The organism is Rhizobium sp. WSM1328, assembly GCF_057653715.1.
In genome coordinates this window covers 4,152,868-4,383,553 of the sequence record NZ_CM172788.1, presented here as the reverse complement: position 1 = coordinate 4,383,553, position 230,686 = coordinate 4,152,868, and the positions used below count along the sequence as shown (strand labels likewise).

Below are 230,686 nucleotides of genomic sequence, written 5' to 3'. Positions count from 1 at the left end.
CAAATATCATCTGGAGACCGCATGCGAAGGGCGTCGAACGGATCGGCCTCATCGATTTCCAGGACGCGATGATCGGCCCGACGGCTTATGACCTCGCCTCGATCGTCCAGGATGCGCGCGTAACGATCGAGCCGGACCTCTTCCGGCAGCTGATGGATGATTATCTGGGGCTTCGCCGCGCGCAGGGCTGTTTCGACGAAGCCGGATTTATGAAGGCCTGGGCGATCATGTCGGCGCAGCGCAACTGCAAGCTTGCGGGTCTTTGGGTGCGCTTGTTGCAGCGCGACGGCAAGCCGGGCTATCTGAAACATATGCCGCGGACGCTTTCCTATCTGAACGTCGCGCTCGAGCATGAAACGCTTGCCCCCTTGCGCGATTGGTGCGCAAGGGCTGGAATAGGCCAGAGCGAATCATAAGTTCCGGATCAGAATGACCATCAGACAAGCCATGGTACTGGCCGCGGGTCTCGGAACCCGCATGCGCCCGATCACCGATACGATCCCGAAGCCGCTGGTGAAGATCGACGGCAAGCCGATGATCGACTACACGCTGGATTGCCTGGTCGCGGCCGGCATCGAACGCGCCGTCGTCAACGTTCACCACCACGCCGACCAGATGCTCGACCATCTCGGGAATTATCACGGCCTCGACATCGTCATATCGGACGAGCGGGACGCACTGATGAATTCCGGCGGCGGCCTGGCGAAGGGGCTGAGGCTGCTTAGCCGCGACAATATCTTCGTCATGAACGCCGATCTTTTCTGGATCGGCGAACAGCAGGGGCGGCCGACGAACCTAGAACGCTTAGCCGGATTCTTTGATGCCGAACGCATGGATATGGCGCTGCTTTGCGTTGGGATCGAGGATACGACGGGTCACAACGGCAAGAACGACTTCAGTCTCGCGGTCGATGGCCGGCTGACGCGTTATCGCGATGATCCCTCCAATCCCGTCGTCTATGCCGGGGCGATCGTCATGAACCCGTCGCTGCTCGACGATGCACCGAAGGATGCCTTCAACCTCAATATCTATTTCGACAAGGCGATCGCGCGCGGACGGCTTTTCGGCATGGTGCTCGAAGGCCATTGGCTAACGGTCGGCACGCCCGACGCGATCGGCGAGGCGGAGGAAACGATCCGGCGACTGCGGACGTTTGCGTAAGCCATGGCGGAGCGGCACCAGCCACGCATCGTGACGATCCCCGCAGGCCTCTCCTTCCTGAAAACGCTGGCGACGACACTTTGCGACGGCCGATTGACGCCGATTTTCCGGCACGACGCCGATGATCCGCTATCGCTTGCCAAAGTCACGATCTACCTGCCGACCCGGCGCGCCGTGCGTGTGCTGCGTTCCGAATTCGTCGACCTGCTCGGCGGCCGCTCGGCGATCCTCCCCATGATCCGCCCGCTCGGCGAAACCGATGACGATAGCGGCTATTTCGACGAGGCGCTGCCGGCAACGATCGATCTCGCCCAGCCACTGTCGAATACCGCCCGTCTGCTGGAGCTTGCGCGCCTGATCCTCGCCTGGCGAAACAAGCTGCCGGAGATCGTCCGCCACATCCACTCGGACTCGCCGCTCGTCGCGCCGGCAAGCCCGGCGGATGCGATCTGGCTCGCCCGCAATCTTGCGGAATTGATCGATTCCATCGAGACCGAGGATCTTGACTGGTCGGAGCTGTCGAAACTCGATACCGGCGATTATGCCGCCTGGTGGCAGTTGACGGCGGAGTTCCTGCAGATCGCCAGCGCCTTCTGGCCCGAGCGGCTGGCCGAACTCGGCAAATCCTCGCCGGCGCGGCACAGAAACGCCATTCTCCGGGCCGAAGCAAGCCGGCTTTCGGCGACGAAACCCGCCGGGCCGATCATCATCGCCGGTTCGACGGGTTCCGTTCCCGCCACCGCCGATCTCATTGCCGCCGTCGCCCATCTGCCGGAAGGCGTGATCGTGCTTCCAGGTCTCGATCTCTCCATGCCCGAAAGGCACTGGCAGATGGTCGCGCCGGAACCGGCGCCCGGCCAACATGCCAATCCGGCAAGCCGGAGCCATCCGCAGTATGGTCTGTCTTCGCTGCTCAAGCGGCTGAAGCTGACGCGGGCCGACCTCACGCTCCTCGACAGACCGGAGGCCGATCTTGAGCGGCGTGCCGAAATCCTGTCGCAGGCCCTTGCTCCGGCGGAGGCGACCAGTGACTGGGGAGCTTGGAAAACCGACCTGCCGGCAGGCGCGCTGTCTTCGTCCTTCTCTGATGTCTCGCTGATTGAAGCCGCCAATGAGCGCGAGGAAGCAACCGCGATTGCCATCGCGCTCCGGCTGGCGCTGGAAAGACCGGGACAGGACAGCGAGAGCCGGGCAGCACTCATAACCCCGGATCGCAATCTTGCGCGGCGGGTGATGGCCGAGCTTTCCCGCTTCGGCATCCTCGCCGACGATTCGGCCGGTACGCCGCTTTCGGCCATGCCGCAGGGCACCTTGCTGCAATTGCTGCTGGAGGCAGCGCTGCGGCCGGGCGATCCGGTGGCGATCATCTCGCTGCTCAAACATCCGCTTGCCCGCTTCGGCCTGGAACGCGGCGCGTTGATTTCCGCTACCGAGGCGCTCGAGCTGCTGGCACTGCGCGGTGGCGTGGCAGAGGTGGATATCAGCACGCTGGAACCGCTGCTCGCTCACCAACTTGCCGAACAGGCCCTGGACAGGCACGCGCCGCAATGGCGAAAAGCGCTTTCGCCCGAGGCCGCCGACGCCGCATACGACCTTGCCCGGCGGGTGACACAAGCGACCGAGCCTCTGGCTTCGGCGCTGATGCGGGAGCGGCCGGAAGATCGTGGAAGAACAGCGCGCTTCACATTGTCGGAATGGGCGAAGCGCACCGGCCGTTCGCTTGAAGCGGTCGCGGTTGATCCGCACGGCAATCTCGCCGATCTCTGGTCGAACGAAGCGGGAGACGCCCTCGCCGCCCTGCTTGGTGAAGTGATCGACACGGACGGCCAGATGGAGGCCGACGGACCGCAATGGATCGACATCATGGCAGCCCTTGCCGCCGGTCATGCGGTGAAGCCACGGGCGCTCAGCCATCCGAGGCTCTTCATCTTCGGCACGCTGGAAGCCCGCCTGCAGAGCGTCGATACGTTGATCCTCGGCGGCCTGAACGAAGGCACGTGGCCGGGACAGACCGCCAATAATCCCTTCATTCCGCGCATGATGAAGACGGAGATCGGCCTCGAGCCTCCGGAGCGGCGCATCGGCCAGCTGGCGCATGATTTCGAGATGGCAAACGGTACGCGCCATCTGATCTATTCGCGCGCGCTGCGCCAGGGCTCAACGCCAACCGTCGCCTCGCGTTGGCTGCAGCGGCTGCTGGCGCTCGGCGGAGAGGCGTTCGAAGCGGAATTGAAGGGACGCGGTAATCGGTTCCTCCAATGGGCCGCTCTCATCGATCGAGGAGATGCTCAGGCGCCGGCGCAGCGCCCCTCGCCGAAACCGCCGCTGGCGCTGCAGCCGAAATCCTATTCCTTCAGTGAAGTCGGCCGGCTGCGCCGAGATCCCTATGCCATCTATGCCCGCCGTGTGTTGCGGCTCGACCCGGTCGAGCCGTTCAATCGCGATCCAGGGGCCGCCGAACGCGGAACGCTCTACCACAAGATCATCGACCGTTTCATCCGCGAAGCCCATATCGCCGGCACGCCGGATGCGGCAGCAGCGATGGAGGCCATCCTTTCAGAGCTTTTCGACATGGAAAAATTGCCGCCGCATATCGATGCCGTGTGGCGGCCGCGCTTTCGCGCGGTGGCCCGCGCCTTCCTTGAATGGGAGGCTGGACGCCGGCATGGCATCCTGAAAACGCTGACGGAAGTACGGGGCGGCATGGAGCTGGAGCCGATCAATATCCGGCTCACCGGCGTCGCAGACCGGATCGACGTCACGGGGCCACACTCGGCCGATATCATCGACTACAAGACCGGCTTCAATCCCTCGCCGGCGCAGGCACGCGTGCTTCTCGATCCACAGCTTGCGCTTGAAGCGGCCGCCTTGAGCGCCGGTGCCTTCCGCGATGCCGGCAGCCTCATGCCGCAGGACCTTCTCTATGTGCGTCTGCGTCCGGGAAGCCGCTTCCAGGTCGATACCGTCAACAATGAGAGTTCTGCCCGCAGCGACAAGGCGAAATCGGCGATGGATCTCGCCGCCGAATCGATCGACCAGCTGGTCAAATTCGTGGGGTTGCTGCAATCCAACGAAAGAGGCTTTACCTCGCGGCTGATCCCGGCCCAGCAATTCGATTTCGGCGGCGACTACGATCATCTCGCCCGCGTTTCCGAATGGTCGACGGCCGAAACCGAAGAGGGCGGCGGCGATGAGTGATGTGACCGCCATTCCCAACGACGACGATCCGGGCGCCTGGATCGGCTGGACGACGATCCAGCAGGCGATTGCCTCCGATCCGCTGCGTTCGGCATGGGTCTCGGCCAATGCCGGTTCCGGCAAGACGCATGTGCTGACACAGCGCGTCATCCGGCTGCTGCTATCAGGGGCGCGGCCTTCCGCCATTTTATGCCTGACCTACACCAAGGCCGCAGCGTCGGAAATGTCGAACCGCGTCTTCGAACGGCTGGCGGAATGGGTGGTGCTTGACGATGAAGACCTCGGACGGCGGATCACACAGATCGAAGGCATGGCTCCTGACGGACTGAAGCTTGCCGAGGCCCGCCGGCTGTTTGCCAAGGCGCTGGAGACACCCGGCGGACTGAAGATCCAGACGATCCATGCCTTTTGCGAGGCACTGCTGCATCAGTTCCCGTTGGAGGCCAACGTTGCCGGGCATTTCTCGGTTCTCGACGATCGCGCGGCGGTGGCGCTGCTTTCCGATGCGCGCCGAGCGCTGCTGACGGCAACGGCGCCTGACGAAGACAGCGCCCTTTCCGAGGCATTCGCCTACGTGCTCAATCTCGGCGATGAATCCGGACTGGAGAACCTGCTCGGCGACATCGTCGCCAACCGCAATGCCATTCGTCGTTTCACCGCGACGGCGGAACAGCAGGGCGGCGTCGAAGTGGTTCTGCGCAAAAGGCTCGGCCTTGCCGCCGGCGACACCGAAGACCGGATCGCGGCGCAATATTGGCCATTGCCCGCGCTTTCGGGCGGCACGCTGGAGCTTTATCTCTCGCTCGCCGACCAGAAAGGCGGTGCGAAGGCGCAAGAGGTTGCCTATGGCCTCAGGCTCACCGGGCGGGAGCGCGACGACGCAAGGCGCGCTGAGATCCTCGAAAAAATCTTTCTGACCGTGAAGGGCGAGCCCAAGGCGGACTCGCAATTCTTCGTCAAGGCCATGCTTGCCGAGGCACCGCAACTGGCGGAGGCTATCGCCATCGCCCGCGCGCATGTCGCAGCAAGCCGCGACCGGCTGAAGCTGATGCGGATGTACGGCGCCACGCATGCGGCGCTCGTGCTCGCCGATCGGCTGAATCACGACTATGAGGAGTTGAAGAAGCAGCGCAGCCAGCTCGATTTCGAGGACCTGATCACCCGCACCGCCGACCTCCTGACGAAAAGTGGCGTCGGCCCCTGGATCCACTACAAGCTCGATCGCGGCATCGATCATATCCTCGTCGACGAGGCCCAGGATACCAGCCCGATCCAGTGGAGCGTCATCCAGTCGCTCGCCGAAGATTTCTTCTCCGGCGAAAGCGCCCGGCCGATCGTGCGCACGCTATTTGCCGTCGGCGACGAAAAGCAGTCGATCTATTCCTTCCAGGGGGCGAGACCCGAGCGTTTTTCCGAGGAGAGCGACCGGACGCGGCGGCGCGTTTCCGACAGCGGGCAGAGTTTTTCCACCGTGCGGCTGCCGCTGTCGTTCCGCTCGACCGCCGACGTGCTTGAGGCCGTCGACCACATTTTCAAGGCACCCGAGAACGCGCGCGGCCTCAGCGCGCTCGGCGAACCGGTCGTGCATCGCTCCAGCCGCATCGGCCATCCCGGCGCCGTCGACCTCTGGGAGATGGTCGCGCCGGAAGCGGTGATGAAGGAGGAGGACTGGACGGCGCCCTTCGACGCGACGCCGGAAAGCGCGCCGGCCGCGATCCTCGCACGGCGGATCGCCCATTCGATCGGCAGTCTCGTCGGCCGCGAAACGATCGTCGACAAAGGCAAGGAGCGCCCGATCGAGGCTGGCGACATCCTGGTGCTGGTGCGTAAGCGCGACGCCTTCGTCAATGCATTGACGCGCGCGTTGAAGCGGCGCGGCGATATTCCCGTCGCCGGTGCGGACAGGCTCGTGCTGACCAGCCATATCGCCGTGCAAGATCTGCTGGCGCTCGGCCGTTTCCTGCTTCTGCCGGAAGACGATCTTTCGCTCGCCGCCGTGCTCAAGAGCCCGCTTTTCGACCTTTCGGAGGACGACATCTTTGCGGTCGCCGCGTTGCGTGGCGACAATCAGAGCGTCTGGAGCCATCTCAAAAGCTTCGCCGCCGACGGCACCGAGCGTTTCCGCGCCGCCGTCGAGAGGCTGGAGCTGTTTCTCCGGCAGTCCAGGAGCCTTTCGGTTCACGATTTCTATGCGCGCGTGCTGGGCAGCTACGGCGGGCGGCGGCAATTCCTTGCCCGTCTCGGCACCGAGGTCAGCGATATCCTCGACGAATTCCTGACCTTCACGCTCGACCACGAGACCTCCGGCCTTCCCGGGCTGCAATCCTTCATCTCGACGCTGGAACTCGAAGCACCGGTGATGAAGCGCGAGCAGGACAAGGGGCGCAACGAGGTGCGGATCATGACGGTGCATGCCTCCAAGGGTCTTGAAGCACCGATCGTTTTCCTCGTCGACGGCGGTTCGAAGGCCTTCACCCATACCCATCTGCCGAAGCTTCGTCTGATCGAGACCGGCCCCGACGAACCGCCGATGCCCGTCTGGGTTCCTGTCTCCGATCTCGCCAATTCGCTGACCCAGGATGATGCCGCGCGTATCCAGATGCTGGCCGAAGAAGAATATCGTCGGTTGCTCTATGTCGCCATGACGCGTGCCGCCGACCGGCTGGTCGTCTGCGGCTATCGTGGCGTGCGTGTGAACAACGACACCTGGCACATGATGATTTCGACGGCACTGCGCGACGACCATCCGCATGTGGAGGCGACCACATTCTCCGGTCCCGATGGGGAATGGCCGGGCATCAAATGGCGCGTGCCGCGGGTGGAACGAAGCTTCGAGCGTATCGGCCGCAGCGAAGAGCGCGGCAGCGAGGAGACCTTGCCGGACGGCCTGTTGCGGCCATTGCCGCCGCAGGCTGAGCTGCCCCGGCCGCTCAGTCCTTCCGGCGCCGGGACGATTATCGATGAAGACGCGGGTGGCCTGCTGGTCGTCTCGCCGCTGTTCGGCGAGACGGAGCGCAGCGATCGTTCACTGGAGAAAGGCAGGCTGATCCATCGCATGCTGCAGGCGCTTCCCGAAATTCCACTTGCGGAGCGACCTGATGCGGCCAGCCGTTATGCTGAACGGGCAGCTCGATTCTGGCCGGAAGCCGAACGGCGCAAGCTTGTCGATTCGGTTCTGAAACTATTGGACGAGGAAGGTCTGCAGGCCGTCCTCGGTGCGCAGGCCCAGCCAGAAGTTTCGATCATGGGAACATTGACGCTCGAAGATCGGCGCTATGCCGTCTCCGGCCGCATCGACCGTCTTGCCGTCCTTGCCGATCGCGTCGTCATTCTCGACTACAAGACCAATCGGGTGCCGCCGGCAACAGAGGAGGCTATCCCCTTCGCGCACCGGGCGCAGCTGGCGATCTATCGCGAGATCCTGACGCCACTCTATGCTGATAGGCGTATCGATTGCATGCTTGTCTATACCGAGAACGCCTCACTCTTCACGCTGAGCGAAAAAGCGCTCGGTTTGGCGCTTGCAGCGGTCAAGACAAAGTGAAATACCGGACATTGAAAATTCGGCACCGCACCATCACATGTGGTTCAACACCCAATTCCGTTAAAGGAGCAGCGCATGGCTACCGTGAAAGTCGATATCAATAACTTCCAGTCGGAAGTTCTGGAATCCGCAGAACCCGTCGTCGTCGATTTCTGGGCCGAATGGTGTGGCCCGTGCAAGATGATTGCTCCGAGTCTCGAAGAAATCGCCGTCGAGATGGAAGGCAAGGTCAAGGTCGCCAAGCTGAACATCGATGAGAACCCGGAACTCGCTGCACAGTTCGGTGTGCGCTCCATTCCGACCCTTGCAATCTTCAAGGGCGGCGAAGTTGCCGATATCTCTGTCGGCGCAAAGCCGAAGACGGCTCTGTCGAACTGGATTTCGAGCGCCGCCTGATTGATATCGGCCAACTTATATTACTTGACGAAAAAGCCCGGTTCGACCGGGCTTTTTCATTTCGCGGCCTTCATTTCGGGGGCGTGCCGTTGTCGGCAAGCACATCGCCGACAAGATAGAGAGAGCCGCCGACCAGGATGCGCGGCGGCAATGCCTCCGGATCGACGACGGCTTTTATCGCTTCCAGCGCATCCCCGACCGTCGACATCGGTTCGGCAACCAAGCCGGCATCATAGGCGGCATTCGACAAGATCACCGGGTCGATCATCGCTTCACTGCCGCGGATCGGCACGCAGAATATCTTCTCGACCAAGCCGGCAAAGGCCTTGAAATAGCCGACCGGATCCTTGGTGTTGATCATGCCGATAATCAGAAAAAGTGGCCGAGACTGGCGCTCCTCGAAATTGGCCATGGCTTCGGCGATCACTTCGCCGGCACCCGGATTATGCCCGCCATCGATCCAGATCTCGGCGCCGGCGGGCGCATGCGACAGCAGCCGGCCCTCGCTCAGACGCTGCAGCCGGCCCGGCCATTCGACCGAACCCATCGCCTTTTCCATCATCGTCTCGGTGACGGTAAAACCCGCCGCCTTGACGGCCCGAATGGCGGCAGCGGCATTGGCATATTGATGCCGGCCGGGAAGGCGCGGCAGCGGCAGGTCGGCAAGACCGAACTCGTCCTGGTAGACGAGCCGGCCATATTCCTCATGCGCCATGAAATCCTGCCCGAAGACGGCGCTCGGGCAATGCAGCCGTTCGGCCGTCGACATCAGCACGTCGAGAGCTGCGTCATATTCCTGATGACCGATGACAACGGGAAATCCCGGCTTCATGATGCCGGCCTTTTCGGCCGCGATCAGCTCGACCCTGTCGCCGAGATAGGGCTGGTGATCCAGCGAAATCGGCATGATCACTGAGACGGCCGGATCGGAAATGACATTGGTGGCGTCGAACCGGCCGCCGAGACCGACTTCGAGGATCGCGGCATCGGCCGGATGTTCGGAAAACAGGATGAAGGTGACCGCCGTCAGGATTTCGAAGACGGTGATGTGCTGTCCTGCATTGGCAGCGGCCACGCGACGCACGGCCTCGGCAAAGACGGCGTCATCGACAAGCTGCCCGCGTCCACCCTTGACACCAATGCGATAACGCTCGTGCCAATTGACCAGATGCGGTGAAGTGTGGACATGAGCGCTGTAGCCGCCGGCTTCGAGCAAAGCGCGGCAGAAGGCGGTGACTGACCCCTTGCCATTGGTGCCGGCGACATGGATCACCGGCGGCAGTTTCCTGTGCGGATTGCCGAGCACATCGAGAAGACGGGTGATGCGATCGAGAGACAGATCAAAACCCTTGGGATGCAATCCCATGAGCTTGTCGATCTCCTGTGCTGCCTCACTCACCGCGGTTTGGCCTCTGGGTATCAATTCGGCACCCCGCCTGCTTGTCGGTTATCAGGCGCTTGCCGCCAGAGCAATCGCGCCGCTATTCATATCGTTCGCCGCAGAAACCGGCTTCTTGGTCAGGATCTTCAAGAGGCGCGCCAGCGTTTCCGGAATATCGTGACGTTTGACGACCATATCGACCATACCATGCTCCAGCAGGTATTCGGAGGTCTGGAAGCCTTCGGGCAGTTTTTCACGCAGGGTCTGCTCGATCACGCGCTTGCCGGCAAAGCCGATTTCGGCGCCGGGTTCTGCCAGATGAATATCGCCAAGCATGGCATAGGAGGCCGTGACGCCACCCGTTGTCGGATTGGTCAGCACGACGATATAGGGCTGGCCGGATTCCTTCAGCATGTCGACGGCAACCGTCGTGCGCGGCAACTGCATCAACGACAGGATGCCTTCCTGCATGCGCGCGCCGCCGGAAGCGGGGAACATCACCAGCGGGCACTTTTCAGCCGTCGCACGCTCGAAAGCCTTGACGATCGCCTCGCCGGCGGCCATGCCGAGCGAACCGCCGATAAAGTTGAATTCGTGCACGACGGCCACGAGTTTCAGTCCCTGCACCTTTCCGACACCAGCAAGGATCGTATCTTCCTGTTCGGTCTTCAGGCGGCTGTCGCGCAGGCGATCGCTATATTTCTTCGAATCGCGGAACTTCAGCGGATCCTGCGCGACCTTCGGCTGCGGCAGCGATTCGAACTCGCCATTGTCGAAAAGATCGGCCAGGCGGGCCTTGGCCGGCATCTTCATGTGATAACCGGACGCCGGAATGACCCATTTGTTGCCTTCCAGGTCCTTGTGGAAGACCATCTCGCCCGTTTCCGGGCACTTGATCCAGAGGTTCTCCGGCACTTCGCGACGGCCCAGCATGGAATTGATCCGCGGGCGAACGTAGTTGGTGATCCAGTTCAACTCGAATACTCCTGATAGTCTAAAGCGCGTCGCGATCTGCCACGCTTTAGGTCCTAGTTTTCCGCATGTCGTTGCCGCAAAAACGCTGCACACTTTTGCGCGACATGCTTTATTGCCAATGTGGGCAAACTATTCGGCAGCAACAAGGCGCGCCGAACGTGTTCCCGTGGAAAGGCCACGCACCAGCGTGGCAACGGCCTGAACGGTGTCCGCCGTTGCCTTTCCGTCATGCGTCAAGCTGGTCGCGACCTGATTGACGATCGCGGTGCCGACGACGACGCCGTCGGCCGAACCGCCGATGACCTTTGCATGTTCCGCCGTCTTGACGCCGAAGCCGACGCAGACGGGCAGGCTGGTATGCTGCTTGATGCGCTCGACCGCGCCCGAAACCAGCGACGGATCGGGCAGCGCCGAACCGGTGATGCCGTTCATCGAGACGTAGTAGACGAAGCCGGAGGTGTTCTTCAATACCTTCGGCAGGCGCTTCTCATCGGTCGTCGGCGTCGCCAGGCGAATGAAATTAATGCCCTTGCGGATCGCCGGAATGCAGAGTTCGTCATCCATCTCGGGCGGCAGGTCGACGACGATCAGGCCGTCGATGCCGGCGGCGAGTGCGTCGTCGAGGAATTTCTCGACGCCGTAAATATAGATCGGGTTGTAGTAACCCATCATCACGATCGGCGTCGCATCGTTGGTCTTGCGGAAATCGGCCGCCAGCTGCAGCGTCTTCTTCAGCGTCTGGCCGCCTTTCAGCGCGCGCTGGCCGGCCAGCTGGATCGCCGGGCCGTCGGCCATCGGATCGGAAAAGGGCATGCCGAGCTCGATAATGTCTGAGCCCGCCTCCGGCAGCGCCTTCATGATGCCAAGCGAGGTGTCGTAGTCAGGATCGCCGCCCATGAAATAGGTCACAAGCGCCGGACGGCCCTCGGCCTTCAGCTCGGCAAAGCGTTTGTCCATGCGTGCGGTCATGTCTTACAGTCCCATTCCCAGAAGCTTGCCGACGGTGAAGATATCCTTGTCGCCGCGGCCGGAGAGGTTCATTAGGATGATCTCGTCCTTGCCCATCGTCGGTGCCCGCTTGATGACCTCGGCAATCGCATGCGAGGGCTCGAGCGCCGGGATGATGCCTTCGAGGCGGGTCAGGGTCTGGAAAGCCTCGAGCGCTTCGTGGTCCATGATCGGCACATAGTCGACGCGGCCGGTATCGTTCAGCCAGGAATGTTCGGGGCCGATGCCGGGATAATCGAGGCCGGCCGAAATCGAATGGCCTTCCTTGATCTGACCGTCACCATCCTGCAGCAGGTAGGTGCGGTTGCCGTGCAGCACGCCCGGCGAACCGGCGGTGATCGAGGCGCAATGTTCGTCGCCCTGCAGACCCTTGCCGCCGGCTTCGACGCCGACGATCTTGACAGAGGGATCATCCAGAAAAGGATGGAAAATGCCGATGGCGTTCGAGCCGCCGCCGACGGCAGCGATGACCAGATCCGGAAGACGGCCTTCGGCCGCCAGCATCTGCTCCTTCGCTTCGATACCGATCACCGACTGGAAATCGCGGACCATCTCCGGATAGGGATGCGGACCGGCGGCCGTTCCGATCAGGTAATAGGTATCTTCGACATTGGTGACCCAGTCGCGAAGCGCCTCGTTCATGGCGTCCTTGAGCGTGCCACTGCCTGCGGTGACCGGTTTGACTTCCGCGCCGAGCAGTTTCATGCGGAAAACGTTCGGCGCCTGACGCTCGACGTCGGTGGCGCCCATATAGACGACGCAGGGAAGGCCAAAGCGGGCGGCCACGGTCGCGGAGGCGACGCCGTGCTGGCCGGCCCCGGTTTCGGCGATGATGCGGTTCTTGCCCATGCGCTTGGCGAGCAGGATCTGGCCGATGCAGTTGTTGATCTTGTGCGAGCCGGTATGGTTCAGCTCCTCGCGCTTGAAATAGATCTTCGCGCCGCCGAGTTCGGCCGTCAGCCGCTCGGCGAAATAGAGCGGGCTCGGGCGGCCGATATAATGCGCGCCGAGATGCTTCAATTCGGCCTGGAATGCCGGATCGTTCTTCGCCCTGTTCCACTCGTCCTGCAGATCCAGGATCAGCGGCATGAGTGTTTCGGCGACGAAACGACCGCCATATATGCCGAAACGGCCATCTTCATCGGGGCCGGAACGGAAGGAATTCGGTTTAGGCGTCTCGTTCACTCTCAACTCCCTGAGGCCATCATCGGCGCATTCGCCTTTTCGACCGCGTCAAAAAATTCATCGATCTTCGCGACGCTCTTCACGCCAGGCGCAGTTTCGACACCCGAGGAGACGTCGATACCCGGTGCCTTGGTGACGAAAAGCGCCTCGGCGACATTGTCCTTGTTCAGCCCGCCGGAAAGCATGTAGTCGACGCTGCCGTCAAGCCAGCTGAGAAGGCTCCAATCGAAGGAAATACCGTTGCCGCCAGGCAGTTCCGAACCCTTCGGCGCTTTGGCGTCGAAGAGGAAACGGTCGGCGATGCCGATATAGGCCTCGACGCGCTTCAGGTCGTCTGCCGTGCGGACCGAAAAGACCTTCATCACAGGCAGACCATAGACCGCCTTTATGGTCAGCACATGTTCGGGGCTCTCGTTGCCGTGAAGCTGGAGCATATCCGGCTTCAATATCGACACGATCTCGTCGAGTTCGTCATTGGTCGGATCGACGACGACGGCGACGATTTTCGCCTTGCCACGCGCAGGTTCGGCCAGTTTTGCCGCCAGGTCCGGCTCGATATAGCGCGGGCTCTTTTCGAAGAAGATAAAACCGATATGGGTCGCGCCGCGTTTCAGCGCGCGATCGACAGCGTCGGGCGTCTTCAAGCCACAGATCTTGATATCCGGTCTCATGGCAGCGAAGTGACACGAAATGCAGAAAGAGTCGAGCCAATTTGCGACGGACGCTGAATTTAGCGCGGCTCTCGGCCAGAGCGCCGCGCGTCCAAAGGACGCCCTAGAGAAGCTCTATCACTTTAAATCTGCGCGTAATCCTTTCCGAAAAATCGATTCCGATATTCGAGTTTATGCGCTAGTCGAAATCGATCGCGTGCAACTGGCTGCCATGCCGCTTGAGCCAGGATTTCGCCTCGTCCATGCCGGGGCAAAGTTTGCCACAGAGGGCCCAGAAGTGCGGGCCGTGGTTCATTTCCTTGAGATGGGCGACCTCGTGGGCGGCGAGATAATCGATCACCGACGGCGGCGCCATGACGATGCGCCATGAAAAGCTCAGATTTCCCTCCGACGAACACGAGCCCCAGCGGCTGCGAGTATCCTTCATCGAGATCGAGCGGATCGGCGCCCGGATCGCTGCGGCGTGCATCGTCGCCAGTCTTGCGAGATCGGCACGCGCCTCTTTCTTGAGAAAGGCCGCAATGCGCCGTCCGACATGTTCCGGCATGCCGCTGACGCGCAGCACCGGCCTGCCGTCTATTGAAACCGCCTCCGTCAGCCCGCGCAAGCTGCCGCTATGCTGGATGCGATGGGAAACGCCGCGAAGGAGGATTTCGCCGCCGTCACGCAGGCCGGTATCGGTCGAAAACTTGGCAAGCTTGGTGAGCAGCCACCCCTGATGACGGTCGAGGAAGGCATTGACCTCGCGCGCGGCAAGGCCTTTCGGCACCGTCATCTTCAAGGCGCGGCCACCCGGCTCGATGCGCAGCGTGATTCGTGTCGCCCGGTCGTGCTGCTTGATCGTCAGCGGCATGAGCCGGCCGGCGACATCGAGCGTCCGCATTTCGGGCGGAGCCGGCTTTCGCGCCTTCGACATTGTTTTCAGAAGCGAGAACATGCGTGTTTTCTATACGATTCGCCGGCAAATCTAAATGATCGGCGGAAGGGCAGACATGGAAAAACCGGCATCGACAGATGCCGGTCATCATTTCATCGTTCAGGCGTTTACGGCGTCTGATATTCGGCGACCGGGCCGTTGTCATCGCGCTTGGCGTTCCTGCGGTCGCGCATGAAGCGGTCGAACTCTTCCTGATCCTTGGCCCGGCGGAGCTCGCGCAGATACGAGTCGAATTCCTCGCGCATTTCGTCAAGCTTGCGGCGCTCTTCCTCCATCCGGTCGAGTTCGGCCTTACGCCAGTCGTCGAAGGCGCCGTTGCCGGTCGAGAAGTGTGGGCGGTGACGGCCATGCGGGCGGCGGCAGGAGGCGAAGAAGCCATCGGTCGCCTGGTTGACGTCACGCTTGAAGCCGCGCAGACGGTCGCCGAAGATGATGTAGGCAAGCATGGCAAGACCCAGAGGCCAGAAAACCATGAAGCCGAGAATCATCAGGGCAATGGTAGCCGGAGTCCAATCCGGTCGAAGCAATGCTGACTGGTTCATCGTGCGGGTATCCCTCGCTTTCCGCGCCCGGCAGAATACCGAACGCTGAAATCGATGTGGTAACCGCAATAAGCGCCTTCAAGACGATTGCCCGCGAAATCGGACAAAGCCTTGAATTCGTTTTGCTAATTCAGCTGCCCCTGATTCAGCCCGTCCGGCCGCCCTTGATGACACGCGGGATCGGAGGCTTGACGGCGGAACGGGAATGCTTTCGGACGAAATCGATGATGCGCGGCGCGATCTCGCGGCGGAAACGCGAGCCGTTGAAAACACCATAATGGCCGACATCCGGCTGGAGATAGTGCATGCGCATATCTTCGGGAATGTTCACGCAGATAGTCTGCGCCGCCTTTGTCTGGCCGACACCTGAGATATCGTCATTCTCACCTTCGACGGTCAGCAGCGCCACGTTACGAATTGCCGCCGGATCGACGCGTTTGCCGCGATGCATCAGTTCGCCCTTCGGCAGCGAATGCTTGATGAAGACTTCCTCCACCGTCTGCAGATAGAATTCGGCGGTCAGATCCATGACAGCGAGATATTCATCGTAGAAATCGCGATGTCTTTCCGGCTCGCCGTCGTTCTTCACGAGATGCATGAAGAATTCCTTGTGCGCCACGAGGTGGCGATCAAGATTCATCGACATGAAGCCCGAAAGCTGCAGGAATCCCGGATAGACCGGGCGCATGAAGCCCGGCTGCGGCCAGGGCACGTTCATGATGACGTTGTCGGAGAACCACTGCAGCGACCGCTCCTGGGCGAGCTTATTGACCGCCGTCGGGTTGATGCGCGTGTCGATCGGGCCGCCCATCAGCGTCATCGACGCCGGCGAAAGCGGATCCCTGGCTTCCTCCATCACGGCAGCGGCTGCCAGCACCGGAACGGAAGGCTGACAGACGGCGATGACATGCGTGTCCTGACCGAGGAAATGCAGCATCTCGATGACGTAGTCGACGTAATCGTCGAAATCGAACGTGCCTTCCGTCATCGGCACCATGCGAGCGTCGATCCAGTCGGTGATGTAGATATCGGCACTCGGCAGCAGCGCCTCGACCGTGCCGCGCAGCAGCGTGGCATAGTGGCCGGACATCGGCGCGACGATCAGGATGCGTGGGTCATTGCCGCGGGCGGCTGGAATACCGCGGGCGAAATGCAGAAGATTGCAGAAGGGTCGCGACCAGACAACCTCTTCGCGGACGGAAACCGTCTTTTCACCGATCGTCGTCTGCTTCAATCCGAATTCCGGCTTGCCATAGCGGCGCGTCGTGCGTTCGAACATTTCGAGACTTGCCGCCATCGTCCGGCCGAACGGCGTATGGGAGAACGGATTCAGCGGATTGGCATAGGCAAATCGCATGATATCTGCCGCGGCGCGAAACGGCGCCATGGCGGCATGGTTCAATTCATAAAGCTGATAAAACATGGAAGGCGCCACCTTTCTCTATCGAAAAGATAACACCGATTGAAAGGCATCGACTCTTTTCGTAACGCGGGCACGTAGCGCAGACTAACAGTTTTTTGTTGCACAGCAACATTGACGAACCAGACCCACACAAAAAATGCCGGAGAATTGATCTCCGGCATCATAATCGACCTGAAAACTTAAGTTTCTCAGCAGGAAGCGTTATTAACGATCCGCTACGAAAGTCTGCTTCTGCGTGCCGAGACCTTCGATGCCGAGTTCGACCACGTCGCCGGCCTTGAGATAACGCGGCGGCTTGAGGCCCATGCCGACGCCCGGAGGCGTGCCGGTGGAGATCACGTCACCGGGATGCAGCGACATGAACTGGCTGAGGTAGGAGACGAGAAACGCAACCCCGTAAACCATCGTTTTCGACGAGCCGTTCTGCATCTTCTGGCCGTTGACCGTCAGCCACATGCCGAGGTTCTGCGGTTCGGCAATTTCGTCCTTGGTCACGAGCCAGGGGCCGATCGGGCCAAAGGTGTCGCAGGATTTGCCCTTGGTCCACTGACCAGACCGCTCGGTCTGGAAAGCGCGCTCGGAAACGTCATTGGAGACGCAATAACCGGCGACATAATCCAGCGCTTCGGCTTCCGTCACATATTTGGCGGTTTTGCCGATGACGACGCCGAGCTCAACTTCCCAATCGGTCTTTTCCGAACCGCGGGGAATGACGACATTGTCGTTCGGTCCAACGATTGCGGATGTCGCTTTCATGAAGATGATCGGCTCGGGCGGCACGGTCGCACCGGTTTCGGCAGCATGATCCGAATAATTCAAGCCGATGCAGATGAACTTGCCAGTGCCCGCGACGCAGGCGCCGATGCGGCCGGGTGCGATTTCCGGAAGGCTCTTCGGATCGATCGCCGCTATCTTTGCAAGGCCTGCCGGTCCGATCGCTTCACCGCCGATATCGGCGACATGACCGGAGAGATCGCGGATCTTGCCATCGGCATCGAGAAGTGCTGGTTTTTCACTGCCTGCTTCGCCAACACGCATCAGCTTCATGGAATTTCCTCCTCATCGAAAACGGATTTGCAGCCACCTATGAACGAATTATTCATCGGTGTCATTACGGCTTTGCCGGGAAGCGGTACGGCTTTGCCGCGATTCGGATGATTTTCTGCCGAAAACCGCCCGTATCTTTCGGCATCATGCTCTAAAAATTTCCGTCAGATCCGGGCCGGAGGGAATGATCTTCGTCGGATTGAGGCTTTCGATCGAATAGTAGCCGCGCTTGATATGATCGAGGTTCACCGTTTCACCGATGCCCGGCCAATCCAGCATGCGGCGGCAGAAAGCGCGCAGCTTGGCATAGTCGGAAAGCCGGCGCAGATTGCATTTGAAGATGCCGTGATAGGCGACGTCGAAGCGCACCAGCGTTACGAAAAGCCGGATATCGCTCTCGGTGGGATGATCGGCGAACAGAAAAGACCGGCCCTCGAATTGCCGCTCGACCCAGTCGAGGCAGGAAAAAACATCGGCAAAAGCCTCTTCATAGGCGATCTGCGTGGTGGCGAAACCGGCGCGGTAGACGCCGTTGTTGAGATCGGGATAGATGCGATCGTTGAAAGCATCGATCTCGGTGCGTCTCTCCGCCGGGTAAAGATCGATCGGATTTTTTGCCAGACCACCGAAGCCGCTGTTCAGCATACGCAGGATATCGGCGGATTCATTGTTGACGATGGCCTTTCTCTCTCTGTCCCAGAGAACCGGCACGGTCGCCCGGCCGGTGAAATCGGGTGCTGCCCCGGTATAGATTTCATGCATATAGGTTACGCCGTTGACGTGATCCTTCGTCGCGCCGGGATAATCGCCGAAGCGCCAGCCCTGCTTGCCCAGCAGCGGTTCAACGACCGAGACGGAGATGACGTCGTCCAGGCCCTTGAGCTTGCGGCCGATCAGGGTACGTGAGGCCCAGGGGCAGATATATGCGACATAAAGATGGTAGCGGCCGGCCCTGGCTGCAAAGCCGCCTTCGCCAGTCGGCCCGGCGCTGCCATCCCGGGTCACCCAATTGCGGAAACTTGAGGTCTGGCGGACGAAGCCGCCCTTTTCGTCCTTTGCCTGAACGGGCTGCCAGTCTTCCGTCCATTTTCCGTTCACCAGCATGCGCAACTCCCCGAGCGATTGACTAAACGGTTTATTATCCTGCTTCGACGCCGGCGTGAGGCCGCTTTTGTGGAGACAGTCTGTACACCCAAGCTGCGACGATGCTGCGCTTGCCAAGCCGGTGAAGCAGGAAATATGTCTCTGCTATACAAAATGACGTGGAGTTCGAAATGCATCTCTCGAAGGCCGTCGTGCGGACCGAACATGCAAGCCGCTACCTGCAGCAACTCTGCAAACACTGGAGCCACAAGTTCAGCGTCGATTTTGATCCTCTGAAGGGCCGGGTGCCGTTCAGCGATACGACCGAGGTGACGTTTGCGGCCGACGATGCGGCGCTGACCTTGACACTTTCCGTCGCCGATTCCTCGCAACAGGAAAGGATGCAGCACGTCATCGGCGATCATCTAAAGCGCTTCGCCTTCCGCGAAGAACTCGACATCGTCTGGACGGACTAAGCCCAGCCCCCGATCCAAATTTTCTGCAAACCCTGGAACAAGCATGACGAAGAGCAATAACCGCGAATCCGAATATCCGGTCGATCCGATGTTTCTTGACCGCTGGTCGCCGCGCGCCTTCACCGGCGAAATCATCGAGGAGGCGCAGCTACTCGGTCTGCTCGACGCCGCCCATTGGGCGCCGTCCTCGGCCAACCACCAGCCCTGGCGCTTCATCTATGGCCTCAAGGGTTCGGAGCATTGGGAGAAATTCGTCGCTTTGCTCAACGATTCCAACCAGGAATGGGCCAGGAATGCATCAGCGCTGATCTTCGTCGTGTCGCGCACCTTCACCGGGGCTGCCGGCTCGGCTGAGGAAAAGCCGAGCTACACTCATTCCTTCGATGCCGGTGCGGCATGGGGGCATCTGGCGATCCAGGCGCGCCTCTCCGGCCTTTATGCCCATGGCATGGGCGGCATCAAACATGAGGAGATCAGCCAGGCTTTCGCCATTCCCGAGGGATACCGGGTCGAAGCAGGCGTCGCCGTCGGCCGCCTGGCCGACAAGAGCGTTCTTTCCGAACGCAATCAGGCGCGCGAATTCCCCAGCCAGCGCAAGCCGCTCTCCGAGGTCGCCTTCAACGGGCGCTTCGTCGCGAATTGAGCGAAGCCAAAGGCCAAGCAGATATCGGGCAAACGAAAGCCCCGCCATCCTAAAGATAGCGGGGCCATTTATTTTGAAATATCAATTAGATATCGAGGTTTGCAACGCTCAGCGCATTCTCCTGGATGAATTCGCGCCGCGGCTCGACTTCATCGCCCATCAGTCGAGCAAACAGGCCGTCGGCATCGGTGGCATCATTGACCCTGACCTGCAGCAGTGAACGCACATTCGGATCGAGCGTCGTTTCCCAGAGCTGTTCGGCATTCATCTCGCCAAGACCCTTGTAGCGCTGCATGGTCAGGCCCTTGCGGCCGCTTGCGAAGATCGCGTCGAGCAGGGCGCGCGGGCCGGAGATTTCGATGTCGCCTTCGCGGCGATGCAGCGACGGCGGCGTCTGATAGATTTCCTTGAGGCGCGCCGTCAGCTGGTCGATGTGACGGGCATCCGAGGAACCGATCAGCGCCATATCCAGCACGACGAGTTCCCTGACGCCGCGGACCATGCGCTCGAGGCGCAGACCGCCATCGGTTGTCACATCGCCCCGCCAGCCGCGCTCGGTTTCCTCGGCGATGATGTCGAGGCGCCCGGCCACTTCGTTTGCCAGCGCCAGCGCTCTGGCCGGGTCGCTGGCGAGCTCGGCGTTGAGGGCGCCGGCAATCGCGGCTTGTTCGACGGCGGAACGATTGTAGCGCGAATGGAGATTGTCGAGCAGCGCGCGCATACGCAGAGCATCGAGGATGACCTCGCGCAGATCCTGGCCGGCGCGAACCTCGCCGCTGCCGAGCCTCAGCGAAGCATCTTCCAGGCCCTGGCTGATGAGATATTCTTCGAGCGCCTTCTCATCCTTCAGATACTGCACCGACTTGCCGCGCGAGACCTTATAGAGCGGCGGCTGAGCGATATAGAGATGACCGCGCTCGATCAGTTGCGGCATCTGGCGGAAGAAGAAGGTGAGCAGCAGGGTGCGGATATGGGCGCCGTCGACATCGGCGTCGGTCATGATGATGATCTTGTGGTAGCGCAGCTTTTCGACATTGAACTCGTCCTTGCCGATGCCGGTACCGAGCGCGGTGATCAATGTGCCGATTTCCTGGCTCGACAGCATCTTGTCGAAACGGGCGCGTTCGACGTTCAGGATCTTGCCGCGCAGCGGCAGGATCGCCTGGTTCTCGCGCGAGCGGCCCTGCTTGGCCGAGCCGCCGGCAGAATCGCCCTCGACGAGGAAGACTTCGGATTTTGTCGGATCACGCTCGGAGCAGTCAGCAAGCTTGCCCGGCAGCGAAGCGATATCGAGTGCGCCCTTGCGGCGGGTCAACTCGCGGGCCTTGCGCGCCGCTTCGCGTGCGGCGGCGGCCTCGACGACCTTGCCGACGAGGATTTTGGCTTCGCTCGGATGTTCTTCGAACCAGGTGCTCAGCGCCTCGTTGACGAGACTTTCGACAACAGGACGGACTTCCGAGGAAACGAGCTTATCCTTGGTCTGCGAGGAGAATTTCGGATCCGGCACCTTGACCGACAGAACCGCAGTCAGGCCTTCGCGGCAATCTTCGCCCTGCAGCGTTACCTTTTCCCTTTTGGTGATGCCGGAACTGTCGGCATAGGAAACGACCTGGCGCGTCAGCGCCGCGCGGAAGCCGGCCATATGCGTGCCGCCGTCGCGTTGAGGGATGTTGTTGGTGAAGCAGAGCACGTTCTCATGATAGCTGTCGTTCCACCACATCGCGACTTCAACGGTGATGCCGTCCTTTTCGCCGTGGATGGCAACCGGCTTGTCGACGAGCGACTTCTTGGCGCGGTCCAAATAGGCGACGAAAGCCTCGAGGCCACCGTCATAACGCAGCTCTTCCTGCTTGATGTCGGAATGGCGCTTGTCGGTCAGCAGGATGCGGACGCCTGAATTCAGGAAGGCGAGCTCGCGAAGGCGATGCTCCAGCGTGCCGTAGTCGAACTCCGTCATGGTGAAGGTGCCGGTGCTCGGCATGAAGCTCACTTCCGTGCCGGTCTCATTCGGCGCGTCGCCCGTAACCTTCAGTGGAGCATCGGCCACGCCATGGGTGAAGCTCATTTCATGGATCTTGTCGTGACGGCGGATCTTCAGCTTCAACCAGACGGACAGCGCGTTGACGACGGAGACGCCGACGCCGTGCAGGCCGCCGGAAACCTTGTAGGAATTCTGGTCGAACTTACCGCCGGCATGAAGCTGCGTCATGATGACTTCGGCAGCCGACACGCCTTCGCCGGTGTGGATGTCCGTCGGGATGCCGCGACCATTGTCGGTGACGGTTACCGAGCCATCCGGATTGAGGGTCACCGTGACGATGTCGGCATGGCCGGCAAGCGCTTCGTCGATCGCGTTGTCGACGACTTCATAGACCATGTGATGCAGGCCGGAGCCGTCGTCGGTATCGCCGATATACATGCCGGGGCGTTTGCGCACGGCATCGAGGCCCTTCAGAACCTTGATGGAATCTGCGCCATATTCGGTGCTTACGCCGTTTTCCGTCGCGGATGTATCGCTCATTCTGTCGAGATTTTCCCTGTTGTCGTAAAGCTGCGGCGCGCCTTGCGAATCACCGGCTTTCTTCACTCTCGTATATAGGTTTTTTGAACCCACTTCCCAATGGCAAGCCCCTAAAACAAGGCATAAAACAGGGGATTATGACGCTTTTCCGTCGCCTTTGCCGCCATTTTCGAGAAGAGCCGATAGCCGGCCTATCTCTGCACTGTCAAGGTTGCGAATCCGCCGGGCCAGCCGGTTGGCAAATTCGGTATATTCGGGGGGCAGTCCGGAGGTGTCGATCACGACGCGCGGGTCGGACGAGCGGGCGAGCAGGAACAGTTCCTCAGCCTCATCCCAGATGATGTTGAAATAGCCGGCGATGCGCTGCAGCAGATCGAATGTCGGCAAACCACGCTTTCCATGTTCGAGCGCCGAGAGATAGGCGGGGGAGACATTCAGTGCCTCCGCCATCTCCTTCTGCGAGACGCCCTTGCGCGCTCTCAGCCTGCGAACCGCCTCTCCGAAGGGTGTCATGGCCTTTCCCCATGCCGCCGCGACAGGCGAATGTAGAGCGCGCCCTCACCGCCATGATGCTGTGCGGCCGACTCATAGGAGGAGATCAGGTAACGGAATTCCGGCTTCGAGAACCAGAGAGGCACCGCCCGCTTCAGCGCACCCTCGCTGCCCATGGAGCTGCCCTTGCCCGTAATGACCAGCACATGGCGCATGCCGCGCTCATGGGCGCGGATCAGGAAATCGAGAAGGATGGCATGAGCCTGGCTCTGCACCAACCCGTGCAGGTCGATCCGCGCTTCGAGCGCCAGCCGGCCCTTGGCGATCTTCCGCTTGACCGGCTTTTCCAGCGGATGATGCACCCCGGCCGATGGCTTCGCCGTTGACGGTGCTGTCGCCTGCAGCGGCGTGGGTGTGGCTGGCGTCTGCTTTTCCTGTTCCCGTTCGGCCGCCGCCTCGGCCTCGGCAAGAAAGGCGTCGAGTTCGGTCAACGCCCCCGCCTTGCCGGGCATCGGCCGGGTGCTGCGGGCAACCTTGCCCCAGAGGATCCTCTCATCCGCGCTCAGCTTGCGATCCCTGGCCATCAGTCGAATCTTCCGGCGGCGGCATTGGGAATGAGGATGGTGAAATCGGCCTCGTTGCGGACGGTGCCGGCACTTTCCCCGGCCATGTCCCCCGAGCCGGTGAAGATATCACCCCGCGCCGGCCCGATAATCGCCGAGCCGGTATCGAGCGCCAGCATCAGCCGGTGGAACGGGCGGCCTTGGTCGAGATGGGTGAGACTTTCGGCGCGAATGAAAAAAGGAAAGCCGAAGGTATGGATCATCCGGTCGACCGCAAGCGCGCGCCCGGCGAGAAGCGGCACCTTGGCGGCCGCGATCGGGCCTGCCTGTGGATCGGCAACCGGCGCTTCGCGGAAAAAAATATAAGAGCGGTTATGCCATAATACCTCGTCGACGCTCTCGGGATTGCGCGCCAGCCAGGCACGGATCGCCTGCATCGAAATCTCCGTCCGATTGATCTCCCCGCGCCCGATGAGCAGCTTGCCGATCGCCGAGAAAGCATGGCCGGCCTTCGCCGCATAGGTGATGCGGCCGATACGACCATCCGTATAACGCAGACGGGCAGCACCCTGCACATGCACGAAGAAGACATCGACCTTCGACTTCGCCCAGGCAATTTCGAGGCCGCGGCCTTCGAGAAAACCCTGATCGATGGCGCGGCGGTCCGGATAGGCAGCGACGCGGCCCTCATGCAGACGGCCGAAAACATAGGCCTTGTCGAGCTCGGCGGGGCGATTGGCGTCGTCGAGATCGATCAGATCGCCCGGACGCCGGTAGAAAGGAAAACGGAAAATTTCGTCCGGCCGCTCGGCCACGTCGATATCGGGTTCGTAGAAGGCGGTGACGAAGCCGGAATTGCCATCCTTGCGGCGAATCAGAAAGGGCCGACAGTGCGTCTCGAAAAAAGCGCGCGCCAACGCCGGAGATGGCGGAGTGAAATCTTCGGCAGCGGCGAGAAGCGGAAGCAGGTCTTCCGAGCTCAGGCCCAGCGATCCGGTACGGTACGATTTGACATCGGTGATTTGCCGGCGGCAGCTTCGCATCACTTCAAAAAGGCCGGAGGGATCATCATCCTTCCAGCCTTCCAGAGAGTCGAAGCTTATGGCCTGCAGGACGAAGTCCGATGCGTGGTCACTCATGTTCCGATTCGGTCGCCACGAGTTTCCAGTTCGGATCGCGCGAGCGGGTGTCGCGGGCGAAGGTCCAGACGTCGTTGACCTCGGCGACGTTTTCGGCGTCGCCTTCAATCAGCACATCCGCCTTGTCGTAGGTGGCCGATATCAGCTGGCTGGCGATGCGCACGGTGATCTGCGCTTCGCTGCCCTTTGTTTCCGCATGGGTGATTTCGGCCTTGTCGATGCCGACGAAGGTGGACTTCACCTTCTCGCCCCGGGCTTCGCGCTCGCCGATCGCCGCATCGAACCCGTCATAGACTTCGCGGGACAGCAAGTTCTTCAGCGTTTTCCGGTCGCCATCGGCGTAGGCCATGACGATCATCTCGTAAGCCATGCGGGCGCCGTTCAGAAACTCCTTCGGGGTGAAGGCGGGATCGGCCTTGTTCAGCGCGCGCAGCGATTCGTTGAGCGGCGTTCCGGGTGCCGCGAAAGCATCGATGGCGGCGAAGCGATCCTCGTCCTCCGTCGTCGCATCACGCCGCGGCAGCGTCACTACCTTGCCGGCATCGGCGGCTTCGGCCGGAGCCGCATCCCGCGGCGTATAGAGATCGCGCGGCGGCTTCTCATTTCCTGTACGGCGCCCGAGCACGGAGCGGAGCTGAAAGAAAATCAGCACAGCCGCCACCAGGAAAAATAATGTGATGAAGTCGTTCGAACTCATATCGTATCGCAGCCGCCCGTTAACATCTCTGATTTGTACTCCCATATAGTCTGCCTATACAGATGATTCAAATGATGGCTGGCATCTTCGCCGGCGCCAAGAGGAGACCGGCGAGCCCGGGACATGACCGACATGCGTTTTTCGATCCTGCCAGCCTTCATTCTGCTGCTGCCGCTCGCCGAAATTGCCGGTTTCGTCGTCGTCGGCCGGGCTATCGGATTGTGGCTGACGCTGGCGCTCGTCATGCTCGGTTTCGTCCTCGGCGTGATTCTGCTGCGCCGGCAGGGCATCGGTATTTTGCGCCGCATGTCGAGCGAAGGACGAAACGGGGTGATGCCGGGCCGCGACCTGCTGCGGCCGGCGATGAACGTCATCGCCTCGCTGCTGCTGATCATTCCCGGCTTCCTGTCCGATATCATCGCGATCCTCATTCTTATTCCGCCGGTGCGCGATCTCGTCTGGCGGGCGATCGCCAAACGCTTCGTCGTCGTCAATGCTAAGGGCGCCTCTTCCTCGGGCCCGCAAGCCGATTTCCGCGACCGCAAGCCGAACTCGAAGGTGGTCGATCTCGACGAAGAGGACTATCATAGAGAGCCGGATCGCAACTCACCGTGGTCCGGCAAACATCTCGGCGATTGAGGCACTGCGGCTGATCAACCGCGCCAAGCGCCCAGGGTTGTAAGCCCTTCCCTGAAATGTTAGATGGCGGCACCATTCCCATGCCCCTCGAGGAAAAGCCAATGGCAGACGATAACAACAGCAACGGTGCGGCCAACCCCACCCTTTCGATCCTTGCGCAATATACCAAGGATCTGTCCTTCGAAAATCCGGGTGCGCCGCGTTCGCTGCAGGCCCGCGACAAGGCGCCGACGATCAACATCAATGTGAACGTCAACGCCAACCCGCTTTCCGATACGGATTTCGATGTCGTGCTGTCGCTGAATGCCGAGGCCAAGGACGGCGACAAGACGGTTTTCCATACCGAACTCACCTATGGCGGCGTCTTCCGCGTTGCCGGTTTCCCGCAGGAACACATGCTGCCGGTTCTCTTCATCGAGTGCCCGCGCATGCTCTTCCCCTTCGCCCGTCAGATCATCGCCGACGTCACCCGCAACGGTGGTTTCCCGCCGCTGATGATCGACCCGATCGACTTCACGCAGATGTTCGCTCAGCGTGTTGCCGAGGAACAGGCCCGCGCCAAGGTTCAGGCCGTTCCGAACTGACCGGCTCTTTCTTGTCTGAAATGCGGATGCCCGGGCTGGTCCCGGGCATTTTCAATTGAGGACCGGTTCAATCGAGGTTTGCGTATTTCGCCCAGACGCTTTTTTCACCGAGCTTGGCGACGAGCGCCTCATGTGCCTGCTCCTCGATATCGCTGACGCGCGGGGCTAGCGGCCGGGGCCGCTCGAGCACTGCGGCAATCACCACGTCGTCTTCCATCCCCATGTCACCGCGGGCTGCCTGGTTGGACCTGCCGACCATGCCGAGCCCGAGCGCTGCCTGTCTGCCACCGATCATCTCGATATAGACTTCGGCGAGCAATTCGGAGTCGAGCAGCGCGCCGTGTTTGGTGCGGTGCGAATTGTCGATGCCGTAGCGCCGGCAGAGCGCATCGAGCGAATTCGGTCCCATCGGGTGTTTGCGACGCGCCATCGACAGGGTATCGAGCACCCTTTCCGGCAGGATTGGCGGCAAACCGATCCGTGCTAATTCCGCGTTGATGAAGCCCATATCGAAGGTGGCGTTATGGGCAATCCACTTCGCATCGCCGAAGAAGGTAAGGATTTGTTCGGCAACCTCCCCAAAAGGCTGCTTGTCCTTCAGGAATTCATCGGTGATGCCGTGCACGGCGAGCGCATCCGGATGAACCTTCTGATCTCCAGGATTGATGAAGATATGGATCGTATTGCCCGTGGGGAAATGATTGAAGAGCTCGATGCCGCCGATTTCGATGATGCGGTCGGCGCGGTTGTCGAGGCCGGTTGTTTCCGTATCGAAGATGATCTCACGCATTCCGGAAATCTCCCTTGGCAATCCGCGTTTTCAGGTCGGCGACGATCTCGAGTACACGTTCTCTCGTCGTCGCGATACTGTGACTGGTGTCGATTACATAATCGGCCCGCCGCCGTTTTTCCGTGTCCGGCGTCTGGCGTGAGAGAATCATGTCGAATTTTTCCTCGGTCATGCCTTCGCGCGCAAGCACCCTTTGGCGCTGAAGCTGTGGATCAGTGCTGACCACGACGATGACGTCCACTCTTGCCTCGGCGCTGGTTTCGAAAAGTAGTGGGATATCGAGCAATACCATGTCGGCGCCGGCGGCGCGCTGTCGCTCCAGAAATTCCGTCTCGCGTTTGCGAACCAGCGGATGGACTATCGCTTCCAGGCGTTTGAAGCCACCGGGATGAAAAGCGAGCTGGCGGCCGAGTTCATGCCGGTCGACGGCCCCATCCTTCATCGTACCGGGGAAGGCGGCATTCACCAGTGATGCAGCCTCGCCGGCATAGAGATCGTGGACCACGGCATCCGAATCGTTCACCGGGATTCCGGCATCGGCGAAGAGCTTTGCCGCCGTCGATTTTCCCATTCCGATGGAGCCGGTGAGACCGATCTTCAGCATCAGTGTGCTTCCATATCCGCGATGACGAGCGCGCGCAGCGCAGCGTCGACGATGGGACGCCGGCCGAACCATTGCTCAAATCCAGGCACGGCCTGGTGCAAGAGCATGCCGAGACCATCGACGATGGGAAATCCTTGCTCTTCCGCCTGTGCCAGGATCGGCGTCTTCAAGGGCACATAAACGATATCGGTGACGACCGCATCGGCTGCAAGTGGCGAGAAATCGAGTTGCGGCGCCGCCTCGCCGTCCATGCCGAGCGAGGTGGTGTTGATGAAGAGGCCAGCACCCTTCATCACTTCGGCAAGCGCTCCGGCCGGATGGGCCTGGACACGCGGGCCAAAACGATCCGCGAGTTCACGCGCGCGTTCGACGGTACGGTTGACGACATGGATCTCCTTGAAACCGCGATCACGGACCGCCTGGATGATCGCCCGGCTGGCGCCGCCGGCGCCAAAGACGACGGCCGTGCCATGCCGGTCCCAGCCCGGATGACGTTCGTCGAGATTGGCAATGAAGCCTCGACCGTCGGTATTCGTCGCATGCAGAGCGCCATCCTCCAGCCAGAGCGTGTTCGCGGCGCCGAGCTCGCGCGACAGCGCGTCCGGTTCGTCGGCGAGCCGGAACGCCAATTCCTTATGGGGAATGGTGACATTGCCTCCGGTAAAGCCGGAACTGCCGTCCTTCAACGAGTGAATGAAATCGGCAAAGGCCTCGGGTGCCACTTCATGAGCGCGGTAGCTGCCTGGCAGGCCAAGCGTCTTGAGCCAATATCCGTGGATCAACGGCGAGCGCGAATGCTTGATGGGAAAGCCCGTGACAAACGCTTTCGGCCCCAATGTTTCACGTGAATCACCCATCGACTGCTCCGAGTTCTCGCAATTTTTTTAGAAGCGGCAGCATCGGCAGGCCGAGAATGGTGAAATAATCACCCACGATCTTTTCGAAGAGCTGGATGCCCTCCCCCTCCAATTGATAGGCGCCGACGCTGAAAAGCGCCCGTTCGCCAACCCGCGCCAGATGTCTGGCGATGAACTCCACCGTTAGCGGCCGCATCGTCAGTTCGGCATGCGCGAGATGTTCCCATAAGACCACGCCATTGCTGACGATCGCAACGGCGCTGTTCAATCGATGGGTGACCCCCGAAAGGGCTTGAAGATGGCTAGCCGCGTCGGTCATGTCCTTCGGCTTGTGGAAGACGCTGTCGCCGAGCGACATCGTTTGATCCGAACCGATGACCAGGCTATCCGGAAAACGGCTGCTGACTTCTTCGGCCTTGGCCCTGGCCAGGACGAGGGCCACGGCATCAGGCTTGGTGCCGGCTTTTTCCAGCGGCGCTTCGACGGCCCGTTCATCGATCCTTGCGGCATGCGCCTCGAAGGACAGACCGGCATTTTCCATCAGCATCCGGCGATAGGGGCTCGACGATGCAAGGATGAGTTTCGGCGTCATGGGTTCCTCGGCGTGCCAGCTTTTCGCCAGCGCTTAGCGCAGCTTCGGCCGCAGGGCAACGATCGCCGCTGCTGTTTCCTCGATTGAGCGGCGGGTGACGTCGATCAGCGGCCAGTTATGACGGGCGCAAAGCGAGCGGGCATATTTCAGTTCCTCCGAAATCGCGGCGCGATCGGTGTAGTGTTCGCGATCGAATCCCTGCGTCACCCCGAGCACACGATTTTCCCGCACCTGGGAAATGCGGTCGGTGGTGGCGATCAAGCAGACGATCAGCGGTTTACTCGCGACGAAGAGGCTCTCCGGCAATGGCACGCCATAGACGATCGGAATGTTCGCCGTCTTGATACCTCGGTTGGCGAGGTAGATGCTGGTGGGTGTTTTCGATGTACGACTGATACCGATGATGACGACATCGGCGTCGTTGTAATCGTCGGGCATCTGGCCGTCATCGTGATCCATGGTGAAATTCAGCGCTTCGATGCGGGCGAAGTAGCCGGCATTCATCACATGCTGAGCTCCGACCCGACGGCGCGATGGAGCGCCGAGATAGATCTGGAAGGCATTCATCACTGGCTCCAGCACATTCACCGAGGCGACACCCATCTCGATGCAGCGCTCATCGATCAGGCTCGCAAGCTCCCGGTCGACAATGGTGTAGAGTACGATGCCGGGGGCGTCATCGATCGCCTGCAGAACCGGCAGCAGCTGCTTGCGATTGCGGATCAGCGGATAGACATGTTCAATCGGCTGCGCTGATCTGAACTGCGCCGACGCGGCGCGCCCGGCGGAGATCAGAGTCTCTCCCGTTGAGTCAGAAATCAGATGCAGATGAAAGAAGTTCGTTCTGTTCTCCACGCTATTTTCCGCTGCCTGTTGAAAACACTGGATGAAACAGAGCTACGGCGGCGAGGCAGTCTCCGGCAAGGGAAAACATGCCTGCTTATCCACATTTCGGATTTTGCCGAACGGTTTCGGTTGGCCCTGTGGACGATGGGGAAGGGGTGGGCTTCTTGAAAGCTCGTCCACAGCCTGTCCACAGCTATGAGAAAAATTGCCGATCCGGAAGGATTTGGAATCATTTCCGGATTCGGCTTCTCCCCGAAATTTGGACGAGATCGACAAATCTTTCCGATGTTGTTTTGCGGGCGCGCGACAAATGGCATCGGCGGTGGATGGATTTTAATCCTTGATAGTCACCGACTCTAAGAAATAGAAACCTTTTAAAATATCTTTGTTTTATTATAGGGAAGAAGCGCTTGAGCGATACGCGCCGAAAGATCATGAGGGTTTTGAGTGGCGAAAGTCTCTCCCCTCCTCCTCTCTGGCTGATGAGACAGGCAGGACGTTATCTCCCGGAATATCGGGAGACGCGGGCAAAGGCAGGGAGTTTTCTCGATCTCTGCTACACGCCTGACCATGCCGTCGAAGTGACATTGCAGCCGATCCGCCGCTATGGCTTCGATGCGGCCATTCTGTTTTCCGATATTCTGGTCATTCCCGATGCAATGAAGCGGAACGTCCGGTTCACCGAGGGTCATGGTCCGGAGATGGATCCGATCGATGAAGCTGGTATCGGCAGATTGAATGGCGAAGAGGTTGTCGATTATCTCAGGCCGGTTCTGGAAACGGTGCGGCGGCTGCGCGAGGAGTTGCCAGTCGAGACGACGCTGCTCGGCTTCTGCGGCGCGCCATGGACGGTTGCGACCTACATGATCGCCGGTCACGGCACGCCGGATCAGGCCCCTGCCCGTCTCTTCGCCTACAGGCATCCCCGCGCTTTCGAGCATCTGCTGATGCTGCTTGCCGACGTATCGGCCGATTATCTCGTCGCCCAGATCGATGCCGGCGCCGATGCCGTGCAGATCTTCGATTCCTGGGCTGGTGTTCTTGGCGAGAAGGAGTTTGAAGCGTTTGCGGTCAGGCCGGTTGCGCGGATGATCGCTTCCGTCAAGTCGCAACGGCCACATGCTCGCATCATCGCTTTTGCCAAGGGCGCCGGCTACCAGCTGAAAACCTATCGCCAGAAGACGGGCGCAGATGCAATCGGCCTCGACTGGTCGGTCCCGCTGGCTTTTGCCGCCGAACTTCAAAAGGATGGACCGGTTCAGGGCAACCTCGATCCGATGCGCGTCGTTGCCGGCGGTCGGGCGCTGGAAGACGGCATCGACGATATTCTGCAGCATCTCGGCAATGGACCGCTGATCTTCAATCTCGGTCACGGCATTACACCGCAGGCCGACCCCGAGCATGTGCGTCTGCTGGTGGATCGTGTACGAGGCGGTGCGTGACGATGGAAAAACAGACCGATCGGAGATCTGGCGCTTACGCCCGGCGCCGGGCTCATTTTGCGCTGGCCTCCTTTTCGCTGATGGCGATCGGGCTTTTTGCTTGGAACCCCGATAATCTCTACCTCTGGATCAAGGCGCTGCACATCATCGCGGTCATTTCGTGGATGGCCGGGCTGTTCTATATGCCGCGGCTGTTCATCTATCACACCGATGCGGAGCCGGGTTCGGTGCAGTCGGAAACCTTCAAAGCGATGGAGCGCCGGCTGCTTCGAATCATCATGACGCCGGCGATGATGTTGACGTGGATTTTCGGCCTCTATCTCGCCTGGTCGGTTTATGGATTCCAGGGCGGCTGGCTGCATGCCAAGATCGGTCTCGTCATATTGCTGACCGCTGTTCATATGTTCTTCAGCCGCGCCGTCGGAGCGTTCGAGCGGGATGAAAATCGCCGCTCGGCGCGTTACTGGCGGTTCATGAACGAGGCCCCGACAGTGCTGATGATCCTGATCGTCATCCTCGTCGTGGTGAAGCCGTTCTGAGGAAAATCGTCCTCAGGTTAAATTTGCTTCATTTTAAGCAGCCCTCTTGCGGCAGCGATTGCGAGTCGCTATTTTCCGCGCATCTCATCTACGTGGCATGTGTGTAGAGTTCAGTCGTCTGCGAGCCCTTTCGCGGTACCGAATACGACCCAACATCGCCTTTCCCCTTTGAAATTAAAAAGAGTATTGGTCACTTCATGGCTGAAATGAAGCTTCAGGAACTTAAGAGTAAATCCCCGACGGATCTGCTGGCATTTGCCGAATCGCTCGAGGTCGAGAACGCAAGCACGATGCGCAAGCAGGAGCTGATGTTTGCGATCCTCAAGATGCTTGCCAGCCAGGATGTCGAAATCATCGGCGAAGGCGTCGTCGAAGTGCTGCAGGACGGTTTCGGCTTCCTGCGGTCGCCCAATGCGAACTACCTGCCGGGCCCGGATGATATTTATATCTCCCCGTCGCAGATCCGCCGTTTCTCGCTGAAAACCGGCGATACGGTCGAAGGCCCGATCCGTGGACCGAAGGAGGGTGAGCGCTATTTCGCGCTGCTCAAGGTCAACACCATCAATTTCGACGATCCGGAACAGATCCGGCACAAGGTCCATTTCGACAATCTGACGCCGCTCTATCCGAACGAGCGCTTCAAGATGGAACTCGATATTCCGACCACCAAGGATCTGTCGCCACGTGTAATCGACCTGGTGGCGCCGCTTGGCAAGGGCCAGCGTGGATTGATCGTCGCGCCGCCGCGTACCGGCAAAACCGTGTTGTTGCAGAACATCGCGCATTCGATCACCGCCAACCATCCGGAGTGCTATCTGATCGTCCTGCTGATCGATGAACGCCCCGAAGAAGTGACCGACATGCAGCGCTCGGTTCGCGGCGAGGTTATCTCCTCGACCTTCGACGAACCAGCCGTCCGTCACGTGCAGGTGGCCGAGATGGTCATCGAGAAAGCCAAGCGCCTTGTCGAACACGGACGCGACGTTGTCATCCTGCTCGATTCGATCACGCGCTTGGGCCGTGCCTATAACACGGTCGTTCCCTCTTCAGGCAAGGTCCTTACCGGCGGTGTGGACGCCAACGCTCTGCAGCGGCCGAAGCGCTTCTTCGGCGCGGCCCGTAACATCGAGGAAGGCGGCTCTTTGACGATCATCGCGACCGCGCTGATCGATACCGGCAGCCGCATGGACGAAGTGATCTTCGAAGAATTCAAGGGCACGGGCAACTCGGAAATCGTCCTCGATCGCAAGGTCGCCGATAAGCGTATCTTCCCGGCAATGGACATCCTGAAGTCCGGAACGCGCAAGGAGGACCTTCTGGTTCCGCGCCAGGATCTGCAGAAGATCTTCGTGCTCCGCCGCATCCTTGCTCCGATGGGCACGACCGATGCGGTCGAGTTCCTGATCGACAAGCTCAAGCAGACAAAGAACAATTCCGACTTCTTCGAATCGATGAACACATAATCCTTAGCCGGATTCAACCCCTGAAGCTGGAGGCATTGTCACGATGCCTCCAGCTTTTCTATTTGATAGGAATCGATTTCGATTCCAACCGATGAACCAGGCGATATGGCCATGTTGAATGATACCATATATGCGCTATCGAGCGGTGCCCTGCCGTCGGGTGTTTCGGTCGTTCGAATCAGCGGGCCGCTGACCAGAGACATATTGGTAAGCCTCGCCGGATCCGTCTCGGCAGCCCGGCATGCATCTCACCGAACGATTCGGAGTCGTAACAATCAGCCGATCGATAGCGGCTTGGTGCTGTTTTTCCCTGCTCCGAATTCGTTTACCGGCGAGGATGTTGCCGAGCTGCAGATCCACGGCAGCAAAGCCGTACTTGCGGCGCTGTTTCACGCACTTGGCGATATTCCGGGTGTTCGGATGGCGGTCGAGGGCGAATTCTCCCGCCGAGCTTTCGAGAACGGCAAACTTGATCTTGTAGAGGTTGAGGGCCTGGCCGACCTTATCGGCGCCGAGACCGAGATGCAGAGACGCCTTGCGGTCGAACATAGCGCAGGCGGACTCTCCAGAATTTACGATTCGTGGGCGGAACGATTAACGCGCGCCCGGGCGCTGATCGAGGCGGAGCTTGATTTCCCCGATGAGGATGATGTTCCAGGCTCGGTATCGGATATGGTCTGGGCCGATATGGCGAAGCTTCGCAGTGATATCGAGAATCACCTGGCGACAGCTTCTGCCGGGGAGATTATCAGAGACGGCTTCAAGGTGGTCATCGCCGGCGCTCCGAATGCTGGAAAATCGAGCCTGTTGAACACTTTGGCGCGTCGAGACGTGGCAATCGTGACAGAGATCGCCGGAACCACCCGTGATGTCCTGCAGGTTGATCTCGATATTGATGGTTACCTGATCAAGCTCTATGACACCGCGGGCCTTCGCGAGGCGGACGACAGGGTCGAGATGGAAGGAGTGCGGCGCGCGCGCGCGGCGCTTCGTGATGCCGATCTTGTCCTGCTGCTGGTTGACATGACTAATCCTCTGGTTCCCGACGAGTTGGAGCAAGCCTCGCCACATGTTATTGTCGGGACGAAGAAGGATCTCATCGGCATTGCCGAGGATCGGTACGACTTGCAGATTTCGACAACGACCGGTGACGGCCTGCCGGAATTGCGCCGATTGATCGGCGACATCATCGACAAACGTTTTGCTGGTCTGTCTATGGCAATTCCCAGCCGACAACGGCATAAGGATTCTCTGGCGAAATGTTTAGCGGCACTCGATGCGGCGATATCGCAGACAGATGTGAATCTCGAACTGCGGACTGAGCAGCTGCGAATTGCCGCTGAGTATTTGGGCAGAATTACTGGACGAGTCGATGTTGAGCAGCTGCTCGGCGTGATCTTCTCAGAATTTTGTATCGGCAAATGATTCACGTGAAACCTTGGCGCCAAAACGCCCTAAATGGTTTCACGTGAAACGTCCGCCGCATGTGGAGTGCCTGAATGACGGATAATGTTTTCGATGTAATTGTGATCGGTGGCGGCCATGCGGGCTCGGAGGCTGCCAGCGCAGCTGCGCGCCTCGGGGCAAAAACCGCCCTCATTACGCATAGGCGGGACACGATCGGGGTCATGTCCTGTAATCCGGCGATTGGCGGCCTAGGCAAGGGCCATCTTGTTCGGGAGATCGATGCGATGGATGGCCTGATGGGTCGCGTCGCCGATGTTGCAGGCATTCAATTCAGGATACTCAACAAGAAGAAAGGTGCGGCTGTCCGAGGACCGCGGACGCAAGCCGATCGAAAGCTTTATCGCCTAGCAATGTTGGCGGCGATCGAAGCGACGCCGGACCTGGATATCATCGAGGGCGACGCGTTTGATCTGGAGGTCGTCGATGGCTGTGTCGCCGGCGTGATTATGAAGGATGGTCGAACCCTGAAAGCGCCGGCCGTGGTTTTGACCACTGGGACCTTTCTGCGCGGTCTTATTCATATAGGGTCGGAAAAGACGCCGGCCGGGCGCGTCGGCGAAGCGCCGTCAATCGGATTGTCCGCCACCCTTGCCCGGCTGGGACTGCGGCTGGGACGTCTGAAGACCGGCACTCCCGCCCGGCTGGACGGAAAAACAATCGACTGGCAATCCGTCGGTCGACAGGGGGCTGACGAGGAGCTTGTCCCCTTCTCCTTCATGACAGACACGATTACCACGCCACAGATTGAATGCGGGGTCACCAGGACGACCGAAGCGACCCACCGTATCATTGTTGACAACATTATGCGCTCGGCCATGTATTCCGGGCAGATCGAAGGGGTCGGGCCTCGTTATTGCCCGTCGATCGAAGACAAGCTGGTGAAATTCGGAGAGCGGGATGGACATCAGGTCTTTCTCGAGCCTGAGGGACTGGACGACGACACGGTTTATCCGAACGGGATTTCCACCTCCCTGCCGGCGGAGGTGCAGGCAGCCTTCATCAAAACGATTCCCGGCCTGGAAACGGCAAGAATACTGCAACCGGGCTATGCGATCGAATATGATCATGTCGATCCGAGAGAGCTGACTCTATCACTGGAGGTCAAACGGCTAAGAGGGCTATTTCTCGCAGGCCAAATCAATGGCACCACCGGCTACGAAGAGGCGGCCGCGCAGGGGCTGGCAGCCGGGTTGAATGCTGCATTGCGAAGCAGCGATTCGCATCCGTTCCATTTTAGCCGGACGAATTCTTATATTGGCGTCATGATCGACGATCTCACGTCACGCGGCGTTACGGAACCGTATCGAATGTTTACATCGCGTGCGGAGTATCGGCTGACGTTGCGGGCTGATAACGCCGATATGCGCTTGACGCCGCTGGCCATGCGGCTCGGGTGCGTCAGTAACGCGCGAGTGCAGCGATTCACATCCTATCGGGCGGAGATCGACACCAGTCGGGCGCTGTTGCAGTCGCTGGCGCTTACACCGAATGAGGCGCGCCGCGCTGGCTTGAATATCAATCTCGATGGCCAGCGCCGAACCGCGTATGATTTGCTGTCCTATCCGAATTATGATTTCGTCGCGCTCCGGCATGTTTGGCCGGAGAAGCTCGGCGTGATTGGACCGAAGATCGCCGAAGCGTTGGAAATTGAGGCCGGTTATTCGGTTTATCTGGATCGACAAGCCGCGGCGATTGTCGACCAGCAACGCGACGAGCAGCGGCAGATTCCGCCTGATTTCAACTATGACGCACTGTCCGGTCTCTCAAACGAGCTAAAGCTAAAACTTAGCGCTGCTCGCCCTTTCAGCATTGCTCAGGCCGCTATCGTTGAAGGAATGACGCCGGCAGCGGTGGCATTGCTGCTTGTGCATTTGCGTCGCCTATCCTCTGCCGAGCGTCATAGCGCTTGATTGCAAGATTTGAGAGTCTTTCAGAATGGAATTAAACGGTTTGCGTGTTTCACGTGAAACACAGGAACGGCTGCAACACTTTGCAGTGCTGTTTCAGAAGTGGGCAAAAGCAATTAATCTGGTGGCGCCGTCGACACTCGATGATCTATGGCATCGACACATCGCCGATAGCAGCCAAGTTTTCCAGATTAATCCTCAAGCGATAAGCTGGGTCGACCTCGGCAGTGGCGGCGGTTTTCCCGGTGTTATCACGGCGATTTTTCTGGCCGAGCTGAAGGACGGATGGGTCCATCTGGTTGAAAGCAACCATAAAAAGGCGGCGTTTCTGCGGACAGCGTTGCGGGAGACAAATGCGCGCGGCAGCGTTCATATCCTGCGAATCGAAGACGCTTATGCGGGGGTTGGCGAATGTGATGCGATTTCAGCGCGCGCCCTTGCCGATCTTGATGGGCTTATCGAGTATTCAGCCCCCTGGATGCTTGGCAAGGAAAATTGTCGAGGCTTTTTTCACAAAGGCCGGGATTACCTGAGAGAAGTCAACAAAGCACGTGGTCGGTGGGAATTCGATCTGTTAGAACATAAGAGCGCCGTCGAGCAGGAATCTGTTATTTTGGAAGTATCAAATCTCCGGCGCTTGGTTTAACAGATCGGATATTGCGGCAATGGCTGGCGAACGACATCGGATTATCACCATCGCAAATCAGAAGGGTGGCGTTGGCAAGACGACCACAGCAATCAACCTGGCAACGGCGCTTGCTGCAATCGGCGAGCGCGTCTTGATTGTCGATCTCGACCCGCAAGGCAATGCCAGCACCGGCCTGGGTATTGATCGTCGTGATCGCAAGCTGTCCTCCTACGATCTGATGATTGGTGATCGTGGAATCCCCGAGGTGACTCTCGAAACAGCGGTTCCTAATCTGTTTATTGTCCCGTCGACAATGGATCTTCTTGGCATCGAGATGGAAATCTCGCAGCAGAGCGATCGGGTGTTCAAGTTGCGGAAAGCGCTGTCTTCGCCCGAAGCGATGGCGTTTTCTTATATTCTTCTGGATTGCCCGCCATCGTTCAATCTGCTGACGATGAATGCCATGGCAGCGGCCCATTCGGTCCTCGTTCCGCTGCAATGCGAATTCTTTGCGCTTGAGGGATTGAGTCAGTTGCTTGAGACCGTCAGCCAGGTTCGGCGGACTGTTAACCCGCGTCTGGATATTCAGGGTATCGTCTTGACGATGTTCGATGCGCGCAACAATCTTGCCCAACAGGTTGTCAATGACGTGCGCACGCATCTCGGCGACAAGGTTTATCACACGTTAATTCCGCGCAACGTCCGGGTTTCCGAGGCTCCGTCCTACGGTAAGCCGGCTATTCTCTATGACTTGAAGTGCGCGGGCAGCCAGGCCTATCTGCAGCTGGCCTCTGAGGTCATCCAGCGAGAGCGCCAAAGATTGGCCGCGTGATATCATTTTAGGGGTGTAGGTGAGTGTAGATCATGAATGACGATGTATCAAAGAGGCGATTGGGCCGCGGCCTTGCGGCGCTGATTGGTGAAATGGATCAGCCCGTCCCGGTCGAAGCCGAGCGGGTTATCAGCGCCGACAGAATGATCCCGATCGAGTTCGTCAGCCGCAATCCCCGCAATCCTCGTCGGTTCTTCGATGACTCGGAACTGCACGATCTCGCAAGTTCCATTCGTCAACACGGCATCGTTCAGCCCATCGTTGTGCGGACGATGTCGCGGGATCGATATGAGATCATCGCCGGCGAACGACGTTGGCGCGCGGCTCAGCTTGCCGGGTTGATCGAGATTGCTGTCATTGTCCGTGATGTGGATGACAAGACGGCGCTGGAAATCGCCATTGTCGAGAACGTGCAACGCGCGGATCTCAATGCCCTCGAAGAGGCGTTGGGCTACGAGCAGCTTATCGCTGAATATGGTTACACCCAGAACGACCTCGGCGAAATCATCGGCAAAAGCCGCAGCCACGTTGCCAACTCGTTGCGCCTGTTGAAGCTGCCTGATCCGGTTCGCGATCTGCTTGCCTCCGGCAGCCTATCAGCTGGGCACGCACGCGCCCTGGTTTCGACATCCGACCCGGCAAGTCTTGCCCGCACGATCGTTGCCAAGGGCATGTCGGTGCGTGATGCCGAGAAGCTGGCGCAAAACAATATCAAGGCCCAATCGGAGCCACTGCAGGCGACGTTGCAGCGAGATCAGAAAGATTCCGACACGCTGGCGCTGGAACGGACACTTTCCGATGCACTCGGCCTTGATGTTGCGATCAATCACAAGGCAAGCGGCGGCCAGATCAAAATTTCCTATAAGTCGTTAGAGCAGCTCGAGGAAATCTGCCGTTTGCTTGAGAGGCGCTAGAGCGTTTTCGTTTTTCTCCGAATCACGGAAATATTCTATCTCTTTGTTTTCACGCAATTCCGGATGAAAAACCGCTCCGCACTTTTGCCGGAATTGCTCTAGAACGCCGTAGGACGTCTAATCCCTTGCATCTTTGCTTTCCGAAGATCGGTTCTGATTTTGGACCGATGCGCTGATCAGCCGGATTTCCGGCCGGATTGAAGGGTGGTGGAGAGAAGCGTTTGCATCGCAACGCTGTCCTCCAGCACCTGTCGCCGTCGGCTTTGCAGAATAGCGGCCTGCAGCCGATTGCATTCACGGGCGATGCTTTCCGCGGTCCATTGGCGTAGCGCCTGTTCGATGATCGGCTTGCGCCGGAAATGCAGATGCCGCCCCATCGTCTGCATAATCTGAGGTGTCTGCAGCCGCTTTTCATCCATTTCGGCGCGCATCGAATCGAGAAGCTGGAATTGTTTCAGGCATGCCTGCAGAACGAGAAAGATCGCGGTTTTCGAGCTGCTGATTTTTTGCATGGCGTGCAGAAAGGCGTTTAGATCGCCCCCGAGGATAGCGTCGACCGCGTCTTCAACCGAGATGGCGCTGGCGTCACCGATTATTTCGGTAACGTGATGTTCTTCGACGGTATCGAAACCCCGGCAGTAAAGAGCGAGCTTGCGCACCTCGTTGCGGGAAGCGATCCTGTCACCGCCGATCAAGGCGATCAGTGCTTGGCGCGCGGCCGGCGTAATGCCGAGCTTCTCTGCACCGAGCTCCGTATCGATCAAGCCATTCAGGGCGCGGCTGTCATCGGCGTAGGACGGGATCGTCATGACAGAACGGGCGGATTCCGCAGTCTTGCGCAGCAGGGAACCCTTCTTCAGGTCGCCGGCCTCGACGATCAGATAGGCTGCTTCGAGTGGTTTTTCGGCCAGCAGCGCCAGGGAATCAACGAGGTATTTCTCGTTGGCGGCGCCGCGGATCCAAATCAGTTTCTCACCGCCGAACAGCCCGATGGATTGGACCTCGTCGACCAATCGACCCGGGTCTTTCTGGAGGTCGCCAATATCGAGTTTCGTCAGCGAGAAGGGATCATCGAGAGCAACACCGCTCTTACCGGCAAGCTGGCTTGCCCGTTCGGAAACAAGGCCGCGATCCGGCCCGTAGATGACGAAAATCCGATAGTTCCGCGTCGATTTCTGCAGAAAACTCTCGAATTCGTGGGATTTTATCTCTGCCACATCTCCGCCCTCAGCGGCTGAGGGCGGCGGCGATATCGGCTCCCACGAATTCCGCCGTCTGATCGGCCGCGCGGTTCTGAGCATCGCGGATCGCCCGCTGCTTGGCAAATTCCTGCTCGGAGAAATCCACCAGCGCCGTGGCCTGGCGGCTGCCGGCCTTGATGACATGATTGTCGGCCGTGGCACGCAGCGTGTAACTGACGTTGACGGTCACACGGCCGGCTTTCGACGTGTCAGAGGATTCGGCCAGCAGCGTATCGGCTACAGCCGACGTGGCGTGTATTTCGACCAGATATTGCGGGTTTACCGCTTCGCCTGCACCGCGTGACGCAAGGAAGATCAGGCGATTGCGAACCTGCTGCTCGACCCGGCTGCCTGCCTCGGAAAAGCCGACCGAAGAAAGTTTTTCAACCACACCTGAACTCTCTGAATAGAGCGGACGGACCTGGCAGGCCGAGAGAAAAGCCGCGGAGGCAAGGATCATGGCGATGCCGGCATTGCGGGCCAGCTTGCAAGCGATATCAGACGACAATGTTTACAATCCTTTGGGGAACCACGATGATCTTCTTCGGTGCCTGTCCGTTCAACGCGTTCTTCACCGCATCCAGATTCAGCACGGCGTCGGTGACGGCATTCTGATCTGCATCGCGAGAAATTGTCAATTCAGCGCGTTTCTTGCCGTTGATCTGTACCGGCAGGACCACATCGTTTTCGATGACGAGTGTTTCGTCGTACCGCGGCCAGTTTGTCCGGGCAAGCAGGCCTTCATTGCCGAGCGCAGCCCAGCATTCCTCAGCCAGATGCGGTGTCATCGGAGAGACGAGTTGGATCAGGATCTCGGCGGCATCGCGCACCGCCGCGCGATAGGTGGCATTACCCTCGCCTGCGGCAACCCTCGTCATCGGTGCGGCCAGCGCGTTCACGAGTTCATAAATTCGGGCAACGGCCTTGTTGAACCAGAGTTTGTCATAGTCGTTCTCGACAGCCTTCAGCGTCTTGTGGGCGGCCTGCGAGATTGGCAACGCTTCCCCATCGGCAGCCGGCGCAGGTGCGACGGCGGAGAGCGCGTCCGCGGCTTCGGAAATCAGGCGCCACAGCCGCTGGGTAAAGCGATGGGCGCCCTCGACGCCTGCCTCGGACCAGATGACGTCACGCTCGGGCGGAGAGTCGGACAGAACGAAGAAACGGGCGGTATCTGCGCCGTAGGAGGCGATGATATCGTCGGGATCGACGACATTCTTTTTCGATTTCGACATCTTCTCGATCGAGCCGATCGCGACTTCCTCGCCCGACGTCAGCAGGAAAGCCCGTCGTTTGCCGTCGAGTTCGTCGATGCGGATATCGGCGGGTGCCACCCATTCGCGGCTGGCGCCGGCGCTGCGGCTATAGGTTTCGTGGACCACCATGCCCTGGGTGAAGAGACCCTTGAAAGGTTCGGTGGCCGCGACGTGACCGGTCTCGCGCATGGCGCGGGTAAAGAAGCGCGAATAGAGCAGGTGTAGGATCGCGTGCTCGATGCCGCCGATATACTGGTCGACCGGCAGCCAGCGGTTCGCCGCCTCCGGATCGGTCGGCCTTTCTTCCCAGGGCGCGGTAAAGCGGGTGAAATACCAGCTCGAATCGACGAAGGTGTCCATCGTATCCGTCTCGCGGCGAGCATCCTTGCCGCAATTCGGGCAGGAGACATGACGCCATGTCGGATGGCGGTCGAGCGGATTGCCGGGCTGGTCGAAGGTGACGTCGTCGGGCAGCTTGACCGGCAGGTCCGCCTTCGGCACCGGCACGACACCGCAATCATCGCAATGGATGACCGGGATCGGGCAGCCCCAATAACGCTGGCGGGAAATGCCCCAGTCGCGCAGGCGGAAATTGACCTTGCGCTCGCCCTGCGGCGCATTGCCGAGCGAAGCGGCAGATAGCCGATCGGCAACGATGTTGAAGGCTTCGTCGGTGGTCTTGCCGTCGAGGAAGCGTGAGTTGATCATCACGCCATCACCGTCATAGGCGGTGTCGCCGACGGAGAAGCTTGCGGCATCGCCATCCCTGGGCATGACGACGGCCACGACCGGAAGGCCATATTTGCGAGCAAAATCAAGGTCACGCTGGTCACCCGAGGGGCAGCCGAAGATCGCGCCCGTGCCATAATCCATCAGGACGAAATTGGCGATATAAACCGGCAGCTCCCAGGAAGGATCGAGCGGGTGCCTGACGCGGATACCGGTATCCATGCCCTTCTTTTCAGCGGTCTCGAGTGCTGCGAGCGAGGTCCCGGCGCGGCGGCATTCGTCGCAGAAGGCCTCGATATCAGGGTTCTTTGCAGCGGCATCCTTCGCCAGCGGATGATCGGCGGCGATTGCCAGGAAGGAAGCGCCGAACAGCGTGTCCGGCCGGGTAGTATAGACCGTCACTTCGCTCTCACCGGCAGGCGCCGATTCCGGTACGATCTCCCAGCGGATCGTCAGGCCTTCCGAACGGCCGATCCAGTTCTTCTGCATCAGCCGCACTTTTTCCGGCCACTGGTCGAGCGTATCCAGCGCGTCCAGCAGATCCTGGCTGAAGTCGGTGATCTTGAAGAACCATTGCGTCAGTTCGCGCTGTTCGACGAGCGCACCGGAACGCCAGCCGCGGCCATCGATCACCTGCTCGTTGGCCAGCACAGTGTTATCGACAGGATCCCAGTTGACCTTCGACTGCTTGCGATAGACCAGGCCCTTCTCCAGGAAATCCACGAAGAGATGCTGCTGGTGCTGGTAATATTCGACGTCGCAGGTGGCGAATTCGCGGCTCCAGTCCAACGAAAGCCCCATGGCCTTCAGCTGCGCCTTCATCGAGCCGATATTCTGATAGGTCCAGGAGGCGGGATGCACGCCGCGCTCCATCGCGGCATTCTCCGCCGGCATGCCGAAAGCATCCCAACCCATCGGATGCAGGACGTTGTAGCCGCGGGCGCGTTTGTAGCGAGCCACGACATCGCCCATGGCGTAATTGCGGACATGACCCATATGGATGCGCCCCGACGGATAGGGGAACATTTCGAGGACGTAATATTTTTCGCGCGGATCGGCATTGTCGGTCTCGAAGACCTTGTCTTCATTCCATTTCTGCTGCCAGCGGGGCTCGGCATCGCGCGGATTATAACGTTCGGTGGCCATGGTATTCGTATTTCCGGAACATCAGGGGAGGTTGGTCGAGACCTTCACCATGAAACCACCGTAGCGTCAAGTTTTGCAGGCGCTGCAAGCGTCCGATCTTGATCGTGACAAGGCGATTTCGCCAAGGCGGGACTTGGCAAGCACAGATTGGCTCGTTAGGCATTGCCGATCCTTTCATGCGGATATGCCGAGGCAGATAGATGGAACTTCAAGAGCGCTTAGACGACGTGCGGTCGCGGATCGCCGCTGCGGAACGCGAAGCAGGTCGTCCGGCGGGTTCCGTTCAGCTCGTCGCGGTGTCGAAGACCTTCGAGGCGGACGCGATCCGCCCGGCCATCGAAGCCGGACAGCGTGTCTTCGGTGAGAACCGGGTGCAGGAAAGCCAGGGCAAGTGGCCGGCGCTGAAGGCCGAGCATCAGGATATCGCGCTGCATCTGATCGGACCGCTGCAATCAAACAAGGCGGCGGATGCGGTGGTGCTTTTCGACGTCATCGAGACGGTGGATCGGGAAAAGATCGCCCGCGCACTTGCCGAGGAGATGAGGCGGCAAGGCAAGGCGCTGCGGCTCTATGTCCAGGTCAATACCGGGCTCGAACCGCAGAAGGCCGGCATCGCTCCTGACGACACGCCAGCCTTCGTCGCTCTCTGCCGCGACGAACTCGGCCTTTCCATCGAAGGGTTGATGTGCATTCCGCCGGCCGAGGAAAATCCTGGGCCGCATTTCGCCCTGCTGGCAAAGCTTGCGCTCAAATGCGGCGTCGAAAAACTTTCCATGGGCATGTCGGGCGACTACGGGACGGCGATCGCCTTTGGCGCCACCAGCGTGCGTGTAGGGTCAGCGATTTTCGGCACGCGCTGAAACGCTGCTTTGGTCGGGCTTCCTGTTCCCCTTAATGCCGCCTAGATTGATATCGAGGTTTGCATGTCCTGGGGAGGAGCAGATGCGGAACGGCTATCATCAGGTCTATGCGGCCTGGAAACGCGATCCCGAAGCCTTCTGGCGCGAAGCGGCCAGTGACATCGACTGGTTCAAGCCGCCAGAGCGGATTTTTTCACCCAATGAGGGCGTCTATGGCCGTTGGTTCTCAGACGCGGAAACCAATACATGCCACAATTGCCTGGACCGGCATGTGGCTGCCGGCCGCGGCGGCGAGACGGCGGTCATCTTCGACAGCGCAATGAACGGCGAGAAGCGCCGTTTCACCTATGATGAGGTACTTCGGGAGGTGATGGCCATTGCAGCAGCGCTGGTCGAGCGCGGCATCGGCAAAGGCGATCGCGTGATCCTTTATATGCCGATGGTGCCGCAGGCGGTCTTTTCGATGCTCGCCTGCGCTCGCATCGGTGCGGTTCACTCCGTCGTTTTCGGCGGATTTGCCGCCAGCGAACTTGCAGCGCGCATCGACGATTGCGGTGCGAAGCTGGTGATCGCCGCGAGCTGCGGGCTCGAGCCTAGTCGCATCGTCGTCTACAAGCCCCTGGTCGACCAAGCGATTGCGATCGCGCGTTCGAAGCCGGAGCGCTGTCTGGTGTTGCAGCGGCCCGAGCTTCAGGCAGATCTCGTCAGCGGCCGCGATCAGGATTTCGAGATCGCGGTGGCGCAGCATCGTGGCGCTGAGATCGCCTGTGTCTCCGTCAAGGCGACCGATCCGCTCTATATCCTCTACACCTCGGGCACGACGGGCCAACCAAAGGGCGTCGTGCGCGACAATGGCGGCCATATGGTCGCGCTCAACTGGTCGATGCGGAATATCTACGGCTTGAGGCCCGGCGAGGTCTTCTGGACGGCTTCGGATATCGGCTGGGTCGTCGGACACTCCTATATCGTCTATGCCCCGCTGCTATCAGGCGTAACCACGCTGATCTTCGAGGGAAAACCGATCGGCACTCCGGATGCCGGCACATTCTGGCGCATCGTTTCAGAGTATCAGGTGCGGGCACTGTTCACGGCGCCGACAGCATTCCGCGCCATCCGGCGGGAGGACGGTGACGGTGAACTGATGCGCCAATATCCCATGCCGGATCTGCGGGCGCTGTTTCTGGCCGGCGAAAGAGCGGATCCGGAGACGTTGAAATGGGCCGAGCGCATGCTTGGCATACCCGTCATCGATCACTGGTGGCAGACGGAGACCGGCTGGCCGATCGCCGCAAATCCGCTCGGTCTCGGCGCCCTGCCCATCAAGCACGGTTCGCCGACACTGCCGATGCCCGGCTATGATATTGCGGTGCTTGACGATGCCGGTCATCCGATCGAGGCGGGAACGCTCGGCAATATCGTCGTCAAGCTGCCCTTGCCGCCCGGCTGCCTGCCGACCCTCTGGAATGCGGACGACCGTTTTCGCTCGGCCTATCTCGATGAGTTTCCCGGTTACTATAAGACGGCCGATGCCGGCTATGTCGACGAAGACGGCTATCTCTTCATCATGTCGCGCACCGACGACATCATCAATTGCGCCGGGCATCGGCTCTCGACCGGGGCGATGGAGGAGGTCTGTGCGCGTCATCCCGATGTCGCCGAATGTGCTGTTATCGGCGTGATCGATGTGCTGAAGGGTCAGGCTCCCTGCGGTTTCCTGGTGCTGAAACGACATGTTTCCCGTGACGCGACGGTGATCGAATCAGAGGTCGTGGCGATGATTCGTGATTCGATTGGACCTGTCGCCGCCTTCAAGACCGCCATCACCGTTAACCGGTTGCCGAAGACACGCTCCGGCAAAATCCTGCGCGGTACGATGCAGAAAATCGCCGACGGCATACCCTGGAAAATGCCTGCAACCATTGATGATCCAACGATTTTAGAGGAAATTGCCGAGGTGCTGCGTGGGCGCGGTTTAGGCTCCTTGCCGATGTGAATTAAACTTTCGGTAAGCCTAATTGAGGAATTGTTAACCATGTTGATGCAAGCATTTGTTAACGGCAATGGCTTGCATAGCAGGCTTTGCATGACGCGGTCGCCGTTACCGGCCTACTGCATAATTCCTTAAATCGGAATCGATTTAAGGGGCAAAATTATGCAGCAGTAGAAGTGCTACAGCGTCCTTTGCGCGTCTGAAAGACGCGCGGCGCTGTAGTCCGGATTGCCCCTTTCTCAACGATTGTGGAACGGATCATGACAAGCATCCTTACCAACAACGCTGCGATGGCAGCGCTGCAGACTTTGCGCGGCGTAAACGATAGCCTCAAGGACACCCAGGGTCGCGTTTCATCGGGTTATCGTGTCGAAAAGGCGGCTGACAATGCCGCTTACTGGTCGATTGCTACGACCATGCGTTCTGACAACAAGGCGCTTTCGGCCGTCTCCGACGCGCTCGGTCTCGGCGCGGCCAAGGTCGACACGGCCTATTCGGCTATGGACAGCGCGCTCGATGTCGTCAGCGACATCAAGGCCAAGATTGTCGCCGCCACCGAAAAGGGCGTCGACAAGACGAAGATCCAGCAAGAACTCGACCAGCTGCAGGAGCAGCTGCTCAGCATCGCTCAATCGGCGTCCTTCTCCGGCGAAAACTGGGTTGCCGGCGCCTCCGGCACGAAGAGCGTCGTCTCGTCTTTCGTCCGCGACGGCAGCAATGCCGTCTCCGTCAAGATGACGGATTATGTGCTCGATTCGGGCTCGCTTGGAAACGTGCTTTTCGGCATGACGAGCACCGGTGCGATCGAGACATCAAGCGGTATCATCGGCACGGCCTTCAACGGAACCTATGGCAGCACCGTCATCGTCATGGCGTCAATATATGATCTCGACATCACCGGTTTCACCCAGGGTCAGCTTGACGCAGCCCTGACAGGCGTCGAACTGGTTCTCGGCGCTATGACCGCCGCCGGCTCGGCATTGGGCTCGATCTCGACCCGTATCCAGTTGCAGGAAACTTTCGTCAGCGGTCTTCACGATTCGATCGACTCCGGCGTCGGACGCCTGGTCGATGCCGATATGGAAGAGGAATCGAGCAGGCTCTCTGCGTTGCAGACGCAGCAGCAGCTCGCCATCCAGTCGCTCTCGATCGCCAATAGCTCGGCGCAGAACATCCTCACCCTGTTCCGCAGCTAATCGGAAACAGGCCATCTGCAACAAAAAACCCCGCCGGTCAGCTCATACCGGCGGGGTTTTTCATGAGATCGCTGATATCTCAGTACTGATCGTCGTCCTCGTCCTTCGGGGCCGAGCGCAGCGAGCTCAACTTGCGGAAGACGGCATCGGCGTCGATTTCCTTTTCCTTTTCCTCCTCGCGCTCGTAGCTCGGGGTCAGGCGTTCGGTTTCCTGTGCCGATTGCAGCGTCGCGCCAAGCTCGGCAGCGGTCGGCAGCGGACGGCCCTTGGAGGCCTTTTCCACTTCCATGTCGAGATCGATCTGGCTGCAGAGGCCGAGCGTGACCGGATCCATCGGCGCCAGGTTGGCGGAGTTCCAGTGGGTGCGCTCGCGGATTTGCTCGATGGTCGACTTCGTTGTGCCGACGAGGCGGGAAATCTGCGCGTCCTTCAGTTCCGGATGGTTGCGAACGAGCCAGAGAATGGCGTTCGGGCGGTCCTGACGCTTGGAAACCGGCGTATAACGCGGACCGCGGCGCTTGGATTCCGGCACCCGCACCTTCGGTTCGGAAAGCTTCAGCTTGTGGTTCGGATTGGCCTCGGCGCGGGCAATCTCGTCGCGGGAAAGCTGTCCTGTCGAGATCGGGTCGAGGCCCTTGATGCCCTGCGCCGCTTCGCCGTCGGCGATCGCCTTGACTTCGAGCGGATGTAGTTTGCAGAACTGGGCGATCTGATCGAAAGACAGTGCCGTATTGTCGACGAGCCAGATGGCTGTCGCCTTCGGCATGAGCAGTGTTTGAGCCATGGATATAGTCCTTCTATCGTCCGCGCCGGTCGCGGTCCGTGGATTGTCACCACAATGTCCGGGAAATATGGCGCTATATAACCGCACTGTCGCAGAATTGCAATTCTTCCGAAATGAAATGACCTTTGTCTAATTGCCGTGGCGATGCGAACTGCTATGAATTGCCGTGATTTCAAGTCCGGGCCTTCCTAGCTCACGCGGCCCGTCGCATGTCCCATGAGGAGGAGTTGCATGTCGGAGAAGATCTATCCGGTCACGAAGCCGGTGAAGGCGCGCACCCTGATCGATAAGGAAAAGTACCTGAAATGGTACGAGGAAAGCGTCGAGAACCCGGACAAGTTCTGGGGCAAGCACGGCAAGCGGATCGACTGGTTCAAGCCCTATACCAAGGTCAAGAACACATCCTTTACCGGCAAGGTTTCGATCAAGTGGTTCGAGGACGGTCAGACAAACGTCTCCTACAACTGCATCGACCGTCATCTGAAAACGAATGGCGACCAAGTGGCGATCATTTGGGAAGGCGACAACCCCTATATCGACAAGAAGGTCACCTATAACGAACTCTACGAGCACGTCTGCCGGATGGCGAATGTGTTGAAGAAGCACGGCGTCAAGAAGGGCGATCGCGTCACCATCTATATGCCGATGATCCCGGAAGCGGCTTATGCGATGCTCGCCTGCGCCCGCATCGGCGCGGTGCATTCGGTCGTCTTCGGCGGTTTCTCGCCCGAGGCGCTGGCCGGGCGCATCGTCGACTGCGAATCCACCTTCGTCATCACCTGCGACGAAGGCCTGCGCGGTGGCAAGCCGGTGCCGTTGAAGAACAATACCGATACCGCAATTGACATTGCGGCACGCCAGCACGTGATCGTGGAGAAGGTTCTGGTCGTTCGCCGCACCGGTGGCAAGACCGGCTGGGCGCCGGGTCGCGATCTCTGGCATCACCAGGAGATCGCCACCGTGAAGGCGGAATGCCCGCCGGTGAAGATGAAGGCGGAAGATCCGCTCTTCATTCTTTATACGTCCGGCTCGACCGGCAAGCCAAAGGGCGTGCTGCACACGACGGGGGGTTATCTCGTCTATGCAGCGATGACGCATGAGTATGTCTTCGATTATCACCACGGCGACGTTTACTGGTGTACAGCCGATGTCGGCTGGGTGACCGGCCATTCCTATATCCTCTATGGGCCGCTTGCGAACTGCGCAACGACGCTGATGTTCGAGGGCGTGCCGAACTTCCCGGATCAGGGTCGTTTCTGGGAAGTCATCGACAAGCACAAGGTCAACATCTTCTATACGGCGCCGACGGCGATCCGCTCGTTGATGGGTGCCGGCGACGACTTCGTCACGCGCTCCTCGCGTTCTTCGCTGCGCCTGCTCGGCACGGTCGGCGAGCCGATCAATCCCGAGGCCTGGGAGTGGTATTACAATGTCGTCGGCGACAAGCGATGCCCTGTCATCGATACGTGGTGGCAGACGGAAACCGGCGGTCACATGATCACGCCGCTGCCCGGCGCCACCGACCTGAAGCCCGGCTCGGCGACGACGCCGTTCTTCGGCGTCAAGCCGCAGCTGGTCGACAATGAGGGCAAGGTGCTGGAAGGTCCGGCCGACGGTAATCTTTGCATCACCGACAGCTGGCCGGGCCAGATGCGCACGGTCTATGGCGATCACGAGCGCTTCATCCAGACCTATTTTTCTACCTACAAGGGCAAGTATTTCACCGGCGATGGCTGCCGGCGCGATGCGGACGGTTATTACTGGATCACCGGCCGGGTCGACGACGTGCTGAACGTCTCCGGCCACCGGCTCGGTACAGCGGAGGTGGAATCCGCTCTCGTCTCGCATAATCTGGTTTCGGAAGCCGCGGTCGTCGGTTATCCGCATCCGATCAAGGGCCAGGGCATCTATTGCTACGTGACGCTGATGGCCGGTCATGAGGGATCGGATACGCTTCGCCAGGAACTGGTAAAACATGTGCGGGGTGAAATCGGCCCGATTGCTGCGCCTGACAAGATCCAGTTTGCGCCCGGCCTGCCGAAGACACGCTCCGGCAAGATCATGCGCCGCATCCTGCGCAAGATTGCCGAAGACGATTTCGGCGCTCTCGGCGACACTTCGACGCTTGCCGATCCGGCCGTGGTCGACGATCTGATCGCCAACCGGCAAAACAAGGCAACCACCTGACATATCGAGCCGCTCCCGTCCGTTCGGTTCCGGAGCGGCTCTTTCGTTAGCCGGATTCTTGGCTATTCCGACCGTAAGACGCCAATGGCAATATTGACTTAGAAATCAATCGCTCGGCCATTGATTTCGTAATCGCCGAAGCGCGCCGGCTCGGCTCCGCCGCGGCCGCCGATCTCCGGCGGCAGCTCCAGCGGCTTCTGCTTCTGTCGCCGCTCCTCGGCTTCGGCAAGGGCGCGTCTGGCAGCCGGGGACAGCATCTTGCGCGGCGGCTCCGTTCCCTCGGCCATCGGCGTTTCGCTATTGTCGTTATCGGCGTCCTGCATGGCCGTCTCCTGCCGGAAATATTGAAAATGGCTGGTTAATAACCAAATCATAATGCGCCGGTGTCGGGATTGAAAGCTTGTGACGCCGAAATCGGAGATGGAGATCCGCCATGAACCTCGTTCGCACTGCCATGTTGCTTGCCTTCATGACGGCGCTTTTCATGTTTGTCGGCTTCCTGATCGGCGGTCGGGCCGGCATGATGATCGCGTTCGTCATTGCCGCCGGCATGAATTTCTTCTCCTACTGGAATTCCGACCGCATGGTGCTTTCGGCCTATCGCGCGCAGGAGGTCGACGAGCGCAACGCGCCGGAATTCTTCCGGATCGTGCGCGATCTCGCCCGCAATGCCGGCCTGCCGATGCCGAAGGTCTATCTCTACGACAGCCCTCAGCCGAATGCCTTCGCCACCGGCCGCAATCCCGACAATGCCGCCGTCGCTGCCTCGACCGGCCTGCTCAGCGCCTTGTCTGCCGAGGAGGTCGCAGGCGTGATGGCGCATGAACTGGCCCACATTCAGAACCGCGACACGCTGACGATGACGATTACGGCAACGCTTGCCGGTGCGATCTCCATGCTCGGCAACTTCGCCTTCTTCTTCGGCGGCAACCGTGAGAACAACAGCAATCCCCTTGGCTTCGTCGGCGTCATCGTCGCGATGATCGTGGCGCCGCTTGCCGCCATGCTGGTGCAGATGGCGATCAGCCGCACGCGCGAATATTCGGCCGACCGCCGCGGCGCCGAGATCTGCGGCAATCCGCTCTGGCTCGCTTCGGCGCTCGGCAAGATCGCGCGCGGCGCTGCCCACGTGCCGAACGAAGACGCCGAGCGCAATCCGGCAACGGCGCATATGTTCATCATCAATCCGCTCTCCGGCGAGCGCATGGACAATCTGTTTTCCACACATCCGAACACGGAAAACCGCATCGCTGCGCTGCACGACATGGCGCAAAGCGGCATGAATGTCTCGACGTCGCCGGCTCGTGCTGCTAATCCGTCGCGCAAATCGCGCTCTGTTCCGGATACGGGTCTTGGTCGCGGTGGTTCGCAACCGCCAAAAGGTCCGTGGTCTTGAATTCAAACGGCACGAAGAAGCCATTCCGCAAGCATAAGCCCTCTACTGAGCGACCTGCGCCTGATAAGCCTGGCCTGCAGGCCCGGGCCGCGGCGGCAAAAATTCTTGCTGCCGTCGTCGACCGCAAGCTGCCGCTCGATGGCGCTCTCGATCATGAACACGGCAATCCGGCCTATAGGGCGCTCGGCGAAAGCGACAGGGCGCTCGTTCGCGCCATCCTGAACACGACGCTGCGCCACCTGCCGCGCATCGATGCCGCGATTGCAGGGCTGCTGGATTCGCCGCTGCCGGAGGGCGCAAGGGCGCTGCATCACGTGCTCGCAATCGGGGCGGCGCAGATCCTCTATCTCGACGTGCCGGATCATTCGGCTGTCGATCTTGCCGTCGAGCAGGCCAATCTGGATCCACGCAACCGCCGTTTCGCCAAGCTGGTCAATGCCATACTCCGCCGGCTCGGCCGCGAGAAGGAGCAGGTGCTTGATCAAATCGGCAAGGTCGCGCCGATGCCGGCCTGGTTCATCGCCAGGCTGGAAAAGGCCTATGGCCGGGACGCGGCGCTGGCGATTTCGGAATCCCAGCTCGAACCGGCGGCAATCGATCTGACCGTCAAGTCCGACCCTGAAGATTGGGCGAAGCGGCTGAATGGTGTCGTCCTGCCCACGGGCAGTGTGCGGCTCGCCGCCTTCGACGGCAGCATTCCTTCGGTCGAAGGCTTCGATGAGGGCGCGTGGTGGGTGCAGGATGCAGCGGCAAGCATCCCGGCGAAGCTTTTTGGCGATCTCTTGGGCAAACGTACCGCCGATCTCTGTGCTGCGCCCGGCGGCAAGACGGCGCAGCTCATCCTTGCCGGCGGCGCAGTCACCGCACTCGACCAGTCGGAAAGCCGGCTGAGACGGCTGCGCTCGAATCTCGACCGGCTCGGCCTCAAGGCGGAGACGATTGCGGCAGATCTGACGACATTCGAGCCGGCGGAACGTTTCGATGCGATCCTGCTCGATGCTCCCTGCTCTTCCACCGGCACGACACGCCGGCACCCTGACGTGTTGTGGACCAAGGGACCTGAGGATATCGCCAGGCTGGCGGCGCTGCAGGAACGGCTGCTGCGTCATGCGCTGACATTGCTGAAGCCGGGTGGTACACTGGTTTTTTCGAATTGTTCGCTCGATCCTGTCGAGGGTGAGGACGTCGTCGCCCGCGTTCTTTCCGATACGGATGCGGTCGAGCGCGTTCCGATCGGCGCCAGTGACTGGCCCGGCCTTGAGGCGGCGATCACGCCGCTCGGCGAATTCCGCACGCTTCCCACTATGCTGAAAATGCCCGAAGGCATTGCCTCCGGCCTCGACGGCTTCTATGCGGCTGTGCTGCGGCGCGTGGCCTGATTGCAAGGTTTTAGCGCTCGCGGCGATCTGGCCTATACGAGGTGCTGCATAGCCTCGTATCACGCATGCCGTTCTCTCCAAAACCGCTTGCATGACTTCAGGTAAAACACGCTAATTTGCGTATATTCGAACCTTGTCACGAATTAATTCATTGCGGGCGATGAAATCGGCCGCTTTTCACCTATTCTTAACCACGAGGGTCAATAGACAATAGAATATGCAGTCCGGTCGGCGTTTTGCGAGCATGTATGTTCGGGAGGCTTGGCGGCGCGCCTTGCGCCGCGTCGCGTTGCTGCGCCTGAAGCTCTTTCGCCATTCGATCAAGGTGCCCGAGCGTCTGATCGTGGCGCCGACCGATCTCCGTAGCATCGATCCGCATGTGGCCGACGAAATCCTCAACGGACGGTTTCTCCTGGCCGGGCGCATGCTGGAAACGAACGGAAAGTCGCCCTTCACCTTCACCCTGCCCTCACGACCCTTTGCGACCCGTCTTCACAGCTTCGGCTGGCTGCGTCACATGCGGGCGAACAAGACGGAGCGCAACTCGGCTGCCGCCCGCGCGATCGTCGACAGCTGGCTTTCCATCCATGCCGGTCGCATGGAGGGGATTGCCTGGGAGACCGACGTCACCGCGCAACGCGTTATCGCCTGGCTGTCGCATTCGCCGGTGGTGCTGCAGAATGCCGACCGCGGCTTCTATCGTCGCTTCATGAAGTCGCTGGCGTTCCAGGTGAGGTTCCTGCGCCGCATGGCGCCGTTTACCCTCGGCGGCTTGGAGCTGTTTCGGTTGCGTATCGCGCTCGCCATGGCTTCCGTCGCCATGCCGACCCGCGCCTCTACGCTCAGAAGGGCGGCGCAGGCGCTCGACCGCGAATTCGATAGCCAGATTCTGCCGGATGGCGGCCATGTGTCGCGCAATCCGCGCGTCGGGCTGGAATTGCTGCTCGATCTGCTGCCGCTCCGGCAGACCTATGTCAATCTCGGCCATGACCTGCCGCAGAAGCTGATCTCCGGCATAGACCGCATCTATCCGGCATTGCGGTTCTTTCGCCATCAGGACGGGGACCTGGCGCTCTTCAACGGGGCGACCTCGACGCTCGCAAACGAGCTGATGTCGGTGCTGCGGTATGACGAGACCGCCGGCCAGCCGTTCAAGGCTTTGCCGCATTCGCGCTATCAGCGGCTTTCCGGGGGAAAGACGGTGATCATTGCCGATACCGGCACGCCGCCTTCTGGAGGCGCGCTTCGGACCGTCCATGCCGGCAGCCTCTCCTTCGAGATGTCGTCCGGACGCCATCGATTCATCGTCAATTCCGGTTCGCCGAAATTTGCCGGGCACCGTTATGTCCAGATGGCGCGCACGACGGCGGCGCATTCGACCGTCATCCTCAACGACACCTCGTCCAGCCGTTTTTCGCCCTCGCCCTTCCTTAACCACGCAATCACCGAACCGGTGAGGACAATCACCGTCGAGCGTGCCGAAACCGAGGACGGACGCGACGGCATCAAGCTCAGCCATGACGGTTATCTCAGGGTGTTCGGGGTGCTGCACGAGCGTGAGCTGACACTCAATGCTGCAGGCTCGATCGTGACCGGCCGCGACCGGCTCGTCGTCCGCGAAGGATATGAGCATGACGAACCGTTGAAGGCGGTCGCCCGCTTTCATATCCATCCTTCGATCGTCCTGCATCAGAGTGATGGCGAGTCCGTGCTGCTGACGGCGCCGGACGGCGAAAGCTGGCTGTTTTCCGCACCTGGCAATGAAGTGCTGATCACCGAGGACATCTTCTTTGCCGACAGCTCCGGCATTTGCGGCTCGGACCAGATCGAGATCGATTTCGATCTTGCCGAGAAGATGGAAATCCGCTGGTTTTTGTCCCGCAAAAGCTAGGGGTGGATGATCTTGGGCCGAATGGCCAAAGATTGGGATCGCATCCACATCAAGGAAGTAAAGTACGATGCCGTCCAAAAATGGCTCGTGCTTTCGACATCTGCTCTGAGGCCTGTTTGCGCGGCGGCAAACCTGTGCTAACGCGACGCCAGCATGCGAACATCCCTTGCGGATGTCCTCCCGAAGCCCGAACGGAGAAGGTTTCATGGCCGTCATTTCCAAGAAGATCCCCGCCCCCGACAAGGTCGAAATCAAGACCGCGCTCATCTCCGTCTTCGACAAGACCGGGATCGTCGACCTCGCCCACGCCTTGTCTGCCAGAGGTGTGCGCCTGCTTTCGACCGGCGGCACCTATAAAGCGATCACTGCTGCCGGTCTTGCCGTCACCGATGTTTCCGAAGTCACCGGTTTTCCGGAGATCATGGATGGGCGTGTGAAGACGCTGCATCCGACGGTGCATGGCGGCCTGCTGGCGATCCGTGACGACAGCGAACACCAGGAAGCGATGAAAACGCATGGCATCGAGGGCATCGACCTCGCAGTCATCAACCTCTATCCCTTCGAGCAGGTGCGCGCAGCCGGCGGCGATTATCCGACGACGGTCGAGAATATCGACATTGGCGGCCCGGCGATGATCCGCGCATCGGCCAAGAACCATGCCTATGTGACAACCTTGACCGATCCGGCCGATTATGCCGAGCTGCTGGAGCAGCTTTCCGCAGATGACGGCAAGACCGCCTATGCCTTCCGCCAGCGTATGGCTGCCAAAGCCTATGCCCGCACCGCCGCCTATGATGCAATGATCTCCAATTGGTTTGCTGAGGCGCTGTCGATCGACACGCCGCGCCACCGGGTCATCGGCGGCGCGCTGAAGGAAGAGATGCGCTACGGCGAAAACCCGCACCAGAAGGCCGCCTTCTACGTAACCGGCGAGAAGCGTCCGGGTGTTTCGACGGCCGCTCTTCTCCAGGGCAAGCAGCTCTCCTACAACAATATCAACGATACGGATGCGGCCTACGAGCTGGTCGCCGAGTTCCTGCCTGAGAGGGCGCCGGCCTGCGCGATCATCAAGCATGCCAATCCCTGCGGCGTCGCCACCGGATCGAGCCTGGTCGAGGCCTATCGGCGGGCGCTCGCCTGCGATTCCGTTTCCGCCTTCGGCGGCATCATCGCGCTGAACCAAACGCTGGATGCCGAAACGGCCGAAGAGATCGTCAAGCTGTTCACCGAAGTGATCATCGCGCCGGATGTCACGGAGGAGGCGAAGGCGATCGTCGCCCGCAAACCGAACCTGCGACTATTGTCTGCCGGTGGCCTGCCCGATCCGCGTGCCGCGGGCCTGACGGCAAAGACCGTTTCCGGGGGCCTGCTCGTCCAGAGCCGCGACAACGGCATGGTCGAGGATCTGGAACTCAAGGTCGTCACCAGGCGTGCGCCGACGGCGCAGGAACTTGATGACATGAAGTTCGCCTTCAAGGTCGGCAAACATGTGAAGTCGAACGCCGTGGTCTATGCCAAGGACGGCCAGACCGCTGGCATCGGCGCCGGCCAGATGAGCCGGGTCGATTCCGCCCGCATTGCCGCGCTGAAGGCCGAAGAGGCTGCCAAGGCGCTCGGCCTCGCAGTGCCGATGACGCATGGCTCGGCGGTCGCCTCCGAAGCCTTCCTGCCTTTTGCCGACGGTCTTCTGTCGATGATCGCCGCGGGGGCGACGGCGGTTATCCAGCCGGGCGGTTCGATGCGCGACCAGGAGGTCATCGATGCCGCTAACGAACACGGCGTCGCAATGGTCTTTACCGGCATGCGCCATTTCCGGCACTGAATGAGGATTGGGCGCGGTCACACGCTCATCTCCGGTTTGATCGGGCTCGTTCCTATGCCCGGGCGGCCGGATAGGGTGTACGGAACAAGAGCACCAGTCCGCCGGCAAGAAAGAGGATCAGCGTTGCCATCCCGAGCCGCGGTGATCCGCTCATATAAGTCACCAGAGAGAAGAGCAGCGTCGCCATGAAACTGGTGGCGCGGCCCGAAAGCGCGTAGATGCCGAAGTAGCGGCCGGCTTCCTCCGGGCTGACGCTGCGGGCGAGATAGGAGCGCGACGAGGCCTGCACCGGCCCGAAGGCGAGCCCGATCAGCAAACCATAGAGGATATAGGCCTTTTCCGCGGCAGTACCGAAAAGGCCGCCGGAATCGGCCGTCGGCAGTGGCATCAGTCCGAATAGGGTGTAACCCGGTCCTGTCGAGATGATGCCGATGGTGGCGAGAAGCAGCATGGTGAGGCTGATGACGACGGTCACCTTCGAACCGACGCTCTTGTCGACGCGGCCGGCGATCAGGCAGCCGAAGATCGCGACAACATTCAGGATGATGCCGTAGATACCGATCTCGATCGTCGCCCAGCCGAACATGCCGGCCGCGAAGATACCGCCAAGGATCAGCAGGCCGTTGACGCCGTCCTGATAAATCATGCGGGCGATGAGGAATGTCAGGATGCCGCGGCGTTCTCTGAGTTCGCCAAGCGTGTTTCTGAGTTCCCGCAAGCCGGAGCGGACGGCGGTGCCGAAGGGAAGACCCCTGCCGACATCCGGCGTAAAGAAGAACATCGGCAGGATGAAGATCAGATACCAGACGGCCGAGATCGGCCCGGTGATGCGTGCATCCTGACCGGTCTGAGGATCGAGGCCGAATAGCGGATCGAGACCGAGGATGGTCTTGCCGGTCTCGGGGCTCGCCGCCAAAAGCGTCACGACGGCAATGAGCACAATGATGCCGCCGAGGTAACCGAGCCCCCAGGCGGTGTTGGAAAGCTTGCCGACTTCGTGCTTGCTGACCAGGCGCGGCATCATCGAATCATTGAAGACGATCGAAAACTCGGCCGAGATCGAGGCGAGGATCATGAAAATGACGGGATAGACAATAGGCGAACCGGGTGCGGCAAACCACAGGCAGGAGAGGCTGGCGATCTTGATGATCGCGAAGAAGCCGATCCAAGGTTTGCGTGCGCCGGACTGGTCGGCGATCGAACCGAGAACGGGTGAGAGCAGGGCGATGATCACAGAGGAGATCGTCGCCATGTTGCTCCACGTCGTCTGCGCGGAAACCGGGTCATCGGTCAGGCGGGAAACGAAATAGGGGCCGAAGATAAAGGTTGTGACCACGGTAAAGAAGGGCTGTGCTGCCCAGTCGAAGAACATCCACCCCCAGATGCCCTTCTCCGTGGCCTTCGGCGGTTGCGTTCCTGTCCAGTCAATGCGATTCAACATCCGCTCCTTGTTTTGACGCGGACTGTCTCACCTCGCCCGGTCGCGCGCAAGATCGGTCAGGATACCTGCAGCAACGGTAATACGCGCGAGATTGGGATCGCCGCCGTCGCTGAGGCTTGAAAGCTCCTCGAGGATGCGGTTGATGCGGATGCGATCCTGCGCATGCCAGGCTTGAACGGGAAGCTTCTCCTTGCCGTGATCGGAAAGGGCCGAGATGACGATGTCGCGCCTTGCGCTGGCGATTTGGTCGATGCTGCGGGCAAGCGCCAGATTCTCGTAATGGTCTGAGGTGAGGATCCGCCCGCCCGCCGCCAGCAGCCTGCCGATACGGAAGGTCTGCGACACGGCGATGTAGTTCTCGGCGGCGCGCACCAGCGGTTCACCAGTGCGTTCTGCGATCTGCATGATCTCCGGCACCAGTGCGAAGATCGGGAGGCTGGCGATCTCGGCCGCAAGTTTTTCGGGCAGGCCCGCCTGGCTGTACTCCGCCTGGCGCACGGCGACCTCGCCGGCCACCTGTCCGGCGAAGGCGGTTTTCAGCTTCTTCAGGGCCGCCTGCAGCCGGCTAATCACTTCCGCCATATCGGCCTTGGTCATGCCCGTCTTCAGCAGCAGGCGCGTCAGCACGACAAAGCTGTGGCCGATCTCCTCGTAGATGCGGTTCTGCATCTCGCCTGCTATCTTGCCGTCCAGGGCGTCCGTCTCGGCCCAGAGGCGGGTCAGGTCGAAACCGTCGCGGGCAACGATTGCGGCGCGCACCACTTCCGGTGCCGAAGCTGCCGTCGCGTCCATCATGGCGACGGTGAAGCTTGGTCCGCCACGGTTGATCGCTTCGTTGGCAAGCACGGTCGCGACGATTTCGCGCTTCAGGCGGTGGCTGGTGATATCGCCGGCATTCGACTTCTGCATCTTCACAGGGAAATAATTCAAAAGCGTGGCGATGAAGTAGGGATCGTCCGGCAGATCGCTTGCGGCCAGCGCGTCGAAGAGTACGATCTTGGCATAGGATACCAGCACGCCGATTTCCGGCCGCGTCAGCGGCTTGCCGGCTGTATAGCGTTCGGCCAGGGTCTGGTCGTCCGGCAGCGTCTCGACTTTGCGGTTCAGCTGGCCGGCGCCCTCAAGCACAGTCATGAAGCGGCCAAGCTGCAGACCGTTTGCTGTGCCCTTGCGTTCTGTCAGTGAGATCGCCAGCGACTGCAGGTAGTTGTTGCGCAGCACCAAGGTCGCCACTTCGCCGGTCATCGAAGAAAGAAGCTGGTCGCGCTTCGCACGCGTCAGGCGTCCGTCATGCATGGCGGCTGCCAACGCGATCTTGATATTGACCTCGACGTCCGAGGTGTTGACGCCGGCCGAGTTGTCGATGGCGTCGGAATTGCAGCGCCCGCCCTTGAGACCATAGGCGATGCGGCCCTTCTGGGTGACGCCGAGGTTTGCGCCCTCGCCGATCACCTTGGCGCGCACCTCTGTCGCCGCGACGCGAATCGGGTCGTTGGCGCGGTCGCCGACTTCGGCATCGGTTTCGGACGGCGCTTTCACATAGGTGCCGATGCCGCCGAACCAGAGCAGATCGACCGGGCTCTTCAGGATCGCCGTCATGATCTCGAAGGGCGTGGCCACGGCCTTGTCGATGCCGATCGCGGCAACCGCTTCCGGCGTCAGCGTCACCGATTTCGCTGCGCGCGAAATGATCATTGCACCCTTCGACAGTACGCTCTTGTCGAAATCCTGCCAGCTTGAACGCGGCAGGTCGAAGAGCCGCTGGCGCTCAGTCAGTGTCTTTTCCATATCGGGGTCGGGATCGATGATAATGTCGCGGTGATCGAAGGCGGCAATGAGCCGGATCTTCGGAGAGAGCAGCATGCCGTTGCCGAAGACGTCGCCGGACATGTCGCCGACGCCGGCGACAGTGAAGGGCGTCGTCTGGATATCGATGTCCATCTCGCGGAAATGGCGTTTTGCGGTTTCCCAGGCGCCGCGGGCAGTGATGCCCATCTTCTTGTGGTCGTAACCGGCCGAGCCGCCGGAGGCAAAGGCGTCGTCCAGCCAGAAGCCGGCTTCCTGCGCCAGTGCATTGGCGGTGTCGGAGAAGGTCGCAGTGCCCTTGTCGGCCGCGACGACGAAATAAGGGTCATCACCGTCGAGCCTGACCGTATCCTTCGGCGGCACGATATCGGCGCCTGATATATTGTCGGTGATCGAAAGCAGCGTGCGGATGTAGGTCTTGTAGGCCTCGCGGCCGGCGTTGAAGATCTCGTCACGGCTGCCGCCGACAGGGAGCTTCTTCGGATAGAAACCGCCCTTGGCGCCGACCGGCACGATGACAGCGTTCTTGACCTGCTGCGCCTTGACGAGGCCGAGCACCTCGGTGCGGTAATCCTCGGCGCGATCCGACCAGCGCAGGCCGCCGCGCGCCACTTTGCCGAAGCGCAGGTGCACGCCTTCCACCTCGACGCCGTAGACGAACATCTCGCGGAAGGGTTTCGGCTGCGGCAGCCCGTCGACCAGATGCGGATCAAGCTTGAAGGCCAGCATCGGTTTCGGCGAACCATCCGGGTGCTTCTGGAAATAATTGGTGCGCAGCGTCGCATCGACGATGTTGACGTAGCGGCGCAGGATACGGTCGTCGTCGAGGCTCGGCACGTTGGCAAGCTCGGCCTCGATCGCCTGGTGCAGTTCGGCAAGCTTCTTGACGCGGATCTTCTCCGAAAGCCTGGTGTCGAGCGTGTCATGGAAGAGACGAAAGATAGCGGCGGCGACACCGGGATATTTGTCGAGCGTCGTCGCGATATAATCCTGCGAATAGGCGATGCCGGCCTGGCGGAGATAACGCGCGTAGGCGCGCAGTACGTTCGTCTCGCGCGCCGAGAGCCCGGCCGAAAGGATCAGCCGGTTGAAGCTGTCATTGTCGATCGTGCCGGCGAAGGCGGCGACGAAGCCTTCCTCGAGGGCGGCGCCGTAACGCTGCAGATCGATCTCGCCGCCATTGCGGGCCTCGAGCTCCATATCGTGCAGCACGACGAGTTTCTTTTCTCCATCGGCGGCCGGCACCCCGATGTCGAAAGTGCGTTCACTGACGACATTGAAGCCGAGATTCTCGAGAAGCGGCACGCGGCGCGACAGCGCCAGCTGGCCGCCGGCGTGGAAGATCTTCAAGGAAAGGGTGCGGCCCTGTTCTTGCTGACGATGGTAGAACTGAATGCGAAGCGGCTCGCCGGCGGCGCAGGCCCCGATATCGGCGAGGTCAGCCACGGTTTCTTCCGGCGTGAAGGAATCCTGGAAGGCTTGGTCGACGGATATCTTCGGCGCCTTGGCGCCCGCCAGCGCCTCGAAACGGTCGTCCCAGCGGGCGGTGATTTCGCGGATCACCTGCTCGAGCTTTGCCTGCGGAATGCGTGGCGTCTTGCCGCCCGAGCGGCCGATGATGAAATGCACGCGCGCCACGCCGCCTTCCGGGAAAGCCGGATAATAGGCCGAGACACGGCCGTCGTAGACAGTCTTCAGATAGGTGCCGATCCGTTCGCGGACGATCGAGTCATACTCCTCGCGCGGCACGTAGATGATCACCGAGACGAAGCGGTCGAAATGGTCGATGCGCGGCAGGACGCGGACGCGCGGCCGATCGGCCAAGTCGTTGATCTGTTCGGCAAAACTTGCAAGCAGCGTAGTGTCGATCTGGAAAAGATCGTCGCGCGGATAGGATTCCAGCGTGTTGTCGAGCATGCGGCCGGAATGGCTCATCGGGTCGAAGCCGAAATGTTCCTTCACCTTCTCGATCTTGGAACGCAGCAGCGGGATTTCCGAGGCGAGCGAGGTATAGGCGGTCGAGGTGAAAAGGCCGACGATGCGCAGTTCGCCGGTGACGTTGCCCTCCGCGTCGAAGCGCTTGACGCCGACATAATCCATATAGGCCCGGCGATGGACGATCGATTTCACGTTCGCCTTGGTGACGATCAGGAAGTCCGGGCCGTCGAGGAAGGCAAGGATTTCAGGTGTCGTCGTCACGGCGTCCTTGCCGGTGCGCAGCACCAGTACATCGGGATTGGAAAGGATGCCGAGGCCAGCACCCTTGTCGCGTTCGACCCTGGCATCGGTCCCCTTGCCGGAATAGACGTATTCTCGCATGCCGAGGAACGTGAAATTCTCATCGCGCAGCCAGGTCAGGAAAGCGACGGCCTCGTCGCGATCGGCCTTCTTCCGGCTGGCGCCATTGGCCGCAAGCTCGGCGATCACGCCGTCGATCTTGGAAAGCATCGGCTTCCAGTCGGAAACCGACAGGCGGACCTGTTCGAGGACTTTTTCGATACGTTTCACGAGATCGGCGGCCTGGGCGGAATTGAGCGGCGCGACATGAAGCTGGATATGGCTGACGCGGTTGACCGGATCGCTTGGGTGATCGGCGGAATAGTGCGCCGGCGCCTTGCCCTTTTCCATGATCAGGATGGGATGCACGGCCATGAACAGGTCGCGATAGGTGCTCGTGACTTCGCCCATGACCGATTCAAACAGAAAAGGCATGTTCTGGTCGGTGACTGAAAGCACCGAAACCGCGATGCCACCGGGCGTTACATCGGCAATGGTGTCGATGCTGACGCGAGGCGCCTTGCCGTTCCAGGCGTCGAGTTCCTTTGCCGAATGCACGGCGGAGAGTGCCAGCATTTCCGGCGTGTAGAGCTCGAGATCGTCATTGCTTGCCCGGCCGAAGAGAATTTCCGGATCGAGATGCGCCTCACCCGTCGCTTTGGCGATCTTGCGCGCGCTTTCGACCTGCTTTTCCCGTTTCGGATTGTTTCTGGCAGCCATGGATCGCCTCCCTCAATGTCTGATTTTTCGCAAGCTAGCAGAAGATTCCTCGAAAAAATCTCTAAAAGAGCGGTCCGAAGAGATGTTTTGGTGATTTTTGATGCTTGAAACGAGAGATTTTTAGAGATTTTCCGCTCTCGTCGCCATTCGAAAGGGAAGCCCGTCTGTGGTTCTTTTCGTTCTGCCGCACATTTCCATGCTCGCATGAAGAATGGTTGACAGCGTGGCGTCAAAAAGATCATCAACGGCGATCGTCATTCGGATATCGAGTATCATGTCGGAAAATGCAGCGGGCGCAGTCATCGTCATTTCCAGCCATGTTGTGCGTGGCTCGGTCGGAAACCGGGCAGCCGTCTTTGCTTTGGAGACGCTCGGTCATCCGGTCTGGGCCATGCCGACCATCGTGCTTCCCTGGCATCCCGGCCACGGCCGCTCGACGCGACTGACTTTTGCGGAAGCGGATTTCGACGCGGCGATCGACGACCTGATCCGCGCACCCTGGATCGGCGAAGTCAAGGCGGTGCTTTCGGGCTATTTCGGCAATGCTGCCCAGGCGCGCTCCGTCGCCCGGCTGATCGGTGCGCTCCGGCAAAACAATCCCGAGCTGCTGTATGTCTGCGATCCCGTCATGGGCGATCTCGGCGGCCTTTATGTGCCGGAAGCGACTGCAGAGGCCATTCGCGATCATCTTATTCCGCTTGCCTCGCTCGCGACGCCGAACCGGTACGAGCTCGCATGGCTTTCGGGGGCGGCGCTGGAAGACAACAGCACGATCATGGAGGCGGCGCTCGCGCTCGGACCATCGCGCATGCTCGTCACTTCAGCCGTTCCGATGATGGCAGGCGGTACCGGCAATCTTTATCTTTCCGGTCGCCACGCGCTTCTTGCCGAGCACCGTGTCGTCGAAAACCCGCCGAATGGTCTAGGCGACCTACTTGCCGCCGTCTTCCTGTCGCGCCTGCTTTCCGGGCTCGAGGACGAAAAGGCGCTGCAACTTGCCACGGCCAGCGTCTTCGAGGTGCTTGCGCGGGCCGTCAAGCGCGGCAGCAACGAGTTGATGCTGGCGAGCGATGCTTCCAGCCTTTCGACGCCGATGGCCATGGTGCAGATGCGCCGGCTCGTGCACCCGGCGCAGCGACGGAAAAAGTGACCCATCTGCCAATATGTTCATTTTGCGGTGCAGCAGTTGATCTTGTCGTCCGCGCGCGCTAATCCAGAAGCATGCAGCGTTTTCCAAACCCTCTTCTGGACGGCTATCGCAACTTCATGAACGGGCGCTATTCCGACGCCCGCGACAGGTATCGGCAGCTTGCCGAAAATGGTCAAAGTCCCCATACGCTTGTCATTGCCTGTTCGGATTCTCGCGCGGCACCGGAGCTGATCTTCGATGCCGGCCCGGGCGAGCTCTTCGTCATTCGCAACGTTGCCAACATGGTCCCGCCCTACGAGCCGGATGGCCATTTTCATTCGACGTCGGCCGCACTCGAATTTGCCGTGCAGGTGCTGAAGGTCTCGGATATCGTCGTGATGGGTCACGGCCGCTGCGGCGGCATCCGTTCAGCGCTCGATCCGAATGCCGAGCCATTGTCGCCCGGCGATTTCATCGGCCGCTGGATGTCGCTGGTCAAACCTGCCGCCGAGCAGATCCAGAGCAACGACGTGATGACGGCCGCCGAGCGGCAGACGGCGCTGGAGCGTGTCTCCATCCGCAATTCGATCAACAATCTCAGAAGCTTTCCCGACATCAAGGCGCTCGAGGAAGCGGGAAACCTGCATCTCCACGGCGCCTGGTTCGACATTTCGACTGGTGAACTCTGGGTCATGGACGCCGAGACACGCGACTTCATTCGTCCCGAAATCTAGGGACATGCCGGTTTATCAGTTTTTTAAGGATTGTTGTTAAGCTCGCCGTCAATTGGTCGCGCACGACCGACGTTTTGATCACCGTGGCGATTGGCGATGAAGTTCGAAACCATTAAAAAGGTTATCCTGGCCGCCATCATGCTGCCCTTCGTCTTCATGCTCATTGAAGGCGTCGTCGTCATACGTTCTTCGGTCAATCATTACTGGAACCTCGAAAAGGACCGGCAGTTCGCCGATGTGCTTGCCCGTGGCGGGTCGATCGCCGCCACGGAGATTCTGACTGAAATTGGCGCCACCCGCCGCTACCTCGCAGATCCCAGCGACATGACTGCTATCGACATGCAGCAAAGCCGGGTGACGCTCGATCGCGAACGCCGCGCTTTTTATGCCAGCCTGCCCTCCCGCGAGGCGCTCGACGAGGGGCTCGTCGGCGAATTATCGATTCTCAGCCTTGCCTACAGCCGTATCGTCGCGGCGCGCAGCGCCGTCGACCAGGGCCGTTATGCCGGCAGCGATCCCGGTTCCATTTACTGGTATGCGGCTCTCAAGCAGCTTGCCGTCGTCGATGCGCTTTCACCGCTGATCAGCGATCCGGTGCTGCTTGAGAAATCCAACCAGCTGATGGGCATCCTGCTGACCTATTACGGCGAAAGGCTGATCACCGGGATCGGCACCCGTTATCTCAACCAGGGGGTTTCCGCCAGATTGCCGGTCGAGCTCTTCGTGCAGGGCAAGGTCATGCTCGGCGAGGGCATGGATCACATGGTTTTCCATTCCTCCGCGCCGGTCGTGCGCAACATCGTCGCTTATCTTGGCAGCGCCAGCCAGGTAAAGGCGAATGCGATCACCGATGCCATTCTCGCCGGAGCGCGGCCGACACGCGCGGTGCATGACGTCTGGGCCGCCGCGCAGAGCGAGCGCATGAGCTTCCTGCAGCAGAGGATGATCGAGGCCGCACAGGATATTCACGAGACCGGCGAAAACCTGTCGACGCGCTCGCACATACACCTGACGCGGATCCTGGCGCTGTGTGCCGGCCTGCTGATTCTCGCCACATTGGTGCTGCTGCTGGCGGCAAAGGGCCTTCGCCTGATCGACCGACTGACCCAGGATCGGGAGACGCTGGTCGGCGAGCTGCGCAGCGCCGCCCAGACCGATCTTCTGACCGGGCTTTACAACAGGCGCGGCTTCGAGGTCGCCGCATCCGCACTTCTCACACAGGCCGAGCACGGATCACGCTGGATTTCCGTCGTGCTCTTCGACCTCGATCATTTCAAGAAGATCAACGACGTTCACGGGCATGACGCCGGCGATGCTGTGCTCCGGCATGTCGCGGGCGTCGCGCGTAAGAATTTTCGTTCCTTCGATCTGCTGGTGCGCCATGGCGGCGAGGAGTTCCTGGCGCTTCTGCCGGATTCGACGCCTGACGATGCTGCAATCGTTGCCGAGCGTGTGCGGCTGGCGATCGAGGCGGCGGAAATCCCCCTGCCGAGCGGCGATGTTCTCAAGGTGACGGCAAGTTTCGGATGCGCCGGACGGGCAAATGAAGCCACCAACCGGAACTTCGAGGATCTGGTCAAACGCGCCGACCTGGCGCTTTACGCCGCCAAGGCCTCCGGCCGCAACTGCGTCGTCTCGGGACCGACCCTGCCGGCCCCGGCCCAGGAGGAGCGACGCAAGGCGGTGTCGGGCGGTGGCTTTGATTCCCGCATATGAAAAACGCCGCATATCGCAGCGGCGTTTTGGCGTATTCAGTCGAGCTTATTTGCCGTCGATCTGCTGACCGATATAGGCGATCGCCTGCTGGTAGACGCTGGCGGCGTTCCAGCCCTGGATGGCGACGAAATTCGGCTCTCCCGGCTGATAGCCGGCGCCGGCGCGCCAGCCGTGGCCCTTGAGGAAATTCGCCGTTGAGGCCAGTGCATCGGCGCGGGAACCGACCATGTCGACGCGGCCGTCGCCGTCGCCGTCGGCGCCGAAGCGCACGACATTACGCGGCAGAAACTGCGTCTGGCCGATTTCACCATGGGCAGCGCCCTTGGCCTGTGGGCTCAGATAACCCTCGGAGACGAGCTGGAGTGCTGCATAGAGCTGGTCGGTGAAATAGTCCGAGCGACGGCAGTCATAGGCAAGGGTCGAAACAGCCGATAGCGTATGCTGGTTGCCCATATAGCTGCCGAAACCGGTCTCCATGCCCCAGATGGCAACCAGCGGGCCGGCCGGAACGCCGAAACGGCGCTCGATCGAGGCAAAAAGCGCCTTATTGGCTGCCTTCATGCTGCGGCCGCGGGAGATGACCGTGGCACCGCCGCGCTTCTGCATAAAAGCGTCGAAGGAGAGCTTGAAGCTCTTCTGGCCGCGGTCGGCGGCGATCGTCGGTCTGTTGTAATTGACGTTGGCGAAGGCGCGGTCGAGGACCGAGCGGCTGACGCCGTTTGCCGCCGCTTCCTGCTTGAAGTCGGCGACCCATGCACCGAAACCGCTGCTATTATTGCCGCATTGAGCGCCCTGGGCCGCTGCCGGCAACGCGTGGAGGACGCCCGCCGCCGTAAACGCCGCCAGAAAAAATGTTGTCATGCGCATGAGAAACCCCGCTCCGGTCTGCTGAAGCGCGCCGCGGCCGATCGAGGCCATGCGACGCGCTCAAAGTCTTCATTCTGTTCATGTCGCTGTCCCGAACCGCTGCACGGTTTTGGACGGCATGCTTTGGCTTGATGCCGGGCAGAATGCCAGCCGAAGGCGATCTTGTCACGATCACCTTTTTCAGCCAGCGCTTATGGACAGAAGCGTCCACAATTCGGCAAAAAGCCCTGCCTTCATCATCAGCAGGGCTTTAGCATATTATGGTTTACAAATGGTATCAGGCAGCCTGCTTGCGCGGCTTGACGAGACCACGATTGACGAGCAGCTCGGCGATCTGGATGGCGTTCAACGCAGCGCCCTTGCGCAGATTGTCGGAAACTACCCAGATGTTGAGGCCGTTTTCGACCGTCGCATCCTCGCGGATGCGCGAGATGTAGGTCGCATCCTCGCCGGCGGATTCATATGGCGTGATGTAGCCGCCATCCTCGCGCTTGTCGATGACGAGGCAGCCCGGTGCATCGCGCAGGATGTCGCGGGCCTGGTCGGCGGTGATCTCGTTTTCGAATTCGATGTTGACCGATTCCGAATGACCGATGAAAACCGGCACGCGCACCGCGGTGCAGGTCACCTTGATCTTCGGGTCGAGCATCTTCTTCGTCTCGGCCAGCACCTTCCACTCTTCCTTGGTGTAGCCGTCCTCCATGAAGACGTCGATGTGCGGGATGACATTAAAGGCAATACGCTTGGTGAACTTCTTGTTCTCGATCGGATCGGCGACGAAGACGGCGCGCGTCTGGTTGAACAGCTCGTCCATGCCGTCTTTGCCGGCGCCGGAAACCGACTGGTAGGTCGAGATGACGACGCGCTTGATCTTGGCGAAGTCGTGCAACGGCTTCAGCGCCACCACCAGCTGGGCGGTCGAGCAATTCGGATTGGCGATGATGTTGCGCTTGGTGAACTGGCTGATCGCATCCGGGTTCACTTCCGGCACGATCAGCGGCACGTCGGCGTCGTAGCGCCAAGCCGAGGAATTGTCGATGACGATGCAGCCCTGCTGGCCGATCTTCGGCGAGAACTTCTTGGAGACCTCGCCGCCGGCCGACATCAGGCAGATGTCGGTATCGGAGAAATCGTAATTCTCCAGATTGGAGACCTTCAGCGTCCGGTCACCGTAGGAAACCTCGGTGCCCTGCGAACGCGAGGAGGCGAGTGCCACGACCTCATCGGCGGGGAAGCCTCGCTCGGAGAGGATATTGAGCATCTCCCGGCCAACATTTCCGGTCGCTCCTGCAACTGCTACTTTGAAACCCATTTCTCAAGCTCTCTTTCTCTTCGCTCCTCTTGTCCGGTGAGGGGAAAGGCGCGATTAATCGCGTCTTCCTGTCCCCAGCCGAGCCGGGGAGAGAGCGGCAGGCCAGAGACGTCAGACGGTTTTCGTCGTCGTTTTGGCCTTGGTTTTGGCAGAAACCGGAACGGCAATGTCCACCCCGGCAACTCGTGCCCGGTCATTGCATTCGGCAATGGCGTGTTCGTCGCGAACCATGGAGATTCCTTTTCCGAAGTTGCTCTTAGAAGGTTTTCCACAGGAGTCAAGGTTTTTGCGCTTTGAGCCGGCAGGCGAAAGCAGCGCCGCAATGCTGCGACGTTTTGTCATGCCGCTGTCATCCTCGGGAGGTATCCCGACCCGGTTGTTAATGTCTGCAACGAAAACGGGGGTTTTCCATGCGTACGCTTCTTGCCGCCTTTGCGGCTACCACCATCCTTGCGGGCGCTGCTCAGGCGACGACGGTCTATCCGCTTGATCGCGCGACGATCCTTGCCGGTTCACCGTTCGATTTCAAGGTCGAGCTCAACAAGCAGGTCAAGCCCGAAGACGTGAAGATCACGGTCAACGGCCAGGACTACAAGACCGTGCTTGGGGGCGAGGCGCAGTTCGTCGAACTGGAAAAGGGCAAGGACGACAAGGCTCTCGGCTCCGCTATCCTGCTGCGCGGCCTGAAGATTTCGGCTCCGGGCGACTACAAGATCGAAGTCGCTGCCGGCGACGAAACGAAGTCCGTCACCTGGAAAGTTTACGAAACAGCCGCCCAGCCGAAGGCCAAGAACATCATCTTCCTGCTGGGTGACGGGCTTTCCGTTGCGCATCGCACCGCTGCCCGCATCATGTCCAAGGGCATGACCGAAGGTAAGGCGAATGGCCGCCTGAATATGGACGATCTCGAGCGTATGGCTTTTATCGGCACGTCGGCGACGAATGCCGTCGATACGGACTCAGCCAACACCATGTCGGCCTACATGACGGGTCACAAGACGGCCGTCAACGCGATCGGCGTTTACGCGGACCGTACGCCGGCCTCCCTCGATGATCCGCGTGTTGAAACCTTCGCAGAAGCCGTTCGCCGCCTGACCAAGAAGTCGATCGGTATCGTTGCAACGGCCGAGGTCGAAGACGCCACGCCGGCTGCGGTCGTTGCTCACACCCGCAACCGCAACGACAAGGCCGACGTCGTCGGCATGCTGCTTGACGTCAAGCCGGAAGTCCTCCTTGGCGGCGGCTCGGCCTATTTCCTCGGCAAGGAAGTCGCCGGTTCCAAGCGCAAGGACAATCAGGACTACATCAAGCAGTTTCAGGATGCCGGCTATAAGCTTGCCACCGACAAGAACGAGCTCGCAGCCAATGCATCGGCTGAAGGCAATCTCCTCGGTCTCTTCCACACCGGCAATATGGACGTCACGCTTGATCGCGAGTTCCTGAAGAAGGGCACCGTCGACAAGTTCCCGAACCAGCCGGGCCTCGTCGCCATGACCAAGGTTGCGCTCGACCGCCTCTCGAAGAATCCTGATGGCTTCTTCTTGATGGTCGAAGGCTCCTCGATCGACAAAATGTCCCATCCGCTCGATTGGGATCGTGCCGTCTACGAAACCATCGAATTCGACCAGGCCATCGGCGTTGCCCGCGAATTCCAGAAGGCCCATCCGGAGACGCTGATCGTCGTCACCGGCGACCATACGCACGGCGTATCCATCATCGGTACTGTCGATGATGAAAAGCCGGGCACGGACATGCGCGAAAAGGTCGGGACCTATGCCGAAGCCGGCTTCCCGAACTACAAGGACGAAAACGGCGACGGTTATCCCGATAAGGTCGACGTCAGCCGCCGCCTGTTCCTGAGTGCCAACAATGGCCCCGATCACTACGAGACCTTCCGTCCGAAGCTCGGTGGTCCGTTCGTTCCGGCTGTCCAGAACGAAAAGAAGGAATATGTCGCCAACGAGCAGTATAAGGATGTTCCCGGCGCGGTCTTCGTTCAGGGCAATATTCCGAAGAGCGGCGATAGTGGCGTCCACGCCGTCGATGACGTCGTTCTGCAATCGGCTGGGCCGGGCGCCGAAGGCTTCCATGGTTACATGGAACAGAGCGACGTCTATCGCGTGCTCGCCGACACCTTCGCTCTCGGCGCCGAGCAGACGAACTGATCTGCGGATCCGGCCAGGCCTGTTGCCGGCCTGGCCTCTTTTATCGATCAAGTCCCGGCCGTTCAGCGGCCGGGATTTCATTCTTGGAGATCGCCATGGAAAAGCTCCCTTCGCTGTATCTCAGCCGCCGCGGCCTGATCGGCACCATCGGCACGCTGGCCTTGGCCGCTGTTGCGCGCCCGAGTTCTGCTGCGGATTCCTTGATCAGCTTCGATGAACTTTACGGCAAGTTCGGCGTGCTCGGCCTCGAATTCTCCGACAAGGTGAAGCGCCTTGCCGGCGAAGGGATCAGCATGGAAGGTTTCATGGCGCCGCCATTGAAAGCCGAGGCCCAGTTCTTCGTGCTCACCGAGGTGCCGATGTCGCTCTGCCCCTTCTGTTCCTCGGATGCGGACTGGCCGGACAATATCGTCGTCGTCTATCTCGGCGAGAAGCAGACCTTCGTGCAGTCGCGCCAGACGATCGAAGTGCGTGGGACGCTTGAATACGGTTCGTGGACGGATCCGGAGACAGGCTTCGTCAGCCTGCTGCGGATCCGCCAGGCCGAATATTCCGTCGTCTGAACCGATATGCTCGCTCTCGATATCGAAAACCTGACCGTTGCCTTCCCGGGCCTGTCCTCGCCGGCACTGGCGATCGGCCGCCTGTCGATCGATGCCGGCAGCAGGGTCGCCATTACAGGCGCTTCCGGCTCCGGAAAGAGCACCTTCGTCAATATTGTTGCCGGGCTGGAGCGGACACGGCAAGGCCGCATCCGCTGGAACGGCGAGGATATCGCGGGTTTTTCAGAAAGCCGGCGCGACCGGTTCCGTGCCGCCAATATCGGCCTGGTCATGCAGGAGTTTCATCTCTTTGCCGGCCTGTCGGCGCTGGAGAACGTACTCCTGCCGGCGCGGCTTGCCGGCGCTGCCACGGCTGATGTCATCGAGCGGGCGCATGCGCTTTTGAGCACGGTCGGTCTTTCCCGCCCCGGCCAGAAAATCGAAACCATGTCGCGCGGCGAGATGCAGCGCGTGGCGATCGGCCGAGCACTGCTGCGCAAGCCCGGCGTCATCATCGCCGACGAGCCGACCGCAAGCCTCGATGCCCAAAGCGGCGAGGCGGTCGGCGATCTCATCCTCGATCTGGCCATTTCCGAAGGCAGCACGCTGATCGTCATTTCACACGACCACCGCTTGGCCAGCCGCCTCGACCGGCGCATCACCTTCGGTTCCGGCCGGATCCGCGAAGATTCCGCGGCAACGGCGGGAGAAGCTGCATGATCTGCTTCATCCTTTCCGATCTTCGTCGCCTCTGGGTGGGATCGCTGGTGGTCGTGCTGCTGGTGGCGCTTGCGACCGCGCTTGGCGTTTCTGTCGTCCTGCAGGAGCGGGCGCTTCGTCTCGGCAGCGCACGCGCTGCCGACAAGTTCGATCTTGTCATCGGCGCCGGCGGCAGCGAGACGCAGCTCGTGCTGTCCTCCGTCTTCCTGCAGCCCTCGCCTTTGCCGCTGATGCCAGGCGAAGTGCTGGGCAAGCTTGCCGCGGATCCACGGGTCGATTGGGCAGCTCCGATCGGCTTTGGCGATTCCTTCTCCGGCTATCCGATCGTCGGCACGACGACCATGCTGGCGCAGAACCTGTCCGGCGGCTTGGCCGAAGGCGAGATTTTCTCACACGAGGGCGAAGCCGTGATCGGCGCGGCCGTCAAGCTGTCGCTCGGCGGCGAGATCAAGCCGATGCACGGGTCGCTGGAAGAGGGCGGAGAGACCCATACAGAGCTTGTCTATCATATCGCCGGCCGCTTGCGGCCGACCGGCACCGCCTGGGACCGGGCGATTCTCGTTCCCATCCAGGCCGTCTGGCACATCCATGGCATGGAGGCGGAGGAACATGCGGAAGACGGTGAGCACGAGCATGAAGCGGCGTCCGGAACGGATAACGCTGAACCTGCTCATGCGCCTGAGAAAGCCGGCGCTGACCACGATGGGCATGAGCATCACGGCGAGGCCGATCCGGATGCCGCGCTTGATGAGAGCTGGACTGCGGGCGCTCCAGGCCTTCCCGCCATTCTGGTCAAGCCGAAGACGATTGCCGATGCCTACAAGCTGCGGCAGGACTATCGTAGCGGCAATACCGTCGCCGTTTTTCCCGGCGAGGTGCTGACCAATCTCTACGCCACGCTCGGCGACGCCAAACAGATCCTCGTCGCGGTCGCCTCCGGCGCGCAGGCTCTCGTCGCAGCCTCGCTGGTGCTGGTCACGGTCATCCATATCGGCCAGCGCCGTCGGCAGATCGGCGCGCTGAGGGCCTTCGGCGCCCCGCGCGGGGCGATTTTCGGCATCGTCTGGCTGGAATTCTTCTTCCTGATGGCGGTCGGCATCGCCCTCGGATTCGTACTCGGTTATGCCGCGGCTCTCATCTTGTCCGGCATGTTTTCGCAAACGAGCGGGGTCGCGATGCCGGTCGGCTTCGCCCGTGAAGACGCCTGGCTTGCGGCAGTGCTGCTTGCCTTTGCCACAATTCTCGCTGCGCTGCCGGCAGTGCTCGCCTATCGGCAATCGCCGGCGCAGGCGCTGAGAGCGTAACGGGTCCACATCACAAACCGCGTGAAACCTGCTTCGAAAGCTCCGGCAGCGCAATCCTCGCGGGCGGCGGCGGGCCTGATACGCATGAGAACCGCGCGTCATTCTTAGACTAAAGTCATAATCCGAAAGCCTCTCTCTTTTTGATCTGTCGTTTCTGGCACACTCCCGTCAGGCGTGTCGCGGCCAGGGGTATGCTTTGAGGAGAGTAGGTCGCGCGCGTGATCATCACTCTGTGGAGGACAGACAATGGCAAATGTCGCAAGCATCGACGGCGCAAAGGCCGGTCCGATGACCGGTGAGGAGAAGAAGGTCATCTTCGCCTCTTCGCTCGGCACCGTTTTCGAATGGTACGATTTCTATCTCTATGGTTCGCTCGCCACCTATATCGGCGCGACCTATTTCACCCAATATCCCGAGGCAACGCGTAACATCTTCACGTTGCTCGCCTTTGCCGCCGGCTTCCTGGTGCGCCCCTTCGGCGCGCTGGTGTTCGGCCGTCTCGGCGATCTCGTCGGCCGTAAATACACCTTCCTGATGACGATCATGATCATGGGTCTGTCGACCTTCCTCGTCGGCATCCTGCCGGGTGCCGCCACGATCGGTATCGCAGCCCCGATCATCCTGATCGCGCTCCGTCTGCTCCAGGGTCTGGCGCTGGGCGGTGAATATGGCGGCGCGGCCACCTATGTCGCCGAACATGCGCCGAACGGGCGCCGCGGCTACTTCACCTCGTGGATCCAGACGACGGCAACGCTCGGCCTGTTCCTGTCGCTGATCGTCATCGTCCTGGTTCAATATCTGATGGGTGCGGCTCAGTTTGCCGCCTGGGGCTGGCGCATTCCGTTCCTGGTCTCGGTCGTCCTGCTCGGCATTTCCGTCTGGATCCGCCTGAGGATGAACGAATCGCCGGCGTTCCAGCGGATGAAGGCAGAAGGCAAAGGCTCCAAGGCGCCGCTGACCGAGGCCTTCGGGACGTGGAAAAATGCCAAGATCGCGATCATCGCGCTGCTCGGCGCCACCATGGGCCAGGCGGTCGTCTGGTACGGCGGCCAGTTCTATGCGCTGTTCTTCCTGCAGAACGTGCTGAAGGTGGACCTGTTTTCGGCCAATGTCATGGTGGCCATCGCACTTCTCCTCGGCACGCCCTTCTTCGTCATCTTCGGCGGTCTCTCCGACAAGATTGGCCGCAAGCCGATCATCATGGCAGGCCTTTTCATTGCGGCGGTGACCTATAATCCGCTGTTCAAGGCGATGACCTGGACGGCGAACCCGGCGCTTGCCGAAGCGCAGGCTTCGATTCGGGCAACGGTGACGGCCGATCCGGCTGATTGCAGGTTCCAGTTCAACCCGACCGGGACGACGAAGTTCACCAGTTCCTGCGACGTGGCAACGGCGTTCCTGACCAGGAACTCGGTGCCTTACGACGTTGTGCCCGGTACCGCCGGACAGCCGGCAACGGTGAAGGTCGGCAACGCGACGATCCCAAGCTTCGACGTCGTCGCTGCCGGCGACAAGGCGAAGGGGATGACCGCCGCCTTCGAAAAGAGCGTCAACATCGCGCTCCACGATGCCGGCTATCCGCTGAACCGCGGCGCCGTCAAGGTGCCGGATGCCAAGCTCGACGCCTTCATCGCAGCCAATCCCGAGCTGTCGCTCAACGCCGATGCCGTGCGCGCCGGCGAGAAGGAAACCGTGCCTGCGGCCAAGCTGGTCGAGACCAAGCTGCTGACCGCGGATGAGGCCAATGGCGTCACCGACATGACGGTCTACAATATCGCCAATGGCGGCACCTTCGCCATGGTCGCCGATCCGGCTCGCGTTAACTGGATCGGCACGATCGCCGTGCTGTTCGTCCTTGTCTTCTATGTGACGATGGTCTACGGCCCGATCGCCGCTCTGCTGGTCGAGCTTTTCCCGACCCGCATCCGCTATACCGGCATGTCGCTGCCCTATCACATTGGCAACGGCTGGTTCGGTGGCCTGCTTCCGGCGACGGCCTTCGCGATGAGCGCTGCCGCGGGCGATATCTACTACGGTCTCTGGTACCCGATCGTCTTTGCGACGATCACGCTGGTGATCGGCTTGATCTTCCTGCCGGAAACGAAGAACAGGGATATCCACGCCATGGATTGAGCGGCGGATTGAGCCAATCCTTGCTTAGAAAAGGCCCGGCGCACAAGGCGCCGGGCTTTTGCATATTACAGCGCCGCGCGTCTTTTCGGACGCAAAGGACGCTGTAACATTTTGAATCATGCAGTGCGAAACAGCCGCTTCGAGAGCGGCCAGCCATCCGGCGCCAGCTTGAAGAGCAAGCCGCAGCGGGCAAAGACGATCGCCGTCAGCAGCGAGAACCAGGCGCCGAAGGCAAGGCCGGCGATGACGTCGCTCGGATAATGGGCGCCGACCATGACACGCGTCATGGCGAGCCAGATGGCGCAGGCTATGAAGGCAACACGGTAGCGTGGAAACAGCAGGGCGAAGGCGGCGAAGAAGGCGCCGACCGTGGTGGAATGGCCGGACGGGAAACTTTCGAAAGCGGAATGGCCCGAAAAGGGCGTGAAGGAAAACATACCGTAGTCATGGAAATGATCGGGACGTGCCCTGCCGATCGCCCGCTTCAGCAGATTGGCGAGAAGCCCGGAGAAGACGACCGTGATGAAGAGATAAGCGCCGATCCAGCTGACATAGAGCGCCTGCGCCTTGGAGCGCGCTGTCTTCACAAGCTTGTAGCCTGCCCGGCCCTGAAAGAACAGCAGGATGCTGGTGTAGATCAGCCAGGCGGAATTGCCGAAACCGGTCAGCATTTCGCCGAGGTGCTTCACCGGTGCAGGAGCCTTGCTGGCGCCGATCGGTGCATCGAAGAGCAGCATGGAAAGGATCACGGCATTCAGCGTGATGAAAAGGCAGGTCTGCCAGCGCAAAGGCGGCATGCCGGCATTGCTCCGGTGCCAGCGCCTGTTTAGGGAAGCCCAAAATGCCCGCATTCCGTCGTCCGTTCGAATTTTGCTCTAGAGCGCCGCGCGTCCAACAGGATGCACTAAGGACGCTCTATCACTTTGAATTGGCGCACAATGCTTTCCGAACATCGATTCCGATTTCGAGGTTATGCACTGGTTAAAATCCGGCGCAAAAATACACGAGATTGTGGCCGAGGATAGTCTGCTTGGGATAATTCGACCGAGCCGATAGGGCTCGCGGTCTTGAGAAAAAAGCCCTCCGCAAGAATCCTGCGAAGGGCCGGAACTGTTTCACGTGAAATATCAGGCGGAAAGCGTCTTGAACTCGGCGAGGATCGCGTCGCCCATCTCGATGGTGCCGACCTGCCTTGCACCATCGGCCATGATGTCACCGGTGCGGATGCCCTTGTCGAGCACGTTGGCGATCGCCTTTTCCAGATCGTCGGCTTCCTTCACCAGATTGAAGGAGTAGCGCAGGCACATGGCGAAGGAGGCGATCATGGCGATCGGATTGGCGATACCCTTGCCGGCGATGTCAGGGGCCGAGCCGTGCACCGGCTCGTAAAGCGCCTTGCGCTTGCCGGTCTTGCCGTCAGGCGCGCCGAGCGAGGCCGATGGCAACATGCCGAGCGAACCGGTCAGCATGGCGGCGACGTCGGAGAGCATGTCGCCGAAGAGATTGTCGGTGACGATCACGTCGAACTGTTTGGGCTGGCGCACCAGTTGCATGCCGCCGGCATCGGCCAGCATGTGTTCGAGCTGGACGTCGGAATATTTCGCCTTATGCGTTTCGGTCACCACCTGGTTCCAGAGCACGCCCGACTTCATGACGTTGCGCTTTTCCATGGAGCAGACGCGATTCTGCCGCGTGCGGGCCATTTCGAAGGCGACGCCGGCGATGCGCTCGATCTCGTAGGTATCGTAGACTTGCGTGTCGATGCCGCGCTTCTGGCCGTTGCCGAGGTCGATGATTTCCTTCGGCTCGCCGAAATAGACGCCGCCCGTCAGCTCGCGGATGATGAGGATATCGAGGCCTTCGACCAGCTCCGGCTTCAGCGACGATGCCGCAGCAAGGGCCGGATAGCAAATGGCGGGGCGCAGGTTTGCGAAGAGCTGCAGATCCTTGCGCAGGCGCAGCAGGCCGGCTTCCGGGCGCACTTCATAAGGCACGCTATCCCATTTCGGGCCGCCGACGGCGCCGAACAGAACGGCATCGGCGGCAATCGCCTTCTGCATGTCGGCTTCCGAGATCGCAGCGCCATGCGCATCATAGGCGCAACCGCCGACAAGGCCTTCGTCGGTGACAAAACCGGCATTCATCGCCTCGTTCATATAGGCGATGATCTTGCGGACCTCGCCCATGGCCTCGGGACCGATGCCGTCACCCGGCAGCAGGAAAAGATTGCGCGCTGTCATGAAACCCTCCTGGGAAAAACAAGTTGCGGTTTCTTAGACCCCGGAATTGGGCATTTCAAGCGACAGAAGCGGTGAATCGGTACGCTTCGCTCTGAGCAGTGACGGTTGCTCCTGCGTCCGCAAACGGATTAAACGGTTACCCTATCTTTATCCTGGATGGTTCCCATGCCTTTCGTACCTCTCCATCTCGACACGCCCTTGGTTCAGACGGCACCTGGCTATAGCGCCAGCGGCAAACCTCTCTGGCTGAAGCTCGATGCTCTGCAGCCTTCCGGCAGCTTCAAGCTGCGCGGCGTCGGCCGGCTTTGCCAGCACGAGGTGGAAAATGGGGCGCGCGAGATCTTCTGCGCTTCCGGCGGCAATGCCGGCATTGCCGCGGCTTATGCCGGCCGGGCGCTCGGTGTGCCGGTCACGATCGTCGTGCCGGAGACGACGGCGGCCGATGTCCGGCAGACGATTGCCGCAACGGGTGCGAATGTCCTCGTTCATGGTTCGGTTTTCGATGAGGCCAATGCTCATGCAGTCGAACTCGCCCGGAGCCGCAAGGCAACCTATGTTCACCCCTTCGACCATCCGCTTCTGTGGGATGGCCATGCCACGCTGATCGACGAGGTGGTGGCGAAGGGGGCAAAATTCGATTGCGTCATCACCAGCGTCGGTGGCGGCGGGCTGCTTGCCGGCATTGTCGAGGGATTGAAGCGCAACGGGCTTTCCGATGTGCCTGTTATCGCCGTCGAAACGGAGGGGGCGGCCTCGCTGAACGCCAGCCTCAAGGCGAATGAGCGTATCACCCTTCCCGCCATTACTTCGATTGCCAATTCGCTCGGGGCGCGGCAGGTGGCGCAGCATGTCTTCGACTTGCCGAAGCAGCATCCGATCGAAAGTGTTGTCGTCAGCGACGCCGATGCCGTTGCCGCCTGCCTGAAATTTGCTGATGCGCAGCGCATTCTGGTCGAGCCGGCTTGCGGTGCGGCCCTTGCGGTTGCCGATGTACATGCCGGGCTGCTTCAGCGCTTCGATAATCCGCTTATCGAAGTCTGCGGCGGCATCGGCGTGTCGCTCGAAAAACTCAGGGGCTGGAAAGAAAAATTTCTTTGACCCAACCAAAGAAAAAGCCGGGCGAAAGGCCCGGCTTGATCGGTAACCGATTGGATAGGTTCAGGCTGCCCAGGGGTGCGAAGCAGCGTTCTTCTTTTCGAAGCTGTCGATCGCCTTGCCCTTTTCCAGCGTCAGGCCGATGTCATCGAGGCCGTTCAGCAGGCAGTGACGCTTGAACTCGTCGAGATCGAACTTGATCAAACCACCATCGGGGCCGGTGATCTCAAGATTCTCAAGATCGACGGTCAGGACGGCGTTGGAGCCGCGCGAGGCGTCGTCCATCAGCTTGTCGAGATCTTCCTGGCTGACCTTGATCGGCAGGATGCCGTTCTTGAAACAGTTGTTGTAGAAAATATCGGCAAAGCTGGTCGAGATGACGCAGCGGATGCCGAAATCGAGAAGCGCCCAGGGCGCGTGCTCGCGCGAGGAGCCGCAGCCGAAATTGTCGCCGGCAACGAGGATCTTGGCATCACGATAGGCCGGCTTGTTCAGCACGAAATCCGGGTTTTCTGAGCCGTCTTCGTTATAACGAGCCTCCGCGAAGAGGCCGGTGCCGAGGCCGGTGCGCTTGATCGTCTTCAGATAATCCTTCGGAATGATCATGTCGGTGTCGACGTTGACAACCGGCAGCGGCGCTGCAACGCCCGTGAGCTTCACGAATTTATCCATGACCTATGCTCCATTTCAGCAAATCTACTTTCTGAATTTGCATCTAGTCCAGTTTTTCGCCGAAATGAAGGAGAATCTTTCACAGATGGCGGCCACGCGACGTTTCGCGCGGTCCGCCGATTGCGGCCTGTCCCTTATTTGGACGGTGCGTTCAACCCCCAGAGGACGCCGAACGGATCACGAAGCTGGCCATAGCGATCGCCCCAGAACATCAGTTCGACCGGCATGACGACTTCGGCGCCGGCGGCAACCGCGCGATCCCACCAGAAATCGATATCATCGATCACCAGTTGGATGGCAAAGCCTTCATGGCCTTTGAAGGCATGGCCGTATTCGGGATAGGCGTCCGACAACATCAGGGAACTGCCGTTGATGTAGAGATGCACATGCATCGTTCTGCCGCTCTCGTCGACCGGCACGAGATATGCCTCTTCGGCGCCGAAAGCCTTCTTGTAGAATTCCGCAGCTTTCACCGCGCCATCGACCGTCAGATAAGGCAGCAGGCCATTCTTGACCGGCGGCATCTTGGTCGAGTTGCTCTCTGTCGTCGTATCCATGCTCGTCCTCCATACGTTTTTCACGAGCCGGCGGAATGCCTGGCTGTTTCAAGGACGCATGATGGAATCTGGAGCCGACAGTGTCGGTCAAAATTTTTGGAAAATCCGGTGATCAGAGATCGATGATCGTGCCGCGGCCGTCGTTCCACACGCGCATCTCACGCTTACCGTTGTTTGCCTTGGCGCGGACCGGAACGGGCTTCATCTTCATCGAAAGCGCACGTCCGACCATGAGCACGGTCAGGATGCCGCCGACGGCGAGCGTCACCGAAAAGGTGAAAAGCAGCATGGCCACGAAAACGGTGGCGCCGGCAAGCATGAGGAAGATGGAGCGAATGTTCTGCATGGTTAGACCTTTCTTCGGAAAGGAATGTGGTCCTTCTCCTTCCTCTCTGCAAGGCAAGCATGGCTTTTTGTTGTTCTGCTAGATGTTCTGGGGTGGGCTGCTTGCTTCGGCTTTCAAAGCTTGGCACTAATTCGCCATGAGCCGAAACCCCACGACCCGCTCCATGCGCCTGCGCCGTTCGGTGCTGAGCGTGCCTGCCATCAATCCCCGCGCCCTCGAAAAAACCCATGCGGTCGATTGCGATGCGGTGATCTTCGATCTCGAGGATTCCGTGGCGCCGGAAAAGAAGGCGGAAGCGCGGGAAAACCTGAGGAATTTCTTTTCGGCTCGACCGCTCGAAGGCAAGGAGCGGATCATCCGTATCAACAGCCTGTCCACCGATTTCGGCCTGGCGGACATGGAGCTGGTGACGGCGCTTGCTCCTGATGCCGTGCTGCTGCCGAAGGTCGACGAACCGCAGGATGTCATGGCGCTCAGTGACTTTCTCTCCGAGGCGGATGCGCCGGAAGATCTGCGCATCTGGGCGATGATCGAGACGCCGCGCGGCATCCTCAATGCGGCTGTTATCACCGAAGCCGGGCGCACGCCGGGCTCGCGGCTCGATTGCCTGGTCGTCGGGCTCAACGACCTGCGCAAGGAAACCGGCGTGCTTCCACAGCCAGGGAGGAACTATCTCGTGCCGTGGCTGATGCAGGTCGTCCTTGCTGTCAGCGCCTACGGGCTCGATGCGATCGACAGCGTCTTCAACGATTTCAGGGACGAACAGGGTTTTGATGCCGAATGTCTGCAGGGCCGGGCCATGGGCTTTGCCGGCAAGATGCTGATCCATCCGGCGCAGATCGAGCCCGCCAACCGCCATTTCGGTCCGGATCCGGCAGCGATTGCGGAAGCGGAGGCGATCATGTCAGCCTTTGCCGACCCCGCTTCCGATGGGCTGAACGTCATCAATGCAGGCGGGCGGATGGTCGAGCGGCTGCATCTTGTCCAGGCGGAAAGTCTGGTCCATAAAGCCCGCCTGATCGCAGCCCGCCAGGCTGCAGCACGAAAGACGATGTGATGAAACTCTACCGCTTCCTGACCGGTCCTGACGATGCTTCCTTCTGCCATAAGGTCACCGCCGCCCTCAACAAGGGCTGGTCGCTGGAGGGCTCCCCGACCTATGCCTTCAATGCCGCAATCGGCGCGATGCAGTGCGGCCAGGCCGTCGTCAAACATGTCGAAGGCAAGGATTACGATCCTGAGATGAAACTCTCCGAGCAGTGAGGTTTTAGCGCATAACCCCGAAAATCGTAATCGATTTTCGGAAAGGATTATGCGTGATTGAAAGTGATAGAGCGTCCTTAGCGCGTCCTTGGACGCGCGGCGCTCTATCGCTCGGCTGCTTCCTCGGCGCTTGCCTCGATCCGCTCCATGTCATCGTCGCTCAGCCCGAAATGGTGGCCGATTTCGTGGATCAGGACGTGGGTGATGATATCGCCGAGCGTCTCGTCGTTCTCAGCCCAGTAATCGAGGATGGGGCGGCGGTAGAGGCGGATGCGGTTCGGCATCTCGCCGGTTTCCACCGTGAAACGTTCGGAAATGCCCCTGCCCTCGAAAAGGCCAAGCAGATCGAAAGGGGTTTCCAGCGCCATGTCCTCGAAAACGTCGTCATCGGGGAAATCTTCGATCTCGATCGTGAGGTTGGTCGTCAGCTGGCGGAATTCATCCGGCAGATGGCTATAGGCCTCCATCGCCAGCGACTCGAAGGCGCTGATCGTCGGCGCATGGCGGTCCCGCCAATCATCGCTCTGGTCTATGCGGGCCATGAATATTCCTTCCTTTGCGGGCCCATATAGAACCTTTATCGCCGATTTTCGAGTGCGGAATCAAAGGCAGGAATATTTTCATAGAAAATGGCCGTTGACTCTTCATTAGCTCTCTGGAATCTATAAGAACATAACAGGAACAAGACGGATCGGAGAACGCCATGGCGCAGCACGCCCTGGCGCGCGAGCGGCTTTTTGCGCTCCGCGAAACCATCGCCAGACTGGAGGGAAGACTCGCGCCGGCACTTGCCGCAGCGGAGCGGGAAGCCCTGGCAGAAGGACGTAAGACCCGCCAGGAGCGCATTCTGCCGCCCCTGGCGTTTGGGGTGGAGTTGCTCGACGGCGCCCTGGAAGGCGGCTTGCCGCTCGATGCGATCACCGAATTCCGTTCCGCTCTGTCTCGCGATGCCGGTGCTGCAAGCGGGCTGGCGATGGCTGTTGCCGCGCGGCTGCAAAAACAGGAGGCGGATGCCGGCCGCCTTCTGCCGTTGCTCTGGATCGGCGATGCCGTCGGCACGCTGGAGGCCGGCCGTCCCTATGCTCCCGGGCTTCGGGATTTCGGGCTGAGCCCGGAGCGGTTTCTCCATGCCGCGCCGCGCAAGCTGGACGAGGCGCTCTGGCTGGCGGAGGTGGCGGTGGAAAGTGCTGCCTTCTCGGCCGTCATCTTTGAAGTCCGGGGCAATCCCGCCCATTTCGGCCTGACCGAAAGCCGCAGGCTCAGTCTCAGGGCGCATGCTGCCCGCCGTCCGCTCTTTCTTGTCCGTCAGGCCGGGGCGGAGGAGGCAAGCAGTGCGGCCTTCCGTCTGCATGTCGAACCGGCCCCGTCCGCTCTGCGGTCGTTGCCGGATGGATCGACACTTTCCGGCAGCATCGGCAATCCGATTTTCCGTCTGACGCTGGAGAAGAGCCGAAATCCGGCCCCGCTCTCCTTTCTTCTGGAGTGGAATCCCCATGAACGCGAATTTCTCCCTGTCGCCGAACCAAACCTCGTTCGTCCTCCAGGCGAACAGTCAGCGCATTCTGGCGCTCAGCTTCCCGCATCTGCCAACGGACCGCATCGCCCGCAAGCGATGGGGGCTCTCCTGGCGTTCGAAAGGGCGTCCTGAGACGCCGCCTATCGTCTGTTCCGGCAAGCTCAACAATGCCATGCGGCTAACGGCACTGGACGAGTTGGCCGAGAGGCTGGGGTTGAGGAAGGAGCTCGGCGTTGCCGAAGCGCGCGCCATGTACCCCATGCTCGAGGTCGCGGAAGAGGATCCGGCGGTCGACCGCCGGTTGCTGGAGGCAATTGCCGACTGGTGCGACCGTTATACGCCGCTGGTGGCGTTCGACGGCAAGGACGGCCTGTTTCTCGACATTAGCGGCTGCGCCCATCTTTTCGGCGGTGAAAAGGCGCTTCTTCGGGATGTGCTGTCGCGGCTTTTTCATATGGGGTTCGATGCCCGCGGCGCGATCTCATCGTCACCCGGCCTTTCCTGGGCCGCGTCCCGCTTCGGGCAAGGCGGCGTGATCGAGGACGAAGAGACGGAACATGTGCTGGTGTCCTTGCCGGTTGCAGCCTTGCGGCTGGAAGGACGGACCGTCGATGCTCTGAAGAAGCTCGGTCTGAAATATATCGGCGACGTCATCGATGCGCCGCGAGCGCCATTGACCCGCCGGTTCGGCCCGGAGCTGCTTCTGCGTCTCGACCAGGCGCTGGGACGTGAAGAGGAGCCGGTCTCGCCCCGGCGTCCTGTTGCCAGCCTCTCGGCCGAAAGCCGGCTGATCGAGCCCATCGGGACGGAAGAACAGATCCTTGCCGTCACCAGGCAGGTCGCCTTATCGCTGCAGCCGTCGCTGGAGGCGCGGGGTGCTGGCGGGCGGGTGTTCGAACTGGTCTTGTTCCGCGTCGACGGCAGGGTCTTTCGTATCTCCGTCGGCGCTTCGCAGCCGCTTCGCGAACCAAAGTTCATCGCCGGACTTTTTTCCGAGCGATTGCAGGCGGTCTATGACGATCTCGATGCCGGCTATGGTTTCGAGATCCTGCGGTTGAATGTGTTGCGGCACGATCCCTTCAACGAGGCGCAGGGTGATTTCGAGGGCGACCGTCAGGGAGAGGTCTCGCTTTCGGCCTTCGTCGACCGGGTCTCGGCCCGACTTGGTGCGGATTGCCTGCAAAGCTTCCAGCTCCGCGAGAGCCATGTTCCGGAACGCGCCGTCATCACGGTTCCTGTGATGGAGAGCCTTCCCAGGCGGAAGGCAGCGCAGGACATCCAGCTTCCTTTCCGCGAAGAGCGCCCGCTGCGGCTCTTTGCAACGCCAGAGCCCGTCGAGACCATCCTTGCCGAAGTGCCCGATGGTCCGCCGCAGATCTTCCGCTGGCGGCGCATTCAGCATCAGGTGGCAAGAAGCGAAGGGCCGGAACGGATCGCCATGGAATGGTGGATCGATGGGAATGACGCCGAGTCGCGCGACTATTTCCGCATCGAGGATGAGACCGGACATCGCTTCTGGATCTATCGGCGGGGCTTTTATGGTCAGGCGCTTGATCCTCGCTGGTTCATGCATGGCGTGTTCGCATGACAATCGCGCGCGCACTCTTCGAGATCGGCACAAGGACGAATTTCTCGTTTCTTGAAGGCGCCTCCGGCCCGGAGGAGATGGTCGTGCAGGCTGCTCGTCTACGGCTCGGCGGTCTCGGGATTGCGGACCGGAATTCGGTTGCCGGCGTGGTGCGGGCGCATGCGCAGGCGGAGCAGCTTGAGGAGAGATACAAGAACAAGGATGCGATTCTGGCCCAAGCGAAGAAGGAAGGAAAAAAGGAGGAGATCCTCGATCCTATCCGGATTCAGCCGGGCGCCCGTCTCGTCTTTTCCGATGGAACGCCTGATATCCTCGCCTATCCCCGGAGCCGGCGAGGCTGGGCGAACCTTTGCCGTCTTCTGAGCGCCGGCAATCTGAAGGAGGAAGCGGTCAAGGGAAGCTGCATTCTGACGGAAGCGGAACTCATGGAATGGGGGGACGAGATGATGCTTGCTCTCGTTCCCGATCGCACCCTTGTCGGTCATCAGGCGGGTCAGCCGACGCTGGAAGATTACCTGGAACGGTTTCGCAGGCGCTTCCGCAAGGCTTTTTATATGGCGCTGGCGCCAGCCTATGATGGCCGCGACAGGCAGGTCTTTGCGGTGCTTGCCATGCTTGCCGCTCGAAACCGTGTGCCGCTGATTGCAACCAACCAGCCGCTTTACCATCATCCTGAACGCCGGCCGCTTTCGGATGTCGTGATCGCGATCCGGGAGCATGTGCAGATATCGCAAGCCGGGTTCCTGCTGGCGCCGAATGCTGAACGTTACCTCAAGGATTCACGTGAAATGGCCCGGATCTTCCGGGAGTATCCTAATGCGATCGAGAATACGCAGACATTCTTCGACAGGCTGACCTTTTCGCTGAAGGAACTGGAGCACAATTATCCGCCGGAAAACGATCCTGGTGAAACGCCGCAGGAGACTCTCGAAAGGCTGACGAGAGCGGGAGCCGCAAGACGCTATCCCAAGGGTATCCCGCCCAAGGTGGCGCCACAGATCGAGTATGAACTCGATCTCATTAAAAAAAAGAAATATGCCTCTTATTTCCTGACGGTTCACAGGATTATCCAGCACGCCCGCTATGAACTTAAGGTCTTGTGTCAGGGGCGCGGATCGGCGGCAAATTCGGTCATCTGCTATTGCCTCGAGATAACGGAAGTCAATCCTGAAAAGAGTACGCTTCTCTTCGATCGCTTCATTTCGATGGACCGGGACGAGCCGCCGGATATCGATGTCGATTTCGAGCATGACCGGCGTGAAGAGGTCATCCAGTTCATCTATAAAAGATACGGCATAGAACATGCTGGGCTGACGGCGGGGGTGACCACCTACCGTACGCGCTCGGCGGGCCGCGAGGTCTCCAAGGCCTTTGGGCTGTCGGAGGATGTCCAGTCGGCGATCAGCAGCCTCGTCTGGGGCTGGTCGGAGGATAATCTCTTGGAGCGGGACGCGAAGGCGGCGGGTCTCGACATCAAGGATCCGGTGACCCGAAACGTTCTTCAGTATGCGACCGAACTTCTCGGCTTCCCGCGCCACCTCACCCAGCATGTCGGCGGCTTCGTCATCACGCGCGATAGGCTCGACGAGGTGGTACCGATCATGAAGACGGCGATGCCGGATCGCTACATGATTGAGTGGGACAAGGACGACCTCGATAACGTCAAGATCCTCAAGGTGGATGTGCTGGCGCTCGGCATGCTGACCTGCCTGCGGAAGGCCTTCTCGCTGCTTGAATTGCATTACGACGTGAAGAAGACGCTCGCAGACCTCGGCAACAAGGAGCATGGGGATGAAGGCGAGCCGGTTTACGAGATGATGGGCCGGGCCGATACGCTCGGCGTCTTCCAGATCGAAAGCCGGGCGCAGATGAGCATGCTGCCGCGTCTTAAGCCGAAGGTGTTCTACGATCTCGTCATCGAGGTGGCGATCGTGCGGCCAGGACCGATCCAGGGCGACATGGTGCATCCCTATCTGAAGCGCCGGGAGCAGCGGGCCAAGAACATTCCGATCAAATATCCGAGCAAGGAGCTGGAAACGGTTCTGGAAAGAACCCTCGGCGTGCCCTTGTTCCAGGAACAGGCCATGCAGATCGCCATTACCGCCGCAGGCTTCAAACCGGCGGAAGCCGACAAGCTTCGCAGAGCGATGGCGACATTCAAGAGAACGGGTACGATCGGCAACTTCGAAAAGCGGTTTATCGAGGGAATGGTTTCAAAGGACTATGATCCGGAGTTCGCGAAGCAATGTTTCAACCAGATCAAAGGCTTCGGCGAATACGGTTTCCCGGAAAGCCATGCCGCCTCCTTCGCACTGCTCGTCTATGCCTCCTCATGGCTCAAGGCCTATTATCCCGACGTCTTCTGCACGGCGATGCTGAATTCCCAGCCGATGGGCTTTTATGCGCCGGCGCAGCTGGTGCGGGATGCACGCGAGCACGGGGTAGCGATCCTGCCGGTCGATATCAATGACTCGAACTGGGATTGCGGTCTGGAAGAGGCCGCTTTCGATCGGAATGCTATCGATTTTCGGCATCATGAGATGCGCGAGATCATCAAGACCCGGCATGCGGTGCGGCTCGGCTTCCGGCAGATCAAGGGCCTTTCGACAGACGATATGGAACGGCTCGTCAGCCATCGCGGCGAAGGCTACAGCTCGGTGCGTGATCTCTGGCTGCGGTCCGGTCTGCAGAAATCGGTCATCGAGCGACTGGCGGATGCCGATGCGTTCCGATCCCTCAAACTGTCACGACGCGACGCGCTCTGGGCAGTGCGGGCGCTGGATGTGAGGAGTGCGACCGAGGAGCTGCCGCTTTTCGAGCAGGTTCGTCATGTCGACCTCCAGGCCGAGCCTGCGGCAAAGTTGCCGGAAATGCTGCCCGGAGAGCAGGTTATCGAGGACTATCGTTATCTCTCACTGTCGCTGAAGGCGCACCCCGTCTCCTTCCTGCGTGAGGAATTGCGCAAGGCCGGCATCACACGCAATGTCGATCTGTTGAAGGTCGCGAACGGAAAGAGGGTGACGATCGCGGGCCTCGTGCTGGTGCGCCAACGGCCTGGTTCGGCCAAAGGCGTGATCTTCATGACGCTGGAAGACGAGACCGGCGTGGCCAATGCGATCGTCTGGTCGAAAATGTTCGACAAATACCGCTCGGTCGTGATGGGCGCTCGGCTGGTGAAAATCCGCGGCAGGCTGCAATGCCAGAGCGGGGTGATCCATACCGTCGTCGAGCATATCGAGGACATGACGCCGGCACTCGGTATCCTGCAACGCGAGGTCCGGCGTTTCGGAGTCTGCGAGCGAGCAGACGAGGTGCTGAGGCCGGGTGCCGATCAGCGGCAGAAAAAGCTTGTAAATGCGCAGGAAACGGCGGACCCGGAAAAACGCATGGTTGCCACAGGCCGCCATGCGGGCGCGGCGGAAACCGCTGAGGTGATGCCGCGCGGACGCAACTTTCATTAAAAATGCATCGCACCGATCGAGACCATGCGGCGCACCTTCATTTGGCTTATGGCGTCATCATCCTGAAACCGCTGCATAATCCCGAACAACATGCATGGAGGCCTCACCGTACATCGCTGTTTGACGCTGTGGGACTCGAATTTTTTCTTGACAGCCACCATCTTCTTTAGCAGAAAACACGATAGTCAGTGTCATGTTTGGAATGAAGACGTGCTTGTCTGCAGCTGCAATTATATAACCGATAAGGAAATCCGGGAGGTTATCACCAACCTTCTCGATGAAGACTGTTGGCAGCTCATCGTGCCTGCGAAAGTCTACCACGCCATGGAAAAACGCGGCCGCTGCTGCGGCTGTTTCCCCAACGTCGTCGACATCATTATCCAGACAACCGAGGAATATCACGCCCGTCGCCACTCGACGGAGACCGAAATATTTGATTTCATGTCCCGCTTGAAACAATTCCATGAGGAAAACAGGAGAGCGGACATTGAAAGGCGACAAAAAGGTCATCGAGCGGCTTAACGAGGCATTGTTCCTCGAACTCGGTGCGGTCAACCAATACTGGGTTCATTATCGTCTTCTTGAGGACTGGGGCTATACCAAGCTCGCCAAGAAGGAGCGCGCCGAATCCATCGAAGAGATGCACCATGCCGACCGGCTTGTTGCACGCATCATCTTCCTCGAAGGCCATCCCAATCTGCAGACCCTTGCACCTCTGCGCATCGGCCAGAACGTCAAGGAAGTTCTGGAAGCCGATCTTGCCGGCGAGTACGACGCTCGCGCGGCCTACAAAAAGTCGCGCGATATCTGTCATGACGCCGGCGACTACGTTTCCATGAAACTTTTCGAGGAGCTGCTGGCGGACGAGGAAGGTCATATCGACTTCCTCGAAACACAGATCGACCTGCTCGGGAAAATCGGCGAGAGCAAATACGGCCAGCTCAACGCCGATTCCGCCAACGAAGCCGAATAATACTCGAAAGAGATGCCGGCCGCCGATGGCGGCCGGTGTTACCTCTCGAATTATCAGCTGCCGTCCTCCGCGATCGGCTGCATCAAACCGGATCGAAACCGGTGGCCCTCATTTCCATCTGCTGAAATCAAAAACGGACCTGATCAATCGCGATCGTGCTGTATCGATCAGTCTTCCGATTGTAGTGCTGCCAGATGCTGGAACTCGGCCACCACCTGGTCATAGACGGCGCGCTTGAAGGGCACGATCAGCCCCGGCAGCTGCCGCATCGGCTTCCATTCCCAGGCATCGAATTCCGGCTCATGGCCGCCAGGCGGCGGATTGATGGCGATCTCGCTGTCGTCGCCATCGAAGCGGAAGGCGAACCAGCGCTGTGTCTGGCCGCGGAACTTCCCCCTGAGCCCGATGCCGATCAGTGCCGGCGGCAAATCATAGTTGATCCAGTCTCTCGCTCCGGCAAGCAGGGTCACCGTCTTCATACCGGTCTCCTCGTAAAGCTCGCGGTAGGCAGCGTCCAATGGATCCTCGCCCTTGTCGATGCCCCCCTGCGGCATCTGCCAGAGCTGCGGCGAGCCGTCATATTCGGAATTGCCGTCGGCGATGCGCCGTCCTGCCCAGACGAGGCCATCGCGGTTCAGGATCATCACGCCAACGCAGGGGCGGTAGGGCAGATCCTCGGCTTTCACGGTCGCCTGGCTCATCATCTTCTCCGTTCAGGAATTCTTCTCAAGGATACTCTCAAGGATTCCGGGGGTCGTTGGAAAGGGCGGCAACGCCGACAATCTCGATGCCGCGCATCGCGGCCTCCTCGCTCCATTTGGCGATGGCGTCAACGCTCTCATCGAAAGCCGAGGCGACGCCGATCGCCTGACCGTTCTTGCGGGCGATGCGCTCGAGTTCGTCGAGCTTCTTCAGGACGGCATTGATATCAAGCTGGCCGTCGAGCTGCAGGTCGGCGAAGGCATAGGGCAGTTCGGTTCCCTTGGCGATTGCCGCCGTCTTCGACTGCGCCGAAGTGCCGTCGTCGAGAAACAGCAACCCGCGCTTGCCGATGTCGCGCATGACAGGTTCCATGGCGGCGGGATCGGACAGGAAACGGCCGCCGAGATAATTCATGACGCCGGTATAGTTGGTGATCTCGCCCATCGCCTTGTGCAGGTTTTCGATGTTGCGGGCGGCAGGTTTCGTGGTCAGCAGCGTTTCGGGGCCCGGATCGTTCGCCGGGTAATCAAAGGGTTCGAGCGGCACCTGGAGGAGGATTTCGTGACCGCCGCGGCGGGCTTCCTGCATCCAGCGCTGCAGGCTGTTGCCGCTTGCAGCAAAAGCGAAGGTGATCTCCTCCGGAAGCTCCGCGATGGCGCGCTGCGTTCCGGTCTGGCTGAGCCCGAGGCCGCTGACGACGATGGCGATGCGGACGCCGCGCGCGCCGGACGAAGGACGCGCATATTGATCCATCGGCCGCCGGCCATCCGGGCCGACGATAGGCAGCCTGCCAAAAGGCGTCTCTTCGAGCAGCGCATCATTGGGTTGGGCTGCCATGCGCGGATCCTGGCCGATCTGCATGGCGTCGACCAGCACCGGCCCGCCGCCGTCACGCGGGCGGGGACTGTATTTGGTGACGACCGAGCCGTCGCCGGTGACCATCTGCTCGACATTGGCGCCCGAGCGCGGGTCGGCGCGGGGCATGCCGTCAGCAGTTTGGCCCGTGGTGGCCGTCGGCGGCTGAGGCGTATTGGCAGGGGGGGGTGCGGCTTGTTCGGCCGCCGGCGGTTTGGTGCGTTCGAGCCCATCACCGCGAAACGCCGTATAGAGGGAAAAGCCGCCTATGGCGAAAAGGCAAAGACTGGCGGCGATGCGGCCAAGGCGCAGAAAACCCGGACGCTTGCGGCCGGTTTTGCGGTTGCGGCCCAGAGGCGTATGCAGGTCCGTTCCCAATTTTTCGCCCGCTCCAAAACCGGGAAACAGCAGAAAGGGTCAAGGCCGGGCGAGGTGCCCGGCCTTGACGTGATCGATTACTTGGCGACGACGGCCTTGTCAGGATTCGGCGGGAAGGCCGGATCGGTCTTCTTGCCGCGCAGGAGGTCGAGCGCGTAATTCAGCTGAACGTCGTCCTTCGGGTCCGGCGGGACGTAGGCAACGGAGCCCGAACCTTCGTCCGTCTCGCTTTGGCCCTTGATGTGGCCGCGCAGGCTGGATTCGCCTTCGGTCACCATCTTGCCCTGCAGTTCCTGCGGCAGCGGCTCCTCGACCTTGATGTCGGGGGTGATGCCGGTGCCCTGGATCGAGCGGCCCGACGGCGTGTAGTAGAGCGCTGTGGTCAGGCGCAGCGCGCCGTTTTCGCCGAGCGGGATGATCGTCTGGACGGAGCCCTTGCCGAAGGAGCGCGTACCGAGAACGGTGGCACGGCGCAGATCCTGAAGAGCGCCGGCGACGATTTCCGATGCGGAAGCCGAACCGCCGTTGATCAGCACGATCACCGGCTTGCCATCCGTCAGGTCGCCCGGGCCGGCATTGAAGCGGCGGGTTTCATCCGGATTGCGGCCGCGGGTCGAAACGACTTCGCCGCGCTGCAGCAGGGCATCGGAGACGTTGATCGCCTGGTCGAGCAGACCGCCCGGATTGAGGCGCAGGTCGAGAACATAACCCTTCAGCTTGTCGGCCGGAACGGTGTCCTTGATCTTCTTGATCGCCTTTTCCATGTCAGGATAGGTCTTCTCGGTGAAGGAGATGATGCGGAGATAACCGACATCGTCCTCGACACGCGACTTGACTGCCTGGACGGCGACGACGTCACGGACGATCGTCAGCTCGATCGGCTTGTCGGCACCCTTGCGGATCAGCGTCAGCTTGATCGGCGTGTTGACGGCGCCGCGCATCTTCTCGACTGCGTCTTCCAGCTTCAGGCCGCGCACGGATTGGCCGTCGATCTCGGAGATGTAGTCGCCGGCGAGAACACCGGCCTTGGCGGCGGGCGTATCGTCAATCGGGGTAATGACCTTGACGAGTTCGTCTTCCATCGTGACTTCGATGCCGAGGCCGCCGAACTCACCCTTGGTCTGGGTGCGCATGTCCTCGGCGTCCTTCGCATTCATGTAGCTCGAATGCGGATCGAGCGAGGAGAGCATACCGTTGATGGCGTTCTCGATCAGCTTGTCTTCCGCAGGCGGTGTCACATATTGCGCACGCACACGCTCGAAGACATCTCCGAAAACCGAAAGTTCCTTGTAGGTCGAGGATCCGGCCGCTTCTGCCGGCACACCCGCCGAGTAAATGACGCTCATTGCGGTCGCACCCATCAATGCGCCGACCAGAACAAGAGAAGCCCTACGAATCATTGCGTGCCTTTCCAGTGTCTTTGGCGGTCCACCACGGCCGGGAATCGACCGGTTTACCGTCCTTTCGAAATTCAATGTAAAGCGTTGGCCGGTTCGTTTCCAGCGCCAATGCAGTTGCGCTTGCCACTCTTTTCGCGCCCATCACGGCAAGCGGCTCGCCGGAGAAAACGAATTTTCCCTGACGGGTATTGATCGTATCCATTCCCGAGAGAACCAGGTGGTATCCATCACCCGTGTCGAGGATGATCATCTGGCCGTAACTGCGGAATGCGCCGGCGAAAACCACCAGACCATCCGCAGGCGCCGTCACCACTGTCTCTGGATTGGTGGCGACCGTCATTCCCATGGCCTCGTGCCCGGTGCCGTCGGCGTCGCCGAACTGGCGCAGGATATCACCCGTAACGGGCACCTCCAATTTCGCCTTCAATTCTCCGAAGGGATATGCGGGCGCAATGCGGTTTTTATCGGGCACGCCGCTGTCGGCAAGCGCCTTGGCCTGGGCGCGCTGCTCGTCCGTCATAAGCTTGCGGTTCTCCTCGGCCAGGCGGGCGGCAGCGGCGGCATCCCGCACCGAAGCGATCTCGGATTCCATCGAGGCGACGAGGCCTTCGAGGCTGGTCGCCTTGCCTGCCAGTTCCTCGGAACGTTTCCTTTCGGCCCCGAGTTCGGCGGCGTTGCTGCGGCTGAGCTTGTCGTTTTCGGCAAGCAGCAGGTCCATGCGCCGCTCTTCCTCGATGCCATCAGTCATCGTCCCGGTCAGCGAGGCCTTCTCGGCAGCACTTGCGGTCTGCAATGCGGCAAGGCTTGCGAGGTCTGCGGCAAGCTTATCGGTCTCCTTGCGGATGCCGGGCACGACGGCGCCGAGCAGAATGGCGCTGCGCACGGAGGCCAGCGCGTCATCAGGGGTGACGAGCAAAGCGGGCGGCGGGTTGCGGCCCATGCGCTGGAGTGCTGCCAGCACCTCGGCCAACAAGCCGCGGCGCTCGTGCAGGGAACGGCGGATGCCATCCTCCTTGACGCCGAGATCGGCAAGCTTCTTCTCGCTTTCGAGGATCTGCTTTTCGAGCGCCTTGCGGCGGGCAGCGGAATCGATCAGTGCCTGGCGGACGCTTTCCGTGCTCTTTTCCAGATCGGCGATGCTCTGCTGAAGCGCGCTCACCTTGTCGGTGGAGAGGCTGATCGTCTTCGACAGGGTTTCGAGTTCGGCACGGGTCTGATCACGCTTGGCGGCAAGTTCGGCCGCCGGATCGGGCGGCGGCGGCGGCTCGGCTGCCGGCTGCGGTGCGGATTGTGCCGCCTCGGGCGCGGCATCCTGCGCCCGGACGATGAACGGATTTGCCGACACGACAATCACCGCCACACCGACGCCGGCCGCGATAGCCGGCAGGATCATGCGGTGTCGCCTGGTGGATGCTCTCGACATGCGTGTTGGGGCACTTTCTCAAATCGCGCGGAGACTAAGCTGATTTGGTGCACTTTGCCATAAGGTTTGCAGGAGAACGGGTGGCCAAGCAAACACGGCTGCGTGACATTGCGACGCATTGCCGGGGTATCGGGCCGACGCATCAGGCCGATGCGGCATCAGACGCGGTGATAGGGGTGACCGGACAGGATGGTGACGGCACGATAGAGCTGCTCGGCGATCAGCGTGCGCACGAGTTGGTGCGGCCAAGTCATCTTACCCAGGCACAGCGTCGCGTCGGCACGGTCGTAAAGCGAGGGATCGAGGCCGTCGGCGCCGCCGATCGCGATGGTCAGCTCGCGTTTGCCCTGGTCGCGATAGGAGCCGAGCAGGTTTGCAAAGGATTCGCTGTCGAGCGCTTTGCCGCGTTCATCGAGAAGAATGAGGATGCTGCCATCGGCAAGCGATTTCAGAAGCATCGCCGCCTCTTCGCGCTTGCGGGTCTCCGCATTGGAGGCCCGGCTTTCGGCAACTTCGGCAACGCGGGTCAATTCGAGGCCGACGGCAGGGCCGGCCTTGGCGAAACGGTCGAAATAACGGGCGGCAAGATCCTTTTCTGGGCCGGACTTCAGCCGTCCCACCGCAAAAAGACCTATTCGCATTCATCCGCTCCCGCTCATGCAGCACATCGGGCGCACGTTACGCCACCGGCCGGCTTGTGATGTTTGCCGGCCAGCCAATGCCACGTCTCAGGCGCCGGACAAAATGCCGGCCCGCCTGTCAGTGCCGTGTTTCTTCATCCATATCCGGAGCCGCCCACATCTTTTCGATGTTGTAGAACTCGCGGATTTCGGGACGGAACACATGCACGATAATGTCACCGGTGTCGATCAGGACCCAATCGCCGCCTTCCTGACCTTCGACGCGGGCCGTACCGAGGCCGTCGTCCTTGAGGTCGGTGAGCAGGTGATCCGAGATCGCCATGACATGCCTGTTCGAGCGGCCGGAGACGACGATCATGTAGTCTCCCAGCGCCGATTTTCCGGCAATGTCGATGGTGACGATATCTTCAGCTTTGGAGTCCTCGAGGCTGGCGAGGACGGTTTCTAGGGCACGGGCGGCGGCATCGGCGCCACGTTCCGCACTCTTCGGGATAACGGCGAACGTTTTTCCCTTGGCGTGTACTGTTGTCAGTGCTTTCCCTTTCCTGGAATGACAAACTATGCACAACACAGATCCGATCGCGACCGGATCATGGTTAAGATAGGCATCAAACCATTAATGTTTCAAGACATGCTAAGGTACAGAACGGCCGAAAATCCGATCTGCCGTTCGAATTGAAGTATTTGACTGCTCGGGGCGGCCTCGTGCGGGCGGTGTACAGTTTCCATGCCGCAGCGTAAAGTGCGGCAAATTCCACGATCTCCAGATTCAATGACCGACTCAGCCGCAAAAACACTCGTGCCCGTTCTGCGAATCAGCTTCCCGGATGAGGATCGTCTCGGCCATGGCAAGATGGAACTGCTGGAGCATATCCGCCAGACCGGATCGATCTCGGCGGCCGGGCGGGCGATGGACATGTCCTATCGGCGGGCATGGCTGCTGGTCAGCGAGATGAACCGGATGTTTAACGAACAGGTGGTGGAATCGCAGCGCGGCGGGCAGAAGGGCGGCGGTGCGGTGCTGACGCCGTTCGGCGAGGAACTGCTCGAGCGTTTCCGTCGGATGGAAAAGACGGTGCGGACCAGCCTTGCTGAGGACCTCGCCTGGCTCGAGGCCAAGCGCAACATGCAGCAGGGCGAGCGCAACTGATCAGGCCTCCAGGGCAACTGTCTTGATGACGGCGAAGACCGCCCTTCCCGGTCGAAGATCCAGACGCTCGCAGGACAGCGTCGTGATCCGGGAAAGAATGATATCGCCGCCGCAATCGAGCCGGATTTCCACCGTTCCGTCCTCGGTCGACGAGATCCCCTCTATCCTTGCTTCCAGGATATTCAGCGCGCTGAGCCCCTCGGGTCTTGCGGTCGCCAGCATGACATCGCGGGAGGGAATGCGGATGCGGACCGATTTGCCGGGCGCAAGGGCAGCGCCCGGAATATGGAGCTGACAGGATTTCAGCGCCACCGTCGATAGACGATGACTCACATCGAAGCTTTCCACTGTGCCTTCCAGCAGTGCGCCGGCCTCGCGCCGGTCGGAGATGGTGGAGGGGCGGCTCAATATGTCGACGGCGGGGCCTGTCGCTTCCACCTTGCCGTCACGCATGACGACGACCTGGTTTGCCAGCCGCGCCACCTCGGCGATCGAGTGGCTGACATAGACGATCGGGATGTCGGTCTCGTCGCGCAACCGCTCGAGATGAGGCAGGATCTCGGCCTTACGCAGCTCATCGAGGGCGGCGAGCGGCTCGTCCATCAACAGCAGGCGCGGCGAGGAGAGAAGCGCGCGGCCGATGGCGACGCGCTGCTTCTCGCCGCCTGAGAGTTTCGAGGGGCTGCGCTCCAGCAGCGCCTCGATGCCGAGCAGGTCGACGATGTGGTCGAAGCTCTCGCCGCGCGCCGTTCTCGCCGCGAACCATCGCCCGTAGAACAGATTGGCGCGAACGCTGAGATGTGGGAAAAGCCGCGCTTCCTGGAAGACATACCCGAAGCGGCGGCGATGTTTCGGGACGAAGATGCCGGTTGCGGTTTCGGTCAGGGGCTCGCCGTCGAGGACGACGCGGCCTTGGTCCGGGCGGGCAAGGCCGGCGATGATGCGGATCATCGAGGTCTTGCCGGAGCCGGAGCGGCCGAACAGCGCGGTGACGCCACGTTCGGAGGTGAAGGCGGCATCGAGCGAAAAGGCGCCGAGCCGCTGTTTTGCCTCGACGATCAGCGTCATTCCGGATCGATCCTCCGGCCTGCGAGATGGGCGAGGAATTCGGAGGCGAGCAGGGCGGCCATGGAAATGACGACGGCGACGAACGTCAGGCGGAGCGCGCCGGCATCGCCGCCAGGTACCTGGGTGAAGGTATAGATCGCCGCCGACAGCGTCTGGGTTTCGCCTGGAATGTTGGAGACGAAGGTGATCGTTGCGCCGAATTCGCCCATCGCCTTGGCAAAAGAAAGGATCATGCCGGCGATGATGCCGGGCAGGGTCAGCGGCAGGGTGATCGTCAGGAAGATCCAGGCAGGGCCGGCGCCGAGCGTTCCGGCCGCCTCTTCCAGCTTGCGGTCGACCGCCTCGATCGACAGGCGGATGCTGCGCACCATCAGCGGAAAGGCCATGATGGCGCAGGCCAGTGCAGCACCCGTCCAGCGGAAAGACAAGACGATGCCGAAATACTGGTCGAGCAGGCTGCCGATCGGACCGCGGCGGCCGAACAGGATGAGGAGAAGAAAACCGGTGACGACCGGGGGCAGGATCAACGGCAGATGAACGACGCCATTCAGCACCGACTTGCCCCAGAAGCGGCCGCGGGCAAGCAGCAGGGCGACGAGGATGCCGAAGGGCAGGCTCGCCAACATGGCGACAATCGAGACGCGCAGGCTGAGCAGGATCGCCGTCCATTCCTCATTGCTCAAGCCCAATATGTTCAAATGCGATGGTCTCCCTGGAAATCCGGCATCACCCGATGCCTGCCCCTCATCCGCCTGCCGGCACCTTCTCCCCGCTCGCGGGGCGAAGGGGAATAGCCGCAACCTCTCCGTCCGTCGCTAACGTCTCGCTGGGCACGTCCCCTCGCCCCGTTTACGGGGAGAGGGTTAGGGTGAGGGGCAACATCGGCACGAACCAGACTGCTATCTGCGGCTCGCCTTATTGAGTCTTCACGCTAAGCGGTCACTGTCGATTCCGCAATCATCTCAACTTCTCAATCATTTCAGGATGGTGAAACCCTGCGCCGTGAAGAAGGCGGCCGCCTTGTCCGATTTCAGAAAATCGAGATAGGCTGATGCATCCGAGTTCTTGCTCTCGGCGAGGATTGCAATCGGATAGATGATCGGGGGATGGGACTCGGCGGGGAAGGTGCCGACGATGGCGACACCCTTATCGGCTGCGGCATCCGTCTGGTAGACGATGCCGTAGGGCGCTTCGCCGCGGGAGACGAGGGCCAGGGCGGCGCGCACGCTTTCAGCGCCGGCAACCTTGGTTTCGACCGATTTCCAGACGCCGAGCTTTTCGAGCGCGGCCATGCCGTATTTGCCGGCCGGAACCGATTTCGGCTCACCCATGGCAAGCTTGCCGTCACCGAGGAGTCCGGCAAGATCGAAGCCCTGTTTGATCTCAACCGGCTTTGCCTTGTCCTTTTCGGCAACGAGCACAATCTTGTTGCCGAGCAGGTTGGAGCGGGTATCGGCCTTGATCAGGTTCTTCTTGGCGACATAGTCCATCCAGTCGAGGTCGGCCGAGATGAAGATATCGGCGGGTGCGGCACTTTCGATCTGCTTGGCCAGCGCGCCGCTCGCCGCATAGGAGGCGACGGCTTCCTTGCCGCTTTCCTTTGCCCAGGCGGCATTGGCGGCGTCGAGCGCATTCTTGAGGCTCGCCGCCGCAAAGACGGTGAGCTTTTCGGCTGCGGCGGCAGGCGCCGGCAGCGCTGTCGCGCCAAGCCAGAGGCCGGCGATCGCAGCGGTTGCCAGTTTCATCCATTGGCGGCGGTTTTGCATGACTTATTCCCCAGGGTTCGAAATATTGCGACGAATATAACGGGCGAGGCATCTTGGCTAGGGATATATCCAGGAAAATATAACCGTATCGGGTGCTCGCGTTCGCAGCGGCGCAATGTTCACGCATTCGTGAGGTGCATGGCTTCCGGCGAAAGTCAGATCAGCATGGCGAAAATACCCAGAGTCAGTTTGCCAACCGCAAGGACTCCGGGCAGCGGGGGATGTTTCCTTAATTTTTGCTAATAAAAGCGGCAATGATGAAGCCAAATCCGCCTCGAGATTTGCGCACAATGCATTGCTGCAATGCACCAATCGATGTTCATCTTCCTGCGAAATATGGTACAACATACTCATCGAACGGCTTCTCCTCCTCCCATAGCCGTTCGATAGGGTCGACAACACTCCTCCTCCCAGTTGTCGATCGAGTTTATAAGCCCGACGGATCCTCCCCCGTCGGGCTTTCTCGTTTTCGGGATCTTCTGAAATCAGGCCGGCGCATGCGTCTTGCTGGGCGGCGGCGCTCTATTCGACGTCGCCGTGCGACGAGCCGTTGCGGATTGCCGTCGAGCTCAGGCCGGAGCGTGGTCCGTGGATGAAGGTCCAGGCCGGTGCACGTTTCTTCCAGAGAACACGGGCATCATCCTCGTCGACACGGGCGAAATCGAAGGTCCTGGCCATTTTCGAGGACAGGAAGGACAGCGTCGCGCCCGGCCGATCGATCACCGCGATCGGGAAGGTGCGGGCAATTTCCTGCCATTTCTGCCATTTGTGAAAGGTCTGCAGGCTGTCTGCGCCCATGATCCAGATGAAATGCACATGTGGATTACGCGCCTTGACGCGGGCAAGCGTGTTGGCGGTGTAGCTGGTGCCGAACGCCTGTTCGAAGGCGGTGACCTTGATGCGGGGATCGGCGGCAACACGTTCGCTTTCGGCGAGGCGCTCGGCGAGTGGTGCGAGCTGGTTGCGGCTCTTTAGCGGATTGCCCGGGGTGACCATCCACCAGAGCTGGTCGAGGCCGAGCCGCTTGAGAGCGATTTCGGCGACGAGCGCGTGGCCCTGATGCGGCGGATTGAACGAGCCGCCGAACAGACCGACGACCATGCCGCGCTCGCTGTGCGGCATGCGGAGATAGTGCCGGTCCACATTCTCGATCGCTACGTCAGGCTCGGTCGTCACGTCAGGGCCGCGTCTGTCCGGCACCGTGCACCCGATATTTGAAAGAGGTGAGCTGTTCGACGCCGACGGGGCCACGGGCATGCATCTTGCCGGTGGCGATGCCGATTTCCGCACCCATGCCGAACTCGCCGCCATCGGCAAACTGTGTCGAGGCATTGTGGAGCAGGATCGCCGAATCGACTTCGGTGAAGAAACGCGCCACGACGTCGGGGTCCTCGGCGATGACGGCCTCGGTGTGGTTCGAGGAATATGTCTGGATATGGGCGATAGCGCCCGATATGCCGTCGACGACGGCAACTGAAATGATCGCGTCGAGATATTCGGTCGACCAGTCCTCCTCGGTCGCGGGCTTCAAACCCGGTGCGACCTTCAGCACTGTTGGCGAAGCGCGGATCTCGCAGCCGGCCTCCGTCAGAACCTCGAGCAGCGGCGTCAAATGCGTACCGATCGCGGCGCCATCGACAAGCAGGGTTTCGGCTGCGCCGCAGATGCCGGTGCGGCGCATCTTGGCATTGACGATGATCCTCTTCGCCATCTCGATATCGGCCGAGGCATCGACATAGATATGGCAAAGGCCTTCGAGATGGGCGAATACAGGCACGCGGGCCTCGCTCTGCACGCGGGCAACCAGGCTTTTGCCGCCGCGGGGCACGATGACGTCGATCGCCCCGTCGAGGCCGCGCAGCATAGCGCCGACGGCAGCGCGGTCGGTGACCGGCACAAGCTGGATAGCATGCTCTGGAAGTTCCGCCGCCTTCAATCCTTCGACAAGGCAGGCATGGATAGCCTGCGATGAACGGCGCGAGTCCGAGCCGCAGCGTAGGATGACGGCATTGCCCGCCTTGAGGCAGAGGGCGCCGGCATCCGCGGTGACGTTCGGGCGGCTTTCGAAGATCACGCCGATGACGCCGAGCGGGGTGCGGACGCGCTCGATTTTCAGCCCGTTCGGCCGGTCCCAGGCAGCGATGACTTCGCCGACCGGATCTGCAAGGGCGGCGATGGCGCGGATTCCCTCGGCCATCTCGGCGACGCGCTTGTCGTTCAGCGTCAGCCGGTCGACGAAGGAAGCGAGCGTCTCGGTGCCTTCGATATCCTTCAGGTCCCTGGCGTTCTCGGCAAGAATATGCGCCTTGTTCGCTAGGATCGCATCGGCCATGGAATTCAGCGCGCTGTTCTTCGCCTCAGTGGACGCAAAGCTCAGCGGTCGCGCGGCAGCCTTTGCCTTGCGGCCGATGTCGTTCATCAGCACATCAATGTCAGGGCTTGGCGCAACGGTATCAAGCATAGCTCGCGTCCTTCTTCTGCCTTTCCGATTTCGAACCGATCTGCGCGGTCATCACCATGTCGTCGCGATGGACCATGGCGGCGCGCCCGGCATAACCGAGGATGGCCTCGATCTCCGCCGACTTGCGGCCGGCAATCCGACGGGCGTCGTCGGCATCGTAGCTAACAAGGCCGCGGGCGATCTCGCGGCCGGCCGGGCCGATGACCGCCACCGTATCGCCGCGGCTGAAGAGGCCGGAAACGCTGCGCACGCCGGCGGGAAGCAGGCTCTTGCCGGCGCCGAGGGCTGTGACGGCGCCGTCATCGACATGCAGTTCGCCGGCCGGCTGCAACTGGCCGGCAATCCAGGTCTTGCGGGCGGTAACGGGTGTGCCCGACGGCGCGAACCACGAGGAACGCGCGCCGTTTTCGATTGCCGACAGAGGATTGTCGGTCTTGCCGGAGGCGATGATCATGGCGCAGCCTGATGCCGTCGCAATCTTGCCGGCATCGATCTTGGTGCGCATGCCGCCGCGCGAAAGCTCGGAGGCCGCACCGCCGGCCATCGCCTCGATCTCGGGGGTGATTTCGGCAATCGTTTCCAGGAACGTCGCGTTCGGATCGAGATGCGGCGGCGCGGTGTAGAGGCCGTCGATGTCGGAGAGAAGGATGAGCAGATCGGCGCCGGTCATCGTCGCGACGCGGGCGGCGAGGCGATCATTGTCACCATAGCGGATCTCGCTGGTGGCGACGGTGTCGTTTTCATTGATGATCGGCACGGCGCCGATCTTCAAAAGCTGATTGATGGTGGCGCGCGCATTGAGATAGCGGCGGCGCTCCTCGGTATCGCCGAGCGTCAGCAGGATCTGACCGGCGACGATCTCGTCGCGTGACAGGCTCTCCGACCAGGCACGAGCCAGCGCGATCTGGCCGACGGCGGCGGCCGCCTGGCTTTCCTCCAGCTTCAGCGCGCCCGAGGGCAGGTCGAGCACCGAGCGGCCGAGCGCGATTGCCCCCGAGGAGACGACGAGCACATCGATGCCTTTAGCCTTCAGGCCTGAGATATCGGCGCACATGGCGTCGAGCCAGGCCTTCTTCAGCCCGGCCTTGCGGTCGACCAGAAGCGCAGATCCGATCTTGATGACGATGCGGCGGTAGCGGCCAAGCGGCTTACGGCTGGTCATCGTCCTCGTCCCCACCCTTGTCCTCGCCCTCATCGGTGACGACCATGTCGCGATGGCGCAGCTTCGGCACCTTGGCCGGCTTCTCCTCGGTATTGGCTTCGACGATGATGTCGCGCAGCGCACGCAATACCTCGGTCATGCCCTTGCCGGTGACGGCCGAAATCTGGAACGGCGTCTTGCCGCAGGCCTTGGCCAATTCCTTGGTCTTCTTCTTCAATTCAGCATCGTCGAGCACGTCGATCTGCGACAGCGCCACGATCTCCGCCTTGTCGGTCAGATCGTTTCCGTAGGCTTCGAGTTCGTGCTTGACCGTCTTATAGGCCTTGCCCACCTTTTCTTCCTGGGCGGAGATGAGGTGGAGCAGCACGCGGGTGCGCTCGACATGGCCGAGGAAACGGTCGCCGATGCCGACCCCTTCATGGGCGCCTTCGATCAGGCCCGGAATGTCGGCCAGGATGAATTCGCGCTCGTCGATCGTGGCTACACCGAGATTAGGATGCAGTGTGGTGAAGGGATAGTTGGCGATTTTCGGCCGGGCCCGGGTGACCGATGCCAGGAAGGTCGACTTGCCGGCATTCGGCATGCCGACGAGGCCGGCATCGGCAATCAGCTTCAGGCGTAGCCAGATGGTCTTTTCCTCGCCGGGCAGACCGGGATTGGCCCAATCCGGCGCCTGATTGGTCGAGGTTTTGAAATGGGCGTTGCCGAAGCCGCCATTGCCGCCATGGGCGAGACAGTAGCGCTGGCCTTCGACGGTCAGGTCGCAGATCAGCGTTTCCTGATCTTCCTCGAAGATCTGGGTGCCGACCGGGACCTTCAGCGTCACGTCGCTGCCGTTGGCGCCGGTGCGGTTCCTGCCCATGCCATGGGTGCCGATCGTCGCCTTGAAATGCTGCTGAAAGCGGAAATCGATCAGCGTGTTGAGGCCGTTAACGGTCTCGACCCAGACGTCGCCGCCGCGTCCGCCGTCGCCTCCGTCAGGGCCGCCGAACTCGATGAATTTCTCGCGTCGGAAGGAAACGCTGCCGCCGCCGCCGTCCCCGGACTTGATATAGACCTTTGCTTCGTCGAGAAATTTCATTTTACTTCCAATATTCAGTGGCAGTTGGACGGCCCGTCTTGGCCCATTCGATATAGGCGGTTCCGACGGAGGTCAAAGATTATCGTGAATTTTGCGAGCTATAACATACAGTACGGCTTCGGTCTCGACGGCAGATACGATCTGGCGCGCATTGCCCGGAGCCTCGAGGGTGCCGATGTCATCGCGCTGCAGGAGGTGACCCGCGGCTTCTCCCGCAACGGTTTTGCCGACATGGCAGCCGATGTTGCAGCCTTCTTTCCTGGGTGTATGGGCCAGCCTGCGACATGCATGTCGAAGCTGATGAAGGCGGGTTCCAGCCGGTGCGCGGGACCCGTTTCCAGTTCGGCAACATGGTGCTGTCGCGCTGGCCTGTTGTCTCGACCCGGACGCTGCTTCTGCCGCGCAGCCGGACGATCGGCAAGATCAACCTGCAGCGTGGCGCGACCGAGGCGGTGATCGACGCACCCGGCGCTGCGATCCGCGTCTACTCCGTCCATCTCGACCATGTCTCTGCCGACGAGCGCATCCGCCAATTGGAATTCTTGAACGCGCATATCAATGCCTTCGTCCAGGAGGGTGGGTCGCTGACGGGGGGTGGTGAATTCGACCTGCCGGAGCCGCCGCTGCCGGAGGATTATGTCATCATGGGGGATTTCAACATGGAGCCGGAATCGCCGGAATATTGCGCGCTTGCCGGTGCTGGCGGCGGATATTACGGCCGTGTGGCGAGGATCGGCACGCCGGTCGACGCTTTTGCGGCGCTGGAGGCTTACTCTCCGGAGAGCTACAGCTGGATGGATCCCGAAGATCACGGCAAACGCATGCATCTCGATTATTGCTTCGTCAGTTGCGGCCTGCAGAGCCGGTTGAAATCCGCCCGGATCGATACGCAATCCGTCGCTTCCGATCACTTTCCTCTATGGGTCGAGATCGGCGTTTGATGGAGACGCCGCCAGTACGGCGACGTCTCCTTTCTAGTTCTGGAGCATGATGTTGTCCGAAAACCGCGTACACTTTTCGGCACCATGCTCTATCAGGCGACCTTTCGCGGCTGCAGCATGCCAGGCTGCAGCACGGTCTCGATGTGCGACACCATGGTATTGCGGGCGAAACAATAGATTTCGCCGCAGCCCGTCATGCGGAAACCGAGCTTCTCCTGCAGTCGCAGCGAAGCCGGGTTGTCGGCGAAAACGCCGGAATGAACCGGCGTCTCCGGCATGCGGCGCGAGAAGCGCTCGATGATCGCCGCCACCGCCTCACTCATATAGCCGCGCCGCCAGTAATAGCGGTTCAGCCAGTAGCCGAGGTGCCAGCGACCGTGGCGCAGCTCGATCGAGACGTTGCCGATATGGACGTCGTCCTTATCGGTGATCGCCAGCGGCCAGTCGGGCAGGGTGCCCGAGGTGACCGGGATCAGCCAGTCCAGCGCATCCTGCCGGTCGAACGGCGCGGGTACGCGGGACAACATGCGCGTGACCGCGAAATCCGAGAGCGATTCCGCGATCGCAGGCGCATCGCTCAGCCTGTGGGGGCGGAGCGTCAGCCGGGCGGTCGAGATAACCGGCGCGGGGCCGGGCATCATCGGCTTGACCTCCGGCCTTTGCAGCGCAGTCGTGCTCATGCGATGTTCCCCCAGCTTCGGAGGGACATCCAGGTCTTGCGGTCGAGCCTGTACCATTCGACCGGCACGTTGCTGCCGAGCGCCAGCGAGGCGGCGAGCCCCGATCCCTGGAACTGGAAGCCGCACTTCTGGATGACGCGGCGCGAGGCGACGTTCATGACCCGGCAACGGGCGTCGATCTGATCGACGTCCTGACGGGTCCTGAACACCATATCGACCAGGGCATGGCAGGCCTCGGTGGTATAACCCTTGTTCCAATAGGGCTCGCCCAGCCAGTAACCGATCTCGACGGTTTTGCCGTCTGTTTGCGGCTCCACGCCGCAGCAGCCGATAAAGGCGCCGTTTTCGGCTTTGGTGATCGCATAGACGCACTTGCCAATCTCGCCATTTTTCGTGCGACGCACGAAGTCGGCAGCATCATCGGCGGTATAAGGGTGCGGCATACGCGATACCATGGTGGCGACTTTGGCGTTATTGGCGAGATGGGCAAGGGCGTCGATGTCTTCTTCGTGGGGCGCGCGCATGACGAGCCTTTCCGATAACAAGACAGGGCAATCGGTCCTTAACCGTTCCGGCCTCAGCCGCTCCGTGGAAGACCGCTGGTCTTCCTGGGGAGACCGTGATTGGTCTACCCTTAACAATTCGCCTTGCATGGTTCAGTCCTCCTTGAGGGGTAAAGAAAAAGGGGAGATGGCGCCCCATCTCCCCTGTTTTCTAGACTGAACCTGATACGGCCAGCCGGGTCGATGAGACGCCGGCTGTTTTTGAGCGCTACCGGCTTATTCCGCTGCTTCCGCTTTCGGCATGACAGACACGTAGACGCGACCGTTGGCCTTGGTTCGGTAGTTCACATTGCCGGCGGTAAGCGCAAAAATCGTGTGATCCTTGCCGAGGCCGACGTTGGAACCCGGATGCCACTCAGTTCCGCGCTGACGCACGATGATGTTGCCTGCGATGACGGCTTCGCCGCCGAACTTCTTCACGCCAAGGCGCTTGGACTGAGAATCGCGACCGTTGCGCGATGAACCGCCAGCTTTTTTGTGTGCCATTGGAGTTCTCCTTTAAACCTTGTCCCGTTGATCTTACTTGGCAGCCACGATGTCCGTGATACGGACGACCGTGTGATGCTGACGATGGCCGCGCGAACGCTTCGAATTCTGACGGCGGCGCTTCTTGAAGGCGATGACCTTCCTGCCGCGGTTCTGTTCGACGACTTCTGCCTTGACAGAGGCGCCGGTTACGAAGGGCGCACCGATCGCAGCGTCGGCGCCTTCGCCGATCACGAGCACTTCGGTGAATTCAATGGAGTCGCCAGCGGTGGCTTCCAGCTTTTCGATGGTCAGCACGTCGTTGGCTGCCACACGGTACTGTTTACCGCCGGTCTTGATGACTGCGAACATTTTTTATCCTTTCATGTTCGTTCCAGCGCTCCCCGCTAATTGAGCAGGTGGCTGTCTTTTTATCAGTCGAAGTTAAGCAGGGATTTCAGAGGTCTAATCCTCGAACTCGTCCTGCCGGTGAAGCCCCGCGCGAGCGCGGGATTGCCAAGGCGCGGATTTCTCCAAACCTATTGCGCAGCCGGGATACGCGAGTGACAAAAAGGTGTCAAGGCAAAAGGATGGAATGCTTCGACTTTTCGGCTTGCCAGCCTGTCATTTGCCCGTTATGAGAACGCCCGCGCCGAACAAGCGCCGACCAGACCGCGGAGAGGTGGCAGAGTGGTCGAATGCACCGCACTCGAAATGCGGCATACCTGCAAGGGTATCGTGGGTTCAAATCCCACCCTCTCCGCCATAAGCTTCCCGGGATTATCAGCGCTTTGTGATTGCCGGGATACTTCCGTGACTGGCCGGTAGGATCGCATCCATCCCAGGGCCACACCCGCGGTGTTTCCTGAAGTCCAAAGTTGGAAAATCCCTGCTGCTTGCACTGATTCCTGCATGGTATTCATGGCAGGAGACAAATAGGCGGGCGGGACCGTCTCTGGCACTCGGCCAGCGTCAGTTGCCCAGTGCCTTCTTCACCCAGACGACAACCTCATCGCCGCTGCTCATATCTGCCTGCACCAGCCCGTCGATCATGAAGGTTGGCGAGACGTGGATGCCGTTCTGCCGGGCATATTTGCAGTGCCACTTGATCTCCCGGTCGAGATCCGGGGTGGCGAAGGCCTCTTTCAACTTGACGCCGCTGTAGCCTTCCAGGCGCTCGATGATCTGGTTCGGCGTCGCATCCATATTTGGGCCGCCGGCATGGCGTTCAAACTCGAACTCCTCGCGATGGGCCGCAATGGCTGATATCACTTTCTTTGCTGTCTGCTTGCCGCCTTCCAACGTTGAGGCTGCGATGATGCAGCGGACGAGGACACCCGAATACATATGCCAGGGTTGCGACTGCAGGCGGATCTTCACGGTGATCTTGTCTTCGCCGGCTTGGCTCAGCAGGTCATCGAGCTTGTTGAACGTTTTGACCGAATAGGGGCAAGTCGGCTCCAGAAAGGCTTCGAAGATGCGGGGTCCAGTGCCCCAAGTCAGTGGATCGGCGTGCCAGGCGGTGGTCGTCATGGAATTCCTCCGAAGGTGATATATCTGAAGCGACTTAGGTCACCAGGCTCCAGAAGCCATGCCTCTTGCCGTGTCGACGCTTAAGTTCTGCGACATAGATGTCATGGGGTCTTGTGTCGCCGAAGTCATTGATATGAGGCGCAAGCGATGCGCAGTCCGCAAGATGCCTCGCCGCATGCTTATAGCGGCTGGACCGGCCGCTATCGAGCGCGAAATCGATCATGGAGCGCAAGAGGATGGTTGCCGCAAGCGGATGTTTCTCCGCCAGAGCTTCGGCCGCCGCCGGCATCAGCTCATAGAGATTGCCATCCAGTTCCGCCTTCCGCCTCATCACGAGTTTCGCTGCCTCGGCGGGTGCCGGCCAATTCAGGAAAAATGTAAGCGCCTGGTGGACCTCCGGGAAAGCCTGGGCATAAGCGAATGCCTTCTCCTCTGCCTCCAGATCATCGAAGTCCGGCAGTCGCTTGAGGAAGGCGCGGAGATGCTGATCGTGCAGCGACTGCTCGAAGCACGTCCATCTATAGGTTTGAGCTTCCTCTCGCCGCCCCAGGGCCTCGAGCGTCTCGACGCGCGCGCGCTGCCATTCGAATGGCATGCCGGCCTGGCCTGTCGCATCGACCTCATTCAGCACCTCAATTGCCTCCTTGGACCGGCCGGCCGAGACCAGGCGATTGGCGATGTCGGCCGCAATCATCGGCATCTTGCGCGTTTTCTCGGGTTGCAGAGCGATGTAGTCATCAACATCGCCCTGGGCATCGGCAATTTCCTGCAAGGCTATGCGCACCGTCAGATCTCGCTGAGTGCCGTAGATCTCATCTTCGTAAAGGGGGCCTGCGCTGCCCCAGCCGATGATCTCGCGCTTGTCATTAGCCGGCTTGTCTTTCGGCTCCTTTGACCATTGGACGAAGAGGGTTTTCAAGCAATCGAGACCATCCTTGCCGAGAGCTGGCGCCATCGCCGCAATCAGGTTGTCGTACTGGCCGTAACCATCGTCTTGGACGGCTTTAAACACCTTGTCGGCCAGGACATTGGAGCCGATCTTGGCGGAGGCGGCGATTGCGGCAGCATCCTCGCAAGCCTGATGAAAACTTTGGATGAGAGAACTGCTGCTGTCACTGGATCTCTCAAAGATCGGATTCGCCAATGCGAGGAACTGCCAAATTAGGTCGAACGCCTCCTGGGGATCATCGGCGGCAACCGTCTCTGCGATCGTCTTGCGCTGCGTTTCCAGGTCGTTCTTCAGCGCTTTCACTTTGCGCCAGTTGATGACGGTGCGGGCGCGGGCAATGCTGACAAGTCGCTTTCGCACCTCACGCGCCACCTCGGCGCTGCCGTGATTGCCGGCAAGCTCCATTCGAAGCCGTCGCTTGTGGGCAGCACTGCCCATGCTGATCTCGATCAGCAGCTCGGCAAGGCGCTGCGCACCAAGGGATTCGAGATTCTTCGCATTAAGTGTTGTCTTGGCTGCCATCGGTCATCGCTGTCGTTTCTGCGGTTGACCCTACCCTGCAGGCGATACGAGGCCAAGGTCCCGGAATGTGTGCACGGGATAATCCCTCGGGCACCTCGGATTAGCTAAAAACTAACGCTGCCTCGTAACGACTCCTAAAGCCGGTTTTGGCACCTTGTTGCTTGTCGAATATTGCTTCCAAATTTCTCGCTGGGGTTGATTATGAGTCATAATAAAGACGCCTGGGTCAGCCAGCGCGCTTATTCACTATGGGAATCGGAAGGCAGGCCGGATGGGCGTGGGGAAAGCCATTGGGCGCAGGCGCTGCGGGAGTTCGAACAGCTGGAGCTGACGAAGGCCTCGCCTGATGGAAACGACCTCATCGAGAAGCTGAAGGCAGCCGGACGGCTGCTGCGGATTTATGACGAGGCGGCTCCCGCCGTCGAGAACGACCGGCAGATCAAGGCGGCCCGCTAAGCCATATTATCAATCCCTGGGTTGCCGAAATATTCAGCGGCATTCCAGACGGACCACAGGTCTGGCCGGCAGGCGTCTTGCCACTTCGGTGAAACCGGCATCCAGAAACATCGATAGCGTTCCCGGATAAAGCTCGGCTCGGTTCGAAGCACGGGCTGCCTGGTCGACGGGATAGGCCTCGAGACATTCGGCGCCGTTTGCCGTCGCAAATTCGACCGCATTTTTCAGCAATAGTTGCGATAATCCCTGTCGCCGGAACGGCTTGCGGACGATGAAGCAATTGATCGACCAGACCGGCCTGTCATCGACCGGCGCAAAGGGCTTTGAACGGCGCAGCCGGTCGAACACGACGCGCGGTGCGACCCCGCACCATCCGGCCGGCTCATTGTCGTGATAGCCGAGAATGCCGGGCGGACGCCATTCGGCGAGCAGGCTTCGGAACCAGTTGCGATTTCCCTCGCCCCATCCTGCCTTGTAGTCGGCATTCGGAAGATACCAGTAGGCACAGCGACAATTCCGGCCGTCGGCGCAATCGTCGAAGACCGCTTCTATGTCGGCCAGGCGGTCGGGGGTGGCGGGGAAGAAAGAGAAGCGATCCTGCATCCGGGGAAATTATGGCGCGGGCGGACGATCGGCAAGCGGCCGCCCATGCCGGCCGATCAGCCGAGGCTGCCCTCCAGCCTGAAATGCGCGTTCTTTAGCCGCCGAAGTCGCCCGGATATCGTTGCCGATCCTCATCCGCGGGCGATCGTTCTGACGCTACTGACGTGCGGCCCAGCTCAGGCCACGGCGCAGGATGAGGGGCATGTAGGGATGGTCGAATTCGGCCGCGACATGGCCGAGGGCGGAATAGAAGATGCGGCCGGCGCCGAAATGGCGCTTGAAGACGACGGGCATCACCACATTGCGGGCCGCCGGATCGTAGGCGCCGGTGAAGGTGGTGGTCGCGAGGATTTCGACGGTCGGATCGTAATGGAGATAATATTGCTCCGAACGATAGTCGAAATCGGGAATGCCCTCCATGACGGGATCGTCCTGGCGGGTGACGGCAACGCGAAAGTCGATGATATTGCCGGGATGGGCGACCCAGGTGACGCCGGAGATATAGCGGAAAGGCGCGCTTTCCTTGAAGGATGTGGCGAGCGCGCCGTGATGGCCGGCAAGTCCGAGCCCGCCGCGCACCGCTTCGACGAGGCCGATGGCATGCTCCTTCTCAAGCTTTTCGCCGGTAATGATCGGCACCAGCAGATCGGCTTTCGCCAGCGTCGGAGATCCGAATACGCCGAGATCGCCGGTCACCTCGACGGTAAAATCGTCCTCGCGCAAGAGATCGGCGACGATATCGGCACATTGCTCCGGCTCATGGCCTTGCCAGCCGCCCCAAACGACCAATGCCTTCCTCATTCGCGCTCTCCTGTCTGATGGCTGCGGACCGTTGATCATCACATGGTGGTGCAAGCGCCTTAGATCGGGCCGCTATGCAAATCACGCGAATAATTTATGCTTCCTTCTGATCCGGCATATATTGCGCAGGCGGATCGCACCCGGTCGAACGTGGCTTCGGCATTTGACGTATTGTCCGTTGACGCCGATCGCAGTTCCTTCTTTTTATTGACGTGTATCTCGTCTAGGTTTCTCCCATCTCTCAACGAAAAATAAGGGTGGTGCATGGCAGGTGAAACGGTTCTTGTCGTCGGCGGCGCCGGCTATATCGGCTCGCATACGTGCCTCGACCTGGCGAACAAGGGCTATACGCCTGTCGTCTTCGACAATTTTTCGAACGGCCATCGCGAGTTCGTCAGATGGGGGCCGGCCGAGGAAGGCGATATTCGCGATCGCACCCGGCTGGACGAGGTGCTGGCCAAACACAAGCCGGCGGCGATCCTGCATTTCGCGGCGCTGATCGAGGTCGGCGAATCGGTCAAGGATCCGGTTTCCTTCTACGAGAACAATGTGATCGGCACTTTGACACTGCTTTCGGCGGCACAGGCGGCCGGCATCAACGCCTTCGTATTCTCCTCCACCTGCGCCACCTACGGCCTGCCGCAGAGCGTGCCGCTCGACGAGACGCACCGGCAGGTGCCGATCAATCCCTATGGGCGGACGAAATATATCGTCGAACAGGCGCTTGCCGATTACGACCAGTACAGGAGCCTGCGCTCGGTGGTACTGCGCTATTTCAATGCGGCCGGCGCCGATTTCGAGGGCCGGATCGGCGAATGGCATCAACCGGAAACGCATGCAATACCGTTGGCGATCGACGCGGCACTCGGCCGCCGTCAGGGTTTCAAGGTGTTCGGCAGCGATTACGAAACACGCGACGGCACCTGTGTGCGCGACTATATCCACGTGCTGGATCTTGCCGATGCGCATGTGCGCGCCGTCGAATATCTACTGAAGGGCGGCGATTCCGTCGCGCTCAACCTCGGCACCGGCACCGGCACGACAGTCAAGGAATTGCTCGGCGCGATCGAGGACGTATCGAACCGGCCTTTCCCGGTCGAATATATCGGCCGTCGCGAAGGCGATTCGCATACGCTGGTCGCCAATAACGACAAGGCGCGCGACGTGCTCGGCTGGGTGCCGCAATATGATCTGTCCGAGATCATCCGCTCCGCCTGGGACTGGCATGCAAAATCCAACCAGCATTGAGCCAACCAGCATCGAGAAAGCGCGCCGGCCGAACGTCCTGCTGATCACGGCGGATCAGTGGCGCGGCGATTGCCTGTCGGCTGTCGGTCATGCCTGTGTAAAGACACCTGGCGTCGATGCTCTGGCGCGGGAAGGCACCCTGTTCCGGCGGCACTATGCCGGCGCGGCGCCCTGCTCACCGGCGCGGGCCACGCTCTATACCGGTCTCTATCAGATGAACCACCGGGTCTGCCGCAACGGTTCGCCGCTCGATGCCCGCTTCGACAATCTGGCCCTGGCCGCCCGGCGGGCGGGATACGACCCGACGCTGTTCGGCTACACCGATACGGCGCCCGATCCGCGCGGGATGGATGGCGGCGATCCGCATCTAACGAGCTACGAAGGCGTGCTGCCGGGCTTTACGGCCCGCCAGCTTCTGCCCGAGCACGAAAGACAGTGGCTCTCCTGGCTCAGGTCTCGCGGCCATGCCGATGCCGTCAGCCGCGATATCCATATTCCTGTTGGTGCTGGAGCCGGAGAAATTTCAAATGCGGCGCCGGCCTATTCGCGCGACGAGACCCAAACGGCTTTCCTGGCCGGCGAGTTCATCCGCTGGATGGGCGAACAGGACAGGCCGTGGTTTGCGCATGTCTCTTTCTTACGTCCGCATCCGCCGTTCTCCGTGCCGGAGCCGTTCAACCGGATGGTCAAGCCAGGCGAGGGACCGGCTTTTGCCCGCGCGACAAACCGCGAAGCGGAACCGGTCAGCCATCCCTACCTCGCCTATGCCATGCCGCGCGCTGACAAGGGCAGCTTTATCCACGGCGCAACGGGGCCGCTCAGCGGCTGGAACGCCGAGGATTTCGCCGCGATCCGGGCGATCTATTACGGCATGATATCAGAGGTCGATGCGCAGCTCGGCCGCATCTGGCAGGCCCTCAAGGATGCGGGCGCCTGGGACGATACGCTTGTTGTCTTCACCTCTGATCACGCCGAGATGGCGGGCGATCACTGGATGCTCGGCAAGGGCGGTTTCTTCGACGGCAGCTATCATATTCCTCTGGTGATCCGCGATCCCGCAAGCAGTGCTGCGGGTGGGGTCGTCGACAAATTCACCAGCGCTGCGGATATTTTTCCGACACTTTGCCAAAGGTTTGGCATCGACGCGAAGAACGGGCTCGATGGCCGGTCGCTCATGCCGTTCGTCAGGGGTGGCAGCGGAAAGGGCTGGCGGGACGCGGCATTTTGGGAATTCGATTTCCGCGACATTGCGCATGGTGAGGCCGAGCAGCATTTCCGGCTGCGGTCCAACGAATGCAATCTCGCGGTGATCCGCGACGCGCGGTTCAAATATGTGCATTTCACCGCCTTGCCGCCGCTGCTCTTCAATCTTGCCGACGACCCGATGGAACTCGACAATGTCGCGGCGGATCCGGCCTATGCGGCGATACGGCTCGACTATGCCGAGAAGCTGCTGTCGCTCCGCGCACGCCATCTCGATCAGACTCTCGCCTATACTGAGCTGACGGAAAGAGGGCCGGTGACGCACCGGCCCTGATATTATAGCGCCGCGTGTCTTTTTAAGATCCACAAAGGACGCTGTAACACTTTGAATCGCTCCATAATTTTATCCTTAAATCGATTCCGATTTAAGGAATTATGCAGTGGTCTAGCCGGGCCGAACCGGGGGTTCAGCCGGGCCGAACCGGGGGTTCAGCCGAGATAATCGCGTTTGCCGATCGGTGCGCCTTGGTTGCGCAGGATGGCGTGGGCCGTCGCGACATGGAAATAGAAATTCGGCAGGGCGAAGGTGGCGATATATTCGTCACCCGGCAGTACGATACCACTCTTTCCCGGCAGGGTGATCTGGCGGGTTTGCGTGCCTTCCAATGCTTCCGCCGAGAAGCCGGCGAGATAGGCTTCGGTCTTTGCCAGGCGCTCGCGCAGGTCGTCGAACGTCGTTTCGTTATCCTCGAACTTCGGGGCGTCGGTCGCCGTCAGGCGGGCGAGCGCAAATTTGGCGCTGTCGCTGGCGCGCTGATACTGGCCGGAGAGCGGCAGCATGTCGGGCGCCAGGCGAGCGGCGGCTAATATGGCGGGATCGATATTCTTTTCCTTCGCATAGGCTTCGGCCTTGTCGAGGTAGGTTTTCAGACTGGCGAGGCCGCGCTGGAACATTGGAACGGTGAGGCGATACATCGAAATGGACATTTGTCCTGTCTCCAAAATCTTCAAATGATTGGGTCGCGGCGAGAGGTCGAAGGCGCCTGCGGCCGTGAGCCTGCCTTCGATCCTCCCATAGATGGATGCTCGCTTGGTCTTTCACAACACGAGGAATGTGGGCGTCGGTCGTGAGGCCCCGCGGCATTTCGTTCTCATCCATATCTCGTCGCCGCTAAAGATACTTGACGCCGTTCCCAGAAAATGGAATGAATATTCCGCAGAACAGATTTAACGGTTTGTTTGTTCCGTTTTGCGGAGCGCCGCGGGAGAGGTGGCGCAGGGGAATTGCGGCTTCAGAGCAAATGCCTGGAGCTCCGGCGTGAGGAGGGTGCAGCCGGGCACCGCTTTGTGGAGGAAGTGAAAATGAAAAAGTTTATCCTGGGCACTGCGATGGCGCTCGTCATGTCGACGGCCGCTCACGCGGAAACTGTCGGCGTCTCGATGGCGAAATTCGACGACAATTTCCTGACGGTTCTGCGCAACGGCATGACCGATTATGCAAAGACACTGAGCGGTGTGACGCTGCAGGTCGAAGACGCACAGAACGACGTTTCCAAGCAGCAGAGCCAGATCCAGAATTTCATCGCCTCCAAGGTCGATGCGATCATCGTCAACCCTGTCGATACCGATGCGACTACGGCAATGTCGAAGCTCGCTGCCGATGCCGGCATCCCGCTGGTTTACGTCAACCGTCAGCCGGTCAACGTCGACACGCTGCCGGACAAGCAGGCCTTCGTCGCATCCAACGAACAGGAATCCGGCACGCTGGAAACCAAGGAAATCTGCCGCATTCTCGGCGGCAAGGGCAAGGCCGTCGTCATCATGGGCGAGCTTTCCAACCAGGCTGCGCGCATGCGCACCCAAGACATCCACGACGTCATCAAGACGGATGAATGCAAGGGCCTGGAGATCGTCGAAGAGCAGACGGCCAACTGGGACCGCACCCAGGGCGCCGACCTGATGACCAACTGGCTCTCGAGCGGCATCGAATTCGACGCCGTGATCGCCAACAACGACGAAATGGCGATCGGCGCCATTCAGGCGCTGAAGGCGGCCGGCAAGGATATGACCAAGGTCGTCGTCGGCGGCGTCGACGCCACGCAGGATGCACTTGCCGCCATGCAGGCGGGCGATCTCGACGTCACGGTGTTCCAGGATGCCGCCGGCCAGGGCAAAGGCTCGCTGGATGCAGCGCTCAAGCTCGCCAAGGGCGAAAAGATCGAGAAGAAGGTCTACATTCCCTTCCAGCTCGTCACGCCTGCCAACGTCAAGGACTTCGTCACCAAGAACTGAGGCGAACGCTAAGAGGATGCGGGCTTTGTCCGCATCCTTTTCGCCTGCCCGTATCCGGAGGAGATGATATGGCCGTCAGCCCGACAACCATGGCCGCCGTGCGCGCGAGCGGCGCGGTCCCGAATGCGGAATATCTCTTGAGCGCCGAGGGTGTCCGCAAGGAATTTCCTGGTGTCGTCGCACTCGATGACGTGCAGTTCCGGCTGAAGCGCGCCTCCGTGCATGCGCTGATGGGCGAAAACGGCGCCGGCAAATCGACATTGATGAAGATCCTCGCCGGCATCTACACGCCCGATAAGGGCGATATTCGGCTGAAAGGGATCGAGATCCAGCTGAAGTCCCCACTCGACGCGTTGGAGAACGGCATTGCCATGATCCATCAGGAACTGAACCTGATGCCGTTCATGACGGTTGCCGAAAATATCTGGATTCGCCGCGAACCGAAGAACCGCCTCGGCTTCATCGATCACGGCGTGATGCATCGCATGACCGAGGAACTGTTTACTCGGCTCAATATCGCCATCGACCCCGATATCGAGGTCCGCCACCTCTCGGTCGCCAACCGGCAGATGGTCGAGATCGCCAAGGCGGTTTCCTATAATTCCGACGTGTTGATCATGGACGAGCCGACTTCGGCGCTGACGGAGCGCGAAGTCGAGCATCTTTTCCGTATTATCCGCGACCTCAGGGCCCAAGGCATCGGCATCGTCTACATCACCCACAAGATGAACGAGCTTTTCGAGATCGCCGACGAGTTCTCCGTCTTCCGCGACGGACGATATATTGGCACGCATGCCTCGACCGACGTCACCCGCGACGACATCATCCGCATGATGGTCGGGCGCGAGATCACCCAGATGTTTCCCAAGGAAGAGGTGCCGATCGGCGAGGTCGTGCTCTCCGTCAAGGATCTTTGTCTCAAGGGCGTCTTCAACAACGTCTCCTTCGAGGTCAGGGCCGGCGAAATCCTCGGTGTGGCCGGCCTCGTTGGCTCCGGCCGGTCGAATGTCGCCGAAACGCTGTTTGGGGTGACGCCGGCAAGCTCCGGCTCGATCGAGCTCTACGGCAAGCCGGTGACCATTTCTTCGCCGACCGAGGCCATCCGCAATCGGATGGCGTTCCTGACTGAGGACCGCAAAGATACCGGCTGCCTGCTGATCCTCGATATTCTCGAGAATATGCAGATCGCCGTTCTACAGGACAGATACGTCAAGGGCGGCTTCGTGCAGCAGGGCGCAGTCGAGGCAACCTGCGAAGACATGGCAAAAAAGCTGCGCGTGAAAACGCCCAATCTTTACGAGCGGGTGGAAAATCTTTCGGGCGGCAATCAGCAGAAGGTGCTGATCGGGCGCTGGCTGCTCACCAATCCGCGCATCCTCATCCTCGACGAGCCGACGCGTGGCATCGATGTCGGCGCCAAGGCGGAAATCCACCGGCTGGTCACGGAGATGGCGCGAGATGGCGTGGCGGTGGTGATGATCTCATCCGAGATGCCCGAAGTTCTCGGGATGAGCGATCGCATCATGGTCATGCACGAAGGACGCGTGACCGGTTTCCTCAATCGCGACGAAGCAACGCAGATCAAGGTGATGGAGCTGGCTGCGCAGTGATGCGTTGACGGCGATTGCCCAAGGGAGGTTTGACATGACTACCAAGGCAGCAGAGGGCGCGGCTCCGCTCGCAACCCGGCAAAGGCGGCGGCGCATACCGACGGAGCTCAGCATTTTCCTCGTGCTCGTCGGCATCGCGCTCATCTACGAAGTGCTCGGCTGGATGTTCATCGGCCAAAGCTTCCTGATGAATTCGCAGCGTCTGACGATCATGATCCTGCAGGTCTCCGTCATCGGCATCATCGCCGTCGGCGTCACGCAGGTCATCATCACCGGCGGCATCGACCTTTCATCAGGGTCGGTCGTCGGCATGACGGCGATGATCGCAACAAGCTTTGCTCAGTCCTCCACCTGGGGACGAGCCGTTTTTCCCTCGCTGACCGACCTGCCGGCTTTCGTGCCGATCGTCGTTGGTCTGCTGATCGGGGCGGCGGCCGGTCTCGCGAACGGCGCGCTCATCGCCTACACGAAGATCCCGCCGTTCATTGCCACGCTTGGCATGTTCGTTTCGGCCAGGGGCGTGGCGAAGTGGTATACGAAGGGGCAGCCGGTTTCCGGGATCACCGAGCAGTTTCATTTCATCGGAACGAAAGCCTGGCCGGTTGTCGTCTTCCTGGTGGTTGCGCTGATCTTTCATATTGCGCTGCGCTACACCCGTTATGGAAAGTTCACCTATGCCATCGGCGCGAACCCGCAGGCCGCACGCGTTTCCGGCATCAACATCGAGGCGCATCTCGTCAAGGTCTATGTGATTGCTGGATTGCTCGCCGGCCTTGCCGGTATCGTCACGGCGGCACGTGCTGAAACCGCACAGGCCAGCATGGGCGTCGGATATGAACTCGACGCGATCGCCGCGACCGTCATCGGCGGCACCTCGCTCACCGGCGGTGTCGGGCGCATCACCGGCACCGTCATCGGCACGATCATTCTCGGCGTCATGACCTCGGGCTTCACGTTCCTCAGGATCGACGCCTATTACCAGGAGATCGTCAAGGGCCTCATTATCATCGCGGCTGTCGTCATCGACGTCTACAGACAGAAGAAACGCCGCAAGCACTGATTTCTGGCATGCAATGATTTTTTACGGGAGCTTCGGCTCCCGTTTCATTTCAGCATCGACGGATTTCTGAAAAAAGAGGTGGCGAATTCCGTCAGCTTTTCTATTCTGCCGCTTCATTCGCCCGCCCGGGCAGCGCAGGAAGACAGATGCAATTCGTATTTGACGGTCACAACGACGTTCTCCTTCGACTCTGGACACATTCAAAAGACGGCAGCGACCCGATCGCGGAATTCGCAGACGGCACGACGGTCGGCCATATCGATGCGCATCGGGCTAGAGAGGGCGGTCTTTCAGGCGGCCTCTGTGCCATCTATATTCCCTCGGGCGATCTCGTCTTCGCCGATCCGGATGCCCACGGCCGCTATATGACGCCGATGGCGGCCCCTCTCGATCCGCTGCCTTCGCTTGCCATCGCCAATGAAATGGCGGCGATTGCGCTGCGGCTCGACCAGGCCGGCGCCTGGCGGCTCTGCCGGACGGTGAAGGATATCCGCGGCGCCATGGCGGACGACATTTTCGCCGCCGTCATGCATATGGAAGGCTGCGAGGCGATCGGCGCCGATCTCTCGGCGCTCGAGGTGTTCTACGCGGCAGGGCTGCGGTCGCTCGGGCCGGTCTGGAGCCGGCACAATGTCTTCGGTCACGGCGTGCCCTTCGCCTTCCCGATGTCGCCGGACACGGCGCCGGGCCTTACCGATGCCGGCTTCGCGCTGGTCAGGGAATGCAATCGCCTCGGCATCCTGATCGACCTTGCCCATATCACCGAGAAGGGTTTCTGGGACGTGGCGAAGAAGACGGACCAGCCGCTGGTCGCCAGCCATTCCAATGCCCACGCCCTGACGCCGGTCGCGCGCAACCTGACGGACAGGCAGCTCGATGCGATCCGCGAAAGCCGCGGGCTCGTCGGCATCAACTATGCCACCGCCATGTTGCGTGCCGACGGCCGCTCAGACAGCGACACGCCGCTTGCCGACATGATCCGCCATATCGACTATCTTGTGAATCGCATCGGCATCGACTGCGTGGCGCTCGGATCGGACTTCGACGGGGCCACCATTCCGGAGGAAATCGGTGATGCAGCCGGTAATCAGAAGCTGATTGCCGCTCTCAGAGAGGTTGGCTATGCTGACGCCGACCTGGCAAAACTTGCCCGTGAAAACTGGCTTCGCATTCTGGCCCAGGCTTGGCGGGAGGACCACGCCTAAGCCTTTCGTATTCAATCAAAAAACAGGGGAACAGACCATGATGATGACCAAACTCAGCCGCAATTTTCGCCTGCTTTCCGCGGGAGCCGCTCTTTCGCTCCTGATGATGGCGGCACCCTCGGCCTTTGCCGAGACACCGAAGGATACGCTGGTCGAAGGTTTCGCCATCGACGATATCATCACGATGGATCCGGGTGAGGCTTTCGAGCTTTCGACCGCCGAAATCACCACCAACAGCTACAGCCTGCTCGTCCGTCTCGACATGGACGACACGTCCAAGGTGAAGGGCGATCTGGCCGAGAGCTGGAGCGTTTCCGATGACGGCCTTACCTATACGTTCAAGCTGAAGTCAGGCCTGAAATTCGCCTCCGGCAACCCGATCACCGCCGAAGACGTCGCCTGGTCGTTCGAGCGTGCCGTCAAGCTCGACAAGAGCCCAGCCTTCATCCTCACCCAGTTCGGTCTGACCGGCGATAACGTCGCGGAAAAAGCCAAGGCGGCCGATGCCGGCACTTTCGTCTTCACGGTCGACAAGGCCTATGCGCCGAGCTTCGTGCTCAACTGCCTGACGGCAACCGTCGCTTCCGTCGTCGACAAGAAGCTGGTGCTGGAGCATGTGAAGGCGGTGGCGCCCGATGCCGACCACAAATACGACAACGACTTCGGCAATGAATGGCTGAAGACCGGCTATGCCGGCTCCGGCGCCTATAAGATGCGCGAATGGCGCGCCAACGAAGTCGTCGTGCTGGAGCGCAATGACAATTATTATGGTGACAAGGCAAAGCTCAACCGCGTCATCTACCGCTATATGAAGGAAAGCGCTGCCCAGCGGCTGGCGCTCGAAGCCGGCGACATCGATATCGCCCGCAACCTCGAGCCGGGCGACATCGACGCGGTTTCGAAGAATGCGGATCTGGCGACAACCAGTGCGCCGAAGGGCACGATCTATTATGTCAGCCTGAACAACAAGAACGAGAACCTGAAGAAGCCGGAAGTCCAGGAAGCCTTCAAATATCTGGTCGATTACGATGCGATCAGCGCAACGCTGATCAAGGGTATCGGCGAGATCCATCAGACCTTCCTGCCAAAGGGTCAGCTCGGCGCACTCGATGAGAATCCCTACAAGCTCGATGTCGCCAAGGCCAAGGAACTGCTGGCCAAGGCCGGCGTACCCGACGGTTTCTCGATCACCATGGACGTACGCAACAGCCAGCCGGTGACCGGTATCGCCGAATCGATGCAGCAGACGCTGGCGCAGGCCGGGGTGAAGATGGAAATCATCCCCGGCGACGGCAAGCAGACGCTGACCAAGTACCGCGCGCGTACGCACGACATGTATATCGGCCAGTGGGGTTCGGACTATTTCGACCCGAATTCCAATGCCGACACCTTTACCGGCAATCCTGACAATTCCGATGCCGGCACGGTGAAGACGCTCGCATGGCGCAACACCTGGGAAGCGCCGGAACTCGACAAGCAAGCCAAGGCAGCCCTTCTGGAACGCGACGCTGCCAAGCGCGCCGCCATATATCAGGACATCCAGAAGAAGTATCTGGCAAACAGCCCCTTCGTCTTCATCTTCCAGCAGACCGAGGTGGCCGGCTACCGCAAGAGTGTGAAGGACTTCAAGCTGGGTCCGAGCTTCGACACCAATTTCGTCGGTCCGATCGCCAAGGAATAGTCCGGCAGGATTGGTCGCTTGAGCACCGTCGAAACAACGCAGGAGGCGCGGCCCCGAAAGGGCCGTGCTAGGGCCTTTGCAAAGGCGTTAGGGCGGTTTCTGTTTGCCGCCGTCACCACCTATCTCGGCCTGCTGGCCGTCACCTTCTTCATCGGCCGCGTCGTGCCGATCGATCCCGTGCTCGCCATTCTCGGCGACCGCGCGCCCAACCACGTCGTCGAGCGGGTACGACAGGAGATGGGCTTCAACCTGCCGCTCTATCAGCAATTTTTCCTTTATATCAAAGGCATCCTGTCCGGCGATTTCGGCAATTCGGTGCTGACGACCAATCCTGTCATGGTCGATATCCGCCGTGTCCTGCCGGCGACAATCGAGCTCGCAACGCTCGGAACGCTCATCGGCGCCCTCGTCGGCGTACCGCTCGGCGTTCTCGCCGCAGTGCGCCGCGGCAGCATTGCCGACCAGGTGGTGCGCGTCGTCGGCCTCGTCGGCTACTCGGTGCCGATCTTCTGGCTGGCGCTGATCTCGCTCGTCATCTTCTATGCGCGGCTGCGCTGGGTGGCCTTTCCCGGCCGCATCGACATCGTCTTCGAATATACGTTCACGCCGATCACCGGCCTCTACCTGCTCGACAGCGCCTGGCAAGGGCAATGGGACGTCTTCTATGATGTCTTCCGCCACATCATCCTGCCTGCCTCGCTGCTCGGCTATTTCTCGCTCGCCTATATCAGCCGCATGACGCGCAGTTTCATGCTGAACGAGCTTTCCCAGGAATATATCGTTGCCGCGCGCGCCAAGGGGCTTTCGGAAACGCGGGTGATCTGGGGGCATGCGCTGCGTAATGCCGCCGTGCCGCTCGTCACCGTGATTGCGCTTTCCTATGCCGGCCTGCTTGAAGGATCGGTGCTGACCGAGACCGTCTTTTCCTGGCCGGGCATCGGGCTCTACATCACCAATTCGCTGCAGAACGCCGATATGAACGCCGTGCTCGGCGGCACGATCGTCATCGGTACGGTCTTCATCGGCATCAACCTTCTGTCCGATCTTCTCTACCGGACGCTCGATCCGAGGACGCGAAACCGATGACGGCCAATGCCAGCCCATCTCCTGCGATGAGCCGCCGCGAATGGCTGCTCTCCGACCGGCCGCAATCGCGCCTGCAGGCCCGCCTCGGCCGCACCTATGTCACCTGGCGGCAGTTTACGGCAAATAGGCTCGCCGTCGTCGGCCTGCTGATCATCGTGGCGCTGCTTTTCATCGCCGCCTTTGCCGATGTGCTCGCCACGCACAATCCCGTTGTCGGCGATCTGCGCAATGCTCGGCTGCTGCCGCCCGGCACGGGGGAATTCTGGCTCGGTTCGGATGACCAGGGCCGTGATATCTATTCGCGGCTGATCTACGGATCGCGATTGACGCTGCTCGTCGTCGTGCTCGTCGCCGTCATCTCGGCGCCGGTCGGGCTGATCGTCGGCACGGTCTCCGGTTATGCCGGAGGCTGGGTGGATGCGACGCTGATGCGCATCACCGATATTTTCCTCGCCTTTCCGAAGCTGGTGCTGGCGCTCGCCTTCGTCGCAGCCCTCGGTCCCGGCATCCAGAACGCGATCATCGCCATCGCCATCACCTCCTGGCCGCCCTATGCCCGCATCGCGCGCGCCGAGACGCTGACGGTTCGGCGTTCCGACTATATTTCGGCGGTGAGGCTGATGGGAGCCTCGCCGCTTCGCATTATTGTGCGTCATGTCATGCCGCTCTGCATTTCCTCGCTGATCGTGCGGGTGACGCTTGACATGGCGGGCATCATCCTGACGGCAGCCGGTCTCGGTTTCCTCGGTCTGGGGGCGCAGCCGCCGCTGCCGGAATGGGGTGCGATGATCGCCTCGGGACGGCGCTTCATCCTCGATCAATGGTGGGTCGCAGCGATGCCCGGCATCGCCATCCTCATCGTCAGCCTCGGTTTCAATCTCCTCGGCGACGGCTTGCGCGACGCGCTCGATCCAAAGGAGAGCGGCCAATGACGACGCTTCTGACGGTCGATAACCTCAAAGTCAGCTACCCCACGCGCACCGGCGTGATCGAGGCCGTGCGCGGCGTCTCCTTCACGCTCGGCAAGGAAAGGCTCGGAATCGTCGGCGAATCCGGTTCCGGCAAGTCTCAAACCGGACGGGCAATCATGGGCCTGACGCCGAAACACGGTATCGTTACGGCCGACAGGCTTAATTTCAACGGCATCGATCTCATCAATGCGTCTGCCGGCGAAAGGCGCAGGCTGCGCGGCAAGCGTATCGCCATGATCCTGCAGGATCCGAAATATTCGCTCGATCCCGTCATGTCGATCGGACGGCAGATCTGCGAAACGCTGCGCACGCATGAGAAGGTCGGCAAGGCGGAGGCGCGCGAGCGCGCGCTCGCCATGCTGGAAGCGGTGCAGATCCGCGATCCGAAACGTGTCTTCGACCTGCATCCGCACGAGGTCTCGGGCGGCATGGGGCAGCGGGCGATGATCGCCATGATGCTGATTGCCGGGCCTGAACTGCTGATTGCCGACGAGCCGACCTCGGCGCTTGACGTGACGGTGCAACTCGACGTGCTGCGGATCATGGACAGGCTGGTGTCCGAGCGCGGCATGGGGCTGATTTTCGTCTCCCATGATCTGAGGCTGGTCTCGTCCTTCTGCGACCGCGTCATCGTCATGTATGCCGGCAAGGTCGTCGAGGAGCTGGCGGCGGCCGATCTCAAACATGCGCAGCATCCCTATACGCAGGGGCTCCTGAACTGCATGCCCGAGATCGGTGCAAACCGCCATCCGCTGCCGGTGCTCGACCGCAAGCCGGAGTGGGCGGCATGAGCGCAGCTCTCGATATCGACGATCTCAGCGTCGTCTACGACCATTTTCATGCGCTGAAGGATGTCAGTATCGCCATCGAAAGCGGCGAATCCTTTGGTCTTGTCGGCGAGTCCGGCTCGGGAAAATCGACCTTGCTGCGAGCCGTTGCCGGACTTGCACCGATCAGCGGCGGGGCGATCAACATCGATGGTGAGCCGCTGAAAGGTTCGAAGCGCAGCAAGGCCTTCTACCGGCGCGTGCAAATGGTCTTTCAGGATCCTTACGGGTCGCTACATCCGCGCCAGACGATCGATCGGCTTCTGCTCGAACCGCTTGCAATCCACGGCATCGCCGACAGCGAGAAGCGCATCGCCCGAGCGCTCGACGAGGTCGGCCTCGGCAATGGTTTCCGTTTCCGCTACCCGCACCAGCTCTCCGGCGGCCAGCGCCAACGCGTGGCGATCGCCCGGGCGCTGATCGTGGAACCGTCGATCCTGCTGCTCGACGAGCCGACATCGGCGCTCGACGCCTCGGTGCAGGCCGAGGTGCTGAACCTGCTGGAAGAGATCCGACGCGACCGCAAGCTTACCTTTGTTATGGTGAGCCATGATCTCGGTGTCGTCACCCATATGTGTGAAAGGCTCGCCGTGATGCGCAACGGCGCCGTCGTCGAGCGGCTGAGCTCACAGGCACTGGCAGAAGGCGCGGTTCACGAGGACTATACGAGAAATTTGATGATCGCGAGCAAGGGTTTCGTCAAAGCGTGAAAGCCAATCTTTTCAAACCTTTGAAAAGAAAAGACCGGCGGCGGTGTTAAGGATAATGGTTTCCTAAAAGACGACCATTCAACTAGACTATTGACAGCTGCCTTGCTTCTGTCATGATCCTGTTAACGTTTGTTAGCTTTCGTGATCGATGGAGGTTGATTGCATGTTCTTTCTCGGTGGGATGACCATGGGTTACCTCGATCCTCCTGTTAAAGCCGATTGCCGGGAACAGATTTCGGCATCCATTCCTGCGGAAAAGGACCGTCGGCTGATCGAGACTTCCTCCAACCCGCCCCAGACCGAGAACGCTGTCGAGCGCTCGTTGATCTGGGCATGGCGCACGCTCTGCTAAAAGGTCTGGTTGAATTTTCTCTTTCGTTCGCCCTGGACGGAAATTTATCTCTACCTACTTGATAGACAAAATACGAATATAAGCGCGAGCCGCACAACCGGCCGAACGAGAACAACGGAGGCGACATATGGCAGATTTGGGTATTTCGCATGCTCACGTGAACCAATATGGTTCCGTACCGACCAAGAAGCCGCTCACCACGCGCCACAGGCTTCAGACGATGCTCCATGGCGCGATCTTCACCGCAGCATTCCTGTTCGTCGTAGCCATGGTTTGCGGCGTCGTCGGGTAATCCGGCGGATGACTAGCGTCGGCAGGTGCCGGCGCTGCGGCGGTTTCCGCCTTTATTGAATTCCGGAACATTAATTTGTCTCGGTTTTCCGAGACTCTTCATCATCATTCTTCTGTACTTTTTCACGCCATCCAAAGCGCGCCACGGCGAACTTGCTCATGCGTGGCGCGCAAGCCGGCCCAATTCGCCGGCAGGCGCATGATCCGGCGATTCTTCTTTCCTTTTTCTGAAATCGAAGCCGTTGATCGCCGGGACCAGGTGCCGGCACTTTCGTCATTCCGACCGCCCACGCTAGCCCGCCGGGCGAGTGGCGAACGCCTCTTGACTTGAATTATCCCGATAGTGTCCAAATTTCCGACATAGCTTTCGCGGAGAGGGTATCGATGGTCTCGATCCCCTCGGGCCACGTCCTGAACCAGGGCTTGGCCCGTTTGCATCGCTTGGCCCGAGTGTCGTTCACCCCGGCTTCATCGATCTTTGAAGAATAGGGCTCCGTTCATGTAGCAGTCATGATAAGCAGTGCAAAAGGCTGAGCAAAACAGCCATAACTTCGTTTGGATCCAGAACCGAACCCATGTCTATTTCTCATCTTTCTCCGAGCCTTCCGCGCGAACCCGATATGAAGCAGATCGATCACAATGGTTCGATCCGTTCGACCTATCTGTCGATCGAAGACATCAAGGCGATGGGCGATGCGGTCGCCCGCAACGGCGTCGACCAGCTGCCGGCTTTCGCCCCCTTCGATTTCTTCGCGCGCCATAAGGAAAACGAGAAGGAAATCCTGCGCGTCTACCGGACAACGGCGACCGACGTCGAGGCCGGCGAGACGATCACGCCGGCGGCAGAATGGCTGCTGGACAATCACTATATCGTCGAAGAGGCGATCCAGGAGGTGCGGCGCGACTTCCCCCGCCGCTTCTACCGCGAATTGCCGACCATGGTCGTCGGCGGCGTCGAGGTACCGCGCACCCTCGTGCTTGCCTGGCTCTATGTCGCTCATACCCACAGCACGATCTCGCAGGAAAGTCTGACGGCGCTGGTCGACGGCTTCCAGGCTAGCGAGACGCTCAGGATCGGCGAACTCTGGGCGTTGCCCTCTCTGGTGCGCTACGTGCTCGTGGAAAACCTTCGCCGCATTTCGAGCCGTGTCGAAGCCAGCCGCCGGCTGCGCCGCCGCGCCAACGAGGCGGCCGACGAATTGGTGCGCCTGACCGACCCGGCCGGGGCGGCCGCCTATCTGAAGACGCTGGAACCGCTTGCCGAGGACAATACCTTCTCGACGCAGTTCCTCTATCGCCTGCGCGACGGCTCGCAGACGTCGAGCCTGGCGATCACCTGGCTCGACGAGCGGCTGGAAGAGCTCGGCCGCAACACCGAAGAGGCGACGACGGCCGAACACAGCCGGCTCTCGTCCGGCAATGTGACGATGGGCAACATCATCCGCAGCCTTCGCGAGATCGATGATGCCGAATGGTCGGTCTGGGTCGAGCAGGTCAGCCATGTCGACAAGCTGCTCTGGGAGCATTCGGATTACGGCATCCTCGATTCCGGCTCGCGCAACAAATATCGCAAGCAGATCGAGAAGCTGGCCAAGCGCTCGCCGCTGTCGGAAATGGAAATCGCCCAGCTGGCGCTCGACATGACCGATGCCGCCAAAGCCTCCGACGAGCCGCAGCCGCATGAACCGAATGTCGGCGGCTTCCTGTCAGGCGCGCAGCGGCCGAAGCTCGAGGCGCGGGCGAACTATCGTCCGACGGTCACCCAGCATTTCGTGCGCGCCGTTCGCCGGTTCAACTGGCTGGCGATTGCCGTGCCCGTCATGCTGCTGACGGTCATCGCCATGGCAATCGTCGGCAAGTTCATGGCGAATGCCGGCATGGGGGCGGTCGAAATCGCCCTGCTGCTGATCATGTTCTCAGTGCCGGCGTCGGAGGGGGCGACGGGTCTCTTCAACACCTTGCTTTCCTTCTTCGTGACACCGGCGCGCCTCGTCGGCTACGAGTTCAAGGACGGCATTCCAGAAGATGCGCGCACGCTGCTCGTCGTGCCCTGCCTGATCTCGAACCGCGACAGCGTCGACGACCACGTGCGCAATCTCGAGGTCCATTATCTCGCCAATCCGCGCGGCGAGATTTATTTCGCGATGCTCAGCGACTGGCCGGACAGCGAGGTCGAAGAAACGCCTGCCGATCTCGAGGTTCTCGATTATGCCAGGCGCGAGATCGCCAATCTCTCCGCCCGTTATGCCTATGACGGCAAGACGCGTTTCTATCTGCTGCATCGCCGCCGCCTCTATAATCCCTCGGAAGGCGTCTGGATGGGCTGGGAGCGCAAGCGCGGCAAGCTGCACGAGCTGAACATGCTTCTGCGCGGCGACCGCGACACGACCTACCTGCCGGGCGCCAATACCGTGCCAGCCAATGTACAATATGTCATGACGCTCGATGCCGATACGCGCCTGATGCGCGATGCCGTCACCAAGCTCGTCGGCAAGCTCTATCATCCGATCAACCGTCCGGTGATTAATCCGAAAACCGGCCGTGTCGAAAGCGGCTACGGCGTGCTGCAGCCGCGCGTCACCCCGTCGCTGACGACGGGCAAGGACGCGTCGGTCTTCCAGCGCGTCTTTTCGATCAACCGCGGCCTCGATCCTTACGTTTTCACCGTATCCGACGTCTATCAGGATCTCGCCGGCGAAGGCACCTTCACCGGCAAGGGCCTTTACCATGTCGATGCCTTCGAAGCGTCGCTGAAGGGCCGGATTGACGAGAACTCCGTGCTCAGCCACGATCTTCTCGAAGGCTCGATGGCGCGTTGCGCGCTCGTTACCGATCTCGAACTGGTGGAGGATTTCCCGATCCGCTACGAGGTGGAAACCTCGCGCCAGCATCGCTGGGCGCGCGGCGACTGGCAGCTTCTCCCCTACATGTTCAATCCAAAATATGGCGTCACGGCACTCGGCCGCTGGAAGATGTTCGACAATCTGCGCCGCTCGCTGACGCCGATCGCCTGGTTCTTCGCCTCCGTGCTCGGCTGGTATTTCATGGGTCCGCTCGGCGCGCTCATCTGGCAGATTCTGCTGATCTTCTGCCTCTTCGTCGCGCCGACGCTATCGCTCATCAACGGCATCATCCCGCGCACCAGCGATATCATCGCCCGCGCCCATCTCTATACGGTCTGGGCCGATATCACGGCTGCCAATGCGCAGGTTGCGCTGCGCATCGTCTTCATCGCCGATTCGGCTTGCATGATGGCGGATGCGATCGGCCGGTCGCTCTACCGCCTGTTCGTCAGCCGCAAGCTGATGCTGCAGTGGCGGACCGCCGCCAGCGTTCAGGCCGGCGGCCAGGGCACGCTGATTTCCTATTACAAGGCGATGTGGCATGCACCGGCGCTGGCGCTGCTGGCGCTCGGTTTTGCCGCTCTTCCCGGCGACAACGCCTTCCTCGTCGGCATTCCCTTCGCGCTGCTGTGGATCCTGTCGCCTGTTGTCGCCTGGTATGTCAGCCAGTCGGCGGAGACCGAGGACCGGCTCGAGGTCGCCGATTCCGTGTCGAGCGAACTGCGCAAGATCGCCCGGCGCACTTGGCGTTATTTCGAAACTTTCACGACCGCCGAGCAGAACTATCTGCCGCCTGACAATATCCAGGAAACGCCGCATGTGATCGTCGCGGCGCGCACCTCGCCGACCAATATCGGCGTCTATCTGCTTTCCGTCGTTTCCGGCCGGCATTTCGGCTGGTTCTCCTTCGAGGAGACGCTCGAGCGGCTGGAGCAGACGATCGCGACGATCGACAAAATGGAGAAATTCCGCGGTCACCTGTTCAACTGGTACCACACCGATACGCTGCAGACGCTTGGGCCCCGCTACGTCTCTGCCGTCGACAGCGGCAATCTCGCCGGCCATCTGATCGCCATTTCGTCGGCCTGCCGCAACTGGGCCGAGGCGCCGTCCGCTCATATGCAGGGCAATCTCGACGGCGTCGGCGACACGGCCGGCATTCTCCGCGAAGTGCTGGCGGACCTGCCCGATGACCGCAAGACCGTGCGCCCGCTGCGCCGGCGCCTGGAGGAGCGCATCGTCGGCTTCCAGAACGCGCTTGCCGCCGTCAAGCGCGAGCACGAATTTGCCTCGATCCGCATCATCAACCTCGCGGTTCTCGCGCGCGATATCGAGAAGCTCGCCGCCAATCTCGACCATGAGGTCAAGTCGAAGCAGAGCGAAGAGGTCACCCAATGGGCGGCATCGCTGGTGAAGGTCTGCGAGGCGCATATTTCCGACAGCACCTTCGACCTTTCCAAAGTCGATGCACTGAGGCCGCGTCTGGTGGCGCTGCGCGACAAGGCGCGCGACCTCGCCTTCTCGATGGATTTCGGCTTCCTGTTCCGGCCGGAGCGGCGTCTGCTGTCGATCGGCTATCGCGTCGAAAGCGGTGAACTCGATCAGGCCTGCTATGACCTTCTCGCCTCGGAATGCCGCCTGACCAGCCTCTTCGGCATCGCCAAGGGCGACCTGCCGACGGAACACTGGTACCGCCTCGGCCGCCAGGTCGTGCCCGTCGGCTCGCGCGGTGCGCTGGTGTCCTGGTCCGGCTCGATGTTCGAATATCTGATGCCGCCGCTCGTCATGCAGGAGCGCGGCGGGGGTATTCTCAACCAGACCAACAATCTGGTCGTCGTCGAGCAGATGAATTACGCCCGCAAGCTCGGTATTCCCTGGGGCATTTCGGAAGCTGCCTTCAATGCCCGCGACCATAACCTCAATTATCAGTACACGAATTTCGGCGTGCCGACGCTCGGCCTGAAGCGCGGTCTCGGCCACAATGCCGTTATCGCGCCCTATGCCTCGCTGCTTGCCAGCCAATACGATCCGCCGGCTGCGCTGGAAAACCTGCAGAGGCTGCGCAAGCTCGGCGCACTCGGCAAGTTCGGCTTCCACGACGCCGTCGACTTCACGCCGACGCGCGTGCCGGAAGGCAAGAAATGCGCGGTGGTCTACAATTATTATGCCCACCATCACGGCATGTCGATCGCGGCGGTTGCCAATGTCGCCTTCAACGGTCATCTGCGCGAACTCTTCCACGCCGATCCTGTCATCGAGGCGGCGGAACTGCTGCTGCAGGAAAAGGCGCCGCGCGACATTCCCGTCATGAGCGGCAAGCACGAATCCGATACGCCCGCCAGCATCCAGGACGATCTCCTGCGGCCGGAACTCAGGAAGATCAGCGATCCGGCTTCGCGCGACCGCGAACTCGTCTTCCTGTCGAACGGCCATTATTCGGTGATGCTGACGGCGACGGGCGCCGGTTATTCCCGCTGGAACAATCTTTCCGTTTCCCGTTGGAAGCCTGATCCGACTGAAGACCGCTGGGGCAGTTTCATCTTCCTGCGTGATACCGCCACCAACGAATGGTGGTCGGCGACATCAGAGCCGAAGGGCGTCGAAGGCGAAAAGACCATGGTCGAATTCGCCGACGAGAAGGCGCAGTTCACCAAGATTGTCGGCGACCTCACAAGCGAGGTGGAGTGCATCGTCGCCACCGAGCATGATGCCGAGGCCCGTCGTGTTACGCTGCTCAACATGGGCACGGAAGACCGTTTCATCGAGGTCACCTCCTATCTCGAGCCGGTGATCACCTCCGACGATACCGACAATGCGCATCCGGCATTTGCCCGCATGTTCGTCAAGACAGAGATCGGCAAGCGCGGCGACGTCATCCGTGCCGAACGCAACAAGCGCGATCCGAACGAGCCGAACATCAGCATCGCACATCTGATCGTCGACAATGCCGGCGACACCCGCCATACCGAATTCGAGACCGACCGGCGCAAGTTCATCGGCCGTGGCCGCAGTCTTGCCGATGCGGCCGCCTTCGACCCGGGCGCTACGCTTTCCGGCAGCGACGGCTTCATGCTCGATGCCGTGATGTCGCTGCGTCGCACCGTCCGCGTACCGGCCGGCAAGAAAGTCAGCGTGATCTTCTGGACGATTGCGGCGCCAAGCCGCGAGGAAGTCGACAAGGCGGTCAATCGCTACCGTCATCCCGACGCCTTCACCCACGAGCTCGTCCAGGCCTGGACACGCACGCAGGTGCAGATGCGCCATGTCGGCGTCACCTCCCAGCAGGCGGCGGCCTTCCAGCATCTTGGACGCTATCTCGTCTATCCTGATATGCAACTGCGCAAGGACGAGGCGACCGTCGAGGCCGGCCTGCAGTCGCAATCGGCGCTCTGGCCGCTGGCAATCTCCGGCGACTTCCCGATCTTCACGCTGCGCATTAACGACGACATGGATCTCGACATCGCCCGCGAGGCGCTGCTGGCGCAGGAATATCTGCGCTCGCGCGGCGTCACCGCCGATCTCGTCATCATGAACGAACGCGCTTCGTCCTATGCGCAGGACATGCAGCATGCGCTTGACGCCATGTGCGAAAACGTACGTCGCATGGGCCAGGCCGACGGGTTGCGCCAGCATATCTTTGCGGTTCGCAAGGACCTGATGGAGGAAGCCACTTATCATGCGCTGATCGCGGCTTCCCGCGTCACGCTGCACACCAAGAACGGCAAGGTGGTCGACCAGATCAACCGCGCCGTCGCGCTGTTTGCACCCTCGAAGGAGGAACTGCAGGAGATGGAACGGGCCGAGCGCAACAAGGCCCCCGTCAAGCGTATTGCGCCGGTGCCGCCACCTGTCGTGCCCGCCGTCGTCATCGAGGAGGAAGGCGATCTCGACTCCTGGAACGGCATCGGCGGCTTTGCCCGCGACGGACGCGAATATGTCGTTCGGCTGCCTGGAGGTCATGCGACGCCGCAGCCCTGGATCAATGTCATTTCCAACGACAGCTTCGGCTTCCACGTGTCGGCCGAGGGCTCGGGCTTCACCTGGAGCGTCAATTCGCGCGACTATCAGCTGACCTCCTGGTCGAACGATGCAGTGGTCAACCGTTCGGGCGAGGCGTTCTATCTCACCGATCTGGACAGCGGTGCTGTCATGACGCCGTTCGCAGCGCTTTCCCGCCGTCCGGACATCCGTTTCGAAGCCCGCCACGGGCTCGGCTATTCCGTCTTCTCCAGCGTTCAGCACGATATCGCGCTCGAGCTGACGCAGACGATCGACCGCGAAAAGCCGGTGAAACTGCAACGCCTGCGCCTGCGCAACACCGGTTCGACCAGTCGCAAGCTGCGTCTCTACGGCTATGTCGAATGGATCCTCGGCAGCAATCCGGGACGCACGGTGCCTTTCATCCTGTCGAGCCATGATGAGGAGACGGGGGCGCTATTTGCCACCAATCCCTACAGCATCGATTTTTCCAACCGTACTGCCTTCTTCGCGGCGAGCGAGACGCTTTCGAGTTTCTCGGCAAGCCGGCGCGAATTCATCGGCAAGGCGGGGACGATCCAGGCACCGCAGGCCGTCATTTCCGCCGCCGCCCTTTCCGGCGCGACCGAACTCGACGGTGATCCGGCCGCGGCGCTTGCTATCGACATCGAGCTCGGCGCCGGCGAGGAGCGCGACTTCACCTTCTTCCTCGGCGATACCCCGACGGAAGAAGAAGCGCGGACTGTTATCGCCGATATCCGCAAGGCTTCGTTCGACGAGACCGTCGAGGCAAACCGCGCCTTCTGGCGGGATTTCACCGGCAGGCTGCAGATATCGACTCCGGATCGCGGGATGAACAATCTCGTCAACACCTGGCTGCCGTATCAGAGCCTCGGCTGCCGCATCATGGCCCGCACCGCCTTCTACCAGGCAAGCGGCGCCTTCGGCTTCCGCGACCAGCTGCAGGACACGCTGGCCTTCGTGCTGCACGAACCCTCGCTTGCCCGCCGGCAGATCCTGAATGCCGCTTCGCGGCAATTCCGTGAAGGCGACGTACAGCATTGGTGGTTGCCGGGAACGGGTGCGGGCGTGCGCACGCTGATCTCCGACGACGTCGTCTGGCTCGCTTACGCGATCCATCACTATTGCAGCGTCACCGGCGACAAAAACGTCCTCGATGAGGAGATCGCCTTCCTGGAAGGGCCAGCACTGCTCGAAGGCCAGCACGACTCGTTCTACAAGCCGGAAATTTCCGAGGACAAGGCGAGCGTCTACGAACACGCGGCGCTGGCGCTTGATCTTGCCATCGCTCGCAAGGGGGCAAACGGCCTGCCGCTGTTCCTCGGCGGCGACTGGAACGACGGGATGAACCGCGTCGGCATCGGCGGGCGCGGCACCAGCGTCTGGCTCGGCTGGTTTCTGGCGGGCGCATTGCGCTCCTTCATTCCCTATGCCGAAGAGCGTGGCGACACGGCCCGCATGGAGCGCTGGGCGGCGCATCTTACTGAGCTCAAGAAGGCGCTCGAAACTGCGGCCTGGGACGGCGGCTATTATCGCCGCGGCACGTTCGACGACGGTGCACTGCTTGGCTCCAGGGAAAGCCCGGAATGCCGGATCGATTCGATCGCGCAGTCCTGGAGCGTGCTGTCGGGCGAGGGCGATCCGGACCGCGCCGTCACGGCGATGGAGGCTGTGCTCGACCAACTGGTCGACGAGGATGCCCGCATCATCCGGCTGTTCACGCCGCCTTTCGTCAATTCTGCCAGGGATCCTGGCTATATCAAGGCCTATCCGCCGGGTGTGCGTGAAAATGGCGGGCAATATACCCATGCGGCGACCTGGGTGGTGATGGCGCTGGCGGAGCTGAAGCGGGGCGACGATGCCTTCCGCTGCTTCCAGATCCTCAATCCGATCACCCATGCGCTCGACAAGGCTTCAGCGGAGCAATACCGCGTCGAACCCTATGTCGTGGCGGCCGACGTCTACGGAAACGAGCCTTATACGTCACGCGGCGGCTGGACCTGGTATACCGGGTCAGCCGGCTGGCTCTACCGCGCCGCCGTCGAGGGCATCCTCGGTATCCGGCTGAAGGATGGTCGGCTCTATGTGCGCCCGTCGCTCCCGTCGGAATGGGACGGTTTTGCGGCAGAGGTGGAGCAAGGCGGCGGGAAATACCGCATTTCGGTCTCAAAAGCGTCCAATGACAGCGGCTACACTCTGGCAATCAACGGCTGCGAAGTCACCGATCCCGAAGAGGGATATCCGCTCGGATAACAGCGTTCTCCACGCTGAAAAACACGGCGATTCGCGACGGCCAAAAGGGAACCCTTTTGGCCGTCGTCGCGTTTGCAAATCGGATAATAAGGAGAAACCCATGGCAAGCACGCCGACCCAAGCCATCGTCACGGGGCGCAGTTCCCTATCCGCAGCTGCGCCGGTGCGTGACACGAGGCTCGACGTCTTGCGCGGCGTGGCGCTGATCATGATCTTCATCAATCATGTTCCCGGACAGATCTTCGAATATGTGACGACGAAGAATTTTGGTTTTTCCGATGCCGCCGAAGCCTTCGTGCTGATCTCGGGCATTGCCGTCGGCCTTGCCTATGGGTCCCGCTTCCAGCCGGGCAACCGGCTGACGGTGGCGATCAAGGCGGTAAAGCGCGCCTTCACGCTCTATCTCGCCCATATGATCACCACCTTCATGACGCTGGCGCTCTTCATCTGCGGTGCCTGGCTGTTCCATCGGCCGGGCTTGCTGGTCGAGATTAATATCCTGGCGGTTCTGATGAACCTGAAGGAAGGCATTCCGGCGCTGCTCCTGCTCGGCCACCAGATCGGCTACAACAATATCCTGCCGATGTACGGGGCGCTGATGCTGATGGTGCCGATTATCCTGCTGTTGAATGCGCGCAGCCCTTGGCTGGCGCTCGGCGTCTCGGCTACGGTCTGGCTGCTTGCGGGAATCTATGAAGTGGCGCCGCACAACATGCTGATCGAGAGCTACTGGTTCCTCAATCCGCTCTCCTGGCAGTTCCTGTTTTCGATCGGCATCGTCTCGATGCTGCATATCAAGCGCGGCGGCACGATCCCGCAGCACCCGCTGCTGCTGACGGTCGCTGCCGGTTACGTCGTGCTGTCCTTCATCTGGGTGACCGGCCATCTCTGGATTTTCGGCAACTCGCTGGCAGCACTCGGCCTGCCGACTGTCATCACCGGTTTCGACAAGACCTTCCTGTCGCTGCCGCGGCTGCTGCACGTTCTGGCGCTGACCTACCTCGTTATCAGCATTCCCGCGCTCTCGCGTATCCTGCGCCGTCCTGTGGGCCATCCGCTGACGATCCTCGGCCGCCATTCGCTGAACATCTTCGTCGCCGGCACGATCCTCGCCATGATCGGCCAGGTGGTGCTCTACATCACCAACAAGGACCAACTGGTCGGTCCGCTCTTCGTGATTGTAGGGATCGCGATACAATTCGCCTATGCCTATTATCTCGAGCGCAAACGTCAGCAGGGCAAGGTTAAGGGGAAACTCGTCACCGATACCGCCACCATCCCCGTTCCCGTCCGCATTGGCGGAACGGCAAATGCCTATCGCCAGAATGATCGGAAATAGGGCTGGGATTTTGCTCGACATGAAGGAGCCGGTGGCCGATGGCCGCCGGCTCAATTTTTATGCATGAGGATGTTCACCAACTTGCCGAAGGGATCTCGGACATAAAAGCGTCTGACGCCCCAAGGCTCATCGGCCGGGCCGTACTCGATCGGGAAGCCTGAAGCCGACATCGCCTCGAAAGCGTCATCGAGGTCATCAACCTCGATCGAGAGGTCCGGCACCTCCGTTCCGGAACCGCCTTCACTGGCGATGCTGAGCTGAATATTCATTGAGCGTGCGGCGCCGAACGTCGTGATCCAGCCGTGGTCCATGATGACGTCAAGACCGAGGATATCCTGATAGAAGCGCCGGGCCGGGGTGATATCCGCTGCCTGGATATTGGCGACGATGCGCAGGACCTTCATGGGTTTTCTCCCTATGCTCCGTTGACTGGCGAAGGATAGGGAAGATCGGCGGGGTGATCAATCATGTGGGTTGGAGCGGAGATGTTGTGCCGTGCACTACCCCCTCTGCCCTGCCGGGCATTTCCCCCGACAGGTGTACGGTCTTGATGCATACGTGACAGATGTTCGGAGACATGCCTGACACTTCCGCGATGATTTGTCGGGAGGTTCGGCATGGTTTGGCGGAGAGATGCGCGGCAGGGCGCGACGCCCGTCTCTCGGTTTTTCGAGAACGGTCTGAGGCTATGACTGCCTCGGCTTCCATCTTTGCGATCGTTGCGCGCAAGGCATTGCTGTCATAGGCTTTATCGCCCAGATGGCTTGAGCTGTCTGGTTATTGAGCTTGCGTGATGTCGCGACCTGGCCGGCCATCGTGATGAAGAGCAGGGGCGCTCGAGCGTATCGACCGGCATATGGGCCTTGGGCCGTCAGTCCACCTCTGGAACGCCCCAGCGCCTGATCCTTGGCCCCCCTTTTCCGCTCACCGCCTGTTGATGGGCACGCACGATGGTACTGTCGATCATTAAGTACTGATTGTCCCGGTCAGCAGTGAGGGCATCAAAGACCCGCTCCCATACGCCGGCATGGCACCAACGACTGAACCGGCGATGGACCGTCTTCCGCTTGCCGTAGCGCCCCGGCAGGTCCTGCCAGTGTGCGCCCGAGCGCAGAATCCACAAACATCCGTTCACAAACGTCCGGTTGTCTACTCCCGTTCGACCCGGATCGCTGGATTTGTCTGGCAACAAAGGCGCAATTCTCGACCATTGCGCCTCGTTCAACTCGTATCGCTTCACGCCCATCAAAGGCCTCCGTGCTGCACACGGTACCTTATGAATCAGTGATCAACCGATTTGGGAATCCGGAATGTCGATCGGTCCTCAGCCCCAGAGCAAACGAAAAGGCCAGAAGGAGTTACCCTTCCGGCCTATCTCGAACCCAAACCGATCAGGCGGCTTCGGTGGTATGGGCCTTGCGGACCTCTTCGTCCGTCAGGATGCCGCTGGCGCGCAGCAGGGCGGCGAAGCGGCCGTTGCTGTGGCTGAGTTCGTCGAAGCTGCCCTGTTCGACGACACGGCCGTCATCCAGGAAGAGCACCATATCGGCTTCGCGGACCGTCGACAGGCGGTGGGCGATGATGAAGGTGGTGCGGTTCTGGCGCAGATTGTCGATTGCGGCCTTGACGCGGTTTTCGGTTTCGACGTCGAGCGCCGAGGTCGCCTCGTCGAGCACCAGGATCGGCGCGTCCTTGAGGATGGCGCGGGCAATCGCGATGCGCTGGCGCTCGCCGCCGGAGAGCTTGTTACCGCGTTCACCGACATGCGTATCGTAGCGATCTTCACGGGTCTCGATGAAGTCGGCGGCGGCGGCGGCTTCGGCCGCACGGCGCATTTCCTCTTCGCTGGCGCCTTCGCGACCAAGGCGGATATTGTCGCTGATCGAACGGTTCAGCAGGCCCGCATCCTGGAAGACGGTGGCGATGTGGCGACGCAGCGACTTGCGGGTCACCTTGGTGATATCGGTGCCGTCGACGAGGATCTTGCCGCCTTGGGCATCATAGACACGCTGCAGCAGGTTGACGAGGGTCGTCTTGCCGGCGCCGGTCGGGCCGACGATCGCGACCGTCTGGCCTGCCTTCACCGAGAAGGAGACGTTGTGCAGGCCCTGTGAGCTGTTGCCGAAGCCGAAGGAGACGTCGCGGAATTCGATCGCACCCTTGACGTCCTTGATCTCGCCGTTGCCGGCCGGCTCTTCACGTTCACGTACCGAGTCTTCCAGCGCATAGAATTCCTCAAGCTTGGAACGGGCCTCGAAAATCTGCGTAGCGAACTGGCGCATCAGGTCGAGACGGCCGATCAACAGGTTGGCAAAGCCGATGAAGGCGATGACTTCGCCGACGCGCAGCTGGCCGGCCTGGACGAGCATGGTGCCGATGATCAGAACCACCATCATCGCGATGGTCGACGCCATGCGGTTCAGTGCGCCGGCGATCGCCCACCAGTCGAGCACCGGATACTGGGCTTCGAGCAGACGGTCGGCGAAGGATTTCAGCGCCCTGGTTTCGGCCTCGATGCGGTTGTAGCTGTGCAGGACAGAAACGTTGCTAATCGAGTCGCTGACATGCGAGAAGACGGTGTGATAATGGTTCTCGACCGAAGCCTGGCCGTCCTTGGTGCGGCTCATGACGACGCGGCCGATCAGCCAATAGGCGATGGCGAGCACCATGAGTACTGCGGAAAGGCGCAGATCCATCGACATTGCGGTCGGTATCAGAAGGGCAAGCGCGATGACCGTCGACAAGTGGTTGCGCATGAATTCCAGCCAGAGGCCGAACAGTGTCTCGCAGGCGCGCAGCAACGTATGCAGCGCGTTAGAGGTGCCGCGCTGATGATGCCAGCCGAGCGGCATGGAAATGATGCGGCCGAAGGCTTCCGTCAACAGCGTCGCTCGCCGGCCATGGGCCAGCCTGTCGGCCTCGCGGGCCACCAGAACGAAGGCAATGGTGTTGAAGACGGCGAAAGTCGCCCACATGAAGAGGATGGGCTTGACCTCACCCTTGCCCGAAATCGCATCGATGATGCGACCGAACAGGATCGGCTCCGCGATGGTGATCGTCGCAAGAACAATGTTTGCGACAACGACTAGGGATACGCGCAGCTTGTAGGCGCCAAGATAGCGCAGAGCCCTTGCATAGACCTTGAATAGCGTCACGTCGAACCTCTTGTGCATCTGCGAAAACGGGATGATGCGATGCTACAAAAGGCTACCTGAACGGGCGATTAACGGAGTATTCAGGGTTCGATCGATGTGATGATTGCCGCGATCATATTATGGCAGGATCCGACGAGTGGCCATGACGCCGAAATTGCCGCCTGACTATATCTCGCAACAATTTGCGCTTGCATTTTATTAAATGTTTAGCGCAGCATTAAATTACAGACTGCATTTATTGAATAAGACCGTTTCGCGACCAGTTTGACCAGCCGCCAGCGGCATCAGGTCCGGGCAAGGGGCATTTTTGTGAATATTAATTCGTTAATTCAATTGCTTGTAATTCTGGAAGAATGCTCAAATCCTGAAGCTGTCATCACCGAACTGGAGCAGATCCTCCGCGGTTGCGGCTTCGAATATTACGGCTTGCCGCACCATTTGCCGCAGAGCCCGCTGCAGCAGAATCCAGAGCCTTGGGCTGCGGCGCTTGCCGGCCGCTGGCCGGAACAATGGCCGCAAATATATGCCGCGAAAAAATATGCGCTGATCGATCCGATGGTGCGCTATCTCGCCCATGCGCAGCGGCCTTTCCGCTGGCGAGAGGCGATGGCGGCCTTCCGCAAGGACGCCTATCATCGGCGCATGGAGCAGATGATGGTCGATGCCTTCGGGCACGGGTTGGAGGACGGCTACATCTTTCCCATCCACGGACGCAGCGGCATTCTCGGCAGCCTTAGTCTCGCCGGCAAGCCGATCGAGCTGTCGCCGGTGGAAATCGCATTGCTGGAGGCGGTGGCGCGCAAGGCCTTCTGGCGGTTGCTCGATCTGAAAGGTGAGGCGCAGGCACTGGAAACCGTGCTGCCGGCCGATACGCCGCTGACACGGCGCGAGATGGAAATCCTGCATTATCTCGCCGAAGGCATGACTTCGATGGAGATCAGCAAGATGCTGAAGATCTCAAACCACACCGTCGACTGGTATATGAACGGCCTACAGGACAAGCTGAAGGCGAAAAACAGGCAGCATGCGGTGGCGCTTGCCTTCCGTCATGGCCTGATAAGGTAGAGAAACTCCGCTTCTCATCGAAGCGGAATTGCTCTGGTTTTTTATTTTTGCGCAACTCCGAACGGAAAACCGCTTCGCACTTTTCGCGGAGTTGCTCCAGCATGTCGAAAAATTGCATTTCGCAGTCGCAAGATAAATTGAACTTTCTGTGACAAGAAGTTAAGAATTTCCTTCGCGGGTGCAGCAATCCCGCGTCTGAACGTCTGAGGAGACCGTTTTGCCCATTTCCAAGATTCTCGTTGCCAATCGCTCTGAAATTGCCATCCGCGTGTTCCGCGCGGCCAACGAGCTTGGAATAAAAACCGTGGCGATCTGGGCGGAAGAGGACAAGCTGGCGCTGCACCGCTTCAAGGCGGACGAGAGCTACCAGGTCGGCCGCGGCCCGCATCTGTCCAAGGACATGGGCCCGATCGAGAGCTATCTGTCGATCGAGGAGGTGATCCGCGTTGCGAAACTCTCCGGCGCCGATGCCATCCATCCCGGCTACGGCCTGCTGTCGGAAAGCCCCGAATTCGTCGATGCCTGCAACAAGTCCGGCATCATCTTCATCGGCCCGAGGGCCGATACGATGCGCCAGCTTGGCAATAAGGTTGCGGCGCGCAACCTGGCGATCTCGGTCGGCGTTCCCGTGGTGCCGGCCACCGGGCCGCTGCCGGAGGACATGGCCGAAGTGGCGAAGATGGCGGAGGGGATTGGCTACCCCGTCATGCTGAAGGCCTCCTGGGGCGGCGGCGGGCGCGGCATGCGCGCGATCCGCGATCCAAAGGATCTCGCCCGCGAGGTGACGGAAGCCAAACGCGAGGCGATGGCGGCCTTCGGCAAGGACGAGGTCTATCTGGAAAAGCTCGTCGAGCGCGCCCGCCATGTCGAAAGCCAGGTTCTCGGCGATACGCACGGCAATGTCGTGCATCTCTTCGAGCGTGACTGCTCGATCCAGCGTCGCAACCAGAAGGTCGTCGAGCGCGCGCCAGCGCCCTATCTCTCGGAGGCGCAACGCCAGGAACTCGCCGCCTATTCGCTGAAGATCGCGGCCGCGACCAATTATGTCGGCGCCGGTACCGTCGAGTATCTGATGGATGCCGATACCGGCAAATTTTACTTCATCGAAGTCAATCCGCGTATCCAGGTCGAGCATACGGTGACCGAAGTCGTCACCGGCATCGACATCGTCAAGGCGCAGATCCACATCCTCGACGGTTTTGCGATCGGCACGCCGGAATCGGGCGTGCCGCGCCAGGAGGATATCCGTCTCAACGGCCATGCGCTGCAGTGCCGCATCACCACGGAAGATCCGGAGCATAATTTCATTCCGGATTACGGCCGCATCACCGCCTATCGCTCGGCGTCCGGTTTCGGCATCCGCCTCGATGGCGGCACCTCCTATTCGGGTGCAATCATCACCCGCTTTTACGATCCGCTTCTCGTCAAGGTCACGGCATGGGCGCCCAATCCATCCGAAGCGATCGCCCGCATGGACCGGGCGCTGCGCGAATTCCGTATTCGCGGCGTGGCAACCAACCTGACCTTCCTCGAAGCGATCATCGGCCATCCGAAATTCCGGGATAACAGCTACACGACACGCTTCATCGACACGACGCCGGAACTCTTCCAGCAGGTCAAGCGCCAGGATCGCGCCACGAAGCTCCTGACCTATCTCGCCGATGTCACCGTCAATGGCCATCCCGAGGCCAAGGATAGGCCGAGGCCGCTGGAAAACGCTGCCGAGCCGGTGGTTCCCTACGCCAACGGCAATGCGGTCAAGGATGGTACAAAGCAGCTCCTCGACACGCTCGGCCCGAAGAAATTCGGCGAATGGATGCGCAACGAGAAGCGCGTGCTTTTGACCGACACGACGATGCGCGACGGCCACCAGTCGCTGCTCGCCACCCGCATGCGCACCTATGACATCGCCCGTATTGCCGACACCTATGCGCATGCGCTGCCGAACCTTCTGTCGCTCGAATGCTGGGGCGGCGCGACCTTTGACGTCTCCATGCGCTTTCTGACCGAGGATCCGTGGGAACGCCTGGCGCTGATCCGTGAGGGCGCCCCGAACCTTCTGCTGCAGATGCTGCTGCGCGGCGCCAACGGCGTCGGCTACACCAATTATCCCGATAATGTCGTCAAATATTTCGTCCGCCAGGCAGCCAGAGGCGGCATCGATCTGTTCCGCGTGTTCGATTGCCTGAACTGGGTGGAGAACATGCGCGTCTCGATGGATGCCATTGCCGAGGAGAACAAGCTCTGCGAGGCGGCAATCTGCTATACCGGCGATATCCTGAACTCGGCGCGTCCGAAATACGATCTGAAATACTACACCGATCTTGCAGTCGAGCTCGAGAAGGCAGGCGCGCATATCATCGCGCTCAAGGATATGGCGGGCCTTCTCAAACCTGCGGCTGCGAAGGTTCTGTTCAAGGCGCTGCGTGAGGCGACCAGCCTGCCGATCCATTTCCACACGCATGATACATCGGGTATTGCGGCCGCGACCGTTCTTGCCGCCGTCGATGCCGGCGTCGATGCCGTCGATGCGGCCATGGACGCACTTTCCGGCAATACCTCGCAGCCCTGTCTCGGTTCGATCGTCGAGGCGTTGCGCGGTACGGAGCGTGATCCGGGCCTCGATCCGGAATGGATCCGCCGTATCTCCTTCTATTGGGAAGCGGCGCGTAACCAATATGCCGCCTTCGAAAGCGATCTGAAGGGGCCGGCATCCGAAGTCTATCTGCACGAAATGCCGGGCGGCCAGTTCACCAACCTCAAGGAACAGGCCCGCTCGCTCGGCCTCGAGACCCGCTGGCATCGGGTGGCGCAGGCCTATGCCGACGCCAACCAGATGTTCGGCGATATCGTCAAGGTGACGCCGTCTTCCAAGGTCGTCGGCGACATGGCGCTGATGATGGTGTCCCAGGACCTGACGGTCGCCGATGTCGTCAGCCCCGACAAGGAAGTCTCCTTCCCGGAATCGGTGGTCTCGATGCTGAAGGGCGATCTCGGCCAGCCGCCGTCGGGATGGCCCGAAGCGCTGCAGAAGAAGGCGCTGAAGGGCGACAAGCCCTATACCGTGCGCCCCGGCTCGCTGCTCAAGGAGGCTAATCTCGATGCGGAGCGCAAAGTTATCGAGACGAAACTCGAGCGCGAGGTCAGCGACTTCGAATTTGCCTCCTACCTGATGTATCCGAAGGTCTTCACCGACTTCGCGCTCGCCTCCGATACCTACGGCCCGGTCTCGGTGCTGCCGACGCCCGCCTATTTCTACGGTCTCAAGGACGGCGAGGAACTGTTTGCCGATATCGAGCGCGGCAAGACGCTCGTCATCGTCAACCAGGCGATGAGCGCCACCGACAGCCAGGGCATGGTGACCATCTTCTTCGAGCTCAATGGCCAGCCGCGCCGCATCAAGGTGCCGGACCGGGCCCATGGGGCGACGGGTGCGGCCGTCCGCCGCAAGGCCGAACCGGGCAATGCCGTTCATGTCGGCGCGCCGATGCCGGGTGTCATCAGCCGTGTCTTCGTCTCGCCCGGCCAGGCCGTCAATGCCGGCGACGTGCTCGTCTCGATCGAGGCGATGAAGATGGAAACGGCGCTGCATGCGGAAAAGGATGGCACGATTTCCGAAGTGCTGGTACGGACCGGCGATCAGATCGATGCCAAGGACCTGCTCGTCGTCTACGCAGGCTGAAGCGCTGCCATCCTTGGCAAAGGCGCCCATCGGCCGGCTTTTCGAGCGGGCTCCATTCACTCGATTGTGTACGATCGGCCTGTCAAAAAGCTGATTTTTCGAAGCCTTCGCGCCTTGCCCGGCGCGGAGGCTTTCTCATAAGCTTGCGCTCCCACCATCCGCCCCCAAGACCAATCAGGAAATGATATCAATGAGCAAGTTGAAGATTGCCGTTATCGTCGGCAGCACGCGTATTGGCCGTTTTTCCGAGCATCCGGCCAAGTGGATTGCCGCTATCGCCGCCGAACGGCAGGACATTGAGGTCGAGGTTCTCGACCTGCTCGACTACCCCATGCATTTTTTCGGTGAGCAGCGTGCCACGACCGCTGAAAGCGAAACGGCAGAGCGCTGGAAAAAGAAGCTGCGTGAATTCGATGGCTTCATTTTCACAGTTGCCGAGTACAATCACGCGCCGACTGCGGTTTTGAAGAACGCCATCGACCTCGGCGAGTTCATCCACAAGCCGGTCGGTTTCGTCGGTTACGGCGGCGTTGGCGGCGCACGTGCGGTGGAGCATCTTCGCCTGATCTTCGTGGAAATGGGGGCGGCTTCGGTGAAAACGGGCGTGCATATCGCGCTTGGCGAATATCTCGGCGTCCTCAAGGAAGGCAAGAGCCTCAGCGATTACGCCCATCTCAACGAAGCGGCGAAGAACCAGCTCGATCAGCTCATCTGGTGGGGTAATGCGCTGAAGGCGGCGCGTGCCGTCGTCACGGCCTCCTGATTGGAGTTCCAGCCATGCCGGGATCTTCGCATCCCGGCATTAGTCTAGATCCGGATGATTTTAGGCCAGGTCGGCCTAGAATCTGAATCCGGATCTAAATCAAAGAAATGGAGCATGATGTCGTCCGAAAACCGCTCACACTTTTCGGCATCATGCTCTAGCTCAGATATCGTAAGTATGGGCGGCGTTAATCGTCGAGATGAAACGTTTGGTGCGTTCCCGCTCCGGCGCGCTGAAGATCGCTCTGGCGCTGCCCGTTTCCACCACGATGCCGGCTTCCAGGAAAACAACGTCATTGGCGATCTTCGAGGCGAGCCGAAGATCGTGGGTCGCCATCACCATCGTCGTGCCTTCGCTGGCAAGTTGGCCCAGTACATCGACCACTTCGGCCGAAAGCTCGGGATCGAGGGCGGATGTCGGCTCGTCACAGAGAAGCACGCGCGGCGAGGGCGCCAGTGCGCGGGCGATCGCAACGCGCTGCTGCTGGCCGCCCGACAGCGTCGAAGGCCAGGCATCGGCCTTGTCGGTCATGCCGACCTTGGTCAGCAATTCCATCGCACGCTCGTGGGCCTTTTCCCTCGGCCATCTCAGTACCGTCACCAGGCCTTCCATGACATTCTCGATCGCGGTCTGATGCGGGAAGAGCTGGAAATTCTGGAAGACCATGCCGGTCTGGCGGCGGATCTTCTGGATCGCCGGCCAGCTCGTTCGTTTGCCCGGTACAAAGGCCAGCTTCTCCTCTCCGAGGCGGATAGAGCCGGCGGTCGGAATTTCGAGCAGGTTGATGCAGCGCAGCAGTGTGCTCTTGCCGCCGCCGGAAGGCCCGACCAGCGCGGTGACGCTGCCTTCGGGGATACGGATGCTGATATCCTTGAGGATGACGGCGTCGCCGAAGCGCTTTTCGATGTTGGAAAGCTCGATCATGCATTTGCCTCCAGCATGCCGCCATAACGCGCGAAGCGGCGTTCCAGCCGCACCTGCAACTGCGAGAGGACGGAGCTCAGGACGAGATAGATCAGCGCCGCCTCGATATAGAGGATCAACGGCTCATAGGTGGTGGCGACGATGCGCTGTGCTGCCTGGAAGAGCTCGGGCACGGTGATGGCCGCAGCAAGCGAGGTGTCTTTGACCAGCGAGATGAAGGTGTTCGACAAAGGCGGCACGGCGACGCGGGCGGCCTGCGGCAGGATGGTGCGGCTCATCGCCTGGCGCCAGCTCATGCCGATCGAATAGGCTGCTTCCCATTGGCCCTTCGGCACCGAAGAAATGACGGCGCGGATGATCTCGGAGCTGTAGGCGCCGATATTCAGCGTGAAGCCGATGAGGGCGGCCGGAAAGGCATCGAGCAGGATGCCGAGGCTCGGCAGGCCGTAGAAGATCACGAAGAGCTGCACCAGCAGCGGCGTGCCGCGGATGACCCAGACATAGAAGCGCGCGACGGCCGAAAGCGGCATCGGCCCGAAGAGCCGGGCGATTGCGGTGGCGAGCCCGAGGGCCAGGCCAAAGACGAAGGATAGCAGGGTCAGCGGAATGGTGAAGATCAGCCCCGCCCACAGGAGCGAGGGTAGCGATTCCGCCATCAGTTGGAGCCAGTGCGCCAAGGGAGTTGCCTCTCGTCAGTTGGGTCGTGATATCCGAAATACCCCTCCCCAACCCCTCCCCACAAGGGGGAGGGACTTATCCAGGTGCCGGCTCACACGAAATAGCGACCGAGCGGCAGGCCGAAACGTTTATTTGGAGATGAGACGGCCCGCCGGCTAAGCCCCTCCCCCTTGTGGGGAGGAGTTGGGGAAGGGACTTTTCTTCAGTTGAACTTACTTGGAAACATCCTGGCCGAAATACTTGTCGGCGATCTTCTTGTAAGTGCCGTCGGTCTTGATGTCGGCAAGCGCCTTGTTGATTTCGGCGAGAAGCTCCGGCTCGTTCTTGCGGATGATGACGCCGGAGTAATCGGCGTTTTCCTGCTCGGCCACGATCTTCACCGGCGCGTCCGGCTTGTGCTTCTTGAAATCGAGGAAGGAGAGGCTGTCGTTGATCGTGGCGTCGGCGCGCTTGGTCAGCACCAGCTGGATCGATTGATCGAAACCGTCGGTGCCGACGAGCTCGGCACCGGCTTCGGTTGCGAGCTTGCCGAAGTTGCTGGTCAGCGACTGGGCGGACTTCTTGCCCTTCAGGTCGGCGAAAGACTTGATGCTGTCGTCGCTATCGCGGGCGATCAGCACGGCCTTGGAGGCGATATAGGGCTCGGAGAAATCATACTTCTGCTTGCGGGTTTCGGTGATGCCGACCTGGTTGATGACGGTATCGTAGCGCTTGGCATCGAGGCCAGCGATCAGGCCATCCCACTTGCCTTCGACGAACTCGGCTTTGACGCCGAGCTTGGCGGCGATCGCTTCGCCGATCTCGACATCGAAGCCGACGAGCTTGCCGCTTTCGTCATGATAGGTGAAGGGCGCATAAGTGCCTTCGGTGCCGATCTTGAAGACGCCGGCCGATTTGATGGCGGCGAGGTTTTCACCTGCATGGGCAGGCAGGAGGGCCGCGGCCTGAATGAGGGCGGCGGCGGCGACGGTTTTCAACCAGTTCATTGTTTCATCCATCCTTGGGAGTTGTTATCGGATGGGGATAGTTGTCAGAAAATTATGGCGCCGGAAGCGTAGAAAACTGCGAATAAAAGCAGCAACTGCAAATATTTTTCTCAAACGGCCGCTCGAACCATGAATCCCGCAGAAACAGGCATCAGGCGGTGATGCGGCGGCGCAGTTTTTCGCTGATGATGATGATCAATCCGGCGCCGAGGATTATCGCCGCGCCGACGACCACATTCTGCGTGGGGATGTCGGCCCAGATCAGATAGCCCAAGAGGAAGGCCCAGATGAGAGAGCTATACTCGAATGGCGCAAGCACGGAGACGGGCGCCTGACGCATGCCTTCGAAAAGGGCGAACTGCGCGCAGCCGGCAACGATGCCGGTGGCGATGAGGAGCGCGAGCTGTGTCATATCGGGGGTCTGCCATGTCCAGATCACGGCAACGCCGGTCATGGCAAGGAAAAAGACGTTGGAAACGGTGAGCTGGATAATCGTCTTCTCATGCAGCGAGGTCTTGCGCAGCAGCACCATGGCAGAGGCCCAGAGCACGGCCGCCTGCAGCGCCAGATAGACCGGCCAGGAGATGGTGAGGCCGACCGGATTGCAGGCGATGAGGACGCCGACGAAGCCGACGCCGACCGCCAGCCAACGCGCCGGCGTGACCTTCTCCTTCAGGATGAACCAGGCAAGCAAGGTGCCGACAACAGGTGCGGCGTAATAGAGCGTGGTCACTTCGGCAAGCTGCAGGCGGCTTGCGGCGGAATAGTAGGAAAGCCAGGCGCAGAGAAGAAGGATGCTGCGGGCAATCATCGGCTTGATGATCGGCGATGTCATCGTCTGGTGGACGAGCTTGCCGCGACCATAGGCGAGACAACCGACGAGGATGGTGAGACTGCGGAAAAACAGGATCTGCCAGACGGGAATGCTTGAAGCCAGGATCTTGATGATCGCGTCATGGAAGGTGAACGCCATATAGGCGAGGCTCGTGAGCAGGATGCCCAGGCTGACGGAGTTTTTCACGGGGAGAACGGACCAGGTGGCGGATATGCCGGCGGGAATCGGGAATGACCAATCGATATTCCCGCCTCCCGGGCCGGTCAATAGGGCATATTCGCTCTGGTGGTGGAGCTTTGTTTCGAAACGTCAGAAAACGTGTGACCGTGCATGTTGCCTGCATGATCATAAGCGTTTATGCACGTTTTCGGTTTGTGAGGTCTCGATCCGGTAGGAACATGCAGGATTTTCTGTTGCGAGAGCGCCAAGGCGTGATTTCCGAGAGGCTGCGGCTGAATGGCCGCGTGCTGGCGACGGAGCTTGCGCTCGAATTCGGCGTCTCCGAGGATACGGTGCGGCGGGATCTGCGGGAGATGGCGGCGGCAGGGCTCTGTGAGCGGGTCTATGGCGGCGCATTGCCGGTCTCGCCGGCGCACGGAAGTCTGACGCAGCGCATCGGCTTTGCCGCTGACCGGAAACAGGCGCTGGCGCGCGCTGCGGCAAAGCAGATTGCCGCCGGTTCGACCGTGTTCTTCGACGCCGGCAGCACCAATCTGGCGATTGCCCACGCATTGCCGGCCGAACTTGCGCTGACGGCTGCGACCAATGCGCCGGCGATTGCCGCAGCTCTGATCGACAAGCCTGCCGTCAACGTCATTCTGATCGGCGGGATGGTGGATCGGCAGACGGGCGGTTCGCTCGGCGCCAAGGCCTTGCGGGATATGGAGCAGATTTCGCCCGATCTCTGCATTCTCGGCGCCTGCGGCGTCGATCTCGAGGCCGGCATCACGGTGTTCGGCTTCGAGGATGCGGAGTTCAAGCGGTTTGCGACATCCAGGAGCAAAAGGGTGTTGGTGGCTGCAACCTCGGAGAAATTCGACACGGCTGCCCCGCATAGCATCCTGCCGGTTGCGCATTGCGAATGCCTGGTCGTCGAGCACGATGCCGATCCGGCCATTCTCGCCCGTTACCGCGAGCGCGGATGCAGAACTGTTCTCGCCGAGAAAACGAACTGAGGCGCCATCATAGAGTTTAGGGAAACCGGGCGGGTGAAAGCCCGGCAATGAGGAAGACCGGAAATGGATAGTCATGTGAGTGCGCCGGGAGCCCGGAGCGGCTTCATTACCAGAAGCAGGGCGGCGGTTTCCCTGCTCTTTCTTATGAATGGTTTTGTCGTCGGCTGCTGGGCGCCGAAGATCCCGGATTTTGCCGAGCGTCTGGCGCTGACCAAGTTCGAGCTTGGGCTGATGATCCTCGTCTTCGGCGTCGGCTCGCTGGTCATGATGCCGATCGCCGGTGCGCAGATCGCCAAACACGGCTCGCGTGTCGTCGTTCAGGTCCTGGCCGTCTCTGTGCTGCCGTTGCTGCTGGCATTGACGCTGGCGCCAAATGTGCTGACCGGGGCAATCTCGCTCTTCCTGTTCGGCGGCTTCATCGGCGCAATGGATGTGGCGATGAATGCCAATGCAGTGTCGGTCGAGAAATCCATGCGCCGCGCCATCATGTCGTCCTGCCACGCTTTCTGGAGCCTTGGCGGACTGATCGGCTCAGGTCTCGGCGGCATCGTGATCTCCAAGCTCGGTATTCTCGGCCATGCGCAACTGGCGACGGTGCTGGCGGCGATCTTCCTTGCCGTCGCCTGGCCGATGATCCTTGCGGATCCGCCGCATCCCGACGCCAAGAAGGAAAAGACGAAGCTGCCGATGGTACCGCTGCCGTGGCTGCTCGGATTGATGGCGCTGTTCAGCATGGTGCCTGAAGGCGCTGTTCTCGACTGGGGCGCGCTCTATCTCCGGCAGGAAATGGGTGCATCCGTGGCGCTTTCCGGCCTTGGTTTCGCAGCCTTTTCGGCGACCATGGCAATCATGCGCTTTGCCGGCGACCTGGTGCGCGACCGCCTGGGCGGCGTCAAGACGCTACGCATCTGCACTTTGTTTGCCATTGTCGGCATGCTGCTTGCCGGCCTGGCGCCCAATGCCGAGCTTGCCATCCTGGGCTTTGCGTTTTGCGGTATCGGCATTTCCAACATGGTGCCGATCGCTTTCTCGGCGGCGGGCAATATTCCCGGACTCAAGCCCGGCATCGGCATCTCGGTGGTCACGACCATGGGCTATTCCGGCATGCTGGTTGCGCCATCGTTGATCGGCTTCGTCGCCGAGCATATCGGTTTTGCCGTCGTTTTCATGGCGCTGCCGGTGCTGCTCATCGTCGTTCTGCTGCTCTCCAACCTGGCCCATTATGCCGATGAGACCTCCGGAGGCGGTCACTGAGCCGCCTCCCAACAAAAGTGATATCAGGGGCGGTTGACAAGCAGCCGGCCTTGATCCACCTGAAAAGCACCGTTTCTAAAGCGCGTCGCAATCTTTCAGATTTGCTCCTCACGCTTTAGGTTTTTATTTTTCGCATGTCGTTATCGCAAAACCGCTGCACACTTTTGCGCGACATGCTTTAGGGGTGCAAGAACTCTCCATGTTGTCAGCCGCCGATTTTGATCCGAAACCGCGCCGCGCTTCCGTTGCCGTCGATGTCGGCGGCGTCATCGTCGGCGGCGGGGCGCCGGTCGTCGTGCAGTCCATGACGAACACCGATACGGCCGATATCGATTCCACCGTCGCGCAGGTCGCCGCTCTCCACCGGGCGGGCTCGGAACTGGTGCGCATTACCGTCGACCGCGACGAGAGTGCAGCCGCCGTGCCGAAGATCCGCGAGCGGCTTCTGCGCCTCGGCATGGACGTGCCCTTGATCGGCGACTTCCACTATATCGGCCACAAGCTGCTCGCCGATCATCCGGATTGCGCCGAAGCGCTGGCGAAATACCGCATCAACCCCGGCAATGTCGGCTTCAAGGACAAGAAGGACAAGCAGTTCGCCGAGATCATCGAGATGGCGATCCGCTATGACAAGCCGGTGCGCATCGGCGTCAACTGGGGCTCGCTCGATCAGGATCTGCTGACGGCGCTGATGGACCGGAACGCCGAAGCCGGATCGCCGCTTTCGGCCCGGCAGGTGACGCGCGAGGCGATCGTGCAGTCGGCGCTGCTTTCGGCAGCCCTTGCCGAAGAGATCGGCCTGCCGCGCAACCGCATCATCCTGTCGGCCAAGGTCAGCCAGGTGCAGGACCTGATCGCCGTCAATTCCATGCTTGCCGAACGCTCCAATCATGCGCTGCATCTCGGCCTGACCGAAGCCGGCATGGGCACCAAGGGCATCGTCGCCTCGTCTGCGGCGATGGGCTTCGTGCTGCAGCACGGCATCGGCGATACGATCCGCGTGTCGCTGACGCCGGAGCCGAACGGCGACCGCACGCGCGAAGTCCAGGTGGCGCAGGAAATCCTGCAGGTCATGGGCTTTCGCCAGTTCATACCCGTCGTTGCGGCCTGTCCGGGCTGTGGACGCACGACGTCGACGGTGTTCCAGGAACTTGCCCAGAATATCCAGAACGACATCCGCAAGAACATGCCTGTCTGGCGCGAGAAATATCCTGGGGTCGAGGCGCTGAACGTCGCCGTCATGGGCTGCATCGTCAACGGGCCGGGCGAAAGCAAACATGCCGATATCGGCATTTCGCTTCCGGGCACTGGCGAAACGCCGGCCGCCCCCGTCTTCATCGACGGCCGGAAGGCGCTGACTCTGCGCGGTGCCAATATCGCCGCCGATTTCGAGGCGCTGGTTGTCGACTATATCGAGAAGCGTTTCGGCCAACGGACGGCGGCGGAATGAGCGCCCGCAAGTTCGGATGAGCCGGTACTGGTCGCCTATCGTCAGTAAGCTTCGGCCCTATGTCGCGGGCGAGCAGCCCCGTATCGCGAACATGGTCAAGCTCAATACCAACGAGAGCCCTTACGGTCCGTCCCCGAAGGCGCTTGAGGCGATCCGGGATGCGGCGGACGATCGTCTGCGGCTCTATCCCGATCCGACTGCTGCGGAATTGCGCGAGACGATCGCGGCCCATTTCGGCCTGACCGCAGAAGAAATATTCGTCGGCAACGGCTCCGACGAGGTTCTCGCGCATACGTTCCAGGCGCTGCTGAAACACGAGCGGCCGCTTCTCTACCCCGATGTGACCTACGCCTTCTATTCGACCTATAGCCTGCTATACGGCGTCGAAGCGATCGAGGTGCCTGTTGACGATGGGTTTCGGATCGGGCTGGAAGATTACGACAGGCCCTGCGGCGCGATCATCATCCCCAATCCGAATGCGCCGACCGGCATCGGCTTGCCACTTGCCAGTATCGAAGCACTTCTTGCCGCCCATCCGGATGCGGTCGTTGTCATAGACGAGGCCTATATCGATTTCGGCGGCGAGAGCGCTGCCGGGCTCGTTTCAACCTATCCCAACCTACTGGTGATCCAGACCCTGTCGAAGTCCCGTTCGCTTGCCGGTCTGCGCATCGGCTTCGCGCTGGGGCAGCGGCCGCTGATTGAGGCGCTGGAGCGGGTCAAGGACAGTTTCAATTCCTATCCGCTCGATCGTCTGGCGCAGCTTGCGGCGACGGCGGCGATCAAGGACGAGGCGTGGTTTGAGACATGCCGGAGGAACATCATCGCCAGCCGCGAAAGCCTCGACTCTGAACTTGAAGTTTTGGGTTTCGAGGTCTTGCCGTCCCAGGCGAACTTCGTTTTCGCGAGGCACCAAAGCCGTTCCGGGGCAGCGCTTCAAGCCGCTCTGCGGGAGCGCGGCATTCTCGTCCGGCATTTCGCCAAACCGCGTATTTCGGACTTCCTGCGGATCAGCATCGGCACGGGCGAGGAGTGTGCCCGTCTGGTTTCCGCCCTCAAAGAAATACTGACAGCCTGACCTGCCGCTTCAGCTCTTCCGGTCGGCGATGAAATGCGCCGCAGCAATGAGGGTCGAGGCACGGGGGCCGTAGGGGGCAAGCAACGCCTCTGCATCGCGGACATGCTCGCGGAGCTGGGCTTCGGCCCATTCCATGCCGCGCAGGGCCACAAGCGTTCCCTTGCCGCGGGCCGCATCCTTGCCGGTCGCCTTGCCCATGGTCGCCGCATCCGAGGTCAGGTCGAGAATGTCGTCGGCCAGTTGGAAGGCAAGGCCGATCTTTTCGCCGAAGGCGCGCAGGCGACGGCGATCTTCCGGCCGGCTTGCCGCGATGACGGCGCCGGCTTCACAGGCGAAGCGGATCAGCGCGCCTGTTTTCATCGCCTGCAGGCGGATGATGCCGGCCTCGTCGGGGGCCTGCTTTTCCGCCGCGAGGTCGAGCGCCTGGCCGCCGGCCATGCCGCCGAGACCGGCTGCGCGGGCAAGGGCCAGCACCAGCGATGCCTTGCTCGTATCGGCAAGGGTCGTTTCCGGCGCGGCGATGATGTCGAAGGCATAGGTCAGCAGGCTGTCGCCGGCGAGGATCGCCGTCGCCTCGTCGAACTTGATGTGTACCGTCGGTTTGCCGCGGCGCAGGTCGTCATCGTCCATGGCCGGCAGGTCGTCATGCACGAGGGAATAGCAGTGAACGCATTCGAGGGCGGCGCCGACGCGAAGCGCCGCCTCTGCGTCGCCGCCGAGAAGGGCTGCACTTTCGACGACGAGAAACGGGCGCAGCCGCTTGCCGCCATTCAGCACGGCATAATGCATGGCATCGCGCAGCGTCTCGGGCCTGGCGATTTCATCGGAAAGGGCACTCGGTGAAAGCAATGCGTCGAGCAGCGCCTCGATGTCGCGGGCGTTGTTCTTCAGCCTCGTCTCGAAAGTGTCCCGGTTCGCGTCCATGGGCGCTGTTTGGCATGAGCGCCCCCGGGCTTGCAACGGAATTGTCGATGGCGGCAGCAAGATTCGCCGCGCACTCTGGCATAAGCTCTGCACAGGCGTTATGAGAACGACAGGAGCGAAATCGGACTGGGGACATTGGATATAGCGCCGGAGAGAGAGGACAGCGTCGACATGCCGGCTCGTCGGCGATGGTTCGGAGACGGGCGTGTGTTGAAACGCATTGTTCTTGCCGTGCTGGTCTTGCTGATTCTTCCCTATGCGCTGATCTTTTTCTATCTGCTGCCTTTCATTCATCCCGTCTCGACGCTGATGCTGCGCGATCTCGTGCTGCTGCGGGGTTACGACAGGCAATGGGTGTCGCTTGATAAGATTGCCCCGGTTGTGGTGCAGTCGGTGATGATGTCAGAGGACGGGCAATATTGCTTTCACGGCGGTGTCGACTGGGCGGAAATGCGCATGCTGGTCGAGGATACGCTGAAAGGTCAGGCAACACGGGGCGGTAGCACCATCCCGATGCAGACGGCGAAAAACCTCTTCCTCTGGAACGGCCGCTCCTTCGTGCGCAAGGCGCTGGAACTTCCGCTCGCGGTGAGCACGGATTTCGTCCTGTCGAAACGACGGCTGATGGAAATCTATCTCAATATCGCCGAATGGGGTCCCGGCATTTACGGTATCGAGGCGGCGGCCCAGCATCATTTCAAGGTGCCGGCCTCGAAGCTGACGCGGCGCCAGGCATCGCTGCTTGCCGTCTCGCTGCCGAACCCCATCGACCGCAATGCCGGCAAGCCCGGACGAGGTCTTCGCCGGCTCGCCGGCGTGATCGAGAGACGCGCACAAGGTTCGGGCGATTACATCCGGTGCATCTATGATTGAGATCAGAACTTATCGCTAGAACAGGATGTCGTCCGAAAACCGCTCACACTTTTCGGTATCGTGCTCGAGACGTGGCAAGTGTCATCTGACATTCTTGGTTCTGCCATATGGGCGAATGCAGTCCAACCAGAGCCCCCGAGTCGCCCATGACCATCACGACATTTTCGCCCGAGCTTCTCTTTTATTCGAAGAGGCACAATCCAACCCCGCCCGCCCATCTCGGCAGCCGTTATCGCAAGGTCGGCGGCTTTCTGCCGGAAGCCGGCAACACCATCGTTTGCCATATCGAGAAGGGTTCGCAAACGCAGGCGGTGCTGATCGAGGCGCGTGAGAAATATCTGGCGATGCCCGAAGCCCCGCAGTTCCTCTTCACGCCGATATCAAGCATTCACATGACACTTTTCGAAGGTGTCATCGAGACCAGGCGCCGCCAGGATTGCTGGCCGGGCGATCTGCCTCTCGATACGCCGATCGACGACATGATAGCGCTGATGGCGGCCCGGCTCGAAGGTTTCTCGATGGCCGATCCCTTCAAGGTCGCCATCGTCGAAGCTCGCCCGTCGGGCCTGCTCGTCGACGGGGCGACGGAGAGAGACCGCAAGGTCATGCGAGCCTGGCGCAATGCGCTGGCCGAGCTTCTGGGCTATCGCCAGCCGAACCATGAGGACTATAAGTTCCACATGACCTTCGCCTATGCGATCGAACGGTTGGAAGACGAAGCCTTGCCGCGCTGGCAGGCAATGCTCGACAACGTCGCCGACGATGTCCGCCGCAAGGCCCCTGTTTTCGAGCTGACCCCGCCGGCATTCTGCGCGTTCGAGGACATGAACCATTTCCACGAATTGTTGATCTTCGATTTCGAAGCCTGAACCGGAGAGGCCCATGGATAGACCGACGCTCTACATCGCCAACAAGAACTATTCCTCCTGGTCGTTCCGGTCGTGGATGGCGCTGACGGGCGCCGGCGTCGATTTCGAGGAGGTTCTGATCCCCTTCGACTATCCTGGTGGCAATCGCGATATCAAGGCGGTCTCACCGACCGGGCGAGTACCACTTCTGCAGCATGGTGCATTGAAGATCTGGGAATCGCTGGCGATCATCGAATATGTCGCCGAGCTTTATCCGGACGCCGCCCTTCTGCCGAGGGATCGCGCCGAGCGAGCGCTCGCCCGTTCGGTTTCGATGGAAATGCTTTCGGGCTTCCGGGCGCTGCGCGGTGCCTGCCCGATGAATATCCGCCGGCCGAAGGGCAAGATCGCGTTGCCGGAGGGTGTCGACGCCGATATCAGCCGCATCGAGACGATCTGGCGCGACCTCCTGCAGCAATCCGGCGGACCGTTTCTGTTTGGCGCGTTCAGCGGGGCGGATGCGATGTTTGCGCCTGTCGTCAACCGGTTCGAAATCTATGATCTCGTCAGCCAGAACGATACGCTGGCCTATATGGAGACCATGAAGGCGCATCCGGCCTGGCGGAAATGGGAAGAGGCGGCTCGAGCCGAGCCTTGGATCGTGCCGGAAGACGAAGTCTGAGCCTGGAATCATCGGCTTTGCAAAAAATACGCATGGGGACTGGTCAAGGTCACCCCTTGCATGTATAAGCGCGCCAAATTCCGAAATCGCGACATGTCCGTTTCGGCCGCCGGTGTGGCCGTGGGAATGTTTTGCCCGCAAGTGGAGTAAGAGAAATGGCTGTACCGAAGAGAAAAACAAGCCCGTCCAAGCGCGGTATGCGCCGTTCGGCAGACGCCCTGAAGGCTCCGACCTACGTCGAAGACAAGAATTCCGGCGAACTGCGCCGCCCGCATCATATCGATCTGAAAACCGGTATGTATCGCGGCCGCCAGGTTCTGACGCCGAAGGAAAGCGCATAATTTCGCGATCCGGCTTGTCCGATCGAAGTTTCAAGGCCGGCGTCACGCCGGCCTTTTGCATTTCGACAATATAATATTTGCAATGACTTGCGGTGGGGCAAGGGTTTGCGGCAGTATTGTTCCATGATGCACTGGGAGATTGCCGATGATAGCCGCCATGCCCCTGATGATTATCCCGTTTATTCTTTACAATCTTGCGATGCTGGGCCTGATGGGCAATGGCGGAATTCCGGCACTGCAACATGATATCATCGTGCTGTCGATGATCTCGGGCGCGATCTGGAGCATGGCGCTCGGCGATCTTTTCATCGTCATCGCACTTGTCGTGCTGTTCTTCGAAATCCTCAAGGCGACCAGAACTGGTTCCGGCAATCTCGTCAACCACATGCTGTCGATGCTGGTGTTCATCGCTTTCCTGGTCGAGTTTTTGCTCGTCCGGGATGCTGCGACGCAGGTCTTCTTCATTTTGATGACGATCGCTCTGATCGATGTCATCGGCGGTTTTGCCGTGTCGATCCGAAGCGCCGGGCGGGATGTCTCGATCGGATTATAGGTTGTCGAGTTTGTTCTGAAGGGCGCGGAGCTGTTCCTTCAGCTCGTCGATATCCTTGGCCTCGGCCTTGCGGCTTTCCTTGGCAGGCGGCGTCATGAAGGGCGAGAACATCTGCATCGCCTGCTGAAACAGCTCGGTGTTGCGGCGAACATGGTCCTCGACCATCTGCATCGGCAACTGCAGGTTCTTGCCGAGCGGCGTTTCGCCGAAGGCGCGGTTTACTTGCTCGCGCATCTGGGACTGCTGTTCGGTGAAGGAGCGCATCGAATGTTCGAGAAAGCTCGGCACCACCATCTGCATCTGGTCGCCGTAATAGGTGATGAGCTGGCGCAGGAAAGAGATCGGGAGCAATGTGTTGCCGGTCTTCGATTCCTGTTCGAAGATGATCTGGGTCAGCACCGAATGGGTGATGTCATCTCCGCTTTTTGCATCTTGTACGTTAAATTCTTCGCCCTTCTTCACCATCTCCGCCAGGTCTTCCAGCGTCACGTAGGTGCTGGTGCCTGTGTTGTATAGGCGGCGATTGGCGTATTTCTTGATAACAATCTGACCCTCATGCTTCGCCATATCAGTCTCCTGAACCCCCGTCTGATTTATGGATATTCCTCCACTTGAGACTGTAAACGCAAAAGAAGGCCGGTGACAATCTCTTTGTGCGATGCGGCAAACCTTTAACAGAGCAGATGAATCGGGCTTCGACGGGCTTTACCTAAAATGACGGCGGCCGGTCTTCGCGTTTGACTTGTGCTCCAAGCTTTGCCAGTTTCCACTTATGTAAGTGAGACGAAAACGAGGAGCGTCCCCATGAGCAATCCATCCATCGTCATCGCCAGTGCAGGGCGAACAGCAGTCGGCGCCTTCAACGGTGCTTTCGCGACGGTCCTCGCGCATGAGCTCGGGGCGGCCGTCATCAAGGGCGCGCTCGAGCGTGCGGGCGTCGATGCCGGCGAGGTGGATGAGGTGATCCTCGGCCAGGTGCTTGCCGCCGGCGAAGGTCAGAACCCGGCCCGCCAGGCGGCGATGAAGGCCGGCATTCCGCAGGAAGCAACGGCCTGGGGCGTTAACCAGCTCTGCGGCTCGGGCTTGCGCGCCGTCGCGCTCGGCATGCAGCAGATCGCCACCGGCGACGCCAAGATCATCGTTGCCGGCGGCCAGGAATCCATGTCGATGGCCCCGCATGCCGCGCACTTGCGCGGCGGCGTCAAGATGGGCGACATGAAGATGATCGACACGATGATCAAGGACGGCTTGACCGACGCTTTCCACGGCTACCACATGGGCATCACCGCCGAGAATGTTGCGCGCCAGTGGCAGCTTTCGCGCGACGACCAGGATCAGTTCGCCGTCAGTTCGCAGAACAAGGCGGAGGCAGCGCAGAAGGCCGGTCGCTTTGTCGACGAGATCATCCCCTACGTCATTAAGACACGTAAGGGCGACGTTACGGTCGATGCTGACGAATATATCCGTCACGGCGCGACGATCGAGGCGATGGGGAAGCTGCGCCCGGCCTTCGACAAGGACGGCACGGTCACGGCCGCGAACGCGTCCGGCCTCAACGACGGTGCCGCTGTGGCGGTGCTGATGAGCGAAGCGGAGGCGGTCCGGCGCGGGGTCCAGCCGCTCGCCCGCATCGTTTCCTGGGCAACGGCGGGTGTCGATCCGCAGATCATGGGCACCGGACCGATCCCGGCTTCGCGCAAGGCGCTCGAGAAGGCCGGCTGGTCGGTCAACGATCTTGATCTCGTCGAAGCCAATGAGGCCTTCGCGGCGCAAGCCTGTGCCGTCACCAAGGATCTCGGGTGGGATCCGTCGATCGTCAACGTCAATGGCGGAGCGATCGCGATCGGCCATCCGATCGGCGCCTCCGGTGCGCGCGTTCTCAACACGCTGCTGTTCGAAATGAAGCGCCGCGGCGCTAAGAAGGGTCTCGCCACGCTTTGCATCGGGGGTGGCATGGGTGTGGCCATGTGCTTTGAAGCGCTTTAAATAGCATACGATCCATGTTTGATTGAAGATCCCGCCACGCGACGGGGCGAAAAACAAAAGGGGAGCGGAACATGAGCAGAGTGGCTTTGGTCACCGGGGGTACACGCGGCATCGGCGCGGCAATATCCATGGCACTGAAAAATGCCGGATACAGGGTCGCTGCCAGCTATGCCGGCAACGACGAGAAGGCCAAAGCCTTCCACGACGTTACCGGCGTTCCGGTGTTCAAATGGGATGTTTCGGATTACCTCGCTTGCGGCGAGGGAGTTGCCAGGGTCGAAAGCGAGATCGGCCCGGTCGAAATCCTCGTCAACAATGCCGGCATCACCCGCGACGCGATGTTCCACAAGATGACGCAGCAACAATGGCACGAGGTGATCAATACCAACCTCACCGGCCTGTTCAACATGACGCATCAGGTCTGGACCGGCATGCGTGACCGCAGCTTCGGTCGTATCGTCAATATCTCGTCGATCAACGGGCAAAAGGGCCAGATGGGCCAGGTGAATTATTCGGCGGCCAAGGCGGGCGATCTCGGTTTTACCAAGGCACTGGCTCAGGAGGGGGCGAACAAGAACATCACCGTCAACGCCATTTGCCCCGGTTACATCGGAACGGAAATGGTGCTTGCCGTGCCGGAGAAGGTGCTGAACGAACGTATCATTCCGCAGATCCCCGTCGGTCGGCTCGGCGAACCGGAAGAGATCGCGCGCTGCGTCACCTTCCTCGTCTCCGACGATGCCGGCTTCATCACCGGTTCGACGCTGACGGCCAATGGCGGACAGTTCTTCGCCTAGGCATTTCTGTCTTCACGTCGACAGTAGGAATTAGATTCAAAGCGATGGCGCGTCCGGCAGGATCGCGCCATCGCTGTTTGTGGGCGTCTCGTGATGCCGGTTGCGACTTTGTGACCGGAGCAGTCGCGCTGTTTCGGGAAGATCAAGAGCGGCGGTCTGTGTTCGGACGTCGCTGTGGCCTAACTCTGGCCGGTATTTTGCGCAGCGAACGATCATCGCTGCTGAACGCTGATATCGCGGTTGTCAGGAAAGCCGACGCGATGAGGGAATTCAGCAAAATCTGAATCATGGAAGCGTTTCCTTTTGGGTGCGCCGGGCGGCCCTGCCTGTCCGTTGCGCTCCAGAACAGGATGATCTTAGGCCGGGTCGGCCTAGGATCATCCTGTTCTGCATTTATAGTGAGAGCATGATGTCGTACGAAAACCGCTCACACTTTTCGGCATCATGCTCTGAAGGAAATATGTTACTCCCCGTTGGGCGGCGCTAGGTTTGACTTTCGCAACCGATTGTCAACGTCTCGTTGACGGATCGACCGACAAAGAAAACGGGCGCCGAAGCGCCCGTTGGGAGTCCGATATGCTTGTGCCGATTAGCGGCAACGAGCCTCGTAGCGGCGGCCGTAGCGGTCGCGATAGACGCAGTAGCCGCGGCGTTCGACCGACTGGCCGATCAGAGCGCCGGTCAGGCCGCCGGCAACGGCGCCGACGGCGGCACCACCCCAGCTGTTGGTGACGACACCGCCGATAACCGCGCCGGTGCCGGCGCCGATCGCCGTGCCTTGCTCGGTCGCTGTGCAGGATGCGAGCGCGCCGACGAGCGCACCAATAAGAACAATCTTCTTCATCATGTCGTAACTCCCTAGGTTAGTTGGCCTTTAGACGCGGCCCATTAGTACAAGGATAATGATAATCACGAGAACTAGCCCCAAACCGCCAGAAGGTCCATAGCCCCAGCCACGGCTATAACCCCAATTCGGCAAGGCTCCGATCAAGAGCAGAATGAGGATAATAAGTAGTATCGTGCCAAGCATGGTGTGTTTCCTTCATTTCATCCGCAATTTGGATGGACTAGAAACACGTATTGGCGATTTTTGTTCCCGGTTAAGCTCTGGAAATGTGACGAAGCCTGATTCACGGTTTAATTTCCGTCATTTCCGAAAATTGCCGCTATGGTTAAAAAGACATTTAAATACAATATGTTGCGGTGAACAAAGCGGGAAAATCGCGATGTCGCCGATTCGTCAGCGATTCGTTCCGTTTTTGATCGGCGCGCCACAATTGGCCGTCCCCGACTTAACGCCGTCTGAATCCGGCTCCCAAAAAGATTAATTTTGGTGCGGCGGAGCGGGACGAAGGGCTCTGCCGCTGATCCGCGTCTAGTGCCGGGGCCTGATAGCGCTACCAGATGTGGCCGTGAACGAAAGGCGAAAACGATGGAGTGAGCGATTCGTCTCCGATTCGTTCAGGCTTTGGTCGAGAGGTTAATTTCGGGCGGATTTTTGCCTGTTCAAAATCGGGCGAAGATTGTCGCTCACGACGGCGAAAGTGCGAACAGGAGAGAGTCTCGCGATTCAGCATCTAGTGGGAAAAAGTGATTCAAAATCAATACTTAGCCGTGAACAAAAGCTGAATCAGCGAGAGTCATCGATTCGTCGCTGATTCGTTCTTGCGCTGTTCCGAATCGGAAATTCGGGCGTTCCGCAGGACTCGCAAAGGTCGTAATCCCCGAGGCATTTTGAAATCTGCCCTTGCGTTTGCGACGGCAGCTGTCCATGTGTTGTCCAGCTTCCATCGAGGAGTCGAGATTTTCTGGGGCCACCCCGCCTCATTTGCATGGACTCATGACTCTGATTTCGCAGCCGATGATTCTGAGTGGGCGCGGTGTGACCGCGGTGCTCGGACCGACCAATACCGGCAAGACCCATTATGCCATCGAGCGCATGGTTGCGCACGGGACGGGCGTGATCGGCCTGCCGCTCCGGCTGCTGGCGCGCGAGGTCTATACGCGGGTGGTGGAGAAGGTCGGCGCACAGAATGTGGCGCTGGTCACCGGCGAGGAAAAGATTTCGCCGCCCAATGCGCGTTTTTCCGTCTGCACTGTCGAAGCGATGCCGCGCGAGACCAGGGCCGCCTTCGTCGCGATCGACGAGGTGCAGCTCGCCGGCGATCTCGAGCGTGGCCATATCTTCACCGACCGTATCCTGCATCTGCGCGGCCGCGAGGAAACGCTGCTGCTCGGCGCGGCGACGATGCGGCCGATCCTGCAGCAGCTCCTGCCCGGCATCACTATCGTCGAGCGGCCGCGGCTTTCGCATCTTTTCTATGCCGGGCAGAAGAAGATCACCCGGCTGCCGCAGCGCTCGGCCATCGTCGCCTTCTCTGCCGACGAGGTCTATGCCATCGCCGAGCTCATCCGCCGGCAGCGCGGCGGCGCGGCGGTGGTGCTCGGCGCGCTCAGCCCGCGCACCCGCAATGCGCAGGTGGCGCTTTATCAGGCGGGCGACGTCGAATATCTGGTGGCGACCGATGCGATCGGCATGGGCCTCAACCTCGATGTCGATCACGTCGCCTTTGCCCAGGACCGGAAGTTCGACGGTTACCAGTTCCGCAATCTCAATCCAGGCGAACTCGGCCAGGTCGCCGGGCGCGCCGGGCGGCATGTGCGGGACGGGACCTTCGGCGTCACCGGACAGGTCTCGCCCTTCGACGACGAACTGGTGCAGCGCATCGAGGGGCACGAATTCGACAACGTCAAGGTTTTGCAGTGGCGGACGACGGAGATGGACTTCTCCTCAATCGCATCGCTGCGCGCCAGCCTTGAGGTGGGACCGCGCGTGCCGGGGCTGACGCGGGCGCTGCCTGCGGTCGACCAGCAGGCGCTGGAACAGCTTTCGCGCTATCCCGAGGTCATCGATCTCGCCGACAGGCCGGCGCGCGTCGAAAAACTCTGGGAGGCTTGCGCGCTTCCCGATTATCGGCGTATCACCCCAGCACAACATGCCGATCTTATCGCGACCCTCTTTTCCGATCTTGTCCGCTATGGCACGGTGAATGAGCAGTTTCTTGCGGAGCAGGTTCATCGCTCCGATCGAACAGATGGGGAAATTGACACGCTTTCGGCGCGAATCGCGCAGATAAGGACCTGGACCTACGTTTCGAATCGGCCCGGTTGGCTTGCCGATCCGACACACTGGCAGGAAAAGACGCGGGAAATCGAAGATCGATTGTCCGACGCGTTACATGAAAGGTTGACGAAACGCTTTGTTGATCGCAGGACATCTGTGCTCATGAAGCGCCTGAGAGAGAATGCGATGCTGGAAGCTGAAATCAGTGTGAATGGTGATGTCTTCGTTGAAGGACATCATGTAGGGCAATTGAGCGGGTTCCGTTTCACGCCGGTGGCGGGAACGGACGGACCGGATGCCAAGGCGGTTCAGGCTGCGTCGCAGAAGGCGCTCGGGCTCGAGTTCGAAGCCCGCGCGGCCCGGATGCATGCCGCCGGCAACAGCGATCTTGTGATCGGTTCGGATGGGTTGATCCGTTGGCTGGGCGACCCGGTGGCGCGGCTTTCGGGCAGCGATCACATCATGCGTCCGCGCGTGATCCTGCTGGCCGACGAACAATTGACGGGCAATGCCCGCGATCACGTTGCTGCCCGCATCGAGCGCTTCGTCAATCATCATATCAGCACGGTGCTGAAGCCGCTCGATGATCTGTCGCGCGCCGAAGATCTGCAGGGTCTCGCCAAGGGGCTTGCCTTCCAGCTCGTCGAGAATCTCGGGGTGCTGTTCCGCCGCGAGGTGACCGAGGAGGTGAAGTCGCTGGACCAGGAGGCCCGTGCCTCCATGCGCCGCTACGGCGTGCGTTTCGGCGCCTATCACATCTTCGTTCCCGCACTTCTGAAGCCGGCGCCGGCCGAGCTCATCACGCTGCTCTGGGCGCTGAAGAACGACGGTCTCGACAAGCCCGGCTACGGCGATCTCATTCCGGTGCTTGCCGCCGGCCGCACCTCCGTCGTCACGGATCCGACCTTCGAGCGGATGTTCTACAAGCTCGCCGGCTTCCGTTTCCTCGGCAAACGTGCCGTACGCATCGACATCCTGGAACGGCTGGCCGATATCATCCGTCCGCTGCTGCAATGGAAGCCCGGTCAAAACAACCGTCCGGAGGGCGCCTATGACGGCCGCCGCTTCACGACGACGACGGCGATGCTGTCGATCCTCGGTGCGACGCTCGAGGACATGGAAGAAATCCTCAAGGGTCTCGGCTATCGCGCCGATGCCGTGAAGGCGGAAGAGGCATCAGTACATCTTGCGACGCAGGATGCGGCCTCAGTGCCTGCTGCCACTGCGGAAATGCCTGCGGAAGAGACAGCCGAAAAGGCCGACCACGACGATGCCGACGGTGCGGCGGAAGAGACTGTTGCCGAAGCGTCTGCAACCGAGGCGGCTCCGGCAGTTGCTGACGCGCCCGTGGCCGAAGCGGTCCAACCCCCCGCTCCGGTCGAAGCGATCGAGACATCGGCTCCGGTCGAAGCGTCTGGGGAAGCGGTGCACGCTCCCGAGGAAGCAGCACCTGCTCCTGGGGAAGCCGGCGAGCCGGTGGAACCGAAGCCAGTTCTTCTGTGGCGTCTCGGCGGCCGCAACGACAATCAACGCCAGGCGCGCGGCGGTCATGGCGAACGCCGTGGCGGCCAGGGCGAGCAGCGCGGTCAGAACCAGGAACGCGGCGACCGCAATCGCCGGCCGGGCGGCGGTGAAGGCGGCGAGGGCAATCGCAATGGCGACGGCCGCGACAACAATCGCCAGAACCGCGGCAAGGAAGGCGGCGGTCGCGATGGCGGCCGGCCGCAGCAGGCAAGAGGCGACCGCAACAACCAACCACGGGGCGACCAGCCGCGTGGCGACCGGCAGGACCGTGGCGATCGCAAGGATCGCGGTGACCGCAACGATCGCAACGACCGCAACAACAATCGCGGCGGCTCGCAGCCGCTGCGCTTCGAGGCCAAGCCGCCGCGTAAGGAGAAGCCGATCGATCCGGATTCGCCTTTCGCCAAGCTCGCAGCCCTCAAGGAGCAGATGAAGAAGTAGTCATGAGCGGGGAGACACAGCCGACCAGCGGTTCGCGCCAGCGCATCGACAAGTGGCTGTTCTTCGCGCGCATGGCGAAGTCACGCTCGGTGGCGCAGAGCCATATCCAATCAGGCCATGTGCGCATCAACGGCGAGCGCTGCAGCCAGCCGAGCCAGATGGTCAAGCCGGGTGACCGTATCGAGCTGACGCTGGAGCGGCGCGATGTCGTTCTCGTCGTGCGCCTTGCCGGCGAGCGGCGGGGGCCTTACGAGCAGGCGCGCCTGCTTTACGACGACCAATCCCCGCCGCCCGATGAGGCAAAACGTCTCACGCCCTACGAGCAGGCAATCCGGGCGACCGGCACCGGCCGTCCGACCAAAAAGGAAAGACGTGCAATCGACAGGCTGATGTCGGACGAGGATTAGAAAACTCTGTCTGCGGCGTCGGCTTTTGCAGATCGTTTATCCTTGAAATCCGGCGATAAAGCCGATACGTCACTGACAACCTGCCGGAAGCGTGCTTGCCTCCCAAGCGTGCTCACGCTTTTCCTCCGGCACGGGGATAGGCGCGACGTTCCAGGTTGCCCGGCCCCATCCGCATGGAAATCCTGGAGTTCTTCATGACCTATGTCGTGACCGACAATTGCATCAAGTGCAAATACACCGATTGCGTGGAAGTCTGCCCTGTCGACTGCTTCTATGAGGGCGAGAATTTCCTCGTCATCCATCCCGACGAATGCATCGATTGCGGCGTCTGCGAACCGGAATGTCCCGCCGAGGCGATCAAGCCCGATACCGAGCCTGGCCTCGACAAATGGCTGAAGATCAACACCGAATACGCAACGATCTGGCCGAATATTACGGTCAAGAAGGAGCCGTTGCCTGAGGCCAAGGACATGGATGGCGAGACCGGAAAATTCGAGAAGTATTTTTCCGAAAAGCCCGGTTCCGGCGATTGAGACAGCGCCTACATTCGGTCACCGGGTTCGGGCGAACGTAGGGCAAAACGTTTTAAAAGCTGCGTGAGGCATATGGGTGACATGTGTTGCCCGCATGACTCAAGCGAAGCAAATTATTGATTTCCTCATATTTTTATGATAGGTTTCGTCTACTGTTCCATTTGTGGCATGACGCATGCCCAAAACCATCACGAAAGCAAAACAAATCCGTACACGGTTTCCGTGACATATCAACGCTTTGAGCGCCGGGTCCCAAGATCGTGCGCAAGAAGTCTTTGCTTTTGCCCGATGGGACCAGAGTGAAGTCACCCGACGGATACTACCGTCTCACCCGGGCCTGACTGACCCGGCTCCGGCCGCCGCCGGAAGCGTAACAGGGAGTTTTTGAATAGAATGACGACTCAGCAGAAAAAACCTTCTACAGCACGTCACGGCTTCAAGACCGGTGAATCGATCGTCTACCCCGCTCATGGCGTCGGTACCATCACCGCTATCGAAGAGCAAGAAGTTGCCGGCATGAAGCTCGAACTTTTCGTTATTGATTTCGAGAAGGACAAGATGCGTCTGAAGGTTCCGGTCGCGAAGGCGATGAGCATTGGTATGCGCAAGCTTTCGGAAACGGATTTCGTCGAGCGTGCTTTGAAGGTCGTGCAGGGCAAGGCGCGCGTCAAGCGCACCATGTGGTCCCGCCGCGCCCAGGAATATGATGCCAAGATCAATTCCGGCGACCTGATTTCCATCGCTGAAGTCGTGCGCGATCTCTATCGTGCCGAGAACCAGCCCGAGCAGTCCTATTCCGAGCGCCAGCTTTATGAGGCTGCGCTCGACCGCATGGCGCGCGAAATCGCCGCGGTCAACAAGATGTCGGAAACCGAAGCCGTCCGCCTCGTCGAGACCAATCTCAACAAGGGTCCGAAGCGTGGCAAGGCCATCGAAGAAGACGATTCACAGGACGAAGCCGCATAAAGCGACCCTGTTTTTCTGTCAAAAAACCCGGCCTTCGAGCCGGGTTTTTTTATTGGAACTTTTTGCCGACTGCCGCGTTTATCACACGTAATTGCGGACTGCTCGTCGGGCAATGGCCTCACGGGCGAACTGCTATTCCGTCAATGTTCGATGAGGAGCGGATCATGCCTTTTCTATATTGCCCATCCGGCAAGGTGAAAAAACAGGTCCTGCCCAGCCGTCTTACCGGCACATGATGAAAAATAGGGCCTCCCCCTGAAAAGTCCAGGGGCGGGGCTTTTATGCATTCAGAACTCCATTCAATCCGGACAGCGATGTTCCGGGAGAAGAGTTTTATTGTTCATTTCAGGGCGAGAGGCCTGTTTCGGGAGATCGAAATGAAGAACATGTCTGCAGATCGGCGCATGATCAAAATCGCGATGGCCGCGCCTTATCTCGCCCGTCAGGAAGAGCACGATCTCGCCACCCGCTGGAAGGATCATGACGACCGCGGCGCGCGCAACCAGATTGCCATGGCCCATATGCGCCTCGTCATATCCATGGCCGGCAAGTTCCGCAATTTCGGTCTGCCGATGAGCGATCTGGTCCAGGAGGGCTATGTCGGTCTGCTCGAGGCCGCCGCCCGCTTCGAGCCGGAACGCGACGTGCGCTTTTCCACCTATGCAAGTTGGTGGATCAGGGCATCTATCCAGGATTATATCCTGCGCAACTGGTCGATCGTGCGCGGCGGTACGAGTTCGGCGCAAAAAGCGCTGTTCTTCAATCTGCGCCGTCTGCGCGCCAAGCTCGCCAAGGGAGACACGCAGCTGACGCTGCAATCCATTCACCAGGAAATCGCCGCGGCCCTCGGCGTCAGCCTCTCGGATGTACAGACGATGGATGCTAGGCTTTCCGGCAACGACGCCTCGCTGCAGGCGCCTTCGGTCTCCGGCGATGCCGAGAGCGCGGAAAAGATGGACTTCCTCGTCAGCGACGATCCCCTGCCGGACGAGCAGGTGTCCAACATGATCGACGGCGAGCGCCGCCGCGTCTGGCTCGCCTCGGCGCTGAAACATCTCAACGAACGCGAGATGAAGATCATCAGCGCCCGGCGTCTGGCGGAAGACGGTGCCACGCTCGAAGAGCTCGGTGCCGATCTCGGTATTTCCAAGGAGCGCGTGCGTCAGATCGAAAGCCGAGCGATGGAGAAGCTTCGCAGCGCGCTCGTCAGCGCCGATCCGCATATGGCGGCCTACGCCTGAACCGAAAGCGCGTCGCCGATTTAGCTCGTTGTCGCAAAACCGCCGCACAATTTTGCGCGAGATGTTTTATCCCTTCCAGCAGCACAGACTGGCCCGGCGCTAGCCGGGCCTTTTTTATTCGGCGATGATCTTGACGCGATCGCCTATAGAAACGGCTGCACCCGTGGGCAGGGCATTGATGAGCTTGAAGAGATCGAGCTTGCGGTCTGTGCCCATCATGCGGGCGGCGAGCGTCGAGATGTTCTCACCCGGCCGGACGGTGACGACGCGGATGCGCAGCGGTTTCAGCGAGGCGGCCTCTGCCGGCGTCATGCGGCGGAAACTCGCGCGCAGCACATTCGCCGTTGGCTCAAGGGCGCCGCTGCCTTTCGGCACGGCGGTCAGGAAACGGAAGATCTGCGAATTGTTGCGGATCACGGTGACATCGAAATCCCAGCGGTCGGCGCTGGCGCGCGCGGTGGCTGCTTCCATGCCGTTGATGGTGATCGGTTGGATGGTCGACGGGTCGAGGCCGGTTACCCAGCCGCTGGAGATATAGTTGGTGAGGCTCTGGTTCTGATTGTCGGCGACGCCGTCGAAGCGGACGGCGATGTCGTTCGGACCGGTGGCCATCACCGCCTCGACCTTGTTGTCGATGTGGAAATCCGGCGGCACGTCGAAGCGGATGCCGAGGCCGCCATGCAGGAAGGTCTGGCCGCGCACATAGCCTTCTTCCGGGCTGTCGCCGTAGAGCAGTCCGTCTATGCCGTCGAGATAATAATCGCGGCCCTTGTCGCCGACCGAGCCTTCCTGGCCGAAGGCGCGGGCGTGGGTGCGGGCGAGCTCTATGCGCTGAGCCGAATTCGGATGGCTCGACAGGAAGTCGAGGCTCTGGTCGGCTTCGGGATCAACCGACATGAAGCGACTGTAAGCCGCCATCGAATCGAGGAAACGGGCAGCGGCATAGGGATCATAGCCAGCTTCACCGAGCATGCGCACACCGATGACATCGGCCTGCAGCTCCTGCTGGCGGGAGAAGGCGGCGAGCCGCAGCTTGCCGCGGGCAAGCGCCTGCTTGCCGGCGATGTCGCTGGAAAGGACTTCGGCGACGACGCGGCTGGCGATAACCTCAGCCTCTTCGCGCTTCTGCCGCTCGATGCCGTGGTTCGCCGTCACATGGCCCATTTCGTGCGACAGCACGGCGGCAACTTCCGAAGCGTCGTTGGCAAGGGCGAGCAGGCCGCGGGTGACGTAGAGATAACCGCCCGGCAGCGCAAAGGCGTTGATCGCCGGCGAATTCAGGATGGTGATGCGGTAGGACTGGCTCGGATTTTCCGACACCGCCGTCAGCGCGCCGGCGATGCGGGCGACGAGGCGCTCGGTTTTGGCGTCCTTGTATTCGCCGCCGTAGCTTGCCACGATGCGCGGATGCTCGCGGGCGCCCATCGCCGCGCGCGGGTCGTTTTTCTGCACCTCGTCGACGATCTGTGGATTGGAAGACGGCGAAACACTCGGCTGATAGGATTGGTCGATCAGCGTTTGGCAGCCATTCAGCGCCATTGCGACGGCCGAAAGCAGCATCATGCGACGCGCGAAGCGCCGCGGCGCGGAAATGGCATCACTGGAAAGCGCGGGGGATTTCCACGTCGTCAAGCTGTCCAGTCTGTTTCTCCGCATCATGTCGCTGTTTTGCCGGTTTGCCGCAGATTCGGACCGACCGTGGCAAGGGGAATTCAACAGGTGCGCACCCCTGATCTCGCGCTGCACAATCGGCCAATACAAGTCGTTGCTGTAGCTGATTTACGCATCGGTTGCATAGCGAGACTCTGTTTAAATGTGGCGCCGTTGCATTTTAGCAAGCCTCAGGCATTAAGGCTTCCCTTCGCTCGGATGAAATTATGGCGAAAGTTCCGTCACAAAGCCGAGATTCGTCGGCGGTGCGGAAAAAGAACGGCCCGATTGAAGCAACCGGCTCGATAGCGACAGTCTTGCGAGAAAATCGCAACCTTTGATGTATGCACGTCGAGAGAGAACGCCTCCTGATAAAGCATTCTCTCGCGTGACGATTCCACTATTCGGCAGCTTCCGCCGTCGCCGGTTGCGGCTTTATCGTCTCGCCGGCACGGGGCAGTTGCACGGGTTTCAGCATGATGGCGGCGGCAAGGCCGATCAGCGCAATGGCGCAGGAGGTCATGAAGAGCGGCGAGAATGCGGCGGCATAGGTATCGGCGACCGCTTGGCGGCTCGCTTCGGGAAGGGCGGCCATCATTTTCGGCGTCAGCTGCTTGATATCGGCGACGCCAGGAATGGAGACGCCGACCTTGCCGAGCTCAGAGGCGATGATGGCGCCATAGATGGAAATGGCGATCGAGGCGCCGCCCATGCGCGACAGCGTCACCGAGCCGGTGGCGGCGCCGACGTCGCGGGCGGGTGCTGCATTCTGTACGCCGATGACGGGAACCTGCTGGGCAAGGCCGATGCCGATGCCGTGCAGCATCATGACCGCGCCGATGAAGGCGATCGGCGTTCCGGCGTGGATCTGCGACATCAGCGCAAAGGCGATGGCGCTGCAGGTGAGGCTGGCGATGGCGAAGGGCTTGTAGCGCCCCGTCTTCGAGATGATGCGGCCTGCGGAAAGCGACCCGCAGACGAGGCCGCCGGTCAGAAGGATGAAGAGCAGGCCGGCGGCAGACGGCGAAAGGCCGGTCGTTGTCTGCAGAAAGAGGGCGAGATAATTGACCATGCCGATGGCGATGGCGCCGCCCATGATCGAGATCACCAGGAGCAGGCTGAAGGTCGAATTGCGAAACAGCTGCAGGGGAACGATCGGTTCCGGCGCGCGGCGCTCGACGAACACCCAGGTGACGGCGCAGACGACGCCGAAGGCGACGATGCCGATACTCTCCGGCGAGATCAATGCGCCGAACAATTCGCTGCTGTCGGTGGCAAGCACGATGCTTGTCGTCGTCATGGCAAGCAGGAGCGCACCGGCATAATCGATCTTGGGGCGACGATGCGGTTTGCGGTACGGCAGCATGAAGGCAAGGCCGGTGAGCACGATGAAGCCGATCGGCACGTTGACGAGGAAGATCGAGCGCCAGCCGAAGAGATCGCTCATCGTACCGCCGAGCACCGGGCCGATCGCGCCCGATGCCATCAGCACAAGGCTGGAATAGCTTTGGTAGCGCGCCCGCTCGCGCGGCTCGAACAGGTCGGCGTTGACGGCGAAGATCGACACCATGATGCCGCCGCCGCCAAGACCCTGCAGCACGCGGGCGGCGATCAGCGTATTCATCGAGACCGCAAGGCCGCAGACTGTCGATCCGACGGTGAAGATCATGATCGCCGTCATCATCACGTATTTTCGGCCGAACAGGTCGCCGAGCTTGCCGTAGACCGGCATGACGGCGCTCAGCGACAGGAGATAGGCCGAGCCGATCCAGCCGAAGCGCTCGAGATGGCCGAATTCGCCGACGATCGTCGGCAGCGCCGTGGAGACGATCTGATTATCAAGCGTCGCCATGAACATGGCGGTCATCAGGAAGAAGAAGAGGATAAGCCGACGACGAGGATCCGTCACGAGCGGCGCAGGCGCGAGTTGCATGTCCATGGGAGGCATCGTTCCGGGTTGATGTGCTTTTATGTGCTAATAGCATATAGTTGTCAATGGCACATTAATGACATCGGCATATTCAATTTTTGAATCGGCTCTGTTATGGTCCTGTGATGAGCGACGTTCTGACCAAGACCCCTTCTGTGGAGCCGGCCGAGCCGGATCGTGAAAACGTGCCGCGTATCGGCCGGAGCATGGCGCGCATGCGGCTGATGACCGGGCGGCGGCTGATCGGCCGCCTGGCGATCCAGAGTGCTGCACCGGGCCTCGAGCTTTCGCATCTCGACGTGCTCGATGCCGTGCGCAGGGCGCAGCCTGCCGGCGAGGTCACGGTCGGCATGATCGCGGAGATGCTGCGCATCGATCCGTCACGGGCAAGCCGGGTGGTGGCCGACATGGTCGGGCGCAACGTGCTGCGCCGCGAGGCCTCGCAGGCCGATGCGCGGCGGATCGTCGTCGTCATGACCGAGGTTGGCCAGGACCTGCTTGCCGAGATCGTCGCGCAGAAGCTTGCGATCATTTCCGAGATCGTTTCCGACTGGCGACAGGAGGATGTCGAGCGCTTCGCAGCGCTTTTCGAGCGCTTCATCGGCGGCTACGAGGCGGTTTTCCTGTCGCGCGACAAGGATATGCCGGGCTGAGGCAGACGCCGGCGTTCGCCGGCCCTTCCCCTCGACCCCTCGTTTGCGCTAAGGGCAATGCCCATGAGCCAATCCACCTTCACCATTCTCCTTGGCGGCGAACTCAGCCTGACGGAGCGCCTGCGCGATGCCATCGAAAACAGCCGCTTTATTGCGGCCGATGGCGGCATGCGGCATGCGGCAGCACTCGGTATTACGCCGGAGCTCTGGGTCGGCGATTTCGATTCGACGCCTGATGATCTCGCGGGTGCATTTCCCGATGTGCCGAAACAGCCTTATCCGGCCGCGAAGGCGGCGACGGACGGCGAAATCGCCGTGGCGGAAGCAATCGCGCGGGGCGCGCGGCGGCTCATCCTGGCCGGTGCGCTCGGCGGTGAACGCTCCGACCACGCGCTTCAACACCTGTTGTCGGCCGTCAGCCTGGCGGAAGAGGGTTTCGACCTGCTGCTGACCTCGGGCAAGGAAGAGGCCGTGCCGCTGGTTGCCGGTACGATCGAACTGGACCTTCCCAAAGGCAGCCTGTTTTCCGTGCCCGGATTCAGCGAGCTGAGAGGGCTTTCCCTCGAAAATGCGCGTTATCCGCTCACGGATTTCCATCTGCCTTTCGGCTCGTCGCGCACCATTTCCAATGTTGCGGAAGGCAAGGTTCGCTTTTCGCTCCGCAGCGGCCGGGCAATCGTGCTCGCCCGGCCCTATGATCTTTCCGGAGTCTGATTTTTGGCCCCTCCCATTCTGAAACTCGACGATATCTTCCTGAGCTTTGGCGGCGCACCGCTTCTGGCCGGTGCTGGCCTGCAGATCGAGCCCGGTGACAAAATCTGTCTCGTCGGGCGTAACGGCTCGGGGAAATCGACGCTGCTGAAGATTGCCGCCGGCCTGGTCGAGGCGCAGTCCGGCGAGCTCTTCCGCCATCCGTCCTCGACGGTGCGTTATCTCGAACAGGCGCCGGATTTTGCCGGCTTCAACACGGTGCAGGCCTATGCCGAGGCCGGCCTCGGGCCAGGCGATGACCCCTATCGTGTCACCTATCTGCTGTCGCATCTCGGGCTGAGCGGCGATGAAGACCCCAAAATGCTGTCCGGTGGCGAATCACGGCGCGCAGCCCTTGCCCGGGTTATGGCACCGGAACCGGACATTCTTCTGCTCGACGAACCGACCAACCATCTTGACCTGCCGACCATCGAATGGCTGGAAGGCGAGCTGCAAAAGACGCGCAGCGCCTTGGTGCTGATCTCGCACGACCGGCGTTTCCTCGAAAAGGTCTCGACGGCAACCGTCTGGCTCGACCGCGGCACCTCGCGCCGGCTCGAGAGAGGCTTTGCGCATTTCGAAGCCTGGCGCGACCAGGTGCTGGAGGCCGAGGAACTGGAACAGCACAAGCTCGGCAAGTCGATCGAGCGCGAGGAGCACTGGCTGCGCTACGGCGTCACGGCGCGGCGCAAGCGTAACATGCGCCGTCTCGGCGAGTTGCAGACGATGCGCTCGAACTATCGCGGCCACAAGGGACCGCAGGGCACGGTGCAGGCGACGGTTTCGGACGCGCAGGAATCCGGCAAGCTGGTGATCGAGGCCGACAAGATCACCAAGAGCTTCGGTGAGCGGGCTATCGTCACGCCGTTTTCGATACGCGTGCATCGCGGCGACTGCATTGGTCTCGTCGGACCGAACGGCGCCGGCAAGACGACGCTGCTGAAGATGCTGACCGGGCAGCTTTCACCCGATAGCGGCATCGTCAAGCTCGGCACCAATCTGGAGATCGCGACGCTCGACCAGAAACGCGAGGATCTCGACCCCGAGGATACGCTTGCCAACTATCTGACGGATGGGCGCGGCGAAAACCTGCTCGTAAACGGCGAGCAGCGCCATGTCACCGGCTACATGAAGGAATTTCTGTTCCAGCCGGAACAAGCGCGTACGCCGATCAGAAACCTCTCCGGCGGCGAACGCGCCCGGCTGATGCTGGCGCGCATCCTTTCGCGCCCGACGAACCTCTTGATCCTCGACGAGCCGACCAACGATCTCGATATCGAAACGCTCGATCTCCTGCAGGAGATTGTCGCCGGCTTTCCCGGCACCGTCATTCTCGTCAGCCACGACCGCGATTTCCTCGACCGCACCGTGACCTCGACGATCGCACCGGCCGTGCCGGATGCGCCTGATGGTCGCTGGATCGAATATGCCGGCGGCTACTCGGACATGCTTGTACAGCGCAAGGGCGCGCTCGAGGAGCGTAAGAGGGCCGAGAAGGCGGCGGAGAAGCCGAAGACGCAGCAAGCAACAGCTTCAGGCAACTCGAAGGTCAAGCTCTCCTTCAAGCAGAAATTCGCACTGGAAAATCTGCCAAAGGAAATGGCGAAGGCCGAAGCCGAAATCGCCAAGCGCGAACAGGTGATGGCAGATCCCAATCTTTTCACGCGCGATCCCGCAGCCTTCAACCGGCTTGCCGGCGAGATGGAGAAACTGCGCGCCAGCCTGACTGACATGGAAGAGGAGTGGCTGGAGCTCGAAATGCTGCGGGAAGAGCTGGAAGGCTGAGATTTTCTCGGGGCTGAAGGCTCACTTTTCCTTGATTCGTCAGTGTGTCGTCCTGCGGCATAAGGTGCCGTCCGGCAGCCGGGGATATTGCCGATCGCAATGGCGACAAGGAAAAGTCATATGTCTCGCAAGCCTCATTCCCGTTTTCTCACAGCACTTACTGCCGGCAGCCTCGTCGCGCTTGCCCTGTCGCAAGCCGCACAGGCGCAAGATGCCCAGCGCATTCGTGTTCGCGGCGCAATCGAAAGCCTCAGCGGCGATACACTCGTCGTCAAGACGCGCGAGGGCAGCGATGCGACGGTCGCGCTGAAAGCCGGCTGGAAGGTCGGCGGCATCAAAAAAGCTTCCGTCGAGGATATCAAACCCGGCGATTTCGTCGGCGTCGCTTCGCTTCCGAAGGGCACGGGCCCGGACGGGGCGATCGAGGTGCTGATCTTTCCGGCGTCGATGAAGGGAACCGGTGAGGGCAACCGTCCCTGGGATGCGCAGCCGAACAGCCAGATGACCAACGCGACTGTCAGCAACGCCGTCAAATCCGTCGACGGCCACACGATCACGCTGACCTATCAGGGCAAGGAAAAGACCATCACGATTGCCGATGGCACGCCGATCGTGACGTTGGCGCCTGCGACCAAGGATGATCTGAAGGCCGGTGCCGGCGTCGTCGTCACTGGCGAGAAGGCGGCGGACGGCAGCATCTCGGCCAGCCAGATCGCCGTCGGCCTCAACGGCGTCATACCGCCGATGTGACCAGCGGCTCAAATCCTCGTCTTATGCATGCCGTCATCCCAAAACCGCTCCACACTTTTGGACGGCATGCATTAAAGCGCCGGCGCGGGCACGGCGGCAGCGCCCGCACTGGCGCTGGCGCCGGTCTGGACGGCAGGTGGCTCCTCGGATGCTGACGGCAGCGCCTGCAGATGCAGCACGCGCGGCTTCAGCGCCTCGAGATAGGCCTCGGAGCGGCCGATATAGATCATGCCGCTTTCGGGCATCGAGGTGAGCAGTTTGGCCATTGTTTCCTGCAATTCCGGCTCCATGCCTTCCAGCACTTCGTCGAAGATGATCCAGCGCGGGCGCACGAGAAGCAGCCGGGCAAATCCGATCGCTTTCTGCTGGTCGCTGTCGAGCAGCTTGTCCCAGCGGGCGCGGGTTTCGAGCCTTGCGATCAGCGAATGCAGACCAACCTTGTCGAGGGCCGCCTCGACGTCGGCTTTCTCGTAGGCTTCGGGACGTTCGGGAAAGGCCAGCGCCTCGCGCAGTGAGCCGCCGGGGACATAGGCCAACTGGGGAACGAAGAGCATGTCGTCGATCGGCGGCAGGCCTATCGTGCCGCTGCCGCACGGCCAGAGGCCGGCCATCGCCTGGAAGAGCAGCTTGCGATTGACGCTGTGATCGCCGTTGATCATGATTTTTTCGCCGGCCTTGATCACGACATCGGTTTCACGCAGACGGAAACCGCCGCATTCCTCGATGTCTTCACCGATCTTGGCGACGATCACCACGTCCTTCAGCGTCAGCGTGCCGGGCGCGGCGTTTTCATAGGCGATGCTGTCCTTGAGGTCGAAGTCCTCTTCCATCTCGACCAGCGCCTGGCGGAAATCGGTGACGCGCATCAGCGTGGCGCGCCATTCGGCGATCGGGCCGAAATTGGAGACATACCAGCGCAGCGCCGTGTTGACCTGGTTGAAGGCGCCGACCGACATCATCAGCTGGCCGAGGGTGAGGCCGCCGGAGAAATAGGCGGGGGCGGCAACGATGATCGGGATGACGATCACCAGCCAGCCATAGCCGGCCGAAACCCAGGTGAGATTGGTATTGGCCATGGCAAGCCGCTTGACGACTGTCAGGACCGAGCTGATGTCGGTGTTGATGCGCCGGCGTTCGTTCTCCTCGCCGCGGGCAACAGTAATTGCCGGCATGTTCTCATTGGCATGCATCAGCGTGAAGCGAAGCTCGGCCTCTTTCGAAAAACGGTCGGCATTGAGCTTCACCAGCTTGCGACCGACGACCTGGCTCAGCACCGAGGCGGAAGCGGCATAGAAAATCGCCGCCCAGACCATGTAGCCTGGAATGGAGAAGCTATGGCCGCTGATGCGGAAGATGAAGCCGCTGGAAAGTTCCCAGAGCACGCCGATGAAGCTCACCAGAAGAATGGTCGACTGCAGCAGGCCGAGAACCAATCCCGTCGTGCTTTCGGCGAGGTTGCGGGAATCCTCGTGCAGGCGCTGGTCCGGATTGACGCCGATCAGGCCGCTGGAGGCAAGCCGCAGCGCCCGCTTGCGCTTCAGCCACTGGTCAACCAGATCGCGCGACAAGCCTTCGCGCATATAGAGCGCCGTCATCTGATTCAGCCAGGCCTGCAGCACGTTGAGCAGCAGCAGCGTGCCGGCGATCATCGCGAAGATTTCGAGTTGGTGGAAGAATTCGCCGAGGTCGCGGCGCTCCAGCGAGTCGTAGAAGGGCGCATTCCACTCGTTCAAAATGACCTGGCCGTAGGACGTCGCCAGGATAACGAGGATCAGCACGGTCGCCAGAAACAGCACCTTGCCACGCACTTCCGAATTCCAGAATGCTGAGAACATGACGCCGAGGCGATATGTCAGGCTTAAATCATACCCTACCCTATCCTGCCTCCGGATGCCCGGCCTCCCCTCGATTTTATCTGCCATTACGCTTTTCCAAATCGCCCATACCCTTATAAATAACATGGTGGCGTTACCGGTCTATCAACAGATTCTATCAGTCATTAAAGTGTGATGATGCTTGCATGAGTCTCTCCTGCATGTATTCGCCAGTTGATTCGCAATCCGACTGGGTCTAATTAAGGCCTCCGTGGTGATTTGGCCGGCCGGCTTGCAGCCACGTTAAAAAAGTCGCTAAAGGGCCGCGTGCGGACCGGTAGCGATTTTTGTCGCCGCCGGTTTTTTGTTTTTGATCGAGTGACCGCAATGCCCATCAAGATCCCCGATACGCTGCCCGCCTTCGAAACCCTGGTTCAGGAGGGTGTGCGGGTGATGACCGAGACGTTGGCGATCCGTCAGGATATCCGACCGTTGCAGATCGGGCTGCTCAATCTCATGCCGAACAAGATCAAGACCGAACTGCAGATGGCCCGCCTCGTCGGCGCCTCGCCGCTGCAGGTGGAGCTGTCGCTCATTCGCATCGGCGGCCACAAGGCGAAGAATACGTCCGAGGATCATCTTCTAGCCTTCTACCAGACCTGGGAGGAGGTAAAGCACCGCAAGTTCGACGGCTTCATCATCACCGGGGCGCCGATCGAGCTTTTGCCCTATGAGGACGTCACCTATTGGCCGGAGATGCAGGAGATTCTCGACTGGACGGAAACGAATGTCCATTCGACGATGAACGTCTGCTGGGGCGCGATGGCGGCGGTCTATCATTTTCACGGCGTTCCGAAATACGAGCTGAAAGAGAAGGCCTTCGGCGTCTACCGCCACCGGAACCTGAAACCTTCCTCGATCTATCTCAACGGCTTTTCCGACAATTTCGAAGTGCCGGTGTCGCGCTGGACCGAAGTGCGCCGCGCCGATATCGAGAAATCCGAAAGCCTGGAGATCCTGATGGAGTCCAGCGAAATGGGCGTCTGCCTCGTGCACGAGAAGAGAGGCCGGCGGCTCTACATGTTCAACCATGTCGAATATGATTCCACCTCGCTTTCCGACGAGTATTTCCGCGACGTCAATGCCGGGGTGCCGATCAAGATGCCGCACAATTACTTCCCGCATAACGATCCGGCGCTTGCGCCGCAGAACCGCTGGCGCAGCCATGCGCATCTTTTGTTCGGCAACTGGATCAACGAAATCTACCAGACCACGCCCTTTGATGTGGAAGAGATCGGTACCGATCTCTGACCGTTGCCGATCAACCCGCGAGCCGATGCCGCCGCATCACTGCTGCGGCTTTTCTTTCTGATCCGCCGGTTGCGGATCGAAGCAAATCCGGGCAGGTTCCTGCCCTGAAGCCTACCACACCGCGCGTCTTTGTCGGACGTGCAATGCACAATTTCAATCGCTGCACATTCCTCAAATCGATTCCGAATTGAGGAATTTGCAGCAGGGACAGAATGGACGGTCGATCATGTCGGATAAGTTGGAGCGGGACGTTTTCGGGCAGACGCAGGCGGGCGAGACCGTCTATCGCGTCGTGATCAAGGGCGGTGGGCTGACGGCCAAGATCATCAGCTGGGGCGCGGTCATCCAGGATCTGCGTCTCGAGGGACATGATGCGCCGCTGCAGCTCGGCTTTGACGATTTCGACAGCTACCCCCTCTATTCATCCTATTTCGGCGCGACACCCGGCCGCTGCGCCAACCGCGTCGGCGGCGGCAGGTTTACGCTTGACGACAAGGACTATCAGCTCGAACTGAATGAAAACGGCGTGACGCATCTGCATGGCGGCAGCGACAATATCGCAAAACGCAATTGGACGATTGTCGAGCATGACGTCGACCGCGTAGTACTGAAGATCGTCGATCCCGATGGCCGCGCCGGCTATCCCGGCAATTGCACCATCCAGGCGACTTTCTGGGTGCATGGCAACGGTGAACTGTCGATCACCTATGAATCGACCTGCGACCAGCCGACGCTCGCCAATGTCTGCCAGCACGCCTATTTCAATCTCGACGGCCGGGAAGATGCGCTTGGCCACGATATCATGATTGCCGCCGATCGCTATCTGCCGACCGATGAGAAGCAGGTGCCGACCGGCGAGATCTGTTCCGTCGAGGGCACGGAATTCGATTTCCGCGAGATGGCGCCGATGAAGCGTTTCGTCGGCAGCGAACAAGCCTTTTACGACCATAATTTCTGCCTGTCGGGCGAGCGTACCGCCAAGCGGAGCGTCGCGCTTGCCCGCAGCCTTTATTCCGGTGTGTCGCTGGAAGTGCGCAGCACCGAGCCAGGCGTGCAGTTCTATGCCGGCTTCAAGCTCGATACCGCGGCCCCCGGCATCGGCGGGCGCAAATACGGCCCATTCGCCGGCTTCTGCCTGGAGACGCAGGTCTGGCCGGATGCCATCAATCACCAAGGTTTTCCGAATGCGGTTCTGCGCCCCGGCGAAGTGCTGCGTCAGGAGACGGATTATATCTTCACCAAGAACTGAGCATCCTCCAGCGCCGGCGCGTTTCTAAACGCGCGGCGCTGCGGACGCACGACTGTCAAATTTGAGCGCTATGAAACCCTTGCCGGTCCGCCCGGCGAGGGTTTTTTGATTCCATGCTCGATTCCGACTTGCCGATTGGTTCTATATAGGTTCTATTGTGTGCCCATGGATAGAACCAGTCTGATAGCGGAACTGAACAGCCGCGGCCTGCGTGACGAGGCACTGACCGGGCCGCTTTACAAGCGGCTGGCGCAGACGCTGACTGGCCTCATTCAGGAAGGGCTACTGAAGCCCGGCACGGCGCTGCCGGGCGAGCGCGACCTTGCCGAGGCTCTGAAGCTCGGCCGTGTCACCGTGCGCACCGCCTATCGCGATCTGATGGCATCCGGTGCACTGGAATCGCGCCATGGAAGCGGTACTTTCGTATCGAGCAGGGTGGAGCGCATGGAACAGTCGCTGTGGCGGCTTTCCTCCTTCTCCGCCGACATGCGCTCGCGCGGGCGTCTGCCGGCCGCACGGATATTGTCGCGGGCGGTCAATACGCCGTCGCCGGAGGAATCCTTCCTGCTCGGCCTCGGCGGTGACGAGCCGGTGCTGAGACTCGACCGCTTGCGCCTTGCCGATGGCCTGCCGCTGGCGATCGAACGCGCCGTGGTGCCGATCAAGTTCCTGGGGCACGATGCCGGCGGCGAGGGATCGCTTTACGATGCGTTGACGGCCAGCGGTCACAGGCCCGTCCGCGCGCTGCAGCGGCTGACGGCGGTCACGCTCGACCCGTCCTCCGCCGCGATCCTGAACGTCAAATCAGGCGCGCCGGCGCTTCTGATCGAACGGGTGTCGCGCCTGGAAGACCAGCGCGTCGTCGAATACACCCGCTCGCATTATCGCGGCGACGCCTATGATTTCGTTGCCGAATTGAGAATCGGAGATGACCTATGAATGACAACCAGTCACTGATGCTGCAGGAAGCCGGCCAATCGCCCGAGGTGGTGGCCATGCTGCTCGAAAAGGAAAAACCGGTCTTTGCCGAGATCGCCCGGCTGTTTTCGTCCGCCCGCCCGAGCGTGGTGACGACGGCGGCGCGCGGCTCCTCGGACCACGCTGCCACTTTTTTCAAATATCTCTTCGAGATCACCTGCGGCGTTCCGGTCGCCTCGGTCGGCCCGTCGATCGCTTCCGTCTATGGTGCGGCGCTGCATCTGAAGGGCGGTGTCCATTTCACCGTCTCGCAGTCGGGTGCCAGCCCCGACATCGTCGCGCTGCAGGATGCGGCGAAGAAGGGCGGAGCGACGACGATCGCCGTCGTCAACGTCACCGACAGCCCACTTGCGAAGCAGGCCGATATTGTTCTCGGTCTCAATGCCGGCGCGGAAAAGAGTGTCGCGGCGACAAAATCCTTCATCGCCTCGGTTGCAGCCCTTTCCGGGGTAACGGCTGCGATCGGCAGTGCGTCCGATTTGGCGGCTGCGCTCGGCAAGCTGCCGGAGGCACTGTCGGCGACCGCCGGGATCGACACGGCGGCAGCCGAGGAGGTGCTCTTCAACGCGACCTCGCTTTATACGGCCGGCCGCGGCCCGGCTTTCGCGATCGCGCTCGAAGCGGCGTTGAAGGCCAAGGAAACCTCCGGCCTGCATGCCGAGGCCTTCTCGCTGGCGGAACTGATGCATGGTCCGATGCGTCTGGTGCAGCCGGGCTTCCCGATCGTCGCCTTTGCGCCCGACGATGCGGCCTTCGCCAACAATGTCCAAGCGCTGGAACGCCTGCAGAAACTCGGCGCCACCACCGTCGGCTTCTCGACGCAGCCGCTCTCCGGTGTCCATCTGCGCGCGCCGACGACGGGCAACGGCCTCGTCGATCCGCTGGTGTCGCTGCTCGTCTATTACCGGCTGATCGAGTCGGTGACGCGCCGCAAAGGCTTTGATCCCGACAAGCCGGCAAACCTGCTCAAGGTGACGGAGACGGTCTGATGGTCCGCAAGATCTTCCTCGGCGCCCGCATCTTCGACGGCGAGCACTTCCATGACGACAAAGCCCTCATCGTTGCCGGCGGCCGCGTCGAAGCGATCGTCGCGAGAAACGATCTGCCGGACGGCGAAGTGGTGACGCTTGCCGGTGGTGTTCTGTCGGCCGGCTTCATCGATGCGCAGGTCAATGGCGGCGCCGGGCGGATGCTGAACGACGAGCCTTCCGCCGCCTCGATGGACATTATCGCCGGCGGGCACCGGCCCTATGGTACGACGTCGCTGCTGCCAACGCTGATCACCGATACATCAGAGGCCTCCATTGCCGCGATCGAGGCGGCCAAGGAGGCAGTGAAAATGAACCGCGGCGTCGCCGGTCTGCATCTCGAAGGTCCGCACTTGGCGCCTGCGAGGAAGGGCGCGCATCTGGCCGAACTGATGCGGCCGGTGGAGGACCGCGACGTCAAGGCTTTCATCCGGGCGCGCGAGGCGATCGGCACGCTGCTGGTCACCATGGCCGCCGAGCAGGTGACGGTTGCCCAGGTGCGCGAACTTGCGGAAGCCGGCGTCACCGTCAGCATCGGCCATTCCGATTGTTCGAGCGAGGCGGCGGAAGACCGTTTCGATGCCGGCGCGCGGGGCGTCACGCATCTCTTCAACGCCATGAGCCAGCTGGGACACCGTGCGCCCGGTCTTGTCGGCGCGGCAATCGATCATCCCTCAACCTGGTGCGGCATCATCGCCGATGGCCATCACGTAGATCCGAAGGCCTTGCGCACAGCGCTCCGCGCCAAACGCGGCGAAGGCAAGCTGTTCTTCGTCACCGACGCGATGTCGCTCGTCGGGTCGGAGAAGGATTCGTTCACGCTGAACGGGCGCACCGTCCGGCGTGAAAGGGGCGGCTTTTGCTCGAAGCTGGTGCTGTCCGACGGCACGCTGGCCGGTTCCGATGTCGACATGATCTCGACGATCCGTTACGGCGTCACCTATCTCGACCTGACGCTCGCCGAGGCCTTGCGCATGGCGACCCTTTATCCCGCGCGGTTTCTCAGGCTTGCCGATCGCGGCCATCTCTCGCCGGGCGCGCGTGCCGATCTCGTGCATCTCACCGATGCGCTTGCCGTCACCGCCACCTGGCTCAGCGGCGAAGCGGCCTAAAATCAAGGAGAAGTGGGATGACCGACATTACCGATGCCTATTTCTCCAACCTCATCGGCCGGCTGGAGGAACTGAAGCAGACGCTTGCCCAGCCGATGGCGCAGGCAGCAGCCGTCATCCTCGATGCTGCCCGAGGCGACAAGCGTGTCTATGTCTTCGGCACCGGCCATTCGCATATGCTGGCGGAAGAGGTGCACTATCGTGCCGGCGGGCTCGCCTTCACCGTGCCGGTGCTCGTCGGCTCGGCCATGTTGCATGAGGGCGCGGTCATCAGTTCGGTTTATGAGCGCACGCAAGGCCTGGTGCGGCCGATGCTGGAGCGTTACGGGATGCAGCCGGGCGATGTCATCATCATCGCCTCCAATTCGGGCGTGAACGCCGCGCCGATCGAGGCCGCCGACTATGCGCGCGAAATCGGCGCAAAGGTGATTGCCATCACGTCGATCGCCTATTCCTCAGCGATCGCCAATGGCCGCCGGCGGCTTGCCGACGTGGCCGATGTGGTGCTCGACAACGGGCTGCCGCCGGGTGACGCCGTTGTCGATCTCGAAGGCACGGGGCTCCGGGTTGGGCCAGTCTCGACGGCCGTCGGGGTGACCGTCATCAATGCGATCTTCGCCGAAGTCGCCTCGGAGCTTTCGAAATCGGGCGATGCGCCAATTTATCTCAGCGCCAACATGCCGGGTGCCGCCGAGATCAACCAGAAGCTCGTCAAGAAATACCGTCCGCGCAACCCGCATCTCTAGAGCACGATGCCGAATAGTGTGGCGGCGGATACAAAAAAGGCCGGCGCGAGCCGGCCTCTTCGATAGGCTGAAACTAGGATCAGTCCTTGGCGCGTTCGACGTAGGAATTGTCTTCCGTGGCGATGACGACGCGGGTGCCGGCATTGATGTGCGGCGGCACCATGGCGCGCACGCCGTTCGACAAAATCGCCGGCTTGTAGGAGGACGATGCCGTCTGGCCCTTGACGACCGGTTCCGTCTCCATGATTTCGAGCGTGACGTGGCGCGGCAGTTGGAGCGCCAGCGCAATACCTTCATGCATCGAGAGGATGCAGGACATGCCTTCCTGCAGATAAGCCTTGTCGTCACCCATTGTGGCGACATCGACGACGACCTGATCGTAGCTCGCCGGGTTCATGAAGTGGAAGCCTTCGCCGTCTTCATAGAGAAACTGGAAGGAGACGTCTTCGACGAAGGCGCGCTCGACCTGTTCGGTGGTGCGCCAACGCTCGGAAACCTTCACGCCGTCGACGATGCGGCGCATGTCGACCTGGGTGACCGGCGTGCCCTTGCCCGGATGAAAGTTCTGGGCGGTGAGAACGACGTAGAGCTTGCCGTCGACATCGAGAACGTTGCCCTTGCGGACCGAAGAGGCGATGACCTTGACCATAAGACTTCCTTGTAACTCGGCTTTCGGCGTCGTAGATGACTGTCGAGACGCCCCGAAGACGCAAATGTTTTTCTTTGGGGCGCAACTAACCTAAAATCCGGGAAATAGCCACCCCCCAATACCGGCTTCTCCGGCCAAGAAAGCTTGGAATGAACTCTTCGGCGAAAGCGTCCCCCTGGTGGACCCCGTCCGTGCATGCCGACCGCCGTCCGTTCCTGATCGGACGCAATGCGATCCAGGCGGCGTTGCGCGGGTTTTTCGCGCGCGAGGATTTCATCGAGGTGGATACGGCGGTGCTGCAGGTCTCTCCCGGCAATGAGGCGCATCTGCATGCCTTCGCCACGGAAGCACTGACGACGGATGGGCAAAAGGCGCCGTTCTACCTGCACACCTCGCCGGAATTTGCCTGCAAGAAGCTGCTTACGGCGGGCGAGGAGCGCATCTCGTGTTTCGCCCATGTCTATCGCAACCGCGAGCGCGGGCCGCTGCATCATCCTGAGTTCACCATGCTCGAATGGTATCGGGCCGGCGAAAGCTACGAGAGTCTGATGATGGATTGCGTGCGGATCCTGGCGCTGGCGGCGGAAACGGTGAAGACCGGGAAGCTTGCCTATCGCGGCGGCGAGAGCGACCCTTTTGCCGGGCCGGAGCGGATCAGCGTTGCCGAAGCGTTCCAACGTCATGCCGGCATCGATCTTCTCGCCTCGGTCGCCGCCGACGGTTCGACTGACCGCGACCATCTGGCGGCCGAGACGAAGCGCGTCGGCATGCGTGTTGCCGATGACGACGGCTGGGCCGATCTCTTCAGCCGGGTGCTGGTCGAAAAGATCGAGCCGCATCTCGGTTTCGGCCGCATCACCATTCTCGACGAATATCCGGTCTCGGAGGCGGCCCTTGCCCGTCCCTCGGCACGCGACGCGAGGGTTGCCGAGCGTTTCGAGCTCTATGCCTGCGGCGTCGAGCTTGCGAACGGCTTCGGCGAACTCACCAATGCTGCCGAACAGCGGCGACGGTTCGAGATCGAGATGGCCGAGAAGGCGCGGGTCTACGGCGAGACCTATCCTATCGACGAGGATTTCCTCGCCGCGCTATCGCTGATGCCCGAGGCAAGCGGTATCGCGCTCGGCTTCGACCGGCTGGTGATGCTGGCGACGGGAGCATCACACATCGACCAGGTGCTTTGGGCGCCGGTGGCGGAGTACGGACGATGAATGTCGTCAAACCGATCAAGAGCGTCGACGATCTTGTGAAAGCAGGGCTGGTCGCGCCTGCCGATCGCGTAGCGCTCGAGGAGGTGGCGGCGCGTTACGCGGTTGCGCTGACGCCTGCGATCAGCAAGCTCATCGATCGAGCCGACCCCGATGATCCGATCGCTCGGCAATTCGTGCCCGATGCGGCCGAACTCACGATCGCCCCGGAAGAACGCGCCGATCCGATCGGCGATCATGCCCACAGCCCCGTCGAAGGCATCGTTCACCGCTATCCCGATCGTGTCTTGCTCAAGGCCGTGCATGTCTGCCCGGTCTATTGCCGCTTCTGCTTCCGGCGCGAAATGGTGGGGCCGCAGGGCCTCGGCACGCTCGATGCGGCGGCGATGCGGGCAGCTTTCGATTATATCCGCGGTCACGAGGAGATCTGGGAGGTCATCCTCACCGGCGGCGATCCGCTGGTGCTTTCTCCGCGCCGGCTCGGCGAGATCATGGAGGCGCTTGCCGGGATCGCGCATGTGAAGATCATCAGGTTCCACACGCGTGTTCCGGTCGTCGACCCCGAGAAGATCGATGCGGCGCTGATTGGCGCGCTGAAGGCGAGCGGCAAGACGGTCTATGTCGCGCTGCATGCCAACCATGTCCGCGAACTGACGCCGGAAGCGCGGGCCGCTTGCGCCCGTCTCGTTGATGCCGGCATCGCCATGGTCAGCCAGTCGGTGCTGCTTAAGGGTGTCAATGACGATCCCGACGTGCTGGCGAAGCTGATGAAGGCCTTCGTCGAAATCCGCGTCAAACCCTATTATCTGCATCATCCGGATCTGGCGCCCGGCACCAGTCATTTCAGAGTGACGATCGAGGAGGGGCAGGAGATCGTCGAGGCGCTGCGCGGGCGGATTTCCGGTCTCTGCCAGCCGGCCTACATCCTCGATATCCCCGGCGGTCACGGCAAGGCCGTCATCAGTGGAAGCGCGATGCGGGCGACAGGCGACGGATGTTATTCCGTCACCGATTATCGTGGCGGCGAGCATTCCTATCCGCCGGCCGATTGAGACAAACGCGGCGTTTGCGTGTCATTTCTGTACTCTCCACGCCAGAACCCAGACGGTGTCGCAGTATCGAAATTATCTTAAGTCATTGATATAATGTGGTTGTTTACGACAATCCGGGAATGATCGCTAAAATCGTAACTATGAGCCTCAGTCATATTTAACTCAATAAATTAGCGGAATGTTCTGTTTTCCGCACTAAAAGAACGCTCATGACAAGGCGATGAACGCCGGTTCGGGATCATGAGAATCTTGGAGTGATGGGATGAATAAGGCAATCCGCGACCTCGTAGCCAAATTCGGCAAGCTTCCTGGGTCGATCGACCAGGTCGCCGACGACGCCGATCTTTATGCGGCAGGTTTGACGTCCTTTGCTTCTGTGCAGTTAATGCTTGGCATCGAAGAGGCCTTCGACATCGAATTTCCCGACAATCTCCTCAACCGCAAATCCTTCGCGAGCATCTCGGCCATCGCCAGGACCGTCGATCTCATCCGGGACAGCCGGAAGGTCGCCTGATGAATTTCCCCGTCAAGATCATGCAGGACGGTCTTGTTGCAAGGGTGGCCCGCGTTGCTGAAATCGCGGCGAAACACGCCGATGCCGTCGACGCCGAAGCCCGTTTCCCCAGGGAAGCCGTGGACGCGATGAAGGCCGAAAGGCTGCTCGGCATCCAGGTGCCGCGCCATTTCGGCGGCGAATCCGCCTCGATCACCGAGATCGCCGAATTGTGCTCGATGCTCGGCCAGGCCTGCGCCGCGAGCGCCATGGTCTTCGCCATGCACCATATCAAGCTGTCGAGCCTCGTTGAACACGGCGCCGACAGCGAATGGCATCGCAGCTTCATGCGCCGCATCGCCGCCGAACAGCTGCTGATCGCATCCGCCACCACCGAAGGCGGTATCGGCGGAAATCTGCGCAACAGCATCTGCGCGGTCGAGGTCGATGGCGACACGTGCCGCCTCGAAAAGGATGCGACTGTCATTTCCTATGGCTCGCACGCCGACGCCATCCTTATCACCTCGCGTGCCCACGCGCAGGCGGCTTCCTCCGATCAGGTGCTGACGGCCTTCCTCAAGGACCAGTACACGCTCGAGAAAACGCATGTCTGGAATACGCTCGGCATGCGCGGCACTTGCTCCGACGGCTTCCTGTTCAAGGGCGAAGCGCCGGCTTGCCAGATCCTGCCGAAGCCTTTCGCGGAGATCGCGGCGCAGTCCATGCTTGCCTCCTCGCACCTCTTATGGAGCGGCGTCTGGTACGGCATCGCCGTCGACGCCGTTGTGCGCGCCCAGGCTTTCGTGCGTGCTGCCGCCCGCAAGGCGCCGGATGCCCAGCCGCCGGGCGCGCTACGCCTCGCCGAGGTTTCGAACCTGCTGCAGATGGTGAAATCCAACGTGGTTGCCGGCCTCAAGGCCTATGAGGATGCCAAGGCCGATGCCGACAGGCTGTCTTCGATGGGATTTGCGGTGGCGATGAACAACGTCAAGATCGCCTCGTCCGAGATGATCCTGGAAATCGTCAACCATGCCATGCTGATCTGCGGCATCATGGGCTACAAGAACGGCACGCCCTTCAGCCTCGGACGCCATCTGCGCGACGCGCATTCCGCACAGCTCATGATTTCGAATGACCGCATCCTCGGCAACACGTCGAGCATGCTTCTTGTCCATAAGCAGGACACTAGCCTACTGGGGTGACAGTCATGGATATGCAGACCTCGTTTCTGGACCGGCTTTTCGAATCCGGTCTGCTGATCGATACCGGCATCGACGGGCTCTACGGCCGCAGCGGCCAGTTCGAAGACGTGATCGCTGCCTTCGAGCGCCTGATCGACACGTTCGGCGGCGCCGATGGTGCCGAAGCCATGCGCTTTCCGCCCGGCATGAACCGCGCCTTCTTCGAGAAGAGCGGCTACATGAAGAGCTTTCCGCAGCTCGCCGGCACGGTGCACAGCTTCTGCGGCAGCGAGCTCGATCATGTCAGCCTGCTGCAATGCATGGAAGTCGGCGAAGACTGGACCAAGGGGCAGGAGGCGACCGACATCGTGCTGACGCCGGCTGCCTGCTATCCGCTTTATCCGACGATCGCCAAGCGCGGCAACCTGCCGAAGACCGGCGGCCTCTTCGACCTGCAATCCTATTGCTTCCGCCATGAGCCGTCGAAAGATCCTGCCCGCCAGCAGCTGTTCCGCATGCGCGAATATGTGTGCATGGGCACAGAGCTGCACGTTACCGACTTCCGCCAGCGCTGGATGGATCGCGGCGTCGAGATGATGAAGGCCGTGGGCCTCGAGGTGACGATCGACGTTGCCAATGATCCGTTCTTCGGCCGCGCCGGCAAGATGCTCGCCAATAATCAGCGCGACCAGAACCTGAAGTTCGAGCTTCTGATCCCGATCACCTCGGCTGCCAACCCGACCGCCTGCATGAGCTTCAACTACCATCAGGATGCCTTCGGCACGAAATGGGGTCTCAATCTCGAAGACGGCAGTGTCGCGCACACCGCCTGCGTCGGCTTCGGACTGGAGCGCATCGCCCTTGCCCTCTTCCATCATCACGGGCTCGATGTGAAGCAATGGCCGGCCAGCGTACGGAAAGCGCTGTGGGGCTGAGCAAATCGATGACGTCGTTATTTTCGGGGGTATTTTCGGGAATCGACCCGGAAACCTACCGGGCGCATGCGCTGCATTCCGGCGAGCGCGCCTGGCCGGAAACCAATTGTTATGTCGATCTCTGGATCGAGGTTCTGGCGACATCAGGCGTTGCGCCAGAGGCGATGCTGGGTTTTACCCTGACGCAGGATTTCGAGGGCGACCAGTTCACCTTCTTCAAGGTGCCGCTCGAGGATCTCGAAGCGCTCTACGGCATTCGTGCGACTGAGCTTGCCATCTACGACCGTGTCGAACGCCATGTCGAGGTTCAGATCGCGCGTGCCCGCCTTTGCCTGATCGAAATGGATTCTTTCTACATGCCGGATACGCGCGGCACCGCCTACCGGCAGGAGCACGGCAAGACGACGGTTGCGATCAACCGGCTGGATGTTGCGGCCAAGCGCGTCGATTATTTCCACAATGCCGGTTATTTCCGTCTCGAAGGCGAGGATTTCGACGGGCTGTTTCAGCTGCATCTGACGGAAAACGACGCGCCGTTTCTGCCCTATACGGAATTTGCACGATTCCCGGAAAGGCCGGCAGACGACGCGCATCTGCGCGCGACCGCGCGGCGACTTGCCGGTTTTCATTTTGCCCGGCGTCCCCGCGAAAACCCGATCCGCGCCTTTGCCAGCGTCTTTCCGCAACAGGTCGAAGCGGTGGCGGAACGGCCGTTCGGCTTCTTCCATAAATACGCCTTCAACACGCTTCGCCAGGTGGGCGCCAATTTCGAGCTGGCGGCCGATTACCTCGCCTGGCTTTCCCCTGGTGAATTCGCGGCTGCCGCCGAGCATGCCGGGCGTATTTCGGAGGTGGCGAAATCGGTGCAGTTCCAGCTTGCCCGCGCCGTCACCCGCAGGAAGTTCGAGCCGTTGCAGGCAGCACTTGATCCGGCCGCCGATGCATGGGATTCCATGATGGCGTCGCTTGCGGGGCGAATCTGAGGCCGGAGATCTGACCATGCGGGGGCGTTTGGCGAGCATCGGTGCCGAGGAAAGTCTACTTTCCGAAGGCTGGAACCTGATCCTGACGGAGCCGGGCGCCTGCGCCGTGCCGCACGACATCCCGCTCTCCGCACAATTCATTCCAGCACCCGTTCCCGGCACCGTCGCCGCCGCGCTCGAAAAAGCCGGGCTCTTCGACCGGGAAAATCCCGAGCCGCTGAACACGCGGGATGCCTGGTATCTCTGCCGGCTTTTCGATGCCGAGCCCGGCGACGCGATCCTGCGTTTCGCAGGGCTGGCAACGCTCTGCCATGTCTTCCTGAACGGCCAGGAAATCCTGTTTTCCGAGAGCATGTTCACGGCGCACGAGATTCCGGTGACGCTTTCGGGCGGCGACGAACTGGCGCTGTGCTTCCGGGCGCTTGGGCCCCGCCTGTCGGAGCCAGGCCCGCGCGCGCGCTGGCGGCCGCAGATGATCACGCCGGCGGGCTTGAAGAATTTCCGCACGACGCTGCTCGGCCATATGCCGGGCTGGTGCCCCGATATCCATGCCGTCGGGCCATGGCGGCCGATTTCGATGGTGCGGCGTCATCCCGTCTCGATCGACAATGTCTCCATCCGCGCCGTATTGGAGGAGAGTGGCGTCGGCCGTCTCAGCGTGTCCCTGCATAGCAATGCCGAGGATCCGGCGATGCTGCTGCGCTGCGGCGGGATGGAGCAGCCCTTCGAGAAGGTCGGCGACAGTCATTACTCGGCTATCCTCAAGCTTTCCGACATCGAGGCCTGGTGGCCGCATACGCATGGTGCTCCGCGTCTCTACGCGCTGACACTGGTTTCGGACGGGGTGGAATATCCGCTCGGCAGGACCGGCTTTCGACGTATCGACGTCGACCGTGGTGCCGATGGCGACGACTTCGCGCTTCTCGTCAACGGCGAACGCATCTTCTGCCGTGGTGCCGTGTGGACGACGGCCGATATCGTGCGATTGCCGGGCGGGCGGGCGGATTATGAGCCGCTCCTGCGGCTTGCCGCTGCAGGCGGCATGAACATGATCCGCATCGGCGGCACCATGGCCTACGAAACGCCTGATTTCTTCGCACTCTGCGACGAGCTCGGTCTGCTCGTCTGGCAGGACTTCATGTTCGCCAATTTTGATTATCCACGCAACGACAAGGCTTTTCTTGGTCACGTGCATGCGGAGGTCGAGGAATTCCTCCACGGCGTGCAGGCGTCGCCTTCGTTGGCCGCGCTCTGCGGCGGCAGCGAAGTCCACCAGCAGGCGGCAATGCTCGGCCTGCCGGCGGAATTCTGGAGCGGGCCGGTCACCGATGAAATCATCCCGGCGGTCGTCGCGCGCATGCGCCCCGATGTGCCCTATGTGCCGAACTCGCCCTATGGCGGAGCGATGCCCTTTTCGCCGAATGCCGGTATTGCCCATTATTACGGCGTCGGCGCCTATATGCGGCCAATTGCCGATGCGCGCCGCGCCGATGTGCGTTTTGCCTCCGAAAGCCTCGCCTTCGCGCATGTGCCGCAGCAAAGGACGCTGCAGCGTCATCTCGATGTGCCCGCCGTCCACAGTCCGCTGTGGAAGGCCCGCGTGCCCCGCGACCGCAGCGCATCGTGGGATTTCGAGGATGTTCGCGATTTCTACCTGCAGCTTCTCTACGGTTTCGATCCGGCTGAGCTGCGCCGCGAAGATCCGGAACGCTATCTCGATCTCTCCCGCGCCGTTACCGGCGAGGTGATCGAGGAGACTTTTGCCGAATGGCGGCGCAAGGGCTCCGCCTGCAACGGCGCACTCGTCTGGACGCTGCAGGACCTGTTGCCCGGTCCCGGCTGGGGAGTGATCGATTCCACCGGAGAGCCGAAGCCTGTCTGGTATGCGATGCGCCGTGCATTCCGGCCGGTGCAAGTGGTCTTCACCGACGAGGGAACGAACGGTCTCGACGTGCATGTCGTCAACGAGACGGATGCCGCGCTTGACGTGGAGCTCGAGGTCGTCTGCCTGCGCGGCGGAAAACAGCAGGTCGTCAGCGGCAGCAGGGCCTTCAAGCTGGCGGCAAGAGACACGGAGCGTCTTGCCTGCACCGCGCTGTTCGGCGCCTTCTTCGATACGACCTATGCCTTCCGTTTCGGGCCGCCGGCGCATGATGCCAGTGTGGCGCGCCTGCGCTCGCTGGCAGACGGCGCCATTCTCGCAGAGAGCTTCCACTTCCCGTGCGGACGGGGGAAGGCGCTGCATGACGCAGGGATCGAAGCATCATTCACCAGAGACGGCGACGACTGGTTCGTCGATCTCAGGACCGACCGGCTGGCGCAATCGGTGCATATCGACGTCGAAGGCTATCGGGCCGACGACGACTGGTTCCACCTTGCCCCCGGCGCGATGCGGCGTGTGCAGCTCCACGCGCTGTCCGGCGTGGAAAGCGATACTCCGCCTGCGGGCGAGATCAGAAGTCTAGGCAGTTCGCATCGTGTCGCAATCGAGGGCTGACGCCCCTGCGAAGGATGATGCCGATCCATTGGGAAAGAGCGTGATTTGAGAACGATATACCGCTTTCTGCGCGCCCATGTTCTGCAGCGGCTGATCCCGCGGTCGCGTCTTGCCTTCAATCCGCGCAGGCCGGTGGAAATCGTCGGCTATCTCTCGATGGCGGTCGGCGTTGGCGAATCGGCAAGGCTCTGCGCCGGCGCATTGACGGAAGCTGGGCGGGCGATTTCGCTCTCCGACGTCAGCACGCATCCTGACGAGAATTCCTTCGCCGGATGGACACCGTCGCATCTCTCCGCCGAACCCGCGGGGAGCCGGATCTGGCATCTCAATCCGCCGATGCTGCCGCGCGCGATCCTGAAGAAGGGCGTTGCGAATTTCACCCGCGCTTTCAACATCGGCTATTTCGCCTGGGAGCTCGAAGTCGTGCCGGCGGAGTGGCGCAATGCGATGCATTACATGAATGCCGTCTTCGTGCCGTCGGAATTCACCAGGCGGGCGATTGCGCCCCTCACTGCGGCACCGGTCATCGTCGTTCCGCATCCCGTCACCGAGAAGCCGGCGACCGAAGGAATGCGCCAGAAATTCGGCATCGAGGAAGACGCGTTTCTCGTCAGCTTCATCTTCAGCGCCGGGTCCTCGATCAACCGGAAGAATCCGCAGGCCGTCATCGAGGCCTTCAGGATATTTGCCGCCGAATGCCCCAGCGCCTTCCTGTTGATGAAGGCCAGCGGCAATATCGACAAGGATGAAGGCCTGCGAGAACTGATCGGCTCGGTCGCTGGCGACAGCCGGATCAGGATCGTCACCGACAGGCTGTCGGACTCCGAGATCAACGGCCTGATCCGCTGTTCCGACGCCTATCTTTCGCTGCATCGTTCCGAGGGTTTCGGGCTGACGGTGGCCGAGGCGATCATGCAGCGTACGCCGGTCGTTTCCACGGCCTGGTCGGGCACGGTGGATTTCTGCGATCCCGACAATAGCTGGCTGGTTGCCTCTCCCCTCATTCCGGTGGTCGATACCCATCCCGAATTTGCCGGGCTCGAAGGCGCGGTCTGGGCCGATCCCTCACCCGAGGCAGCAGCCGGGCATCTGAAGGATATCTTCCTCGCGCCTGAGCGAGCGCGTGAGAAGGCCGAGAAGGCGCGGGAGTTCCTGCTGCGCTACCTCGCCGAGAACAGCTATGACAAGGCGCTCAAGGCGCTGGAGGCGATGCAGACCGCCTAAGGTGACGTCGTCACTCCGCTTTATTTTAACATTTTCGCATTAGAGATGGCAGGTATGCGGCGGTAGGCCGATCCTGACGGATGGACAGATGTCGAAGGGTATTATCGCAAACTCGGTGATGAACGGGGCGGCAGGCATGCTGCTGCTTCTGACGGGCTTCGTTTCCTCGATCATAACCGCACGGTTGCTCGGGCCGGAAGCCAACGGCATCGTCGCCTTTTCGCTCTGGCTGGTGGTGACCGGCGCCTCGATCGCCGAGCTCGGCTCCAGCATCACGCTGCTGAAGACATTGCCGCAACTTTCGGCGGAAGGCTTCGACGCGCGCCGCCGGCGAGGTTTTGCCGCCATCCTCGTCAGCTTCATGATGTTCTCGACCGTCGTGCTGCTGGCGCTCTACGCGCTGTTCTTCCTGACCTCCGAAAAGATGCACTGGGCCGACACGGCGCCATCCGTCGCTCTGGTCACGGGCGTGCTGTTCTTCGTCCAAGCGATCGGTTCCTTCGTCAAATTCTACCTGATCGGCGAAAAGAAGCTGGGCGCCTTCTTTAAGCTGACGGTCGCCGTCTCGATCGTGCAGCTTGCCGGCGTTGCCGTCGGCGCCGTTTTCTACGGCGTCGAAGGCGTACTCGTCGGCTATGCGCTCGGCCAGCTGGTGCTGTTTTTCGCCACGCTGCCGATCCTTCTGGCGCGGCGCGACTGGTGCGGGGTCTCGCTGAAATATCTCGCCTCCTCCTCCGTCATCCTGTCGATCCAGTTCATCATCGATTCCATTTTCCTCAACCGGCTCGAGCTGCTCTTCCTGCAGCAGTTCTGGTCGGTGGAGATGGTCGGCTATTATGCCGTCGGCCTGTCGATCGCCAATATCGCGCTGCAACTGCCGATCCAGATGACCGGCAGCCTGCTGCCCTATTATTCCGAGCGACGGCACAGCAGCGACGATTCGACATTGCCGGTCGAGGTCTTTACCGCCGTTACCCGCAGCATGGCCTATATCGTGCTGCCGATGAGCCTGGGGCTTGCCGCGATCTCCAGCGAACTGGTGCTCGTGGTGTTCGGCGAAGCGTTCCGCCGCAGCGGGACGGTGGTGGCGCTGCTTGCGCTTGTTGCTCCCGCCTATACCTTCATGCAGATCCTCAGCCTCTACCTGCTGTCGATGGACAGGGCCCGCTCCCGCCTGAACATCAGTGTGATAGGTGGCCTACTGATGGTAGCGGGTTGTTTACTGATCGTACCTAGGCTTGCGGCCGAGGGCGCCGCACTCGTGCGCATCCTCGTATTCGTAGCGATGTCGGTGATGATGATCAGACAGACAGGATTCGGATCCCAGCTTTCGGGTCTCTACGCAAGCTTGACGAAGGTGACGCTCGCCTCCGTGCTGTGTGCTTGCGGAGCGATTTCCGTGCTGGAATTCGTCCATGGTCCGGCCGGATTGGTCGGCGCGATCATCGCCGGCGCATTCGCCTATTTTGCAGCACTCCGGGTGCTGCGCGCCGTGCCAGGCGAGGATGTCGAAGTCATGCGCTCCATTCTCGAGAAGATGCCATCCCTGCTGCGGCGACCGGTCGGCCAGGCGATCAATTTCATCGCGCCACGGCTTCCCGGCGATCCCGATCGCGCCAAGGTCGCGCCCGGCGAATTCTCGCTGGAACCGGCCGAGGGCGCGGGACGCAGCGCCGCCCTGCCTGTGGTCTTCGACGGTACGATCGGGCTGTTCATGCCTGAAAATCCTCTCGCCAAGAAACGTTCGGCCGCCGTGCTTTTCGTCAGCCCCTGGGGCTTCGAGGAGATGTGCAGCCGCAAATTCTTCCGGGTCGCGGCCGAGCACTTCTCGGATATCGGCGTGCCGAGCCTGCGCTTCGACTATCGTGGCACGGGCGATGCGCTTAATTTCGACGCACTGCCGGCGAGGCTGGAAACCTGGGAAGATTCGATCCGCGCGGCCGCCGACAAGTTGAAGTCGCTGAGCGGCTGCGACCGTATCATCCTCATCGCACAGGGCCTCGGCGCGACGCTTGCCCATCGCGTCGGTTCCTCGATCGAAGGCGTCGACAGCCTCGTCATGCTGGCGCCGGTGCTGAGCGGCCGGGCCTATCTGCGCGAACTCAACATGTGGTCCAAGATCATCGATGCCGATCTCGGCCTCGGCAAGGAGCATGTCCAGACCACCAAGGTGCAGATCGCCGGGCTCGTCATGCCCGAAGAGATCGCCGCCGAGCTCGGCAAGCTCAACATCACCTCGCCGCAGGGGCTCGCAACCTCCCGCTACCTGATCCTCGAACGTCCTGCCAAGGCCGACGATACCGGCTTTGCCGATGCGCTGAAGGCGCTTGGTGCCGATGTCGAGCAGAAGGCCTTCGAGGGCTATGACGAGCTCGCCACCAATCCGCTGTTTGCCAAGACGCCGATGGCTGTCGTCGGGCTGCTGACGACATGGCTGGAGACAACGACGACGCAGACATCCGCCGCCCATTCGCCGGCGGCGATCGACAACCCGCTGCTTGCCGGCGATGATTTTGCGGAAACGCCGGTCCGTTTCGGAAGCCACAATCATCTCGTCGGCGTCGTCAGCCGGCCGCTCGGCGAGATCAAGGGTAACGCCGTGCTCTTCCTGTCGACAGCCTATGACCGGCATGCCGGCTGGGGACGGACGACGGTAGACATGGCGCGCGAGCTCGCCCGCCAAGGCGTCGTTTCGCTGCGCTTTGATTCCGCCAATGTCGGCGACAGCCCGCCGCGGCCGGATGCGCCGGAACAGGTGCTTTATTCGGATACCCAGACCGGGGACGCGGTCGCCGCGCTCGACCTGCTCGAAAGCGTCGTCGCCGGCCCCGTCATGGTCGCCGGCCGATGCAGCGGCGGCTATGTCGCCTTCCGCGCCGGCGTTGCCGACGAGCGCTTGAAGGCTGTCGTGTCGATCAATCCGTTCGTCTATTACTGGGATCCTGACATGCCGGTGCGCAGGGAGCATGTCGTCTCCGTTCCCCGCAGCCTCGATGATTACAGCCAGCGCCTGGCGCGGCTCGACACGCTGAAGCGGCTGCTGCGCGGCCAGGTGGATGTCGTCTCGGCGTTGCAGAACATCGTCATCGCCGCCGGCCGCCGGCTGTCGCCGTGGATCGCGCCGGTGCTCGAGCTGCTTCCCGACCGGCGCCATATCGCCCGCGAGGTCCGGCACTCCTTCGCGCTGTTCGGCAAGCGCAAGGTGCCGCTGACGCTGATCTACAGCGAGGGCGATGTCGGGCTCGACCATGTCTACTTCCACTTCGGGCCGCGCGGCGCCAGGCTTTCCCGCTATCCGAACGTGCGCCTGCTGATGCTGCCGGATGCCGACCACAATCTGACGCCGCCGCAATCGCGCAAATTCGTGCTCGACGAGATCATTCGTCTCGCCAGAGCATGACCGGATTTCAGCTAAAGCATGTTGCGCAAAAGTGGGCAGCGGTTTTGCGCCGAAGACATGCGGCAAACAAAGACCTGAATTCCGGCAAGCGAATCTGAAAGATCGCGGCGCGCTTTAGGCGGGATCAGCTGCTTTCCGCGGCAACGACATCAAGCGATCTGTAGAGATCGATATAACGTCCGGCGACGATATCCCAGGAATAGCCGCGGGCGGCGTCGAGAAGCTCGGTGCGAACGGTCTCCGGCTGGCGCGAAAGGCCTTCATAGGCCGCTTCGATCGCCGTGGCGGCGCTCTCAGGATTGGTGAAATCGGCAAGCATGATTGCGGGATGCCGGGCGGCAAGCGTCGCAAAGGCATCGTTGGCGTTCAGCACCGGCAGGAGGCCGGCGCTCATCGCCTCCAGCGCCACCAGGCCGAAACCTTCATATTCCGAGGCGGAGGCGAAGAGCGAGGCTTCTGCGATGATGCGCCGGATGGTGTCGTTCTCGGGCGACACATGCAAGGTGACGCGGCCGGAAAGATGACGGCTTTCGATTGCGCCTTCGACATCCGCCCGGTTCAGGTCGGATTCGGCGCCGACAATGTCGAGATGCCATTCCGGGTCGCGGGTCTTCAGCTTGGCCATCGCATCGAGCAGGTGATCCAGCCGTTTGTTTACCGAAAACCGGCCGATCGTGACGATGCGGCGCTTTGCCCGACGCGAAGCGGTGTCGGCGAATTTGGCGATATCAGCGCCATTTTCGATCAGAAGGCTGTCGGGCACGATCTCGGAAAACTGCTTGAGGTCGGAGGCGCTGCAGCAGACGACGCGGCGGTAAGCCATCGCCGAAGCGCGGGTCAGCGTCCGGAACCAGATCTTCTTGATCGTCGCGTATTTCCGCGTGTGGAAGAAGCCGCCATGAGTGGTGACGATCATCGGCTTGCCGTGCAGCAGCCGGCCCCAGGCGAGCGCATCGAAGAAGAAGTCGATGGCATGGACATGGACGAGATCGGCATCGGCGAGATGGCGGAAAACCTCAGGCGCCAGCGGATAACGGCTGGTGCCGAACCAGGGAATGCGCACCACCTCGATACCGTCGATACCTTCGCGAGGCGGCAGCTTATCCTCTGGGGCGGTGAAGAGCGAATCCAGCGTGACGACGCGCACGCGATAACCGCGGCGTACCGTCTGGCGGGCGAGATTGGCGACCACGTCTTCGAGGCCGCCGCGGTTGGGCAGGAACTGGCGCACGACATGGACGATCAGCGGGGCTGTTTCCAACTGCGGCTTCGCGCGCGCCCAATCTGCCTCGACGATCGACATTTTCCACCTATCGCTGCACGTGCCGGCCTGCGCTGACGCGGGCCCGTGATAGCAACGACCAGACATGCCCGGCGTTAAGGCGCGGTTTAGGCGACGTCCTGCCAAGGCGATTCTTCGCGAAAAAGGTTAACCGTGTCTGACGGGGATTCAGAGCGTTTCCGTTTTTCTCGAATCACGGAAACGCTCTATCTCTTTTGTTTCACGCAATTCCGGACGCAAAACCGCTGCGCACTTTTGCTGGAATTGCTCTAGAACGCCTTGAAGGTTAGCGTCGTCAGCGAGCGGATGATGCCGGGAATATTGGCGATGTTGTCGTTGATGAATTTGCCGATATCCTGGCCTTCCTCGATATAGACCTTCAGCAGCAGATCGTAGTCGCCGCTGGTCGAATAGAGCTCCGAGACCAGTTCGGTCTGGTAGATGGCGTCGGCGACATCATAGGTCTTGCCGGGTGCGCATTGGAGCTGGACGAAGATCGGCTTCATGGAGATTTCCTGCAAAGTTGTTTGGATCGCATAATGGTCGAAAGCGCCATGCCGATGCAAGCCGTTCGTCACGCAGTCAGATTGGCGGCCGCTTCGGCGATGATCCAGTCGCGAAAGGCGGCAAGTGGCGCATAATCGGCACGCTCGGGCGGAAAGGCGAGATAATAGCGCTCGCGGCTCTCCATTTCACGGTCGACAGCGGCGACGAGATCGCCGCGCCTGATCTCCTCCTGCATCAGGAATGTCGGCAGCAGGGCGACGCCGAGGCCGGCGATCGCCGCCTGCGCGGCGGTGGCGAACTGATCGAAGAGCATGCCGTGCACATTTTCGAAGGAAACGCCGTTGCCGGCGAACCATTGCTCCCAGGCGTCAGGGCGCGTCGTCAGGTGCAAAAGCGGAGCAGCGAGCAGATCCTCTGGCGCTTTGATCGCATATCGCTTCAGAAAATCCGGACTGCAGGCCGGCACCGTGCGCTCCGACATCAGAAGCGCGAGTTCGGCGCCCGGCCAGTGCGGGTGGCCGAAATGGATGGCGGCGTCGATCGAATCGAGGCGAAAGTCGAAAGGCGAAAGCCGGGTCACCAGATTGATGGTCACGCCGGGATTGGCGACGAGAAAGCGTCCCAGGCGCGGCGCCAGCCAGCGCGTGCCGAAGGTCGGCAGGATGGCGAGATTGAGCGTGCCGCCATGCGGATTGGCGCGCAGGTTCAGCGAGGCGCTCGATATCCGCCGCAGCGCTTCGCGAATCTCGCGGGCATATCCGTCACCGGCAAGCGTCAGCAGCATGGTCTGGCGTTCGCGCAGGAAGAGCTCGACGCCAAGCTGCTCCTCCAGCGCGCTGACCTGGCGGCTGACGGCGCTCTGCGTCAGATCGAGTTCGCGCGCCGCTGCCGTCACGCTGCCGGTGCGGGCAACCGCCTCGAAGGCGGCGAGATGCGAGATCGATGGCAGAAAACGTCTAGACGTCAGCATGGTCATTCCGTTTCAGAATGGGCTATTTCCGAAATAGCGATATTTGCCGCTTTCTGGCGCGTGTAAAGAGGTTCATCCTGCAAAAACGGAATGAGCCGGAGTTTCCCAATGCCGCAAGCCTTCGTTTCCCCAGACCGCATCCGATCACTGTTTACCGAGTCGATGTCGCAGATGTACCGGGCGGAGGTGCCGCAATACGGCACGCTGATCGAACTGGTGGCGGATGTGAATGCCGGCTGCCTCGAAAACGATCCTGACCTGCGCGATCGCCTGGCCCGCGCCGGCGAGCTGGAGCGCATCGATGTCGAGCGTCACGGCGCTATAAGGCTCGGTACGGCCGACGAGCTTTTCACCATCCGCCGGCTGTTTGCGGTCATGGGCATGCAGCCGGTCGGCTACTACGATCTTTCGGTCGCCGGCGTGCCGGTTCATTCCACCAGCTTCCGGCCGATCGACGAGGCAGCACTCAACGTCAATCCATTCCGCGTCTTCACCTCGCTGCTGCGACTGGAACTGATCGAGGACGAAGGGCTGCGCGGCGAAGCCGAAGCCATTCTGGCGAAACGGCGGATCTACACGCCGCGCGCCGTCGCGCTGATCGAGCGCCACGAGCAGAACCGCGGCCTGACCGAGGCGGAAGCGACGGAATTCGTCGCCGAGGCGTTGGAAACCTTCCGCTGGCATGGCGAAGCGACAGTCAGCGCCGACACCTACAAGCGCCTGCACGACGCCCATCGGCTGATCGCCGACGTCGTCAGCTTCAAGGGACCGCACATCAACCATCTGACGCCGCGCACGCTCGATATCGACGCCGTCCAGGCCCGCATGCCGGAACGCGGCATCACGCCGAAGGCTGTCATCGAAGGGCCGCCGCGCCGTCATTGCGATATCCTGCTGCGACAGACGAGCTTCAAGGCGCTGGAAGAAACGATCGCCTTTTCCGATGATGACGGTGCGATTCAAGGGACACATACCGCCCGCTTCGGGGAGATCGAACAGCGCGGCGTGGCGTTGACGGCGAAGGGCCGGGTGCTCTACGACCAACTGCTCGCCTCGGTTCGCGGCGAGGTGCAGGTGGGCGCCGGCGGCGCCAAGGCCGGCGCCTACGATCACGAACTCGCTGCGCGTTTCAAGGCACTGCCGGATAGTTGGGACGAGCTGCGCAGGGCGGGTCTGGCCTTCTTCCGCTATTCCGCGACGCCTGCGGGCATTGTCGCCGCGGCCGGCAGCACGCTGCCCGGCGATCCGGAGGCGCTGATCGCCAAGGGTTATCTCGCCTTCACCCCGATCGTCTACGAAGACTTCCTGCCCGTCAGCGCGGCCGGCATCTTCCAGTCGAACCTCGGTACCGACCAGCAGCAGAACTATGCGACCCGCTCGAACCGTGACGCCTTCGAGGCAGCACTCGGTGCTGCCGTTCAGGACGAGCTGGCGCTTTACGCCGAACGCCAGGCCGCATCGCTGGATTCGGCGCTGGCCGCGCTCGGCCTTGCGGGCCTGCCGTTGAAGACCGTTGCGTGAAATGGCAGGTTCAACACTTTCTTTTTTGCATTAGAGTATCCGCGATTTCGCTCTGATCGGACTGAGCCATGCTGAATGATCCGCGCTCCCACGGCCTCTGGGAAAAGACAGCGCCCGAAGCGCCGACGACCTCGCCTCTCGACGGCGCGGTATCGGCCGACGTCGTCATCGTCGGCGGCGGTTACACCGGCCTCTCTTCCGCCCTGCATCTTGCCGAAGCCGGGTCGAAGGTGGTGTTGCTGGAGGCGAAGGAGATCGGCTTCGGCGGTGCCGGGCGCAATGTCGGGCTGATCAATGCCGGCATGTGGGTGATGCCGAACGATCTGCCCGGCGTGCTCGGCCCGGTGCATGGCGAACGTCTGCTCGATCTGCTCGGCAATGCGCCGAAGCTGGTCATGGAGCTGATCGACAAACATCAGATTGCCTGCGAACTCGAACGGAACGGCACGCTGCATTGCGCGGTCGGCGCGGGCGGTCTGAAGGAGATCGAGGATCGCGCGGCGCAATGGTCTGCCCGCGGCGCAGCCGTGACGCTGCTCGACGCGGCGGAGACGGCAAAACGCATCGGCAGCGATGCCTATTCGGGTTCGCTGCTCGACAAACGCGCCGGCACGCTGCAGCCGCTTGCCTATGCGCGCGGCCTTGCCCATGCCGCCGTCAAGGCCGGCGTCGCCATTCACACATCCAGCCCGGTCATCGCGACGGAGCGCAATGGCAGCCGCTGGACCGTGAAGACGGCAAGCGGCGAGGTCAGCGCGGAGTGGATCATCGTTGCAACGGATGCCTACAGTACCGGCCCGTGGGAACAGGTGCGCAGCGAACAGGTGCATCTGCCCTATTTCAATTTCGCCACCGTGCCGCTGGGCCACAATCTGCGCCAGTCGATCCTGCCTGGGCGAGAAGGCGCATGGGATACCAAGGAAATCCTCTCCTCCTTCCGCATGGACCAGGCCGGCCGTCTCGTTTTCGGCAGTGTCGGGGCGCTGCGCAATACCGGACTGGCCGTACACAAGGGCTGGGCCAAACGCGCATTGAAGCGGCTCTTCCCTGTAATCGGCGACGTCGAATTCGAGTGTGAATGGTATGGCCAGATCGGCATGACCGACAATGCGCTGCCGCGCTTCCACAAGTTCGCACCTGGTGTCGTCGGCTTTTCGGGCTACAATGGCCGCGGCATTGCCCCCGGTACGGTCTTCGGCCGTACGCTGGCGGAGCATATCCTCGGCCGGCTTCCGGAAGCCGATCTGCCGTTGCCGCTGACTTCGCCCACCGAGCCAAGCTTCCGTGCACTCAAGGAAATATGGTACGAAGCCGGCGCTCAGGTCGCCCATTTCGCCGATGCCCGCTTCTGAGAAGCGATGCACGCTTCTGAGAATAATAAGATTGGAAACACGACAATGACCATCGCCGTCCTCGATCTCGCCACCGAAACCGCCAAGCTGCTTGCCGAACTCGGCGTCGATGCCGGCCGCTATCACGGCGGCACGCTTTCCGTCACCTCGCCGGTCACCGGCAAGGAAATCGGCAAACTCAGGGAACATTCCGTTTCCGAGACGAAGGCGGCGATCGAAGCGGCGCATCAGGCCTTCCTCGAATGGCGTGCCGTGCCGGCGCCGAAGCGCGGCGAACTGGTCCGCCTGCTGGGCGAGGAACTGCGCGCCTCCAAGGCGGCGCTCGGCCGTCTCGTTTCGATCGAGGTTGGCAAGATCACTTCGGAAGGTCTGGGCGAAGTGCAGGAGATGATCGACATCTGCGATTTCGCGGTCGGCCTTTCCCGTCAGCTTTACGGCCTGACGATCGCCACTGAGCGATCCGAGCACCGGATGATGGAAAGCTGGCATCCGCTCGGCGTGATCGGCATCATCTCCGCCTTCAACTTCCCTGTTGCCGTCTGGTCGTGGAATGCCGCACTTGCGATGGTCTGCGGCAATTCCACCGTCTGGAAGCCCTCGGAAAAGACGCCGTTGACGGCGCTTGCCGTGCAGGCGCTGTTCGAAAAGGCGCTGAAGCGTTTCGTCGCCGAGGGCGGTAGCGCACCGGCCAATCTGTCGACGCTGATCATCGGCGGCCGCGAGGTCGGCGAAGTGCTGGTCGATCATCCGAAGATCCCGCTGGTTTCCGCCACCGGCTCGACGGCCATGGGCCGCGCTGTCGGTCCGCGCCTGTCGCAGCGTTTTGCCCGCGCCATTCTCGAACTCGGCGGCAACAATGCGGCGATCGTCTGCCCGTCGGCCGATCTCGACCTGACGCTGCGCGGCGTTGCCTTCTCCGCCATGGGTACGGCCGGCCAGCGCTGCACGACGCTGCGCCGTCTCTTCGTCCACGAGAGCGTCTACGATCAGCTGGTGCCTAGACTGCAGAAGGCCTACGGCTCCGTCACCATCGGCAATCCGCTCGAAACCGGCACGCTTGTAGGACCGTTGATCGACGGCCAGGCTTTTAAAAACATGCAGGCAGCGCTTGGCGAGGCGAAGTCGGCCGGCGGCACGGTGATCGGAGGCGACCGCGTCGAAAGCGGTTCGACCGAGGCTTTCTACGTTCGCCCGGCGCTCGTGGAAATGCCTGATCAGACCGGACCGGTGGAGCACGAGACCTTCGCGCCGATCCTCTATGTGATGAAATACAGCGATTTCGACGAGGTGCTGGCGCTGCACAATGCCGTGCCGCAGGGGCTGTCGTCGTCGATCTTCACCAACGACATGCGCGAGGCCGAAACCTTCGTCTCCGCCCGCGGTTCGGATTGCGGCATCGCCAACGTCAACCTCGGGCCATCGGGCGCCGAGATCGGCGGCGCCTTTGGCGGCGAGAAGGAGACCGGCGGCGGCCGTGAATCCGGCTCGGATGCCTGGAAGGCCTATATGCGCCGCTCCACCAACACGATCAATTACGGCAGGACGCTGCCGCTGGCGCAGGGCGTCAAGTTCGACGTCGAATAAGCTGGCGGCAAAAGGCTGCAAAAGAGAGGCGGCGCTCGGGAAGCGCCGCCTTTTTTGACAAATCGAGATTTATTCCCCTGTAATATGAAATATTTAGTCAAGATATTGTGATGGCTTTTCCGACCAAGCCAAACTTGAAATCGGCAGTCAGGAAAAATATACGCCTCTCATCGCCCTTGGAGAGCTCGGGTGACATCGTCACGGAGGCCATCATGAAAATTGCTCTTAACCGTTTTTCGCTCGCGCTTGCCGCTTCGCTTCTCTCCGCCACCGCGCTCGCAGGCAGCGCCCAAGCGCAGGACGAAGGTCTCGTCGTTTACAATGCCCAGCACGAAAGCCTCGGCCGCGAATGGATCGACGCCTTCTCCAAGGAGACCGGCATCAAGGTCACCATGCGCCAGGGCAGCGACATGCAGTTCGCCAACCAGATCATCCAGGAAGGCGACGCCTCCCCGGCGGATGTCTTCCTGACCGAAAATTCGCCGGCAATGACGCTGGTCGATGGCGCGGGCCTCTTCGCCCCCATCGAAAAGGAAACGCTGGATCAGGTTCCGGATCAGTATCGCCCGGCTGACGGCATGTGGACCGGCATTGCCGCCCGTACCACCGTTTTTGCCTATGACAAGACCAAGCTCACCGAAGACAAGCTGCCGAAGTCGATGCTCGATCTGGCAGATCCCGCCTGGAAGGGCCGCTGGGGTGCAGCACCTGCCGGTGCAGACTTCCAGGCCATCGTCGCTGCCCTGCTGCAGCTCAAGGGCGAAGATGCCACCAAGGCATGGCTGAAGGGCCTGAAAGACAATGCCACGCCCTACAAGGGCAACAGCGTCGCGATGAAGGCCGTCAATTCAGGCGAAGTCGAAGGCGCTGTTATCTATCACTATTATTGGTTCGGCGATCAGGCCAAAACAGGCGAGAACAGCAAGAATGTTGGTCTGCACTACTTCAAGAACCAGGATCCGGGCGCTTTCGTCAGCGTTTCGGGTGGCGGCATCCTGAAGTCCACGCAGCACATGAAGGAAGCCCAGGCTTTCCTGAAGTTCCTGACAAGCAAGGCCGGCCAGGCAGTCCTCAAGGCCGGCGATTCCTATGAATATGCCATCGGCAAGGATGCGCCCTCCAACGACAAGCTCACTCCGCTTGCCGATCTCAATGCCCCGAAGGTCGAAGCTTCGACCCTCGACAGCAAGAAAGTCGTGGAGCTGATGACGGCTGCCGGCCTGATCTAAAGCGTGGCGCGCCACACTTTAGATCTTTCGTTTTCCGCATGTCGTCGTCGCAAAACCGCGGCACACTTTTGCGCGACATGCTTAGACCTTTCTGCCGCAGGCGTCTTCCGGCCAAAACTATTGCATTTGGCTCAAGAAAACCTTAGGGCATGACGATATCCGGCAACCGCCTTTCAAAGGCGGTTGCCTTCCTTTTTCAGCGTGTAAAGGCATCGGCCTTGCTGCAGGACAACAGATTGCTCGCATCCGGCAACCAGGCGCCGGTCGCGCCGAGGGCCACGCGAATGGCTTTGCCGCGCGGACGCATGCCGCACGCTTCGGTGATCCTCCTCGCAACCGTCGTCGCGATCTTCAGTCTCGTGCCGCTCGGCTTCATCGGCTGGGTAACCTACGATGTCGGCTGGGAAACGGTGAAGGCCCTGGTCTTCCGGCCACGCGTCGGCGAACTTCTCGTCAATACGATTCTTCTGGAATCGATCACCATCCCGGTGTCGATCGCGCTTGCGGTGACGCTCGCCTGGCTGACCGAGCGGACGGACATTCCTTTCGGCCGGCTCTGGGCCTGGCTGGCGATCGCTCCGCTCGCCGTGCCTGCCTTCGTGCACAGCTATGCCTGGGTCAGCCTCGTTCCCGGCATGCGCGGCCTGCAGAGCGGTGTCTTCGTCTCGGTCATCGCCTATTATCCGTTCCTCTACCTGCCGGTCGCCGCAGCGCTGCGCCGTCTCGATCCGGCTATCGAGGATGCCGCGGCCTCGCTGGGCCTCAATCCCTGGCGCGTCTTCTTCCGCGCCGTGCTGCCGCAGCTCAGGCTCGCCATCTGCGGCGGTTCTCTGCTGATCGCGCTGCATCTGCTTTCGGAGTACGGCCTGTTCGTGATGATCCGGTTCGACACGTTCGCGACGGCGATCGTCGACCAGTTCCAGTCCTCCTACAACAGCCCGGCCTCCAACATGCTCGGCGGCGTGCTCGTCGCCTGCTGTCTTTTTCTGCTCGGATTCGAGGTGTTGGTGCGCGGCAACGAACGTTATGCCCGCGTCGGCGCGGGTTCGCCACGCCCGACGGACCGCCGCCGCCTGGGCTGGTTGGTGGTGCCCGCCGTTTTGCTGCCTGTCCTCCTGGCGGTTCTGACGCTCGGCGTCCCGTTGGTGACGCTTGGCCGCTGGCTCTATCTCGGCGGCACCGATATCTGGCGCATCGAGGTCGGCAGCGCCTTCCTGCAGACGATCGTGCTTGCCGTCGTCGGCGGCGTGCTGGCGACGATTGCGGCAGCACCGATGGCCTGGCTTTCCGTGCGGGCGCCCGGCCGCCTCCAGCGCGTGCTCGAAGCCTGCCACTATTATGTCGGCTCGCTGCCGGGCGTCGTCGTGGCGCTGGCGCTGGTGACCATCACCGTGCGTCTCGTGCTGCCGCTCTATCAGACCTTCGCAACGCTGCTCGTCGCCTATGTGATGCTTTTCCTGCCGCGCGCCATGGTCGGGCTGCGTGCCAGCATCGCCCAAGCGCCGGTGGAACTGGAGCGCGCCGCGATGGGTCTCGGCCGCACCCCGGGCCAGGCGGTGCGGCAGATCACCATGCGGCTTGCCGCACCCGGAGCGGCTGCCAGCGTCGCGCTGGCCGCACTCGGCATCACCAATGAACTCACGGCGACACTGATGCTGTCGCCCAACGGCGTCGACACGCTGGCGACGAAATTCTGGTCGCTGACCAGCGAGATCGATTATGTCTCGGCCGCCCCCTACGCCTTCATGATGGTCGTGCTGTCACTGCCGCTCACCCTGATGCTCTATACCCAATCGAAACGGACCGCCGGCCAATGACGCTGCTCACGATCGAAAACATCAGCAAGCGCTATGGCCCCGTCCAGGCGCTGAAGGATATTTCGCTCGAAGTCTCGGCCGGAAGCCGCACGGCCGTCGTCGGCCCGTCCGGTTCAGGCAAGACGACGCTGTTGCGCATCATTGCCGGCTTCGAGCAACCCGATGTCGGCAGGGTGACGCTGGACGGCGACCTGCTCGCGGACGGTCCGGCGACAGTACCGGCGCATAAACGCGGCATCGGCATCGTCTCGCAGGACGGCGCGCTGTTTCCGCACTTAAGCGTTGCAGAAAATATCGGCTTCGGCTTCGAACGAAGGGCAGCCGATCGCGAGAAGCGCATCGTCGAGTTGCTCGATATGGTCGAACTCGACCGCGGCATGCTGGCGCGGCGTCCGCATCAGCTTTCCGGCGGGCAGCAGCAGCGCGTGGCGCTCGCCCGCGCGCTCGGCCGTAAGCCGCGGCTGATGCTGCTCGACGAACCTTTCTCGGCACTCGATACCGGCCTGCGTGAAAATATGCGCAAGGCGGTTGCGCGCGTGCTGCAGGCGGCCGGCATCACCACCATTCTCGTCACCCATGATCAGGAAGAGGCTCTGACCTTTGCCGATCAGGTCGCGGTTCTGAGGGAGGGACGGCTGATCCAGGCCGGGTCGCCGCAATCCTTGTACCTGCATCCGCGCGATCGCGAGACGGCACTGTTTCTCGGCGATGCCGTGCTGCTTCCCGCCATCATCCGCAACGGCTTGGCAGACTGCGCCCTTGGCCATGTCGCCGTCGAAGGCAGCCGTCAGGGCAAGGCGGAGATCATGCTGCGTCCCGAGCAGATTCGCGTCGTTGCCGATGAAGGCGATCGCAACTATGGCGGGCGTGTCGTCGAAGTGGAATTCGGCGGCGCAGTCTGCACCGTCGCCGTCTCGCTCGAAGGTGTGGCGTTGCCGCCGATCCTTATCAAGACCTCGAGCGTCGCTCTTCCGGCGCGGGGAGACCTCGTTCGCCTCGATATCGCCGGCAAGGCGCATGTCTTCGAGAACTGATACCATGCGACAGCTCTAAAGCGCGTCACGATCTTTCAGATTCGCTCCTCGCACTTTAGGCCTTTGTTTTTACGCATGTCGTTGTCGCAAAACCGCTGTACACTTTTGCGCGGCATGCTCTGGACCTAGCCGACCTTGCGTACCACTTCTTCGGGCTCGATGCCTTCGAGCCAGCCACCGGTAAAGCCGGCGCGCTCGAGCCCGAGGCGGATGACCGGCGATTGCCGCATCAGTTTCCAGATGAAATCCGAACGGTCGTTCTCGATGGTCATGACGACAAGGCCCTGGTCGATGCCGACGGTGCGGTCGTCGACCCAGCCTTCCGGCCGCTTGGTCTTGACCGTCGGATTGAAGCCGCCGGGAAAACCGCCTTCCAAGAGCAGGTTCGGATAGGTGGTCAGAAGCGCCTTGGTGCCGTCGAGAGCCGCCTGCTTGTCGTAGGGCAGGCAGGCAAGGGCTGCCCAGGGTGCGATCGTGCCGTCATCCGGGCCGAGCGGCGCTCCGCGGGCGGCGTAACCCAGAACCTTCGGCTGGCGGCCGCCACGCATGCGCCGTGTCGGCGGCGGGCCGTCACAGGCAGAGAAACCCCAGATATTCCTGTTGTAGCCGACGAACTGGCCGGGATTGCGTTCGGCATAGTCACGCTGGACGTTGATCATCACCTGCGTGTTGCGGAAATAGTCCCAGTTTCGCTCCGCCATCGGCTTGTCCTGAATGGTGCGGAAATCGATCCAGGCATGCGAGAAGAGGTGGATGAACAGCGGCCCGGCATAGAGATAGGACTGCTCGCCATGCAGCATCCAGGAATAGCTTGACGTAAAGGCGTCGTAGCTCGATTGCGGTATCGGGTGCGTCGGCGAAGCGAGCGCCAGCGTATAGAGGATGATCGCCTCGTCGAAGCCATGGTAGCGCCAGCGCAAGAAGCCGGAAGAGGGCTTCCAACCCATGGCAATGGTGTCGCCCTTGTTCAGCGCCCAGCGCCAGTCGACGCGCTCGTAGATGAAGGTCGCGAGTTCCCGGATTTCGGTTTCCGTCTCGTCGTCTTCCCGATTGAAATATTGCGCAGCCGTCAGGATGCCGGCGACGAGCAGCGCCGTGTCGATGGTCGAAAGCTCGCTGTTCCAGGCGCGATGGCCGGTATCCATGTGCAGGAAATGGTAGAAGAAACCGCGGTGGCCGGTCGCGTGGCGTTCCTCGCCCTGGCGCGCCTCGGCAAAGAACCGCAGCGTGTTGACCGTGCGTTCGGCTGCCTCCTCGCGGCTGATCCATAAACGCTCGACACCAACAGGATAAGAGGAAAGCGCAAAGCCGACGGCTGCGATGCTGCACGGAACCCCGCCGATCGACGTATCCGCCACCAGGCCATTTTCGGGATTGGTATATTTCAGGAAGTACTTGAACGCCGAATGCTGCAGCCTGTCGACGAGTGCTGCATCAATGTCTTCAATCCGTTGCAGCATAGGCTCCTACCCAACTGTTGCATCGCCCCATGCTTCAACATGGGGGCCGTCCCCGGGCAAATCAAACCTTTTTGATTCGCAAGGATAAGAGAACACAAAAGGGTGGAATCGGTCGTTAATAATTATCGGCAAAATAATATCTAGCAGAAGTCATATAAGCGGTGCAGCAAAAAAGACGGTCCGCGCGCCACCGGCGCGGGTTATTTTCCCGCAATACTTGTTATCCTGATGCTTTGGAGAGTGGTTTTTTCGCGTTCAGGCGGCTTCATCGACCCTCACCAGATGGCCTGCCGTCACTTCCCGGTATCGGCGTGGCGGCGCGACGTAGCCGACCGGGCGGACAGGGCTCTTGAGCTCGTCGGTTCCGAGGTTGCGCTTGATGCCGCGCCGTGAGGGGTCGGGAACCGGCACAGCTGCCATCAGCTTCTTCGTGTAGGCATGCTGCGGGTTGCTGAACAATTCCGCACGTGGACCGATCTCGACGATCTCGCCGAGATACATCACCGCGACGCGGTGGCTGACGCGCTCGACCACCGCCATATCGTGAGAAATGAACAGGAAGGCGAGGTTGAGGCTTTGCTGCAGGTCCATCAGCAGATTGCAGACCTGTGCCTTGATCGAGACATCGAGGGCTGAAACGCTTTCGTCGGCGACGATCACCTTCGGATCGAGTGCGAGCGCGCGGGCGATGCAGATGCGCTGGCGCTGACCGCCGGAAAATTCATGCGGATAGCGTTTCATCATATCGGGTTTCAGCCCGACGCGTTCGAGAAGATCGGCCGCCTTGTCGCGGGCCTGGGCGCCGGTGCCGAGGCCGTGTTCGGTGATGGGTTCGGCGACGGCGGCGCCGACGGTCATGCGCGGGTTGAGGCTGGCGAAGGGATCCTGAAAGATCATCTGGATGCTGCGGCGCATCCGTCTGAGACTGGCCGCGTCAAGGCTCAGCACATCATAACCGTCGAGGCTGACACTGCCGCCGTTCGGCTGGACGAGGCGGGTAATCGAGCGACCGGTGGTCGACTTGCCGCAGCCGGATTCGCCGACGAGCGACAGCGTCTCGCCCTGGAGGAGATCGAAGGAGACGTCCTCGACCGCATGGATCGCGCCGGTCTTGCGGCCGAGCAGGCCGCCACGGATGTCGAAACGGGTAACGAGATTCTTGACTTCGAGGATCGGCGTCCGGCGGCGGTCGACGGTATCGGCCACCTCGATCGGTTCGCGGCGTTCGCCGGTCGTGGTATCGACGACCGGGAAACGCAGCGGCCATTTCCGGTCGGCCATCGAGCCGAGGCGCGGCACGGCCGAGAGCAGAGCGCGGGTATAGGGATGCCTGCCGCGATGGAAGATGTCGTCGGTCGTGCCGGTTTCCACCGCCTCGCCGCGATACATGACGATGGTGCGGTCGGCGATTTCGGCGACGACCCCCATGTCGTGGGTGATGAAGAGCACGGACATGCCCTCTTCTTCCTGCAGCATCTTGATCAGGTCGAGGATCTGGCCCTGGATCGTCACGTCGAGCGCCGTCGTCGGCTCGTCGGCGATCAGCAATTTCGGCCGGCTGGCGAGCGCCATGGCGATCATCACGCGCTGGCGCATGCCGCCTGAGAACTGGTGCGGATATTCGTCGAAGCGCGAGGCGGCGTTGGGAATGCGGACCTTCTCCAGCAAGCGCACGGTTTCGGCCCGCGCCTCGGCCTTGCCGATATCGCCGTGGCAGGTGAGCGCTTCGGAGATCTGGCGGCCGATGGTGAAGATCGGATTGAGGGACGTCATCGGCTCCTGGAAGATCATGGCGGCGTCGTTGCCGCGCACCCGGCGCATCTCCTTTTCCGAAAGAGCGAGAACATCCTTGCCGTTCAAGGTGATGGCGCCATCGATGCGGCTCGATCCCTTGGCGAGAAGCCGCATGATCGAAAGGGAGGTGACGCTCTTGCCCGAGCCGCTTTCGCCGACGATAGCCACCGTCTCGCCTGGCATGACGTCGAAGGAGACGTCGCGCACCACCGGCTTCCAGTCGCCATCGACGAGGAAGGAGGTCGTCAGGTTCCTGACCGAGAGAACCGGGGAGGCGGGGGCTGAAGAAACATCAAGCATGTCGTTGCCTTGTTCTATCTGGTTCACGTCTTCAAAGGCGTGGCGAAGGAGGCCGAAGGCCTGCCTTCAGCAATGCGGGCCGCTTCCAGCGCCGCGATCTTTTCATCGATCTCGCGCCTGTCCGTCATGCCGTTCGGATTTTGCCGCGTCGCCATCGTCTCGGCGACATGCAGGTAACGTTCACCCGCCACCGCGTGCAGGCGAACAAGTTCGGCGAGCGGATCGGGATGATCGTCGGCGCGGAGGCTGAGCCACGGATAATCCTGGTCGCGATGGATGATGAGGGCGGCGGACTGCCTGCCGCGCTTGTCGCCGCCGGCATCCTCGCCTACCTGCATCGCCAGCAGCAGGCGTTCGGCCAGCGGCTTGTCCATTGCCTTGTTGTAGGTGGCAAGTGTTTCGGCGACGACGTCGGGACCCGCGAGCATGTTGCCGGCGACCGAGACGTTTTCGTCGATCAGATGCCCCGCCCAGTCGATGCATGCGGGACCGGTGAAGGCGGCGTTGCGCCCCTTCGCATCGATGAGGTGCAACTGCCGCTGATTGCGGCCGGCGTCACGCCCAGTGAGCTGGGTGATGATCTCCTCCGGCGCCTTGCCTGCAGCCAGCAGCGACAGGCCGTCGACGCCGTAAAGCGGGCTGACGAAGGCCTGGGTAGCAACGGCGCCGATGCCGCCGCGAATATGCGGCACCAGGGCGCCGACGGCAAAGAAGCGGCTCGCGACGGCGATGCCGAGATGACCGGTCGAGGGATCACGGGCGACGATAGACCAGGTCATGACTATCTCCCGATCGCATAGGCCTGCATCAGGCGCGGGGTGGCTGCAGCGCGCAACAGTCCGTCGGCATCGCGTCTCGCGGCGGTCAGCCGGCCGATCGTCCAGGGATCGGCGACCGTCAGCTTGTGACCCTTGCGACGCAGGGCATCAAGGACATCAGGGCCGAAATTCGCTTCCGCCATCAGGCTGCCGGGTTCGCGGGTGCGCGGATAGAAAGAGCCCGGAAAATGCGAGGTGTGGAACAGCGGCTGGTCGATCGCCGCCTGCAGGTTCAGCTTGTGATTGATATAACGCAGGAAGAAGGAAAGCTGCCACTGCTCCTGCTGATCGCCGCCGGGTGTGCCGAAGGCCAGTGTCGGGCGGCCCTCATAGAGGCCGAGCGACGGTGTCAGCGTCGTGCGCGGCCGCTTGCCGGGCGCAAGCGACGTCGGCAACCCTGGTTTCAGCCAGAACATCTGGGCGCGGGAATTGAGGCAGAAGCCGAGGCCGGGCACGGTCGGCGAGGATTGCAGCCAGCCGCCTGATGGCGTGACGGAGACTATGTTGCCGTGGCGGTCGATGACGTCGATATGCACGGTGTCGCCGCGCTTTTCGGAAAGATGCGCCATGGTCGGCTCGTAGACGGCGCCGGTCTTGGAATCCGCGCCGAGCATCTTCATCGTCAGATCATGCTGCGCTTCGAAGCCAGGCACGATGCCGGGGCGAAGATCGAAGGAGGCGTCTGTGCCGACCAGCTTGCGGCGCTCGGCGGCATAGGTCTCCGACAGCAGATGCGCGATGGGAATCTCCGAAAAGTCAGGATCGCCGTAATAGACTTCGCGGTCGGCGAAGGCGAGCTTCATCGCCTCGACGACGGTGTGGACGAAATCGGCGCCAGCGGGATCCATCGCGGCGAGATCGAAGCCTTTGAGGATCGACAGGGTCTGCAGGAAGACCGGACCCTGGCCCCAGGGGCCGATCTTGGCGATCGTCCAGTCATGATAATCATAGGTCAGCGGCTCCTCGATCGTCGCCGACCAGTTCGCCATGTCGGCGGCAGTCAGGACGCCCTTGTGGCGGCTGCCGCTTGCATCCATCACCTCGGCGGTCTTCAGATAATCGTCGATCTTCTCGGCAACGAAGCCGCGATAGAAGGCGTCGCGGGCCGCCTGCACTTGCGCTTCCCGGCCGCTTTTCACTTCCGCCTCGGCGATGACGCGCTTCCAGGTTTCGGCAAGCACCGGATTCCTGAAATTCGCATGCGCTTCGGGCGCGCTGCCGCCTGGCAGCCACGTCTCGTAGGAGGTCGGCCATTCCTTCTCGAAGAAGGCGGCGAGCCCCTTGATGGTGGCGGAGACGCGCGGCAGCATCGGATGGCCGTGCTCGGCGTAATAGATCGCCGGTTCCAGCACACCGCGCACGCTCATCGAGCCATAGTCGCGCAGCATCAGCATCCAGCCATCGAAGGAGCCGGGGATGACGGTCGCAAGCAGCCCGTCGCCGGGGATCAGGCTCAGGCCCTCTGCCGTATAGTGTTCGATCGTCGCACCGGCGGGGGCAGGGCCTTGCGCGCAGATGACCTCGACCTTGTCCTTCTTCTTCGAATAGATCACCGCCGGCATATCGCCGCCCGGACCGCAAAGATGCGGCTCGACGATCTGCAGCACGAAGCCCGTCGCCACTGCCGCGTCGAAGGCATTGCCGCCCTTTTCGAGAATGCTCATGCCGACGGCCGAGGCGATCCAGTGCGTCGAGGTGACGACACCGAAGGTGCCGAGGATCTCGGGACGGGTGGTGAATGCGGTCATGTCAAATGTCCTTTCGAGAAATCATGCTTCGCGCGGATCGAGCGCATCGCGCAGGCCGTCGCCTAAAAGATTGAAACCGATGACGACGAGGAAGATCGCGGCACCCGGCCACATCGCCATCCATGGCGCCTGGGAGAGGAAATTCTTGGCGACGTTCAGCATCGAGCCCCAGCTCGGCGCCGGCGGTTGTTGCCCGAGACCGAGAAAGGAGAGGCTTGCCTCGGCGATGATCGCGGTGGCGATGGTCAACGTCGCTTGCACGAGGATCGGTGCAAAGACGTTCGGCAGGATGTAGCGGGTGATGATGCTCGAGGACCGGAGGCCGATCGAGCGGGCACCCTCGACATATTCTTCGATCTTGACCGAAAGCACCTGGCCGCGCGTCAGCCGCACGAAGACGGGCATGGCGGAAAGGCCGATCGCAATCATCGCATTGGTCAGGCTCGGGCCGAGAAAGGCTGCGAGCGCGATCGCGGTGATGAGGAAAGGCATGGCCAGAAAGGCTTCGGTGATGCGCGAGATCACCATGTCGATCCAGCCGCCGAAATAACCGGAGATAAGGCCGAAGGGCACGCCGATGACAACGGCGATCGCCACCGAGAAGACGCCGGCCATCAGCGAAGCCTGCGCGCCCCAGATCATTCGGGAAAGAATGTCGCGGCCGATGTCGTCGGTGCCAAGCCAATGGGCGGCGGACGGGGCCTTGCGGATCGCCGACCAGCTTGTGGCGTTCGGATCGGGAATCGGAAGGAGGGGGGCGGCAATGGCGAGGATTGCGAAGAAGGCGATGATCGCAAGGCCGACGAGCGCACCCTTGTTGGCCTTCAGCTTGCGCCAGGCACGGCTCGGCGAGCGGTCGATCGCAGAGGGAATGACGGTCTCTCCGATCGCGGTCATAGGGCGGCCCTCATGCGTGGATTGAGCAGGACGTAGAGAATGTCGGCCAAGAGGTTCATCAGGATGAAGCCGATCGCGGTGCAGATCACCACACCCTGGACGACGGCGTAGTCGCGGTTGAAGACGGCGTCGACGATGAGCTTTCCGAAACCCGGAATGGTGAAGATCTGCTCGGTCAGCACGGCACCGGCAAGCAGTTCGCCGAAGAGCAAGGCAGTCAGCGTCACGATCGGCAGCATGGCATTGCGGAAGCCGTGTTCGAGCACGACCGAGCTTTCAGCCAGCCCCTTGGCGCGGGCGGTGCGGATGTAATCGGTGCTGAGGACGCTCAGCATCGCCGAGCGTGTATGCCGCATTAGGGTCGCGGCCAGCGCATTGCCGAGCACGAAGGAGGGCATCAGCATGGTTTCCAGCGAACGCAGCGGATTGCTGAAGAAGGGTTCGTAACCTGATGCCGGCAACCAACCGAGATTGACCGAAACCAGCAGGATCAGCATGATGCCGAGCCAGAAATTCGGGATCGACAGACCGGTCAGCGCGATGATGTTGGCGAGATAGTCGATCATCGTGTTCTTCTTGACGGCCGCCAGGATGCCCATCGGCACGCCGATGACAAAGGCGAAGATCATCGACATGATGGCGAGCTGGATGGTGACCGGCAGCTTTTCGGCGATGAGCTGCAGAACCGGCTGGTTGGTGCGCAGCGAAATGCCGAGATCGCCTTGCAGGGCCGCACCCAGCCAGCGGACATATTGATAGGGCACGGGATCGTTCAGCCGGTATTTCTCGCGCAGGAATTCGAGAACCTGCGGGTCGCGTTCCTCACCGGCCATGGCGAGGATCGGATCGCCGGGCAGCAGCTTCTGCAGCGAGAAGACGAAGACCGAAATGATCAAAAGCGTCGGTATGGCGACCAAGAGCCGTTTGGCGATGTAGGTGTACATGGGCGATCCTGACACGACTGGGGTCATGCGGCGGAGGGTTTCCGCCGCATGATTTGCTGGATCAAAAAGTAGAGCATGATGTCGTCCGAAAACCGCTCACACTTTTCGGCATCATGCTCTAGGGATCAGCCGGCTTTCTTGACGCCGACGAGGCGGATCATGCCATCCGGCGACGGAACGAAGCCGGTGATGTTCTTGTGCAGCGCCCAGATCCAGGACTGATGGCCGAGATAGATGATCGGCAGATCGTCGTTGAGGATGACGGCGGCGGCATCGTATTTCTGCTTGCGCACGGCATCGTCGGTCGAAGCACGAGCTTCGTTCAGCAGCTTGTCCACCTCGGCGTTGCAGTATTTCGTGTCGTTGATGCCGCCCTTGCAGGTGATGAACTGATGGATATTGCCGTCGGGATCGACGCGGCCGGACCAGTCGGAACGGCTGAGCTGATAGTTGCCGGCGGTCTGCTCGCTCAGCAGCGTGGCGAATTCCGTCGACTTCAGGCTGACGTCGAAGCCGGCTTCGCCGACCATCGACTGGATGATCTGCATCATCTGCATGGCAACGGGATTGTTCGGGATCTGCAGCTCGATCGGCACGCGGTCGAAGCCGGCTTCCTTGATCAGCGCCTTGGCCTTGTCGAGATCGCGGGCGGGGACGGGAATATCCTTGTCGAACCACGGGCTGCTCGGCGGGAAGGGCTGGTTGCCGGAGACGGCCGTGCCTTCATAGACGATCTGGTTGACGGCATCGCGGTCGATCGCCAGCGAGAAAGCCTGGCGCAGGCGTTTGTCCTTGCCGAAAGGATTGTCGGCACGCGCGCCGTTGCCGATATTGGTATAGAGCGCCATGTAGCCGGTGCCGACGGCGTCGGCATAGACCAGGCTCGAATCCGCCTTCACGGCTTCAGCATCGGTCGCGGCCAGGCGCTCGATCATGTCGAGATCGCCGGAACGCAGATTGGCGAGGCGCACCGTCGTATCCGGGATCGGCAGATAGGTGAGCTTGTCGATGAAGATCTTGTCCTTGTTCCAGTAGTCCTGGAACTTTTCGAGCACGATGCGATCCTGCTGGATGCGTTCGACGAACTTGAACGGACCGGCGCAGACCGGGTGATCGCCGAACTTGGCGCCGAGCTCCTTGGCGGCCTTCGGCGAGACGATCATGCCGGCGCGGTCGGAAAGCTGGGCAAGAAGGGTGACGTCAGGCGCCTTGAGGGTGAACTTGACCTCGTATTCGCTTGTCGCCTCGACCTTTGCGACCGAGGTCAGCTCGCTCTTGCGGCGTGATTCCGGCAAGGTGATGTTGCGCTCGATGGTGGCGACGACGGCTTCGGCGTTGAACGGGGTCTCGTCATGGAACTTGACGCCTTGGCGCAGCTTCATGGTGAGCTCTTTGCCGTCGGCCGACCAGCTCCATTCGGTGGCAAGCTGCGGCACGATCTTCAGATCCGGCGAGACGTCGACCAGCTTGTCGCACATTGCAGTATAGACGATGCGGCCGACGAAGGTGCGTGACTGCGCGGGATCGAGCACGTCGGCATCGTCCTGCAATCCGATCTTCAGGTCGACGGCGAAGGCAGGAAGCGCAAACAGCGCGCCGGCAACGGTGGCGGTCAGCAATTTGGCGATCTTCATTCCATTCTCCTCTGTTCTGTTTGTTTGGTTTTGGCTTCCATTCCGGCGGTTATGGCCCGCCCGTCTCTCTTCTCCCTGCTCACCTCGCTGTTCAGGCGAGGGTCTTGTCGACCTCCGTTTCGCTATGATCGAGCGAGGTGATGCGGATGAGGCTTTCCTGCAGCGTCAGCAGATGCTGGCGCATCGCTTCGCCCGCCCTGGCAGGATCACGAGCGGCGATCGCATCGACGATCGCCGTGTGCTGACCGAAGGTGACGGGCCGCGTCCGGCTGGCGCTGCGGGCGCGCTCGCGGATCGTCTGCCAGGCCTCGTCCTGGCGCACCCGGTTGATGACGTCGAAGATGGTGAGGAAGAAGCCGTTGCCGGCGCATTGGGCGATCTGGCGGTGCAGCGCCCCGTCCCAGAGTTCGCGGCCGTCGGCATCGGTGCTTTCGTAGATCTTCTTCACCAGATCATACATGCGCTCGATATCGGCGGCCTTGGCGCGCATGGCGGCAAGCTGGGCGAGCTGCGGTTCGATGCGCAGGCGCACTTCCATGACTTCCATGAGATCGGTGCCGGCAACGATCGAGCCGACATGATCGCTCCAGCCGTCGGGGCGCGGGCCGGCATAGGTGCCGGAGCCTTGGCGGCGCCAGATGCGGCCCTCAGCCTCCAGCACTTCGAGGGCACGGCGGACGGCACGGCGGCCGACGCCAAGCATTTCCGAAAGGGTGCGCTCGGTCGGCAGCTTGCCGTCGGCGTCGAGACTGTCGGACCGCAGCAGAGCCCTCAGCCTCTCCAGCGCATAATTCGAATTGCCCTGCGTCTCATCCATCGGCATTCGCTTAAATGGTCCGTACCAATTTTCTATTGGTTCAGTCCAAACCAAATAGCGCCGACCGTCAAGCGCTTTTTTGTGCAAATCCAAATCTGCCCGTTTTTTGCTCAAATCCCGCTATTGCCGCGATACGGGAAAGCAGTCGATCGCGGCGACAGGGCGGCGCCGCGATCGACAATGTCATCCAGAAAATGCAATTGGTTCAGCTGAAGCTCAGGCCAGCGTCGAGCGTGCGGAGAGAAAAACCTGCGGCTCGAAGGCAAAATCCTTGTCGAAAGGATAGGTCGGACGCTGCTTGCGCAGCCGCGGCAGGCGCTCGACGAACTGATCGACGACCCCTGTTGATAGCGCCATCAGGTTCGGATTGGCGATCGGCGCCAGTTCCGGCGAGAGATAGCCCGATTTGACGACGATGATGCTGGCCTTGTGTGGGTCGAGGCCGAGCCGGGTGAAGTCGACGATGTTGTGATAGGGCCGACGCTTGGCGGAGAGCACGAGATCGATACCACTGACCGAAACTACCGCCTGGCGGTCTGTGGGATCTGATGTCTCATGCAGGAACTTGACCGTGAAGCGGCCGTGAACGGGCTTGCTACCCTGGGTGTCGAGCGAGGCGCCGACACTGAGCTCCAGTTCCGCACCGATGCCAGCGGCATAACAGGCCTCGGTCGCCGCCTTGTCGGCGATGCCGGCAAAGACGACGCCGGTGGCGCCCCTGGCAATCAGCTCTGCCAGCACATCAGCCCGGTCCCCAACGCCGCCGCCGGTCGGGTTGTCGCCGGATTCGGCAAGCACCACAGGAGCGGTCGGGCTTGCGATCGCCCTTTCGACACATTCCTCGAGCGTGCCGGTCTTGCAGCCGAAGACAAAGTCTTCGCGCGCATCCCAATAAGCCCTCGCGAGGCGTTTGGCCTCGCGCTCCAGCACGGTGCGGTCGGTGCCGGTCATGATCGCGGCGGCGGTGGCGCGCGGTTCGTCGGCCCAGACATAGCCGACCATCAGCGATGCATCCCAGACGCCGTCGATCGCATCGATCCCGGGCAGCATGTCATAGAGGCTCTTTGCCGGCTCATCGACGGTGCTGGTGCGCTCGCCGGGCAGCACGACCGGGATCGGCACCCAGAGCACGACCGGCCTCTCGCCGGTTTTCAGGCTCTTTACCAGCATGGAAACGGAGCGGCGCATCGTCTCTTCGACATCAATATGCGGCGCAGTGCGGTAGGTGGAATAGATATCGAGCGCATCGATGATGCGTTGCGTGACGTTGCCGTGCAGATCGTAGCTTGCCGAGACCGTGCAATCCTTGCCGACCAGCGCACGGGCCGCGCTGATCCAGTCGCCTTCCGCATCCTCCATGCCCTCGACATACATGGCGCCGTGCATGGCGAGATAGAGACCGTCAAGCGGCAGCATCGGCTTCAGCCGCTCGAGGAATTCACCCTTGAAGGCCTCGTAGGTGGCACGCGAAACCGGGCCGCCGGCGATGGCGCGGGCATGGATCGTCGGCAGAAATTCGGCAGCGTAATCCCTGAGGAAGGCGAAATACGGCGCTTCCAGCAGCGCCGCGCCGCGCAGCACGCGGAAATCCTTCTCCTCGTTCAGGACGGGGTTGTATGTGCTGCATTCGATATGAATGCCACCGACGGCGATGCGCATGGGAAACCTCAGTTGATGTTGGGAGCAGTCAGAAAGTTATGGGCGATGCTGGCAACCCGGCTCCAGCGCCGGTATCGACGCGCCGGGTGCGGATCTGTGTCGGTCGACTGAGTTGTGCTGCGATAAACTGAACATTCGGGATCCGATCCGCAGACGCGTCCTTTTGCCTCGACAATAAGTTTACAAACGAACCAATCAACCAAAATAAATTACAATCTTGATCTTCTAAGCCGGCGTCGAGGTCGAAAGTGCCGTAATCGGTGAGCCTCCGACCGGCTCGGTTTCTTCCGTCGGATGCCGCGGGCCGATTGTTGCCGACAAACGCGGCCGCATCGCCATAAAGAAAAAATCCCACTTCGGGATCCCGAAATTTCCCCGCTTCGGGATCCCGAAATTCGTCGCGTTTTGGGTGGTGTCGCCGCGAGGAAACATCCAATGATTTCAACACCGCAACCAATTTCGGGATTCCGAAGTGCTATATAGATTATGGTGGGGGTCTGGCTGGCCGATGAATTCAGCGCAGCGCCTCGACAGGTTCGCCGAACAGTAAGTCGATGCGCCCACCCACTCAGAGGCTATCGTCGTATTCTTCGAGAATGGTTATCCAGCTCATGGATTCCTGCCAAAATGAGCTCGGAGCAGCGCAAGGCGTCAAATCTGCTCTTGCCGTGCGTCGGCGCAAGGGCGTCTATCCCGGCGCTAAGCAGACATTTAATTTTATTTGAGAAACTGGAGCGGGCGAAGGGATTCGAACCCTCGACCCCAACCTTGGCAAGGTTGTGCTCTACCCCTGAGCTACACCCGCTCAATCCACATCGGTCCGGGGTAGTTGTTGGACCGTGGGCGCCGCCTCGCGGCGACCGGCGCTATATGGCCTAACGGGTTTTCAAATGCAACAGGGAAATGACGGAGAGGCGAAGAAAAATTCTGGTGTTCGCTGACGCCCGGCAGAAAGGCCGCAAATGCGGGGCAAAGCGTCGGTCGCAAAGATTGCCAAACGATGTGGACCGCCTTAATCAGGACGCCTCGCTTTTTTCCCTTCCTGTCCAATGGATTGCCCGATGTCCGAAAATGCCCCGAAGACAAGAGAAGAATTGTTTGCCTTTCTCGACGGGCTCGGGATCGCCCATAAGACGGTCGATCATGCGCCTGTTTTCACCGTGGCGGAATCGGTGTCGCTGCGCGATGAAATCCCCGGTGGCCACACCAAGAACCTGTTCGTCAAAGACAAGAAGGACAGGTATTTTCTGCTGACCGTGGAGGAAAATGCTGCCGTCGACCTCAAGCAGGTGCATAATGCGATCGGCGGGTCGGGCCGGGTTTCCTTTGGCAGACCGGAGAAGCTGATGGAGTATCTCGGCGTCGCTCCGGGTTCGGTGACGGCCTTCGGCGCGATCAACGATACCGCTGAGAATGTCACCTTCGTGCTCGATGCCGAGCTGATGGCGTACGAGATCGTCAACTGCCATCCGCTATCCAATGATGCGACGACCTCGATTGCGAGCAGCGATCTTATCCGTTTCATGGAAGCGACGGGACATAAGCCACTTGTCTTGAAAGTGACGTCCTGACATACGATTTTAGCGCTAAAGCGCGTCTCGATCTTTTAGATTCGCCTGCCGCGCTTTAGTCTTTGGTTTTGCGCATGCCTTTATCGCAAAACCGCCACACAGTTTTGCGCGACATGCTTTAGCAAAGACGCCGGCAGGATCGGCGCGGCGGGAGATACCTATGAGCGGCAGCGACAACCCCTATAATGCTTCCTTCGGAAATCAGATGACGGCGACGACAAACTTCGGTGCTGCGCCGGAACCCGCGGCTGCGGCCGGCAGCTACATCACGGAGACGACGACCGCGAATTTCGCCAAGGACGTCATCGAGGAATCGCGCAAGCAGCCGGTACTGGTCGATTTCTGGGCACCCTGGTGCGGCCCGTGCAAGCAGCTGACGCCGGTCTTGGAAAAGGTCATCAACGAAGCCAAGGGCCGCGTTCGGCTGGTCAAGATGAATATCGACGACCATCCCTCGATCGCCGGTCAGCTCGGCATCCAGTCGATCCCCGCCGTCATCGCCTTCGTCAACGGCCGTCCCGCCGACGGTTTCATGGGCGCGGTGCCGGAAAGCCAGATCCAGCAGTTCATCGACCGGATCGCCGGTCCGGCCGGCGCCGACGAGGCGGCCGAAATCGAAGCGGTGGTTGCGGAAGCGGCGGAACTGCTTGCCACCGGCAATATCGACGAGGCCGCTCAGCTCTACGGCGCCGTGATGCAGGCCGATCCCGAGAATGCCAAGGCGCTTGCCGGCATGGCCGAATGCATGATCGCAGCCAACCAGCATCACCGGGCGCGCGAAATACTGACGGAATTGCCGGAAGAGCTGGCGAAAGACGCCGGCATCCAGGCCGTGCTGATGAAGCTCGAGCAGATCGAGGAGGCCCGCAAGCTCGGTGATCCCGTTGCGCTCGAGCGTGAACTGGCCGCCAATCCCGATGACCACGAAGCGCGGATCAAGCTTGCCAAGATCCGCAATGTCGAAGGCCGGCGCGACGAAGCGGCCGACCATCTGCTGCTGATCATGCGCAAGGACCGTGCCTTCGACGACGACGGCGCCCGCCGCCAGCTGCTGCAGTTCTTCGAGGTCTGGGGCTTCAAGGATCCAGCGACGGTTGCAGCGCGGCGCAAGCTTTCGGCGATGCTGTTTTCCTAGGGCGCCGCGCATCCGCAGCACTCGCCACGGTCGGTCTATCGCATTGAATCGGTGCAGGATCTTTTCCGAGAACCGATTCCGATTTTCGGCGTACGAGTTAAGTTTCGAGCATCTGCCCTTGCGTTTTCGGACGAGGGCACCACATTCTCGTCAGGACGGGCAAGCCCGTTACAAGAATGCGGGACGGTTTCATGCAAGTCGGGAATGCCAGATACCTGAAGCCGGGCGATCTGCCTGATGCGATCGCTGTCTTCCCCCTGACCGGCGCCCTTCTGCTGCCGGCCGGGCAGCTTCCCCTCAACATTTTCGAGCCGCGCTATCTGGCGATGCTGGATGCAGCACTGACCGGAAACCGTCTGATCGGCATGGTGCAGCCGGCATTCGGCGAACACGAGGACAAGGGCGGCGAGCCCAACCTTGCCGCCGTCGGTTGCCTCGGCCGCATCACCTCTTTCGCCGAGACCGGCGACGGGCGCTATATCGTATCGCTGACCGGCGTCTGCCGCTTCCGGCTGCTGGAGGAGAAAGCGACCAGCGATCCCTTCCGCATCTTCCGTATCGCCCCTTTTATCGCCGACCTCTCGGCCGCGAATGAGGAGGAGGCGGTCGATCGCGCAGCGCTTCTGACCGCCTTCAAGGCCTATCTCGATGCCAACAAGCTCGAGGCCGACTGGGAGAGCGTCGAACGCGCGAGCAATCTGACGCTGGTCAATTCGCTGGCGATGATGTCGCCCTTCGGGCCGGCGGAAAAGCAAGCGCTGCTGGAGGCGCCTGACCTGAAGACGCGAGCCGAGACGCTGATCGCCATTACCGAAATCGTGCTGGCGCGCGTCTTCGGTGACTCCGATACGGTTCTGCAGTAGACTTCAGCCATGGACGAAAAACTCAGCCGCGTCGATCCAAAGCTGCTCGATCTCCTGGTCTGCCCGCTCTCCAAGGGCCGGCTTTCCTATGATCGCGAGCAGAATGAACTTGTCTCGGAAAAGGCGCGGCTTGCCTATCCGATCCGCGACGGCATTCCGATCATGCTGGTGTCAGAGGCTCGCCGTCTTGATGAATAGAGCGTCCTTAGCGTTTCCGATTTCGAGTTATGCGCAAGCGCCTCTTTAAATCGTCTCTCCGGCAAGCAGCCGCGGATTGTCCTTTGCCGTCGTTCCGGCCGCCTGGCCGATGAAGAAGGATTTGAGGCGTGGCAGCCGGTCGACGATGCCGAGTCCGACGTCGCGGGCGATGCGGATCGGCGTTGCGTCGTTGGAGAAGAGCCGGTTCAGCACGTCGGTCGTCACCCCCATACGGAAAGTGTCGAAGCGGCGCCAGGTTTGGTAGCGCTCTAGGATATTGATCGAGCCGATATCGAGGCCGAGGCGATCGGCATCCACGATGGTTTCGGCAAGTGCCGCCACATCTTTGAAGCCGAGATTGAGGCCCTGCCCCGAAATCGGGTGGATACCATGGGCGGCGTCGCCAGCCAGCGCGAAACGCGGCGCGACGAAGGAGCGGGCGAGCGTCAGGCCGAGCGGGAAGGCACGCTTGTCGCCGATCACTTTCAGGCTCCCAAGCTTGTGGCCGAAGCGGCGTTCGAGCTCTTCCTCGAAGATCAGGTCGTCGGCGGCGACCAGCCGGTTGGCATCCGGCGTGCGCTCCGTCCAGACGAGCGAGGAGCGGTTGTTCTTGAGCGGCAGGATGGCGAAGGGGCCGGCCGGCAAAAAGTGTTCCTCGGCGCAGCCGTCATGCGGCCGCTCGTGTTCGACGGTTGCAACGATGCCGGACTGGCCGTAGTCCCAGGTGACGGTCCTGATGCCGGCGAGATCGCGCAGTTTCGAGCGCACGCCGTCGCAGGCAACCAATAGCTTGGTTTCCAGCGTACCACCGTCCGAAAGCGTGACGGTGACATGAGTGTCGTGGGTTTTCAGCTCCGTGGCGCCGAGCCCATGGCGGATATCGATGCCGAGCCGCTCGCAGGCGCCGCGCAGGGCTGCGACCATGGCAACATTCGGGATCATGTGGGCGAAGGGCCGGCCTTCGGAGACTTGGCCGTCGAAGGTCAGAAAAACCGGACGCACCGGATCGGAGGTCTTGGAGTCGGTGACGATCATCTTGGTGATCGGCTGGGCTTCCGGCTCGATCTCGTTCCAGATGCCGAAGACCTCGAGCATCTTTGCCGCCGCCGCGATGACGGCGGAAGCGCGCGTATCGTTTTTCCAGACATGCTCGGGGGCCGCCTCGACGACGGCGACATTCAGATGGGGTGCTGCCTGTTTGACCGCTACAGCGGCGGAAAGGCCGACATAACCCCCGCCCACAACCAGCATGTCCAACATCGCGCCGCTCCCGTACCTTGTGCCTCAGATGTGCTCTATATAGATCATCGCAACTTCACTTCCTACCGCCGGGAGACATAGAAATGACGCGCGAGACATCAGAGCCTTCGGCGATGGAGACGCTGCTTTCTACGCTCGACCTCGAGCCGATCGAGGTCGATATCTTCCGCGGCCGCAGCCCGAAGGTCGGCTGGCAGCGGGTCTTCGGCGGCCAGGTGATCGGCCAGGCGCTGATGGCGGCGCAGCGCACCATCGAGGGCGAGCGTTTCGTCCATTCGCTGCATGCCTATTTCATGCGTCCCGGCGATCCCTCGGTGCCGATCATCTACCAGGCGGAACGCATCCGCGATGGATCGAGCTTCAATACGAGGCGCGTCGTCGCCATCCAGCACGGCAAGGCGATCTTCGCGCTGTCGGCCTCCTTCCAGGTGGAGGAGCCGGGCTTCGAACATCAGATTACGATGCCCGATGTCGAGATGCCGGAGGCGCTGCTCGGCGAGCAGCAGATCAAGGAACAGTATCTCGCGCACGCGCCGGAGGCGATCCGAAAATACTGGCAGCGCGAGCGGCCGATCGAGATCCGTCCCGTCTCGCTGACGCATTATTTTTCCGACAGGAAACTCGATCCGAAGCAGGATGTCTGGGTGCGCGCTACCGGCCCGGTTCCCGACAACAGGCTCTATCAGGCGGCCGTGCTTGCCTATCTTTCGGACATGACGCTGCTCGATACGTCGCTCTATGCGCACGGAACGTCCATCTTCGACCAGAGCCTGCAGGTGGCGAGCCTCGATCACTCCATGTGGTTCCACAGACCCTGCAAACTCGACGACTGGCTGCTTTATACGCAGGACAGTCCGTCGGCTTCTGGCGCCAGAGGATTAACCCGGGGTAGCCTATTTACGCGATCGGGTGAGCTGATTGCCTCTGTCGCGCAGGAAGGTCTGATTCGGAAAAAGGCAAATGAATAAATAATGTGCATCTTTTTGAAGTTGCGCGTTATTTGTGCGCTTATCGGCCGGTCATTTGCCTGTTTATTGGCATTATTTATTATAACCTTTACTTTTCAATAACTTACGATCTGCCTTGAATCTGGCACGCCCCTTGAATGTATATCGCCGGTCGCTGTTCAGGAACGTCAGCGGCAAGGAGAGTCGGCTCCGTGCCGAGGATAACGAAGGATGGGAAACCAGATGAAAATTGTGATGGCCATTATCAAGCCGTTCAAGCTCGATGAGGTCCGCGAAGCCCTTACGGCGATCGGTATTCAGGGGCTGACCGTAACCGAGGTGAAGGGCTACGGGCGCCAGAAGGGGCACACCGAAATCTATCGCGGCACCGAATATGCAGTCAGCTTCCTGCCGAAGCTCAAGATCGAAATCGCTGTTGCATCGGAACTCGTCGACAGGGCGGTCGAGGCCATTGCGGCATCGGCCAAGACCGGCCAGATCGGCGACGGCAAGATCTTCGTCTATTCGATCGACCATGCCGTGCGCATCCGTACGGGCGAAACCGATTCAGAAGCGCTGTAAGAACGGCAGATCAAGGAGCTTTTTCCAATGTCAATTTCGAAGTTTTCTTCCACCTTTGCGCGGCTTTGCGCAGCTTCGGCCGCCCTTCTGGCGCCGGCCGTCGCTTTTGCGCAGGAGGCTGCACCAGCTGCTGCCACCGCTGCTGCTGCTCCTGCTTTCACCATGGACAAGGGTGACAATGCCTGGATGCTCGTCTCCTCGGCGCTCGTCCTTTTGATGACCATCCCCGGCCTTGCGCTTTTCTACGGCGGTCTCGTCCGCGCCAAGAACATGCTCTCGGTGCTGATGCAGGTATTCATGATCACCGCCGTCGTGGCGCTGATCTGGGTGACTTACGGCTATTCGCTCGCCTTCACCGACGGCGGCTCGCTGAACAGCTTCGTCGGCGGCTTCTCCAAGGCCTTCCTCGCCGGCGTCAACACGTCGTCGCTCGCTGAAACCTTCTCGAAGGGCGTCGCCATTCCGGAATACACCTTCATCGTATTCCAGATGACCTTTGCCTGCATCACGCCTGGCCTGATCGTCGGCGCATTCGCCGAACGCATCAAGTTCTCGGCCGTCATGCTCTTCGTCGTGCTCTGGGTCACCTTCATCTACTTCCCGATGGCACACATGGTCTGGTTCTGGGGCGGTCCGAGCTCCTACACCTCGCCGGCCGGACTGATCTTCTCCTATGGCGCAATCGACTTCGCCGGCGGCACGGTCGTTCACATCAATGCCGGTATTGCGGGCCTCGTCGGCGCCATCATGCTCGGCAAGCGCACGGGCTATAAGAAGGAAATCATGGCTCCGCACTCGATGACGCTGACCATGGTCGGCGCCTCGCTGCTCTGGGTCGGTTGGTTCGGCTTCAATGCCGGCTCCAACCTCGAAGCCAATTCCTACGCCTCGCTTGCCTTCATCAACACCTTCGTCGCCACGGCTGCCGCCGCTGTGTCCTGGTGCATCGTCGAAACCCTCACCCGCGGCAAGGCTTCCATGCTGGGTGGCGCTTCCGGCGCGGTTGCCGGTCTCGTCGCCATTACCCCGGCGGCAGGCTTTGCCGGCCCGATGGGCTCGATCGTTCTCGGCCTGATCGTCTCACCGGTCTGCTACTTCTTCGTCGACGTCGTGAAGAACAAGTTCAACTACGACGACAGCCTTGATGTCTTCGGCGTCCATTGCGTCGGCGGCATCATCGGCGCTCTCGGCACCGGTATCCTCGTCAACCCGGCGCTCGGCGGTGCAGGCATCGTCGATTATTCGACCGCCGATTTCGCAGCCTCCTATGCCGGCACGGCAACCCAGGTCTGGGCTCAGGCCAAGGGCGTGCTGACGACGCTGCTGTGGTCGGGTATCGGCTCGGCGATCCTCTACAAGATCGTCGACGTCGTCATCGGCCTGCGTGTCACCGTCGAAGCCGAGCGCGAAGGTCTCGACCTCTCGACCCACGGCGAAGCCGCTTACCACTCTTCCTGATCACAGGGTTTGCGGCGCCCGGCAAAAGGGCGCCGCTTCACGGCCCGTCGCGGCCTATCTAACCATAGACCGCATTTGGCCCGGACCTTCCAAGGTTCGGGCTTTTTTCATTTCCCGGTCTAGAATTGTCGTCCAGCCATGCATGGTTAACATCGCTTTAACCCGGCTCTGATTAGGTAGAGTGGACGCATTTTGGCACGGCGAAGCTTCAGCGATTCGCGTGTCCTCAGGCATTGGACGGGTTAGACACATGGCAAGAAGCACGTCGCCGGCAATGGATGGCCGTCCGGATCGGTTCTCCTTCTCGGCATTCATGCTGCGGCAGATCCAGGCGCTCATCGGCTTTGCGATCTTTCTGCTGCTGGCGTTCTGCGTCGCGGCGCTGGCGACATGGAATGTTGCGGATCCGAGCTATTCCTATGCGACCGCTAACCTGCCGACGAATATTCTCGGTTACAGCGGGGCTGCCTTTGCCGATATCGTCATGCAGTTCCTCGGGCTTGCCAGCGTCGTTTCGATGCTGCCGATCGTCGCCTGGGCGCTGACGCTGATCTCGGGTCGCCGCTTCAGCCGTATTCCGGCCCGTGGCGGCGCCTGGTTGGCCGGTTCGGTGCTTTCCTGCGCCATCATCGGCTGCTTTCCGCCGCCGCTCACCTGGCCGATTCCGAACGGCATCGGCGGCGTCGTCGGCGACATGATCCTGCGTTTTCCCGCACTCTTCGTCGGCGCTTATCCCACAGGCACCTTCGCCATGGTCGTCGGCTGCATCTTTGCCGCGCCGACCGCCTGGATGATGCTCTTTGCCTCCGGCCTGGTCGGCCGCAGCGACGCCGACGAGGAGGTCGAGGAGGAGTACGTCGATACGCGCAGTAGCAAGGCCCGCGTCGTCGGAGACGAGGACGAGGAGGAGGACGAGTCCCGCTGGGTCGCTCTCAGCGGTGCCGTGACGCATGCCTGGTATATGAGCCAGGGCCGACTGCGCCGGCTCTTCGGCATGGGGCCGCGCAAGCGGCGCCAGGGCGATTACGAATCCCCTTATGATTTCAACGATGACGAGTTCGGCACGCTGAACGAACCCGTGCGCGCCAAGGCGCCGACCGCTCGCGGCGAGCGCATGGAACCGTCGATGGAGCCATCGATGGGAGCAAGGACGGCTTCGCCGCGGCGCGTCGTTTCCGCGCCGTCGCTGTCCATCGATGACGACGACGATAATGACGACGACCTGCCCTTCGATACCGATATGCCGCCGCGCCCGGCCGATATCCTGCCCGACGACGATGACGAGGACTGGATGATCCGCGCGCCGGCAAAGGCCGCCGGCAAGCCGGAACCGCGCGTCATCCCCGTGGTCGCACGTCCGAAGCCCAGCGCCCGCATCGAGCGGGAGGCGCAAGGCTCGTTCATCCGTCCCGAGGGTTTCCAGCTTCCGTCGATG

General features: G+C 61.0%; 197 protein-coding genes, 2 tRNA genes, 1 pseudogene and 1 riboswitch (2 of these 201 running past the window's edge). Of the genes and pseudogenes, 112 read left to right on the top strand and 88 right to left on the bottom strand.

The window, feature by feature from the left end; all coding sequences use genetic code 11:
- From AC2444_RS21680 to trxA (AC2444_RS21660), 5 genes are all read left to right on the top strand, one after another.
- Positions 1 to 416 carry the end of a bifunctional tRNA (adenosine(37)-N6)-threonylcarbamoyltransferase complex ATPase subunit type 1 TsaE/phosphotransferase gene (locus AC2444_RS21680; RefSeq protein WP_012759566.1) on the top strand. 1,102 nt of this gene lie to the left of the window's left edge, so only the last 416 of its 1,518 coding nucleotides appear in the window; the start codon falls outside the window, past its left edge; it ends in the stop codon at positions 414 to 416.
- Positions 417 to 429: 13 nt separating this feature from the next.
- The gene (locus tag AC2444_RS21675) at positions 430 to 1,161 is read left to right on the top strand and encodes a nucleotidyltransferase family protein (protein WP_012759565.1); all 732 of its coding nucleotides are present in this window, start codon (positions 430 to 432) and stop codon (positions 1,159 to 1,161) included.
- A 3-nt stretch (positions 1,162 to 1,164) separates the two neighbouring features.
- Positions 1,165 to 4,359, top strand: a complete 3,195-nt coding sequence (gene addB / locus AC2444_RS21670; RefSeq protein ID WP_012759564.1) for a double-strand break repair protein AddB — start codon at positions 1,165 to 1,167, stop codon at positions 4,357 to 4,359.
- The gene (gene addA / locus AC2444_RS21665) at positions 4,352 to 7,903 is read left to right on the top strand and encodes a double-strand break repair helicase AddA (protein ID WP_012759563.1); all 3,552 of its coding nucleotides are present in this window, start codon (positions 4,352 to 4,354) and stop codon (positions 7,901 to 7,903) included. Before addB ends, addA begins: the two co-directional genes overlap by 8 nt.
- Positions 7,904 to 7,978: 75 nt before the next feature.
- A complete protein-coding gene (gene trxA / locus AC2444_RS21660; RefSeq protein WP_003544118.1) occupies positions 7,979 to 8,299 on the top strand; it encodes a thioredoxin in 321 nt (106 codons plus the stop codon).
- Positions 8,300 to 8,369: 70 nt separating this feature from the next.
- Here trxA (AC2444_RS21660) and AC2444_RS21655 read toward each other — a convergent pair whose 3' ends face one another.
- The 10 genes from AC2444_RS21655 to AC2444_RS21610 form a co-directional block, all read right to left on the bottom strand.
- Positions 8,370 to 9,722: a bifunctional folylpolyglutamate synthase/dihydrofolate synthase gene (locus AC2444_RS21655; protein WP_017995601.1), complete on the bottom strand. Its 1,353-nt coding sequence runs from the start codon at positions 9,720 to 9,722 to the stop codon at positions 8,370 to 8,372.
- 27 nt (positions 9,723 to 9,749) lie between these two features.
- Complete coding sequence (accD, locus tag AC2444_RS21650; protein ID WP_012759561.1) at positions 9,750 to 10,655, bottom strand: acetyl-CoA carboxylase, carboxyltransferase subunit beta; 906 nt, start codon at positions 10,653 to 10,655, stop codon at positions 9,750 to 9,752.
- Positions 10,656 to 10,784: 129 nt separating this feature from the next.
- Positions 10,785 to 11,624 (bottom strand): tryptophan synthase subunit alpha, encoded by an 840-nt coding sequence (gene trpA, locus AC2444_RS21645; RefSeq protein WP_012759560.1) that lies wholly within the window; start codon positions 11,622 to 11,624, stop codon positions 10,785 to 10,787.
- Positions 11,625 to 11,627: 3 nt separating this feature from the next.
- Positions 11,628 to 12,848, bottom strand: a complete 1,221-nt coding sequence (gene trpB / locus AC2444_RS21640; protein ID WP_012759559.1) for a tryptophan synthase subunit beta — start codon at positions 12,846 to 12,848, stop codon at positions 11,628 to 11,630.
- A gap of 2 nt (positions 12,849 to 12,850) precedes the next feature.
- A complete protein-coding gene (locus tag AC2444_RS21635; protein ID WP_012759558.1) occupies positions 12,851 to 13,519 on the bottom strand; it encodes a phosphoribosylanthranilate isomerase in 669 nt (222 codons plus the stop codon).
- 178 nt (positions 13,520 to 13,697) lie between these two features.
- Positions 13,698 to 14,456: a M48 family metallopeptidase gene (locus tag AC2444_RS21630; protein ID WP_012759557.1), complete on the bottom strand. Its 759-nt coding sequence runs from the start codon at positions 14,454 to 14,456 to the stop codon at positions 13,698 to 13,700.
- Positions 14,457 to 14,563: 107 nt separating this feature from the next.
- Entirely contained in the window at positions 14,564 to 14,998 is a 435-nt protein-coding gene (locus AC2444_RS21625) for a DUF2852 domain-containing protein (protein ID WP_012759556.1), read from the bottom strand.
- Positions 14,999 to 15,143: 145 nt separating this feature from the next.
- Complete coding sequence (locus AC2444_RS21620; RefSeq protein WP_012759555.1) at positions 15,144 to 16,421, bottom strand: polyhydroxyalkanoate depolymerase; 1,278 nt, start codon at positions 16,419 to 16,421, stop codon at positions 15,144 to 15,146.
- A 204-nt stretch (positions 16,422 to 16,625) separates the two neighbouring features.
- Positions 16,626 to 17,468, bottom strand: a complete 843-nt coding sequence (locus AC2444_RS21615) for a fumarylacetoacetate hydrolase family protein (RefSeq protein WP_012759554.1) — start codon at positions 17,466 to 17,468, stop codon at positions 16,626 to 16,628.
- Between the two features lie 144 nt (positions 17,469 to 17,612).
- Complete coding sequence (locus tag AC2444_RS21610; protein ID WP_128438348.1) at positions 17,613 to 18,572, bottom strand: glutathione S-transferase family protein; 960 nt, start codon at positions 18,570 to 18,572, stop codon at positions 17,613 to 17,615.
- Positions 18,573 to 18,742: 170 nt separating this feature from the next.
- Between AC2444_RS21610 and AC2444_RS21605 the strand changes: the two genes are divergently transcribed.
- Positions 18,743 to 19,027, top strand: a complete 285-nt coding sequence (locus AC2444_RS21605; RefSeq protein WP_012759552.1) for a DUF2218 domain-containing protein — start codon at positions 18,743 to 18,745, stop codon at positions 19,025 to 19,027.
- Positions 19,028 to 19,070: 43 nt separating this feature from the next.
- Positions 19,071 to 19,670 (top strand): nitroreductase family protein, encoded by a 600-nt coding sequence (locus AC2444_RS21600; RefSeq protein WP_012759551.1) that lies wholly within the window; start codon positions 19,071 to 19,073, stop codon positions 19,668 to 19,670.
- Positions 19,671 to 19,755: 85 nt separating this feature from the next.
- Here the strand turns inward: AC2444_RS21600 and gyrB are convergent, their stop codons facing one another.
- The 5 genes from gyrB to AC2444_RS21575 form a co-directional block, all read right to left on the bottom strand.
- Positions 19,756 to 22,191: a DNA topoisomerase (ATP-hydrolyzing) subunit B gene (gene gyrB, locus AC2444_RS21595; protein ID WP_012759550.1), complete on the bottom strand. Its 2,436-nt coding sequence runs from the start codon at positions 22,189 to 22,191 to the stop codon at positions 19,756 to 19,758.
- Between the two features lie 135 nt (positions 22,192 to 22,326).
- On the bottom strand, positions 22,327 to 22,704 hold the full coding sequence (locus tag AC2444_RS21590; RefSeq protein ID WP_003544097.1) for a helix-turn-helix domain-containing protein: 378 nt from the start codon (positions 22,702 to 22,704) through the stop codon (positions 22,327 to 22,329).
- Positions 22,701 to 23,267, bottom strand: a complete 567-nt coding sequence (locus AC2444_RS21585; protein WP_012759549.1) for a Smr/MutS family protein — start codon at positions 23,265 to 23,267, stop codon at positions 22,701 to 22,703. The genes AC2444_RS21590 and AC2444_RS21585 overlap by 4 nt, the downstream gene beginning before the upstream one ends.
- Entirely contained in the window at positions 23,267 to 24,385 is a 1,119-nt protein-coding gene (gene mltA / locus AC2444_RS21580) for a murein transglycosylase A (protein ID WP_012759548.1), read from the bottom strand. The genes AC2444_RS21585 and mltA overlap by 1 nt, the downstream gene beginning before the upstream one ends.
- A complete protein-coding gene (locus AC2444_RS21575; protein WP_012759547.1) occupies positions 24,378 to 25,082 on the bottom strand; it encodes a Tim44/TimA family putative adaptor protein in 705 nt (234 codons plus the stop codon). Before AC2444_RS21575 ends, mltA begins: the two co-directional genes overlap by 8 nt.
- 132 nt (positions 25,083 to 25,214) lie before the next feature.
- On the opposite strand from AC2444_RS21575, the gene AC2444_RS21570 reads away from it, so the two are divergent.
- Both AC2444_RS21570 and secB read left to right on the top strand, forming a co-directional pair.
- Positions 25,215 to 25,721, top strand: a complete 507-nt coding sequence (locus AC2444_RS21570) for an FxsA family protein (protein ID WP_032996743.1) — start codon at positions 25,215 to 25,217, stop codon at positions 25,719 to 25,721.
- Positions 25,722 to 25,822: 101 nt separating this feature from the next.
- Entirely contained in the window at positions 25,823 to 26,305 is a 483-nt protein-coding gene (gene secB, locus AC2444_RS21565) for a protein-export chaperone SecB (protein ID WP_012759545.1), read from the top strand.
- 67 nt (positions 26,306 to 26,372) lie between these two features.
- Here secB and dnaQ read toward each other — a convergent pair whose 3' ends face one another.
- Genes dnaQ through AC2444_RS21540 form a run of 5 tightly spaced genes read right to left on the bottom strand, consistent with a single transcriptional unit; the run spans position 26,373 to position 30,003 of the window.
- Positions 26,373 to 27,095 carry a DNA polymerase III subunit epsilon gene (gene dnaQ / locus AC2444_RS21560; RefSeq protein WP_012759544.1) on the bottom strand — a complete coding sequence of 241 codons (723 nt, stop codon included), beginning with the start codon at positions 27,093 to 27,095 and terminating at the stop codon, positions 26,373 to 26,375.
- Positions 27,088 to 27,699: a dephospho-CoA kinase gene (gene coaE, locus AC2444_RS21555; protein WP_012759543.1), complete on the bottom strand. Its 612-nt coding sequence runs from the start codon at positions 27,697 to 27,699 to the stop codon at positions 27,088 to 27,090. Before coaE ends, dnaQ begins: the two co-directional genes overlap by 8 nt.
- Entirely contained in the window at positions 27,699 to 28,556 is an 858-nt protein-coding gene (locus tag AC2444_RS21550) for a shikimate dehydrogenase (RefSeq protein ID WP_012759542.1), read from the bottom strand. Before AC2444_RS21550 ends, coaE begins: the two co-directional genes overlap by 1 nt.
- Complete coding sequence (locus AC2444_RS21545; protein WP_012759541.1) at positions 28,549 to 29,148, bottom strand: Maf-like protein; 600 nt, start codon at positions 29,146 to 29,148, stop codon at positions 28,549 to 28,551. The genes AC2444_RS21550 and AC2444_RS21545 overlap by 8 nt, the downstream gene beginning before the upstream one ends.
- A gap of 33 nt (positions 29,149 to 29,181) precedes the next feature.
- Complete coding sequence (locus AC2444_RS21540; protein WP_011649834.1) at positions 29,182 to 30,003, bottom strand: pyruvate, water dikinase regulatory protein; 822 nt, start codon at positions 30,001 to 30,003, stop codon at positions 29,182 to 29,184.
- A 401-nt stretch (positions 30,004 to 30,404) separates the two neighbouring features.
- Between AC2444_RS21540 and hemE the strand changes: the two genes are divergently transcribed.
- The 8 genes from hemE to AC2444_RS21500 all read left to right on the top strand — a co-directional run bounded on the left by hemE (position 30,405) and on the right by AC2444_RS21500 (position 39,186).
- Positions 30,405 to 31,436: a uroporphyrinogen decarboxylase gene (gene hemE, locus AC2444_RS21535; RefSeq protein WP_017995585.1), complete on the top strand. Its 1,032-nt coding sequence runs from the start codon at positions 30,405 to 30,407 to the stop codon at positions 31,434 to 31,436.
- Between the two features lie 2 nt (positions 31,437 to 31,438).
- Positions 31,439 to 31,975: a protoporphyrinogen oxidase HemJ gene (gene hemJ, locus AC2444_RS21530; RefSeq protein WP_012759539.1), complete on the top strand. Its 537-nt coding sequence runs from the start codon at positions 31,439 to 31,441 to the stop codon at positions 31,973 to 31,975.
- 197 nt (positions 31,976 to 32,172) lie between these two features.
- Positions 32,173 to 33,438 (top strand): transcription termination factor Rho, encoded by a 1,266-nt coding sequence (gene rho / locus AC2444_RS21525; RefSeq protein ID WP_012759538.1) that lies wholly within the window; start codon positions 32,173 to 32,175, stop codon positions 33,436 to 33,438.
- Between the two features lie 105 nt (positions 33,439 to 33,543).
- Positions 33,544 to 34,863, top strand: a complete 1,320-nt coding sequence (gene mnmE, locus AC2444_RS21520; RefSeq protein WP_041935603.1) for a tRNA uridine-5-carboxymethylaminomethyl(34) synthesis GTPase MnmE — start codon at positions 33,544 to 33,546, stop codon at positions 34,861 to 34,863.
- Between the two features lie 74 nt (positions 34,864 to 34,937).
- Complete coding sequence (gene mnmG / locus AC2444_RS21515) at positions 34,938 to 36,815, top strand: tRNA uridine-5-carboxymethylaminomethyl(34) synthesis enzyme MnmG (protein ID WP_128438345.1); 1,878 nt, start codon at positions 34,938 to 34,940, stop codon at positions 36,813 to 36,815.
- Between the two features lie 25 nt (positions 36,816 to 36,840).
- Positions 36,841 to 37,458 carry a 16S rRNA (guanine(527)-N(7))-methyltransferase RsmG gene (rsmG, locus tag AC2444_RS21510; protein WP_012759535.1) on the top strand — a complete coding sequence of 206 codons (618 nt, stop codon included), beginning with the start codon at positions 36,841 to 36,843 and terminating at the stop codon, positions 37,456 to 37,458.
- 19 nt (positions 37,459 to 37,477) lie between these two features.
- Positions 37,478 to 38,272 (top strand): ParA family protein, encoded by a 795-nt coding sequence (locus AC2444_RS21505; RefSeq protein ID WP_012759534.1) that lies wholly within the window; start codon positions 37,478 to 37,480, stop codon positions 38,270 to 38,272.
- Between the two features lie 32 nt (positions 38,273 to 38,304).
- Positions 38,305 to 39,186, top strand: coding sequence for a ParB/RepB/Spo0J family partition protein (locus AC2444_RS21500; RefSeq protein WP_012759533.1), 882 nt, complete (start codon positions 38,305 to 38,307; stop codon positions 39,184 to 39,186).
- Positions 39,187 to 39,362: 176 nt separating this feature from the next.
- On the opposite strand, the gene holA is transcribed toward AC2444_RS21500, so the two are convergent.
- Genes holA through leuS form a run of 3 tightly spaced genes read right to left on the bottom strand, consistent with a single transcriptional unit; the run spans position 39,363 to position 43,555 of the window.
- Positions 39,363 to 40,403, bottom strand: coding sequence for a DNA polymerase III subunit delta (gene holA / locus AC2444_RS21495; protein ID WP_012759532.1), 1,041 nt, complete (start codon positions 40,401 to 40,403; stop codon positions 39,363 to 39,365).
- 10 nt (positions 40,404 to 40,413) lie between these two features.
- Positions 40,414 to 40,935 carry an LPS assembly lipoprotein LptE gene (gene lptE / locus AC2444_RS21490; RefSeq protein WP_012759531.1) on the bottom strand — a complete coding sequence of 174 codons (522 nt, stop codon included), beginning with the start codon at positions 40,933 to 40,935 and terminating at the stop codon, positions 40,414 to 40,416.
- A complete protein-coding gene (gene leuS / locus AC2444_RS21485; protein WP_012759530.1) occupies positions 40,925 to 43,555 on the bottom strand; it encodes a leucine--tRNA ligase in 2,631 nt (876 codons plus the stop codon). Before leuS ends, lptE begins: the two co-directional genes overlap by 11 nt.
- A gap of 200 nt (positions 43,556 to 43,755) precedes the next feature.
- On the opposite strand from leuS, the gene AC2444_RS21480 reads away from it, so the two are divergent.
- The 3 genes from AC2444_RS21480 (at position 43,756) to AC2444_RS21470 (ending at position 47,601) form a co-directional block, all read left to right on the top strand.
- Positions 43,756 to 44,415, top strand: coding sequence for a YggS family pyridoxal phosphate-dependent enzyme (locus AC2444_RS21480; RefSeq protein ID WP_012759529.1), 660 nt, complete (start codon positions 43,756 to 43,758; stop codon positions 44,413 to 44,415).
- A gap of 82 nt (positions 44,416 to 44,497) precedes the next feature.
- Positions 44,498 to 46,408 (top strand): propionyl-CoA synthetase, encoded by a 1,911-nt coding sequence (locus tag AC2444_RS21475; protein ID WP_012759528.1) that lies wholly within the window; start codon positions 44,498 to 44,500, stop codon positions 46,406 to 46,408.
- Positions 46,409 to 46,665: 257 nt separating this feature from the next.
- On the top strand, positions 46,666 to 47,601 hold the full coding sequence (locus AC2444_RS21470; protein ID WP_012759527.1) for a flagellin N-terminal helical domain-containing protein: 936 nt from the start codon (positions 46,666 to 46,668) through the stop codon (positions 47,599 to 47,601).
- Between the two features lie 79 nt (positions 47,602 to 47,680).
- On the opposite strand, the gene AC2444_RS21465 is transcribed toward AC2444_RS21470, so the two are convergent.
- Entirely contained in the window at positions 47,681 to 48,385 is a 705-nt protein-coding gene (locus AC2444_RS21465) for a DUF1013 domain-containing protein (RefSeq protein WP_007632151.1), read from the bottom strand.
- Between the two features lie 231 nt (positions 48,386 to 48,616).
- Between AC2444_RS21465 and acs the strand changes: the two genes are divergently transcribed.
- The gene (acs, locus tag AC2444_RS21460; RefSeq protein ID WP_128448923.1) at positions 48,617 to 50,572 is read left to right on the top strand and encodes an acetate--CoA ligase; all 1,956 of its coding nucleotides are present in this window, start codon (positions 48,617 to 48,619) and stop codon (positions 50,570 to 50,572) included.
- A gap of 98 nt (positions 50,573 to 50,670) precedes the next feature.
- Here the strand turns inward: acs and AC2444_RS21455 are convergent, their stop codons facing one another.
- Complete coding sequence (locus AC2444_RS21455) at positions 50,671 to 50,895, bottom strand: DUF1674 domain-containing protein (RefSeq protein WP_012759525.1); 225 nt, start codon at positions 50,893 to 50,895, stop codon at positions 50,671 to 50,673.
- A gap of 110 nt (positions 50,896 to 51,005) precedes the next feature.
- Between AC2444_RS21455 and htpX the strand changes: the two genes are divergently transcribed.
- The 4 genes from htpX (at position 51,006) to purH (ending at position 57,060) form a co-directional block, all read left to right on the top strand.
- The gene (htpX, locus tag AC2444_RS21450; protein WP_012759524.1) at positions 51,006 to 51,968 is read left to right on the top strand and encodes a zinc metalloprotease HtpX; all 963 of its coding nucleotides are present in this window, start codon (positions 51,006 to 51,008) and stop codon (positions 51,966 to 51,968) included.
- Positions 51,959 to 53,347 carry an RsmB/NOP family class I SAM-dependent RNA methyltransferase gene (locus tag AC2444_RS21445; RefSeq protein WP_041935602.1) on the top strand — a complete coding sequence of 463 codons (1,389 nt, stop codon included), beginning with the start codon at positions 51,959 to 51,961 and terminating at the stop codon, positions 53,345 to 53,347. Before htpX ends, AC2444_RS21445 begins: the two co-directional genes overlap by 10 nt.
- Before the next feature lie 217 nt (positions 53,348 to 53,564).
- Entirely contained in the window at positions 53,565 to 55,238 is a 1,674-nt protein-coding gene (locus AC2444_RS21440; RefSeq protein ID WP_041935601.1) for a heparinase II/III family protein, read from the top strand.
- A gap of 205 nt (positions 55,239 to 55,443) precedes the next feature.
- Positions 55,444 to 57,060 (top strand): bifunctional phosphoribosylaminoimidazolecarboxamide formyltransferase/IMP cyclohydrolase, encoded by a 1,617-nt coding sequence (purH, locus tag AC2444_RS21435; RefSeq protein ID WP_012759520.1) that lies wholly within the window; start codon positions 55,444 to 55,446, stop codon positions 57,058 to 57,060.
- A gap of 52 nt (positions 57,061 to 57,112) precedes the next feature.
- On the opposite strand, the gene AC2444_RS21430 is transcribed toward purH, so the two are convergent.
- Positions 57,113 to 58,501 carry an MFS transporter gene (locus AC2444_RS21430; protein WP_012759519.1) on the bottom strand — a complete coding sequence of 463 codons (1,389 nt, stop codon included), beginning with the start codon at positions 58,499 to 58,501 and terminating at the stop codon, positions 57,113 to 57,115.
- A 27-nt stretch (positions 58,502 to 58,528) separates the two neighbouring features.
- Positions 58,529 to 63,304 (bottom strand): NAD-glutamate dehydrogenase, encoded by a 4,776-nt coding sequence (locus AC2444_RS21425; protein WP_012759518.1) that lies wholly within the window; start codon positions 63,302 to 63,304, stop codon positions 58,529 to 58,531.
- Between the two features lie 274 nt (positions 63,305 to 63,578).
- Between AC2444_RS21425 and pdxY the strand changes: the two genes are divergently transcribed.
- From pdxY to AC2444_RS21410, 3 genes are all read left to right on the top strand, one after another.
- The gene (gene pdxY / locus AC2444_RS21420; RefSeq protein WP_012759517.1) at positions 63,579 to 64,454 is read left to right on the top strand and encodes a pyridoxal kinase PdxY; all 876 of its coding nucleotides are present in this window, start codon (positions 63,579 to 63,581) and stop codon (positions 64,452 to 64,454) included.
- Positions 64,455 to 64,525: 71 nt separating this feature from the next.
- Complete coding sequence (locus AC2444_RS21415) at positions 64,526 to 65,167, top strand: carbonic anhydrase (protein WP_012759516.1); 642 nt, start codon at positions 64,526 to 64,528, stop codon at positions 65,165 to 65,167.
- A 96-nt stretch (positions 65,168 to 65,263) separates the two neighbouring features.
- A complete protein-coding gene (locus AC2444_RS21410) occupies positions 65,264 to 66,883 on the top strand; it encodes a GGDEF domain-containing protein (RefSeq protein ID WP_012759515.1) in 1,620 nt (539 codons plus the stop codon).
- A gap of 45 nt (positions 66,884 to 66,928) precedes the next feature.
- Here AC2444_RS21410 and AC2444_RS21405 read toward each other — a convergent pair whose 3' ends face one another.
- The 3 genes from AC2444_RS21405 to AC2444_RS21395 all read right to left on the bottom strand — a co-directional run bounded on the left by AC2444_RS21405 (position 66,929) and on the right by AC2444_RS21395 (position 69,404).
- Positions 66,929 to 67,750 (bottom strand): lytic murein transglycosylase, encoded by an 822-nt coding sequence (locus tag AC2444_RS21405; protein ID WP_041935703.1) that lies wholly within the window; start codon positions 67,748 to 67,750, stop codon positions 66,929 to 66,931.
- Between the two features lie 277 nt (positions 67,751 to 68,027).
- Positions 68,028 to 69,062 (bottom strand): aspartate-semialdehyde dehydrogenase, encoded by a 1,035-nt coding sequence (locus tag AC2444_RS21400; protein ID WP_012759513.1) that lies wholly within the window; start codon positions 69,060 to 69,062, stop codon positions 68,028 to 68,030.
- 111 nt (positions 69,063 to 69,173) lie between these two features.
- Positions 69,174 to 69,404 carry a hypothetical protein gene (locus AC2444_RS21395; RefSeq protein WP_012759512.1) on the bottom strand — a complete coding sequence of 77 codons (231 nt, stop codon included), beginning with the start codon at positions 69,402 to 69,404 and terminating at the stop codon, positions 69,174 to 69,176.
- Positions 69,405 to 69,472: 68 nt separating this feature from the next.
- Between AC2444_RS21395 and AC2444_RS21390 the strand changes: the two genes are divergently transcribed.
- From AC2444_RS21390 to AC2444_RS21370, 5 genes are all read left to right on the top strand, one after another.
- Complete coding sequence (locus AC2444_RS21390) at positions 69,473 to 71,227, top strand: alkaline phosphatase (RefSeq protein ID WP_012759511.1); 1,755 nt, start codon at positions 69,473 to 69,475, stop codon at positions 71,225 to 71,227.
- Positions 71,228 to 71,322: 95 nt separating this feature from the next.
- A complete protein-coding gene (locus tag AC2444_RS21385) occupies positions 71,323 to 71,790 on the top strand; it encodes a hypothetical protein (protein WP_012759510.1) in 468 nt (155 codons plus the stop codon).
- A gap of 6 nt (positions 71,791 to 71,796) precedes the next feature.
- Entirely contained in the window at positions 71,797 to 72,489 is a 693-nt protein-coding gene (locus tag AC2444_RS21380) for an ABC transporter ATP-binding protein (protein WP_128448920.1), read from the top strand.
- Positions 72,486 to 73,793: an ABC transporter permease gene (locus AC2444_RS21375; RefSeq protein WP_113546686.1), complete on the top strand. Its 1,308-nt coding sequence runs from the start codon at positions 72,486 to 72,488 to the stop codon at positions 73,791 to 73,793. Before AC2444_RS21380 ends, AC2444_RS21375 begins: the two co-directional genes overlap by 4 nt.
- A 246-nt stretch (positions 73,794 to 74,039) precedes the next feature.
- A complete protein-coding gene (locus tag AC2444_RS21370) occupies positions 74,040 to 75,926 on the top strand; it encodes an MFS transporter (RefSeq protein ID WP_012759507.1) in 1,887 nt (628 codons plus the stop codon).
- 116 nt (positions 75,927 to 76,042) lie between these two features.
- Here AC2444_RS21370 and lpxE read toward each other — a convergent pair whose 3' ends face one another.
- Together lpxE and leuB are read right to left on the bottom strand one after the other, a co-directional pair.
- A complete protein-coding gene (lpxE, locus tag AC2444_RS21365) occupies positions 76,043 to 76,777 on the bottom strand; it encodes a lipid A 1-phosphatase LpxE (protein ID WP_487762899.1) in 735 nt (244 codons plus the stop codon).
- Positions 76,778 to 77,053: 276 nt separating this feature from the next.
- Positions 77,054 to 78,166, bottom strand: a complete 1,113-nt coding sequence (leuB, locus tag AC2444_RS21360) for a 3-isopropylmalate dehydrogenase (protein WP_012759505.1) — start codon at positions 78,164 to 78,166, stop codon at positions 77,054 to 77,056.
- A gap of 165 nt (positions 78,167 to 78,331) precedes the next feature.
- Here leuB and AC2444_RS21355 point away from each other — a divergent pair, with 165 nt between their 5' ends.
- A complete protein-coding gene (locus tag AC2444_RS21355) occupies positions 78,332 to 79,264 on the top strand; it encodes a pyridoxal-phosphate dependent enzyme (RefSeq protein WP_012759504.1) in 933 nt (310 codons plus the stop codon).
- Between the two features lie 60 nt (positions 79,265 to 79,324).
- Here AC2444_RS21355 and leuD read toward each other — a convergent pair whose 3' ends face one another.
- The 3 genes from leuD to AC2444_RS21340 form a co-directional block, all read right to left on the bottom strand.
- Positions 79,325 to 79,933, bottom strand: a complete 609-nt coding sequence (gene leuD, locus AC2444_RS21350; protein WP_012759503.1) for a 3-isopropylmalate dehydratase small subunit — start codon at positions 79,931 to 79,933, stop codon at positions 79,325 to 79,327.
- Between the two features lie 134 nt (positions 79,934 to 80,067).
- Positions 80,068 to 80,490 (bottom strand): VOC family protein, encoded by a 423-nt coding sequence (locus AC2444_RS21345; RefSeq protein ID WP_012759502.1) that lies wholly within the window; start codon positions 80,488 to 80,490, stop codon positions 80,068 to 80,070.
- Positions 80,491 to 80,602: 112 nt separating this feature from the next.
- Entirely contained in the window at positions 80,603 to 80,836 is a 234-nt protein-coding gene (locus AC2444_RS21340; protein WP_012759501.1) for a hypothetical protein, read from the bottom strand.
- A gap of 136 nt (positions 80,837 to 80,972) precedes the next feature.
- On the opposite strand from AC2444_RS21340, the gene AC2444_RS21335 reads away from it, so the two are divergent.
- Positions 80,973 to 81,893 (top strand): HpcH/HpaI aldolase/citrate lyase family protein, encoded by a 921-nt coding sequence (locus AC2444_RS21335; protein WP_113546688.1) that lies wholly within the window; start codon positions 80,973 to 80,975, stop codon positions 81,891 to 81,893.
- Positions 81,893 to 82,099 (top strand): DUF1737 domain-containing protein, encoded by a 207-nt coding sequence (locus AC2444_RS21330; protein ID WP_012759499.1) that lies wholly within the window; start codon positions 81,893 to 81,895, stop codon positions 82,097 to 82,099. The genes AC2444_RS21335 and AC2444_RS21330 overlap by 1 nt, the downstream gene beginning before the upstream one ends.
- Before the next feature lie 104 nt (positions 82,100 to 82,203).
- Here AC2444_RS21330 and AC2444_RS21325 read toward each other — a convergent pair whose 3' ends face one another.
- Positions 82,204 to 82,641 carry a metallopeptidase family protein gene (locus AC2444_RS21325; protein ID WP_003543974.1) on the bottom strand — a complete coding sequence of 146 codons (438 nt, stop codon included), beginning with the start codon at positions 82,639 to 82,641 and terminating at the stop codon, positions 82,204 to 82,206.
- Positions 82,642 to 82,802: 161 nt separating this feature from the next.
- Between AC2444_RS21325 and AC2444_RS21320 the strand changes: the two genes are divergently transcribed.
- The 5 genes from AC2444_RS21320 (at position 82,803) to bfr (ending at position 89,637) form a co-directional block, all read left to right on the top strand.
- On the top strand, positions 82,803 to 83,747 hold the full coding sequence (locus tag AC2444_RS21320) for an ImuA family protein (protein ID WP_012759498.1): 945 nt from the start codon (positions 82,803 to 82,805) through the stop codon (positions 83,745 to 83,747).
- Between the two features lie 40 nt (positions 83,748 to 83,787).
- A complete protein-coding gene (locus AC2444_RS21315) occupies positions 83,788 to 85,203 on the top strand; it encodes a Y-family DNA polymerase (RefSeq protein WP_245461226.1) in 1,416 nt (471 codons plus the stop codon).
- Entirely contained in the window at positions 85,200 to 88,664 is a 3,465-nt protein-coding gene (locus tag AC2444_RS21310; protein WP_012759497.1) for an error-prone DNA polymerase, read from the top strand. The genes AC2444_RS21315 and AC2444_RS21310 overlap by 4 nt, the downstream gene beginning before the upstream one ends.
- A 90-nt stretch (positions 88,665 to 88,754) precedes the next feature.
- Positions 88,755 to 89,186, top strand: a complete 432-nt coding sequence (locus AC2444_RS21305) for a (2Fe-2S)-binding protein (protein ID WP_113546691.1) — start codon at positions 88,755 to 88,757, stop codon at positions 89,184 to 89,186.
- Positions 89,152 to 89,637, top strand: a complete 486-nt coding sequence (gene bfr, locus AC2444_RS21300; protein ID WP_012759495.1) for a bacterioferritin — start codon at positions 89,152 to 89,154, stop codon at positions 89,635 to 89,637. The genes AC2444_RS21305 and bfr overlap by 35 nt, the downstream gene beginning before the upstream one ends.
- Before the next feature lie 167 nt (positions 89,638 to 89,804).
- Here bfr and AC2444_RS21295 read toward each other — a convergent pair whose 3' ends face one another.
- From AC2444_RS21295 to rsfS, 6 genes are all read right to left on the bottom strand, one after another.
- On the bottom strand, positions 89,805 to 90,338 hold the full coding sequence (locus tag AC2444_RS21295) for an RNA pyrophosphohydrolase (RefSeq protein ID WP_012759494.1): 534 nt from the start codon (positions 90,336 to 90,338) through the stop codon (positions 89,805 to 89,807).
- A 37-nt stretch (positions 90,339 to 90,375) separates the two neighbouring features.
- Positions 90,376 to 91,572 (bottom strand): divergent polysaccharide deacetylase family protein, encoded by a 1,197-nt coding sequence (locus AC2444_RS21290; RefSeq protein ID WP_012759493.1) that lies wholly within the window; start codon positions 91,570 to 91,572, stop codon positions 90,376 to 90,378.
- A 77-nt stretch (positions 91,573 to 91,649) separates the two neighbouring features.
- Positions 91,650 to 92,972: a S41 family peptidase gene (locus tag AC2444_RS21285; RefSeq protein ID WP_017995549.1), complete on the bottom strand. Its 1,323-nt coding sequence runs from the start codon at positions 92,970 to 92,972 to the stop codon at positions 91,650 to 91,652.
- Entirely contained in the window at positions 92,962 to 94,365 is a 1,404-nt protein-coding gene (locus AC2444_RS21280) for a murein hydrolase activator EnvC family protein (protein ID WP_012759491.1), read from the bottom strand. Before AC2444_RS21280 ends, AC2444_RS21285 begins: the two co-directional genes overlap by 11 nt.
- 188 nt (positions 94,366 to 94,553) lie before the next feature.
- Positions 94,554 to 95,036, bottom strand: coding sequence for a 23S rRNA (pseudouridine(1915)-N(3))-methyltransferase RlmH (rlmH, locus tag AC2444_RS21275; RefSeq protein ID WP_012759490.1), 483 nt, complete (start codon positions 95,034 to 95,036; stop codon positions 94,554 to 94,556).
- A 118-nt stretch (positions 95,037 to 95,154) separates the two neighbouring features.
- Complete coding sequence (gene rsfS / locus AC2444_RS21270; RefSeq protein WP_003589592.1) at positions 95,155 to 95,598, bottom strand: ribosome silencing factor; 444 nt, start codon at positions 95,596 to 95,598, stop codon at positions 95,155 to 95,157.
- Positions 95,599 to 95,808: 210 nt separating this feature from the next.
- Between rsfS and AC2444_RS21265 the strand changes: the two genes are divergently transcribed.
- Entirely contained in the window at positions 95,809 to 96,186 is a 378-nt protein-coding gene (locus AC2444_RS21265; protein ID WP_012759488.1) for a winged helix-turn-helix domain-containing protein, read from the top strand.
- On the opposite strand, the gene modC is transcribed toward AC2444_RS21265, so the two are convergent.
- The 7 genes from modC to obgE form a co-directional block, all read right to left on the bottom strand.
- A complete protein-coding gene (gene modC / locus AC2444_RS21260) occupies positions 96,187 to 97,254 on the bottom strand; it encodes a molybdenum ABC transporter ATP-binding protein (protein WP_012759487.1) in 1,068 nt (355 codons plus the stop codon). It lies immediately after the preceding gene.
- Positions 97,251 to 97,952, bottom strand: coding sequence for a molybdate ABC transporter permease subunit (modB, locus tag AC2444_RS21255; RefSeq protein ID WP_012759486.1), 702 nt, complete (start codon positions 97,950 to 97,952; stop codon positions 97,251 to 97,253). The genes modC and modB overlap by 4 nt, the downstream gene beginning before the upstream one ends.
- Before the next feature lie 276 nt (positions 97,953 to 98,228).
- On the bottom strand, positions 98,229 to 99,020 hold the full coding sequence (gene modA, locus AC2444_RS21250) for a molybdate ABC transporter substrate-binding protein (protein WP_012759485.1): 792 nt from the start codon (positions 99,018 to 99,020) through the stop codon (positions 98,229 to 98,231).
- Between the two features lie 522 nt (positions 99,021 to 99,542).
- Entirely contained in the window at positions 99,543 to 100,277 is a 735-nt protein-coding gene (locus AC2444_RS21245) for a nicotinate-nucleotide adenylyltransferase (protein WP_050563532.1), read from the bottom strand.
- The gene (locus tag AC2444_RS21240; RefSeq protein WP_012759483.1) at positions 100,198 to 101,481 is read right to left on the bottom strand and encodes a glutamate-5-semialdehyde dehydrogenase; all 1,284 of its coding nucleotides are present in this window, start codon (positions 101,479 to 101,481) and stop codon (positions 100,198 to 100,200) included. The genes AC2444_RS21245 and AC2444_RS21240 overlap by 80 nt, the downstream gene beginning before the upstream one ends.
- Entirely contained in the window at positions 101,474 to 102,643 is a 1,170-nt protein-coding gene (gene proB / locus AC2444_RS21235) for a glutamate 5-kinase (RefSeq protein WP_012759482.1), read from the bottom strand. Before proB ends, AC2444_RS21240 begins: the two co-directional genes overlap by 8 nt.
- Positions 102,630 to 103,724, bottom strand: coding sequence for a GTPase ObgE (gene obgE / locus AC2444_RS21230; RefSeq protein WP_012759481.1), 1,095 nt, complete (start codon positions 103,722 to 103,724; stop codon positions 102,630 to 102,632). The genes proB and obgE overlap by 14 nt, the downstream gene beginning before the upstream one ends.
- 84 nt (positions 103,725 to 103,808) lie before the next feature.
- Between obgE and AC2444_RS21225 the strand changes: the two are divergent.
- A pseudogene (locus tag AC2444_RS21225) lies at positions 103,809 to 104,665 on the top strand (endonuclease/exonuclease/phosphatase family protein).
- A 92-nt stretch (positions 104,666 to 104,757) separates the two neighbouring features.
- Here the strand turns inward: AC2444_RS21225 and AC2444_RS21220 are convergent.
- From AC2444_RS21220 to rplU, 4 genes are all read right to left on the bottom strand, one after another.
- Complete coding sequence (locus AC2444_RS21220) at positions 104,758 to 105,345, bottom strand: GNAT family N-acetyltransferase (RefSeq protein WP_041935599.1); 588 nt, start codon at positions 105,343 to 105,345, stop codon at positions 104,758 to 104,760.
- Complete coding sequence (locus AC2444_RS21215; RefSeq protein ID WP_003543911.1) at positions 105,342 to 105,998, bottom strand: GNAT family N-acetyltransferase; 657 nt, start codon at positions 105,996 to 105,998, stop codon at positions 105,342 to 105,344. The genes AC2444_RS21220 and AC2444_RS21215 overlap by 4 nt, the downstream gene beginning before the upstream one ends.
- A gap of 126 nt (positions 105,999 to 106,124) precedes the next feature.
- The gene (rpmA, locus tag AC2444_RS21210) at positions 106,125 to 106,394 is read right to left on the bottom strand and encodes a 50S ribosomal protein L27 (protein ID WP_003543909.1); all 270 of its coding nucleotides are present in this window, start codon (positions 106,392 to 106,394) and stop codon (positions 106,125 to 106,127) included.
- 33 nt (positions 106,395 to 106,427) lie between these two features.
- Positions 106,428 to 106,745: a 50S ribosomal protein L21 gene (rplU, locus tag AC2444_RS21205; RefSeq protein ID WP_012759478.1), complete on the bottom strand. Its 318-nt coding sequence runs from the start codon at positions 106,743 to 106,745 to the stop codon at positions 106,428 to 106,430.
- 304 nt (positions 106,746 to 107,049) lie between these two features.
- Here rplU and AC2444_RS21200 point away from each other — a divergent pair.
- Positions 107,050 to 107,139 (top strand) — tRNA-Ser (locus AC2444_RS21200).
- Positions 107,140 to 107,345: 206 nt separating this feature from the next.
- Here the strand turns inward: AC2444_RS21200 and AC2444_RS21195 are convergent.
- Positions 107,346 to 107,906 (bottom strand): DsbA family protein, encoded by a 561-nt coding sequence (locus tag AC2444_RS21195; RefSeq protein WP_012759477.1) that lies wholly within the window; start codon positions 107,904 to 107,906, stop codon positions 107,346 to 107,348.
- 34 nt (positions 107,907 to 107,940) lie between these two features.
- Positions 107,941 to 109,377 carry a DUF6880 family protein gene (locus tag AC2444_RS21190; RefSeq protein WP_012759476.1) on the bottom strand — a complete coding sequence of 479 codons (1,437 nt, stop codon included), beginning with the start codon at positions 109,375 to 109,377 and terminating at the stop codon, positions 107,941 to 107,943.
- Between the two features lie 201 nt (positions 109,378 to 109,578).
- Here AC2444_RS21190 and AC2444_RS21185 point away from each other — a divergent pair, with 201 nt between their 5' ends.
- The gene (locus AC2444_RS21185) at positions 109,579 to 109,833 is read left to right on the top strand and encodes a DUF2934 domain-containing protein (RefSeq protein ID WP_012759475.1); all 255 of its coding nucleotides are present in this window, start codon (positions 109,579 to 109,581) and stop codon (positions 109,831 to 109,833) included.
- 33 nt (positions 109,834 to 109,866) lie between these two features.
- Here AC2444_RS21185 and AC2444_RS21180 read toward each other — a convergent pair whose 3' ends face one another.
- Both AC2444_RS21180 and AC2444_RS21175 read right to left on the bottom strand, forming a co-directional pair.
- Positions 109,867 to 110,436: a GNAT family N-acetyltransferase gene (locus AC2444_RS21180; protein WP_012759474.1), complete on the bottom strand. Its 570-nt coding sequence runs from the start codon at positions 110,434 to 110,436 to the stop codon at positions 109,867 to 109,869.
- A gap of 156 nt (positions 110,437 to 110,592) precedes the next feature.
- A complete protein-coding gene (locus AC2444_RS21175; RefSeq protein WP_012759473.1) occupies positions 110,593 to 111,237 on the bottom strand; it encodes a ThuA domain-containing protein in 645 nt (214 codons plus the stop codon).
- 264 nt (positions 111,238 to 111,501) lie between these two features.
- Between AC2444_RS21175 and galE the strand changes: the two genes are divergently transcribed.
- Both galE and AC2444_RS21165 read left to right on the top strand, forming a co-directional pair.
- Positions 111,502 to 112,485 carry a UDP-glucose 4-epimerase GalE gene (galE, locus tag AC2444_RS21170; RefSeq protein WP_012759472.1) on the top strand — a complete coding sequence of 328 codons (984 nt, stop codon included), beginning with the start codon at positions 111,502 to 111,504 and terminating at the stop codon, positions 112,483 to 112,485.
- Positions 112,463 to 114,022: an alkaline phosphatase family protein gene (locus AC2444_RS21165; protein ID WP_012759471.1), complete on the top strand. Its 1,560-nt coding sequence runs from the start codon at positions 112,463 to 112,465 to the stop codon at positions 114,020 to 114,022. Before galE ends, AC2444_RS21165 begins: the two co-directional genes overlap by 23 nt.
- A gap of 155 nt (positions 114,023 to 114,177) precedes the next feature.
- Here AC2444_RS21165 and AC2444_RS21160 read toward each other — a convergent pair whose 3' ends face one another.
- Positions 114,178 to 114,675, bottom strand: coding sequence for a DUF1993 domain-containing protein (locus AC2444_RS21160; RefSeq protein ID WP_012759470.1), 498 nt, complete (start codon positions 114,673 to 114,675; stop codon positions 114,178 to 114,180).
- Between the two features lie 375 nt (positions 114,676 to 115,050).
- Here AC2444_RS21160 and AC2444_RS21155 point away from each other — a divergent pair, with 375 nt between their 5' ends.
- The 13 genes from AC2444_RS21155 (at position 115,051) to AC2444_RS21095 (ending at position 136,207) form a co-directional block, all read left to right on the top strand.
- Positions 115,051 to 115,980 carry a sugar ABC transporter substrate-binding protein gene (locus AC2444_RS21155; protein WP_012759469.1) on the top strand — a complete coding sequence of 310 codons (930 nt, stop codon included), beginning with the start codon at positions 115,051 to 115,053 and terminating at the stop codon, positions 115,978 to 115,980.
- A gap of 68 nt (positions 115,981 to 116,048) precedes the next feature.
- A complete protein-coding gene (locus AC2444_RS21150) occupies positions 116,049 to 117,590 on the top strand; it encodes a sugar ABC transporter ATP-binding protein (RefSeq protein ID WP_012759468.1) in 1,542 nt (513 codons plus the stop codon).
- A gap of 34 nt (positions 117,591 to 117,624) precedes the next feature.
- Positions 117,625 to 118,650 carry an ABC transporter permease gene (locus AC2444_RS21145; RefSeq protein WP_012759467.1) on the top strand — a complete coding sequence of 342 codons (1,026 nt, stop codon included), beginning with the start codon at positions 117,625 to 117,627 and terminating at the stop codon, positions 118,648 to 118,650.
- A gap of 146 nt (positions 118,651 to 118,796) precedes the next feature.
- Positions 118,797 to 119,855: a dipeptidase gene (locus AC2444_RS21140; protein ID WP_012759466.1), complete on the top strand. Its 1,059-nt coding sequence runs from the start codon at positions 118,797 to 118,799 to the stop codon at positions 119,853 to 119,855.
- A gap of 37 nt (positions 119,856 to 119,892) precedes the next feature.
- Positions 119,893 to 121,536, top strand: a complete 1,644-nt coding sequence (locus tag AC2444_RS21135) for an ABC transporter substrate-binding protein (protein ID WP_012759465.1) — start codon at positions 119,893 to 119,895, stop codon at positions 121,534 to 121,536.
- 18 nt (positions 121,537 to 121,554) lie between these two features.
- Positions 121,555 to 122,622, top strand: coding sequence for an ABC transporter permease (locus AC2444_RS21130; RefSeq protein WP_012759464.1), 1,068 nt, complete (start codon positions 121,555 to 121,557; stop codon positions 122,620 to 122,622).
- Entirely contained in the window at positions 122,619 to 123,554 is a 936-nt protein-coding gene (locus AC2444_RS21125; protein ID WP_012759463.1) for an ABC transporter permease, read from the top strand. The genes AC2444_RS21130 and AC2444_RS21125 overlap by 4 nt, the downstream gene beginning before the upstream one ends.
- Positions 123,551 to 124,384 carry an ABC transporter ATP-binding protein gene (locus AC2444_RS21120; protein ID WP_012759462.1) on the top strand — a complete coding sequence of 278 codons (834 nt, stop codon included), beginning with the start codon at positions 123,551 to 123,553 and terminating at the stop codon, positions 124,382 to 124,384. The genes AC2444_RS21125 and AC2444_RS21120 overlap by 4 nt, the downstream gene beginning before the upstream one ends.
- Positions 124,381 to 125,130: an ABC transporter ATP-binding protein gene (locus tag AC2444_RS21115; RefSeq protein WP_012759461.1), complete on the top strand. Its 750-nt coding sequence runs from the start codon at positions 124,381 to 124,383 to the stop codon at positions 125,128 to 125,130. The genes AC2444_RS21120 and AC2444_RS21115 overlap by 4 nt, the downstream gene beginning before the upstream one ends.
- A gap of 163 nt (positions 125,131 to 125,293) precedes the next feature.
- On the top strand, positions 125,294 to 125,482 hold the full coding sequence (locus tag AC2444_RS21110; RefSeq protein ID WP_012759460.1) for a hypothetical protein: 189 nt from the start codon (positions 125,294 to 125,296) through the stop codon (positions 125,480 to 125,482).
- A 127-nt stretch (positions 125,483 to 125,609) separates the two neighbouring features.
- Positions 125,610 to 125,774, top strand: a complete 165-nt coding sequence (locus tag AC2444_RS21105) for a hypothetical protein (RefSeq protein ID WP_003543858.1) — start codon at positions 125,610 to 125,612, stop codon at positions 125,772 to 125,774.
- Positions 125,775 to 126,348: 574 nt separating this feature from the next.
- Positions 126,349 to 134,868, top strand: a complete 8,520-nt coding sequence (locus AC2444_RS21100; protein WP_012759459.1) for a glycoside hydrolase family 94 protein — start codon at positions 126,349 to 126,351, stop codon at positions 134,866 to 134,868.
- A 100-nt stretch (positions 134,869 to 134,968) separates the two neighbouring features.
- Positions 134,969 to 136,207, top strand: coding sequence for an OpgC family protein (locus AC2444_RS21095; protein ID WP_012759458.1), 1,239 nt, complete (start codon positions 134,969 to 134,971; stop codon positions 136,205 to 136,207).
- A gap of 50 nt (positions 136,208 to 136,257) precedes the next feature.
- Here AC2444_RS21095 and AC2444_RS21090 read toward each other — a convergent pair whose 3' ends face one another.
- From AC2444_RS21090 to AC2444_RS21080, 3 genes are all read right to left on the bottom strand, one after another.
- Positions 136,258 to 136,611: a VOC family protein gene (locus tag AC2444_RS21090; protein ID WP_012759457.1), complete on the bottom strand. Its 354-nt coding sequence runs from the start codon at positions 136,609 to 136,611 to the stop codon at positions 136,258 to 136,260.
- Positions 136,612 to 137,078: 467 nt separating this feature from the next.
- Positions 137,079 to 137,453 (bottom strand): IS5 family transposase, encoded by a 375-nt coding sequence (locus AC2444_RS21085; protein WP_012759456.1) that lies wholly within the window; start codon positions 137,451 to 137,453, stop codon positions 137,079 to 137,081.
- 145 nt (positions 137,454 to 137,598) lie between these two features.
- Complete coding sequence (locus tag AC2444_RS21080) at positions 137,599 to 139,362, bottom strand: glucan ABC transporter ATP-binding protein/ permease (protein ID WP_012759455.1); 1,764 nt, start codon at positions 139,360 to 139,362, stop codon at positions 137,599 to 137,601.
- 309 nt (positions 139,363 to 139,671) lie between these two features.
- Here AC2444_RS21080 and AC2444_RS21075 point away from each other — a divergent pair, with 309 nt between their 5' ends.
- From AC2444_RS21075 to AC2444_RS21065, 3 genes are all read left to right on the top strand, one after another.
- Complete coding sequence (locus tag AC2444_RS21075) at positions 139,672 to 140,427, top strand: helix-turn-helix transcriptional regulator (RefSeq protein WP_012759454.1); 756 nt, start codon at positions 139,672 to 139,674, stop codon at positions 140,425 to 140,427.
- A 217-nt stretch (positions 140,428 to 140,644) separates the two neighbouring features.
- Complete coding sequence (gene pyc / locus AC2444_RS21070) at positions 140,645 to 144,109, top strand: pyruvate carboxylase (RefSeq protein ID WP_012759453.1); 3,465 nt, start codon at positions 140,645 to 140,647, stop codon at positions 144,107 to 144,109.
- A 190-nt stretch (positions 144,110 to 144,299) separates the two neighbouring features.
- Entirely contained in the window at positions 144,300 to 144,872 is a 573-nt protein-coding gene (locus tag AC2444_RS21065) for an NADPH-dependent FMN reductase (protein WP_012759452.1), read from the top strand.
- Between the two features lie 162 nt (positions 144,873 to 145,034).
- On the opposite strand, the gene AC2444_RS21060 is transcribed toward AC2444_RS21065, so the two are convergent.
- From AC2444_RS21060 to AC2444_RS21045, 4 genes are all read right to left on the bottom strand, one after another.
- Positions 145,035 to 145,796, bottom strand: coding sequence for an amino acid ABC transporter ATP-binding protein (locus tag AC2444_RS21060; RefSeq protein WP_012759451.1), 762 nt, complete (start codon positions 145,794 to 145,796; stop codon positions 145,035 to 145,037).
- Positions 145,793 to 146,473 (bottom strand): amino acid ABC transporter permease, encoded by a 681-nt coding sequence (locus tag AC2444_RS21055; RefSeq protein ID WP_012759450.1) that lies wholly within the window; start codon positions 146,471 to 146,473, stop codon positions 145,793 to 145,795. The genes AC2444_RS21060 and AC2444_RS21055 overlap by 4 nt, the downstream gene beginning before the upstream one ends.
- A gap of 213 nt (positions 146,474 to 146,686) precedes the next feature.
- Positions 146,687 to 147,460, bottom strand: a complete 774-nt coding sequence (locus tag AC2444_RS21050) for an amino acid ABC transporter substrate-binding protein (protein WP_012759449.1) — start codon at positions 147,458 to 147,460, stop codon at positions 146,687 to 146,689.
- Between the two features lie 151 nt (positions 147,461 to 147,611).
- Complete coding sequence (locus tag AC2444_RS21045) at positions 147,612 to 148,562, bottom strand: DMT family transporter (protein WP_012759448.1); 951 nt, start codon at positions 148,560 to 148,562, stop codon at positions 147,612 to 147,614.
- 131 nt (positions 148,563 to 148,693) lie between these two features.
- Between AC2444_RS21045 and AC2444_RS21040 the strand changes: the two genes are divergently transcribed.
- The 4 genes from AC2444_RS21040 (at position 148,694) to hisC (ending at position 153,252) form a co-directional block, all read left to right on the top strand.
- Positions 148,694 to 149,470 (top strand): DeoR/GlpR family DNA-binding transcription regulator, encoded by a 777-nt coding sequence (locus AC2444_RS21040; RefSeq protein WP_041935598.1) that lies wholly within the window; start codon positions 148,694 to 148,696, stop codon positions 149,468 to 149,470.
- A 63-nt stretch (positions 149,471 to 149,533) separates the two neighbouring features.
- Positions 149,534 to 150,724 (top strand): MFS transporter, encoded by a 1,191-nt coding sequence (locus AC2444_RS21035; protein ID WP_012759446.1) that lies wholly within the window; start codon positions 149,534 to 149,536, stop codon positions 150,722 to 150,724.
- 199 nt (positions 150,725 to 150,923) lie between these two features.
- The gene (gene ispG / locus AC2444_RS21030; RefSeq protein WP_012759445.1) at positions 150,924 to 152,174 is read left to right on the top strand and encodes a flavodoxin-dependent (E)-4-hydroxy-3-methylbut-2-enyl-diphosphate synthase; all 1,251 of its coding nucleotides are present in this window, start codon (positions 150,924 to 150,926) and stop codon (positions 152,172 to 152,174) included.
- Positions 152,175 to 152,190: 16 nt separating this feature from the next.
- Complete coding sequence (hisC, locus tag AC2444_RS21025) at positions 152,191 to 153,252, top strand: histidinol-phosphate transaminase (RefSeq protein WP_012759444.1); 1,062 nt, start codon at positions 152,191 to 152,193, stop codon at positions 153,250 to 153,252.
- Between the two features lie 9 nt (positions 153,253 to 153,261).
- Here hisC and AC2444_RS21020 read toward each other — a convergent pair whose 3' ends face one another.
- Positions 153,262 to 154,176, bottom strand: a complete 915-nt coding sequence (locus AC2444_RS21020; protein WP_012759443.1) for a polyprenyl synthetase family protein — start codon at positions 154,174 to 154,176, stop codon at positions 153,262 to 153,264.
- 135 nt (positions 154,177 to 154,311) lie between these two features.
- On the opposite strand from AC2444_RS21020, the gene mtgA reads away from it, so the two are divergent.
- The 5 genes from mtgA (at position 154,312) to AC2444_RS20995 (ending at position 157,473) form a co-directional block, all read left to right on the top strand.
- Positions 154,312 to 155,049, top strand: a complete 738-nt coding sequence (gene mtgA / locus AC2444_RS21015; RefSeq protein ID WP_041935597.1) for a monofunctional biosynthetic peptidoglycan transglycosylase — start codon at positions 154,312 to 154,314, stop codon at positions 155,047 to 155,049.
- 146 nt (positions 155,050 to 155,195) lie between these two features.
- Positions 155,196 to 155,918 (top strand): DUF1868 domain-containing protein, encoded by a 723-nt coding sequence (locus AC2444_RS21010; protein ID WP_012759441.1) that lies wholly within the window; start codon positions 155,196 to 155,198, stop codon positions 155,916 to 155,918.
- Between the two features lie 13 nt (positions 155,919 to 155,931).
- Entirely contained in the window at positions 155,932 to 156,579 is a 648-nt protein-coding gene (locus AC2444_RS21005) for a glutathione S-transferase family protein (protein ID WP_012759440.1), read from the top strand.
- Positions 156,580 to 156,734: 155 nt separating this feature from the next.
- On the top strand, positions 156,735 to 156,920 hold the full coding sequence (gene rpmF, locus AC2444_RS21000; RefSeq protein ID WP_003543812.1) for a 50S ribosomal protein L32: 186 nt from the start codon (positions 156,735 to 156,737) through the stop codon (positions 156,918 to 156,920).
- A 145-nt stretch (positions 156,921 to 157,065) separates the two neighbouring features.
- On the top strand, positions 157,066 to 157,473 hold the full coding sequence (locus tag AC2444_RS20995; RefSeq protein WP_012759439.1) for a hypothetical protein: 408 nt from the start codon (positions 157,066 to 157,068) through the stop codon (positions 157,471 to 157,473).
- Here AC2444_RS20995 and phaR read toward each other — a convergent pair.
- Positions 157,468 to 158,040, bottom strand: coding sequence for a polyhydroxyalkanoate synthesis repressor PhaR (phaR, locus tag AC2444_RS20990; protein WP_012759438.1), 573 nt, complete (start codon positions 158,038 to 158,040; stop codon positions 157,468 to 157,470). The genes AC2444_RS20995 and phaR overlap by 6 nt on opposite strands.
- Positions 158,041 to 158,277: 237 nt before the next feature.
- Between phaR and AC2444_RS20985 the strand changes: the two genes are divergently transcribed.
- Entirely contained in the window at positions 158,278 to 159,459 is a 1,182-nt protein-coding gene (locus tag AC2444_RS20985; RefSeq protein WP_012759437.1) for an acetyl-CoA C-acetyltransferase, read from the top strand.
- A 71-nt stretch (positions 159,460 to 159,530) separates the two neighbouring features.
- Entirely contained in the window at positions 159,531 to 160,256 is a 726-nt protein-coding gene (phbB, locus tag AC2444_RS20980; protein ID WP_012759436.1) for a beta-ketoacyl-ACP reductase, read from the top strand.
- 589 nt (positions 160,257 to 160,845) lie between these two features.
- Here phbB and AC2444_RS20975 read toward each other — a convergent pair.
- Positions 160,846 to 161,103, bottom strand: a complete 258-nt coding sequence (locus AC2444_RS20975; RefSeq protein WP_003589657.1) for a YMGG-like glycine zipper-containing protein — start codon at positions 161,101 to 161,103, stop codon at positions 160,846 to 160,848.
- A 27-nt stretch (positions 161,104 to 161,130) separates the two neighbouring features.
- Entirely contained in the window at positions 161,131 to 161,286 is a 156-nt protein-coding gene (locus AC2444_RS20970; RefSeq protein ID WP_071414346.1) for a DUF3309 family protein, read from the bottom strand.
- 810 nt (positions 161,287 to 162,096) lie between these two features.
- Here AC2444_RS20970 and AC2444_RS20965 point away from each other — a divergent pair.
- From AC2444_RS20965 to AC2444_RS20945, 5 genes are all read left to right on the top strand, one after another.
- Positions 162,097 to 165,345 carry a helicase-related protein gene (locus tag AC2444_RS20965; RefSeq protein WP_012759435.1) on the top strand — a complete coding sequence of 1,083 codons (3,249 nt, stop codon included), beginning with the start codon at positions 162,097 to 162,099 and terminating at the stop codon, positions 165,343 to 165,345.
- A 2-nt stretch (positions 165,346 to 165,347) separates the two neighbouring features.
- Positions 165,348 to 165,752, top strand: a complete 405-nt coding sequence (locus AC2444_RS20960; protein WP_012759434.1) for an RNA-binding S4 domain-containing protein — start codon at positions 165,348 to 165,350, stop codon at positions 165,750 to 165,752.
- A gap of 194 nt (positions 165,753 to 165,946) precedes the next feature.
- Positions 165,947 to 166,285 (top strand): ferredoxin FdxA, encoded by a 339-nt coding sequence (fdxA, locus tag AC2444_RS20955; protein ID WP_012759433.1) that lies wholly within the window; start codon positions 165,947 to 165,949, stop codon positions 166,283 to 166,285.
- A 393-nt stretch (positions 166,286 to 166,678) separates the two neighbouring features.
- A complete protein-coding gene (locus AC2444_RS20950; RefSeq protein ID WP_003543775.1) occupies positions 166,679 to 167,251 on the top strand; it encodes a CarD family transcriptional regulator in 573 nt (190 codons plus the stop codon).
- A gap of 377 nt (positions 167,252 to 167,628) precedes the next feature.
- Complete coding sequence (locus tag AC2444_RS20945) at positions 167,629 to 168,492, top strand: RNA polymerase factor sigma-32 (RefSeq protein WP_012759432.1); 864 nt, start codon at positions 167,629 to 167,631, stop codon at positions 168,490 to 168,492.
- A 114-nt stretch (positions 168,493 to 168,606) separates the two neighbouring features.
- On the opposite strand, the gene AC2444_RS20940 is transcribed toward AC2444_RS20945, so the two are convergent.
- Both AC2444_RS20940 and AC2444_RS20935 read right to left on the bottom strand, forming a co-directional pair.
- The gene (locus AC2444_RS20940) at positions 168,607 to 170,151 is read right to left on the bottom strand and encodes a M48 family metalloprotease (protein WP_041935596.1); all 1,545 of its coding nucleotides are present in this window, start codon (positions 170,149 to 170,151) and stop codon (positions 168,607 to 168,609) included.
- Between the two features lie 391 nt (positions 170,152 to 170,542).
- A complete protein-coding gene (locus AC2444_RS20935; protein ID WP_012759430.1) occupies positions 170,543 to 172,081 on the bottom strand; it encodes an MDR family MFS transporter in 1,539 nt (512 codons plus the stop codon).
- A 116-nt stretch (positions 172,082 to 172,197) separates the two neighbouring features.
- Here AC2444_RS20935 and AC2444_RS20930 point away from each other — a divergent pair, with 116 nt between their 5' ends.
- The 4 genes from AC2444_RS20930 (at position 172,198) to AC2444_RS20915 (ending at position 176,010) form a co-directional block, all read left to right on the top strand.
- Positions 172,198 to 172,725, top strand: coding sequence for a MarR family winged helix-turn-helix transcriptional regulator (locus AC2444_RS20930; RefSeq protein WP_012759429.1), 528 nt, complete (start codon positions 172,198 to 172,200; stop codon positions 172,723 to 172,725).
- A 57-nt stretch (positions 172,726 to 172,782) separates the two neighbouring features.
- Complete coding sequence (locus AC2444_RS20925) at positions 172,783 to 173,439, top strand: thiamine diphosphokinase (protein WP_017995497.1); 657 nt, start codon at positions 172,783 to 172,785, stop codon at positions 173,437 to 173,439.
- A 3-nt stretch (positions 173,440 to 173,442) separates the two neighbouring features.
- Entirely contained in the window at positions 173,443 to 175,260 is a 1,818-nt protein-coding gene (locus AC2444_RS20920; protein ID WP_012759427.1) for an ABC-F family ATP-binding cassette domain-containing protein, read from the top strand.
- A gap of 120 nt (positions 175,261 to 175,380) precedes the next feature.
- Positions 175,381 to 176,010 (top strand): hypothetical protein, encoded by a 630-nt coding sequence (locus AC2444_RS20915; protein ID WP_012759426.1) that lies wholly within the window; start codon positions 175,381 to 175,383, stop codon positions 176,008 to 176,010.
- Between the two features lie 71 nt (positions 176,011 to 176,081).
- On the opposite strand, the gene AC2444_RS20910 is transcribed toward AC2444_RS20915, so the two are convergent.
- Positions 176,082 to 177,971, bottom strand: coding sequence for an ABC transporter ATP-binding protein/permease (locus tag AC2444_RS20910; RefSeq protein WP_171815704.1), 1,890 nt, complete (start codon positions 177,969 to 177,971; stop codon positions 176,082 to 176,084).
- A gap of 114 nt (positions 177,972 to 178,085) precedes the next feature.
- Positions 178,086 to 178,163: riboswitch (SAM riboswitch) on the top strand.
- A 48-nt stretch (positions 178,164 to 178,211) separates the two neighbouring features.
- Here AC2444_RS20910 and metA point away from each other — a divergent pair.
- The 6 genes from metA (at position 178,212) to AC2444_RS20880 (ending at position 184,248) form a co-directional block, all read left to right on the top strand.
- Positions 178,212 to 179,135 carry a homoserine O-acetyltransferase MetA gene (gene metA / locus AC2444_RS20905; protein ID WP_003543755.1) on the top strand — a complete coding sequence of 308 codons (924 nt, stop codon included), beginning with the start codon at positions 178,212 to 178,214 and terminating at the stop codon, positions 179,133 to 179,135.
- Positions 179,136 to 179,361: 226 nt separating this feature from the next.
- Positions 179,362 to 180,384, top strand: coding sequence for an aldose epimerase family protein (locus AC2444_RS20900; RefSeq protein ID WP_012759424.1), 1,023 nt, complete (start codon positions 179,362 to 179,364; stop codon positions 180,382 to 180,384).
- Between the two features lie 165 nt (positions 180,385 to 180,549).
- The gene (locus AC2444_RS20895; protein ID WP_003543751.1) at positions 180,550 to 181,323 is read left to right on the top strand and encodes a GntR family transcriptional regulator; all 774 of its coding nucleotides are present in this window, start codon (positions 180,550 to 180,552) and stop codon (positions 181,321 to 181,323) included.
- Positions 181,320 to 182,351: an SIS domain-containing protein gene (locus AC2444_RS20890; RefSeq protein WP_012759423.1), complete on the top strand. Its 1,032-nt coding sequence runs from the start codon at positions 181,320 to 181,322 to the stop codon at positions 182,349 to 182,351. The genes AC2444_RS20895 and AC2444_RS20890 overlap by 4 nt, the downstream gene beginning before the upstream one ends.
- Positions 182,351 to 183,502, top strand: a complete 1,152-nt coding sequence (gene nagA / locus AC2444_RS20885) for an N-acetylglucosamine-6-phosphate deacetylase (protein WP_012759422.1) — start codon at positions 182,351 to 182,353, stop codon at positions 183,500 to 183,502. Before AC2444_RS20890 ends, nagA begins: the two co-directional genes overlap by 1 nt.
- Positions 183,503 to 183,519: 17 nt before the next feature.
- Complete coding sequence (locus AC2444_RS20880) at positions 183,520 to 184,248, top strand: SIS domain-containing protein (RefSeq protein WP_012759421.1); 729 nt, start codon at positions 183,520 to 183,522, stop codon at positions 184,246 to 184,248.
- Positions 184,249 to 184,327: 79 nt separating this feature from the next.
- Here the strand turns inward: AC2444_RS20880 and efp are convergent, their stop codons facing one another.
- Entirely contained in the window at positions 184,328 to 184,897 is a 570-nt protein-coding gene (gene efp, locus AC2444_RS20875; protein ID WP_012759420.1) for an elongation factor P, read from the bottom strand.
- Positions 184,898 to 185,046: 149 nt separating this feature from the next.
- On the opposite strand from efp, the gene epmA reads away from it, so the two are divergent.
- From epmA to AC2444_RS20830, 9 genes are all read left to right on the top strand, one after another.
- Complete coding sequence (gene epmA, locus AC2444_RS20870; RefSeq protein WP_012759419.1) at positions 185,047 to 186,108, top strand: EF-P lysine aminoacylase EpmA; 1,062 nt, start codon at positions 185,047 to 185,049, stop codon at positions 186,106 to 186,108.
- Positions 186,105 to 187,157: a lysine-2,3-aminomutase-like protein gene (locus AC2444_RS20865; protein WP_012759418.1), complete on the top strand. Its 1,053-nt coding sequence runs from the start codon at positions 186,105 to 186,107 to the stop codon at positions 187,155 to 187,157. The genes epmA and AC2444_RS20865 overlap by 4 nt, the downstream gene beginning before the upstream one ends.
- A gap of 262 nt (positions 187,158 to 187,419) precedes the next feature.
- Positions 187,420 to 187,671 carry an acyl carrier protein gene (locus AC2444_RS20860; RefSeq protein WP_012759417.1) on the top strand — a complete coding sequence of 84 codons (252 nt, stop codon included), beginning with the start codon at positions 187,420 to 187,422 and terminating at the stop codon, positions 187,669 to 187,671.
- Positions 187,671 to 188,852, top strand: coding sequence for an acyl-CoA dehydrogenase family protein (locus AC2444_RS20855; protein ID WP_012759416.1), 1,182 nt, complete (start codon positions 187,671 to 187,673; stop codon positions 188,850 to 188,852). The genes AC2444_RS20860 and AC2444_RS20855 overlap by 1 nt, the downstream gene beginning before the upstream one ends.
- A gap of 5 nt (positions 188,853 to 188,857) precedes the next feature.
- Positions 188,858 to 189,766 (top strand): amino acid--[acyl-carrier-protein] ligase, encoded by a 909-nt coding sequence (locus AC2444_RS20850; protein ID WP_012759415.1) that lies wholly within the window; start codon positions 188,858 to 188,860, stop codon positions 189,764 to 189,766.
- On the top strand, positions 189,757 to 190,749 hold the full coding sequence (locus tag AC2444_RS20845; protein ID WP_017995482.1) for a DUF1839 family protein: 993 nt from the start codon (positions 189,757 to 189,759) through the stop codon (positions 190,747 to 190,749). The genes AC2444_RS20850 and AC2444_RS20845 overlap by 10 nt, the downstream gene beginning before the upstream one ends.
- A gap of 16 nt (positions 190,750 to 190,765) precedes the next feature.
- The gene (locus tag AC2444_RS20840) at positions 190,766 to 193,246 is read left to right on the top strand and encodes a glycoside hydrolase family 2 protein (RefSeq protein ID WP_012759413.1); all 2,481 of its coding nucleotides are present in this window, start codon (positions 190,766 to 190,768) and stop codon (positions 193,244 to 193,246) included.
- 45 nt (positions 193,247 to 193,291) lie between these two features.
- A complete protein-coding gene (locus tag AC2444_RS20835) occupies positions 193,292 to 194,470 on the top strand; it encodes a glycosyltransferase family 4 protein (protein ID WP_012759412.1) in 1,179 nt (392 codons plus the stop codon).
- 88 nt (positions 194,471 to 194,558) lie between these two features.
- Positions 194,559 to 197,870, top strand: coding sequence for an oligosaccharide flippase family protein (locus AC2444_RS20830; protein WP_012759411.1), 3,312 nt, complete (start codon positions 194,559 to 194,561; stop codon positions 197,868 to 197,870).
- Between the two features lie 124 nt (positions 197,871 to 197,994).
- Here the strand turns inward: AC2444_RS20830 and AC2444_RS20825 are convergent, their stop codons facing one another.
- The 3 genes from AC2444_RS20825 to AC2444_RS20815 all read right to left on the bottom strand — a co-directional run bounded on the left by AC2444_RS20825 (position 197,995) and on the right by AC2444_RS20815 (position 200,635).
- Entirely contained in the window at positions 197,995 to 199,173 is a 1,179-nt protein-coding gene (locus tag AC2444_RS20825; protein ID WP_012759410.1) for a glycosyltransferase family 4 protein, read from the bottom strand.
- Between the two features lie 248 nt (positions 199,174 to 199,421).
- A complete protein-coding gene (locus AC2444_RS20820; RefSeq protein WP_012759409.1) occupies positions 199,422 to 199,658 on the bottom strand; it encodes an Lrp/AsnC ligand binding domain-containing protein in 237 nt (78 codons plus the stop codon).
- Positions 199,659 to 199,726: 68 nt separating this feature from the next.
- On the bottom strand, positions 199,727 to 200,635 hold the full coding sequence (locus AC2444_RS20815; RefSeq protein ID WP_041935595.1) for a LysR family transcriptional regulator: 909 nt from the start codon (positions 200,633 to 200,635) through the stop codon (positions 199,727 to 199,729).
- 84 nt (positions 200,636 to 200,719) lie between these two features.
- Between AC2444_RS20815 and hglS the strand changes: the two genes are divergently transcribed.
- The 6 genes from hglS to AC2444_RS20785 all read left to right on the top strand — a co-directional run bounded on the left by hglS (position 200,720) and on the right by AC2444_RS20785 (position 209,166).
- Positions 200,720 to 202,150, top strand: a complete 1,431-nt coding sequence (gene hglS / locus AC2444_RS20810) for a 2-oxoadipate dioxygenase/decarboxylase HglS (protein WP_041935594.1) — start codon at positions 200,720 to 200,722, stop codon at positions 202,148 to 202,150.
- A gap of 68 nt (positions 202,151 to 202,218) precedes the next feature.
- On the top strand, positions 202,219 to 203,502 hold the full coding sequence (locus AC2444_RS20805) for an NAD(P)/FAD-dependent oxidoreductase (protein ID WP_012759406.1): 1,284 nt from the start codon (positions 202,219 to 202,221) through the stop codon (positions 203,500 to 203,502).
- Positions 203,503 to 203,547: 45 nt separating this feature from the next.
- On the top strand, positions 203,548 to 205,086 hold the full coding sequence (amaB, locus tag AC2444_RS20800; protein WP_128448911.1) for an L-piperidine-6-carboxylate dehydrogenase: 1,539 nt from the start codon (positions 203,548 to 203,550) through the stop codon (positions 205,084 to 205,086).
- A 212-nt stretch (positions 205,087 to 205,298) separates the two neighbouring features.
- Positions 205,299 to 206,315: an iron ABC transporter substrate-binding protein gene (locus AC2444_RS20795; protein WP_012759404.1), complete on the top strand. Its 1,017-nt coding sequence runs from the start codon at positions 205,299 to 205,301 to the stop codon at positions 206,313 to 206,315.
- A 149-nt stretch (positions 206,316 to 206,464) separates the two neighbouring features.
- Complete coding sequence (locus AC2444_RS20790) at positions 206,465 to 208,132, top strand: ABC transporter permease (protein WP_041935593.1); 1,668 nt, start codon at positions 206,465 to 206,467, stop codon at positions 208,130 to 208,132.
- Complete coding sequence (locus tag AC2444_RS20785; RefSeq protein WP_012759402.1) at positions 208,129 to 209,166, top strand: ABC transporter ATP-binding protein; 1,038 nt, start codon at positions 208,129 to 208,131, stop codon at positions 209,164 to 209,166. The genes AC2444_RS20790 and AC2444_RS20785 overlap by 4 nt, the downstream gene beginning before the upstream one ends.
- A gap of 125 nt (positions 209,167 to 209,291) precedes the next feature.
- On the opposite strand, the gene AC2444_RS20780 is transcribed toward AC2444_RS20785, so the two are convergent.
- From AC2444_RS20780 to AC2444_RS20730, 11 genes are all read right to left on the bottom strand, one after another.
- Positions 209,292 to 210,626 carry a glucoamylase family protein gene (locus AC2444_RS20780; protein ID WP_012759401.1) on the bottom strand — a complete coding sequence of 445 codons (1,335 nt, stop codon included), beginning with the start codon at positions 210,624 to 210,626 and terminating at the stop codon, positions 209,292 to 209,294.
- A 255-nt stretch (positions 210,627 to 210,881) separates the two neighbouring features.
- Positions 210,882 to 212,720, bottom strand: coding sequence for an ABC transporter ATP-binding protein (locus AC2444_RS20775; protein WP_012759400.1), 1,839 nt, complete (start codon positions 212,718 to 212,720; stop codon positions 210,882 to 210,884).
- A 23-nt stretch (positions 212,721 to 212,743) separates the two neighbouring features.
- Positions 212,744 to 213,499 (bottom strand): DUF1028 domain-containing protein, encoded by a 756-nt coding sequence (locus tag AC2444_RS20770; protein ID WP_012759399.1) that lies wholly within the window; start codon positions 213,497 to 213,499, stop codon positions 212,744 to 212,746.
- 2 nt (positions 213,500 to 213,501) lie between these two features.
- Positions 213,502 to 215,286 (bottom strand): gamma-glutamyltransferase family protein, encoded by a 1,785-nt coding sequence (locus tag AC2444_RS20765; RefSeq protein WP_012759398.1) that lies wholly within the window; start codon positions 215,284 to 215,286, stop codon positions 213,502 to 213,504.
- A gap of 21 nt (positions 215,287 to 215,307) precedes the next feature.
- Positions 215,308 to 216,183, bottom strand: coding sequence for an ABC transporter permease (locus AC2444_RS20760; RefSeq protein WP_012759397.1), 876 nt, complete (start codon positions 216,181 to 216,183; stop codon positions 215,308 to 215,310).
- Complete coding sequence (locus tag AC2444_RS20755; RefSeq protein WP_012759396.1) at positions 216,180 to 217,127, bottom strand: ABC transporter permease; 948 nt, start codon at positions 217,125 to 217,127, stop codon at positions 216,180 to 216,182. The genes AC2444_RS20760 and AC2444_RS20755 overlap by 4 nt, the downstream gene beginning before the upstream one ends.
- Positions 217,128 to 217,252: 125 nt before the next feature.
- A complete protein-coding gene (locus tag AC2444_RS20750) occupies positions 217,253 to 218,761 on the bottom strand; it encodes an ABC transporter substrate-binding protein (RefSeq protein WP_012759395.1) in 1,509 nt (502 codons plus the stop codon).
- A 91-nt stretch (positions 218,762 to 218,852) separates the two neighbouring features.
- The gene (locus AC2444_RS20745; RefSeq protein WP_012759394.1) at positions 218,853 to 219,584 is read right to left on the bottom strand and encodes a FadR/GntR family transcriptional regulator; all 732 of its coding nucleotides are present in this window, start codon (positions 219,582 to 219,584) and stop codon (positions 218,853 to 218,855) included.
- A gap of 210 nt (positions 219,585 to 219,794) precedes the next feature.
- Positions 219,795 to 221,237 (bottom strand): M81 family metallopeptidase, encoded by a 1,443-nt coding sequence (locus AC2444_RS20740; protein WP_012759393.1) that lies wholly within the window; start codon positions 221,235 to 221,237, stop codon positions 219,795 to 219,797.
- A gap of 28 nt (positions 221,238 to 221,265) precedes the next feature.
- Positions 221,266 to 221,694 (bottom strand): hypothetical protein, encoded by a 429-nt coding sequence (locus AC2444_RS20735; RefSeq protein WP_164902313.1) that lies wholly within the window; start codon positions 221,692 to 221,694, stop codon positions 221,266 to 221,268.
- A 273-nt stretch (positions 221,695 to 221,967) separates the two neighbouring features.
- Positions 221,968 to 222,042 (bottom strand) — tRNA-Gly (locus AC2444_RS20730).
- A 256-nt stretch (positions 222,043 to 222,298) separates the two neighbouring features.
- On the opposite strand from AC2444_RS20730, the gene AC2444_RS20725 reads away from it, so the two are divergent.
- From AC2444_RS20725 to AC2444_RS20710, 4 genes are all read left to right on the top strand, one after another.
- Complete coding sequence (locus AC2444_RS20725) at positions 222,299 to 222,808, top strand: prolyl-tRNA synthetase associated domain-containing protein (protein WP_012759392.1); 510 nt, start codon at positions 222,299 to 222,301, stop codon at positions 222,806 to 222,808.
- A gap of 160 nt (positions 222,809 to 222,968) precedes the next feature.
- A complete protein-coding gene (gene trxA, locus AC2444_RS20720; protein WP_012759391.1) occupies positions 222,969 to 223,943 on the top strand; it encodes a thioredoxin in 975 nt (324 codons plus the stop codon).
- Between the two features lie 176 nt (positions 223,944 to 224,119).
- A complete protein-coding gene (locus AC2444_RS20715; RefSeq protein WP_017995461.1) occupies positions 224,120 to 224,806 on the top strand; it encodes an LON peptidase substrate-binding domain-containing protein in 687 nt (228 codons plus the stop codon).
- Between the two features lie 9 nt (positions 224,807 to 224,815).
- Positions 224,816 to 225,004, top strand: coding sequence for a Trm112 family protein (locus AC2444_RS20710; RefSeq protein WP_012759389.1), 189 nt, complete (start codon positions 224,816 to 224,818; stop codon positions 225,002 to 225,004).
- Positions 225,005 to 225,049: 45 nt separating this feature from the next.
- Here AC2444_RS20710 and AC2444_RS20705 read toward each other — a convergent pair whose 3' ends face one another.
- Entirely contained in the window at positions 225,050 to 226,264 is a 1,215-nt protein-coding gene (locus AC2444_RS20705; RefSeq protein WP_012759388.1) for a ubiquinone biosynthesis hydroxylase, read from the bottom strand.
- 83 nt (positions 226,265 to 226,347) lie between these two features.
- Between AC2444_RS20705 and tesB the strand changes: the two genes are divergently transcribed.
- The 4 genes from tesB to AC2444_RS20685 all read left to right on the top strand — a co-directional run.
- Positions 226,348 to 227,232 carry an acyl-CoA thioesterase II gene (gene tesB / locus AC2444_RS20700; RefSeq protein WP_012759387.1) on the top strand — a complete coding sequence of 295 codons (885 nt, stop codon included), beginning with the start codon at positions 226,348 to 226,350 and terminating at the stop codon, positions 227,230 to 227,232.
- Between the two features lie 210 nt (positions 227,233 to 227,442).
- On the top strand, positions 227,443 to 227,793 hold the full coding sequence (locus AC2444_RS20695; protein ID WP_003543684.1) for a P-II family nitrogen regulator: 351 nt from the start codon (positions 227,443 to 227,445) through the stop codon (positions 227,791 to 227,793).
- A 27-nt stretch (positions 227,794 to 227,820) separates the two neighbouring features.
- A complete protein-coding gene (locus AC2444_RS20690) occupies positions 227,821 to 229,251 on the top strand; it encodes an ammonium transporter (protein ID WP_012759386.1) in 1,431 nt (476 codons plus the stop codon).
- A gap of 250 nt (positions 229,252 to 229,501) precedes the next feature.
- Positions 229,502 to 230,686 carry the 5' portion of an FtsK/SpoIIIE family DNA translocase gene (locus tag AC2444_RS20685; protein ID WP_017995458.1) on the top strand. Its footprint extends 1,509 nt past the window's final position, so only the first 1,185 of its 2,694 coding nucleotides appear in the window; its start codon is at positions 229,502 to 229,504; its stop codon lies beyond the right edge, outside the window.

Coding starts and splice junctions, on each gene's coding strand:
- hisC (WP_012759444.1), top strand. CDS start 152,191: ATGAGCCGGTACTGGTCGCCTATCGTCAGTAAGCTTCGGCCCTATGTC.
- AC2444_RS20765 (WP_012759398.1), bottom strand. CDS start 215,286: ATGACCGCATTCACCACCCGTCCCGAGATCCTCGGCACCTTCGGTGTC.
- AC2444_RS21120 (WP_012759462.1), top strand. CDS start 123,551: ATGACGACGCTTCTGACGGTCGATAACCTCAAAGTCAGCTACCCCACG.
- trpA (WP_012759560.1), bottom strand. CDS start 11,624: ATGACCGCACGCATGGACAAACGCTTTGCCGAGCTGAAGGCCGAGGGC.
- AC2444_RS20890 (WP_012759423.1), top strand. CDS start 181,320: ATGAATGACAACCAGTCACTGATGCTGCAGGAAGCCGGCCAATCGCCC.
- phbB (WP_012759436.1), top strand. CDS start 159,531: ATGAGCAGAGTGGCTTTGGTCACCGGGGGTACACGCGGCATCGGCGCG.
- AC2444_RS20910 (WP_171815704.1), bottom strand. CDS start 177,971: ATGTTATTTATAAGGGTATGGGCGATTTGGAAAAGCGTAATGGCAGAT.
- AC2444_RS21265 (WP_012759488.1), top strand. CDS start 95,809: ATGACCGACTCAGCCGCAAAAACACTCGTGCCCGTTCTGCGAATCAGC.
- AC2444_RS20900 (WP_012759424.1), top strand. CDS start 179,362: ATGTCGGATAAGTTGGAGCGGGACGTTTTCGGGCAGACGCAGGCGGGC.
- AC2444_RS21600 (WP_012759551.1), top strand. CDS start 19,071: ATGACGAAGAGCAATAACCGCGAATCCGAATATCCGGTCGATCCGATG.
- AC2444_RS21570 (WP_032996743.1), top strand. CDS start 25,215: ATGCGTTTTTCGATCCTGCCAGCCTTCATTCTGCTGCTGCCGCTCGCC.
- AC2444_RS20850 (WP_012759415.1), top strand. CDS start 188,858: ATGGATATGCAGACCTCGTTTCTGGACCGGCTTTTCGAATCCGGTCTG.
- pdxY (WP_012759517.1), top strand. CDS start 63,579: ATGTCGGAAAATGCAGCGGGCGCAGTCATCGTCATTTCCAGCCATGTT.
- AC2444_RS20690 (WP_012759386.1), top strand. CDS start 227,821: ATGTCAATTTCGAAGTTTTCTTCCACCTTTGCGCGGCTTTGCGCAGCT.
- amaB (WP_128448911.1), top strand. CDS start 203,548: ATGACCATCGCCGTCCTCGATCTCGCCACCGAAACCGCCAAGCTGCTT.
- AC2444_RS21475 (WP_012759528.1), top strand. CDS start 44,498: ATGCGGAACGGCTATCATCAGGTCTATGCGGCCTGGAAACGCGATCCC.
- AC2444_RS21125 (WP_012759463.1), top strand. CDS start 122,619: ATGACGGCCAATGCCAGCCCATCTCCTGCGATGAGCCGCCGCGAATGG.
- AC2444_RS21085 (WP_012759456.1), bottom strand. CDS start 137,453: ATGGGCGTGAAGCGATACGAGTTGAACGAGGCGCAATGGTCGAGAATT.
- AC2444_RS21335 (WP_113546688.1), top strand. CDS start 80,973: ATGAGCCGAAACCCCACGACCCGCTCCATGCGCCTGCGCCGTTCGGTG.
- AC2444_RS20840 (WP_012759413.1), top strand. CDS start 190,766: ATGCGGGGGCGTTTGGCGAGCATCGGTGCCGAGGAAAGTCTACTTTCC.
- AC2444_RS20970 (WP_071414346.1), bottom strand. CDS start 161,286: ATGCTTGGCACGATACTACTTATTATCCTCATTCTGCTCTTGATCGGA.
- AC2444_RS20935 (WP_012759430.1), bottom strand. CDS start 172,081: ATGGACATGCAACTCGCGCCTGCGCCGCTCGTGACGGATCCTCGTCGT.
- AC2444_RS21155 (WP_012759469.1), top strand. CDS start 115,051: ATGAAAAAGTTTATCCTGGGCACTGCGATGGCGCTCGTCATGTCGACG.
- AC2444_RS21550 (WP_012759542.1), bottom strand. CDS start 28,556: ATGGGTGATTCACGTGAAACATTGGGGCCGAAAGCGTTTGTCACGGGC.
- AC2444_RS21020 (WP_012759443.1), bottom strand. CDS start 154,176: ATGGACGCGAACCGGGACACTTTCGAGACGAGGCTGAAGAACAACGCC.
- AC2444_RS21615 (WP_012759554.1), bottom strand. CDS start 17,468: ATGAAGCTGATGCGTGTTGGCGAAGCAGGCAGTGAAAAACCAGCACTT.
- AC2444_RS21195 (WP_012759477.1), bottom strand. CDS start 107,906: ATGACGACCACCGCCTGGCACGCCGATCCACTGACTTGGGGCACTGGA.
- AC2444_RS21390 (WP_012759511.1), top strand. CDS start 69,473: ATGCGTACGCTTCTTGCCGCCTTTGCGGCTACCACCATCCTTGCGGGC.
- leuD (WP_012759503.1), bottom strand. CDS start 79,933: ATGGATAAATTCGTGAAGCTCACGGGCGTTGCAGCGCCGCTGCCGGTT.
- AC2444_RS21455 (WP_012759525.1), bottom strand. CDS start 50,895: ATGCAGGACGCCGATAACGACAATAGCGAAACGCCGATGGCCGAGGGA.
- AC2444_RS21395 (WP_012759512.1), bottom strand. CDS start 69,404: ATGACAAAACGTCGCAGCATTGCGGCGCTGCTTTCGCCTGCCGGCTCA.
- AC2444_RS20915 (WP_012759426.1), top strand. CDS start 175,381: ATGTCTCGCAAGCCTCATTCCCGTTTTCTCACAGCACTTACTGCCGGC.
- AC2444_RS21245 (WP_050563532.1), bottom strand. CDS start 100,277: ATGCCCGTGGCCCCGTCGGCGTCGAACAGCTCACCTCTTTCAAATATC.
- AC2444_RS20855 (WP_012759416.1), top strand. CDS start 187,671: ATGAATTTCCCCGTCAAGATCATGCAGGACGGTCTTGTTGCAAGGGTG.
- AC2444_RS21165 (WP_012759471.1), top strand. CDS start 112,463: ATGCAAAATCCAACCAGCATTGAGCCAACCAGCATCGAGAAAGCGCGC.
- AC2444_RS21145 (WP_012759467.1), top strand. CDS start 117,625: ATGACTACCAAGGCAGCAGAGGGCGCGGCTCCGCTCGCAACCCGGCAA.
- AC2444_RS20865 (WP_012759418.1), top strand. CDS start 186,105: ATGAATGTCGTCAAACCGATCAAGAGCGTCGACGATCTTGTGAAAGCA.
- AC2444_RS20740 (WP_012759393.1), bottom strand. CDS start 221,237: ATGCGCATCGCCGTCGGTGGCATTCATATCGAATGCAGCACATACAAC.
- rpmF (WP_003543812.1), top strand. CDS start 156,735: ATGGCTGTACCGAAGAGAAAAACAAGCCCGTCCAAGCGCGGTATGCGC.
- dnaQ (WP_012759544.1), bottom strand. CDS start 27,095: ATGCGTGAGATCATCTTCGATACGGAAACAACCGGCCTCGACAACCGC.
- AC2444_RS20705 (WP_012759388.1), bottom strand. CDS start 226,264: ATGTTGGACATGCTGGTTGTGGGCGGGGGTTATGTCGGCCTTTCCGCC.
- purH (WP_012759520.1), top strand. CDS start 55,444: ATGGCCGTCATTTCCAAGAAGATCCCCGCCCCCGACAAGGTCGAAATC.
- trxA (WP_012759391.1), top strand. CDS start 222,969: ATGAGCGGCAGCGACAACCCCTATAATGCTTCCTTCGGAAATCAGATG.
- AC2444_RS21305 (WP_113546691.1), top strand. CDS start 88,755: ATGCATGGAGGCCTCACCGTACATCGCTGTTTGACGCTGTGGGACTCG.
- AC2444_RS20960 (WP_012759434.1), top strand. CDS start 165,348: ATGAGCGGGGAGACACAGCCGACCAGCGGTTCGCGCCAGCGCATCGAC.
- proB (WP_012759482.1), bottom strand. CDS start 102,643: ATGACCAGCCGTAAGCCGCTTGGCCGCTACCGCCGCATCGTCATCAAG.
- AC2444_RS20815 (WP_041935595.1), bottom strand. CDS start 200,635: ATGACCATGCTGACGTCTAGACGTTTTCTGCCATCGATCTCGCATCTC.
- AC2444_RS21090 (WP_012759457.1), bottom strand. CDS start 136,611: ATGAAGGTCCTGCGCATCGTCGCCAATATCCAGGCAGCGGATATCACC.
- AC2444_RS21500 (WP_012759533.1), top strand. CDS start 38,305: ATGAATGACGATGTATCAAAGAGGCGATTGGGCCGCGGCCTTGCGGCG.
- AC2444_RS21135 (WP_012759465.1), top strand. CDS start 119,893: ATGATGATGACCAAACTCAGCCGCAATTTTCGCCTGCTTTCCGCGGGA.
- rsmG (WP_012759535.1), top strand. CDS start 36,841: ATGGAATTAAACGGTTTGCGTGTTTCACGTGAAACACAGGAACGGCTG.
- AC2444_RS20785 (WP_012759402.1), top strand. CDS start 208,129: ATGACGCTGCTCACGATCGAAAACATCAGCAAGCGCTATGGCCCCGTC.
- addB (WP_012759564.1), top strand. CDS start 1,165: ATGGCGGAGCGGCACCAGCCACGCATCGTGACGATCCCCGCAGGCCTC.
- mltA (WP_012759548.1), bottom strand. CDS start 24,385: ATGAGTGACCACGCATCGGACTTCGTCCTGCAGGCCATAAGCTTCGAC.
- AC2444_RS21630 (WP_012759557.1), bottom strand. CDS start 14,456: ATGTTCTCGCTTCTGAAAACAATGTCGAAGGCGCGAAAGCCGGCTCCG.
- AC2444_RS21425 (WP_012759518.1), bottom strand. CDS start 63,304: ATGGCTGCCAGAAACAATCCGAAACGGGAAAAGCAGGTCGAAAGCGCG.
- ispG (WP_012759445.1), top strand. CDS start 150,924: ATGTTGTCAGCCGCCGATTTTGATCCGAAACCGCGCCGCGCTTCCGTT.
- AC2444_RS20795 (WP_012759404.1), top strand. CDS start 205,299: ATGAAAATTGCTCTTAACCGTTTTTCGCTCGCGCTTGCCGCTTCGCTT.
- fdxA (WP_012759433.1), top strand. CDS start 165,947: ATGACCTATGTCGTGACCGACAATTGCATCAAGTGCAAATACACCGAT.
- AC2444_RS21585 (WP_012759549.1), bottom strand. CDS start 23,267: ATGGCCAGGGATCGCAAGCTGAGCGCGGATGAGAGGATCCTCTGGGGC.
- AC2444_RS20830 (WP_012759411.1), top strand. CDS start 194,559: ATGTCGAAGGGTATTATCGCAAACTCGGTGATGAACGGGGCGGCAGGC.
- hemJ (WP_012759539.1), top strand. CDS start 31,439: ATGGAAAAACAGACCGATCGGAGATCTGGCGCTTACGCCCGGCGCCGG.
- coaE (WP_012759543.1), bottom strand. CDS start 27,699: ATGCTGAAGATCGGTCTCACCGGCTCCATCGGAATGGGAAAATCGACG.
- AC2444_RS21185 (WP_012759475.1), top strand. CDS start 109,579: ATGAGTCATAATAAAGACGCCTGGGTCAGCCAGCGCGCTTATTCACTA.
- addA (WP_012759563.1), top strand. CDS start 4,352: ATGAGTGATGTGACCGCCATTCCCAACGACGACGATCCGGGCGCCTGG.
- AC2444_RS20945 (WP_012759432.1), top strand. CDS start 167,629: ATGAAGAACATGTCTGCAGATCGGCGCATGATCAAAATCGCGATGGCC.
- gyrB (WP_012759550.1), bottom strand. CDS start 22,191: ATGAGCGATACATCCGCGACGGAAAACGGCGTAAGCACCGAATATGGC.
- AC2444_RS21320 (WP_012759498.1), top strand. CDS start 82,803: ATGGCGCAGCACGCCCTGGCGCGCGAGCGGCTTTTTGCGCTCCGCGAA.
- AC2444_RS21470 (WP_012759527.1), top strand. CDS start 46,666: ATGACAAGCATCCTTACCAACAACGCTGCGATGGCAGCGCTGCAGACT.
- AC2444_RS21280 (WP_012759491.1), bottom strand. CDS start 94,365: ATGATCCTGCCGGCTATCGCGGCCGGCGTCGGTGTGGCGGTGATTGTC.
- AC2444_RS21465 (WP_007632151.1), bottom strand. CDS start 48,385: ATGGCTCAAACACTGCTCATGCCGAAGGCGACAGCCATCTGGCTCGTC.
- AC2444_RS21355 (WP_012759504.1), top strand. CDS start 78,332: ATGCCTTTCGTACCTCTCCATCTCGACACGCCCTTGGTTCAGACGGCA.
- AC2444_RS20775 (WP_012759400.1), bottom strand. CDS start 212,720: ATGCTTGATGTTTCTTCAGCCCCCGCCTCCCCGGTTCTCTCGGTCAGG.
- modA (WP_012759485.1), bottom strand. CDS start 99,020: ATGCAAAACCGCCGCCAATGGATGAAACTGGCAACCGCTGCGATCGCC.
- AC2444_RS21190 (WP_012759476.1), bottom strand. CDS start 109,377: ATGGCAGCCAAGACAACACTTAATGCGAAGAATCTCGAATCCCTTGGT.
- trxA (WP_003544118.1), top strand. CDS start 7,979: ATGGCTACCGTGAAAGTCGATATCAATAACTTCCAGTCGGAAGTTCTG.
- AC2444_RS20930 (WP_012759429.1), top strand. CDS start 172,198: ATGAGCGACGTTCTGACCAAGACCCCTTCTGTGGAGCCGGCCGAGCCG.
- AC2444_RS20770 (WP_012759399.1), bottom strand. CDS start 213,499: ATGACCTGGTCTATCGTCGCCCGTGATCCCTCGACCGGTCATCTCGGC.
- AC2444_RS21400 (WP_012759513.1), bottom strand. CDS start 69,062: ATGGGTTTCAAAGTAGCAGTTGCAGGAGCGACCGGAAATGTTGGCCGG.
- AC2444_RS20695 (WP_003543684.1), top strand. CDS start 227,443: ATGGGAAACCAGATGAAAATTGTGATGGCCATTATCAAGCCGTTCAAG.
- obgE (WP_012759481.1), bottom strand. CDS start 103,724: ATGAAATTTCTCGACGAAGCAAAGGTCTATATCAAGTCCGGGGACGGC.
- AC2444_RS20750 (WP_012759395.1), bottom strand. CDS start 218,761: ATGAAGATCGCCAAATTGCTGACCGCCACCGTTGCCGGCGCGCTGTTT.
- AC2444_RS21590 (WP_003544097.1), bottom strand. CDS start 22,704: ATGACACCCTTCGGAGAGGCGGTTCGCAGGCTGAGAGCGCGCAAGGGC.
- AC2444_RS20975 (WP_003589657.1), bottom strand. CDS start 161,103: ATGATGAAGAAGATTGTTCTTATTGGTGCGCTCGTCGGCGCGCTCGCA.
- AC2444_RS20860 (WP_012759417.1), top strand. CDS start 187,420: ATGAATAAGGCAATCCGCGACCTCGTAGCCAAATTCGGCAAGCTTCCT.
- AC2444_RS21675 (WP_012759565.1), top strand. CDS start 430: ATGACCATCAGACAAGCCATGGTACTGGCCGCGGGTCTCGGAACCCGC.
- AC2444_RS21220 (WP_041935599.1), bottom strand. CDS start 105,345: ATGAGCACGACTGCGCTGCAAAGGCCGGAGGTCAAGCCGATGATGCCC.
- galE (WP_012759472.1), top strand. CDS start 111,502: ATGGCAGGTGAAACGGTTCTTGTCGTCGGCGGCGCCGGCTATATCGGC.
- AC2444_RS21575 (WP_012759547.1), bottom strand. CDS start 25,082: ATGAGTTCGAACGACTTCATCACATTATTTTTCCTGGTGGCGGCTGTG.
- AC2444_RS21095 (WP_012759458.1), top strand. CDS start 134,969: ATGGCAAGCACGCCGACCCAAGCCATCGTCACGGGGCGCAGTTCCCTA.
- AC2444_RS21150 (WP_012759468.1), top strand. CDS start 116,049: ATGGCCGTCAGCCCGACAACCATGGCCGCCGTGCGCGCGAGCGGCGCG.
- AC2444_RS20925 (WP_017995497.1), top strand. CDS start 172,783: ATGCCCATGAGCCAATCCACCTTCACCATTCTCCTTGGCGGCGAACTC.
- hglS (WP_041935594.1), top strand. CDS start 200,720: ATGAGCCGGAGTTTCCCAATGCCGCAAGCCTTCGTTTCCCCAGACCGC.
- AC2444_RS21620 (WP_012759555.1), bottom strand. CDS start 16,421: ATGTTTTATCAGCTTTATGAATTGAACCATGCCGCCATGGCGCCGTTT.
- AC2444_RS21635 (WP_012759558.1), bottom strand. CDS start 13,519: ATGAGACCGGATATCAAGATCTGTGGCTTGAAGACGCCCGACGCTGTC.
- rho (WP_012759538.1), top strand. CDS start 32,173: ATGGCTGAAATGAAGCTTCAGGAACTTAAGAGTAAATCCCCGACGGAT.
- leuS (WP_012759530.1), bottom strand. CDS start 43,555: ATGGCCACCGAACGTTATAATCCGCGCGATGCCGAGCCCCGCTGGCAG.
- AC2444_RS20820 (WP_012759409.1), bottom strand. CDS start 199,658: ATGAAGCCGATCTTCGTCCAGCTCCAATGCGCACCCGGCAAGACCTAT.
- AC2444_RS20790 (WP_041935593.1), top strand. CDS start 206,465: ATGACGATATCCGGCAACCGCCTTTCAAAGGCGGTTGCCTTCCTTTTT.
- AC2444_RS20725 (WP_012759392.1), top strand. CDS start 222,299: ATGTCCGAAAATGCCCCGAAGACAAGAGAAGAATTGTTTGCCTTTCTC.
- AC2444_RS20710 (WP_012759389.1), top strand. CDS start 224,816: ATGGACGAAAAACTCAGCCGCGTCGATCCAAAGCTGCTCGATCTCCTG.
- AC2444_RS21345 (WP_012759502.1), bottom strand. CDS start 80,490: ATGGATACGACGACAGAGAGCAACTCGACCAAGATGCCGCCGGTCAAG.
- AC2444_RS21370 (WP_012759507.1), top strand. CDS start 74,040: ATGGCAAATGTCGCAAGCATCGACGGCGCAAAGGCCGGTCCGATGACC.
- mnmG (WP_128438345.1), top strand. CDS start 34,938: ATGACGGATAATGTTTTCGATGTAATTGTGATCGGTGGCGGCCATGCG.
- acs (WP_128448923.1), top strand. CDS start 48,617: ATGTCGGAGAAGATCTATCCGGTCACGAAGCCGGTGAAGGCGCGCACC.
- AC2444_RS21010 (WP_012759441.1), top strand. CDS start 155,196: ATGACCATCACGACATTTTCGCCCGAGCTTCTCTTTTATTCGAAGAGG.
- AC2444_RS20780 (WP_012759401.1), bottom strand. CDS start 210,626: ATGCTGCAACGGATTGAAGACATTGATGCAGCACTCGTCGACAGGCTG.
- AC2444_RS21405 (WP_041935703.1), bottom strand. CDS start 67,750: ATGCGCATGACAACATTTTTTCTGGCGGCGTTTACGGCGGCGGGCGTC.
- AC2444_RS21430 (WP_012759519.1), bottom strand. CDS start 58,501: ATGTTGAATCGCATTGACTGGACAGGAACGCAACCGCCGAAGGCCACG.
- AC2444_RS20965 (WP_012759435.1), top strand. CDS start 162,097: ATGACTCTGATTTCGCAGCCGATGATTCTGAGTGGGCGCGGTGTGACC.
- AC2444_RS21180 (WP_012759474.1), bottom strand. CDS start 110,436: ATGCAGGATCGCTTCTCTTTCTTCCCCGCCACCCCCGACCGCCTGGCC.
- AC2444_RS21140 (WP_012759466.1), top strand. CDS start 118,797: ATGCAATTCGTATTTGACGGTCACAACGACGTTCTCCTTCGACTCTGG.
- nagA (WP_012759422.1), top strand. CDS start 182,351: ATGGTCCGCAAGATCTTCCTCGGCGCCCGCATCTTCGACGGCGAGCAC.
- AC2444_RS21115 (WP_012759461.1), top strand. CDS start 124,381: ATGAGCGCAGCTCTCGATATCGACGATCTCAGCGTCGTCTACGACCAT.
- AC2444_RS21285 (WP_017995549.1), bottom strand. CDS start 92,972: ATGATTCGTAGGGCTTCTCTTGTTCTGGTCGGCGCATTGATGGGTGCG.
- AC2444_RS21410 (WP_012759515.1), top strand. CDS start 65,264: ATGAAGTTCGAAACCATTAAAAAGGTTATCCTGGCCGCCATCATGCTG.
- leuB (WP_012759505.1), bottom strand. CDS start 78,166: ATGACAGCGCGCAATCTTTTCCTGCTGCCGGGTGACGGCATCGGTCCC.
- AC2444_RS20805 (WP_012759406.1), top strand. CDS start 202,219: ATGCTGAATGATCCGCGCTCCCACGGCCTCTGGGAAAAGACAGCGCCC.
- AC2444_RS21415 (WP_012759516.1), top strand. CDS start 64,526: ATGCAGCGTTTTCCAAACCCTCTTCTGGACGGCTATCGCAACTTCATG.
- metA (WP_003543755.1), top strand. CDS start 178,212: ATGCCCATCAAGATCCCCGATACGCTGCCCGCCTTCGAAACCCTGGTT.
- epmA (WP_012759419.1), top strand. CDS start 185,047: ATGAACTCTTCGGCGAAAGCGTCCCCCTGGTGGACCCCGTCCGTGCAT.
- tesB (WP_012759387.1), top strand. CDS start 226,348: ATGACGCGCGAGACATCAGAGCCTTCGGCGATGGAGACGCTGCTTTCT.
- AC2444_RS21380 (WP_128448920.1), top strand. CDS start 71,797: ATGCTCGCTCTCGATATCGAAAACCTGACCGTTGCCTTCCCGGGCCTG.
- AC2444_RS21035 (WP_012759446.1), top strand. CDS start 149,534: ATGGATAGTCATGTGAGTGCGCCGGGAGCCCGGAGCGGCTTCATTACC.
- AC2444_RS21060 (WP_012759451.1), bottom strand. CDS start 145,796: ATGATCGAGCTTTCCAACATCGAAAAGCGCTTCGGCGACGCCGTCATC.
- AC2444_RS21310 (WP_012759497.1), top strand. CDS start 85,200: ATGACAATCGCGCGCGCACTCTTCGAGATCGGCACAAGGACGAATTTC.
- AC2444_RS21625 (WP_012759556.1), bottom strand. CDS start 14,998: ATGAACCAGTCAGCATTGCTTCGACCGGATTGGACTCCGGCTACCATT.
- AC2444_RS21330 (WP_012759499.1), top strand. CDS start 81,893: ATGAAACTCTACCGCTTCCTGACCGGTCCTGACGATGCTTCCTTCTGC.
- AC2444_RS21050 (WP_012759449.1), bottom strand. CDS start 147,460: ATGAACTGGTTGAAAACCGTCGCCGCCGCCGCCCTCATTCAGGCCGCG.
- rlmH (WP_012759490.1), bottom strand. CDS start 95,036: ATGCGAATAGGTCTTTTTGCGGTGGGACGGCTGAAGTCCGGCCCAGAA.
- AC2444_RS21375 (WP_113546686.1), top strand. CDS start 72,486: ATGATCTGCTTCATCCTTTCCGATCTTCGTCGCCTCTGGGTGGGATCG.
- lpxE (WP_487762899.1), bottom strand. CDS start 76,777: ATGCGGGCATTTTGGGCTTCCCTAAACAGGCGCTGGCACCGGAGCAAT.
- efp (WP_012759420.1), bottom strand. CDS start 184,897: ATGGTCAAGGTCATCGCCTCTTCGGTCCGCAAGGGCAACGTTCTCGAT.
- mnmE (WP_041935603.1), top strand. CDS start 33,544: ATGGCCATGTTGAATGATACCATATATGCGCTATCGAGCGGTGCCCTG.
- AC2444_RS20950 (WP_003543775.1), top strand. CDS start 166,679: ATGACGACTCAGCAGAAAAAACCTTCTACAGCACGTCACGGCTTCAAG.
- AC2444_RS21340 (WP_012759501.1), bottom strand. CDS start 80,836: ATGCAGAACATTCGCTCCATCTTCCTCATGCTTGCCGGCGCCACCGTT.
- AC2444_RS20995 (WP_012759439.1), top strand. CDS start 157,066: ATGATAGCCGCCATGCCCCTGATGATTATCCCGTTTATTCTTTACAAT.
- secB (WP_012759545.1), top strand. CDS start 25,823: ATGGCAGACGATAACAACAGCAACGGTGCGGCCAACCCCACCCTTTCG.
- AC2444_RS20715 (WP_017995461.1), top strand. CDS start 224,120: ATGCGGGACGGTTTCATGCAAGTCGGGAATGCCAGATACCTGAAGCCG.
- AC2444_RS21005 (WP_012759440.1), top strand. CDS start 155,932: ATGGATAGACCGACGCTCTACATCGCCAACAAGAACTATTCCTCCTGG.
- AC2444_RS21480 (WP_012759529.1), top strand. CDS start 43,756: ATGGAACTTCAAGAGCGCTTAGACGACGTGCGGTCGCGGATCGCCGCT.
- AC2444_RS20985 (WP_012759437.1), top strand. CDS start 158,278: ATGAGCAATCCATCCATCGTCATCGCCAGTGCAGGGCGAACAGCAGTC.
- htpX (WP_012759524.1), top strand. CDS start 51,006: ATGAACCTCGTTCGCACTGCCATGTTGCTTGCCTTCATGACGGCGCTT.
- AC2444_RS20880 (WP_012759421.1), top strand. CDS start 183,520: ATGACCGACATTACCGATGCCTATTTCTCCAACCTCATCGGCCGGCTG.
- AC2444_RS21160 (WP_012759470.1), bottom strand. CDS start 114,675: ATGTCCATTTCGATGTATCGCCTCACCGTTCCAATGTTCCAGCGCGGC.
- AC2444_RS21505 (WP_012759534.1), top strand. CDS start 37,478: ATGGCTGGCGAACGACATCGGATTATCACCATCGCAAATCAGAAGGGT.
- AC2444_RS21610 (WP_128438348.1), bottom strand. CDS start 18,572: ATGCTGGTGAACGGAAAATGGACGGAAGACTGGCAGCCCGTTCAGGCA.
- AC2444_RS21175 (WP_012759473.1), bottom strand. CDS start 111,237: ATGAGGAAGGCATTGGTCGTTTGGGGCGGCTGGCAAGGCCATGAGCCG.
- AC2444_RS21040 (WP_041935598.1), top strand. CDS start 148,694: ATGCAGGATTTTCTGTTGCGAGAGCGCCAAGGCGTGATTTCCGAGAGG.
- AC2444_RS21545 (WP_012759541.1), bottom strand. CDS start 29,148: ATGACGCCGAAACTCATCCTTGCATCGTCGAGCCCCTATCGCCGGATG.
- AC2444_RS21440 (WP_041935601.1), top strand. CDS start 53,565: ATGCAGTCCGGTCGGCGTTTTGCGAGCATGTATGTTCGGGAGGCTTGG.
- AC2444_RS21100 (WP_012759459.1), top strand. CDS start 126,349: ATGTCTATTTCTCATCTTTCTCCGAGCCTTCCGCGCGAACCCGATATG.
- rplU (WP_012759478.1), bottom strand. CDS start 106,745: ATGTTCGCAGTCATCAAGACCGGCGGTAAACAGTACCGTGTGGCAGCC.
- AC2444_RS21240 (WP_012759483.1), bottom strand. CDS start 101,481: ATGCTTGATACCGTTGCGCCAAGCCCTGACATTGATGTGCTGATGAAC.
- AC2444_RS20825 (WP_012759410.1), bottom strand. CDS start 199,173: ATGTCGATCGTCGAGGCAGATTGGGCGCGCGCGAAGCCGCAGTTGGAA.
- AC2444_RS20940 (WP_041935596.1), bottom strand. CDS start 170,151: ATGATGCGGAGAAACAGACTGGACAGCTTGACGACGTGGAAATCCCCC.
- AC2444_RS20760 (WP_012759397.1), bottom strand. CDS start 216,183: ATGACCGCGATCGGAGAGACCGTCATTCCCTCTGCGATCGACCGCTCG.
- AC2444_RS20755 (WP_012759396.1), bottom strand. CDS start 217,127: ATGTACACCTACATCGCCAAACGGCTCTTGGTCGCCATACCGACGCTT.
- AC2444_RS21110 (WP_012759460.1), top strand. CDS start 125,294: ATGTTCTTTCTCGGTGGGATGACCATGGGTTACCTCGATCCTCCTGTT.
- AC2444_RS21315 (WP_245461226.1), top strand. CDS start 83,788: ATGCGGCTAACGGCACTGGACGAGTTGGCCGAGAGGCTGGGGTTGAGG.
- AC2444_RS20745 (WP_012759394.1), bottom strand. CDS start 219,584: ATGCCGATGGATGAGACGCAGGGCAATTCGAATTATGCGCTGGAGAGG.
- AC2444_RS21215 (WP_003543911.1), bottom strand. CDS start 105,998: ATGCAAGGCGAATTGTTAAGGGTAGACCAATCACGGTCTCCCCAGGAA.
- phaR (WP_012759438.1), bottom strand. CDS start 158,040: ATGGCGAAGCATGAGGGTCAGATTGTTATCAAGAAATACGCCAATCGC.
- rpmA (WP_003543909.1), bottom strand. CDS start 106,394: ATGGCACACAAAAAAGCTGGCGGTTCATCGCGCAACGGTCGCGATTCT.
- AC2444_RS21295 (WP_012759494.1), bottom strand. CDS start 90,338: ATGAGCCAGGCGACCGTGAAAGCCGAGGATCTGCCCTACCGCCCCTGC.
- AC2444_RS21325 (WP_003543974.1), bottom strand. CDS start 82,641: ATGGCCCGCATAGACCAGAGCGATGATTGGCGGGACCGCCATGCGCCG.
- AC2444_RS20895 (WP_003543751.1), top strand. CDS start 180,550: ATGGATAGAACCAGTCTGATAGCGGAACTGAACAGCCGCGGCCTGCGT.
- modC (WP_012759487.1), bottom strand. CDS start 97,254: ATGACGCTGATCGTCGAGGCAAAACAGCGGCTCGGCGCCTTTTCGCTC.
- AC2444_RS21385 (WP_012759510.1), top strand. CDS start 71,323: ATGGAAAAGCTCCCTTCGCTGTATCTCAGCCGCCGCGGCCTGATCGGC.
- AC2444_RS21105 (WP_003543858.1), top strand. CDS start 125,610: ATGGCAGATTTGGGTATTTCGCATGCTCACGTGAACCAATATGGTTCC.
- AC2444_RS21065 (WP_012759452.1), top strand. CDS start 144,300: ATGAGCAAGTTGAAGATTGCCGTTATCGTCGGCAGCACGCGTATTGGC.
- AC2444_RS21605 (WP_012759552.1), top strand. CDS start 18,743: ATGCATCTCTCGAAGGCCGTCGTGCGGACCGAACATGCAAGCCGCTAC.